This is a genomic window from Sporofaciens sp. JLR.KK001, assembly GCF_036941055.1.
Taxonomy (GTDB): Bacteria; Bacillota; Clostridia; order Lachnospirales; family Lachnospiraceae; genus Sporofaciens.
This window is the reverse complement of the sequence record NZ_JAYMNO010000001.1, coordinates 1,552,287-1,782,972: the sequence shown is the minus strand read 5'-3', so window position 1 is coordinate 1,782,972 and position 230,686 is coordinate 1,552,287. Positions and strand designations below refer to the sequence as shown.

Here is a 230,686-nt window from a genome sequence, read left to right as displayed (position 1 = left end):
ATAAACCCACACATTGTCCTGATATCTCTCCCATCCGACAGCCGGCTCCGCGCCCGTGATCTCTGCGCCCAGCGGCTCTTCACTTCGATAGGTAATGCGGGCATCCTCAGTACCTGCATATACCGGATCTACAGACTCCCGGTAGATTCCTGGTGCAACGATAACCTCATCCCCGGGTCTTGCCGTCTTTGCTGCATCATTGATGTGTCTGAAAGGTGTCTCTTTACTGCCGTTTCCCTGCTTAGGCGCGACGCAATTGACATAAATCTTCATTCTATGTACCTCCGATTTCAAATATTATCTGAAATCTATTCTAGCGCATTTTACAGTCTCATGTTTGTATTAAACTGGTTATATTTGCACTGAACTGGTACATAAAATTCTTAGTTCGGATGAACTCGTCTATACGTTGTCTATCGACGCAGCCACCGCTGCGCCTCATTCCTCCGCCTTGCATATGAAAAATCATTCTGCGTCATTTGACTAGTACATCATTGCATAATTAACAGTGGATAATGTGCTTGATATCTGCGTCAGATGTGCGTCTACAAGCCGACGGCGTAGCGGGCTACGTCTAGGATTGGAGGCGTGCAGCTGGCACAGATAGCGAGTGCAGAATTCACTGCTAATTACGCAATGCTGTACTAGAAACTTACTTTTCGATATAGCACTAATGCAAGAGACGGGCGCTGGCAAACTTCTCGTAATACTTCTTCGACTTCTCTTCTGTAAGGTTAAAATGCTTCTGCAGCTTCATAAGAATCCTTTCCTTGGGAATCTGTTCTTCCAAATTGTCCAGGATTACTGCCTGAATACCTTCTTCTCTTACTTTTTCTGTTACCTCTTCCGTCACTCTCTCTGTTACCTCTTCCGTCACTCTCTCTGTTACCTCTTCCGTCACTCTCTCTGTTACCTCTTCTGTTATTTCTTCCAACATTCCTTCGTATCTTATCTGCTCTATGGAACTCAACTCCGTTACCTCCTTCCACAGTTCCTCATTATCAGCGTAATCGATATACTCTGAGATCGTAGACATAAAATTCTCCCCGTGTGGGTACATGATTGCATTCAGGAAACGAAAAAGTTCATATCCTTCATCCTCCTCATTTCCATTATACACCTTATTCCCCAATTTAATAACTACCAATGTCATTAAATCATAATGTTCTCTAGGAACTTCATTAGGAGCCGTGTTCTTCGTATTCACTATCTCATAGACCTGTATACTGTAACGGTTCTCCTTCAGAATATCATCTCTGCAGATAAAGATACTGTAACACTTAGATAATTGATTGTAATCCGTTCCCTGTAAAACCAGAGATAACTGAGATGACAGACGTCTCGCAAGATAATATACTCCTCTTTTCTCAATTGGATATCCAGGCATATATGTCTTCTGCGGTTCTACGTCTATATGTAGGTTAATCTGTATATCTTCTGTGGAAAGCAGTGGATTCTTGGCTCGAAACGCCAGATCGAAAATAGATGTTTTCTCGTTCAAATGGATGAATTCTATACTGTCACCTCTTACCTTCGTGTTAGTCCTGCCCGGCGACACTTCCATCGTACTGATTATCGACTCAGCCTCTATAAATTCCTGAACTTCTTTTCGACTGTAACCTTTATATTCTGTAACCGTATCCCGAAGGATTACTGCCAGCACTTCCACATATTGCAGAAGCGTCTTACTCTGCTCATCCAATCCTTCCGTATCTGCCGTAATCTGCATAGCACTAAGCGACTCTATGCTCCCGTTAAGTTTGTCCAAATTACATCACCTCATTCTGTCGAAACTGTGTTATACTGAACGTCAGATGTACCTGCCGCGAGTATAGTCATTATCTTCATAATAATATAAAAATAAGGGATTGCCAATATAAATCATCCGACATATTTCGACATAAATATCTTAAAACTATCGCTATGCAACCTCAGTTTGCGTACAGCCAGACTGCTGCCCCATCCGGACGGATCATGATCAGAAGCCAAGACGGGAAACAGCTCGCCGGATGTTATAAGGCAGTGTCCTCCCGCATATCCTGCCTTAAAAAATCTGCCGATATGATACCTCAATATGCACTTTATGGAGTGGATTCGCAGTCATTCTGGGGAAAATCGAGAATACTCCTTGGCTACTATAGTGATGCCAATAGTATCCGGGAAGAAATAAATCAGATTCTTCTTGCAATTGAAGACGGAATGGTCTCTTAAGAGTTAAAATACGCCATTCCGGAACCGAAGATTTCCTTGCGTATGGAGCTTAAGAAGCTGCTGAAGCTTGGCTAAAATCACTGAAAACCAAGGGGATTATAACTTCGTTCAAGTCATAATCCCCTTGATAAAAATGTCCTGAATTTCCAATAATACCCTGCTTTGTCCGTTACTTTATCATCATTCCCATAATATAAAGATCGTAGTATTTCCCGTCCAATAATGTCTGGTTCTTACAGCAGCCTTCCACAACGAACCCAAACTTCAGATACAGTGAAACAGCCATTGTATTGTCTGTTCTTGTATCCAGGCGGATCCTCGTAGTCACACCGTTCCCTTTACACCAGTTTATCAACATCTGAATCAGCTTACTCCCTATTCCCTGTCTCTGGTATTCCTTCGCAACAACAATCCCCAGTTCTCCTTCATGCCGGGATTTGATCTTATGACTGGAACTAATCGTTGCAATCCCCACGATCTTCTCACTGTCAAGAGCCAGAAGCATCGTATTGTTGATATCACCCTAAAGCTCATTGATCTTAGCTTCCTGCGCCTTCACATCAAGCGGATACTCATCCTTCTCGAAGCTCAGGAAGCTCGTCTCTCCCCCTACATAATTATAAAAATCTACAATATTCTCTGCGTCTTCCGCTGCCGGGTTACGGTATGTAATCTCACTCAAAGGAATCTCCTTTCTCTCTCATCACTCTCTTCCAACACATCCTCCAGATCGCTCTTCTTCTCCCTGTACACCGTCAGCATAAAATCAATCAGATATGCCCCCATGATCACGCTCCCTAAGATCTTCCCCGCCCGCGCCGGGACACAGTCTACCATACTCACAATCATCTTATGTAAGAACAGAAACAACGCCACCGTATAGAATCCCCAGGCAATCGAACTCTCCAGACAGATAATCCCCTGATAATTAAAGGGCTTCTCCTGATAATCCCACCAGATCTCTCCGAAGACTCTCTGCATAATACGCGCCGTCACGAATTCCAACGTTGTAGCAAGAAACATGCCTAGCACAAATAACCGAAACGGATTCTCACTGTACGGACGCAGAATAAAGAACACCGTCAGCGCACCGAATCCATAGATCGGGCACATGGGCCCCCTCGCAAATCCTCTGTTCGTAATCTTCCTGTTACAGATGGACATATAGATCGACTCCACAAGCCATCCCAATATACTGTATAAGACAAACCAAAGCAACACCTGGTATGCATTTCCTCCAAAAATCCTGTTTTTCCACCACATCATGTATCTTCTCCTAGAAATAATGTCCATATTATACCCTTGTTAATATGATTTGTCAATTTTTAGCGAAATATTAGCAAGATATTTTCCCAGAAAACATTACAGTTCACTGCCTGACCGGCTGCCCTGCTGCCAGAAAACATCTTTCGTCATGGGAATAGATCACACCGACCGCCTGCAAATAGGCATAGATAATCGTCGTCCCGACAAATTTCATGCCCCGCTTCTTCAAATCCTTCGACACCATATCGGAAAGCTCAGACCGGGTCTGTCCCGTCTCATAAATTACCTTACCATCCGTAAAGTGCCACAGATAATCGGAAAAGCTCTGATATTCCTGCTGAATTTGACAGAATATCCGTGCATTCGTCACTGCCGCCCGGATCTTCAGCTGATTGCGGATGATGTCTGGATTATTAAGAAGTTCTTCTATTTTCTCTTCCCCATAACCGCAGACCTTCTCCAGATCAAAATCGTCAAATGCCTTCCTGAAGTTCTCCCGCTTATTCAGCACACATTCCCATGTCAGGCCGGCCTGAAACGCCTCAAGTACCAACATCTCAAACAGCTTATGATCGTTATGCACCGGAACTCCCCACTCTTCATCATGATACCGGATATATCTCTCGTTCTTAGGATTCGCCCACTGGCACCGCATCTTTCCATCCGTCCATTCCATACTTCCATTCCTTCCTGCTTCTATCTCTTCAACATCTTCATCTATTATACGGAATCTCAGGCCGGAAGTCAAATACTCCTCCGCCCGCAGGGAACAGCTTAATCTCTGTTGATGGTGTCCAGTTCCGCCCCTCCTTCGTCACTTCCGTATGATTCCAGGCAGAAGCAACCAGAGAAGTCGGAACCTGCTCTTCAAGCAGATAAGAAGCCGCCGCAAGCTCGCAACTCATTCACTCCTTCCACTGATACCCTGATCCCCGGACCGTAATCAGGTGCTCCGGCTTAGACGGGTTCTTCTCAAGCTTCTCCCGAAGACGGCGCACATATACCGACAGGGTATTGTCATCTACAAAATTCCCGGCGCCGTCCCACAGTCTGTCCAGGAGTACGCCGCGGGTAAGGATTCTTCCGCTGTTTTGAAGCAGCAGACAAAGAAGCCTGTACTCTGCTCCTGTAAATTCCACCGGCTCGCCGCCGATAGAAACTCTGCCTTCCGCAAGATTGACCGACAGGTCCCCCGACCGCAAGACATTCTCCCCGGTACTTCCAAGGCTGCTGCGGCGCAGCAGCGCCCGGATACGGGAACACAGCTCTCCTAATTTGAACGGTTTCGTGATATAATCATCTCCCCCGCAGTCAAGTCCCCGGATCACACTGGTCTCCTCGTCCGATGCCGTCAGGAAGATGATCGGAACCTGATTGCCGGATTCCCGAAGCTTCTCACATAATGCGAAGCCATTCCCGTCCGGCAATGTCACATCAAAAAGAAGGAGGTCAAAATCAGGCTGCTCCCCGAGCAGTCTGAAAGCCTCCTTTATGGTTCTAGCAACTTCTATCTCATATCCGTTTTTCTTCAGAGAATATGTCAGTCCGTCAACTAGGCTGATATCATCCTCAAGAAGTAATATTTTCTGCAAACAAATCGCCTCTCTTCATCGTAATATCCTTCTTTCACATATATTATACACGATTCTGAGAAAATATCTGCTTACAAAAATGTAAGGAATCGTTCCTGATGTCCTACCGGACGCGAAGTCTCTGTCCTACATAGATCAGATTGGGATTACGGATCCCGTTAAGCTGAACCAACCTCTGGTAAGTCGTACCAAACCGGCTGGCGATCCCGCTTAAGGTATCCCCCGGCCTCACTACATAATACGCTTCCTGCCCCGATCCGGCTGTCCTCACCGGTACCCGGATCACCTGGCCTGCATAGATCCTGTTCGGGTTCTGGATCCCGTTTAACTGAGCCAGAACTGCCGTGCTGGTACCATACCTTTTGGCGATCCCGCTTAAGGTATCGCCATACCGTATCCTGTAGGCGATCATCTGCTCCGGCTGCGGAACGGGTTCCGGTTTCGGCTCTGGCTCCGGCTCCGGTCTGCCGTCCCTTCCCGCGTACCGATCCCAGTCAGCCGCATTTCCATAGAATACATCCAGGTCCAGATTACCGTTATATCCGTCAAGCCGCCCTTCCGAAGTATACTGGTACAGCGTAGGCGCCTTCCACGCTCCCATCCTCTTGGGCAACGGTGCATCCGGATTATAACCCATCTGTACCCCAAACGCATAGTAATAAGCGTTCCACAGACGATAGCCGGCATCCGCCACCGAACTCCAGTCATGGCCGTTGACCACGGAATTGCTCATATAGACGAAGGGCTTCACCCCCGTTAACTGATGAACACGATCCAGCCACTGCTTCACCCAGTCCACACTATTCGTTGCCGCCGTTATCTCCCAGTCCAGCACCAGGATCGCTTCCTTCACATATCCTTTGACATTCTCTACAAAATGCTCTGCTTCATCATCCGCGTTATTGCCGCCGGCAAAATGGTACACGCCCAGCTTCTTCCCTAGGCTCTTAGCCTGTGTGAAAGCCGGATCACAATGGGGGTTCACGTAAGAGGTCCCTTCGGTTGCCTTGATGACTACAAATTCACACGGCACCGCCGCCAGGTCGATTCCCTTCTGCCAACTGCTGATATCAATTCCATTCATACTCATAAATATCGCTCCCTTCTATATATAAATATGAAAAAGAACGATATCCGGTACTAAAAATAAAGCATTCAGCACTCTCTCCTGCAATACGCCCTCACCGTCAGCCACAGAAACAGTGCAATCTTAAGAGTATCCTGAACATTCTTACATCTTGCCGATAAAAATAATGTACAGCTTACCATAGCAAGAATCGGCAGGAAACCTCACAAAGTTATGGCAGCCTGTGTCCGCCCTACATTAAGAGCCGGTATCACAAATGTCGTCCATAGCATCTGCACCGACGTTTTAAGCCCGTCCGCTCCGAATGCCAGATGTATCCTTCCGCCAATTCCAGAGAATGAACGTCCGTTCCTGCTTTCCCTACTATTTTCTGTTGGATTGCTCCCATGCGTTTCTGGTATGAAGTCATAATCCCAGGAACACCCGGATGCCCCTGCGCGGCTGATAATGCGGCTTCCTTGCTTCCATACCACTCTACCACTTTTGCAAAATTCTGGTTCTTATCAAGGTCAGGATGATCCATGACGGCTTTGATCTTCTTAAATGGAATGTCAAACTGAAAGAAATTGACACAGCCTTCGCATTTCTCAAGATCGTGAGATATCTGCCGAAGGATGCAGAAAAGAAATACCTTGCCGGTATCTTAACAGATTCCGGCGGGGAAATTCCCCGCCATTTTCACAGTATAAGAATTCCTGTCTTAAAAGAATGGTCTCTATGAGAACGGCAGCTCCTCACCATCTTCATCCCACTCCATCAATTCCTGTTCAACCACCTCGTCATATTCCTCCAGGATCTTCTCTATCCGTCTTTCCGCTTCCTGATTCCCCGAAACCTTATACAGTTCGCCCGCCGCAATAAAGAGAACCTCATTCTCATCTGTACACTCCGTATCTTCATGGATGTATTTCTCGATCAATGCTTCTGCCTCTTCATAATTACCGCCGTTCATATACGCATACACACCTGATGATACTGCCAGCATATTGTCCTCTTCCTTCTCCATCCATTCCCTGCTCAGCCTGACAGCCTCTTCATTCCTTCCAAGATTTCCCAATGCAGAGATTCTTAAAAAATCAAAATCTGATGACGATATCTCCTTCCATGCGAACATCTCAAGCATATCCACACACACCTCAAGCAGTTCTTCCCACATACCGCGCATATCAAGCTCACCGATGTAATCCTCAAGCCATCCTTCTATATCATATACAAAGTCCGTCACATCATCCAACTGATATAATTCCTGCGCATATCCGGCGTCCCTGCTCCGCTCCTCCCTGACGATCTCTTTGAGGAGATCAAACGCAGCTCCCCAACAGGAGCTATCCTGATCGATCCCCATCATATTGTTATAGCATTTTCCAGTCAAACTGTTAAATCTTCTCCATTTTGTGTTCATTTTCTTTTTCCTTTCTAGGATTTGATGTAATTCTATTATAATTCTTTTCTTCCCCAAAAACAAGCAATACCGCAGTGCTTGCCCCGATTGTTGCACTTCACGTCCATACCGGCATTTTCGGTTTTTTTTATCATATTTTAGGTTTTAAATAATATTTCTATTTTCCTATTGCATTAATTCCTGATCTATATTACACTACGCTAAAGTACGCGTTGACGGACGCTAGTACATCATTGCGGTTTCCATTTAAAAAGATATATCCGCGTGCTTTTTCACGGTTACAGATTGATTGTCAAGAGAGGAGACAAGAATGGATCAAAAAGAATTATTGGAACAGATAAACAAGACGCTCACCGATAATCCGGGGAAGATTATCAAGGTCAGAGACACCTTCGACGAGATGTTCGCGGGCCGCAGTATCAACAGCGCCCAGGCCATCGGCGACAAGGAGTACGAGAGGATCCGCTCCCATTTCCGGGACATGGGATTACCGCTTAGCTGGTGCACTGACAAGACTACCCTCTTTCAGTTATATAAGGCTATCAACCAGCGCCGGGACAGAGACAGGCATGATGCGTTTACCTCGGCCAAGAAGTCGTCAAAGCCTAAGAAGAAAGGTCTGTTTGGTTTCTTAAATTAACCGGCAGCCATTTCTCTGTGAAAAGCTTCAGGGGCAGCTATGGTTCATATGATCCATAGCTGCCCCTATTTTAGGACTATCTGTTTATCTAACAGAACAATATGATCAGCTGTGAGGCAAGCACCACCGCGATCAGTGCGATCGGGTAGGTCGCCGCGTATGCTGACGCAATGTCCTCCGTTCCGGCCATATTGATCAGCGTCCCAAGCGCCGGCGTACTGGTCATGCCCCCGGTCAGCGAACCGAGATTATTGAGCAGCGGCAGCTTCAGAATCTTCTTTGCAATAACGAATCCGATGATCATCGGGAGGATCGTCATGATCGCTCCGTAGAGGAAATAGATCGGCTCAAAATACTGCACGAATTTCGCACCGCCGGACACCCCTGCTCCGATCAGGAACAGCATCAATCCCAATTCCCTCAGCATCTTAAGCGTAGAACTCTTCGGCACGATGGATATCTTGCCGATATGTCCGTAATGCCCAAACACCAAAGCCGTCAGCAGACATCCTCCGGTAGTCGTCAGCGAGAAGTTCCGGTAACTGATGCTTCCCACCAGGATCCCTACGACTGCTGCCAGCGAAAACGCCATAAAACCGAACTCATCCACTTCTGTCAGGATCAGGTTCTTCTTCCTGCTGCTTCCGCCTTCTTTTGCGGCGATCTTCGCCACCTCTTCATTCATATCGGCCTTCATGATCTTCGGAACGATCTGTACGAATAAGACCACCCCGATCACGCCGAACAGATAAGCGATACCGTACCCTACGGATACCAGCGCCTCTAAGTCAGCGCCGACTGCCGCCTTCGATGCGGAGAATGCCGGCGTACTGGTCAGCGCACCCGAGAGGATACCAACCAGGATCGCCTTGAACTGGTCGTGTTCAAGATCCGTAAAGTTCCCGCCGATGAGGATGCATAGCACACAGGTAGCCGCCGCCGCAAGGATAATGATCGCGCCGAGCAGAACATAGGACTTAAAATTCCGCTTCAGATTCCCGAAGAAGTTCGGTCCCGCGATGAAACCAACGGAAGTCACAAAGAACACCAGACCCATATTCTCGACAATCTTCAGCGCATCTGTAGCAAATGTCACTTCTCCTGCCATCAGGTTATCCGACAGCTTCGTATATAACAGGCACCCATAGACCAGAGCAACAATAAATACTCCGGCAGTTCCAAGGTCGATTCCCTTCACTTCGATCCTGCCGATGGAATATCCGACGGCAGCAATTGCGAAGATCGAGAATGTCAGAAATACTACAGCCTTAACTGCCAATATCCCTCCAAATAACTCCATGTCATTTGACTCCCTTCTATAAATAAAGCAGTTCATTCTTCAACATCTGAGCTATTACTATTACAGTGTTGCTTATTCGTGCTCCTTTAAGTATGCGGCTCTTCCGCTCTCATACAGGTTATTTCCCTCGCTGTCGATAATGACAACCAACGGCATATCCTCTACATACAGCTTCCGAAGCGCCTCGGCTCCCAGATCTTCGTAAGCAATCAGCTCTGCCTTCTTGATACATTTTGCAAGAAGCGCGCCTGCGCCGCCGATGGCTCCGAAGTATACTCCAGAGTATTTCTTCATCGCGTCAACGACCTCCGGCAAACGTGCGCCCTTACCGATCATGCCGCGCGCGCCCACAGACATCATGGTCGGCGCATAGGCGTCCATACGCCCGCTGGTGGTCGGTCCCGCGGAACCGATGACCTGCCCCGGCTTCGCCGGAGTCGGTCCTACATAATAGATCGTAGCGTCTGTTGGATCAAACGGGATCTTCTCCCCCTTCTCCAGCGCCTCGCACATCCTCTTGTGGCCTGCGTCGCGGGATGTGTAGATCGTTCCTGTCACAAGTACGCTGTCGCCCGCGTGCAGTGTCTTCGCAAGCTCTTCTGTCAATGGTAATGTAATCTTCTTTGCTGCCATCTTAGATCACCTCCGATTTGTGGCGTGTAACATGGCAGTTGATGTTGACTGCACATGGCATGCCTGCAATATGGGTCGGCAGAGTTTCAATATTTAATCCGATCGCCGTAGTCTTTCCGCCGAAGCCCTGCGGCCCGATGCCAAGCTTATTGATCTTCTCTAACATCTCTTTTTCAAGATCTGCATAGAATGCATCCGGGTTGGAGGAGTCGATCGGCCGCATCAGCGCTTTCTTCGCAAGGAGCGCCGCCTTGTCGAAGGTTCCGCCGATCCCGACGCCTACGACCATCGGCGGACACGGGTTCGGTCCCGCTGTCTCCACCACCTCGAGGATGAAGTCCTTGATCCCCTGTAACCCATGAGACGGCTTGAACATGCGGATCTGGCTCATATTCTCGCTTCCGAAGCCTTTAGGACCAACAGTCACCTTGATCTGCTCGCCCGGAACGATCTCCGTATAGAGCATTGCCGGCGTATTGTCTCCGGTATTGCCGCGGCGCACCGGATCCTTTACAACAGATTTCCGAAGATATCCCTTGTCGTAACCGCGGCGCACACCCTCGTCAACCGCATCCGCAAGATTGCCTCCGGTCAAGTGTACATCCTGACCAATCTCAAGGAATACGCACGCCATACCTGTATCCTGACAGATCGGCACGCACTCTCTGTCTGCAATCTCGAAGTTCTCGATGATGTTATCCAGAACGCCTTTGGCGATCTCTCCGTCCTCGCACGCGCGGCAATCCTTGATCGCACACTTCACGTCCTCAGGAAGATGCTCATTCGCTTCGATACAAAGCTTCTCTACGACATCCGTAATCTTGCTTACTTCTATCTCACGCATAATCTAATCTCCTTTTTCTATCTCTCATGCCTTGCATACTTCGGCAGAAGCTTCGGTGATACTTCTTCTGTAGCCGCAGAAGCACCTCTAAGCTCCTCGTCATAGCTTGCCACATGGTCAAGATTCATGGTGCCAAGCTCTACTTCTTTGGCCTTCGCCGCCGCTTTCTTACCTGCATTTCTTCCGAATACGATCACGTCAAGAAGGGAGTTGCCCATCAGACGGTTTCTTCCGTGGATTCCGCCTGCGGCTTCTCCTGCCGCCAGGAGGTTCGGAATGTTCTTCGTGAATCCTTCTCCGTCGATCTCAAGACCGCCGTTCTGATAATGCAGTGTAGGATAGATCAGGATCGGCACCTTTCTCATATCAATTCCGTATTTCATGTACATACGGAACATAGCCGGGATCCTCTTCTCGATCGTTCCCTCTCCGCCGAGGATCTCGATCATAGGCGTGTCAAGCCATACGCCCTTCTGTCCGCTCGGAGCCTCCACGCCGCGGCCTTCGCTGCACTCGCGGATAACGCCTGATGCATTGACGTCGCGTGTCTCCAACGGATGAATATAAGCTTCACCCTCAGCATTGACAAGCTGAGCGCCCACAGAACGAACCTTCTCCGTAACAAGCGCGCCCTGGATCTGTACCGGATGAGCAACGCCCGTCGGATGATACTGGATGGAATCCTGGTAGAGAAGCGGTACGCCCGCCCTGTAACCCAGGATCAGTCCGTCTGCGGTTGCTCCGTAATGGTTAGACGTCGGGAAGCCCTGGTAATGCATTCTTCCTGCACCGCCTGTTGCGATCACCACCGTCTTCGCCCTTGCAACAGAGTAGTCTCCCGTCTCCATGTTGAGAAGGACCGCACCTGCCGCCTGCCCCTTGTCATCCTTGATGATCTCTACCGCGGAGGTGAATTCAATCACCGGGATCTGGCGGTTCAGAACTTCGTCGCGGAGAGTACGCATGATCTCTGCGCCGGAATAGTCCTTACATGCATGCATTCTCTTTCTGGAGGTACCGCCGCCGTGGGTCGTTACCATACGTCCGTCTGCATCCTTATCAAACATAACGCCAAGCTCATTCAGCCATTTGATCGCATCCGGCGCTTCCATTACGAGACGTTTTACCAGTTCCGGCCTTGCGGCAAAGTGTCCGCCGCCAAAGCAGTCCAGATAGTGCTGAACCGGAGAGTCGTTCTCCTTATCTGCCGCCTGGATACCGCCTTCCGCCATCATCGTATTGGCGTCGCCGATACGAAGCTTCGTCACGATCATAACATTAGCGCCTGCGTTGTGGGCTTCGATGGCACAGGAGGAACCTGCGCCGCCTCCGCCGATCACAAGTACGTCCACATCATAATCAACCTTCGTGATATCAACCTTGTCATTGACCAGACGGCTTGTGGAGTGAAGCATCTCCGCCAGTTCAAGAGGCGCTTTCTGTCCTTTATTCGGACCTACCTTGATCTCGGCAAAAGCGTCTGGATTATAATCAGGATGGAACTCCTTAAGAAGAGCATCTTTTTCATCAGCGGTCAGACGTCTCGGCTCTGTAGACATACGTTTTTCTCTTGTAGCCTCTACCTTTTTGATGGATTCCATCATATTCTCTGGATATGGTGTATACATATTCTGACCTCCCTTATTTCTCAATCTCTCTTGTATTATAAAGCTCCTGCATCTCCGTGATCGGCTTCTGCATGATCTGCTCAATCAGCTCGTCATACTCTCCTTTGTTCACTTCATCTACACGGTTTGCAAGATGCTCTGTTTCAGGCGCAATGTATTTTCCTGTAAGTCTTCTTGCCAGAACACCTACGTGCGGATGGGAGATTCCCGCCGGACATCTTACGGTACAGCATCCGCATCCGATACAGTCAAAGGATTCTTCCGCACATTTCTCAAATTCCCCGCGCTGTGCATATGCGATATACTGCATAACATTTAGATCCTGTGTACAGGCCTTCGTACAGGCGTTGCATCCGATACAGCTGTAGATCTCCGGGTAGAGTTCCATCATGATCTGCTGGGTCGGCTTGATATCCTCGATCTCATAGGTCCTCTTATCTGTCGGGAAGAACGGGATGCTTGCCACATACATGCCCTCTTCTACCTGAGTCTGGCAGGCAAGGCAGGTCTTTAATTCATTTTTCCCTTTGATACGGTATACGGTCGCACAGGCTCCGCAGAAACCATGACGGCAGCCGCACCCTCTTTTCCATGTATAACCGGCATATTCCATGGCGGTCATGATCGTAAGATCTGCCGGAACACTGTAACGCTTACCGCTAAAATATACATTTACCATATTTTCCATGTTATTCGTATCCTTTCTTATATTTATTCGCAATTGGACGTTTCGCCATGCTAAGCTCAAAACCGCTGCTTCGCAGCTTCTCCGCAACATTTCTGTTGCTGCGTTTTTCGCTTCATGGCTGAACTGGCGGGCCTTAGTATTCATTCGGAAGCTCGTCGATCTCGTCGTACCGGAATACCGGACCGTCCTTGCACACATACTTGGAACCGATATTGCAGCGTCCGCATTTGCCTACGCCGCACTTCATCCGAAGCTCCAGCGTCGTGTAGACCTGCTCTGTGGTGAACCCAAGCTCCTTAAGGCCTGCAAGCACGAACTTGATCATAATCGGAGGTCCGCATACCAGCGCCGTCCTGTCCGTGTCGAATCCAAGCTCTTTTACATAGTTCGGAACGAATCCCACATGACCGTCCCAATTGTCCTGCTCTCTGTCGATGGTCAGGTAGACGTTCACGCCCTCTGCCTTCATCCATACCTCCTGGATCTCCTTTAACTGAACCAGGTCCTCCGCGGAACGGGAGCCGTAGACGATATCCACCGTCCCGTAATTCTCACGGTTGTCAAGCACATAATTGATGACAGAACGAAGAGGCGCAAGGCCGATACCGCCTGCGATGAACAGAAGGTTCTTACCCTTAAGCTCTGTCTCTACCGGAAATGAATTGCCGTATGGTCCCCGGACTGTGATCTCATCACCCACCTCCAGGCTGTGAAGATAGTCCGTCAAGATACCGCACTGCTTGATGCTGAACTCCTGATATTCCTTGTTGGTCGGCGAAGAAGTAATGGAAAACATACCTTCGCTGATCCCAGGCGCACAGACCATAGCGCACTGTCCCGGCATATGCTCAAAAAGCTTGCCTCCCTCGGGCGCATTTACCCGAAAGGTCTTCACATCCGGCGTCTCCTGGCGGATATCCGTGATCACGCCGACCTGGGGGATCAGAGTATCTAATGTATAATTCTTATGACATGTACATTCTCCCATTATTTTTCACCTCCCTGATTCTGAAATGCTTTCACAACCTTCACGATATTAAGCGCCTGCGGGCATTTCTCCACACAGCGTCCGCAGCCGACACAGGAGTACATCCCGTCGTTGTTCGCCGGATAGTACACTAACTTGTGCATGAATCTCTGGCGGAATCTCTGCATCTGGCTGGTACGGTTGTTGCCGTGGGCCATCATCGTAAAGTCGGAATACATACAGGAATCCCAGCATCTATAACGGGATACGCTGTTTCCTGCGGTGTAATCCTTGATATCATAACACTGGCAGGTCGGGCACACGAAGGTACATGTACCGCACGCCAGACATGGCTTGTATAATTCTTCCCAGACCGGAGAGTCAAACTTCTCAGACAGCGCGTCTCCATTCCAGCCTTCTAAGGATAGGTTCATATACGGAAGCTTCTCTACGATCTTATGAATATTCTCTTTCTCCGCTTCTACGGCCGCCTCGCCTGCGCCGTCCTCTGCGAGCAGTTCCTTAACAGTCTCGGTAAGAGCCTCGCCTTTATCGGTCAGCGCCTTCCAGTATAATTCATCTCCGACTGTCCAGACCACTACATCCGAAGCCGGGTTGGCTGCATCTACTCCGAATACCTTACAGAAGCAGGTCTCCTCCGGCTCATGGCAGGCCATAGCCACGACCGTCCCATGATCTCTTCTTGCCGCGTAGAACGTATCGACCGGATCGGATAAGAATACCTTGTCTAATACCTCTAAGCCCTTCACGTCACAGGCTTTCATGCCGAATACGACGAAATCCTGCTCTTTTAAGCGCTCCGGCTCGATAGACATCTTCTTTCCCTCTTTTTTCACGGTATAGAGACCTTCGCTCTGCGGGAAGAATGCGTCCTTGGCTGATTTTACGGTCTTTAAGGTATCAAGATCTACCTCTGCGTCCTCGCTCCACGCCGCAAAATTCGTCTGTCCGGCCGTCTTCACCGGAAGATACAGCTCACGTGTTTCCGCGATCAACTGGAATAATGCGGAAAGATTCTCTTTGGCTATCTTATACATACATTATCCCCTCTTTCCTACTATACTTGGTTCCGCATCCTCAAACGTATAGTTTGTAAGCGGTGCTTTTGAATCGGTATCTGCTCCTGCCTGGTATTCCCCGTATAATTCATCAATATCCTTGATGAACTTGCGGTTGAACAGGTGAAGCGGGATCCCCTGCGGGCATACACGGCTGCACTCGCCGCAGTCCGTACATCTTCCGGCCACATGGAACGCGCGGATGATGTGGAACATCTTCTCCTCAAAGGAGTCCACGTTCGCCTTCTGGGAGCTGTCGAACTTGTTGCTGTCGAATACGCATTTGCGGCAGCTGCAGGCAGGACATGCGTTCCTGCAGGCATTGCAGCGGATACATTTACTCAGTTCACTTCTGAAGTACGCGAACTTCTCCTCCGGGCTCATCGCCTCGATCTTCGCTACTTCGTCGAAGCGTTCCGCATCCTTCGTCTCCTTGGACTCTCCGATCTGCTCGTCAAAGATCATGTGATCCTTGCCCTTGCAGACATGGCATCTCTCCAGCATACCGTCTGCGTAAGAGATAGATTTCTCCCCGTAAATGGTCTGAATCTTCAAAGTATCCGCTTCATCCGTGATCTCTGCGCCTTCGATGCTCTCGATTCCTTTGATCCCTTGCTTCTTGATTCTTTCAATATCCAGTTTGCCCTTGCATCCCACGCCTACGATATAAGCTTTCTCCCGGTCTACCCGATGCTCCTTGATCAGTTGGTTAAAGCTGTATGTATCGCATGGTTTTAAGCAGACCATGGTCTTTCCTTCCAGCTTGGAAGCTTCGATCATGTATTTGCTTAAGTTGGCTCCGCAGAACCCGTTATATACAAAATCCTTCAAATCTTCTTCTGTCTCGAAGTAAGCCGGTTCCGGATTGTAAGGCAAGTCTCCGGCCTTCCAGCCGAGAACCCGTGCCACTGTTCCGTCAGCCAGCAGTTCTTTTGCACGGTTAATTAACTCTTGCATCTTAGATCCCCCAATCTTACATTTTCACCGAGAGAATAGATCTTCTCTACGAAACTGTTCATCGTCTCAGAGAACTTCACGCCCTCTGCCGCAGATACCCATTCTACACGGGTACGTCCGTTTTCCACGCCGATGTAGTCAAGCATGGAGAATAACAGCGTCATACGCCTTCTCGCATAGTAGTTTCCGGTGCTGTAATGGCAGTCTCCCGGGTGGCATCCGCACATGATCACTCCGTCTGCCCCCTTCTCGAATGCTCTTAAGATGAACATGGGATTCACACGGCAGGAACATGGCACGCGGATGATCTTCACATCGGCAGGATAGGTAAGACGGCTGCTTCCTGCCAGGTCGGCTCCCGCGTAACTGCACCAGTTACAGCAGAATGCCACAATCTTCGGTTTGAATTCTTTATTTTCTAACGGCATATTGCATCCACCTCCGCTAAGATCTGTCTATTGGAGAAGCCCTGCAGATCCATGGCTCCTGACGGACATGCAACGGTACAAGCGCCGCAGCCCTGGCAGAGTGCGTTATTTACCACTGCCACACGGCGTGTCTCGCGGATTCCATGGTCGTTGACCTCTTTGTCTTCATAAGTGATCGCACCGTACGGACATACATTCTCACAGGTAGAACATCCGTTACACAGCAGGACGTCTGACTGTGCGGTACATGGGTTGGTCATCAGTTTATCCTTCGCAAGAAGCCCGATCGCTTTTACAGCAGCAGCTCCCGCCTGGGCAACCGTCTCCGGGATATCCTTTGGTCCCTGGCATACGCCGGATAAGAAGATACCGGCTGTCGGCGACTCTACCGGACGGAGCTTCGCATGAGCTTCTGTCAGGAAATTATTCGTGTCAATGCTTGCAGTCAGCATGGTCGCGATCTTACGCACGTCTGGATTCGGCTCGATCGCCGTGGCAAGGACTACCATATCCGCTTCTTTTAAGATCTGACGGTTATCAAGAAGGTCTGATCCCTGTACCAGAAGTTTTCCGTCCGGCTGCGGGATTACCTTTCCGACCTGTCCTTTGATGTAATTCACTCCGTACTGCTCTACCGCTCTTCTGTAGAACTCGTCGAAGTTCTTACCTGGCGTACGCACGTCGATATAGAATACGGTCACGTTCACATCCGGGTATTTGTCACGGATCAGCATAGCGTGCTTCGCCGTATACATACAACAGATCTTGGAACAGTACGGCTTGCCTCTGTCGTCGGAACAGCGGCTTCCCACACACTGGATAAATACGATCTCCTTCGGAGCCTTTCCGTCGGAGAGACGCTCCAGGTGTCCGTGGGTCGGTCCTGCGGCGTTCATTACACGCTCCAACTCTAAGGACGTGATGACATCCTTGCTCTGGCTGTATGCGTATTCGTCATATTTGTCCAGGTTGATGGTATCAAACCCTGTCGCGACAACGATCGCACCATACTTCTCTGAGATGATCTCATCCTTCTGCTCGTAGTCGACGGCGCCTGCCTGACAGACCTTGGAACAGATTCCGCACTTCCCGGTCTTGAACTTGATACACGCCTCACGGTCGATCACCGGCACATTCGGGATCGCCTGTGCGAACGGGGTGTAGATGGCGCTTCTGGTGTTCAGGCCTCTGTTAAACTCGCTCGGAGCCTTCTTGGACGGACATTTCTCCTGGCAGACTCCGCAGCCGGTACACTTGTTCATATCCACGCTTCTTGCTTTCTTGCGGATATCCACGGTGAAGTCTCCTACGAACCCGCTTACCTTCTCTACTTCGCTGTATGTATAGATGGTGATCTTCTCATGGGCTGACGCTTCCACCATCTTCGGCGTCAGGATACACGCGGAACAGTCAAGAGTCGGGAACGTCTTGTCAAGCTGCGACATCCTTCCTCCGATACTCGGCGTCTTCTCCACGATATCAACCTCATAGCCTGCGTCCGCAATATCAAGGGCTGTCTGGATACCTGCGATTCCGCCTCCGATCACCAGCGCCCTCTTGGTCACACGGCTCTCTCCCGCCTGAAGCGGAGCGTTTAAGTTCACCTTCGCAACCGCCGCCCTCATGAGGATCACTGCTTTCTTGGTCGCCTCTTCCATATCCTTATGGATCCAGGAACAATGCTCGCGAATGTTGGCGATCTCTACCATGTACGGATTCAGTCCCGCACGCTCCGCCGCCTTTCTGAATGTAGCCTCATGCATACGCGGGGAACAGGAACATACGACGATTCCTGTCAAATTCTTCTCCTTGATCGCTGCGGCGATCTTAGCCTGGCCTGCTTCGGAACACATATACTGGTAGTCTTCGGCATGGACAACGCCCGGCTCCATGAGAGACATCTCTGCTACTTTGCTTACGTCCACCGTAGCGGCAATATTACTTCCGCAATGGCAGACAAATACTCCTATCCTCTGCACTTAGACTCACCTCCTATATCTTCTGAATGCACTGACTAACAACTGCTGCGGGAGCTCTGGATCCAAAAGCTCTGGGATCTCATCTGCCAACAGGTAATTCTGATCCTTCTGGCGCACTACCACCTGTCTTGCAGCGTCGATAAGCTTGCCTGGTTTCACATCGCGCGGACATCTCTCCACACATGCAAAACAAGAGAGACACTTCCATAATGACTTGGAATTCACCAGGCTCTCGATATCTTCATTGATCACATAGGATACAAACTGATGCGGTTTGATATCCATCTCGTTATAGGATGGGCAGGTTGCAGAACATTTGCCGCACTTCATGCATTTGAGCGGATTCACGCCGCTGATCTCCTTGATCAGCTCCGCCTGTTTCTTCTCGGAACTCATTACTTCTGCACCTCCTCTTTCACTTCTTCTTTTACGCCCAACGCTTCTGCCAGAAGCTCTGTAAAGTAGACGACCGGAAGTTTTGCTCCCGTACTCTTATTCAGATTATACAGGCAGAGCGGACATGCCGTCGTGAGCATCTCAGCTCCGAAACCTTCGGCGCTTGCCATGATCTTCTCGCACATTCCCTTGGACAGATCCTTCTCCTTTAAGGAAATGTAACCGCCGCAGCACTCGTTGCGGTATGGATATACTACCGGCTCTGCTCCGATGGCGCGTATGAACTCTTCAATGATCGCCGGATTCTCCGGATCGTCAAAGCTTAAGAGCTTGCTTGGGCGAAGGAGCAGGCAGCCGTAATATGCACCGATCTTCTTACCCGTCAGCGGATTCTTAACCTTCTTCTTCAATTCGTCAAATCCTACTCTGTCACGAAGGACTTCCAGGAAATGAAGAACCTCCGTCTCACCTGCGTAAGGCTCCTCAAGTTCCATGTAATTGTTCGCTCTGGTACGGATGTCCTCCACATTCTTCATATCATCATTGACACGTTTGATCACATGATGACATGCGGAACACATCGTTACGAGATCCTGTTCCTTCTCCTTCGCCGCATTCAGCGCACGAACGGAAGACAGCTTCGTCGCGATCTCGTCCGAACCAAGCGGATAGACCCCGCCGCAGCACTGCCAGTCTTCGATCTCTTCTAACTCGATTCCAAGCGCCGCTGCTGAAGCCCTCGCATAGACATCCAGATCCTTTGCCTTTGTTCTCAAAGTGCATCCCGGATAATAACTGTACTTCATAGTTCTCGCTGTCCTTTCTATAAATAATAATTTAAATTATAAACTTATAACTCGATCTGGGCAATAACTTCCTTCAGTGCATCCGCACTTGCCTTAAGCTTTTCTACCTCATCATCGGTCAGCGCCATCGGGATCTTGCCCTGGATACCGTTCGGCCCTACCAGCGCCAGCGTGCTTAAGCACACATCCTCGATACCGTATTCTCCGTGCATCATAGAAGATACTGTGGATACAGACTCGGAGGCAGACATCAGGATGCTGCATAATCTGCATACGCCTCTGGTTACCGCATAGAAGGTCGCACCCTTATTCGCAATGATCTTGCCGCCGGACTTCTGTACATAAGTAAGCATCGCATCCTTATCAAGCTCCTTGGCTTCCTTGCCAAGCTGCGGCATCATCTTCAGATAGTCGTCTACCGTAACGCCTGCAATACGTGCCGCCGACCATGGAATGAAGGAAGTATCCCCATGCTCGCCGAATACATATGCATGGATATTTCTCTGTGCTACTTTGAAATGTTCGGAAAGTCCGCAGCGAAGTCTTGCGGAATCTAAGACGGTTCCGGAACCGATAATCTGATTCTCCGGAATTCCTGAAATCTTCGTGAATACATAGGTCATGATATCAACCGGGTTGCTTACAATGATATAAAGCGCCTTCGGTGCCGCCTTTACAATCTCCGGTGTGATCTGCTTCAAGATATTAACATTGGTCTGTGTCAGTTCAATTCTTGTCTGGCCTGGCTTACGTGCGATTCCTGATGTGATGATTACAATATCAGAATCCTTCGCATCATCATAATCGCCCGCAATGATTGCTACAGGATCTCTGAAACAGGTTCCCTGCTCAATATCCATAACCTCGCCTTCTACCTTCTCCTTGTTGATGTCGATCATGACGATCTCGGACGCCATGTCCTCACCGGACAATGTGTACGCAATTGTGGCGCCTACGCTCCCGGCACCAATGATTGTGACTTTGCAGCTCATGTTTTCTTCTCCTTCTTTATGCATTTTACTGATTCTAGTATACTGTTCAACTCGTCCAAATATTCCAGTATACATGGCTTACAGAAATCCTGATATTCTGTCGTTTTCTGCCGCCGTCTTTATGTATCATAACACATTGATAATTAATTAACAAGCCTTTGTTTAGAGAAATTTGTACAATATTTTTTTAATCTTTTATTCATTTTGCCGAAAAAACACCGGCAGAAAAAGAGCCGCTTCCCCGTATTCAAAATACCGGAAAACAGCTCTCCTCTTGATCTCTGCTAATCTCTTACCTTATCGTTGTTGTTGTCCCTGTTAACATCATTATCCTCGCCGTCCAGAGCATCTCCCATATCATCCACGCCGTCGCGGATATCGTCGCCGATCTCGTCGGCTATATTGTCATTACCGTTGCGGTCCGTACCGTCGGTCGCACCGTTCGTATCGCTGCCGTTATTGGTACCGTTATTGGCTGCGTTGCCGTTGTTATCCGTCGCCGCATTGTTATTGGCAGCATTATCATCTGCATCATTGCTTCCGCAGGCCGTCATGCCAAGCATGGTGCCTGTGCACATAAGGATCAATACCATTCTTTTTAACTGTTTCATGTCTCTTCTCCCTTTCATGTATATTATCAATAATCAAGTAATACTTGTTGCTAGTAATATCTGCAAAAAGCAGGATAATATACTTGAAAAGTATTTTTGTCCATGGCATTTTTTTACAATAAAAATTATACCCTCTCTGCGATCTGCCCGCTGCGGTAAGCGGCAAGCAACACCTCCAGGTCTGCGATCTGTTCCCTGAGATCACGCCCTACGTCCGTATCTCCCACCAGCTTCCTCTCCAGCACGCGGTTTACGATCACACTGTCCGAATGAATATCGCTCTCCCTCTCTATCGCCGCTTCCGTCGACTCGAAGGGCTCATGCGCAACAAGGATCAGCCCGTAGGAATTCGAGATCAGAGTATAGCCCGCGATCCCCGTCTCCTTCTGATATGCCCGGGAGAATCCTCCGTCGATGACCATAACCTTGCCGTTACACTTGACCGGGCTCTCTCCGTTCTTGCTCTTGACAGGCACATGCCCGTTGATGATATGCGTCCCTTCCGCCGGAAGCCCGAATTCCTTAAGGATCCTGTTCACCACCTTCTCCTCCTCGAGAAGGCTGTAATATGGATTCTTCTTCTCCTTGTGCGTCTCCTTCTCTGCAAGGAAATACCGCTCAAACGTCGCCATCTTATCCTTGCCGAAAAGCGGCGACCCTTCGCTGAGCCAGATATACCACATCATATCCCTGCCGCGCTCCCTCTCCTTTGGGTCCAGCGCATGGAAACCCTTCCTTACATAGCTCTCCAGGATCTCATACAGACTCTTTCCCTTATAAGAATGCCCGTAGATGCGCACGGACTTAAGGCTTCCGTCCGCATTAAGCGGCACACAGCCATGGTACAGGAGATTATTGTTATAGACCTTATATAACGCCCCCTTATTCAACAGGAAACGCATATGCTTCTGAAGCTTCTCACAGTTCAGGAACGCCTGTTCCAGACGCTTCATGATATCTTCCTCTTCCCGCGTCAGGGCATACGGACGCTTCGGATCAATAGTCGGGAAATTCATATCCAGCATATCATAGGTCTTACCGTCAAGCTCTATGGTTCCCTTCTCATAATCAATGTGATGGAGCAGATTCCGATCATCCATCTTAAAGCCCGGATTCTTCTTGATGATCTGCCCTTCCACCTTGAACTGGATCACCGAGATTGCCTTGTGCATCTTGATATCAATCAGCATCTCGTTCTTGCCGTGTCCGGAATCCCCCTTCAATTGGAAACAACTGCACGGATCGTCCCTGTATGTATTCAAGGCAAAGGTTGCAAGGGGAAGCAGGTTGATTCCATAGCCTTCCTCCAGAATATCCAGATTGCCGTATCTTGCGCAGATGCGGATCACATTGGCGATACAACCTCTCTGGCCTGCCGCCGCTCCCATCCACAGCACATCATGATTGCCCCACTGGATGTCCACGGAATGATGTGCGATCAGCTTGTCCATGATAATATGCGGTCCCGGACCCCGGTCGTAGATATCCCCCACGATGTGCAGATGATCCACCGTAAGCCGCTGAATCAGCTCGCTTAAGGCAATAATGAATTCCTCCGCCCTTCCTATCTGGATGATCGTACTCACGATAGAATTGTAATAGGAATTCTTATCCGTCACATCCGCTTTCTCCGTGATCAGCTCTTCGATCACATAGGCAAAATCTTCCGGCAGAGACTTCCTCACCTTGGAACGGGTGTATTTGCTCGCCGCGCGCTTGCTGATCTTGATCAGCCGGTACAAGGTGATCTTGTACCAATCCTCCATGTTATCCTCTTCTTTCTTGATCCGCTCCATCTTCTCCTTCGGATAATAAATAAGAGTAGCAAGAGCCTGTTTGTTCTTGCTACTCATAGTATTCCCGAAGACATCATCGACTTTGCGGCGCACTGCACCCGAACCGTTCTTAAGCACATGGGAAAATGCCTCATATTCCCCGTGGATATCCGTAAGGAAATGCTCCGTTCCCTTGGGTAGGTTCAGAATCGCCTGGAGATTGATAATCTCCGTCGATGCCTTTGCGATGGTCGGATAAAGCTCTGAAAGTCTCTCCAGATAACGTACCTCAAGTTCTTTCATAGTTATCCTCCCTTGTATAGTATAAATATCTTCTTCTGCAAATCCATGCTCTGTGTTAAAACCGGATTAAAATCGAATCACATCCGACATATCGTACATCCCTGCCGGCTTCCCCGCCAGAAACTTCGCCGCCTCCACGGCGCCCTTGCCAAAGACTGCCTTAGAATACGCCGTATGCTTGAATTCTATGACCTCGTCCGCCCCTGCGAAGATCACCTCGTGCTCTCCCACGATGGTCCCTCCCCGAACTGCCGAGATCCCCATCTCCTTCTTATCGCGTTTCCTGCGCACCTGGCTCCTGTCATAGATATACTCATATCCATGATCCATCGCCTCATTAATGGAATCCGCCAACGCCAGTGCCGTCCCGCTCGGCGCGTCCACCTTCTGGTTATGGTGCCGCTCCACCAGCTCAATATCGAATCCCGCCGTGCCAAGCACCTTCGCCGCATCCTTCAGAATCTTCATCAGAAGATTGATCCCCAGGGACATATTGGCAGACTTAAGAACCGCCGTCTTCTGCGACGTCTCCTCTGCTATCCTGATCTGCTCCTCCGAAAGTCCTGTCGTACACAGCACGACAGGCACCTGTCTGTCAGCGCAATATTCAAGCAGTCCGTCTATCGCTCCCGCATTAGAGAAATCAATGATGACATCCGCCTCTACATCGCACTGGTCTATACATTCAAACACTGGGTAATCATTCTTGATCCCCGTATATGTGTCAATTCCCGCTACTAATTCTATCCCCTCATCGGCTCTGATAAGGCCTGTGATCACCTGCCCCATCCTGCCGTTGCATCCATGCATGACCGCACGTACCATCTTTTGTCCTCCTTAACTAAGGTAACGCCCCACCGGTTATACCAGCTTCAGCCCAAAGTCCTTCATTGCCCTGGCCAGAGACTCCTCGTGAACCTTGGTAAGCTCCGTAAGCGGCATGCGCAATCCTCCGCAATCCATACCGATCAACTGCATCGCCTTCTTCACCGGAATCGGATTCACCTCACAGAACAACTGATCCACCAACGGAAGTGCCCTAAGCTGTAATTCGGCGCTTCCCTTGACATCTCCCTCGAAGAACTTCTCACACATATCATGGGTCTCCCTGGGCGCAATATTCGATAATACCGAAATCACTCCCTTACCGCCCAGTGACAGAAGCGGAACGATCTGATCATCGTTGCCTGAATACAGGTCAATGTTACCGTCTGTGAGCGCCATGATCCTCGCCACCTGTCCGATGTTGCCGGAGGCTTCCTTGATCCCTACGATATTCTCTACATTATTGACCAGAGCCGCCACTGTTGCCGGTTCAATATTACATCCGGTACGGCTCGCCACGCTGTACATGATGATCGGCGTCTTCACTTCCTTCGCAACCGCGGTATAGTGTGCGATCAGTCCTGCCTGAGTCGCCTTATTATAATACGGAGTCACAAGCAATAGTCCGTCCGCGCCGTAGGATTCCGCTTCCCTGGACATCTCGACCGCCGTCCTTGTGCAGTTCGAACCTGTCCCCGCGATCACCGGTATCCGCCCCTTCGTCCGCTCGATCGTAAACTTCACGCACTCTAAATGCTCCTCTTCCGTCATCGTCGCAGACTCTCCGGTCGTTCCGCATATGATAATACTGTCCGTCCCGTTCTCACAGTGAAAATTGATCAACTCATCCAGTCTATCATAATCAATACTTTCATCTTCTTTGAATGGTGTGACAATCGCCACGCCGGCTCCTTTAAAAATAGCCATTCGTAATCCTCCTGACATTCATAATGATTTGATTCTAACATCAATCAAATATGATGTCAATGCAAGTTATTAATTCTCCAGACATTCCAGCTTGCTTACGGACACCTCATAGGCAACTCTTTTTTCTGTCTCAGTCTCTGTTAACTTCTTAATATATTCCCTGCTCTGAATCCTCCCAATGATCTGCACATGCTCGCCAACTTCAAAGCCCGACGCAAATCTGGCATTTCTTCCCCAGCAAATACACGGTATGTAGTCTGATTTCCCGTAAGGCCTGTTCACGGCAAGCAAAAGGTCTGCAATCTCCCTGCCAAGCGGCGTCTTCCGGTAGACAGGCAGCTTGCATATGTATCCGTCCAGGAATATATTATTCGTCTTCGCCCCGTCAAGCTCTTCCTCAATGAATTCCACTTCTCTCACAAACACAGACAGCACCAGCCGGTTCTTCTGTTCGTCATGCCGGTTGTAAGAGCGGAACTGCCCGCTCACCATAATGAACTCTCCGGTATAATCCTGCGATACATCGATCAGCCGCTCCGAGATCATCAACGGAATATTGTCCTCTGAATTACTTAGGCGCTTTACATGTACATCCACCATATAGAATCCCTCTCCGTATACTTCATGGCTGAAAATAAACGGGGACGCGATCTCTCCCATGATAGTCACCTGGTTGTTTTCAATAATCTTATCTGACATAATCTTATAATCTCCCTTCCTCTGAATCGTATTTTAAGTTGTCAGGCATTCCTGCTCTTTTTTGCAGGGTCAATACATAGTTTATGAGGCAAGTTCCCATTTTAGAACCAAAATACTTGTAAATTTTATAAAATATGGTAAACTAACGGATGAATAAAAATGGATGATAAGAGAAAAGGATGATGATATTAATATGAAGACGACACGTGAGGATGTAAGAAACATTGCGATCATTGCGCATGTAGACCATGGGAAGACGACCCTGGTGGATGAATTGTTAAAACAAAGCGGAGTGTTCCGGGAGAATCAGGCGGTAGAGGAGCGGGTCATGGACTCCAACGATATCGAGCGCGAGCGCGGCATCACGATTCTCTCTAAGAACACCGCTGTCTATTATAACGGAACGAAGATCAACATTATCGACACCCCCGGCCATGCGGACTTCGGCGGCGAGGTCGAGCGTGTCCTTAAGATGGTAAACGGTGTAGTACTTGTGGTGGACGCCTTCGAGGGTGCCATGCCGCAGACGAAATTCGTTTTGAGAAAGGCGCTGGAACTAAGCTTGCCCGTTATCGTATGCATCAACAAGATCGACCGTCCTGAGGCAAGACCCGACGAAGTGATCGACGAAGTGCTGGAGCTGTTCATGGATCTGGACGCCTCGGACGATCAGTTAGACTGCCCCTTCGTCTATGCGTCCGCCAAAGCCGGCGTTGCCGTACTGGATCTTACAGATGAAGAACGGGATATGAAGCCGCTCTTTGAGACGATCCTTGAATATATCCCCGCGCCGGAGGGCGACCCGGATGCGGATACCCAGGTATTGATCAGCACCATAGACTATAATGAATATGTGGGACGGATCGGCATCGGCAAGGTGGATAACGGCACGATCCGTGTCGGCATGGATGCGGTCGTCGTCAATGATCACGATCCGGACCGCCAGGAGAAGGTACGCATAAGCAAGCTGTATGAATTCGACGGACTGAACAAGGTTGATGTAAAAGAAGCCTCCATCGGTTCCATCGTAGCGATCTCAGGTATCTCTGATATCTCCATCGGCGATACTATCTGCTCGCCGGAGAATCCCAGAGCAATACCGTTCCAGAAGATCTCTGAACCTACTATAGCTATGCAGTTTATCGTCAACGACAGCCCGTTTGCCGGACTGGAAGGCAAATACGTCACCTCCCGCCATCTGCGCGACCGTCTGTTCCGGGAACTGAATACGGACGTAAGCCTCCGTGTGGAAGAGTCTGACAGCACAGACAGCTTCAAGGTATCCGGACGCGGGGAACTGCATCTGTCCGTACTGATCGAGAATATGCGCCGGGAAGGCTATGAATTCGCGGTCAGCAAGGCCGAAGTCCTGTATAAGAAGGATGAGAACGGCAAATTACTGGAACCCATGGAGACCGCCTACATCGATGTCCCCGATGAATTCACCGGAACCGTGATCGACAAACTAAGCCAGCGCAAAGGCGAATTACAGAACATGGGCGCGTCCAACGGCGGTTATACCCGTCTGGAATTCCTGATTCCTGCCAGAGGTCTGATCGGATACCGGGGTGAATTCTTGACCGATACCAAAGGAAACGGTATCATGAATACCGCCTTCGAGGGCTATGCCCCATATAAGGGTGATATCCAGTACCGCAAGAGCGGCTCCCTAATCGCATTCGAGACCGGAGAATCTGTCACTTACGGGCTTTTCAGCGCCCAGGAGCGCGGGATCCTCTTTATCGGACCCGGAGAGAAGGTGTATTCCGGCATGGTGATCGGTCAGAATGCCAAGACAGACGACATTGAAGTCAATATCTGTAAGACCAAGCATCTGACCAACACCCGTTCATCAAGTGCGGACGAAGCGCTGCGCCTGACACCGCCTAAGATCTTAAGCCTTGAGGAGGCGCTTGACTTTATCGACACGGATGAACTCCTGGAGGTCACTCCTAAGACGTTGAGGATCCGCAAGAAGATCCTTGATCCCAAGATGCGGAAGCGAGGAAACAGATCATGACATTTTTATGGATGTTAGAAGGGATCCGTACTCCCTTTTTAGACAGATTCATGCAGTTTGTCACATACTTCGGACAGGAGCTTATTATCATAGCGGTTATCTGCGCCCTCTACTGGTGCGCAGACAAGCGCTTTGCTTATCTGCTCGGCTTCACTTATTTTACTGCCGGCCTGTGCGTACAGACTCTTAAGATCACCTTCCGGATTCCCCGGCCCTGGATCCTGGACCCTGAATTCAAGGCGGTAGAAAGCGCCCTTCCCGGCGCCACAGGCTACTCCTTCCCAAGCGGCCACACCCAGGGAGCCACCTGTCTGTTCTTCCCCTTAGCCTTACGCATTTCCCAGGTCTGGGCGAAGGTTTTATGCGTACTTGCGTTCTTATGCATCGGATTCTCCAGGATGTATCTGGGATGCCATACTCCCAAGGACGTAATGGTATCTATGACACTCTCCATTCTCATCTCCTGTGTGATCTGGAGATACCGGGATGTGCTGTTGGAGGACAGACGTTATCTGCGGGTAATTGCCGCCGTGCTGGTCTGCCTGTCCCTTGCAGCCGCTGCTTATTCCCTGCTGCTCCTTAAGGACGGCGTCATAGAGACCAGATATGCTATGGACTGCTGTAAGGCCGCAGGCGCAGGACTTGGCTTTGCAGCAGGCTGGTATACCGAACGGACGAAGATTAATTTTGACCCGCATACCGGCAGTACCCAATCCAAGGTGATCCGGCTTCTTGCCGGGCTTGCCGCTGCCCTCCTGCTCAAAGAAAGTTTTTCTCTCATCTTCGGAAGTTCTATCTTGGCAAAAATGTCAGAATACTTTATACTAGTGTTATGGGTGCTTGTCATCTATCCATATATTTTCAGCAGATTACTCTCTCGAAATAAGCCGTTATAGAAGGAGGTTTCTATGCAGCAGGTCATAGCCAACATACTAAAAAAGATCACTGAGTTCCTTGAATTTGTCATCTCCATCATGCTTGCGCTCGGAATCATATTGCTCTGCTTTCGGATCGCCGTATCTTTAATCCATATCCCCAATCTTGAGGTCTGGCCCAACTACGACGACCTCCTGGAGAATTGCTTCAATCTGATCATCGGAGTGGAGCTGATCCGCATGATGTATTACCATACGCCCGATACGGTGTTCGAGGTGCTACTGTTTGCCATTGCCCGTCAGATCATCACCGATCACTCCTCCATCTGGGGCAGTTTGGTCGGCGTAAGCGCTATCGCGGTATTATTTGCCACAAGGAAATATCTCTTCTGTGAATTTGACATTTCCGATGCAATCATCTTCCGCGCCAGCGCCAGAGTGAAGTCCATCAATACTCTGCTTGGGATCAACATCCCATATGAGAATAACGACAGGCTTATGGACGTGCTGATCCGCTCCCTAGAATCCGAAAATCAAGTTCCCCGCGTAGGCGCCTGCGCTTACTTCACAGATGTTGGCCTCCGTGTCGCCAAACTCCATAATGAAAAAATTTCCAGAATTGAAGTAATTCGTTCTATACATTAGTAATCAAACGTGATATACTACATATATCAGATAGATCGCTAGTTTGACTAATAATTGTCAGACTAATCTTTTGAAATTGTTTCGAAAAGGAGTTGGACAGCATGAAGTTTATCATTATTGGAAAGAACATCGAAGTAACATCTGGATTAAGAGAAGCGGTGGAAAACAAATTGGGGAAGTTGGAGAGATATTTCACTCCGGATACAGAGATTCATGTTACCTTGAGTGTGCAGAAGGAACGCCAGAAGATTGAGGTAACCATTCCTGTGAAGGGCGATATCATCCGCTCGGAGCAGGAGAGCAATGATATGTATGTCTCCATCGACCTGGTAGAAGAGGTGATCGAACGCCAGCTTCGTAAGTATAAGAACAAACTGATCGCAAGGCATCAGGAGGGCGGCAACTTCAAGCATGAATTCTATGAAGGTGAAGACGTTGCCGAAGATGAGGGCGAGATCAGGATCGTCCGCACGAAAAAGTTCGGTTTCAAGCCTATGTATCCAGAGGATGCCTGCATACAGATGGATCTTCTCGGACATGACTTCTATGTATTCTGCAATGCGGAGACGGATGAGGTGAATGTGGTATACCGTAGGAAGAACGGGGCATTTGGATTGATTGAGCCGGAATTTTCATAGAGATTGAAAAGTGAATAATTGAGATGGTTTTTCAAAGGGGACTGCCGAGAGGGCGGTCCCCTTTCTTACGCAATAGAATAGTTAAATGCTAATCAATCAAGTATTTGAGGGGTTCCGTTTATTTTCGCAAAATGGCAGACGGCGCCGGTTTCTATGATAGCCTGGCCATTGGTGCCTTCTGTGAGTTCGGCTTTTACGGCTTCCGCTTCCGCTTCGGCCGTGAGCACTTCTAATTCTACTTTGTCTGTGTAGACAGAGTCTAAGGTCGTGATCCCTCTCTGGCCTAATATGTATTGGATCTTGCCTAATCCTGTGTATTCTGTCGTGATATGGAGTTTGATTCCTGGAATCCTGGTTATAATTACAGATGAAGCGATACCTGCTTTTGCCGCCGCTGAATAGGCGCGCACTAAGCCGCCGGTTCCAAGCAGGGTTCCGCCGAAGTATCTGGTTACTACGATAAGAGTGTTGCGCAGTTCCTCCCCCTTAATGACTTCCAGGATGGGCTTGCCTGCGGTACCGCCCGGCTCGCCGTCGTCGCTGAAACGTTCAAGCTCCCCGCGCTCCCCGATCACGTATGCGTAACAATTATGCCTTGCATCCCAGTATTTCTTCCTGATCTGCTCAATTATCTGCAAGGCCTCCTCCTCTGACCTGACCGGAGCCGCCGTCGCTATAAAACGGGATTTCTTCTCCACGATCTCTCCTTCGCCGCCTGTATATACTGTCCTGTATTCTGCCGCCATAATACCTTCCTTCCTATGATCCATGATACACGGACCGCTCCGAATACCATGCATGAATATCATCATATGAATTACTATAACGGATTTCTTAAGATTTTCCTACTGAAATATGAAGTTTTTATTTTTTTCTTTATTAAATTACGTTTGTTTGTTATAATAACTTGGTATAAAGGAGGCTTCGCACATGAATTATGGTAAGAAAAAAGCTTCACAAAAGCAAAACCAGATAACGTCTAAGTCCACGATGCAGGGCAAGCGGATCGGTGTACGGCTTTTTAAAGCATTTCTCCTCTGTATGATAGTGGTAGCGGTTGCCGGAGTGGCCGGAGTTGGTATATTTGCCAAGAAGATTATTGACAATACCCCCGAAGTCTCTCCCGACGATGTCAAACCAAAAGGCTTCACTACCTTTGTTTATGCAGATGACGGTACTACAGAGATTGAACGTTTTGTATCCTCAGGTTCCAACCGCGTATACAAATCCATTGACCAGATCCCCAAGGATCTGCAGCATGCTTTTGTTGCCATTGAGGACGAGCGTTTTTATGACCACAACGGAATCGACCTGCAGGGTATTGCCCGTGCGGCGGTAGTCGGAATCACTTCCGGGGATCTGTCACAGGGCGCCAGTACTCTTACCCAGCAGTTGATCAAGAACAATGTCTTCCCTAACTTTGTAAATGAGGAGACCTTATACGACAGGGTCGAACGAAAGCTCCAGGAACAGTTTCTGGCGGTTCAGATTGAGAAACAGATGGACAAGGATACCATCATGGAGAGTTATCTCAACACGATCAACCTTGGGCAGAACTGCCTGGGTGTACAGGCAGCGGCAAAGCGGTATTTCGGTAAGGATGTCAGTGAGTTGACTCTGTCAGAGAGCGCCGTGATTGCCGGGATCACTCAGAGTCCGGGTACTCTGAATCCGATCACGAACCCGGAAGGCAACACAAAGCGGCGTAAGAAGGTATTGGATGATATGCTTGACCAGGGATATATTGATAAAGCTGCTTACGACGAGGCGATGGCTGACGACGTATATTCCAGGATCCAGACTGTCAACAACGCAGTGATCGATGACAGTCCCTACAGTTATTTCGTGGATGCACTCGCAGAACAGGTGATCGATGATCTTCGAAGCCAGCTGGGCTACACAGACACACAAGCCTATAATGCAGTGTACAGCGGCGGTTTGGGTATTTATTCAACCCAGAACCTTGCAATGCAGCAGATCTGCGACGAAGAGATGAACAACGACGCCAACTATCCATATCTGAAGGAATATGGATTAGACTGTGCCGTTACCGTAACCCGCGCAGACGGAACCGTGGAGAACTTCAGTTCCGGTCACATTAAGCAGTATGTAAAGGCTGCTCACGGACGTGAGCAGGGACTTCTCTTCTCAAGCGAAGAGGCTGCACGCGCGATGGTAGAAGAATGGAAGACCACGATCGCCCGGGAAGGCGATACCTATGACGAGGTCATTAATGTTTCACCTCAGCCGCAGGCTTCTGTAACGGTAATTGACCAGACCACCGGACAGATCAAAGCTATGGTAGGCGGCCGCGGTACGAAGGCGACCAGTTTGGGACTGAACAGAGCTTATAGGGGTTCCAAGAGACAACCCGGATCCTGTTTCAAGATCCTTGCAGCATATGCTCCTGCCCTGGATTCCTGCGGCAAGTCACTTGCTACGGTTATCAAGGACGAACCCTACACCTTAAGGAACGGCAATGTCCTTCGTAATGCCAACGGACGTTACGGCGGCGATACCACGATCCGCCGCGCCATCACCTGGTCCATCAACGTGTGTGCAGTTAAACTGAGCGATGAGATCACCCAGCAGCTTGGATTTGACTATTGTGAGAAGTTCGGAATCAGCACCCTCGTCAAGAGCAAGACAACCAGCGCCGGTATATTCAGCGATCTTGACAACCAGACGCTTGCGCTTGGAGGTATCACCGACGGTGTGTATAATTATGAGATGTGCGCCGCATACGCGACCATCGCCAACGGAGGTATCTACAACTCTCCGACACTGTATACCAAGATCCTTGACCATGACGGCAACGTACTCCTGGAAGGAACCGGCGAGACGCGTACTGTCCTGAAGGACAGCACTGCCGCCCTCTTAACCAGCGCGATGCAGGATGTCGTGGATTCCGGTACAGGTACCGCCTGTAGGCTGCCCAACATGCCGGTTGCCGGCAAGACAGGTACGACGACCTCCAACAAGGACCTATGGTTCTGCGGTTTCACACCGTATTATACCTGTGCCGTATGGGGCGGATATGACGACAATAAGGAATGCAACACTGACACGAATTTCCGATTCCGTCTCTGGAGAAGTATCATGAGCAGGATCCACGCGAATCTGCCGCCGAAAGATTTTACCATACCTCCGACTGTGGAGCGCAAGACTGTATGCTCGATCAGCGGGCTGCTTGCAGTATCCGGAAGCTGTCCCGGAGTCACTGAGCTTTTTGCCACGGATATGCTTATGAATGACCGTTGTCCCGGACACAGCTATTACTCGGATGACGATTCTGATTATGAGGAAGAAGGCGATGAGCCGACAGAAGGACCCGATAACGGCGACGGTACCGGCAATGGTAATGGTACCGGCAACGGTGACGGTACCGGCAATGGTGATGGTATCGGCAACAGTGATAATAATACGACTGTCCCTCCGGCATCGGATCCGAATCAGCCAACCGAACCTCCGACAGACCCCGGATCGACAGATATTCCGATAGACAGTGTTATTCCGGGTGTTATACAATAATAATAACCATTAAAAACGGGATGCCCTCTCACAGGCATCCCGTTCTATTTCTAATACACCGAAAAATAAGTTCCTAGCCATATAACGCAGAATGATTTTTCATATGCAAGGCGGAGGAATGAGGCGTAGTGGACGCTACGCCGTCGGCTTGTAGACGCACATCTGACGCAGATATCAAGCACATTATCCACTGTTAATTATGCGATGATGTACTAGTATAATATTTCTATAAGATCAGCTTCGCCGCTCCGCAGATCCCTGCATCATTCCCAAGTTCTGCCAACACAAACTTCGTATCCTTGTTCGCAAAGAATGCCTTCTCCTGAAAATATTTCTCAATATAGCCCAGTAAAATGCTTCCTGCCTTGGAGACTCCGCCGCCGATTACGATCACGGACGGATCTGTCACAGCCGCTATGTTCGCCAATCCATGCCCCAGGTAGGAGGCGAATTCCTCTACGATCTCACCTGCAACCTGATCTCCTTCTTTCAGCGCATCGAATACCGCCTTCGCACTCAGCTCGCCTTCTCTGAGTGAGGACGGACTGTCATCTGCCCCAAGCCTTCTCCCCGCCAATCTGACTACTCCGGTAGCGGAGGCATACATCTCCAGGCATCCCTTGTTCCCGCAGCCGCAGGCTTCCGACTCTTCATAGTTCATGCAGAGGTGCCCGATCTCGCCGCCTGCTCCGTGCGCTCCGATCAAGGGCTGTCCGTTCACGATGATGCCGCCGCCCACACCGGTTCCCAGCGTCACCATGATCAGATTCTTATGACCTCTTCCGGCGCCAAGCCACATCTCGCCAAGAGCCGCCACATTGGCATCGTTGCCGGAAGCCACCTTCATGCCGGTCAGTTCTTCCATCTCGCGGGTCACTTCTTTGTAACCCCATCCGATATTCGCCGAATTCTTTACAATCCCGTTCTCATCCACAGGAGCCGGAAGCCCGATTCCGATTCCTGACACCTGCGCGGTATCCATCTCTCTCTCCTGCATCTTCTCTTTCAGGGATGCCGCGATATCCGGAAGAACCGCTTCTCCCTGATTCTCAGTATGTGTCTTGATCTCCCACTTGTCGACCAGTTCTCCGTCCGTCTTAAACAGACCGATCTTCACCGTAGTCCCTCCGATATCAACGCCAAAACAATACTTCATCTGTCTACCTCCTATTTCTTTGCAAGGTTCTGCTGTACCCTCTTATATAATTCCTGCGCCGCATTATATCCCATCTTCTTCTGACGGTAATTAATGGCAGCCGTCTCAACAATGATCGCAAGATTCCGTCCCGGGCGAATCGGAAGCTGATGGCATACGACCTTATTCCCCAGGAATTCCGTATACTCCTCCTCCAGCCCAAGCCTGTCGTACTTCTTCTCCTTATCCCAGTCCTCCAGTGTAATGACCAGATCAATGTTCTGCGTTGCCCTGACGCTCTGTACACCGTACAGTGTCTTGACATCCACAATGCCGATTCCTCTTAATTCTATAAAATGTCTTGTGATATCCGGCGCCGTTCCGACCAGCGTCTCATCGCTGACCTTGCGAATCTCAACCACATCATCACTGACCAAACGATGTCCTCTCTTGATCAGCTCCAGAGCCGCCTCGCTCTTCCCGATCCCGCTCTCTCCCATGATCAGCACGCCGACACCATATACGTCCACCAGAACACCGTGGATCGAGATACAGGGCGCCAACTGTACATTCAGCCAGCGTATGATCTCGGCCGTGAATTCAGAAGTCTTCTTCTCCGTATTGAACACCGGGATATTCGCCTCCTCAGCCATTTCAAGGAGAAGCTCGCCCGGCTTCATATTCCTTGAAAATACAATACATGGAATCGGATAGGATAACAACTCTCTATAGATCTCCTTCTTGTGTCCCTCATCCATCTTCTCCAGGAACGTGTATTCTACATATCCGATCAACTGAACCCGATCAGAATCAAAATGCTCAAAATATCCTGTAAGCTGCAGAGCCGGACGGTTAATATCCGGAATCCCGATCATCTTATCCGTCAGATCTACATTAGGCGTAAGATTCTTAAGATTCATCTTCTCTACCACTTTCTTTAACTCGACTTTACCTGCCATAACACTCTCCTTTACTCTCACTTTCATCGGTAACCCGATTATACACCAATATATTTATTATACCATATCAGTGAAAAAAGTTATAGACATCCCGGGCAGATTTTTCGTTCATGGAAGGGAGATCCTTCAACTGCTCCACCGTGGCATTCTTGATCGCCTCAATATTCTCAAAATGTCTCATCAGATCCTTCCTCCTGGCTGGTCCTACCCCCGGGATATCGTCCAGCATGGAATGTACCTGATTCTTCCCCCGAAGCTGCCTGTGGAATGTAATCGCGAATCTGTGAGCTTCATCCTGTATCCTGGTGATCAGCCGGAAGCACTCTGAATTTCGGTCGATCGGAAGCTCCATATTCTGGTAGTACAGCCCGCGGGTCCTGTGATTATCGTCCTTGACCATACCGCAGACAGGAATATTAATCCGAAGCTTTTCTAATACCTTAAGCGCCACATTCACCTGTCCCTTTCCTCCATCCATAAGAAGCAGATCCGGAAATGCTGTAAAGCCGCCCATTTCCTTGCCTTCCTCCTGCTCGCGTATTCCATGCTCAAATCTTCTGGTCAGCACCTCTTCCATACTTGCGTAATCATCCGCTCCCTGGACGCCTTTGATCTTAAACTTGCGGTAATCATTGCGCTTCGGCTTTCCCCTTTCATATACTACCATGGAACCTACGGAAGCAAATCCATTCGTATTGGAGATATCGAACGCCTCCATCCGCACGATCCCGCTAAGTCCAAGCATCTTCTCAAGTTCCTTGACCGCGCCGATGGTTCTTCCCTCCTCCCGTTTCAGTCGTTCCCTGTCCGTATTCAATACCATAGAAGCATTCTTCGCCGCAAGCTCCACCAGCTTCTCTTTCGTTCCCTTCTTTGGAACCCTTAAGTGTACACGGTGCCCCCGTCTCTTAGACAGCCATTCTTCAATGAGCTCCATATCCTCCACTTCCTCCGGAAGCATGATCTTTGCAGGTATATACGGCGTCCCCGCATAGAACTGCTTGATGAAGCTAGATAAGATCTCTCTCTCGTCCTCACCTTTCGTGATCTTCAGGTAGAAATGATCCCTTCCGATCAGCCTTCCGCCGCGGATGAAGAACACCTGGACCACTGCGTCCTCTTCATCAATCGCCGCCGCAAGAATATCCCTGTCGTCGCCTGCCGTATCCGTGATCTTCTGCTTCTGCGCAATCTTCCTGACGCTGGTAAGCAATTCCCGGTACTCAATGGCCTTCTCGAACTCAAGCGCCTCCGAAGCCTCCGTCATCATCCCCTCCAATTCCTTCAGGATCACATCATAATTCCCATTCAGGAAATGCACCACCTCCTGGATAGACTTCCGGTATTCCTCCTGGGAAATATACCCCTGGCACGGCGCTTTGCACTGATGGATATGGTAATTCAGACAAGGTCTTTCCTTACCGATATCCCTGGGAAGCTTCCGGCTGCAGCTTCGGATATTGTATAACTTGCGTATCAATTCTATGGTATCCTTCACCGCCCCGGCGCTGGTATAAGGACCAAAGTACCGTGACTTATCCTTTGCCATCCTTCTTGCTACCATCACCCTGGGGAACGGCTCATCCACCGTCACTTTGATAAACGGATAAGTCTTATCATCCATCAGCATGGTGTTATACTTCGGCCTGTGCTCCTTGATCAGATTACATTCCAGCACCAACGCTTCCAGCTCAGAATCTGTAACAATATACTCAAAACGGACGATATGGGTCACCATCTGTTCAATCTTGACACCTTTATTCCGGCTGCTCTGGAAATACTGCCGCACCCGGTTCTTAAGGCTGATTGCTTTCCCCACATAGATGATATCATCCCGTTCATCATGCATGATATACACCCCGGGCTTCCCCGGCAGTTTTTTCAATTCTTCCTGAATGTCAAACATGGTTTTATCTCCTTGTCCTCGTAATTTGTTGCGCAATATCATAAAAAGCCTGGAAATCCGTTCAGACTCCCAGGCTCTAACTTCATCGGACGACAGTCCGCCCGCCCCGCGGAGCATATATCACAGGATGCCCTTGGGGTAACTATTATGACTCTTCTATCGAATTCAGAGTGATCTGCTCTCTGGCTTCGCCTAGGATATCCTCAGTTTCTTCCGGATTCTCCCCGGTCTCAACCGGATTCATGGCGATACGCTCTTCGGTCTTCTCCTTCTTCTTCTCGGGGTCGATCCCTTCTGTCTCATGGAAGATCTCCATGAATTCCTTCCCGGTGATCGTCTCCTTCTCAATCAGATATGCCGCGATCTTATCCAGTGATTTACGATGTTCACTGAGAAGCTTCTTCGCCGTCTCATAAGATTCCTTCAGGATCCTCATAACCTCTTGGTCAATCTCCGAGGCAGTCTCCTGCCCGCAGTTCGCCACCGGTCTTCCGTCCAGGTAACGGTTCTGAATAGATTCTAATCCGATCAGGCCAAACTTCTCGCTCATACCATACTGGGTGACCATCGCCCTTGCCACCTTGGTCGCCTTCTCAATATCATTGGATGCACCTGTGGTGACCGTATCGAACACGATCTCCTCCGCCGCGCGTCCTGCAAGCATTCCTACCAGCATCGCGTGAAGCTCCTTCTTGGTGTTCAGGAACTTCTCTTCCTCCGGTGTCTGCATAACATAACCAAGCGCCCCCATCGTTCTTGGCACGATCGTGATCTTCTGCACCGGTTCCGCATCCTTCTGAAGCGCACTCACCAACGCATGGCCGACCTCGTGGTAGGATACGATCTTCCGCTCCTCCTGGCTCATGATACGATCCTTCTTCTCCTTACCCACCAGTACAACTTCCACTGCTTCAAAAAGATCTGACTGCGACACCGCTGTCCGCCCGTTCTTCACGGCATTGATCGCCGCTTCATTGATCATATTGGCAAGGTCTGAACCTACCGCACCGCTCGTTGCCAGCGCGATCGCTTCCAGATCCACCGTCTCATCCATGCGCACATCCTTGGAATGCACCTTCAGGACATCCACCCTTCCCTTGAGATCCGGCTTCTCTACTACGATCCTCCGGTCGAACCGTCCCGGACGCAAGAGAGCCGGATCCAGGATCTCCGGACGGTTCGTAGCGGCAAGAAGCACCAGTCCCTTATTGCTCTCGAATCCATCCATCTCCGCCAAGAGCTGATTCAACGTCTGCTCTCTCTCGTCGTTGCTTCCAAGCTGGTTGTCACGGCTCTTGCCGATCGCGTCGATCTCGTCGATAAATATGATACAGGGCGCCATCTGCTGTGCCTGCTTGAACAGGTCACGGACTCTGGACGCTCCCACGCCTACATACATCTCCACAAATGCCGAACCGCTTAAGGAAAAGAACGGTACGTTCGCCTCTCCTGCCACGGCCTTTGCAAGCAAGGTCTTACCAGTACCAGGCGGCCCCACCAGAAGCGCTCCCTTGGGAAGCTTCGCACCTACGCTGGTATATTTGCCTGGATTATGCAGGAAATCCACCACCTCCTGCAGGGATTCCTTCGCCTCGTCCTGTCCTGCCACATCCTTGAACGTCACACCGGTCTGCTTCTCGACATACATCTTGGCATTGCTTCTGCCGATTCCCATCATCCCGCCGCCCTTGGACATCTTCCTGGTCATCCACACAAATACGCCTACCAATAAGAAGACCGGAAGAAGTGCGAACAAGGTCTGCGCGATAATGGCGGATGTGGTATCCGGAATCTGCTGGCCAAACTTGACATCTGCCTTCTCCAGGCGTTCCGCGAGAGAATCATCCCTCACAACACCGGTATAATATTCCTTGGCAATCTTCTGCCCCTTCTCCTTCTTCTCCGTTATGACGATCCTGCTGCTCTGGATCACCACTTCTTCGACCTTACCGTCGTCCACCATCTCAAGGAATTCATCATAACTGATCTCATTGTCACTGCCCGCTCCCTGGAAGCGGAACAGCGCCATCACCATTATCATCGTGACCACGGTCACCAAAATGATAAAGGACAGCCCTTGCTTGTTATTTCTATTATTATTTCGATTGGGGTTATTATTCTGGTTGTCCATTTTTTTCCTCCTGTACTTCCCTTCCATTATACGGACAGCCTACCTAGAAATCAATAAAAACATTACGAAAGATTGATTTTTTAGGCTTGTATCAGGTTTATTTTATGTTTTTTATATAATTTTTACAATTCCCCTTGTTCTGATAATAAGCAATCAATGAATAAATACACACAATAATAATCCAAATCCCAATTCCCAACAAAAATACAAGATCGTCGTTCGGCACAAACAAAGCAAGCAAACACTGAATAAGCCCAAAAGGAATTGCCGTGTACCCGGCAAATCTATGCGTTTTTTGCCAGCATAGTTTATCTTTTAGAATCCAAGGCAATTTAAACCCAATCCGGCTGCGATAAGGCATTTGCGGCAAGAAATTACCGACTAATACCATTAAGCCCCCCACGATAAGCACAATACCTTTCATGTAATTCATTTGCAAACCGCAATACTTAGCTATCGTGACAAAATAGAAAAGAAAAATTCCAAGTCCAAAGAGGTTAATTACAGTCAGAGTAATATCATTTCTCACTTCATTGTCGTTTTGGGAGATTTTGTGAGGAAAAAAGGCTGCAATAGCCAACGCAAGGAAAATAACAGAACAAATCCCTATAAAAACCCCACGGGAAGGACTTTGCATAAACAAAGGTATTTCGCCGGGAAGGTATTTAAAGCATAAGGCTGTCCCTGCAATGAATATAATCAAGAATATCATATTCAGACTTCTATATAGTTTCATTCTCGTTTCCCTCTTTTCCTGTCGATTTATTTGTATCAAAAAACTCTAAAAATGCGCCTAAAGTTGTCTGCAATACAGAAGCATTAAGAGAATAAGTAACGGACATCCCCGTCCGTTCGCCTGTCACTAACCTTGCTTCTTTCAAAATATCAAGGTGTTTTGATATGGCGGGCTTTGAGATCGTAAAGTTTTCAGAGATTTCCTTCGCCGTCATATCACCATCTGCGAGCAGCTTTAGGATCTGCCGTCTGGTATCATCAGATAGAGCTTTGAATACAGTAGTCATCTAACCCCATCTCCTTTCCACATAATACTGTATTCATTTTTTCTTGTGTGTAAATTGATGGTAAATCAAATACGGAACAGGTGTAAACAGCAGGACAAAATACTTACTTGCATACCAGCCTGCCTCTCCGTTCACATCAAAATGGAAGGGTATCTTGTCTGGAAGGAACAATGTTGCCACAAACAATATGACAAAGGTTCCAATCAATAACGCTGCCGGGATCATTTTCTTCTTACTCATAGCTTCTTCCTCCTTTTGATTGACTGACATATTTTGAAAGATCACTCTTGATGAGACGCAATTCCTTTACACACAAGTAAAATTAGAATACATACACTGCACAATAAAAAGGTTATCACGCCTCCGGCAGCGAACCCGTTCTGAAGCATTTTTGCCGCCGCATAGAAATACCCTGTTGAAACTGCGATACAAAGCAAAACAGACAAAACCACATTAACATTTTGCTTGATTGCTTCTGTTTCATTTGTCCATTCCAATTTTGGACGTTTCATGTCGATAAATACTCCGATCAAGTTCCATAGCGCTGCAAATAATATACCAACGAAAGAGATTACTCCAATCTGGATAAAACTATAGTTAAAGTAGATCTTGAATATTAAGCAATTAATGATAATCCCCATAATCGAGATACTTGTAGAAAACAGAACTTTCACAAACGCTTGCTGCTTTAATGGATACGGAATGATCTTCGTGATCCAAAAACTTGCCCCCTCTCTGGAAAAACTGCTTGAAGCCACTGCATTGATTGCGGATGTAAGTACAATTACCGCAAGCGCAGACAGTACCGCATAAAAGGAAAATTCCGGGGCTGACACCAAGGCTCTTATTTGTTCTATACTCTCTGCGTCTGCACTGATCCGAAAAGACAGCGTCAATAAAAAGGGGGTAATAAAAATCCCAAACAATCCGTTTATGACATACGCCGGATCACGGAAAAAAGTTTGATACTCTTTCTTAAAATAGCTTCTCAGCTTTGACGACGAGTTGTATTCCATTGCCTTTGAGCGAATCCGTCCCTCTTTATAAATGGCATATTTCTTTCCGATCACAAGATTACTCAAATAGTAGTATCCGCAGATAAACACAGCGGCAAGTATGATGCAGAATAGTTTTATTCCTGGATGAAGACGGATATACGCGTCTCGTTCTGCGCCTATTTGTCCATTTGATAATAGAACGCCGATCATTCCGCCTGCAAAATACACTATGATTCCTGTGACTGCCAGCATTGTCCTCCTACGTTTCAGAAGCATGGCAATTTTCAAGCATATTGTCACAAGAACCGCCAAAGGGAACACAACAATATGAGGCAGTATCGCTGCCGCAGAGATATATGTAAGTATCACAGAAATGTCTCCCATATAGTGCATTTGGATGATACACACCGGAAGCAGCAGTATAATTTCAATCCCATAGCAAAACAAGATTACTGTAATGTACTTACTTGTAAAAATGTCGCATGGCCTCACTGGAAACAGCAGCAAGTGTTCTATATCCTTTGAAAAGCAAAAAATATTTATCAGCAGGAAGGCGCCTGCTATCGAGAGTATCATCGCCGCTGCAAACAGTGTAAGCCGGCAAAACAAAGCTCCCAGACCCAGCCTGGAAAGTCCATCATAAAGCCGCCCAAGCATTTGAAAATAATAGTAATAGAACACGCCTATCATACTTAAAACAAAGCAAGTCAGCACAATAAAGTAGGTATCAGGGCGTTCTTTTAACTTATACCGAAAATTCAAAAAGCTGAAATTGATCTTACTTATTGTTTTGCTTAATTGAAAAACCTTTCTCCATCGGTACATCATTAACCACCTCCATATAAATATCCTCCAAAGAAGCATCGGAAGGATTCCCTCGAAGCTCGATTGTCTTCTTAATCGTTCCTGCCTGCATGATAACAATTTTATCACACAAATTCTCACAAATTTCCAATATGTGAGATGAAAACAGGACAGATTTTCCGCAGGCCGCTCTGGATCGAATCAATTCCTTTAAGACCCCAACAGCTTCTACATCCAGTCCCGTCATTGGCTCATCTAACACCCAAAGCAGGGGATCATTAACCAGGGATGCAATAATAGCAATTTTTTGCTTTGTCCCATGAGATAACCTTTTAACAGGGCTATTCAGATATTTTTCAACCTGAAATGCTTCTATCAGCGGAATATAAATTTTACCTCTTGTTTCAGAAGATACTTCGTACATATCTGCTATAAAATTCAAATATTCCTTTCCCGTAAGATTGTTGTATATATCGTGGCTGTCAGAAACATAGTTAATTCGTTTCTTGTATTGCATGGGATGTAGATACAGCGAGTAGTTACCAAGGCAGATAGTGCCTTTTTCAAGCGGCAGCAGCCCCAGAATCAGCTTTAAGGCTGTAGTTTTCCCAACTCCGTTCTTCCCTAACAGGCCAGCGATCTCTCCATCTAATACGGAAAAAGTAAGATCGGTCAGCACAGGTACATGAGGTTGATAATGAAAAGACAGGCCGGATACTTCTAACAAAGAGAACACCCCTTTCACAGCTTTTAACCATTTAGTTAATTGGTTGTTTATAATATAGCACCGGATCTGAGAAATGTCAATACATACCTCCTTTGCCCTCATGAATTGCCTTTCCATTCTCTGTCTCCTTTCTTTCTGGTACCTCTCAGTCTCGCCGATCAGCTCCATGATCTCCTGGTTACGCTTCAGGAAGTCTTCGCTTCCCACTCCCAGGCGTTTCTCTTCCTGTGCTACGAAATCATCCATCATTGTCTTAAATTCTTCCTGTTTAATTCTGTCAATTCTCATGTTTGAACACCTCCATATTAAGTTTTAGCTTTACTTTTATTTACATGATATTGTAAAATAAAAAAGGAAAATCTATGGAAAAAGAAAAGACAACAGGCGAATTAATTAAGTTAGCACGAAAAAAAGCAGGACTTACACAAGCTGAATTGGGAGAAAAATTAGGAATAACCCCTGCAGCAATAAGCCAATTTGAAAAGCCGAATCATTGTATTCTTTTGATATGGCAAGTGAAGAATTAGAAAAAATTATTAATCAAAAAGAAGAGCGTCTTGCAGGACGAATGGTACATTGACAATAATATACTTACCCAGGGAGCCGAAGGGGCGATATGCCAGCCGCCGGACGAAAGAAAGGAGGCTGGTGCTTATGGTTACATATTCGGATTTAATCCAATTTGTGATTATGCTTTGCGCCGTGATCACTCTTGTTGTTTATATCACACGCAAAAAATAGCGCCCTCGGTCTGGTAAACTAAGGCGCTACTTTTGTAAAACCATTTTACCGGCGGCTAGGCTGCATCTAGCTTTCGGCTCTCTTGTTAAGTATATTATAGTCAATCTCTCCAAATATGTCAAATACTATCCTTTCATTTCAAAACCGCTACCACGCGCACAGATGAAAGGAAGATGATAGAACGCCTGGGGCATGAAGATGTAAAAATGACCATGAACACGTATTCGCATCTTTTCCACTCTCTTTTAATTCCATAAAACATTATGAAAAGATTGTAAACTCCCCATATTCTGTAGTATACTTTGAATAGTGATGCTTATGCCCCAATACGGCATATTTACCTGAAAAAACAAAAGGGGAATAACAGATGAAAACAGGATTTGACAACGAAAAATATCTTAAAATGCAGTCAGAACACATTCGTGAGCGTATCGAGCAGTTCGGTCAGAAATTATACCTGGAGTTCGGAGGCAAATTATTCGATGACTTCCATGCTTCCAGAGTTCTTCCGGGCTTCCAGCCAGACAGCAAATTACGGATGCTGAAGCAATTATCCGACCAGGCCGAGATCATCATTGCCATCAGCGCGGATGATATCGAGAAGAATAAGGTCCGCGGAGATCTGGGGATCACTTATGATTCTGACGTCCTCCGCCTGATCTCCGCTTATCAGGCCCAGGGCCTATATGTCGGAAGCGTTGTGATCACCAAATACAGCAGCCAGGAGGGCGCCGTGCTCTTCAAGACCCGTCTGGAGAAGCTCGGGATCCGCGTATACCGCCACTATGTGATTCCCGGATATCCTTCCAACGTCCCTTACATCGTAAGCGACGAGGGCTACGGCAAGAACGATTATATTGAGACCTCGCGCCCCTTAGCCGTCGTCACCGCGCCGGGTCCCGGAAGCGGCAAGATGGCAGTCTGCCTCTCTCAGCTGTACCAGGAGCACAGACGCGGGATCTCCGCCGGCTATGCCAAGTTCGAGACATTTCCGATCTGGAACATTCCGCTGAAGCATCCGGTGAACTTAGCTTATGAGGCGGCAACCGCGGACCTCAACGATATCAACATGATCGATCCCTTCCATCTGGAAGCCTACGGAGAGACTACAGTCAACTACAACCGCGACGTAGAGATCTTCCCGGTCCTTAACGCCATGTTCCAGCGGATCTATGGGGAAAGCCCCTACAAATCTCCTACAGATATGGGAGTGAATATGGCCGGAAACTGTATCTGCGATGACGAGGCGTGCAAGGCGGCTTCCTGCCAAGAGATCCTAAGGCGGTATTATAATTCTCTGCAGCGGCTTCTGTTTGGTACATGCTCTGACACAGAGGTCATGAAGATCGAGATGCTCATGAACCAGGCACAGATCACGGTTCATGACCGCCCTGTTGTGGATGTGGCCTTAGCCCGCGCCGCAGAGACGGACGGACCGGCGGCAGCGCTCCAGCTTCACGACGGACGCATTATCACCGGCAAGACCTCGAACCTTCTGGGGGCTTCTGCCGCCCTTCTGCTGAATGCATTGAAAGAACTGGCAGAGATCGACCACAGACGGCACGTGATCTCTCCGGAAGCCATCGAACCGATCCAGAAGCTTAAGACGCTCTATCAGGGAAGCAAGAATCCAAGGCTTCATACGGATGAAGTCCTGATCGCCCTGTCTGTCAGCGCAGCAACCGATCCTACCGCTCAATTGGCTCTGGATCAGCTTCCTCTGTTAAGAGGCTGCCAGGCCCATACTTCTGTTATGGTCAGCTCTGTCGATATGAAACAATTCAAGAAATTATCGATCCAGGCGACTTTTGAAGCAAAATATGAAAAAAATCCTGTATTTTTTAACGAAATGGGTGTATAATTCATAGATATTTTTTTAACAGAAGGAGGACACTATGGCAGTTAAATATGTATTTGTGACAGGCGGTGTGGTATCAGGACTTGGCAAGGGGATTACAGCGGCCTCTCTCGGACGACTCTTAAAAGCCCGGGGATACACTGTAACCATGCAGAAGTTCGACCCTTACATCAACATCGACCCCGGTACCATGAACCCGGTACAGCACGGCGAGGTCTTCGTGACCGACGACGGCGCAGAGACGGATCTGGATCTGGGGCATTATGAACGTTTTATCGATGAGAGTCTGGGCAAGAATTCCAACGTCACCACCGGGAAGATCTACTGGTCCGTTCTGCAGAAGGAACGCCGGGGGGATTTCGGCGGCGGAACCGTTCAGGTGATCCCGCATATCACCAACGAGATTAAGGACCGTTTCTACCGCAATCCTGCCGCAGAACATACAGAGATTGCCATTATCGAAGTCGGCGGAACCGTCGGCGATATCGAGAGCCAGCCCTTCCTGGAGGCCATCCGGCAGTTCCAGCACGAGAAAGGCCATGAGAATGTGATCCTGATCCATGTGACCCTGATCCCCTACCTGCGTGCCTCACAGGAGATGAAGACGAAGCCTACCCAGGCCAGCGTCAAAGACCTGCAGGGGATGGGAATCTGGCCGGACATCCTGGTGTGCCGTTCCGAATATCCTCTGAGCATCGGAATCCGGGATAAGATCGCACTCTTCTGCAACGTACCGGCCACCCGCGTACTGCAGAACCTAGATGTCGAATATCTGTACGAAGCTCCTCTTGCAATGGAAGAAGAACATCTTGCAGAGGTGGTCTGTGAATGCCTTCATCTCGGCTGTCCGGCTCCGGATCTTGCGGACTGGACGGAGATGGTCGAATATCTGAAGCATCCCAACACCGAGATCACCGTCGCCCTGGTCGGCAAATACATTCAGCTCCACGACGCCTACATCAGCGTCGTGGAAGCCTTGAAGCACGGCGGCATCTTCAGCCGCGCGACTGTCAATATCAGATGGATCGATTCTGAGACTCTGACCGCGGACAACATCGCAGAACAACTCCAGGGCGTCTGCGGAATCCTGGTACCCGGAGGCTTTGGCTCCCGCGGGATCGACGGCAAGCTTGCCGCCATCCACTATGCACGCACCAACGGCATCCCATTCTTAGGCCTGTGCCTGGGCATGCAGCTTGCGATCGTAGAATTTGCACGAAATGTTCTGGGCTACAACGACGCCCACAGTGCTGAACTCAATCCGCATACCACGTATCCGGTCATTCATATCCTGCCGGAGCAGATCGGCGTGGAGGATATCGGCGGAACCTTAAGACTGGGCGCCTATCCCTGTATCTTAGACGATACTTCCAAAGCTTATGAGATGTACGGCAAGAAAGAGATCAGCGAACGGCACCGCCACCGCTACGAGGTCAACAATGATTACCGCGAGAAGCTTACCGCCCACGGGATGAAGCTCTCCGGCCTCTCCCCGGACGGCAGGATCGTAGAGATGATCGAGATCCCGGATCACCCCTGGTTTATCGCAACCCAGGCGCATCCGGAATTAAAATCCCGACCCAACCGCCCGCATCCATTGTTCAAGGGATTCATAGAAGCGGCGTTAGATTACCGGGATTGCAGATAGATCTGCTTACAGACATTCTCTGACGCATTTCAGCGCTTCAGCCACCACCTGGTGCATGTCGTAATAGCGGTACATGCCCAGGCGGCCGCCGAAGATCACATGTTCTTCTTTCTCGGCCAGTTCCCGGTACTTCCCATACAAAGCATTATTCTTCTCATCATTCATGGGATAATACGGTTCTTCCCCTTTCTTCCACGCCGCCGGATACTCTCTTGTGACCACCGTCCGCGGATTCACTTCGGCGCCTGTATTCCCATATCCGCCCTGGCATCCATACTCAAAATGCTTATGCTCAATAATCCTGGTATACGGAACCTCGTATTCCGTATAATTTACCACTGCATTTCCCTGATAATTCTCTATAGGCATAATCTCTGTCTCGAATCTCAGGCTCCGGTATTCCAGTTCGCCATAGCAATATTCGTAGTAAGCGTCGATCATTCCGGTGAACACGATATCTTCTGCCTCTGACGCCAGGCTATCCCTGTCCTCAAAGAAATCCGTACCAAGGCGCACTTCGATTCCGGCAAGCATCTTCTCGATCATCTGGGTATAGCCCCCCACCGGAATCCCCTGGTACTTGTCGTTAAAGTAATTATTATCATACACGAACCGAACCGGAAGCCGCCGGATAATGAAGCTTGGAAGCTCCGTTGCCCGCTTGCCCCACTGCTTCTCCGTATAGCCCTTCACCAGCTTCTCGTAGATATCCCGGCCCACCAGGGAGATCGCCTGTTCCTCCAGATTCTCAGGCTCCGCAATCCCGGCCTCCCTGATCTGCCGCTCAATGATCTCCTTCGCTTCCTGGGGCGTCTTAACTCCCCACATCTTGCTGAATGTGTTCATATTAAAGGGCAGATTATATAATTCATCCTTATATCTCGCCACCGGACTGTTGGTATAGCGGTTGAATTCCGCAAACTGCTGCACATAATCCCACACCTCCTTATCTGATGTATGGAAGATATGCGCGCCGTACTGATGTACCTGGATCCCTTCTATCTCTTTCGTGTATATGTTCCCGCCTACGTGATCACGCCGGTCGATCACCAATACCTTCTTTCCCGCTCTGTGTGCCTCATATGCAAAAATCGCACCGAATAAACCTGCTCCTACTACTAAATAATCGTATCTCATCTTATTCTTCCTTCCCTGCTTTTTATACTCAGACGCCGTCCTGCCATCTGACCTTACTTCCCTTCTCCGTTCTTGTCACTACAAGTTTGCGCTCGATCTGCTCTTTTAATTCATTTACATGAGAAATGATCCCCACTAGCCTCTGTTCATCCGCAAGCTCGTTAAGCACACGGATCGCCTGTTCCCTTGCCCCGTCATCCAGAGAGCCGAACCCTTCGTCCACAAACATCGTATCAAGCCGGATTGCCCCCGCCGTATTCTGAACGATATCCGCCAGCCCAAGCGCCATAGACAGCGACGCCATGAAGGATTCCCCTCCAGAGAGGGTCTTCACATCCCTGACCGAATCACTTGCCATATGATAAATATCCAGATCTAATCCTGCCTGCCCCTGGCTCCCAAGATCCTTCACCTCGCGGCACTTTAGAATAAACTCTCCGGATGTCATCTGGACCAGCCGCTTGTTGGCCGCACGGATGATCTGCTTAAAATACTGTCTCTGTACATACGTCTCAAAATCCATCTTCACCGAGCCGCTTAAGGCTCCGTTGGCAGTCCGGCTTAAGTTTCCTACCATCTCATACTGCTCCTTAAGCTCCCCGTTCTTCTCCAGATATCGCTTCAGATTATCCAGGGCCTCCTGGTTCTTCTGATTCATACCGCAGAACCGCAGATATTCATCCTGTTTCTCCTTCTGTATTAGAACCGCTTCCGTAAGCTCTTCTTCCAGTTCATTCAGATCAGCCCTCTCTTTTCCCGATAGCTGTTCTGCAAGCGACTGTCTTCTCCCGGATATCTCATTCGCCTGCATATGATGATCATGAATCTCTCCATCAAGCCTCTCCATCTCTTCGGCCTGAAGCTTCCCGTCCTGATACGCAGTCTCCGTGCCGAATCCCTGCCCCTTTAACGCTTCCTCATAGGCCGACTGCCTGTCCTTCGCCTCTGTCTCCTGATGCTTAAGCGTCTCTATACTGCTGCTTTTGTGTCCTTCAAGCTGCTGCTGCCTCCTGACAGCTTCCCGCTCCTCCTGCTCCGCCTGCCCGCAGCCAGACCTGGCCGTCTTAAGAAGCTCCACAAGCTCCTTCTGGCGCATTTTTGCCTGTCTCATAGATGTTAGCGGAAGATTCTCACTCTTAATCTTAAGCTCCGATTCCAGACGCTTCTCTTCCAGAAGTATATCGGCATATTCTGTCTCAAGCTGCTTATATTCCCGCTCCCGGCTCTGAAGCTCTTCTCTGAGCTTCTGCCCGTTTTCAACCGCCTGCCGTAAAAGCTCTGCTTCCCGTTGGACAATGATAAGCTCCTCCTGCTGCTTCGCTGATATCTGCTCGTTCTTGGCTATGTACTCCTGTATCAGCGCCTTCATCTTCTCATATCCGGCAATCATATCCTTCTCTGTGGTTATCTCCCTGACTCCCACTGCCTCATGCACATCGGCCGTTCCAAGTATCCGTTCATACTCTTGTATGAATGCTTCTTGCTTCGCCCGGCACCTGGCCGCCTGCTCCCGGACTGCCATACCAGACTGCTCCCGCTTTGCTTCTGCCTGTTCCCGCCTCTTCTTCGCCTTCTCCACATCCTGCTGGGTAACAGCTTCCTTAGACAGGCTGCAGACAGATGGATGTTCACAGGAGCCGCACACGGGACATGGCATGCCCGGCTCTAACCGGCTTGCAAGGATTCCCGCCTGTTCTGCCAGAAATGCCCGGTACTTCTCTTCATAATCCTGGAATGCTTTCTGGTAAGCGATCTGATCCCGCTCTGCCTGCTTCTTCCTGCCCCGCCTGTCCTGTTCTTCCTGATAGAGCATTTCCCACTGATCCTTCAAGCCACTAAGCTCTCTGCACTTAAGACTCTGATACTCTTCCTTAAGCTTCAGCTTCTCAAGCCTTCCAGGACTCTCCCCATATACTTTCTGCGTCCTTTCAAATTCCTCCAGCTGAATCCTCATATCATCCAGAGCCTTCTTATGCTTCTCAAGCTCCCCCTTCCTTAATTCCTGTTTCTTCTTCTCTTCATCATAATAGTTCTTAAGCTGTTCGACCTCCGCATATCTCGGCAGCGCATCCTGGATCCTGATAAGTTCCGCCTTGCATTCTTTCTCCTGCTTTGTCAGTTCTTCCTCCCTCTGCACTCTGATTTCCCGGAGTTCTCTCACCTGTATCTCAGAAGCAGATAATTGTTCTGTAAGCTCTTCGATACTTCTCTTACTTCTCTCTACTGCTTCCTCCGCCTGCAAAAGGCCCGTCTCGAAAACTCTGACCTTCTCCGCACGCTTCGCCTCTTCAAGCCTCTTCTCCTTCTCTTCTATCTCTGGCTTCTTCCTAAGAAGTGTCTTTTCCTGCTCCTTCACCCGCTCCAGTGCTTCAAACAGCCGGTTCCTGGCTTCCCCTTCGCTCTTCCTTCTGTTCAGCTCATCAATTCTCTTCTGAAATGCATCTGCCTCCGATCTCTTCTCTCTTTGAAGTGCATTTCCCTCCTTAAGCATCCTTCCAAGCATCCCAACTGCTTCTTCGTAAGGAATCACCGGATATGTCCGATACTCCTCCCACTGCTTCCTGGCAGATTCGTCTCCGATATATTCAACGCGGTCCATCTCCCGCCTTGCATCCTTCTGGTTGTCCTCCAGCGCCCCATACAGCCTTCCCGCACGCTGTTTCAATTCCTCCTGAACACGATAGTACAATCGGGTCTGGAAGATCTTCGTGAAGATCTTCTTGCGCTCTCTGGATTCCGCGTGGAGAAGCCTCAGGAAATCTCCCTGAGCGATCATAGCGATCTGGGTAAACTGAGACGCATCCATCCCCATGATCTCTGCAATCTTCTGATCCGTCTCCCGCTTCTTCCCCCTGTATGTGCTTCCGTCCGGCAAGATCAGCTCTACCCCGGAGGATTCCTTCACGTATCTGGGAGACCCGTCTGCATAGCGTCTCTTCCCCAGGCGCAGATATTCCGGATTGCGCCGGACGGTATAACTCTTCTCTCTATAAGAGAATGTATACTCCACATAGGTATCCACATCCTCCGCCGCGTACTGGCTACGCATCATGTTACCGTCTCTCTTCCCGCCGCTGGTCTGGTCATACAAGGCATAAATGATCGCATCAAATAACGTCGTCTTACCTGCGCCCGTATCTCCGGTGATCAAGAACAACCCCTGCTGTACGGCGGTAAAATCAATGACTGTCTTGTCCGCGTAGGATCCGAATGCCGACATCTCTAATCTGACTGGTTTCATGCTTACACCTCCTTAGCCGTCAAGAATACTTTCAAAAACTCCCAGCATCACATCCCGCTCCTTCTCATCCAGTTCCCTGCCCTGCATCTCCTGATAGAATTCCGCAAAATTCTCGATCGGATCCTTCAGGCCTGGCTCCTCGTCCAGTTCCTTAAGCTTCTGTCTGGTTCTCTTATTATCCACACGCACCTCCAAGATGTGTGTAAATACCTTCTGAAGCTGCTCTTTTGGTTTATAAGGATCCACATCGTCCGTAAGTGTTATGCTCACATAATCATCCCGCTCTTTTTCTTCCGCCTGACTTAGGATATCTGCAAGGTTTCCTACCTTCTTCTTCACGTCCCGAAGCGGATGTATGGGCAGAAGTTCCACCTTGGGGGCGGATCCCTTCTCGCCAAGAGTCACCACTGTAAGGCTCTTCTCATGCCGATATTCACTTATCGAATATTTCAGAAGAGTTCCGCAGTAGCGGATATACGGCAGATTGTCTATAGATACATCGGCACTCTGCCGGCTCCTTATATCCTGCGGTCCGTGAAGATGCCCCAATGCAGCATAATCAAATCCTGCCGCCGCGCTTACGTCCACGTTCTCAATTCCTCCCACAGAAAAAACTTCCGAATCACAGGTCGCAGGACTGTCTCCGCCTCCGGCTTCCCCTGTATAAAACTGATGCGACACCAGCACATTCCTTCGATTCTCATAATCGATCTCTTCCCGTCCAAGTATACCTGCCACCGCATCGGTATAAGTCTGCGGTGCTTCATCCCGGAACACATTTCTCACATGGGAAGGCTTCAAGAACGGCATAAGATAGAAGTCCACTTCTCCGTATTCATCCTCCAGGGTAACCTTCTTAAGATATTCTGTCTCGTCTCTCGGCGCCGTTCCCGCCAGATAGATCTGATGTCTCTTAAGAATCGCAGACGCATACTCCAGCCGCTCAGCAGAATCATGATTCCCGCTGATGATCAGAATCGGAATTGCTGGTGTGATCACCGAAAGACGTGTCAGGAACTCATCAAACACCGTGACTGCCTCTGCCGAAGGAACAGAACGGTCATAGATGTCCCCCGCGATCACAACTGCATCCGGACGGATCGAACCGGCATACTCCGCCACCTGCATAAGGACTGCCTCCTGATCTTCTCTTAAGTTATAATGGTGGAGCTGCTTGCCTATATGTAAGTCAGACAGATGGAAAAATTTCATAAAAAGCTTCCTTTCTATTTACTTCTAAAATAATTTTACCTATAATCATCTTATGTAAGTATATCGTTTCCGGACAGACTATGCAAGGAGGGAAAACTGTAAATGCAGATCTATCATTTGATGAATAAGGAGCAGGCACTTCTATCATTCTACATTACAGAAGAATATGGCGAAAAAACTGCATATCAGGATGAACGCTTTGTACATCCCTCACTTCTGCCGGTCGGCTTCACAGACATCCAGAGCTGGCTGAACCAGCGGAATATCGCAAAGCACAAGACGCACCTTAGAAGATGGCTGAAAGAATGGCAGATAGATGATCTGGAAGGCTTTATCCAGATCACACACGGATTATCCCTAAACGACTGTTTCTGGATCCGGGCAGAGGACTCCAAGCTTCACTGGCAAGAAATAAATCTATACACCAATGATTTCAGTGATATTGTTTCCCGGACCGCTTTCGAAACCGGACTGCACGGTCTGAAGCTCTCTTCCACATCACCGGAATTCACGTCTGAAGGAAGCTTCGAAAAATGCTGGATTCGTGAGCCGGACGGAATCTACCTGTATAAAAAGGGAAGCAGCGGGTTCGCTAACAGCGGACTGGAGCCTTATTCTGAATACTACGCTTCCCAGATCGCCCGGGTCCTATGCCGCGAAAGTGTAGATTACGATCTGATAAAATATAAAGGTGCACTCGTCTCAAAATGCAGGATGTTTACCTCAGAAAAAGAAGGATTTGTGCCCTTCTATAAATACACACCAGACAAGAGTACGGTACGTTACCGTGAAGTCATTGAATTCTGCGAAAGATACCATTGCGCAGACGATTTCAAGAATATGATCGTTCTGGACAGTATTATCTGGAATCAGGACAGACACCTGGGAAACTTCGGATTTATTGTAGATAATGAGACACAGAAGATACTAAGATTTGTGCCCGTATTCGACCACAATATGTCTCTGCTCTCCAGAGCTATGAAGCAGGATCTATGGGACGGATTCGAACGATATATAAGGGACCTGGACCCTGGACATAAATTAGGCGGGGATTTTCTTCCGGTAGGCGCCAGCATGATCACGGATGATCTGATCGATAAGTTAGAGAGTTTCAGACAATTTGAACTGATACCTCACGAAAAATATAATCTGCCAGGTTCACGGCTTCGCTTCCTCAATGAACTGATCCAGAAGCAGGCCGAGAATTTGTTAAAAATAAAAAGGAGAAACATATGCTAAGAGATATCAACCTGAATGAAGTATCAGATGGGAAATTATATGGGATCAACGATATGGCCCGGGCAGACTGCAACGGCTGCAAGGGCTGTTCTTCCTGCTGCCAGGGCATGGGCCATTCCATCATCTTAGACCCGTTGGATATATGCCGCCTTACATATGGGCTTCATAAGACTTTTGAAGAATTATTGGATCAATCCGTCGAGTTGAATGTAGTGGACGGCATTATACTTCCCAATCTTAAGATGACGGGAGATAAAGAGACATGTGCATTTCTCATAAGCGACAGGTGCAGTATCCATGAACTTCGGCCCGGATTCTGCCGGATCTTTCCCCTTGGACGCTTCTATGAGAACCGTTCCTTCCGGTATTTTCTCCAGGTACATGAATGCCCGGCTCCCGCAAAGAGCAAGGTCAAGATCCGCAAATGGATCGACACACCGGATGTCAAGCGTTATGAACAGTATATTATTGATTGGCACTACTATCTGAAGGATCTGCAGGAATATGCTATGGATTTCAGCCATGGAGAGCAAATACAGAAGATCAGTATGTATATCCTGCGGCAGTTTTATCTGCTGCCTTTTAACGAGAACGGGGATTTCTATCAAGAATTCTATGAAAGGCTTGCGGCAGCAAAGGGATTTACTGACAACATCTTATGATATGGGGGGCAAAAGGCTTTTTGACCCCCATGAAACTATACTTCTTCAATCACACACGTATGTCTGTGCTTATTCTTTGAAGCGTCTTTTTCGTAAGAGATACCAACCAACAATATCCGCCCGCCATAGCCGCTTAACGCAGATGGGTAGCTTCTCTCTTTGATCTGGTCGATCGCACCCTTCGCCGACTGCTTCCATTTCAGTTCAACAACCAACGCGGGCATAGGCGACGCTTTCTTTGGCAGATATACAATATCGGCATAGCCTTCCCCGGCCGGCAGTTCTTCAAACTTAATATAATGATCTCTGTAACTGAAATAAGCCAGCTTGATAACACTGCGAAGCGCCTGCTCATCATTGTAAAAGAGTATTGCAGATTCCTCCATATGGATCTTCTGGACCTGCGCAGCCACGGCGTCCGCATCTTTATGGACCGTATCATAGATCAACTGCTCGCTTTCTTGAACACGCCGGATCGTATCATCACGTTTCACTTCACGAATTGCCCTGGCGAACTCCAACCGGATTTCTTCATTTGGAATACGTACCTTCCCTGTCTCTTCATCATAAGCAAGATAGCCAAGATGAATCAACAACGTAAGTACATCATCCTGATTTTGAAAAGTAGACAGATCATTTGCGAAACCATTCGTATCCACCGGAACACTGATACCGCCCAGCAATTTCGCAATCGTTACTGATAAACCGTCAAAATCCAGACTAATATATCCCATCAGACTTTTCGCAGCAGAAGTCTCTGTCCAATAGGAATGAAATTTATTGCTGCGGATCGCTTTCATAACTGAATTCGGATTATAAACATATCCTGCCTCATCAAGCACATAACCATCATACCATCTCTTCATTCCCTCAAAATCCCGATGATATTCATTGCATAAGCTTTCTACTTCCTCCTCGGTAAATCCCACATATCGGGCATATTCCATCGGACTGACCATCGAAAATTCATGGAAATCCGAGATTGCCGACTGTGAACCATCCTTCTTAATAGGTAAAATCCCCGTCATATACGCCGCCGCAAATATCCTTGCCGTAGTACCGCTGCTTTTAAACAACGTACGCAGGAATGCCAGATATTGACTGGCTACTTCCGGCGTCTCCCGGATAGGAGCGTCCCATTCATCTATGATCGCAATAAATTTATTCCCGGTCAATTCCACTGCGTTGATCAGCGTTGTGGAGAAGGATTCATCTGTCTTAAGCTGGGGATATACAGTCAAGAGCTCTTCTGTTACCTTACGTTTGATAAAGGAAATAACCCCTTCCTGGCCGGCCTCACCCATGATATTCGTAATATCAAGATAAATCACGTCAAATTCATTAAGATATGTTTCATAGCCTTCACTATGACTCTGAGCTATCTCGAGATCTTCAAACAACTTGGAAGAATCACATGTCCTGTCATAATACGCACACAACATCTGCGCCGCAAAAGATTTGCCGAACCTTCGGGGCCTGCTGATGCAGGTAAGTCTCCGGGGTGTATTGATGGTCTGATTGACCAGGCCGATCAGACCGCTTTTGTCCACATAGATATCATTCCTGATTCCGTCAAATCCCTGATTACCGGGATTAAGATAGGTTCCCATGCATTTCCTCCCCTTCATTCATATCATTACTCAGCAGCCGCCGTGCCTCCGTCGCAATCCACATCCGCCCGCCGTTTAAAGCCACATACTCAAGCTTCATCCGGGCGCTCTCCTTCTCCCCCAACCCCAGGTAAATCTGTGCTTCTTTGAACGCATATCCCACACACATCCAGGTATGCGATACCGTCCCGTTCAGTTCGATCCTCTTCTGCAGGAATTCTGCCGCTGCTTGATAATCCTTGTTCTCAAGCGCCCTGGTAAGATTATTCCCCGCACAGAGCATCTCAAAAAACTTCTGATCCCTCTTCCCTCTGATACTATGGCGAAATGCTTCCTCCAGCCCTCTCACCTGCTCTCCCATCCCCCGCCTGAAATACTGGTCCGACAACAGGATATAATAATTGGCACGGAAAGCCCCCTTAATTCTATGAACATTGATCTCCTGAAGCGTCCTCCATGCACGTTCATAATCTCCCTGGGAATGCTGTGCCAGCGCCAGGTTCGCAAGCAGCCTGTCCTTGAATACCAGGCGGCTCTGTCCGCTGATACATGCCTCGTATAGGTATGGATCACATTCTTTCGTGAGGATTGAATGAAGCCTAACGGCGGCAAACCGCATAACAAGGGCGCCGATCACCACGATCAATATATAGACAATACCGATGCTGATATTCGTAAGAAATAAAACCCCTCTGCCAAACGCCATCAGCAAATAGTAAGATTCTATCCGTAACGTCATGTAAAAAAGATAGACAGCGGCAAGGACAATGATCCCCACTCCAATCCCTTGCTGTATATATATCTGTGTTTTTCTTCTCTTTACCTCCAACTCCATCTGGAAATACCTCCTCCTGATTCTTAGACCAATAGATTTACATATCCTCATACTAACACAATCCTGTAAATCTGAAAAGAATTTTTCAATGTTTACACCCAGGCAAAAAATGTCTATAATGAAGATATCATTACAGGATATAACTTGGGAGGTAACGCATGGGAAAACGATTCAATGTGGATGGACTCTGCTATCCGGATGAACATTATATGGTAAATATCGATAACCGTCTGGAACAGATTCAGACATTAATTGATGACGGGAAGTATTTCGTTATGAACCGGGCAAGGCAATATGGCAAGACGACCACCCTTCATATGCTGGCGCAAAGATTCTCTTCTGTATATCAGATCTTTTCCATCAGCTTTGAAGGGCTGGGGAGTTCCTCATACAAGGACGAATGGTCGTTCTGCCGCAAAGTATACGGACTGCTCTATGATGTGATCTATTACGGGGAAACCAGTGAAGTTTCAGATGTGATTCAAACAGAATGTTATCGCATGAGCCTTAATGATGCAAGACCGGATCTTCGCACTCTTTCCAACTTCTTCTCATTGATCTGCAAAGAATCCGAAAAACCTGTCATTTTCATTATTGATGAGGTTGACCAGGCCTCAAATCAGGAGGTTTTTCTAGATTTTCTTGGAATGCTGCGGGATAAGTATATGAAACGAAGAAGTCGGCCAACCTTCCGTTCCGTGATTCTTGCAGGTGTATATGATATCAAAAATTTGAAACTAAAGATAAAAAAAGGTAAAGAATCTATATACAATAGTCCGTGGAACATTGCTGCAAAATTTACAGTAGATATGAATTTTTCTCCAAAGGATATCGCCGGGATGCTGACTGAATATAAGGATGACAGGAACGCGATCATGGATATAGACGCTATTGCACAGTTAATCTACGATTATACAGGAGGATATCCTTTTCTGGTATCCCGTATTTGTCAATTAGCTGAGGAAGCTACTGTAGAGTCATCTGGGCAATCTGTATCTTCTGCCACGCGCTTAAATGAAGCACCCGACAACAGATATTACAAATGGACGAACGATACTATCTTGGATGCAGTAAAACAACTCCTGAACGAACAGAATACTCTGTTTGACGATATGGGGAAGAAACTCTCTGATTCAAGAGAACTGGATAACATCATTCGCCTGATCCTGTTCAACGGGAAAAAGATTCCGTACAGCCCGGATGAGCATGCAATAAATCTGGGAACGATGTTTGGTTATTTGAAAAACGAAGACGGGCTTGTTGCAGTGTCCAATCGTATCTTTGAAACACGGTTATACAACCGCTATCTCTCAGAGGATATAGCAGAAAATAAGCTGGCAGATACCGCAAGTTTTGACAGAAATCAATTTACATCCGGCGGTATTTTGAACATGGATCTGGTAATGAAGAAATTCATGATTCATTTTACAGAGATTTATGGAGACAGTGATGTATCTTTTCTGGAGGAACATGGACGGCGCATTTTTTTGACATATTTAAAACCAATTATTAATGGCGTGGGAAATTACTATATTGAGGCCCGCACCAGAGATCTGCGCCGGACAGATGTAGTGATCGACTACCTTGGACAACAACAGGTGGTTGAAATGAAGATCTGGCATGGAGAAGAGTATAATCGGCGCGGAGAATTGCAACTGGTAAGATATCTGGATGACTATGCCTTGGATAAAGGTTATCTCTTAAGCTTCAACTTTAACAAAAATAAAAAGACAGGGATGAAAGAGATTCATTGTAATGGTAAAACAATCCTAGAAGTTGTAGTATAAGAGTGTGAAAATACCCGTATTTTTCATTGGGATGCAGATAAACTGTCTGCATCCCAGTCTTTTCTTATACATTTGAACAACGTTCCAACCATACAGGTAGAATTATTTCTGCACAATATTAATGATTTTCTTCGGAACATAGATCTCTTTCACGATATTCCCTGTCAGCTTATCTGCAATCGCCGCCTTCCCGGCTGCGATCGCATCTTCCTTAGAGATATCCGCCGCCACAGAGATCACGGCTCTCGTCTTGCCGTTGATCTGTACCGGAACCTCGATCTCGTCATCCTTCATCAGCTCTTCATCATAAGTCGGCCATCCGGCTGTAAATACACTTCCCTCATGCCCGAGCTGCTCCCAGATCTCCTCTGCGATATGCGGTGCAAACGGAGACAGCAGCACTGCCATAGTTGACAGAGTCTCCCTGTCGACGCCGCCCTCCTTCTTCGCAATCTCGATCAGGTTGTTATTGTGCTCCATGAACCCGGAGATCGCTGTATTCAGGCTGAAGCCTTCCAGACGCTTCGTAATATCACATACCAGACGATGACGTTCCTTGATCATAGCCTTAGACGCCTTGATATCCGCATCCTTACTGTCCATCACAAGATTCCATAAACGCTTCAGGAAACGATTCACGCCGTCGATCCCGCGGTCATCCCACTCGGCATCCAGCTCCGGCGGTCCCACGAACAGCTCGTACATCCTAAGAGAGTCACAGCCGTAATCCCTTACCAGATCATCCGGAGATACCACATTCCCCTTAGACTTGCTCATCTTGATCCCGTTCTTGCCGGTGATCATCCCCTGGTTAAAAAGCTTCTGGAACGGCTCGTCGAAATCAACCGCGCCGATATCGCACAGGAACTTCGTATAGAAACGGGAGTACAGAAGATGAAGCACCGCATGTTCTACGCCGCCGATATACATATCTACCGGAAGCATTGCGTCTGCCTTCTCCCTGGATACCAGTTCCTTGTCGTTATGATTGTCCACATAGCGCAGGAAATACCAGGAGGAACCTGCCCACTGAGGCATGGTATTCGTCTCGCGCTTGGCAGGCTTGCCGCACACCGGACACTTACAATTGACCCACTCCTCAATTCCGGCAAGCGGAGACTCCCCTGTTCCTGTCGGCTCATAGGACTCTACCTCCGGCAGACGAAGCGGCAGCTCTTCTTCCGGCACCGGAACATTACCGCAGTCAGGGCAGTGCACGATCGGAATCGGCTCGCCCCAGTAACGCTGACGGGAGAATACCCAGTCACGCAGCTTATAATTCACGGTTGCCCGGCCGATTCCCCTCTCTTCTATTATATGAGGCGCCTCCTTCTTAAGGTCCGCCGACTCCATACCGTTCCACTCGCCGGAATTGATCATGGTTCCGCTTGCCTCCGTATAAGCTTCTGTCATATTCTCGATCTCTTTGCCGTCCTTTGCGATGACCTGAACGATCGGAATGCCGAACTTGGTCGCGAATTCAAAGTCACGGTCGTCATGGGCCGGAACACACATGATCGCACCTGTACCGTAATCCGCCAGTACATAGTCTGACAGCCAGATCGGCGTCTTCTCCCCATTCAGCGGATTGACAGCGTAGCTTCCGGTGAATACGCCCGTCTTCTCCTTATCCTGCATACGGTCCACATTAGACTTCATGGAAGCTTCGAAGATATATTTCTCCACGGCTTCTCTGGTCTCATCTGTCGCCAGGCTCTTCGCCAGCTCGTGCTCCGGCGCCAGAACCATGAATGTAGCGCCGTACAGAGTATCCGGTCTGGTAGTGTAGACCGTGATCTTCTCTTCCCGTCCGTCTATCGGGAACTCTACTTCTGCACCGTAAGATTTGCCGATCCAGTCAGACTGCATCTTCTTAACTTTCTCCGGCCAGTCAAGCTTATCCAAATCATTCAGCAGACGCTCCGCATATGCAGTGATCTTAAGCATCCACTGACGCAGATTCTTCTTCGTCACTTCCGCGCCGCAGCGTTCGCATTTGCCGTTGACTACCTCTTCATTGGCAAGGCCTGTCTTACAGGACGGGCACCAGTTGATCGGAAATTCCTTCTCATAGGCAAGCCCCTCCTTGAACATCTTCACGAAGATCCACTGAGTCCATTTATAGAATTCAGGATCCGTTGTATTCACTTCCCGGTCCCAGTCATAGAGGGCCGCGATCTCATTGATCTGCTTCTTGATATTCTTCACATTCTCAGCGGTAGATATCGCCGGATGAACACCCATCTTGATGGCGTAGTTCTCAGCCGGAAGACCGAACGCATCCCACCCCATAGGATGGATAATATAATATCCCTGCTGCAGCTTATATCTGCTCCACACATCAGAGATCACATAACCTCTCCAGTGTCCTACATGCAGACCATTTCCTGACGGATACGGGAACATATCCAGACAGTAGTACTTCTGACGCTCCCTGCCGTCTGCACCCACCTTGACATTCACCGGGTTCTTCTCCCAGTTCTCACGCCACTTCTTCTCGATTGCCTTATGGTTATAAGGGATCTTAGACATATCTTACTTCCTCTCTTTCCCGGAGCCTGTCAAACCGCACTCCGCATTTAGGTATAAAAAGCCTTCCCATCCCCCCTGCCTGAGAGACGAAAAGGCTCACAATCGAATTCCTTACTTATTATAAGAAGAATGCCAAAATAAGTCAAGTAGTATTTTCCTTTATAAAAGTGATATTTTTGGTTGTTCCTCTCCTCTCTTTAGTGTATAATGAATAATAAGCAGATCGTACTGATAATTTCAGTAAATTATGATACATAAAGGAGAGGTTTACGATGGTAAATTTATTGACTGGCCCTAAAGGCAGTGGCAAGACACAGCAGATGATTGAGCTCGCTAACAAAAAGGTAAAGGAATGCAACGGTAATGTAGTATTTATCAAGAAGACCCACCGGGATACCGCAAGCGTTGCATTTGACATCCGTACCATCTGTATGGATGATTTCACCTCCATCACGAATACCGACGAGTACATTGGTTTCTTATACGGTATGTATAGTTCGAACCATGATGTTGAATGCATCTTTATCGACGGTATTTTGAAGCATGCTGATATTTCCATGAGCAATGTGCCTGAATTTGTCGAAAGACTGAAGAAGATCTCTGCAGAATGCGGTATTGAGTTCTTTGTAAGCCTTAGCGCCGATAAGAAGGATATTTCCTTAGTCAGCGAAGAGGGCTGTAATTATTTGTAATTATCTGCGGTTATCTGAATTTTCAGAAGAGTATCAGGCAGTCCTCATGGACTGCCTTTTCGGTATCAAAAGATGAACACTATGAGAAATCCGCGGCAGACGCCGCATAATCCAAATAAAAACAGCATCCGGGAGGCAAAACGCAGGAGGGAACGGCGCCGCCGTATTCTTAAGATCCGCATTATTTTGTGTGCCTCTTTTTTGGTTTGTCTATGTTTCATTCTCACCTGGGGTGTCCGAGCTATCCTGTCTTCCTGGAAGAAGACGCCAAAGCCGGAGACCGGGGCACAAGCTGGGGCCGATTCCGGCAGTTCCAGAGAGAAGATCGACACCTCCAAGGTTCAGATCGAAGAACTGACCCTTGGCTCTGATGAAGACCAGGGGCAGACCGTCACCATCACCGTCAGCTCCATGGGGGACTGTACGCTTGGAACGGATGTGAATTTCGACTATTCCGCCAGCCTGAACGCCTACTTCGACGCCCAGGGACCGGATTATTTCTTCCAGAATGTCCGTCCGGTACTTACGAACGACGATCTGTCCATCGTGAATATGGAAGGGACGCTTACGGCTTCCGACGAACGCCAGGAGAAGCAATTCGCATTCAAGGCGCCTCCTGAATTCGCCGCTATCCTCTCAGACAGCTCCGTAGAAGCAGCCAATATGGCCAACAACCATAGCAAGGATTACGGTGAGTCCAGCTACACCGATACCATCAGCGCCTTAGAGAATTCCAAGGTTTCCACTTTTGGCTATGAGCGCGCCAAGATCCTTAAGATCAAGGGCGTCAAGGTCGGCTTAACCGGCATCTACGAGCTTGCCGACCATCTTGAGAAGCAGCAGCAGGTGAAGGAGAATATCACCGCATTGAAAGAAGCCGGCGCGAAACTCGTCATCGTCAATTTCCATTGGGGGAATGAGCGAGAATATACTCCCACAGATATTCAGAAGAACCTGGCACATCTCGCCATTGATGAGGGGGCAGATCTGGTAATCGGACATCACCCCCATGTTCTGCAGGGCATCGAGCGTTATAAGGACAAATACATCGCTTACAGCTTGGGGAATTTCTGTTTCGGAGGCAATTCCAACCCGGAGGATAAGGACACCATGATATTTCAGCAGACCTTCACCATCGAAGACGGGAAAGTCAAGAAGGATGAGAACATCAACATTATTCCCTGCTCCCTCTCCTCCGCCAGCGGCTATAACGACTACTGCCCCACTATATTGGACGGAGATGAGAAACAGCGGATCCTGAATAAGATAGAACAATATAGCCAATGGTAAAGTATCCTATTATCTAAAATATTGTCTCATATAATAAAGTCATAAGCGGCATCGTAATGATACAGAAAACCACCGACATCACATTGATCACGCTCGCATACATAGAATCCTTGTTATAGATCTGGGCAAGCTGTGTGATGATGGCGCCGGCCGGCGCCGCTGCCGCCAGCAACACGATCATAAGTATATACTCTGCATCCGGATGGACATGGAATCGTCCGACGAAAGCAAAGGCGAACACAACGATCAATGGAAATACGACCAGCCTGAACATGCAGATCAGATACGGCCTCTTCTGTTGGAATACCCACAGCAGATCCACTTTACCGATTACCATACCGATGACCAGCATACTTGCAGAAGCGATCATATCTCCAAATCCGCTGACACAGCTTCCGATCACCACCGGAAGGCGTATCTCCATAACAAAGAGCAGGACACCGATCACAATGGCTATGAGATTCGGATTCAGGAATATCTGCCTGTAATCCTTCGTCTGCTGCTGATTGACCACGCTGATGCCATGGGTCCATACCAGTATAGTCTGGACAATAATATACGCCGTCGTATAGAATACCCACTCGCTGCCCAGTACGGCCGCCACCAGCGGGATGATCAGATATCCAGAATTCGAATATATGATAGATGCCTTCTCTATCCCGTTGAAATGAAGCGGCTTCTCCGCCAGCCTGATCCCGGCAAGCATCAGGATATGAACCGCGACCGACGCCGCGATCGACAGGAGCAGCCCTCTGATCTTATCCGGTGTCAGCTCAATTTGAAAAGAGTCAATGACCACACAGGGAGAACAGATATAGACAACCACATTCGAGATGACCTTACTGTCCTCCACCGTAAACAGGCCGATCTTCACGATGGCATAACCTACTGCCATCGTGAGGAACATCGCCGCTATCTGCTGTACCAATAATATGCTTAATTCCATCAGTCTTCTTCCTCTGTCTGTTCTCCTGCATGCTCAAGAGTTCCTTCCTGATTCCCGTCCAGGACCTCAAGAGACATCACCAGATTCGCACGCTCATCCACCTTGTATTCCAGAGCAACCTTCTGTCCGGCCTCACATCTGACTACATCCAGGAATTCTACCACCGACACGTCAAAGATATCTTCCGCCCCCTCTATCATGAGATAGTAATGAGAGGTTCCGTCTATGACAGCCTGTGCGATCTTCGTGATCCTGCCGGTGATCTTCTTCACTTCCCTGGTATCTTCCGCAACCTGCTTGACGCCGTTGCTTAAGAGCAGTTCCAGATAATTCTCCTCGCACTGGCTTACACTGTCGCCGATCGCAACGATCTGGTACTTCTGCACATTGACCATAGCATACTTCTTCACCAGTCCTGCATCATCCTTCAATGCGATAAAATACGTCGGTTCATCGCTGATATTAAGGAGCAGCGGGAATGTCGCCCTGTACTTCAGATTCTGTACCTGCCCCTCTGCCGAAGACATAGCTGAAGCTTCCGTAGCGCCTTCTACTTTATAATACTTCGTCTCCATGGTCCTCTGATTGGACAGCACGAAACCTACGTTGGACTGATCCCCATTGACCGAAGTCACACCTGTATACATCCACACATCATCTTCCAGAGCTAGGTAGTTATATCCGTCCGTCGTCTTCAAACAATCCTTCTGGCTCAAGACACTGTTGAAGAATCCATGCTTCAAGGTTCCGTAATAGTCGAAAAGCTGTACCAGCAGATCCGCCGAATACGCACGGTCTACCCATTCCGGTACATCCTTGATGTCATAGGTCTTCGTCTCCCCTGTGATCGCATTGCACAGAACCACCTTTCCGACCGTCTCTCCCCCGAACAGTCCGATATTGAACTTCTTTACCGGAGCGATCCAGTAAGGAATCCCCTCTTCGTCGATTTCAAAGCTTAACTCCCCGTAGATATAGGTCGGATGTGCGAAACGCAGATGCCGGTAAATATTCCGGTTCAGATGTTCACTGGTCGTATATTTAATCCCATCTTCAAGCTTCACAAGCTCTGTCGTCTGCGTTGCCATATTGATCCTGATATATGCCGGAATACCGTTTGATCGGTTGGTAAACCATTTGATCAGGCTGGCATAACGAAGCGGCGACACCCTGACAGGATTATCCTTATAATTGATCTGGCTGTAGATGCTGTCCACCTCAAACTGCGACACCATATCTACCATACTTCCCATCTTACGGTCGCCGAGAATCTCCGCCGTATCCTTGTCAAGCAGCGGAATCTTGTCAAAGGAAAGCTCCTCCACATCCTCTGTAAATTCTCCTTCCTTCACAGTAAGCAGCTTCTGATATTTCTTAGCGTTGATGATCGGGGAAGACAACAGTGAACCTAACAGATATACAATCCCCACTCCCAATATCACCGTACCGAGAAATCTTACCATCTTGCTTTTCTTCAATTCCTTCTTGTCCGGTTTCTTACGCAGTATATAGATCACCAGCACCGCCGCCAGCAAAAACAGCACGAAAAACCATGTATCTGAAGAGTGGAAATTGAACGCCGGCAGCGTGACATAATAATACAATCCGGCTGCAAGGATCAGAATCACCGCAATTAACAATTTATTTCTTAATTTCATAATACCTCCTTCACTATATGATGATATCAGTGTCAAAACATGATACTAAAACTTACGATTCCATGCGGAAGCCGTAAACAGCATGAGGAACGGGAATATCTCCAAACGGCCTGCCAGCATATCGAAACAGAATACCAGCTTTGACAGCGGCGAGAAATCCGCGAAGCTTCCGTTTGGCCCTACCGCCCCGATACCCGGACCGATATTATTCATCGTAGTCAATACCGAACTGAATGTCGTCCCAAAATCCATATTATCAACAGACACCAGCAGAACCGATCCGATCACAATTCCCAGATAAGCGATCAGATAGATATACAGAGTCTTCAATACATCCTGATCCACCTTCTTGCCATTCATCCTGATAATGCTGACTGATTTGGGATGCGCCATCTGCATGATCTCACGCTTGACACATTTCACCATCATCATTACCCTGGAGACCTTCATACCTCCGCCTGTCGAGGATGCGCATGCCCCCACCATCATCAGAAACATGAGCATACACTGCGAGAACATCGGCCATTCGATAAAATCTGCCGTCGCATATCCCGTCGTAGTTATGATCGATGCAACCTGGAAGATCGCATAACGGAACGCCTTGAACGGGTTTGGGTACATGTGGTTCATATTCACGGTAATCAGAAGCGCCGCTGACAGTATCAGTGTGAGATATGTCTTCAATTCCTCATTCTTCCAGACAGATTTCCAGTCCTTCAGAAGCAGGAAATAATACAGATTAAAGTTAATCCCGAACAATATCATAAATACAGTGATCACTGTATCAATATACACACTGTTAAAATGTCCCACGCTCGCCGAATAATTCGCGAATCCTCCTGTGCCCGCAGTACCGAAAGAGAAGATCAGGCTGTCAAACACATTCATCCCGCCGAACAGCAGCAGAATCACCTCGATCGCCGTCATTCCGAAATACATCCCGTAGAGGATCCTCGCCGTCGACATGGTCTTGGGCACCAGCTTATCCTTCTCCGGCCCCGGCACCTCAGCCCTCATCAGATACATGGAATTCCTCTTATCCAGCGTCGTGAGCACCATCACGAATACCAGCACCCCCATACCGCCGATCCAATGAGTGAAGCTCCTCCAGAACAGCATTCCCTGGGGCAGCGACTCAATATCTGTCAGAATCGTAGACCCTGTGGTCGTGAAGCCTGAGACCGTCTCAAAAAAAGCATCCAGATAATATGGGATACTCCCTGACAGCGAGAACGGCAGTGCCCCGAACAGTGACCACAATATCCACGCACTGGCAACGATGACCATCCCTTCCTTGCCGTAAATGTTCCGATTCTCCGGCTTCTTGACTCCAAACAAAAGATATACTACACCTATGATTCCCGCCGGAATCAGGAAATAGATCCCGCTAAATTCACGATAGACCAGAGATACCAGCGCCGGAAGCAGCAAAAGGACTGCCTCCACTCCCAACATTTTTCCCAGTATATACCGTATCATCTTCGTATTCATAATTTTACTTCTCGTCTCCCCTATGCCAGTATGTCTGTAAAATCATTGATTCTATGCTCTTTGGTAACAATAATCACGCTGTCGCCCACCTCCAAATGGTCGTCACCGCCAGGAATGATGATCTTGCGTCTTCTTCCGATACACGCGATCAGATTGTTCGGCTTCGTAGGCAGATCCTTGAGTGCAACATTGGTGAATTTGCACTCCTTCTTTATAATGAACTCCATCGCCTCAACTCTGCCTCCAAGCAGACGGTAGATCGTCTCGACATTGGCGCTGCTGTAGGAATTCTTCCTCGCCCGCACATAATTAACGATCTCATCCGCCGCCGCGCTCTTCACAGACACGATACTGTCAATCCCAAGGCCTTCCACCATCTGCGCCCTGGAATCCTCATTCACCTTGGCAATGATCTTATCCACTCCCTGCGCCTTCGCAAAGAGAGACATAATAATATTCTCCTCGTCCATACCGGTAAGCGCAACTACCGCATCCGTTCCCTGTATGCCTTCCTCAAGAAGGAGATCATGATCCGCCGCGTCCCCCTGTATGATCGTAGCTTTGGGAAGTGCTTCACACAGATACTCGCACTTCTCAGGGTTACGCTCAATGATCTTCACCTGCATCCCCGCCTGGAGAAGCTGACGGGTGAGATAGAAGCACAGATTCCCTCCACCGCAGATCATCACCTTCTTGATCTTCGTACTCTTGCGTCCCAACGACTTAAAAAATGATCTCAAATCCTGATGCCCTGCGGCAATATGCAGTCTGTCATCCTCCTGCAGTACAAAATCTCCGTCCGGGATATAGACCGAATCTCCCCGCTTCACCGCACAGACCAGGATGTTCATCTGGAACTTGCGGTCGATCTTGGCAAGCGACAATCCCGCCAGCGGACTCCCCGTCTTCAGAACGTGTTCCACCAACTCCACTCTGCCCTTCATAAATGTCTCCACCTTACATGCCTCGGGAAACAGCAGGATTCTGGCAATCTCATTGGCCGCCGATAATTCTGGATTAACCGCCATACTCATATGCAGATCTTCCTTAAACAGATCGATCTGCCTGTAATATATGGGATTGCGTACACGCGCTATCGTATGCTTGGCCCCAAGCCTTCTTGCGAGCAGACAGCTCAGCATATTCAGTTCATCCATAGACGCGCATGCGATAACCAGATCGGCATGGGGAACATCCGCCTGCTTCTGTACTTCTACATCCGCTCCGTTCCCTGTAATGCAGAAAATATCAAGCTGATTCAGAGCTTCCTTTAGTTTCCCCGCATTCTGATCAATTAAAACAATATCATAGTCCTCTTCTGACAACTGAGTGGTCAGTTTATGCCCGACCTTACCGTCACCAATTATTACTATCTTCATTTTTTTGATCCTCATTCATATCTCACTAGTATTTGCTATGACTCATAGCAAAAGAGATTATAGCACTTTTACCATAAGAAAAAAAGCCCTTACAGGCTTTTCTTCTTGAATCTTTATCTGTTCTTCAAATCTCTGTCTATTCTTCTGCCGCCCTCTTCGCGATCTCCGCTTCCTGTACGTCAGACGGAGCCTGCTCATAGCGTGCAAATTCATAGGAATATGTTCCTCTTCCTCCTGTCATGGAACGAAGGATCGTACAATATCCAAACACGCCTGTCATCGGGATATCTGCCACGATCTCCTGTAAGCCGCCTGCGATCGGGTTCATACCGAGCACACGTCCGCGGCGCTTATTCAGGTCGCCCATAACGTCTCCCGTATAATCATCCGGAACAATTACCTTAATAGATGCAATCGGCTCTAACAGAATCGGTCCTGCCTCCATAAAGCCCTTCTTGAAAGCCTGAACCGTAGCCGTCTTGAACGCCATCTCGGAAGAATCTACCGGGTGGTAAGATCCGTCGTAGAGAGTCGCCTTCACGCCGACTACCGGATAACCTGCCAGAGGTCCCTTAAGCACGGACTCCTGAAGTCCCTTCTCAACAGCCGGGAAGTAGTTCTTCGGAACCGCACCGCCGACTACCGTCTCTTCGAAGATATACGGCGTATCAAGGTCGCCGGATGCTGCGAACTTCATCTTAACATGTCCATACTGACCGTGTCCGCCGGACTGCTTCTTATACTTGGTGTCTACATCGGAATTCTTCTTAATAGTCTCACGGAATGCAACCTTCGGCGTCTCCAAAGTAACTTCGCACTTGTATCTCTCAAGGAGCTTGCTCACAGCAACCTCTAAATGCTGGTCGCCCATACCGTAGATCAATGTCTGACGGTTCTCGCTGTCATTGACCGCCTTCAGGGTGATATCCTCCGCCATCATCTTCTGCAATGCCTGGGATACCTTATCCTCATCGCCTTTGTTCTTGGTCACATACTTCATATATGTATACGGCTTGGAATACTCTGTCTTGCCAAAGAGGATCGGCGTTGCCTTCGCTGAGAGCGTATCACCGGTCTTCGTATTCGCAAGCTTCGCGATCGCCCCGATATCGCCTGCAAATAATTCCTTGATCTCTACCGGCTTATTCCCGATCATAGTATAGATCTTGCCAAGCTTCTCATCCGTCTCTGAATCCGCATTGTACAGCGTATCCTCGCCCTTCAGCACGCCGGAGCATACCTTAACAAAGGAATACTTACCGATGAACGGATCCACCATCGTCTTGAATACATAAGCTGACTTAGCCTTCGCGAAATCATAATTCGCCTCATAGATCTCGTTGGTCTTGCGGTTGATACCCGCGCACTCTCTCCAATCCGGGCTTGGGAAGAATCTTACGATATCTGATAACAGGTTCGCAACACCCTGCGCCTGCACGTTGGAACCCATGGCAACCGGAACGATCCTGCCTTCCATAACCTCGGTACGCATCGCCGCACGAATCTCTTCTACAGAGAATTCCTCTCCTGCAAAATAACGCTCCATATACTCGTCACTGATCTCGGCTACTGCTTCAAGAAGCTTCTCACGGTAATTCTCAAGATTCTCCTTACAGTATTCAGGAATCTCGCATTCCTCTCTCTGACCGATGCCGGTATAACGTCTGCCGGCATTCTTGATAACGTTGACATATCCTACCAGCTTCTCATTCTCTCTGATCGGTTGGAAATGAGGCGCGATCACCTTGCCGTATCTCTCGTTCAGATCCTCCACTACCTGACGGAAGCTTGCGTCGTCTACATCCATCTCCGTCACGTAGATCATACGGGGCAGATTGTACTTATCGCACAATTCCCAGGCCTTCTCTGTTCCGACCTCCACACCGGACTTACCGGATACCACGATCACCGCCGCGTCCGCTGCGCTGACTGCCTCTTCAACCTCTCCGACAAAATCGAAATATCCCGGGGTATCAAGGACATTGATCTTCGCCTTCTCCCACTCGATCGGTATCAGCGTCGTGCTGATTGAAAATTCTCTCTTCTGCTCCTCTTTATCGAAATCGCTGATCGTATTGTGGTCCGTGATCTTCCCCATACGATTCGTCGCTCCTGATACATAAGCCATAGCCTCAACAAGGCTTGTCTTGCCGCTCCCGCCATGTCCTAAGAGAACAACGTTCCTGATCTCATCAGTTCTGTAAACCTTCATATTCTCGGTGCCTCCTTATACTTGGTAAAATCTCATGTTTACATTGTACTAAAAAATCAGGGGCATTACAACTCTTTTATGCAGGTTTTACAATTTTTTACAACATTCTACCTGATTCCGATATTTACAGAACAATTCTTCACCGTAAGCTTCCCGTCTGTTACAAACATGCTCAGAGCATCGCCCGGCCTCTCATACATCCTCGCGTTCAAAGCCACGCCGTCTGCATATATCGTTGCAATCGTATCATCCACGATCATCTGAATATGGTAAGTCCTTCCCGCTGCCAGCTCGATCGGACGTTCAAGGCCGATATTCATACAGTCGAACCAAGGCCAGTTAGGATTCTTCTCGAATACATACCTGTTCTCGGCTGTACGGAACATATACTGATACGACTGCTGTGTCTCCTCATTCTCCAGCATCCGTATCCCGAAAGAATGTGTCCCTTCAGTGAAACTGATATCCGCTTCTAAGGAATACAGTCCCCCGCATGCCTTCTCTATTACCTTCTCGGTACGCTTATTTGAACCGTCTATTACGAAGTCTTCCACCCGGTTCCGCTCTCCAAACGCTTCCCATACCGTATCCGGGATCCGCACCCCCAATGTCCCGTCTTCTCTCTGGTACACCTCATGGGCAACAAAGGTTCCCGCCCATTCAAAATTCTTCCTGTCGTCACAGTCAATCTTCGTCGGAACCCAGCCAAATAAGATCCTCTGTCCGTTTAAGCAAAATGTCCTTCCTGCATAATACGCGCGCCCGTCAAATGCATCGTCCTTCGGCGCGGTCCACGGCCCGTCAAGACTCTTGCTCATGCGGTAAATCATCTTGCTGCGGTCGCTGTATTCCGTCACAATATGGTACCACCAGTCTCCCATCTTAAAAAGATCCGGCATCTCATGCATCGTATACAAATCAGGCGCCCAGAAATCCCCCTCGAACTTCCAGTCTTTTAGGTCCTTGGAGGTAAATTTTACCGTCCGTCCTGTCTGCTGCGTTTTAGGACCGGCTTTCCTCGTTCCCAGGATCAATAGATACTCTTCCTTCTCTTCATCCCGGATCACCCACGGATCGCGCCAGTCGTCCGGGTCGTATCCTTCCTGCGGATAAAAGGTTAGCGCCTCCTTTGATTTGGTCCAGTGATAGAGATCGTCCGACACCGCATGCATCAACACCTGGGACGCCTTCCCCTGCGCCGGATAATCCCGGTTGTACCCGGTATAGAAGGCGTGATACTGCCCTTCTGCCTCGAACACACTCCCGGCAAAGATAAACTGATCCTGCTCCTCGTCCGTTCCCCGTGGAATTGCTGCACCGCAGTCCTCATAATTTACGAAATCTGCCGTTACAGCAAGATCCCACCCAAAAGGTTCTCCAAATGGCCCCGGCTTCCTTGTGTCCCTTTGATGGAACAGAAAGAATTTATCATCCTTGCCAAAGGGCATGCAATCGCCAAACCAGGTTTCCGGAAACTGATAATATAATTTTGTCATGCTAAAACTCCTCCTCATATCAATATTTATTCCTTGACTGCCCCTGCAGTCAGTCCGCTCATCATATATTTACTTGTAATAAAATAGAATATAAAGGTCGGCAATACCGTCACTGTGATCGCGGCAAAGGTTGCTCCCCAATCCGTAGTTCCCATAAACCCTACGAAATCATTTAACCCCAAAGTGACTGTCTTCATAGCCGTTGACTTGGTAAATGTATAGGCATTGATAAAGTCATTCCAGGTAAATACTCCCTGCATGGTCGCTACCGTGAGCAGGGAATTCGTGGACATCGGCACAACAATCTCCACAAAGGTCCGAAACGGAGAACAACCGTCTATGATCGCCGCCTCAATAATCTCATCCGGCAGGAATTTGCTGAATGAATAAAATAACTGAATCGAATACGACAGAGAAAAAGCGATCTGCGGCAGTATAACCGCCGGATATGTATTCAAGATCCCCAGATTATTGAAAATCGTAAACAATGGGATCAACGCGACCTGAAACGGAAGCATCAGCCCCAGCATCAGGAATTCCAGCACCCTCTTATTGCCTTTGAAATGGATCTTGCTCAGCGCAAACCCCGCCATAAAGCTGATGATCAACAGCGGGATCAGTACGCCGACCGTAATAATAATACTGTTTTTGAAATAGGTGAGCATCGAACTGGTCGTAAATACCTTCACGTAATTCTCCAGATTGAAAGCGCTGGGTAGTGCGTAGGATGCAAGATGCCGGAAATCATCCGTCGTCTTCATACTGGACGTGACCACATAAAAAATCGGGTATACCTGTATCACCAGCAGAACGGCAGCAACAAGAGTCTTCAAAACGGTCAATGTCCTTCTCTTAATTATTCTGTTCATGCTGTCTCGCCCCTCTCCGTCACCCGTCTGAATGTAAAGCCAACCACCATGCAGATGATAACGATCACCATCGCGATTGCACTGCCATATCCGTATTTCATACTGGAAAATGCCTGCTTATACATATAAGTTGACATCAATTCCGACGCATTTCCAGGCCCTCCTTTGGTCAACAGATAGGAAATATCAAAGGAACGCAGAGAACCATTCAGGACCAGGATACAGTTGGATATAATCACCGGCTTGATATATGGAATCTTCACCCTCCAATACTGCTGGATCACATTCGCCCCGTCCACGATCGCCGCTTCTTCCAGATCCTTTGGAACCCCTATCAATGCTGCATAAAATATGACCATATAAAGCCCCAGATACTTATACCCTTCTACAAATGCTGCCACATACAAGGATACTTCTCCGTTGGAGATCCATTCCATTGTCGCCAGATCCGCATGAAATATACTGAGCACCGCATTGATCACACCGATCGGCGTTACCGAGAGCAGTTTACTGAATATCTGGCAAATCGCCACCGAAGAGATGACTACCGGCACATAATACAAGGTCTGCAGCAATGCCCGTCCCTTCGTAAGCCGAGTCAAGAAGATTGCAAATAACAAACCGCCAAATACCTGTATCAATACACAGATCACCGTGTAGGCCAATGTATGGCCTACCGTAGCCCAGAATGTCGCATCCTGCATAAGCTGTACATAATTCTGAATCCCGATAAATGTCTTCTCTCCTACGCCGCTCCAGTTAAAAAAGCTGTAAAACCCTGCCCATACCACGGACACTACTACAAATAAAATATATACAGTCAATGCCGGAAGCAGGAACATCAATATTACTTTTTTCCTTCCAAATGCTTTTTGCACAAATTCAACTCCTTTCTTAACAATTGCACTGAATCTGCCGCTTCATACAGATCCAGTGCAAGGAATACAACTTTTACTTTGTTATAAAGGAGTCTGCCGCCTTTTCAAATTCTTCCGGTGTCTCACTTCCCTGTGCAAGTTTCTGCTGTTCATCTACAAGGCTTGTGAGCGTCGCTGAATCTAATTTATCATCCCATGATACCCATGCGTCCGTCGCCGTCTCGAACATCGGATACAGGTCATAAAACAGAGAATCTAACCCTTCCGGCATCTCGTCATTGAACGGGGAGAATACTTTTGCCTCTTTGTAGCATGCTTCCGAATAATTCTCACAGATATACTGGAAGCATTCTTTCATTGTATCATCATAAGTCTGTGCATTGAACGCTGTGCCAAACCCGCCATGGATCGGTACATTCGTATCCATATTATCCTCGCCCTTTACATCCGGTACTGCGAAGAAGCCAAGCTCACCTGCCTCATACATCTCGCTCGCCTGCGTGATCTGACCGGAACCGCTGTACCACATACATCCGGTACCGCCAAAGAACAGATCTGTCGCCGCGGTATAATCCGTACTCAGGAAACCGCCCTGGAAATATTCTTCTGTTCCCATTGTATGAAGAAGCTCTGCACCTGATTTTGCCGCTATATTATCTGAAAATGTCTCTGTTCCTTCCATATACCCTTTGATGAAGCCATCTTTCGTCATCCTCCATGGAGCGAAAGAGAGATACCTCATTAACTGCCAGTTTTCCTTTCCAGCCACAACTACCGGAATCTCACCTTTCTCCTTCAATGTCTTGCATACCGCAAGAAACTCATCCCAATCCTTTGGCGCTTCCAGATCATATTTGTCAAAAATATCTTTTCTGTAGAAGAAGAATTCACAGTTCAAACTCTCCGGAAACAGATATACATTACCGTCATCTGCATCTGTAAAGAAATCATATACCGCACTATTCATATCATCCTTCATGCCAATGCGCTCTAGCTCATCACCCACATTTACCATCGCATCAATATCCTTTGCTGCGGCAGATAGCGCGCCATTCGCACATCCATAGATATCCGGAAGTGAATTGCTGTTAATATAAAGCTGTAGTTTCGTTACATAATCCGCATCCCCGCTTACCAATTCGAATTCCGGCTCTTCCAGCCCCTTCTCTTCGCTGAACTCTGTCAGCAGCTTCTTCAATATAATATATTTTGTTGAAGTCTCACTGCAGCGGAGCAGCGCCGTGATCTTCTTGCGTTCCCCCGCCTTTCCGCCTGAATCTTTTTCGGAACCGGACCCCGAATCACCGGAACCACACCCTGTAAGCGCTGCAGACATTATCATCACACCTGCCAACAGCAACGCAGTCAATTTCTTCATTTTCATTATCATTTCCTCCTTGTTTGATATGAAAGTCCGATGCATCAACGACTTATTTTTATAACTTAATTATACTGTCCAACACGCAATCAACACATAGGAAATTTTGACACAAATCGGAAAAATCCATACTTTTTATATGAAAAAAGGCAACCGTCAAATTAAGGTGTTCTTTTGTCCTATACTTCAAATTCGCTTATACACGTTCGGAGTCACCCCATAATATCTCTTGAATACTCGTATGAAATAACTCTGATCATGATACCCAACCATCTCCGCGATTTCATATATCTTGTGCTCGCCCTGGGCGATCAGATCCTCCGCCTTCTCCATTCTGCATTTAAGTAAAATCTCCAGAAAGCTTTTCCCGCTGTAATTTTTAAGCAGACGGTTAATATATGTTTTACTTAGCTTAAAATGATCCGCAAGTGTATCCAATGACAGGTCCTCGCCGTAATTCTCTTCGATATATTCCATCATACTTTTTGCGCTTTTCTGGTTCCGGCTCAGCCTTTCATCTCTGTTTCGCTCTGCCAGATATTCGACAATCGACTTCAGGACACTTAATACTGCCTGCTTTGTATGACTTTCATACACCTTCTTCAGGCATTCCGTGATAAATATGCTGTTCTCTTTATCTGTATGCTCTACGATTCTTCTATCAGCCAAATATTGAACGCTAAGGAGCATCACCTCCATCACATTATACCGTATCGTTTCAATATCCGGACACTGCTCGAATATTTCCTGGATCAGCTTCTTCGCTGTCTCAATATTTCCCTGCATTAACTCTGAAAGAAGCCTCTTCTTCTCGCCGTCCGACACCCGCCAGACCGGCAGCTTTATATCAGCCACATCCGCATAGGTCAGGATACCCGATCCCTCTCCCAGATAAGCCCCCTGCTCACAGGCCTCTAACGCCTGCTCGTAGGCATGATTCATCCGGAACAGATTCTTCTCCTGCCGGCTGATTCCAAATGCCATCTCCACCTGCAGCACTTCTCTTATATTCTTCTGGATCTTCTCACATGCCTGTTCACAACACACCTCACAATCCTTCTCTGCCATATGCCGCGGAAATGTTACGATAAAGCAATAGCCCAGATTATCAAATTCATAATACACCTGCTGTCCCGTCTGTTTCAAAAATTCCTCACAGATATTCTCCACAACAAAATCGAACAAATTCGGTTCTAATCCAGCCCTTTCCTTCCCCTCATCCGCATGGATCGAACCATAGACAAGTACATACTGTTCAATATAAATATTCAAATTCTCCAGACGCTTTTGCATCTCTTTGCTATCATTAAATCTTCCATAGATCAGGTCTGAGATTACTTTTCTGCGTACTGCCGGGATCGTCTTCTGATATTTCCGCTGCAACTCTGCGTAATCTCTCTGAACCTTTCTCGTACTGCGTATCTTACAGCATACCTTCCCCACGGCAGTATGCATTTCTTTGAAATTAACAGGCTTCAGAAGATATTCCGATACACCGATATGAATCGCGGATTTTGCAAATTCAAAATCATCATATCCCGTCAGCAGAATAATCTCCACCTCAGGACAGATCTCTTTCGCCCTCCTTGCGAACTCCAGTCCGTTCATCTCCGGCATCTTAATATCACTCAGAATAATGTCTGGTTTGTGCACAGTCATCAGGGCAAGCCCTTTCTCTCCATCTTCTGCCTTTGCCACTACGGTACATCCATAATCTTTCCATGGAAAGTGGCACAACCCATCTAAGATAATCTCCTCGTCATCAAGGATCAATACACCCAATTCCAAAACCATTCCTCCTACTAATAATATTGCCCTTTCATACTTTATATGGGAAATGGATCATAACCCGCGTCCCTCTTCCTTCCTCTGAATAAATCTGCAGCCCATACGCTCCCCCAAACATATATTGGATCCTTTGGTGCACCGCATAGACTCCAAGTCCCGTATGGGCAGTCTTGATATCTATTTTCTCTTTCTGCGGTCTTAAGATATTTGCCAAAGTTTCTTTGGACATTCCGATACCGGTATCTTCTATCTCAATGTAGACTTCTTCCTTCACCCGATACGCACGTATCATCAGTTCTGTCTTTTCCTTTCTCACTTCTACGCTGTGTACGATCGCATTTTCCACTAAGGGCTGAATCGTAAGTTTCGGAATTCTCTGTGACTTGATGCGCTCATCAATCTCAAATACTGCCTCAAAACGGCTGCGATATCTTGTCTGCTGTATATAGAGATAATCTTTCACATAATCTAATTCCTTTTCTAGCGTAAACATCGTCTCTTTATTGCTGATACTGATCCGCAGCAGATTACTGACGGCACCGACCATCTCGCAGATCTCTTCCTTCTCTTCTTTCCTGGCCATCCAGTTGATCGTATCTAATGCATTGTATAAAAAATGCGGATTGATCTGCGCCTGCAGTGCCTTGAACTCCATCTCTCTATTCAACATCTTACTTATGGCGATCTCTTCTAACAACTCCTCCATCCTGCCAATCGTATGATTAAATTCCTGATTGATCTCTCCGAATTCATCCCTTCTCTCTTCCTCGAGGCGGACGGAAAAATCTCCCTTTGACACTTCTCTCAAAGCCTGTACCGTTCTCCTGATCGGCTTTCCCATAAAACGCGACATGAACACGGATAATCCGATACTTAAGAAAATCCCAACTAAGATTGTAGCTACCATTGCAATCTGCACCGGAGCGATCGCAGACGCGATCTCCTTTGCCGGAAGTATTCCAATAGCCTTGAATCCTGTATAATCCGACACCTGATATACAACTCGGTACTCTTCTCCTCCTATCTCATATCGGAATGAATCGTTCCATTTGTTGAACAACCTGTCTGCCTCTTCTGTCAGTTCCGAAGCTTCACCTACAATAATCTCATTCTTGTCATCCAACAAAAGGATCATCCCGGAAGATGCAAAATCCACATTCTCCTGAATTCGCTCTAATGCAGACGCCCGAATTCCTGTCCGCAGGACTCCAAGAGAATCCATCGTCAGATTGTCTCTCACCAATTTCACGATCTGCAGGCACCCGCTGCCCGAAATGTCATTCACATACGTTACCGCACCGCTGCCCGCTGCCGCAATCGCCATTAATTCATCTTCATTCTCCAACTCCGGTTCTTCCGTTCCGCGTATCGAGCAAAAATACTGTTTTCCATTCTCTCCATAGATCTCAATATCCTCCATCTGATAACTCTTGAACATCTGCACTAACAAGCGCTTCACCATCCTTGTACCACCGTAATATCCTTCTTCATTTTTCTCCGGTCTTCTGTTCAGCAGTTCCTCCTGCACCGTGGGATTGAATGCAATATAATCCAGGCGGTTCGCGATCATTTCCATAAAAGAATCATAATTTTCTGACACCTGATTAATCGTCTCTTCTGTCTGTGCGATCGTCTTTTTCAGAATAATATCCGATGCAGTCACATATGTAATCCCACCGGAAATTACAGATATAGTAACCGTAACCAGTATACATATCACAAACATTTTCTGAAAGATCGGCATATCTTTTATTCGTTGTTTCATCCACGTAAACATAAAATTTCCTCCCATTTTTATTAAGGTGCCTGAAGATCTATTCCATCGGAAGATCATCAAATATTTTCCTGAATAATATGGCGGATAAATACCCCGGTCCCGTAATTCCGATCAGCATCATATACAAAATATAGTAACCAAATAATTTCCAGTTTATGATACACAATATCGGACCTGCCAGAAAGAATGACATCATCAAAAACGTGTATGGCAAATAACGGAAAGTCATATAACATGCATTTCTCATTGTATTTCTTATTGTATTATCGAATCTTGCCAATATAGGAAATATGTACAGAGAGATAAGGCATAAAATCCAAAATATAAAAAGCAGCGCAATGCGTATGGGCATACCCCCGCCTCCTGCATCCTTGAGAAACACAAGATCTAACCGAATAACAGTAAAGCCTGCTATTAAGAAGCTCCAGATGATTGTCGCCTGCCGGAAGTTCGTCTTAAAAGCCTTCCAATAGCTCTTCCCTATATAAGACTCTTCATTGCGCGCCATCTTCAAGAGATTGTACCATGCCGCAGTCAGACCCGCGCCTGCTGTAATCACCGGCAGGGAAAAGATCAGACATAAAAGATTCAGCTTTATCAAATCAAAGATCCTTGATATAACCTGCGCAAGCTTCCCGTCCACATCAAAAAAGCCCATACTCAACCACCCTTTTTGTTTTACAATAGCATAGCCTTATCTTCCGGTGCAATCATAAAATCTGACACCGGCATGGCCTGGGCTTTGCGATTTTCCTATTTTCCTATTTTAATGCAACGGCAGCATTTATTTTCTTCAATGTCTTTCTGTCGCTAAAATATTATTTTAGTGTCGTGTACAGCTTTATACTTAAACAGGTTGCCTGTTTCCTTTTTATGTCTATAATATTTCGCGAAAATGCCTGCCAGTATCAATCTTTATCATTTCGGGAATCCCCTGTACAGCATTCGCTTCTGCCTTCGCTGCCGTAAATCATTTCCCCAATTTATCGAACGTTTTCCTGTAAAACAGACAGCGTTTCTGCAATTTTTTCACCTATAGTATCTTGAGTATGTGTTACAGCCCAATTTCTTTATCACTTTAAAGCAACACAGAATTGACAAAAACTCATTTCATGGGTACAATAGAGTATCATCTATATTTCAAAGGAGATACCTATGAACCATAAAATCGGCTTTATCGGCTTAGGTCTCATCGGCGGCTCGATCGCCAGGGCAGTCCGGCAGTATTTCCCCGATTACGAGATCGTAGCCTTCGATAAGAATAAAGAAACTCTGGCCCTGGCAACCCAGGAGTCCGTAATCGACGTTGCAGCAACAACCATAGACGACAATTTCCGCAATTGCCGTTACCTCTTCCTGTGCGCTCCCGTCTCTTACAATACAGCGTACCTAAGGCAGATCCGAGAATATCTTCACGACGACTGTATCCTGACCGACGTAGGGAGTGTGAAGACCAATATCCACAAGGAAGTAGAAGCCTTAGGAATCGAACGTTATTTTATCGGCGGGCATCCCATGGCCGGCTCAGAAAAAAGCGGTTACATCAACTCCAAGGCCATGCTGATCGAAAATGCATACTTCGTGCTGACTCCCACCAGTGAAGTTCCCAAGGAAAAGATAGCACGCTATGAAAGATTTGTCCAGGATCTTCACGCTATACCGGTTCTTCTGGATCATCAGGAGCATGACTATGTGACCGGAACCATCAGCCATCTTCCGCATATTATCGCGTCAAGCCTGGTAAATTTCGTTCGGGATACGGATACCAGGGATGAACTGATGAAGAACCTTGCGGCCGGAGGCTTCAAAGACATTACAAGGATCGCCTCCTCCTCACCGACCATGTGGCAGCATATCTGCCTGAAGAATAAGGAGAATATCTCCCGGATCCTTGACTCCTATATCCAGTTTTTAAGCCGCGCCAGGAAGCTGATCGATCAGGAAGACGAACAAGGGATCTACCGCATGTTTGATACTGCAAGAAACTACCGAAACGCCATTCCCTCGTCATCTGCCGGTCCGATCAAGAAGGCATACGAGGTCTATTGCGATATTATAGATGAAGCAGGCGGGATCGCGGCAATCGCTACTATCCTCGCTTCCAACAATCTGAATCTTAAGAATATCGGAATTGTAAATAACAGAGAATTTGAAGAAGGGGTTCTGCGAATAGAATTCTACGACGAGGCGTCTTCTAAGAAGGCCGCAGAGATTCTGCAGAAATTCAGGTATATTGTATATGAGCGTTAAAAGTATTTATCCAAGAACCGGACTGAAAGGCGAGATCACGATTCCGGGCGACAAGTCTATCTCCCACAGAAGCATCATGTTCGGCGCCATAGCACGCGGGACTACGAAGATCACGAATTTCCTGAAAGGCGCGGACTGCCTGTCTACCATCGCCTGTTTTCGAAGTATGGGAATCAGGATCACTGAAGATACCGGCAGCATCATCGTACACGGTCAGGGACTTCGGGGATTATCTGCCCCGCGGGGGACCTTAGACGTGGGGAACAGCGGAACGACTACAAGGCTTATGTCGGGCATCCTGTCGGGACAATCCTTTTCCTCTGTGATGTCCGGGGACGAATCCCTAAACTCCCGTCCCATGGGACGGATCATCAAACCGCTTACCGCTATGGGCGCACAGATCGCAAGCGTACACGGCAATAACTGCGCCCCTCTTAAGATTACGCCTGGTAAGCTTCACGGCATTCACTATCAGTCGCCGGTCGCCTCCGCCCAGGTCAAATCCGCCGTCCTTCTTGCCGGACTCTACGCCGATGGCGAGACTTCCGTGACCGAACCGGCTCTCTCCCGCAACCACACGGAACTGATGCTCCGAAGCTTTGGCGCCGATATCTCTTCGAAGCTTCACGAAGACGGAAGCGCGACCGCACGCATTCAGCCCTGCCGGGAGCTCTATGGGCAAATGATCCAGGTTCCCGGAGATATCTCATCGGCAGCGTATTTTATAGCCTCCGGACTTCTCATTCCCGGCTCCGAACTGCTCATCAGGAACGTAGGAACCAACCCAACCCGTGCGGGAATCCTTAAGGTCTGTGAAGCCATGGGGGCAGATATTACTTATCTGAACAGTAAAAATACGGATTCCAGGGCCGGGGAGCCGACCGCAGATATCCTTGTCCGCTATAGCCGACTTCACGGTACAGTTATCGGCGGCAGCCTGATCCCTGCGCTGATCGACGAGATCCCGGTCATCGCCGTGATGGCAGCCTGCGCAAATGGTACGACAGTCATCAAAGACGCCGCGGAATTAAAGGTGAAGGAGACGAACCGGATCGATACTGTCACGGAAAACTTACGGGCAATGGGCGCTGACATTACCCCCACGGATGACGGAATGATCATAGAAGGCGGCACAGATCTTCGCGGCGCACGAATCAAGAGCCGTCTGGATCACCGCATTGCCATGGCATTCGCGATCGCCGGCCTGATCGCCGGAGGCGAAACCGTGATCGAAGACAGTCAGTGCGTAGACGTCTCTTACCCTGAATTCTTCGCGACGCTAAACTCAATATAGAGAGCGGCGGCAAGTCCGCCCTCTTTTGTTATCTTCTTTTATATATCAAAAAAGCTGCCGCACACGGCGGCAGCTTTTCCTCTTCTATTCCTGTGAAGAAGTATAGTCCTTCACGATCGGCGGGATCTGGGACAGCATATTATCTACATCCTCGAACATGGTACTCTTCGTCGTTCCAAGCTTTCCGGCCTTATTGATATGCTGAACGACCTCCTGATACTGATTCTTGATCTGATCGAAGAATCCGCACAAAACCTGAAGAGCTGATTTGGACTGATCGATCACACCGGAGATCTCCCTATGTACGCCTGTCGCTCCCTCCGCGGACTGCGTGATCTCATCAAACATCTCGTAAGTTTCCCGAACCTTATTAAGACTCTCGCCAAGAGCGTTCTCAGAAGTCGTGATACTGCTGTTAAGCTGATCCGTTCCCTTCTCTACCTCCTGGATTCCCAGATCCACCTCTCCGGTCAGATCCTTGATCTCGTCGGCAAGCTTCTTGACCTCCACTGCCACAACCGCAAAGCCCTTGCCCTGCTCTCCGGCGCGTGCAGCCTCGATGGAAGCGTTGATCGCAAGAATATTCGTCTGATCGGCAATGGATATGATCTTATCCGTACACCGTTTGATCCTCTCTACTGCCTTCTGCAGGTCTTCGAAGGTAGTCTCCATCTCATTGAAATATGCCGCAACCTGCTCGGAGCTGTTCCTTAATTCCTCCACACCGTCCTGCGCACGGGTCACCGATTGGGAAATCGTATCCTTCACCGTCTCAAACTCACCGGAGACCTGCTCGATGCTTGTGAAATTCTCACCAAAATCCAGAAGCTTTCCCTGAAACTCTTCTCCTTCTCTGACAACAGCCCCAAAAGAAGTCCCGATCTCATTCAATTCCCACAGAGAATCTACTTCCTTTTGCACCATCTCTTTGTGATAATCCTTCAAACTGCTCATTACGTGCAATATCGGATACAGATTGTTCTCATTCTCGGATACTGTACGGACCTCCTGCTTATTCCTTTTCCAAAACACCTTGCTCTTCCCCCTTCTCCTATTCAAATACCACGCAAGTCATAGACTGGTTCACAAAACGATTATTATAATGCTCTCCGTATCCCACAAGACCCGCATGATTTCCCAGTCTTCCCATCTCGTTCAGATACTCCTGCATATAATTATTCTGTGTAAACAACAGATACCGGAAGAGGCAATTCACTGAGAATACTGCTGAAACTCTGGAAAAATCCTGCTTTATCGTCCGAATCGTATCATTTACGATCGCTCTGTAGTCGCCGAGTTCCAACAACACAAGGACGTCGGAATCGTTGACCTGCCTGAAACAGGTCAGCGCATCGCCCTTTACCTCCTTGATCGATACGATACAGGTATCGTCTCCATTCAATTTGCCGAACGGGTTCTGGAAGGTCCGCGTTGTGATCTCCTGCTCCGTCACATGAAGAATATCCTGATAGACCTGCCTTGCCGGCTTGCCGTTCAGCGCGCCGATCACATAGTTGGCCTTATCCGTCTGTGAGGCGATGAACCTGTGATTCCTCATCTGATGATAAATATTCTCCTTATATGCTTTCACCCGGCCGCCCTGATTCTTCACCAGCGCATAAGCTACAGCATCTTCATAGATCCGTCCGTTGGCAGACACCTTGCCCGCGTCGCCGGTACCGCCGACCAAAGATATATCTCTGCGCTTCAGTACCGAATAGATCGTCGTCAGCACGCACGCGTCGTTGCCGGAACAAAAATCAATGCAGACCGTGTCGTTATGGGAACCTCTTATACTGTTCACATCCTTCTCCAGACGCTCGATATACCTGACAGGCATGACAGATACTTTCTCCAGAACGTTGGCAACTGCGCTTACTCCGTCTGAAAATGCGACCACGCCTACCCCCTTCTCCACTATCTTCGTATCATAACTCATACCGATACACCCGATACTTGGAACTCCGGGAAATATCTCCTCCAATTCCTTTACATGTGCTTCAAACTGATCGCTGTTAGACATCAGCATAAGAAGCTGCGGGTTACTGATCCCACGGACCGCTTCTTTTAAATTTCCATTATGGCTTTTACCAAAAATCTGTCTCATTATGTAGTCCTCGTTCTTTCCTTCTTTTAACACAAAAACGTGATTTTATTATATGGGAAATGTATATGCACGTCAATCATTTTTCATATATGGACACGCATCAATAATATTTTATATTCACAGCCTTGCCCAAATGCTCCACGCATTCCTTTAACTGTTCCACCAGATTCATCCTGACGCTTAAGTCAAAGGGAAGGTTCGAATTCTTATGCGCCACGTTCATCGCCTTCCCGACGAAGAGATTCAGCTGTGTACATTCCTCAATGATCAGCTTCGCAAGCTTCGCCGCGCCGTTGTCCGCGTCCAGCTCATCGAAGAAAGCCTCGTCAAACTCGTCCTGCTCATACCGCTTCAGAAGCCCCAGCGACTTCCCTATAGTCAAAACGCCCTCCGTGACAAGATCCAGTCCTTCTATGGCGGCGGTCGGCGGGACCGTCGGATCAGCGTAATTCACAGAAGTAACGATCTCCCGTTTCAACACTCTCGACGTGATGTTGGCGCTGGTGCCGCCGCAGACTACCTTAAGGCCCTCCTGCTTCATAAAATCACGCACGACCCTCTCGTCATCCTCCTTGTGTGTCGGAGGCCCGGTGAATATATTCACGATCCGCCGCTCGATCACTCTGGCTACCGCCACCGTCGTATCGTCTCCCGGCTTATTCCCATACAGATCGTCGCATAGCTGGCTCAGCATTGCCGCAAGGCGGGAAGCCGATAGCGTCTGCTTCGTACATTTCAGCGTATAGTCCGCCATATCCTTCCAGGTCCACCCAAGGTTCATAAGTTCTCCTTCGCCGGCCCAGATCACCCCGTCGCTCATTAACACAAAACAATCCTTAAGACGCACGTTAAAACGATATTCACGGATATCCTTCCCCTCGATCACCCGCTCCTCATACGGATAATCTACGATCTTCCCGTCCCTTACAAAGATACACTGAGGGTTGTCAAACTCCACCAGATATGCCTCACCGTTATGGAAGATCTGCAGGATACTGAACGTAGCATAGGCCACCTCCCTGACCTTGCAGACCGGAAGCGTCTTCGCAATAGTCTCAACACAAGACTCTATCGCCGCACCTTCCAGAAACATAGTCCCCAGTATCTTAGAAGTCAGCGTCGCCAGAATATTCGCCTTAACCCCGCTTCCCATCCCGTCCGCCAGGATCACGATCTCCGAATCCTTTGTCTTCAATATCTCTACCTTATCCCCGCACAGCTCCTCTCCGTGCTTGTTCAGGCTCTTCCAGGATATATCTACACTCACACTCATACTATTCTTCCTCTTCAAACAGGATCGAATCACGAAGCTTCGACAAGGTCACCTTTGTCTCTGCCGTAGTCTCTCCTAAGAGCCCTGCGATCTCCTGGGCTACCATCATCTGCTTATCGATAACCTTCTGCGCCATCTCGACCGTCTCCATCTTCAGGTTATAGTGCTGCTCTTTGGCCTTCTCTTCCTTCGTAATATCCTGATAGGTCACAAGAACAGAATCCAGACTGTCAATATAGATGATCGTCTCCACCACCTTAAGCTTCACGGTGTCCAGACTCAGCTTCTTATGGATGATCTGCTGCCTGGTCGCCAGAACCTCCGCAATGTCGCTGTCGTCTATGAATTCAAAGATATAGCGCTCCAACGCCTCCTCCCTGGATACTCCCAGCATCTCCATAGCCTTCTTGTTGCACTCCCGGATCCTCATATCCTTATCAACGATCATGATCATGCTCGGCGTCACATCCATGACAATGTTCGACATAGATTCCGCCTGTGCAAGTGCATACGGAAGGCACATACCTATCTCTGCCTTCTTCTGGAAGACCGCCGCCGCCTTCGCACGGCAGGTAGCGTACCCGCAGGCGCCGCAGTTCAGCTCGTCCTCTTTCGTGTACTTGCCCATAGCGTGCAGAACCTCCTGCATCTCCCGGTCAGACGGCTGCTTATCGACAACGCGGCGGTCGATGAATACCTTGCGCAGATTCAAAGTCCCTCCATCGATCCCCTCGGCCTCTTCTCTGTGCATCACCTGTTTCTCAATATCCATCTTCGCACGGATCAAGGACTGATGCCACTTGTCGGAAGCCGGGCCCTTGATGCATCCGCCCTCACAGACATTTACCTCGAAGAAGCAATTCCTGGTCCCGCCCTTCTCTAATTCTGCAAATAACTCCATACAGCTCTTAAGGCCGTCGATATGTACCTTATAGTACCCGTCGTCCTCCGTACCCGCAAGGACAGACTGGATCACTCCTCCGCTGATCGGGTAGAGCTGATTCACCCTGGGGCTTGGATTCCCCACCGGCAGATCAGCGCAGCGATGAATGTCGATTCCTTCCGAAGCCCACCACTTCGTGATCTCTTCAAATGTCAGGATCGCGTCGACCGCTCCCCTTACGCGCTCGTCCCCGACAGCCTCTTCCTTCTTCGCAATACACGGCCCTAAGAACACAACCTTCACATCTTCGCCGTAAATACTCTTGATCAGGCGTCCATGAGCGATCATAGGCGATACTACCGGCGCCATCATAGACACCAGCGACGGATAATACTTCTCGATCAGATCATTGACGCTCGGGCAGCATGTAGTAATGATATTCGTCATCTGTCCGTCCCGAAGGAGATTCCCGTATTCCTTCGTGACAAGCGCCGCACCCTCCGCCGTCTCACGGACCTCATAGAATCCCAGACGTTTGAGCGCGTCCACAACCTGTCCCGGCCTGTCATATTCCAACACGCCGAGATAGGAAGGAGCTATGGAGATGACCACCTTCATCCCCTGCTTCAGATACCCTTTTACCCGATCCATATCGCTTGCGAATGTCTTCGCATTCTGCGGACAGACCTCCAGACAGTGCCCGCAGTTAATGCAGTGATCCTTCATGATGTGCGCCTGCTCATTCTCGACCGAGATCGCCTTCACCTCGCAATTGCGCACACACTTGTAACAATGCCTGCAGCTTGCATCCCTAAAATCAATAACCCGCATCTTCTCGCCTCCTGTACCATTACTCCCCTAATTATAACAAAATGTGCATACCCTCACAAGTTATTCCGGCTTTAACTTTTATCCATTACGCCTGTTGATGCAGTATCGCAATAATTCTGCAATCTTTGCAGATCTCTATATAAGCGTTTCCTTCCATCCCCTCCAGCACGGTATCCCATTGGATCTGTGCGAGATATTTCATATGCTGCTTCGGCTATCTGTCCGCATTGCCTGCATTTTCGCTTCCCTCGTTATGCTCATATTTCGGCTCTCCTTCCAAACTCTCTATGAACACTATTTTAAAGCAATATAACGATATATTCAATGGTATTATGAAAAAGCTGCATATGAAACAGGCGGTCATTGCGACCGCCCCTAAAAATCATATCGATATCTTATTTGGCTGCTTTTTCGGCAAATTCCGTGGTTACAAGCTTCTCATACGGAGCACGCTTCGCCAGTTCCCCGGCGTCTTCAAGAATATCCTGAAGAAGCTCGAAGCTCTCCTCCTCGAAGATCAGATCTTCCTTCCAGGTATCCTGATCATAATACCGCGTCACGATCGTTGTGATGGTATCCTGATCTGTCTCTTTAAACTGCGGTGCAATGATCGCTGCGATCTCTTCCGGGGTATGTGCCTGCACGTAGTCCATCCCCTTCTGAAGCGCATTGGTGAATCCCTGGATAACCTCCGGGTTGTCGTTGATATAGCTCTGCTTTGCCGAGAATGCCGTATACGGCACATAGCCGCTGTCGGTTCCAAGGGACGCAACAACATAGCCCTTGCCTTCTTTTTCGAGATTCGTAGCTCCCGGCTCGAATTCCACCGTGAAGTCTCCCTGATTCTCAGCAAAAGCAGCGGCGGTGGAGCCAAAATCAATGCTCTGGTCTATGTTCACGTCTTTTGCCGGATCGATACCCTGCTGCTTCAGGATATATTCAAATACCATCTCCGGCATACCGCCTTTCCTCCCGCCAAGAACATTCGTCCCCTTGATCGCATCCCAGGTGAAATCCGGCATCTCTTCCCGCGCTACCAGGAAGTTGCCGGCCCGCTGGGTCAGCTGGGCGAAGTTGACGACATAATCGTTGGCGCCCTCATTATAAGTATAGATAGAAGCCTCAGAGCCCATGAACCCGATATCCGCACTTCCGGAGATAACGGCAGTCATGGTTTTATCCGCTCCAAACCCTGTAACTAATTCCAGATCAATTCCCTCTTCTTCAAAATACCCCTCTTCAATTGCCACATACATCGGAGCATAGAAGATGGAATGTGCAACCTCATTCAAGATCACCTTCGTAGACTCAGGAAGAGTCTCTTCGGTTTCACCGATATCTTTTGTATCGTCTGTCTGTCCGGTTGTAGCGGCAGTTTCGCCCTGATCATCCTTAGACGAGCAGGCAAGCAGGGCAGTTATAGACAGAACAATAACCAGCGCTGCTGCAATTATACGCTTTTTCATACATATCCTCCTTATAATTCCTAATGGTACAGTATATTCCGGCGGAAAATATATGTGAAAGCGAATCATAAGTCGGCATGCAAAAATGCCGAAAGACGCAGAAGATCATCCATGATCCCTGTTCTCTCGGCATATATATCTATCTCCGGTTCTGCTCCTGTACCAGATGCGCAGCCCCGTACATCTCTCTTAACCTCGGTTTCTCGATCTTACCGGTCGCGTTCCTCGGCACGTCTGCGAATATCACTTTACGCGGACGCTTATATCTCGGAAGCTTCTTGCAGAACAGATTAATATCATCCTCCGTACAGATCACTCCCGGCTTCAGGGAGACGATCGCCGCCGCAATCTCTCCGAGACGCTCATCCGGCAGACCTATCACAGCGACATCCAATACCGCATCGTTGGTGCGGAGGAAGTCTTCAATCTGCACCGGATAGATATTCTCACCTCCGCTGATGATGACGTCTTTCTTGCGGTCCACCAGGAAGATGAACCCGTCTTCATCCTCCATCGCCATATCTCCCGTATAGAGCCAGCCGTCATGCAGTACCTCTTCCGTTGCCTTCTTGTCATTATAATACTCCACCATTACGCCGGGCCCTTTCACGGCAAGTTCGCCGGTCTCTCCCTGTTTCACAGGTATCCCGGACTCGTCGATGATCTTCGTCTTCCAGCCGAAGCCCGCCTTGCCGATCGCTCCCACCTTGTGGATATTGTCTACCCCCAGATGCACGCATCCAGGCCCGATCGATTCGCTCAGTCCATAATTCGTATCATACTGATGCTTCGGGAAATAATCCTTCCAGTGCTTAATAAGGCTCTGCGGCACCGGCTGCGCTCCGATATGCATCAGCCGCCACTGCTCCAGCTGATACATGTCCATCTTAATCTTTCCGCTGTCCAACGCCAGCAGTAGATCCTGCGCCCACGGAACCAGAAGCCACACGATCGTACACTTCTCCTCCGATACCGCCCTTAAGATAAATTCCGGGTTCGTTCCCTTAAGAAGAACTGCCTTCCCCCCTGTCAGGAAACTCCCGAACCAGTGCATCTTGGCTCCGGTATGATAGAGCGGCGGAATGCATAAGAATACATCGTCCTTCGTCTGTCCATGGTGATTCTGCTCCACCTTGGCGGAATGCATCAGCGCCTCGTGTGTATGCAGGATGGCCTTAGGGAATCCGGTCGTCCCGGAAGAGAAATAGATCGCCGCATAATCCTCGTCATTGATATCGATCTTCGGAGACTGGCTGGAACAGTTGGCAGAATGCATGGTATAATCCTCTGCGAATCCCGGACAGCCGTCCCCCACATAGTAAAGCAGGCGGTGCTTGCTGATACTGTCCGCGATCTCCTCCACACGCCCGATAAACTCCGGTCCAAACACCAGCACGTCCACCTCGGCAAGCTCCACGCAATACTGAATCTCCTCCGCAGAATAACGGAAATTAAGCGGCACAGCCAACGCTCCCGTCTTCAGGATCCCGAAATATATCGGCAGCCATTCCAGGCAGTTCATCAGAAGGATCGCCACCTTATCGCCTTTCTTGATCCCGCGCTCCAGCAGAAGATTGGCAAAACGGTTGGACTTCTCATTGAATACGCTCCACGTGATCTCACGCCTGTAATAAGACGCGCGCACCGGCTCGATCAGTTCATACTCCTTCCAGGTCACACGTCTTGTCTCCGGCATCTCCGGGTTGATCTCCACCAGGCACACGTCATCACCGTACAGCCGGCAGTTTTTCTCCAAAATATCTGTAATAGGCATTGGAAATATCCCCTTTCTTATCGCTTTAGCACTTCTACTCATTAAAGTCAATGATACCCAATTTGATAAGAAATGTCAATGCCGGTCCGCCGGAAATTAAAAATTAATCGTCATCACCCGCCGAGGGCTCTGTCTTACTTCCCGCAGACATGTTCTCTCCCTTCAGCGCCTTGATAAATGCCGCGCAGGCTGCAAACATAATGAAGATAAACGGGAACGCCGCCGCCAGCGAGATCGTCTGCAGAGGCTTCAATCCTCCGGCCATCAGAAGACCGACCGCCATCACCGACTGGATGATCCCCCACAGGATCTTCTTATTGTTCGGCGGATTGATGTCTCCCTTCGTCGTAAGCATAGACAGCACATACACGCCTGAATTCGCCGATGTAATAAAGAACGCGCACAAGGATATGATCGCCACCAGTGACAGCAGGAACCCAAGCGGGTATTTACTCAGCACTGCAAACAGCCCGACCTCCGGCGCCGCTACAGCTTCGCTAAGCTCTTCTGCCGCCATGATACCCTTCTCTCCCAGGTTAATGCCAAGGCTTCCGAACACGGATCCCCAGATACAGGAAGCAAGAGCCGGAACCAGTACCACGCCAAGGATAAATTCTCTGATCGTACGCCCTTTGGAGATACGCGCCACAAATACTCCCACAAACGGCGCCCAGGCGATAAACCATGCCCAGTAGAATATTCTCCAGCTTCCGATCCATGAGTTATCCCCGTATGCCTGGATTCCCAGTGAATCCGGGATAAACTCACCGATATACTGTCCTATGCCGTTGATGAAGCTGTTCAGGATCTCGATCTTCGGTCCCACCAGGAAACATACTGCCATCAGCCCTATGGCGACATAGAGATTCGTATCTGAGATGATCTTGATCCCCTTATCAATACCAGAAACGGCAGATCCGATATACAATACTGACACAACCGCGATAATGATGATCTGCACCGCAAGCGTTGACGGAAGTCCGAACATATAATTGAATCCCGCGTTGATCTGCAGCGTTCCAAGCCCCAATGAAGTCACAACGCCTGCCACCGTCGCAAATACCGCCAGGATATCCACCAGCTTCCCAAGCCATCCTTCGGCAAGCCTCTCACCGATCAACGGCTCTAAGATCACGCTGATCAGGCCCTTCTTATTCTTACGGAACATAAAATACGCAAGGGCAAGGCCGATCACCGCATAATTCGCCCACGGCAGGATCCCCCAGTGCATGAAGAAGGAACGCATGGCAAAATCTGCCGCCTCAGGCGTACCGCCTTCCATTCCCATGGGATTCAGATAATGAGTCAGAGGCTCCGCAACGCCCCAGAATACAAGTCCGACTCCCATACCGCAGCCAAACAGAAGTCCGAACCATGTAAGATTCTTATACTCCGGTCTGGAATCGTCTCCCCCAAGACGAATCCGTCCGTATTTGCCAAACGCCACATAGACGACGAATATCAGGAACACGATCATCGATACCAGGTACAGCCACCCGAAATCCGTTGTCAGAAATGCAAACGCAGCATTGGACGCTGCAGTAAAGCTCTCATTTAACGCAACCGACCATACCGCCATAACCGCAATAATAACAAGAGAAATATAAAATACCGTGTTTTTTGAGTCCTTTTTCTCCATTCAATAACCCCCTTTGGCCCTTTTAGGACCAGTATCCCGCACTACACGCGGAATACTGTCTGCTCAGTAATATCAGTTGCCAAAGCTTCAAGCGCAGCCTTCGTCCTGTGATAGCGAAGCTTCCACTGGTCTTCCTTGGAAGTTCCCGGATCTCCCAGCGGATAAGGAATAGATATCGTCGGAACGATTCGGTTGGATCCGACGGTCTTCGCCACCGGAATCAGGTTGCACATCTGAACGATCGGGAATCCTGCCCTCTCGATCTCTTTTACCATCGTTGCACCGCAACGAGTACAGGTACCTCATGTGGAAACCATGATGACGGCGTCAACATGATCCTCCTTAAAATACGGAACCATCTCCTTAGCCATCCTCTGAGCCTCGGCTTCCGTCGTTCCTGTTCCTACCGTAGAGTAGAAATACGGATGAAGGCTTCCGTAGACTTCTTCGTTCTCCAATACCTTCAGCGCGTCAACCGGCGTAATAACGTTCGGATCTGCATCAGCGGCAGCCGGGTCAAAACCGGCATGGATCGTCTTATATACCCCGCCCTTTAGCGCCTCCGTCTGAGAGATATCATATCTGCCCCACCTGGTCGCAGATGCAGACTGGATGCGGTCCGGATTCTCTACCGGGACGATACCGCCTGTCGTTACCAGCGCGATCTTCGCCTGCTTAAGGTCCTTAACGGCCGGTGCGATCGGGACGAGGTCTCTCTTCGGAATCGGCAGCTCTGTCTCATAAGGTTCTCCGTTTAATTTCTTAAGCAGCATATCCACCATACGCTCTGAAGCCGGTTTCCCATCCGCAAGCCAGGTCTGATGACGGATCCCTCTTGGGAAATATCCTTCCTCATCCGCGCTTCCCACCGGTTCTTTGTTCAGGAGCTTATTGGCAACCCTGGCCATAGCCTTCACGTCCTGGCGCATCTTCGACGCAATATTACCGCCCTTCATGATATACATATTCTTCTTGAACATATCGACGCCCGGAGTCTCACTGTTCATGGACGTCACGACCGGAACGCCGAATTTCTCCTTCACCGCTTTGCAGACCGTCCCGCAGGCTACGGTATACCGCCCTGCCTGAAACGCCGGCCCGGCAAGGAAGATATCGAATTCCTTGCCGCTAAGCATGTCAAGAATCCTGTCAACCGCTTCTTCCGTATTAGATCCCATATAGTTATCGCCGCAGATGATCGTATGCGTCACATCCGCGTCAAGCTCTTTTTGAAACTGCATCGCAGGCCCTATCTGTCCTTCATGGAGCTGCGGCTCGATCCCGGCCTGCTCTTCTCCGCCTACCTGTCCAAAAAACTGATTTACATATACGATTGCTTTCTTCATTCTCCGCTTACCTCCATTAGAATTCTTTCATCGTCTTCGGAGACCATCCGCACACCTGGTCGCCGCAGAACATCGAGTTGTTCTCCATGATAATCGAACCGTCCTCTCTGACTGACGGCCCTAAGATCTCATCGTCCGCCCATCCGCCGGAGAGCCCGTCTCTGGCCAATGCCTGCAATTCGCCCAAGACCGTCTCCATCGGAGGCAGTTCGATCAGCTGAGACACATTGCCGCAGGATACGATGGCGTCACATTTCTCATCCAGGGTAACAAGAGGCTGAGACTGTCCGTCACGTCCGGTGCACTCATTCGTGATACCTACCGTCTTCACCCCTGCGTCTTCAAGCGCCACGATACATCCGACGAAGTCCGCGTCTGGATTCCCATAGCCTTCTTCCGCTACGACTGCGCCGTCCGCTCCCAGACTGTTGGCAATCTGTGCTACGAAGAGGGCCGATCTCTCCTTCTGCTCCAGCGCAACGTTCAGGTTAGACATGATGACTCCCAGGAAATTGATCGTCTTCCCATGCTCTTTATAAAGCGCCTTGATATTCGGACAGTTCTGGAAATCATAGGTTGCCCACTTAGAAGATACCGGCATAAAGCTTCCGGATACCATGGCCCCGTCTAAGATCTCATTGGGATGCATCACGGTCGGCACCACATGATTCATATCCCAGCCATACACAAGGTCGTTATATCCCATCTCTTCCATCTGTGACTGCGGCTGCATTACATAGACTACTGAAGGAAGCTTCTCTACATCAGCATCGCGCCTGATCATACCTCCCAGCTCATACACTTCCGTATCTTCCGGGGTCAAGTCTTTCACACACGCCCCGATGAACTCGGCGAGCTTATGCCCTGCCCTTCTTAACGCATCATTCTTCTTCTGCTGCTCTTTTCTCTCGAATTCCTCATTCGTATCCGCAACCAGAACAATATTATTAAGCTGTCCGAAATATGTATACTTCTGCCCTTCTCCGCTCATATCGATCACGCCGTCCTGGAAGCCGCCCCAATGTCTGCCTACTACGAGTACACTGCAGTTCTTAAGCGCATAGGTCACACCCTCTCCGGCCTTGGCCAGATCACCTGTATAACCAGGGAAGATACTTCTTCCGTCCGGCCGGATCCTCGGCTCGATCGCTTCCTTCACAGGACACATACGGATCTTGTCTCCCGGCTTCGCGATATACAGCTCTGCCTCTGTGATCCTCTCATCTTCCCGGATATACGCCAATGCCTCCTCCTTGTTGATAGTAAGGACGCCGTCTCTCAGGGACAACTGCTCCCCGAAAACGATATCTTTCACATAGAAATTACCGATCTCTAACTTCATGGTCTTCCTCCTTGTTCATTCATGCAGTTTTACTATTTTTTCATTTTAGCAAGCGCGCTTATTTGTTAAATCATATAACAAATATATCAATAAGCGCGCTTATTGTCAATATATTTTTATAACATATAGACATTTTCTATTCTAATCTTATGGACTATCCTTCTTTGCATATGTTATAATCAGAGAAATTAAGTATTTTAAGGAACTGGTAAACAACATGGGGAATGAAAAAGAGAATCAAAAGAGACAAAATACCATCCGCTTCATCGAAGCGACGCAAGAACTGATCGAAACAGACGGGCTTAAGAACCTGTCTATCCGTAAGATCGCGGACAAAGCTGGTTTTCACAACTCAACCATCTATCTGTATTTTAAGGATATCGAAGAACTGATCCTCCTCGCCTCGATCAAGTATTTTAACGAATACAGCAAGAATCTGTCTGAACTGAGTTCCTGGAAGCTCCGTCCAAGGGAACATTTCCTGTCCGTATGGGATTTTTTCGCGCAGGCTGTTTTTCAGAATCCCAATGTCTTCTATAATTTTTTCTTCGGAAAACACAGCGACGACCTTACAGGCATTATGACGCAATACTATGAGCTTTTCCCGGAAGAGCGGGAAAAATATACTCCTCAGATCGAAGATATGTATTACGGGAAGAACATATGGGACCGGTGTATGGGCCTTCTTCTTCCGCTGGCGGATGTGGCTCCGGGTATTAAAAACAGCAACCTGAACATCATCAATGATATTACCGTAAGCTATGTCAAATATCTCCTGGAACAAAAGTGCCAGAATCCGGAGCTGGACTCTGATATGCTCACTGATAAGATGATGCAGATGCTGAAATTTGTGATCAATTAAAAAACTGCCGGGAAACGTATGTTGCTTCCCGGCAGCAAAAACTCTACCTGTCTATGATCTTATTCTTCTGCCGGTATTCCCTTGGGGATACCCCGTACACTCCCTTGAACGCCCTGGAGAAATGCAGCAGATTGGGATATCCTACAGACGCCCCGATATCCCCCACCGAATCATCACCGATGATCAGAGCGTCCGCCGCCTTGCTCATACGGTATCGGATCAGGAACTCCTGAGGAGACTGGCCCACCGCCTTCTTGAACACCTTCCCGAAATAACTGCGGTCCAGCTTGCATCTCCTTGCGATATCCTCCACTGTGATATCCTTGTCGTAGTTGTGTTCGATGTACACAACGGCCTCTCTCGCATAGAACTCGCCAAGCTTCCCGCCCTGGAGCTGTTTTTTGGACGCCGAATACTTGATCAGGCAGTCAAGAAACAGGTACAGATGCCCGATCACTTCCATATTAGAGGCATTCTGGCTTCGGACGATAGCCAGCATACGCTCCTTAAGCGTCTCGCCGTACTCAGGCGCCGCCAGATGATACAGCGGTGTCTTGTGCGAAAGCCCCGCAAGCTCCACGCACTCCTTCGCGCGCAGCCCGCCGAATTCCACCCACACATACTCCCACGGCTCGTCATTGTCGGCATAGTAGGTATTGACATATCCCGGCTCGATTATGAAGCCGTTGCCCGCCTCAATATCATAATACGTCGCGTCCCCCTTCTCATCATTGGCATGCAGGCATCCCTTTCCTGAGATCACATAATGAAAGAGATAATTGTTCCTTACATACGGGCCGAACGAGTGCAGCGGTTCACACTGCTCATACCCATACTGGTATACTGTCAGATCCATAAAGCGCTCATCCTGAAACACAGAAAATAAATAATTTGTCATAAAGCGATTCCCCTTTTCTCGTTCATTCCTTTATTTTCGTTATATTGCTCAAAACTGCACTATCTATTTTGTGGAAAGTCACGAAAATCTCTCCATTTCATTTATTATATATCATAATACGTCTGTATTTCAACATTTTCTTTATAATATCGCATTATGATAAAATCCCGTCCCATCAGAATATTTACCTTTTCACAGCAGACTGCTATTATTTTACCTGTAAATTACATAAAATTCATGCAACCTAACGAAACTGTCCATTCTGTTTAACAGGCCGGCTTGTCCGAATTGTTACTAATCTGCAGAGTGCGTCGGGACAGTCAATATGCATGAAGGAAAAAGGAGAGGTGTGGAATGAAAAGAAGAGTAATTGCCACAACGCTTGTGGCAGCAATGCTGATTGGGACTGTTTTCTCAGCCAGTGGCTGCAGCTCCGACAGCAGCGCAGACGGAAAGACCCATATCACCATGCTTCAGTACAAGCCGGAAGCTGTCAAGGCTTTCGAGAAGATGGAAGAGGAATTCAATGCAACACACGACGACATCGTACTGCATATCGAATCTCCTAACGATGCCATGACCGTACTGAAAACACGTTTCATCAAGGAGGATGCCCCAGATATCATCGGAATCGGCGGTGACGTCAATTTTTCCAACTTCCTGGATGCCGAGATGCTGATGGATATCTCAGATTTTGAAGGGCTTTCACTGATCAAACAAGCCTACTTAGACATCGACAAGAACCTGGAATTCGTTCCGATGGACGGCGTGTACGCAGTTCCTTACGTGGCTAATGCCGCGGGTGTTCTGTACAACAGGGAGATGTTTGAGGACAACGACTGGGAGATCCCGACCACATGGACTGAATTTATGGATCTGTGCGATGAGATCAAGTCCTCCGGACAGCAGCCGTTATACTTCGGTTACAAAGATGTATGGACCTGTCTGGCGCCGTGGAACGCACTTGCCTGTGATCTGGCTCCTGCAGATGTTTGCCGCCAGGTGAACAAAGGCGAGACGAAATTTATCGATGAATATCCGGAAGTTGCAGAGAAGATGCTTGAACTGCTCGACCATGCACAGGATGACCCGTTTGCTTATAACTACAACGACGCATGTACCGCATTCGCAAACGGCGAGGCCGCTATGTACTGTATCGGAAGCTATGCCGTTCCGCAGATCCAGTCCGTTAACCCGGATATGGATATTGATTCCTTCGTTATGCCGGGATGTGACAACGCCGACGACAACATTCTGAACTCCGGTGTCGACCTTCAGTTCTGTATCACGAAGGAATGTCCTGACAAAGAGGCTGCCTATGAAGTATTAAGCTTTTTATTAGAGGACTCCACCATTCAGACTTACTTAGACGACCAGAACGCCGTACCATGTAAGGATACGGAATTCGAGCTTTCTCCTGCCCTTGACGGTATGTTAGACTACATCAACGAAGGCAAGATGGTCGACTATCAGGATCACTACTATCCGGCAGAGATGAGCGTGGACGCTCAGATCCAGACCTTCTTATTAGACGGCGACGTAGACAAGTTCCTGAACAAGTTCGACACTGACTGGGTGCGCTACAACCGCGACATTATCCGCAAAGTACAGGATTATGAGAAAAAGGGAGGGAATCAATAATGAATAAAAAACTCAGCAGAAACCAGACCTTTTTATTAATTACAGTCCCTGTCCTGGCATTGTTCTTCTGTTTTAACACTCTGCCGCTGATCAAGGGCCTGATCTACAGCTTCACGAACTTCAAAGGCTTCGGAAGCTACGACTGGGTAGGTATGCGTAACTATGCCGACTTATTTACCGATGCGCGTGTCGGGAAATCCTACCTCTTTACTTTTAAATTCGCGATTCTGGCAACCGTTCTGACGAATGTGATCGCCCTGCTCCTCGCACTGGGACTAAACGGCAAGATCAAAGCCAAGAGCGCTTTAAGAGGTATGTACTTCGTTCCGAGAATCCTTGGAGGACTGGTTGTAGGTTATATCTTCGGATATATCTTCACATACATCCTTCCAGCACTGACCGGAACCGGAAGCATGCTCTCCAACACGAAGACCGCATGGATCGCTATCGTGATCGTTGCCGCGTGGCAGTCCATCGCTCAGACGACCCTCATCTACATCTCTGGTCTTCAGACCGTACCGGAAGACGTATATGAGGCAGGCGCGATCGACGGCGCAACCGGATGGTTAAGCTTCAAGTCACTGACTTTCCCGCTGATCATCCCGTTCTTCAGCATCAACATGGTATTAAGCATGAAAGACTTCCTGATGGTATTCGACCAGATCATGGCGTTGACCAAGGGCGGTCCTGCACAGAGTACCGAGTCCATCTCATTCTTGATCTACAACAATGGTATGGGCGGCGGACAGTTCGGTTTCCAGAGCGCTAACGCGGTTATCTTCTTCATCGTGATCGTTGCGATCTCTGTTGCCCAGCTTACTATTACAGGAAAGAAGGAGGAACAGTTATAATGAAACAGAAAAATAAAGTTGCGGCTACCACTAATTGGCCGCTTACCATCCTTTTGATCGTTGGCTGCCTGACTGTTATCTTCCCGCTATATATGGCGCTTGTGATCGCATTCAAGAAACCGTCAGAGATGACGAACGACATTGCCGGAGCGTTAAGCCTTCCGAAGAGCTGGAGCCTTGAAAACTTCGCGGAAGCCATGCGTGTTACAGACTTCTGGCACTCCCTGGGATACAGTGTCATGATCACTGTTGTGACCGTAGTTCTTGCCATCCTGCTCCACTCCCTTGCCGGATACGCGATCGGAAGAAGCATGGCTAAGAGCAAATTCTACAAAGTATCCTACCTCTATATCGTAAGCGGTATGTTCGTACCTTTCGCGATCCTGATGATGCCTCTGGTAAAGCAGACCGCGCAAATGGGTATTGACAACTGGTTCGGAGTTATATTATGCTATCTGGTGTTCTATATGCCGATGAATGTAATGCTCTACTCCGGCTACTTGAAGAACATCCCAATCGCACTTGAGGAAGCTGCTTTCGTGGACGGCGCCACCACATGGTCGACCTACTGGAAGATCATCTTCCCGATCATGACGCCGATGCACGCTACAGTTGCCGTACTGACAGCCCTTGGAACCTGGAACGATGTTATGACACCGCTTGTCATTATGTCCGGTACAGGCGTTAACACACTGCCTCTGGCACAGCTTACATTCCAGACTCAGTTCGGTACGAATTACAACCTGGCATTCGCTTCTTACTTGCTGGCATTGCTGCCGATCCTGATCTTCTATCTTGTATGCCAGAAGCAGATCATCAACGGTGTTGTAAACGGTGCGGTAAAATAAGACTTAATACTGAAACGAGGACAAACTTATGGCTATTTTATTTGACAGCACGAGCAGACTTTTTACTTTGACAACAGCCCATAGTATGTACCAGATGAAAGCAGACAGGTATGGAGTATTACTCCATACCTGGTTTGGTATGAAGGGCTCTGCTTTTGATTATTCCTACCGGATCGCTTATGCGGACAGAGGCTTCTCCGGCAACCCGTACGACGCGGGCGATGACCGGACTTACTCCCTGGACGCGCTTCCTCTGGAGTTCCCGGCCTACGGAAGCGGCGATTACCGCGCCGCGGCTCTTAAAGTCCGTTACCCGGACGGCACTTCTGCGTGCGACCTGCGTTACCTGAAACACGAGATCCGCGAAGGCAAATACTCTCTTCCGGGTCTTCCCGCACTCTATGACGCGCCGGATCAGGAACAGCAGGCACATGAGACACCTGCTCCCGCCGGATGCAGATGCGGTTCCAGGTCCGATACACTGATCATCACTCTGGAAGACACCCGCCGCATGTTCTATGTCCATCTCTACTACGGCGTCATGGAAGATCTGGATATCATCACAAGGGCGGTCTGCGTTGAAAACCACAGCGAAGACGACATCTACCTCGAGAACATCCAGAGCGTCTGCGTCGATTATCTGCACGGCGAATACGACCTGCATACCTTCTACGGCCGCCATGTAAAAGAACGGAATTATCAGCGCTCGCCGCTGATGCACGGGAGCCAGTCCGTAGGAAGCACGCGTGGAACCTCCAGTCACCAGTATAACCCGTTCCTTATCCTCTCTGACAGGGATACGACAGAAGACACCGGAAACTGTTACGGTTTTTCTTTCCTGTACAGCGGGGACTTCCTGGGGAACGCCGAGCTTGACCAGTATAACCAGACCCGTCTCCTCCTTGGTATCCATCCTGATAACTTCTGCTACTGTGTAAAGCCAGCGGAACGCTTCTATGCACCGGAAGCAGCATTGGCTTACTCCGCCCAGGGACTTGGCCGGTTATCTCGTATCTTCCACCAGGCTTACCGCACCCATCTGTGCCGGGGCAAATGGACCGCTAAGAGACGGCCGGTCCTGCTGAATGACTGGGAAGGCGTGTATTTCGATTTTGACGGAGACAAGCTGATACAGATGGCAAGGGACGCGGCAGATCTCGGCATAGAACTCTTCGTCATGGACGACGGATGGTTCGGCAAACGCGACCTGGATGTGTCCGGCCTCGGGGACTGGACGGTGAATGAGAAGAAGCTTGGCTGTACGCTTAAGGAGCTGTCTGACCAGATCCACGGCCTTGGACTTCAGTTCGGTATCTGGTTTGAACCGGAAGGGATCAATGAAGACAGCGACCTCTACCGTGAGCACCCTGACTGGGCCTTCACCGTTCCAGGGAAACAGCCTACCCGTTCCCGGCTTCAATTACTGCTTGATTTCTCCAGAGAGGACGTACGGGAATATATCTTCAGCCATATATGCCAGGTACTTGACTCGGCCAGGATCGAATATCTCAAGTGGGACTTGAACAGAAGCCTTGCAGACCTCTACAGCGCCTCTCTTCCCGCAAAGCGCCAGGGAGAAGTTATGCACCGCTATGTCTTAGGTCTCTATGATATGCTTGAAAAATTAACGCAGCGCTATCCTGATATGCTGATCGAGGGCTGCAGCGGCGGCGGCGGACGTTTTGACGCCGGAATGCTCTATTACACGCCCCAGATCTGGTGCAGCGACGATACCGACGCCATCGAGAGGCTCAGTATCCAGTACGGCACTTCCTTCGGCTATCCTGTCAGCACCATGGGATCCCATGTATCCCACTGCCCCAACGAGCAGACCCGACGTATCACTCCGTTAAATACCAGGGCGACGGTTGCAATGTCCGGTACGTTCGGATATGAGCTGGACGTCAATAAGATGACCGAAGATGAGAAGACCATTGTAAAAGCTCAGATCAGGGAATTCAAGGAATATTATGACCTGATCCAGTACGGAGACTATTACCGGCTTACCGATCCCGATACAGCAGACGCTTACCATGGATGGGAATTCGCCGCAGAAGACGGAAGCGAAGCGCTTCTTTGCATCGTCGCTCTCCAGATCCATCCTAACGGTCCCGGACGCTGGATGTGTCTGAAAGGATTGAATGCAGACAGTATCTATACGGTAAACGATGAAGAATATCCCGGGGACGTGCTGATGAATGGCGGACTCCTGCTCCCGACGGCTGCAGAAGAATACGAAAGCTTCCGGATCCATATCGTGGAGTGCCCTGCCGTATAAATACCGCGATAAGACAACAAGGGAATATCAGGGATAGACGCCTCTGTCATCCCCTGATATTCCCTTGACTTATATCAAATCTGCTAAGACTCCCTCTTCAGATAACCTGATATATATCCCTTCACTTCATCCTTAGGCAGGCCCAAGGCAACCGCGAACTCTCCATAGAGGAATTTCTCTGCGATATTCAGATACTTATCATCCACATTAATGACCTTCTTCCCGGAAGCAAGCCTGTTCATCTTCCGTATATAAGAGGTCTTGATCAGAGAAATCCAATCTCTGCACTGATTCCTCAGCAACGCTTCCTTATAGGACAGCTCGCGTCTCTTCTCATCCGCTACCCCGATCATCTCAATATTCAGCATATCATCGATCAATGCCTGCGCTTCTTCTCCGGAGATCACTTCCCGGATCTGTCTCTTCTCATTGTCTACTGGCGTATACAGAGTTCCCCCGGCATCATAGAGAGGCTTCAATGTATAGTATTCCTTCTCCTTATCGGAGCAGCTAATATTCAGCTTCCCGATACTCATTACCTCACAGACACCTTCTTTGTAATGTGCCACATAATCTCCTATCTTGAACATAACTACCTCCTTACCGGTTCCGTATTAACATGTTACTGCAATAAAGGATGTCCACAAAAAAAGCGTACACTACTGCGGCACCTTCCCCATGCTGCCTGAGACTGTACGCCAGTATGTCTGGAGTTAAAGCTATAAAGTTGAATCTGTAAGTTGTAATCCCAATGACATATAATCCCTTTATTTCTATATTATACCACTATCATTCTCAAAATGTAAGAGTTATTTTCAGAAAATCTTTGCAAGATATTTGTGATTATCCACAATTCACATCCTTTGTTGAATCTTATCATTCAAATCATTCAAATATACCCATCTGTCCATCTTCTCTTCCAACTGCTGCTCCGTCTCATCTTTCTCTTTCAGCAGTTCATTAAGCCTTGCCGAATTCGTGGCGTTCGCCGCGATCTGTTCATCCAGGGCACAGATCATCTCTTCCAGCTTCGCGATCTCTTCGTCTATCGTCTCGAACTCCTTCTGCTCTTTGAACGTGAATCTTAATTTCTTCTCATGTTGCTTCCAGGAGCCCTTCGCTGCGCGCACCGCAGTCTCGTCAGAATCCTCCGCTCCAGGGCTGTTCTTCCCCTTAGGACCCTTCCCGGGAATCTCACCCTCCTCCGGATTCAGAAGCTCCCTGCGGATCAGATAGTCGGAATATCCGCCTTCAAACTGGCGGATCTGCCCTTCCCCCTCAAAAGAGAAGATACGGTTCACCGTGCGGTCCAGAAAATACCGGTCATGTGACACAATAATGATGATCCCGTCGAACCGATCCAGATAATCCTCCAGAATCGTCAATGTCTGGATGTCCAGATCATTGGTAGGCTCGTCCAGAATCAGGACATTGGGCGCGCTCATCAGCACTCTGAGCAGATAGAGACGTCTCCTCTCCCCTCCTGACAGTTTCTCAATCCTTGACCACTGCATCACCCCGTCGAACAGAAAGTTCTCAAGCATCTGCGACGCCGTGATCCTGCCGTCGGATGTGGCGATATACTCTCCCACCTCTTTCACATAATCAATCACCCTCACAGATTCATCCATGAATTCATTTTCCTGGGAAAAATACCCCATGCGGATAGTCTGTCCGATCTCGATTCCTCCGGCATCCGGCTTCTCATCTCCGTGGATGATCTTAAGAAGCGTCGTCTTGCCGCAGCCGTTGGGGCCTATGATCCCGATCCGGTCATTTTTAAGGAAGATATAGTTATAATCCCTGATCAGGACACGTTCGCCATAGGATTTGCTGATACCTGACACTTCAACCGTCTTATTTCCCATCCTGGAGGCAACTGAATCCATCTGTACCCGCTTCTCCTCCTGCATATCCTGGATCTCCTGCATGGCCATGATCCGGTCTATATGCGCCTTCTGTTTCGTACTCCGCGCCCTTGCGCCCCGGCTAAGCCACTGAAGCTCTGTACGGAGCAGGCTCTTGCGCTTGCGCTGTGCGGCAAGCTCCATATCCTGCCGTTCTCCCTTAAGACGGACAAACTCCGAATAATTCCCCGGATAGCTGTAGAGCTTGCCGCCGTCTACCTCTACGATACGGCTGGCTACGCGGTCCAGGAAATACCGGTCGTGAGTCACCATCAGGATTGCACCTCTATATCGGATCAGATACTCCTCCAGCCACTCGGACATCTCTGAATCCAGATGATTGGTCGGCTCATCCAGGATCAGTATATCTGCCGGTTCAAGAAGCACATTGATCAGCGCAGCACGCTTCCTCTGCCCGCCTGACATATGCTCTACCCTCTCCCCGTAATCCGTGAATCCCAGACGGTTCAGCATCGCTTTCGCCTCTGCCTCTGCCGTAAAACGGTCCGGGCCGCCCACACCGCCCGCAATCGCCGCCTCAAGGACCGTCATTTCTTCTTCAAATACCGGCGTCTGCGGAAGATAACAGACCTTCACCTGATTCCCCATGCTGACCTTCCCTAAGTCCGCTTCCTCGATCCCTGCCGCAATCTTGAGCAAAGTGGACTTCCCCATGCCGTTTATTCCGATCACACCGATCTTCTCCCGTTCACTGATACTGAATCCCACGTCATCCAGAATCTTCCTCTCCGTATAAGACTTCGTAATATGTTCCATTGTAAGCAAATTCATAATTATCCTCATCATTCATTTATTTGTATATTTTATTTTGCTGTTTTTTACAGAAGATGTCAAGTAAATTAATGCGGGCAACATAATGCAAAAATTATTTGGAAAAATTTTTATTTTTTTATACAAAATTATGGAAATAATGATAAAAAAATTGTATAATAATCTAATCTTATGTAACATAAATGGAAAGAGAGGACACACTATGAAACAAAATAATATGTTAGCGATGATTTTAGCCGGTGGCCGTGGCTCCCGTCTGCATGACCTGACCAACAAAGTAGCCAAACCGGCCGTTTCATATGGTGGTAAGTACCGCATTGTTGATTTCCCGTTAAGCAACTGTGCCAATAGCGGCATTGATGTAGTCGGTGTACTGACACAATATGAATCCGTTCTATTGAACAGTTATGTTGCAGCCGGACGCCGCTGGGGTCTGGATGCAAAAGACAGCGGCGTATATGTACTCCCGCCGCGCGAGAAAGCTGACGCCAATCTGGACGTCTACCGGGGAACTGCAGATGCGATCTCACAGAATATTGACTTTATCGACACCTATTCCCCGGAATACATACTCGTTCTTTCCGGCGACCATATCTACAAGATGAATTATGCCAAGATGCTGGCGGAGCATAAGGCGAACAATGCAGACGCTACCATCGCCGTTATCGAAGTGCCGTTCAAGGAGGCGAGCCGTTTCGGTATCATGCATACGGACGAAGAAGGGCATATTATCGAATTCCAGGAGAAGCCTGAGCACCCTAAGAGCAATCTTGCGTCCATGGGTATCTACATCTTCAACTGGAAGCCTCTTCGAAAGCTTCTGGTCGCTGATATGAAGGATCCTGATTCCCACCATGATTTTGGTAAGGATATCATCCCTCAGCTTCTTGCTGACAACAAGACTCTATACGCATACAGATTCAAAGGCTACTGGAAGGACGTAGGAACCATCGACTCTCTGTGGGAAGCTAATATGGACCTTCTCGACTCTAATAACGAACTCGACTTGAATGATCCGACCTGGAAGATCTATACGGAAGATGCAACTACCCTGCCTCATTATGTAGGACCGGAAGCAAGTATCAAGCGTTCTTTCGTCACACAGGGCTGTGTCATTGAAGGTGAAGTGAAGAACTCTGTCCTGTTTACCGGCGTCGAGGTCGGTGAAGGCGCTAAGATCATTGACAGCGTATTAATGCCGGGCGTCAAAGTAGAAGCGGGCGCAGTCGTGCAGCGCGCTCTTGTGGCTGACGGAGTCAAGATCGGCAAAGAAGCTGTCGTTGGAAGCGCTGACAGCGAACATATCGAGCTCGTGGCAAAACGCGTAAAGGGGGTAGAATAATATGAGCAAAGCATTAGGAATCGTTAATTTTTCCGGGAATCATATCTGGGTAAAGGGAATGGAAGAATATCGACCGATCGGAGCATTTTCATTCCTCGGAAGATACCGTGTGATCGATTTCCCGATCTCTAATATGAGCAACAGCGGAATCGACCGCATTCAGGTATATATCAGAAGAAAGCCCCGCTCCCTTGTTGAGCATCTTGGAACCGGACGTCATTATAACATTAACTCCAAGCGCGGCAGGCTGCATATCCTGTTCTCCGAATCCAAAGGCGACAACGACCTTTACAACACGGATATTGCTGCGTTCTCAGCGAATCTGGAATGTATTGAGAGATCACACCAGCCTTACGTCGTTATCGCGCCGAGCTACATGGTATACTCTGCTGATTTCAGCACTCTGCTTGCGAATCATATTGAATCAGAAGCAGATATTACATTATTATATCACAGTGTAGATAATGCCAAGGATACCTTCCTTAACTGCAATACTCTGAATCTGAACCGGCAGAAGGGTGTCCTGTCCTTAGAGCAGAACCGCGGCAACGCCAAGAACAGGAATATCTTCATGGATACATATATTATGAAGAAGGATCTGTTCACCGACCTGATTAAGAAGGCCAAGACCTTATCTTCCATGTATACACTGGCAGATATCGTCAACAATGCATGCGAGGATTTGGATGTGCGCGGTATTTCCCACAGGGGATATTTTGCATCCATCACAGACCTTAAGAGCTTCTATAATGCCAACATCGAACTGATCGACTTCAAGAGAGCATCCAATCTCTTTGATGACGAATGGCCTGTATATACCAGGACCAACGACTCCTGCCCGACACAGTATTTCGAGACGGCAGACGTGAAAAGCTCCGTCGTATCCAACGGATGCCTGATCGAAGGAACCATAGAGAATTCCGTAATCGGACGCGGATGCGTGATCAAGAAGGGCGCCGTAGTTAAGAACAGTGTTGTTCTGCCCGGTGCAATGATCGGCGAGGATATCACCATTGACTATCAGGTCGTTGACAAGCACGCCAAGATCATCCATGCGAAAGAGATCATCGCGGATCCTGAGAATCCGGGATACATCAGACGTGAAGATACTTTATAATATGATACGCGGCGGCCGTTGAACGACAACGCTGCCGTGTCAGCCAGATACAGATACTTACAAAGAGGCTGTGCTGTATGACGCCTGATCATACAACACAGCCTCTTTCTGTCTATATCTTCTAAAATCTGAACTCTCCGCTCTTGCCGCCTGTCTTCTCACACAGATGGATATCCTCCATCACCATCCGCTTGTCGATCGCTTTGCACATGTCATAGATGGTAAGAAGTGCAACCGACACGCCTGTCAGAGCTTCCATCTCAACTCCCGTCTTCCCCTCTGTCTTAACCTGACAGAGGACTTCGATCACAAGTTCTTCCGGATCCATCCGAAACATGACCTTAGAATTCGTAAGATGCAGATAATGGCACATGGGAATCAGCTCTGCCGTCTTCTTCGTCCCCATGATCCCCGCTACCTGGGCAACGGTCAGAACATCTCCCTTCTTCACCTTCTGCCCGGCCACAGCCTCGAACACTTCCCGGCTCACCCGTATCTTTCCCTGGGCGAGAGCCGACCGTTCCGTAATCTCCTTACCGGAGACGTCTACCATGACCGCATTGCCATCCTGATCAAAATGGGTAAATTCCATATATTCAATCTCCTCGTTACTGTATCTCTCTGATCTTCTTCCTGAGGGCGAGCACCTGGTTCGGCGCAACCGACAGCTCGTCAATCCCTATCTGGATCAGATATTCCGTAAGATCCAGGTCTGCTGCAAGATCTCCGCATATACTGATATGCTTCTCTTCCAGATGTACATTGTTGGTAATGATCCGGATCATCTTGAGGATCGCCGAGTGATGTGGATTATAATACCGGTCAAGCCTGCTGTTCTGCCGGTCCATTCCCAACGTAAGCTGGAGAAGGTCATTCGTCCCGATACTGAAGAAATCCACTTCTCTCGCCAGTTCGCCGCTGATCATAACCGCCGCCGGAGTCTCGATCATAACCCCTACCGGAATGTCCTCGTCAAAAGCCGTCTTCTCGTTCTTCAACTCCTTCTTCGCTTTCTCAAGCATCAGTTTCGCCGTTCTCACTTCTTCTATAGAAGTGATCATCGGAAACATGATAGACAGGTTCCCGAAAGCCGATGCACGGAGTATGGCTCGAAGCTGGGTCTTGAACACCTCGTCCTTATCAAGCGACACCCTGATTCCCCGGTATCCGATGGCTGGATTGGGGTCCGTGCCAAGATCCAGACACTCTGCTGTCTTCTCCCCGCCAAGATCAGCCGTCCGGATCACCACCTTCTTGATCCCCATGGACTCTGCCGCCAGCTTATATACCTGAAACTGATACTCCTCGGTAGGCGGCTTGGTGCCGCTCTCCATATACAAGAATTCACTCCTGAATAATCCAATTCCTCCGGCATCACACCTCAGTACATTCTCAATGTCCTCTCTGTTGCCGATATTCGCACAGACGTCAATTTTCTGTCCGCTCTGGGTGATATTCTCCTTCCCCTTAAGCCTCTCTAAGTTCTGCACCTGCGTGTGATTGGCATCCTGCTTCTGCCGCATCTTGGTGATCGTCGTGTAGTCCGGCTCGATATAGATCTTACCCTCGAAACCGTCTATGATGATCGTCTTCCCTTCATAATCCTTCTTGAGCGCCTCTCCAAGCCCGATCACCGAGGGGATCCCCTTCGTCCGGGCTAGCACCGCCGTGTGGGAATTAATCGTTCCATATCTGGTGACGAATCCAAGAACCTTCGTCTTATCGAGCTGCACGGCTTCGCTTGGATATAACTCTCCGGCAGCCAGCACGAACGGCTCGTCCATCAGCATCTTATCCTTCCATCCTCTGGCCAGGGTCCGCATAAGACGGTTCGTCACATCCTTGACATCCGCGTCATGCCCCTGTACATAATTCTTATCTGCCGTCACTGCCGTTGAGATAAAATGCTCTGCGGCATTCTGGATGGCATACTCTGCATTCAGTTTCTGTTCTACGATGATATTCGTGATCTTATCCACCAGATCCCGGTCATCAAGCACCATCTGCTGCATCTCAAAAATCGCGGCATTGGCCTCGCCGACTTCCTTCGCGGCATTCTCACAGAGTTCCCTTAACTCCTGCAGCGCCTTCTGCCTTGCCTTCTGAAAACGCTGTACCTCTTTCTCAACATCCTTTACATAGATACGGCGGATCTCTTTTGAATCTCTCTTATAAAAGGATAATTTGCCGATGGCAATCCCTTCGGATACTTTTTTCCCCGTCAATGTAATCATACTCTTATTCCTCTGTTATCCCAATGATTTTATCTTCATCTGTCTATGTATACTTTACACTCTTACATCTGTTTCGTCAAGTGAAATGATATCCCTTAAAAAACCGTTTTTTCCCAAAAAAATAGTAAAAAGATTGCTAAATCTATTGACGCTTTTATAATTATATGCTAGTCTATAAAACAGTTATCTATAGATTTGTTTTATGGATGCAGTGTTTCTAATTAATTTTATTATGGAGGTATTGTCATGAAAGGTACAGTGAAATGGTTCAACAACCAAAAGGGTTATGGTTTCATTTCTGATGAAACCGGCAATGATGTATTCGTACACTACTCCGGGTTGAACATGGAAGGCTTCAAGTCTTTGGATGAGGGTCAGGATGTTGAGTACGATGTAACTGAGGGATCCAAGGGACCTCAAGCCGTGAATGTAACAAAGATTTAATTTAATGCAATTCTTTTAATCGTAAATTAAATGTACCTTTTATATATTAAATAGCTACATGATTTAGATATCTAAAAGCACTACATGTAATTGAGGTTATGGAAAAGACCAGGTAACTCAGTTATCTGGTCTTTTTCACTTTCCGGAGTTCTATTCATTCTATTGATTCTGTGATGTCTTCGCCATCTTAAACTGGACGTTGACTCCCATGGGGTTAAGCACAATGCCGGCGCTTCCTGCCGGTATCAGGTTCAGGATCTTATCTGCTTCAACTACCATCGCACGGAACTGGTTCTGTCTGTTGAATTTCCCGAATTCCTGGATATCCGTAAAAAGCGGCTGGTACAGCTCTCCGTCCTTCCCCTTAAGCGCCGGAATCCCCTTGTCTTTCCTGACCGCGAAGATAAACCGCCCGCGTCCGAGATGAGCCATCATCTCTTCGTACAATTCCTTCATCTCTTCTGTCATACCTTGTCCGCGGTTCTTGTGAAGTTCCTGCATGAAATAGATCGCCGTAAGGTTCAAAGCCGGGTTCTCCACCCATACCTGACCCTTGGGAAGCTGATCCGGGCTGTTCCTTGAGATCAGTTCATTCAACTGCACCGCAATCCTCTCCGAAGTTCCGTCGTCCACTACGATACAGTTCACCCCCATAGGATACAGGCTTGTGTAAAATATCAGAAAGCTCTTCTTCTCAACCTTAACGGTCTGTACAGGATTCTTCTCAGCTATAAGCGCCGCCATCCTGTTCCTTGCGTCCGCTTCTCTGCAGAATACCAGAATCTGATCGTCATATGTATCAGAGTCACATTCTACATAGGGCAGCTTCGTTCCGCCGGACATCAGAACATAAACCGCCTCCGAACTTCGCAGCTTCTCAAGCGTCTGTTTCCTCTTGTCCACAGCCATCATGCCCTTTCTTTTAATAATTTCTTCGTCAGCTTCTTAGCCTTCTTCTTACACTTGCCGCAGCCTTTTCCGACCTTTGTCAGCTTCTTCACCTGCTTGAAGGAATCGGCGCCGTCTTTCACCGCATCCGCGATATCGCCTTTCGTCACATTCCGGCATGAACAGATCACTTTCCTGCGGTTCATGATTAAAGTACCAGCGACGGTGCGGAGTACACACGCGCCCCAAGCTCATTATCCAGCATATAGAGGCTCTTAGGATCGTCGCCGAACAGCTCGAACTTCTTCACCAGATTATCCGCATTCGTCTCTTCCTCTCCCTGTTCCTTCACAAACCAATCTAAGAACTGCATGGTACGGAAATCCTTCACAGAATATGCCGCATCATAGATGGTGTGGATCAGGCTCGTCACATACTGCTCGTGCTTCAGTCCTTCCGCAAGCACAGCCTTCGCGCTCTCTAAAGAAACTCCCGGCTTGTCGATCGCCTCTAACTCTACCTTCTCTCCGTTATTCTGCAAATACTGGATGAACAGCATGGCGTGGTCTCTCTCCTCCTGCGCCTGGATCTTATACCAGTTGCCAAATCCATCTAATCCGTGGTCATAATAATAATTAGAAAAATCCAGATACAGATATGCAGAATAGAACTCTTTATTCACCTGCTGATTCAGTAATTCTACTACTTTTTTATCTAGCATGCTATATATCCTCCTTTGTTAAATAATACTCGTCTATTATACACGCTGCATAAATGAAAAGCAATAGGGTACGAGAAGTTTCCCGTACCCCTTAGATTTGTTCAGATTTACTGATTGGCGCGATATGCCTCGCCGGCGCTGTATACATCGAAGCCGCTACCCTTCAGGATGTCGACCACCCTCTCAGGAGCATCGCTCTTCAATACTGCCGCAGCGTCATTTCCATTGGCAAATGCATACATATATTCTACGTTGACCTTGCCTTCTACAATCTGATGCATGGCCTTGCTCAACGATCCTGTCGCATGCGGCACCCGAAGCGCTACCACGTCGGTGAGCATCGCCGTAATTCCTGCCTCCTTAAGCGCCTGACGCCCCTTAGCAGGGTCGGAAACGATCATACGCAGCATTCCATAGTCGGAAGTGTCCGCAAGGCTTAGAGCCACGATATTCACATCCTTTTCTGCCAGAACCTTTAATACATCATCAAGACGTCCTTCTCTGTTCTCCAAAAAAACTGACAATTGCTGAATTGTATTGCTTACACCCATGGTATCTACCTCCTCTTACAGCTCTCTGTTATCAATGACACGTTTTGCTTTGCCTTCGCTTCTCTGGATCGTCTTGGGCTCGACAAGCTTCACTCTTACAGATACGCCCAGCGCCTGCTTCAGAACCGCTCCGACCTTATTCTTCAGACTGTCCAGCTTACGGATCTCATCTGAGAAATATTTCTCGTCTACTTCTACCATTACAGTCAGGACATCCAGGTTGTTCTCCCTGTCAACAATCAGCATATAGTGAGGTGCTACGCCGCCGCCCATGGACAGAAGCGCGGTCTCTACCTGTGTCGGGAATACATTGACGCCGCGGATGACCTTCATATCATCCGTACGTCCGGTGAACTTCTGGATCCTTGGAAGTGTTCTCCCACATTCACAGGTACTATGCTCCATACTGGTAAGATCCTTCGTTCTGTAACGGAGAAGCGGCATACCTTCTTTGGCCAGAGTCGTGAATACAAGCTCTCCCGTCTCGCCGTCCCCGCATGCTGACTGGTCTGCCGGGTTCAGGATCTCCGGATAGAAATAGTCCTCATATACGTGGAGCCCCTTGTGATGGATACAATCCATGGCAACGCCCGGTCCCGTAATCTCACACAGACCATAGATATCGAAGCTGTTGATATGTAAGATATCCTCGATCTTCTTGCGCATCTCATCCGTCCACGGCTCTGCACCGTTGATGCTTGCCCTGATCTGAAGACGGTCTACGACTCCGGCTTCCTGCGCCGCTTCTGCAAGATAAAGTGCATAAGACGGCGTACATGCGAATGCAGTCGCACCGAAATCTTCCATACACATCAACTGACGCTTGGTATTGCCGGAAGACATAGGAATCGCCATCGCCCCAAGAGCCTGTGCCCCAAGGTCCAGCCCCATTCCTCCGGTGAACAGCCCGTAACCATAGCATACATGAATACGGTCTGACGAATTCAGTCCCGCCATAGTAAGACCCCTTGCCACGCATTCTCCCCACACGTCCACGTCATTCTGCGTGTATGAGGCAAGGGTAAGCTTACCGGTCGTCCCGGATGTTCCCTGTACCCTGGCGATCTTCTCCTTTGGAACTGCGAGAAGTCCGAAGGGATAATTATCCCTCAGATCTTCCTTGGTCGTAAACGGAAGCTTGGTGATATCTTCGATTCCTTTGATATCGCCCGGCTCTACTCCCAGCTCATCCATTTTCTTATGGTAGAATTCCACATGCTCGTATACATTCTTCACCTGCTTCACGAGACGCTCCCCCTGAAGGGCGCTCATCTCGTCTCTGCTCATACACTCGATCTTCGGATCTCTGATCGTCTCATTCCAGTTCTCTAATGCTATTTTCGCCATATTTTCATACTCCTTTCCCAATCACTCAGACACAAGATGATAGCCCACGTCAAAGGCCTTCTTGTTGATATCGATCGTCTTGGGCGGTACAGTGCGCTCGATCACGTCATACCACTCTTCTACAGTAAAATCCATATGCTGTGCTGCAATTCCCAGGACGATCAAATTGAACACTCTGGGATTGCCAAGCTTCTTCGATTCTTCTGTCGCATTTACCGTATAGACCTTGTAATCTTTTTTCAAAGTCTCAATAATTCCTTCCGGATACTCGGCCGCACCAATCACGACCGGTATCGGATCAATCCGCCAGTCGTTGACGATCAGCGCTCCGTCTTCTTTGAGGAAATGCGCATACCTGAGAGCTTCTAACCTCTCAAAAGCGATCAGCACGTCTGCCTGTCCTTCCTCCACGATCGGCTCCGCCACTTTCTCTCCATAGCGGACGAATGTCACCACGCTTCCGCCTCTCTGCGCCATCCCGTGTACCTCCGAGAGCTTCACATCATATCCGCCTGCGGTGGCAAGCCCGCCCAATATCCTGCTGGTCAGAAGCGTACCCTGCCCTCCGACTCCGACGATCATAATATTCTTCGCCGCCATTATCTGTCACCTGCCTTTACTAATTCTATAGCCCCGAATCTGCACAGATCCATGCAAAGCCCGCAGCCGGTACACATGGTGTCGTCAATACGGATGGTCCCGTTCTCTCTTCTTGTCATGGCGGGACATCCCGGCTTCATACACATGCCGCATTTCCTGCACTTGTCTTCATGTGCGATGTACAACGGTTTCTTTCCTTTGCTGAGCAATACACAAGGCGTCTTCGTGATGATCACAGAGACTTCGTCTCTCGCCGTCTCTTCCTTGATCGTCTTCTCCAGCGTCTCAAGATCGAATGCGTTGACCTCGGTCACATGCTTCACGCCGACAGCCCGGCAAAGCCCCTGGATATCAATAGCATAAGCCGGATCCCCCTGCAGGGTCCTGCCAGTCGCCGCATGATCCTGATGCCCGGTCATTCCGGTCGTCGAATTGTCCAGGATCAGAACCGTACCGGTGGCATTGTTATATACCATGTTCATCAGGGAATTGATACCCGTATGCAGAAAGGTGGAATCTCCGATGGCTGCAACCCAGTTCTTTATGTAATCTTTCCCTTTGGCCTTCTCCATGCCGTGAAGGCTGGAGATGCTGGAACCCATACAGACCGTCGTGTCGACCACGCCAAGCGGTGCAACGGCTCCCAGCGTATAACATCCGATATCTCCCGCCACATGAAGCCCTAACTTCTTCACCACATAGTAGACGCTCCTGTGAGGGCATCCCGGACACAGGATAGGCGGTCTTACCGGAACCTGTGCAGGCGTCTTAAAGTTTGGCTCCTCTCCAAGAACTGCCCTGCGGATCATGTTGGCGCTGTATTCTCCCTGCACCGTGAAGATCTCCTTCCCCACGGCCCTGATTCCCCAGGACTTCACCTGCTCTTCGATCACTGGGTCTAATTCCTCTATAATATATAATTCTTCTACCCTGGAGGCAAAATCTTCGATCAGCTTCCTTGGCAGCGGATTAACCATTCCAAGCTTCAGCACCGAAGCGTCCGGCAGCGCTTCCTTCACATACTGGTAAGGAATCCCGCTGGTAATGACTCCGATCTTCGTATCCTTCATCTCCACCTTGTTAATGGGGAGAGTATTGGCTGCTTCGGCAAGCTCCAGGTTACGCTTCTCTATCTCAATATGCCGAAGCTTGGCATTGCCCGGCATCATGACAGTCTTGCGGATATCTTTCTCATAGGGCTTATCCTCTATTTGCTTACGCTCCCTCAGTTCCACGACTCCCTGGGAATGTGCAAGCCTGGTAGTCGTGCGGAACACGAAGGGACGGTCGAACTGCTCGCTCAATTCAAATGCCTGCTTCATGAACTCCTTCGCTTCTGAACTGTCTGCCGGTTCCAGCACCGGGAGCTGCGCCGCCCGCGCCACCATCCTGGTATCTTGTTCGTTCTGGGAGCTGTAGAGCCCCGGGTCGTCCGCCACTACAATGACAAGACCGCCGTTCACTCCCATATAAGATACCGTGTATGCCGGATCCGCCGCCACATTGAACCCAACATGCTTCATACAGCACATGGCACGCACTCCGACTACAGACGCTCCGACCGCCACCTCGGCTGCTACCTTCTCATTGGGGGACCACTCACAGTACAGATCGTCCTTGTACTGTACCAGATACTCGCTGATCTCGGTACTTGGTGTACCCGGATACGCGGCAGATACCTTGACTCCTGCCTCATAGGCGCCTCTGGCAATAGCTTCATTGCCCAGCATAATAACTTTCTTCATTTCTGACATTCTATCGTCCTTCCTTTCGTATTTCTTAGAAGCCCAAAACATGTTTCTTTGAAACACTTTTTTAGTATAACATATTGCTTTCACGGATTAAATCATTAATTTATAGAATTCAACATTTTTCCTAAATTGAAATTGAAATGGAGAAGCATCTACTGTAGAATATTACGGAGAAACTTTAAGAATTAAGGAGAAACCAAGATGAGAAGAACAGACAGAGAAGTTAAGGATATGGACAGGATTCAGGAGATCCTTATGTCTTGCAAGGTATGCAGGCTTGGAATGACTGACGAGAACAGACGAGTCTATATCGTGCCGATGAACTATGGATTCCGCTTCGAGGATGGCCGTCTTATCCTATATTTCCATGGAGCAAGGGAAGGACGCAAGCTTAAACTGATCAGCTCCAATCCCGCGGTCGGCATCGAACTGGACTGCGGCCATGAGCTTACGGAAGGGACACTGGCATGCCAATATAGTTATCGCTATGCCAGTATCATCGGAAGCGGCAAGGCTGCGATCGTCTCAGAGCCAGACGAGAAGTTAATGGCGCTGGCTGTCATCATGAAGCATCAGACTGGAAGAGACTTCTCAGAATTCGAGACCAATCCCAAGCTTGAGAAGGCCGTTACGGTCATCCGTGTTGACGTGGACGAATATTCCTGTAAGCAGAATATGTAGTCTAATGTTTGAACACAAACACCGGCATGGGAGGATGATTCTCTCTATTGTAATATTCATTTACGATCACCGTATACTCCCTTGCCGGAAGCTTTCTAAGGAATTCCAGGATTCTCTCCTTCTCTTCAAATCCCGTATCGCCTCCGCTGTAGATGCACAGGTTCATCATTCCGCCAGATTTTAATATCTTAAGTCCTTTCTTAATTGCTTCTGCACTGGTCGCAGCGGACGTTGCAATATCATGATCCCCTCCCGGCAGATATCCGAAATTAAAACAGATCACATCCGCCGACTCTGCCCCGGCGTATCTGTCCATATGTTCATGGCCGTCCAGGATCAATTCTGCCAGGTGGCTCATCCCCTGCTCCTTAAGTCTCTCTTCCGTGATCCGAAGCGCTTCTTCCTGGATATCGAACGCCAATACTCTGCCTGCATTCCCCGCGAGACGGCAGAGCATCAGTGTATCGTTCCCTTTCCCCATCGTCGCATCGATATAGAAGCCCCCTGCCTGCGCCTGTGATTTAATGACTTCATGACACCATTCTGTGATACTCTCAATTTCGCCCACCTCATATTTTTTTATTTCTATAGAAATATTATTATTTCTATAGATCGAATAATGACAACTGATTCGACTCCGGCAGTCCTTCCAGGATCCCAAGCTTCACCATATAGTCGATCACCGTCTTACTCGCCTTCGTTCTCTGCCGGAAATCATCCAGCGACAGATATGGTCCGTCCTTCGACGCCTCTTCTACCGCCTCAGCCGCCTTCTCACCCAACCCTTCGATGCTGATCAGCGGCGGCATCAGCTTCCCGTCTACGATCAGGAACTTCGACGCCTTCGCCCGGTAGATATCCATCGGCGTGAAATCATACCCCCTCGCATACATCTCCTGCACGATACGCATATCTTTCACCGTATCCTGCTCCTTCTTGCTAAGCGAATCCGCCCGCCTGTTATATTCGTCGAGATGGTACTTAAGCCTCTCCTTCCCCTGGCACATCAGCTCATAAGAAAATGCATCCGCACGGATCCCGAAATACGCCCCGTAATAGGCTAAGGGATAATTGATCTTACAGTAAGCGATCCGGTAGGCCATCATGACGTAGGCCGCCGCATGGGCCTTGGGGAACATATACTTGATCTTCTCACAGGACCAGATATACCAGTCCGGTATGCCGTTCGCCTTCATATCCTCCTTGAACTGCGGCCACTCCTTGCATTTGCCCTTCGCAACGGTTCCTTTCCTGACCCTCTCCATGATGGTGAAGGACTGCTCGCTGTCCATCCCCTTATTGATCAGATATGTCATGATATCGTCACGGGTACAGATCGCCGTAGAGATCGTTGCCTTCCCGCTCTTAATCAATTCCTGGGCGTTGTTAAGCCACACGTCCGTTCCATGGGACAGCCCAGAGATACGGATTAAGTCTGACAAGGTCTGCGGCTTGGTATCCACCACCATCTGGATAACGAAATCCGTTCCAAATTCCGGGATCCCAAGGCAGCCCACCGGACAGCCGCCGATATCCTCCGGCGTGATCCCAAGAGCCGACGTATCGTGGAACAGAGAGATCACTCCCTTGTCATCCAACGGAATATCCGTCGCGACAAACCGATTGTCCGTCTCGTTGTATTCATTGTCCATCGCGGGTGAATTGATATATTCCTCCAGAGTCTTGATCATAGTCGGATCATCATGCCCCAGGATATCCAGCTTCAGCAGGTTATGGTCGATGGAATGGTAGTCAAAATGCGTGGTCACGATATCCGTCGTCACATCATTAGCCGGATGCTGCACCGGAGTAAAGGTATTGATCTCCTCGCCAAGCGGCAGTACGATGATACCGCCCGGATGCTGCCCGGTACTCCTCCGGATCCCCGTACATCCAAGCACGATCCGGTCGATCTCGCACTTACGCTTCCCCTGCCCCCGCTCGGTAAAATAATTCTTCACATAGCCGAACGCCGTCTTATCCGCCAGCGTTCCAATGGTTCCCGCGCGATATGTCTGACCGGCTCCAAAGATAACCTCTGTATACTTATGCGCAAGGCTCTGATAATCACCGGAGAAATTCAGGTCGATATCCGGCTCCTTATTCCCCTTGAATCCCAGGAATGTCTCAAAGGGGATATCAAACCCATCCTTCTTAAGAGGCTTGCCGCATTCCGGACACGCCTTATCCGGCATATCCCATCCGCACCCTCCGGCATAGGCGCGTACCTCTTCGGAATCAAAATCACTGTAATGACAATGCTCACAATAATAGTGGGGACTTAGCGGATTGACCTCCGTGATCCCCGCCATGGTAGCCACAAAGGATGAGCCGACCGATCCTCGGGAACCCACCAGATAGCCGTCTTCATTTGATTTCCACACTAATTTCTGAGTAATAATATACATCACGGCAAATCCGTTGGAAATGATGGAATTCAGCTCCCTCTCCAACCTCTCCGTCACCACAGGCGGAAGTTCCTGTCCATACATAGAGTGCGCCTTCTGGTAACAGATCTCCCGCAGCAGCTTGTCCGAATCCGGGATCACAGGCGGACATTTGTCCGGACGTACCGGGGTGATCTTCTCCACCATGTCCGCGATCCGGTTCGGGTTGTCGATCACAATCTCCCTGGCCTTGGCAGAACCGAGATATTCGAACTCTTCCAGCATCTCCTCCGTGGTGCGAAGGAACAGCGGAGACTGGTTGTCCGCATCCGAGAATCCCTTGCCCGCCATGATGATCCGCCGGTACACCTCGTCGTCCGGATCCATGAAATGTACGTCGCAGGTCGCCACCACCGGCTTGTTAAAGCGTTCTCCCAGTTCCACGATCCGGCGGTTCAGATCCTTCAGATCCTCTTCATCCTGAACCCTTGTAATCTTATCGCTTGCGATCATAAACCGGTTATTCCCAAGAGGCTGGATCTCCAGATAGTCATAGAAATTCACGATCTTCGCGATCCGCTCCTCCGGCTTCTCATTCAGGATCGCCTGGTACAGCTCCCCCGCCTCGCAGGCGCTTCCGACGATCAGCCCCTCCCGGTACTTAGACAGCTCACTCTTGGGAATCCTTGGACGGCGGGCATAATATTCCAGGTGGGATTTGGAGATCAGCGTATAGAGATTCACCCTTCCCACCTCATTTTTCGCTAAGATGATCACATGATAGGTCGGCAGCTTCTTGACCGCCCCCGCATTATTGCTCCCGAATTGATTCAGCTTCGCAAGGTCTGTAACGTTCCGGTCCCGCAGCATCTCTGCAAACTTGACAAATATCTCCGCCGTAGCCCCGGCATCATCCACCGCCCGGTGGTGATTTTCAAGAGAGATATGAAGAGCGCCCGCGACCACGTTCAGCTTAAACTTGGACAGTGTCGGAAGCAGGATCCTCGCCATCGCAACCGTATCCACCGAAGTGAAATCCGGCACAATGTCCTGATATCTACAGTTCTGCTCTATAAATCCCACATCAAAGGAAGCATTGTGGGCCACCAGCACTGCGTCTCCAACGAATTCCAGAAACTCAGGCAGAACCGTCTCTATATCCGGTGCCTCCAACACCATCTGGTCCGTGATACTGGTAAGCTGAGTGATCTGAAAAGGAATCGGCACCCTGGGATTCACGAAAGTACTGTACCGGTCTGTGATCTTCCCCTGCTCCACCTTCACCGCACCGATCTCGATGATCTTATCCTTGATCGGGCTGAACCCTGTCGTCTCAAGATCGAACACCACAAAGGTACCGTTCAAAGACTGCCCCTTCTCATTGACCGCCACATCCGTCAAGTCGTCCACCAGATAGCCTTCCACCCCGTAGATCACCTTAAAAGGATCGTCCTTATCAAGCCTCTCTATGAAATGGTTCGCGTCTGTGAACGCCTGTACCACACCATGATCCGTGATGGCAAGCGCCTTATGCCCCCAGTCGTGGGCGCGTTTTAATAAGTCCTGCACCTCCGTCACACCGTCCATATCACTCATCTTCGTATGGCAGTGCAGCTCCACCCGCTTCTCCGGCGCCGTATCCTTCCTCGCTTCCGTGAAGTCACTGATCTTCTTGATACCGGCAACTGAAGATACCGTCAGCTCCCCGTCAAATTTGTCAATAGTGGTCACGCCCTTGATCTTCAGGAATGCTCCCATCTTCACCTCTGCCAGAAGATCCGGGAGCATATCATTGCCAATGAACATCTTGACTCCGATCGTATCAGTAAAATCCGTCACCGCAAACATTACGATCGTCTTCTCATTGCGGATCTCTCGGGTATCAAAATGAATCACCTTCCCGCGGAAAGTGATCTCTCCCATCTCGCCCACCACATGCTGAAGCTCGATCGGTTCATCTTCAAAATCCCGTCCGTATACCATATTCGGGTCGTTGGAGCGTTTGGCATAGGAATAGCTGCCCTTTGTTCCTTTCCCGAATCCTGACCGCTGAAACGGCTTTTCCTTCGCGGGGCTTCCCGGCTGACGGTTAGCTGTATCTCCGGCGTTCCCTGCCGCCGGCGCTTTGGATTGACCTGCCGGCTGCGTCCCGGATGCTTTCTCCGCCTTGCCGCCGCCCGCATCCTTTGTCTTCGCCTCTGACGTCTTCTGCGCTTCCCACCCTGCTCTCTCCTCCTGAACAGCCGCGCTCTGCGCAAGAATCGCCTCTACCTCCTGCTTGATCCTCACTTCGTTGTACTTAAGCTTACTTTCTTTAGGTTCCTCGTACAGCACCCGGACCTCTATGGGCCTGCCGAACCTGTGCTGAAACACATCCGTAAGGTAGGCAGTAATAGACTCCTTCTTCCCCTCTGCCACGATAGAATCCCTCAGAGTAAGGCACAGGATATTCCCCTCCCGGAACTCATACTTAGAGTTCTGGAGCATGCTGCGCTCCACTACGCTTCTTCTGTCCAATTCCAGAAGAAAGCTGTCGAAATACTCATTCATCAGATTCTCCGGCGTATACTGCTCCGACAGCTCATATTGCTCCTTCACTTCGATCTGGATATAACTGCGTCCAAATAACTGCTCCTTTAACGCCCGCTCCACCTCGAACACACATTTCTTCGGAATCAGATACCGGCTCAACAGATGCACCTTGATAAAATCCCGGTCCGAATTGGTGGTCACCTTACTGACCTCCACCTCCGCAAAGAGCCTTCCAAGCTCTTCATCTATCTTCAATGTTGGAAATACTTCAAAGAACGATTTACTCATCCCAGTGTAACAACTCCTGTCTCAATGTCTCCAATAGCTGGTCTTCCCTGACCTTCCTGACCACTTCGCCCTTCTTGATCAGCAAGCCCTCGCCGATGCCGCCTGCGATACCGATATCTGCCTCTTTCGCCTCTCCCGGCCCGTTGACCACACAGCCCATGACTGCCACCTTGATATCAAGCGGTATATCCTCCACCATCTTCTCCACCTGGTTGGCAAGGCCGATCAGATCGATCTTCGTCCTCCCGCAGGTAGGGCAGGATACCACCTCGATACCGCCTTTCTTAAGCCCAAGGGTCTTAAGGATCAGCCTGGCAGAGCGGATCTCCTCTGCCGGGTCACCGGTCAGGGAGACCCGGATCGTATCACCGATCCCCTGATTCAGAATCAGACCCAGACCTATGGACGACTTGATATTCCCCGCCAGAAGCGTTCCCGCCTCTGTGATACCCACATGCAGCGGATAGATACATTCCCTGGCGATCAGTTCATGCGCCCTGACACACATCATCACATCCGAGGACTTGATGCTTACCACCAGATTGTCATACCCCATCTCCTCGATCATATGTACCTTGTCCATGGCGCTCTTGACCAGGCCTTCCGCCGTAACGCCGCCGTAACGCGCAACCAACGGCTTCTCCAGGGAGCCGCTGTTTACTCCTATCCGAATCGGGATCTTATATTCCTTCGCCTTATTCACGACAGCCTGTACCCTGTCCGAAGTTCCGATATTGCCCGGATTGATCCGGATCTTGTCCGCCCCGTGCTCGATCGCGGCTATCGCAAGCCGATAATCGAAATGAATATCCGCGACCAGCGGAATATGTATCTTCTCCTTGATCTTCGCCAATGCCTCTGCCGCCTCCATGGTCGGCACCGCACAGCGGATGATCTCGCAGCCTGCCTTCTCAAGCTCCAGGATTTGCGCCGCAGTCGCATCCACATCCTCTGTCTTCGTGTTCGTCATAGACTGGATCGCAACCGGACTTCCGCCCCCGATCTCAACATTCCCGATCCTGATCTTCTTCGTCGCCTCTCTTAACATAGATACCTCCTCATTCTTGAAGAAAAAGGACTGCCGCACTGCCGGACTCAATCGACTCTGGGTGCAACAATCCCTCTTTCATTCATTTACTCTTTTACTAATACAAGCTGTTCTCCATATTCACGTTCTGTCAGTGTCAGCCGTTCCTGATCGACGCTGTAATCGAATGTGGTGACCACCGACTTCAGCGCATTCCTGATCTCGTCTTCCGTATACTGTCCCTGAGACTGATCCGCAAGCTTCTGAAAACCAGATTCATCGGCCATGATCGTAATCGTCTTCTCTTCCTTATTCAGCGTATATCTCATATCCACATCCACACTGGCCGCTTCTTCCGCCTCCGGAATCGTAAATACCAAAGTCCCGTCCTTAGAGATCGACATATCGAAGATGCCGTCTTCATCTGTCCACTCTCCTTCTAAAGGATTCGTTGTAAATAGCTTCATCAGCAACAGGACTGCTCCTACTATGATCAAGACAGATGAAACCGTCATAACGATCCTCCAGACCTGGCTCCTCTTCACTTCGTCATTTTTTGCAATCATCCGCCCATTTCCCCCGCTCTCTTTTCATCCTCTTCATCTATTATATGTGCTTTTTCGTTCAGTGTCAACGGGCAGCGCCCCTATCCTTCCGTCTCCACCAGAAGATAGAAGCCCTTGTCTGTCTTCTCTATCTTCCTGATGATACCCTTACGCGCAAGAATCCTCTCGCTGGTCCTGTAGATTCCGGACATGGCGATGGACGGCTCCACCAGATACGTGTACTGCCCTGTCACAGCGCTCCTCTCACTGATCTCAACCTCCTGGCCCTCTTCCACCAGTCCTTCTCTCTCCATCTTGAATCTGTCCTGTCTCATACACATCCCGCCTTATACATCATTTGACAAATCTATTGTAAATATACGCATTCGCCCTCTTTTCCAGACAATCATCCAACGCTTCCAACTCCGCCTCACCGTATCTGCGCTCCAGCGCCTTCCGGATCAGATAATCACAGACCTGCGGATTCTTGGGGAGCAGCGGACCATGCAGGTAAGTTCCGATCACATTCTTATAGACGACCCCCTCATAGCCGCTCTTCCCGTCATTGCCGGATCCATACAGCACTCTCCCAAAGGGCTTGTTATCATTGATATAAGTACGTCCGCCGTGATTCTCGAATCCCACAACCGGCATATCTGCCAGATCGCTTTGAAGGACAATGTTATCGATCAGACGCCCTTCTTCCTGTTCTGTGTATATATCCACCAGATCGAGGCCCTCGATCGTCCCCGCATTCGTCTTGTAATATTTCCCAAGGAGCTGATAACCGCCGCAGACCGCGATCACAACGCCGTTATCCTCCACATATTCCTTGAACAGTCCCTGGATCTCCAATAGATTCCGGCAGACGATCGCCTGTTCCCGGTCCGAACCGCCTCCAAGGAGCACGATATCCAGCTTCGTAAAATCAATCGCATCTCCCGTATTGAACTCTATCGTCTCCGCTTCTATCCCGCGCCAGATGCACCTCTGCATCATACATGCAATATTGCCCCGGTCTCCATACAGATTCAAGAGATCCGGATAGAGATGCCCGATGGTGATCTTCTTCCCTGTCACATCCGTCACTTCTCTCCCTCCAATCTCTTAAGCACGTTCCTGGTGCCAAAAAGCGCCGTATAATTCACCAGTACATACAGGTTGCCGCAGCCATTGGCAATCCGTTCTCTGACCGCCTTCTCCACATCCGGCTCAAGCATCGCGGGGATATCCACATATTTCAGCCGAAGCCCCATATCATAACAACGGATCCCGCTGACAGTGATACACTCTGTATTGGCCTCCTTAAACCGGTCGAAATCCACATCCCACAGCCAGGAGATATCCGTGCCGTCCTGTGCATTGTCATTGATGACAATGATCACGTCCTTACGTGTCTCATCCTGCATCACCGCAGAAATATTCTGGTTGAAGCCCGCCGGATTCTTGGCAAGATTCAGTACCACCTTCGTACCGTCAATCCCGAATTCCTCCATACGCCCGTTCTCCGGGTTGAATCCTGCAAGCATCGCATTAAAATGCCCCGCATCGATCCCTCCGGTACGGACGGCGGCGTAAGCCGCAAGGATATTGTAGATATTATAGAAGCCTTTATAGTCCGCGTGAAGCCTTCTGCCCTCAACGGTAAATGCAAGCCCCTCGTCCATCTCGATATCCGCTCCGTCATAATCCGGCCTGGGTCTTCCAAATTCACATCCTGTACAGGCGTAATCTCCCAACTGGCTGTAATGATAGAACCGGTATTTAAGCGGCGCGCCGCAGCGCTTACAGAAGCGGCCCTCCCGGATCTCGTGGGAATCCCTGTCGTCTATGACCTGTTCGCTGATCCCGTAGGTGATATATTCATTGCCGCTGTCCATGGCAAGAAACGCAGACAGCGCATCATCCCCGTTGACGATCACCTTCATCTTCGGTGCAGACTGCATCACTTCTCTTAAGATATTCATGGTGATGTCGATCTCTCCATACCGGTCTAACTGATCCCGAAACAGATTCGTAAGCACCATATAATCCGGCTTAAAGTGCGGAAATACCCTTCTTGTGGACGCCTCATCGATCTCAATACAGGCATAATCCGCATTAAGATTACCGCCAATCCCTGCGCTCAAGGCAAATGCCGCCGCCACTCCATTCAGCATATTAGAACCGGTATGATTGCAGACGACACGATACCCCTCTGCCTCGATCGCCGCACAGAGCATGTTGTTCGTCGTCGTCTTGCCGTTCGTACCGCAGACGATGAAGATATCCTTCTTCACCTGGCCTGCAAGCTCCTTAAGGATGGAGGGGCAGATCCGAAGCGCGATCTTCCCCGCCCACGTCACACCCTGCCGATGGAAGATATGGACACTGGCTTTTTCAGTAATTTTCGCTGCCCAGACGGCCAGCATTCTGCGTAGTCTCATAATCTTGATTATTCCCCTGTTTATGATAATTAAACGTACTAATTCTTAAGAAGCGCTTTGATATCTTCCGGATTCGGCATAGAACGGATCGCGCCCTTCTTCATAGTGATCAGTGCGGCCCCTCCGTTGGCATAGGTAAGGATATCTCCCAATACCTCTTCCGTCAGGTTCTCAAGCCCATGCGTCAGGACACCGTTGATCGCACAGCCGCAAAAAGTATCTCCCGCTCCCGTCGTCTCAATAGCCTTCACGGTGAATCCTTCGCGCTCCACACGCAGATCCTTATAGTAAGCCCGGCTTCCTTCCTTCCCCATCGTCAGGAAGATAAGAGGGATATGGTATCTGTCCTGAAGATAGCGGATCCCCTCATCATAGTCCTCCTTGCCGGAGATAAACTGAATCTCGTTATCGGAGATCTTCAGCACGTCACAATATTCAAAACCATACTCCATCTGCTCCTTCGCCTCATCCAGGGATGACCAGAGAGGCGGACGAAGATTCGGATCAAATGTAATCAGACATCCCGCTTCCTTCGCAACCTCCAGCGCCTTCTTCGTTGCCGTCTTCACCGGCTCGTCCGTCATAGACAACGTACCGAAATGGAACACCTTCGACTGGCGGATCAAGTCATAATCCACTTCACCCTCTGCCAGCATCATATCTGCCCCCGGCTTACGGTAGAAAGAGAACTCCCTGTCCCCGTCCGGAAATGTATGTACGAACGCCAGCGTCGTATGGATCTCCTTATCCAGTATCAGCCCCTTCGTCTCGATCCCAAGCTCATCGATCGTCCCCTTAAGCAGACGCCCGAACTGATCCTCCCCCACCTTGCCGATAAATGCGGTCTTCCTCCCAAGCTTGTTCAGCATCGCAAGTACATTGCACGGAGCGCCGCCCGGGCATGCCTCAAACAGATTATTCCCCTGGTCACTCTGCCCGTTCATCGTAAAATCAATCAACATCTCACCCAATGCGGTTACGTCATATAACTTGTCCATATCACAATCTCCTTATCTATTTCAATGTTTGTAATTATTTTAACATACCTTGGGCAAAAAATACAGATAGACTTTCCTTTCCGCATACTTAATAAAATGCAAAGCCCGATTACAAGCTTTGCATTTTTGATTAATCTATTTAACCCAGCACATGCACCCCGCCGAGAAGTACATAAGAGATAAACCACATGATCACCGTCGCCATACAGATCCCAAGGATCACCGCCGGGAACGCCTTCTTGAACTTCACGCCAAGCAGCGCCGCAATCAGCGACCCCGTCCATGCTCCGGTTCCCGGAAGCGGAATCCCCACGAACAGCACCAATCCCCAGAACTCATATTTCTCGATCTTGTCGCTCTTGCTCATGGCCTTCGATTCCAGCTTATCCACCATAGGCTTGAAGAGCTTCGTCCCCTTCATCCATTTGAAAACAGGCGTGATCAGAAGCAGGATAAACGGCACCGGAATGATATTCCCTATGATACAGAGCGGTATCGCCTTCGCCACCGGAACACCAAGCAGCGGTCCTGCAACCAGAAGCGCGCCTCGAAGCTCCAGGATCGGGATCATCGATATGATGAATACGATCGCTTCCTTTCCAACGCTCCCGCCCAAGACGTCGATAATACTCTGTACTAAAGATTCTGTCATAATCTCCTCCTTATTTCACTCCCATATATTTTTCAAGGAAACGGAACAACTCCTCCATCTCTTCCCTGGTCCCGATCGTGATCCGCATATACTGCTCGATCCGCTCGCTCCCCCAGTACCGGACATAGATCCCGTTCGCCTTCATCTCCTCGAACAGCTCCTTCGCATCATAGTCCGGATGCATGGCGAAGATAAAGTTCGCACTGGAATCAAGGCAGATAAAGCCAATCCTGGCAAGCCTATCCTTCGCCCATTCCCTCGTCTCTATAATCTTACGGATCCCTTCTTCGAAATATTCCCGGTCTTTCACCGCTTCCGTACCGCACACAAGCGCCGCCTGGTTCATGGTATAAGAATTAAAGGAATACTTTGCATCATTCAAATACTTGATCAATACCGGATTACTGATGGCATAGCCGATCCGCATGCCCGCCATGGATCTCGCCTTGGAGAAGGTCTGCACCACGATCAGATTCTCATACTTATCAATCAATTCAAGCGCAGAACGGCCCGCAAAATCAATATACGCCTCATCCACGATCACGATCACGTCCGGATTCGCCCGAATGATATCCTCCACGAAATCCAGCTCCTCGTAAATAGCCGTCGGCGCATTGGGATTCGGGAATATGATCCCTCCGTTCTCCTTATAATAATCTTCCTTCACGATCCGGAAGTTCCCGTCAAGCCTCTGGCATTCATATGGAATCCGGTAAAGCTCGGCCCAGACCTTGTAGAAAGAATATGTAATATCCGGGAACAGGATCGGCTTCTTGGAGTTAAAAAACGTCAGGAAACACATGGACAGCACATCATCAGAACCCACTCCCACGAATACCTGGTCCCGGTCCACATGGTAGAATTCCGCAAGCGCTTCCACCAGCGGCCCGCAGGTCGGGTCCGGATAGAGCCTGAACCGGTCCGTATCCATCTTCGCAAGCGCTTCCGTCACCTTAGGGGACGGCGGATACGGGTTCTCGTTGGTATTCAGCTTGATCACTTTATTCTGGGGCTGCTCCCCCGGCACGTAAGGCTCCACCTTACGGATATTATTCTCAAATGCTCTCATAACTTAAAAATACTCCCCGGCTAATTCTCTGAATTTCGGCAGAGAATTCACAATAGTCTCATAAGCCACACAGTACGCAAGCCTTACATAGCCCGGACATGCGAAGGAACTTCCCGGAACCAGCAGAAGGTTATACTTCTTCGCCGCCGCACAGAACTCCTTCTCATCCGCCGCGGGAGATTTCACGAAGAGATAGAACGCCCCCTGCGGCTTGATGCACTCGAAACCGTACTCCCGCAAGCCATGATACAGTGTCTCTCTGTTCCTGTCATAGTAAGATATATCCGTCTTCTCATTGATACACTTGGCAACCACCTTCTGCTGCAGAGTCGGTGCGTTGACGAATCCCAGGATACGGGTCGCCACATTGGCCGCCGCAAGCACATCCTCACTGTCCTTCACCTCATCCGGTATCACCAGGTAGCCGATACGCTCTCCCGGCAGGGACAAGGACTTACTATAAGAATAGCCCACGATGGTGTTGTCATAATATTTCGTAAGATACGGTACCCTGACCCCATCGTACACAAGCTCACGGTAGGGCTCGTCCGAGATCAGATAGATCTCTGTCCCGTATTCCTTCTGCTTTGCCTCCATGATCGATGCCAGCTTCTTGATCGTCTCTTCCGAATAGACCACTCCCGTCGGGTTGTTCGGTGTGTTCACGATCACCGCCTTCGTCTTCGGCGTGATCTTCTGCTCGAATTCATCAAGCTTCGGCTGAAAATCAACGGTATTCGGGGAAACCTCCACCAGCACACCGTCATAATTATTCGTATAAGAGCGGTATTCACCGAAATAAGGCGCAAACGCGATCACCTCGTCCCCCGGATTGATCAGGGTCTTCAAGATCACATTCAATCCGCCCGCCGCGCCCACGGACATCACGATATTCTTCCCTTCGAATTTCGTCCCAAACCGCTCGTTCAATGACTTCGCTACCGTCTCCCGCACATCCGCATAACCGGAATTGCTGTTGGTGTATCCGTGAAGGACCACCGGGTCATTCTCATCTAATAACTCTATGATCGCTTCCTTAACCGCCTCCGGCGCCGCCACATTGGGATTCCCAAGGCTGAAATCAAACACATTCTCGGCTCCGTAGATCTGCGCAAGACGGTTTCCCTCTTCAAACATTGCCCGGATGGCCGAACTGTTCGCCACCATATTCTTCATCTTCTCTGCTATCATATTCTTCTCTCCTTTGCCGGCGGATCCTGCTTCCTGCAGGAATTATGCCGGCGTGATCTCAGTCACATCGCCCTTCTCCACCATGAAGACCGGACGATAAGACAGCTTCGCCTTCCTCAAACCTTCCGCACCTGTATCCTCTTCTCTGTTCACGTAAGGATAATCCATACACTCATGCTCTACGAACTGCTGGTTGATCATCGGATATGCACCCTCCACATCCGCGAATGCCTTCTCGATGTGGACTACGAACGTATCCGAACAGACCGGTTCCCCGATGGTAAATGCCACCACTTCCCCGTCGATCTTCAAGATACCGCCCTTTAGCTCCAGCTCCTCAAACAGACGCAGGGCGTTCATCGTAACACAGATCTCTCCCCGCTTCTCGGGGTCGTCCTCACATCCATTCTGATCCCGCCACTTAAGCGCCATCTGGAAGCATTCTTCCACGTTATCCTTCGTGATGGCCTCGTAGGACCAGCGATCGCCGTACAACGCCTTGAACTTGTTGATATGATTGCGTTTGCCGTGCAGCTTCTTCCCGGACAAAGTCGCAAGCTTCTCAGACTCATAGACATAGTCCGCACTGTCCCTGTTATATTCGATCTGGAATCTTCCGGGATACCACTCTTCCAACTGTGCGAAATTATCCGGCGTCAGATTATACATCTGAAACGGCGCTCCATGGGCCTTGCTGTATTCCATCAATACCTCAAGAGCCTTCTTCACATCCGAAGGCTCTCCTGCCGGATAGGCAAAAGCCAGATGCTCCTCGTCCTCACTCTTGAATACCAGCGCATTCTCTACAATCGCCCATTTGACCGGATACTGTCTGGACCATAAGTATACATTGGCAAATGTCCTCTCGCAGCTCCGGCTCGTATGATGAGCAAAATAATGACTGATGGTATCTTTATCTTCTAATTCAGCTCTTTTAAATTGTACCTCTTCCATCCTTAACCTTCTCTTATCTATCAATTTACAGATCCCTGCACTCCAATATACCTTGCCGGTCCACACAGGATCGCGCACCCGAAAGCAGCAGCCTTACATATCCGGCTCAGAATCCTCTGCGCCGCAGGTAATATACAATCCGGAATTCTGCTCTTCTTCCCCGGCCCTGGCAAGCCTGTCCTCTCTGGCAAGCACCGTCGATACACACATCATGCAGACTATGATGACGATCAGCATCGAAGCCTGCATTCTCTTATGAAATTCCATCTGTCTCTCTCCTTCAAAAGCCGCCAATAGTCCCGGCGGCCTCTTATATATTCTCAAAATTACGATGGTACAATGCTTCGTAGATTCCTTTCTTCTGAAGCAATTCCTCATGTGTACCTTCCTCTGCGATCCCGTCCTCCGTCAATACCAGGATCTTCTGTGCATTCTGGATCGTCGTGAGCCTGTGGGCAATCACAAACGTGGTCCTCTGTCTTGCCAGGCCTTCCAGCGATCTCTGCACCACCTGCTCGCTCTCGTTATCCAGAGCCGAAGTCGCCTCATCGAAGATCAGGATCGGCGGGTTCTTCAGAAATACTCTCGCGATTGACAGTCTCTGCTTCTGCCCGCCTGAGAGCTTCACGCCCCTCTGTCCGATATCTGTATGGTAACCATGGGGCAGCCCCATGATAAATTCATGGGCGTTGGCATTCTTCGCCGCCCTTACGACCTCCTCATCCGTCGCATCCATCCTGCCGTAGCGGATATTGTCAAGCACCGTTCCCGCGAACAGATACACATCCTGCTGGACGATCCCCACATTGCTGCGCAGATCATCAAGCTTCATATCCCGGATATCTATCCCATCGATCGTGATCGCTCCCGAGGACACCTCATAGAATCTGGGGATCAGGCTGCACATCGTCGTCTTGCCAACCCCGGACGGACCTACGAGCGCCATGTAATCTCCCTCATCCACCTTAAGATTAATGTGGTTCAGCACCTTCTCATTCTGCTCCTCATACTGGAAAGACACATCTTTGAATTCGATCTCGCCTTTCATCTGCCCCACCGATACCGCCTCCGGCTTATCCTTGATATCCGGTGCGATCGAGAGGATCTCAAGGAATCGCTCAAATCCAGAATACCCGTTCTGGAACTGCTCTGTGAATGTGACCAGTTTCTTGACCGGATCGGTAAAATTATTGATATACAGAAGGAATGTAATCAGGTCTGTCAGCGTCACCGCCCCATCCAGCATCATGCAGACACCCACGACCAGGACCACCACCGTGATCAGCGTGCTCATAGCTCCAAGACCGGAATTATAGATTCCCATATACTTGTAGCTGACCTTCTTCGCCGCCACGAAGTTGTCATTCCCTCTCTTGAACTTCTTCATCTCTTCGCGTTCATTAGCAAATGACTTCACCACGCGGATCCCTGACAGGCTGTCCTCGATCTGGCTGTTGATCTCAGCGATCTTCTCACGGTTCCTCTGGAATGCCTTTCCCATCTTACCGTTATAGTAGAACGCAAATGCCGCCATCACCGGAATAAACGCGAACGCCACAAGCGCCAGCTTCACATTGACCATCAGAAGGATCGTAAACGAACCAATGATCTTGATCACGGATATGACCAGATCCTCCGGTCCGTGATGCAGAAGCTCGCTGATATCGAACAGGTCGCTTGTGATCCGGGACAGGAGATGCCCTACCTTCTGATTATCATAGAACGCGAAAGTAAGCTTCTGATAATGCCCGAAGATATCCCTGCGCATATCCGCTTCCATCATCGCCCCCATGATATGCCCGAAATACGCAATATAAAAATTGCAGAAGATCTCCAGCAACACCAGGGCGACCATCAGTGCACCGAGCTTAAGGACCGAAGCCCTGGCCCCGGCCGCGTCAAAATAAACGACCTCATTGGTGATATATCTGACCACCAACGGTATGATCAGCGTTACCGCAGCCCCCAGGATCGCAAAAAACATATCGCTGTAGAACAGCTTCTTATAGGGGCCGTAGTAAGCAAATAATTTCTTTAATTTTTCCTTCATCTAATAATTCATTCCTTATTCATTCATATTCGCCAGCTTCGCGCTCTGGTCCGCAGCGATGCAGGCGTCAATGATCTCCTGGATATCCCCGTTCATGATCTTGTCAAGCTTGTACAAGGTCAGACCGATCCTGTGATCCGTCACGCGCCCCTGCGGGAAATTATAAGTACGGATCTTCTCTGATCGGTCTCCGGTTCCAATCTGGCTCTTTCTCGCCTCCGCCTCGGCGTCATGCTGCTTCTGGCATTCCAGATCATACAGCTTCGCGCGGAGCAATGCGAATGCTTTGTCCTTATTCTGCAATTGTGACTTCTCCGTCTGGCTGTAGATTACGATCCCCGTCGGATAATGGGTCAGACGAACGGCCGAATCCGTGGTATTGACACACTGTCCGCCGTTACCGGATGCTCTCATGACATCAATCCTGATGTCCTTCTCGTCAATCTGGATATCCACTTCCTCCGCCTCCGGCATCACCGCTACCGTAATCGTAGACGTATGGATACGTCCGCCGGACTCCGTCTCAGGCACACGCTGTACACGGTGCACCCCGGATTCGTATTTCATCACGGAATAGGCCCCGTTCCCATTGATCATGAAGGTCACATTCTTCATGCCGCCGATCCCGATCTCTTCACACTCTACCAGCTCTACCTTCCAGCGCTTGCTCTCCGCATAATGCAGATACATACGATAGATCTCTGCGGCAAATAACGCCGCCTCGTCACCGCCCGCGCCTGCACGGATCTCCACGATAACGTTCTTATCGTCATTGGGGTCCTTGGGGAGCAGCAGTATCTTAAGCTCGCGCTCTAATTCCTCCACCCTTGCCTTCGCATCGTTCAGTTCTTCCTTCGCAAGCTCGCGCATCTCTTCATCCGACTCCTCCTCCAACATCTGAAGGCTGTCCTCAATCGTCTGCTTACACGTCTTATATTCCTTATATGCCTCAACGATCGGAGACAGGTCGTTCTGTTCTTTCATAAGTTTCCGGAATCTCTTCTGGTCATTCGCCACATCCGGTTCCTGAAGCTCACTCAATATCTCTTCCATACGAATGAGCAGATCCTCTAATCTGTCAAACATGATCTATCCTCCTAAAATATCTTCTCAATCGTTATTACCTTCCAACACTTCAAATCCACGCCTGTCAAATACGCTACAGGAATCCGCTCCCGCAGACACTTCTTCTATTGTATACACCTGCGGCTACCCGGTCAAGACCTGACAGGTCTTTTTTTATCGTCACATTCTCATATCCATGCTCTGTCATAAGCTCCGCCACGTCCTTTCCCTGGTCCCACCCGATCTCAAATATCAGGCTTCCCCCGTCCTTTATAAAGGAAATGCTGTCTTTCACGATCCTTCTGTAGAAATATAATCCGTCCTCCCTGCCGTCTAACGCGATCCGCGGATCATGAAGGCGTACTTCATCCTGAAGGGTCTCAATCTCGGCAGTCCGGATATAGGGCGGGTTAGACACGATCACATCATAACATGGTCTGTCAAACTGTCTGTTCTCATCATCAGACAACCTATCAAACAGATCAGACTCTATCCACTTGGCATCCACTTCCAGACGCTCTGCATTCTTTCTTGCAACCGCAAGCGCCTCCCCCGATATATCGCAGCCTGTTCCCTCTAACTGCGGACACAGCTTCATGATACTCAACAAGATACAGCCGGATCCGGTACACATATCCAGTACTTTCACCTTACGTTCCTCTTCACACTCGATCCCTGCAATGTTGTCCGCATCCCTTCCAGACTCCTCTGCTCCCCGTTCATTCCCGCGAAGCTTCGCCCGGATGAACTTCACTGCTTCCTCCACAAGAGTCTCCGTGTCCTGGCGCGGAATCAATACATGCTCATTAACATAGAAGGGATACCCCATGAATTCCTGTTCCCCCGTAATATGCTGAAGCGGGATCCGCTTCTTACGCATCCCGATATAATGAAGATACTGCTCTGCCAGGGGTTCTTCGAGAATCCGCTCCGGTTCTCCATAATAAGCCGCCCGGCTGATACCGGAAGTGTATTCCAACAGATACCAGGCGTCAAGCGCCGCTTCTTCGACACCGGCCGCTTCTAATTCTGCCCTTCCCGTCTCAATGATCTGCCGCAGTGTGAAAATTCTCTGCCTCATATGCTCTCCAATCAAATACAGCCTCCACCGCCTGGATCGCCACCTCTATCATGCCGTCGTCCGGCTCCTTCGTCGTCAGCTTCTGGATGGCAAGCCCCGGTCTGCTGAACAGATTCACCACCGGATTCTCACTGCGCCCCGCAAGCTTCAGGAATTCATAGGAGACTCCCGCGATCACCGGCAGCAGCACAATCCGGATCACGATCCGCATAAGCGGAGTCTCTGCCCGGACTAACAGCAGCATGATAATGCTGATGGCAAGCACCAAGAACAGGAAGCTGGTCCCGCATCTCTTATGCTGTCTGGAGCTGCTCCTTACATTCTCCACCGTGAGCGGAAGCCCGTGCTCAATACAGTTGATACACTTATGCTCTGCACCGTGATACATGAAGGTTCTCTGAATATCCTCCATCCGGGAGATCAGAAGCACATATAATATGAAGATACCGATCCTCACGAATCCCTCGATCACGGTACGCACACCGTAAGAAGGGATATAACTCTTAAGCAAAGAAGACAAGAAATAAGGAAGTACCATAAAAATAGCCACCGCCGCGACCAGCGAGAATGCCACCGTCACTCCCATCAGCAGGCTCTCCTTCTTCTCCTGCCTGGACGCTTCCTTCTCCGTCAGCTCTTTCTCTTCTTCATCCTCATAGAAGCTGGCAGAATAGGTCAACGTCTTCATCCCCAGCACCATCGAATCTATGAAATTAAAAACACCCCGTATAAATGGGATCTCCGTCAGCTTCTTCCATCTGTATACAATACTCCTATATGTCTCCTTCTGAACGAAGATCTCCCCGTCTGGCTTACGGACCGCAACGGCATAATCATCCTTATGCTTCATCATGATCCCTTCCAGCACGGCCTGACCGCCTATGTTAGATGATTTCATCCTAATACTCCTTATAGAAAAGGGTTGAGATCATACAACCTCAACCCGATACCTGCTTTTTTATTTACCCATTCCGTATTTCTTATTGAACTTGTCAACACGGCCGCGAGCCTGAGCTGCTTTCTGCTGTCCTGTGTAAAAAGGATGGCACTTGGAACAGATCTCTACGTGGATATCTTCTTTTGTTGAACCTGTTACAAATGTGTTGCCGCAGTTGCAGGTCACTGTTGCCTGATGATATGTTGGATGTATTCCTTCTTTCATGATCTTCACCTCTTCTTTATTTTCGCGAGCGTTATACGCTACTTATTCGTTTTCTAAACAGCGTTGTTATTGTAACATAAAAACGCGGCATTGTCTAGATGATTTTTGTCTTTTTTACCATTTGAATCAGTTCGGCATTATTACGAGTCCGGCTGAACATATTCAGGATATTCTCCACTGCCTCATCCGCCCTCATGCCATTTAACGCGCGGCGCATATTATCAACCGCCTCCTGCTCCTCCCTGGACAGCAGAAGGTCTTCCCTTCTGGTTCCGGACTGCGGGATGTCGATCGCCGGGAATACCCTCTTCTCAGACAGCTTCCTGTCTAACACCAGTTCCATATTACCGGTTCCCTTGAACTCCTCATAGATCACATCATCCATCTTGCTCCCGGTATTGACAAGAGCCGTCGCCAGGATCGTGAGACTTCCACCGCCGCGCATATTCCTAGCCGCACCGAAGAATCTCTTGGGCATATGCAGCGCCGCCGGGTCAAGACCGCCGGAAAGCGTTCTTCCTGAAGGAGGAACCGTCAGGTTATAAGCTCTCGCCAGACGCGTGATACTGTCAAGCAGTATCATGACGTCCTTCTTGTGCTCTACCAGGCGCTTCGCCCGCTCGATCACCATCTCCGACACACGCTTGTGGTGCTCCGGCAATTCATCAAACGTAGAGTAGATGACTTCAACATTGTCTCCCTCGATGGTCTCCTTGATGTCCGTTACCTCCTCCGGACGCTCGTCGATCAGCAGGATCAGCAGATGGATCTCCGGATTATTCCTCCTTACGGACAGCGCCACCTGCTTAAGCAAGGTTGTCTTACCAGCTTTCGGAGGAGACACGATCATACCGCGCTGCCCCTTCCCGATCGGAGACAAGAGATCTACGATCCTCATGGCAGTGCTCGTCTTGCCGCTCTCAAGCCTGAGTCTCTCATCCGGGAAGATCGGCGTCATATCCTCGAAATTCGTCCTCCGCATCGCCTTCATCGGATCGATATTGTTGATTCTCGTTAAGTATAGTAATGCGCTGAACTTCTCCTGCTGCGTCTTGATCCTCGTATGTCCTTCCAGAATATCTCCCGTCTTAAGATTGAACTTCCGAATCTGGGACGGCGATACATACACGTCGTTCTCTCCCGGCAGGTAGTTGGCGCTCCTGATAAATCCATATCCGTCCGGAAGCACCTCTAAGATTCCGCAGGCTGTAATGCCGCTATCCAATCTATCTATATCATGAACCTCTTTATCTCCTGTATTCGCAGACATCTCCTTCACTGCTTCCCTGGAAGCCTGCTTCTCCTTCTCATCCTCCTCCAGCATACGCTCAACAAGCTCTGCTTTCTTCATTGTCGATATCCCCTTTAAGCCTCTCGCCTTCGCAAGATCTTTGAGTGTAGATAAGGGCAGTGATTCATATTTTTCTCTCATATGGCTATTCCTTTCTAAATTTTTTCCATTAAATATACTAATATTCGATGTATCATATCTAATATATATTCACTGGGATTGAGGGGCCTGAATTGACCCAGTTGGAATCAGATGTTATTATACTACATTTATTGGAAATTTAAAAGCCTTTTTATTGATTTGATTCATTAAGAATGTTATTATATGGATACAGTTCTCCAACCGCAACGCGGCGGTTGGATATTCAGTCTGAGGGAAAGGCGGCGGAATACAATGGCAATATACTGGGACAACCGGCGATATTACTCTCTTGACTATTACCTGAAGCAGACTTACGGCAGGAAGATGTACAAGATCTCACTGGATGCAGGTCTAACCTGCCCCAACCGGGACGGCACCCTGGGTGACCGCGGCTGCATCTTCTGCAGCGCTGGAGGTTCCGGGGATTATGCCGCAGACCGGCACCTCTCCATCACGGAACAGATCCGGACGGGCAAAGCACAAGCCGCGGGCAAATATTCCGGCAACGCTTATATCGCTTATTTCCAGGCATATACCAATACCTATGCTCCGGTCTCCCGTCTGCGCAAGATATTCACCGAAGCATTGGCATCCCCTGATATCTGCATCCTGGATATCGCGACAAGACCTGACTGCCTTGGCCCCGATGTGCTGGAACTTCTGAAAGAACTAAGCATGATCAAGCCCGTATGGATAGAGCTGGGACTCCAGACAATCCATACGCAGACGGCAAAGTTCATTCACAGGGGTTATGAGCTTCCCGTATTTGAACAGGCTGTCTTAAGCTTACGGGCGCTATCCATTCCAGTGATCGTCCATACGATCCTCGGACTTCCAGGAGAAGGCATGCCGCATCTGCTTGCCACAGTCAGCTATCTGAATACCCTGGATATCCAAGGTGTAAAATTTCAATTACTACATATATTAAAGGGTACCGATCTTGCAAAATATTACAAGGAACATCCGTTTCCGCTTCCCGATATGGAAGAATACTTCGTGATGCTCGGCAAGGCGCTGAGTACCCTTCGCCCTGACATTACCGTACACCGGCTTACCGGCGACGGCCCCAAGCCGCTCCTTGTCGCTCCCCTGTGGACGGGACACAAGCGCCGAGTACTGAACGGCCTGCACGCCTATCTGAAGGAGCACGACATCTGGCAGGGAAAAGACTATGAGAAAGGAATGTAACGCATGGATAAACCTCTCAAATTATACAAGCTTATCATATTATATATCCTGAACAGGGTGGATTTCCCCCTGACGAACGCACAGCTCTCTGAATTCATTCTGGATGAGGGATATACGACTTATTTCAAACTTCAACAGGCGATCTCCGAACTGGTGGAATCGAATCTCATACAAGAGGAATCAACCCATAACAGAACCTTCTTCCATATCACAGAGGAAGGCGCCGAGATCGTCTATTACTTCCGCAATGATATCTCCCCTGCCATCCAGAAAGATATCAATGCATTTTTGAAGCAGAAGCGATATGAACTCAAGAACGAAGTATCCGTCAAGTCCGATTATTACCGCAATTCCAATGGGGAATATTTTGTCAAATGCCAGGTCATCGAACAACGGATTCCCCTGATCGAGCTGACCGTTACCGCGCCGACCGAGGCGGAGGCAGAGACGATCGCCAATAACTGGACGAAGAAGAACCAGGAGATCTATGCACATATTATGTCGCAGCTATTATAGGCTTGGCTGCAGCATTTTGATCAGAGTCAAAGACCTCGCGGCAGTCGCCAAATGTGCATGCAAGCATGCCCGCTTGGCTCGTTGCTCGCGGGAATTAAGATAGGAGCATTGAATACTATGAATACCAAGAAATTAGCGGAATTATATGTTAGTTTTTTCAAGATCGGCGGCCTCACCTTCGGCGGCGGGCTTGCCATGCTGCCCATGCTGCAGCGGGAGGTAGTGCAGAAGCATGGTTGGTGTACGGAAGAAGAACTTCTGGATATCTACGCCATCGGTCAGTGTACCCCCGGAATCATCGCAGTCAACACTGCTACCTATGTGGGCTATAAGCAGGCCGGATTCATCGGCGGTGTGTCCGGTACTTTGGGGATGGTCTCCCCTTCCCTCATTATCATCTGCCTGGTCGCTTCGATTCTTAATAATTTCATCCACATGCCGGTGGTCCTTCATGCCCTGGCAGGCATCCGTATCGTTGTATGCGCGCTGATGCTGAACACTGTAGTCAGCATGATGAAGAAAGGGATCATCGACAAGCTGGGCGCCCTGGTCTTTCTTGTTGCCTTTATACTGGCTTGCTTTACGCCGGTTCCAACAGCGCTGGTGATCGTCTTATCCGGAGTCACCGGCATCATTGCCAAACATATCGAAGGGAGGCGTAACGCATGATCTATCTGATCCTTGCATATGAATTCTTCAAGATCGGTCTGTTCTCCATCGGCGGGGGGATGGCGACACTGCCCTTCCTGATGGATCTGACGAACAAATATGACTGGTTTACAGTAAGCGAACTCACCAACATGGTTGCCATCAGCGAGAGCACCCCCGGGCCTGTAGGTATCAATATGGCGACTTACGCCGGATATAACGCCGCCGGCGTCCCGGGAGCGATCGTAGCCACCCTGGCGCTCACGGCGCCGGCTCTGATCATTATCGTGCTGATTGCAAAGTTTCTGGAGAATTTCAGTGAGAATAAGAATGTGAAAGCCGCTTTCTACGGCATCCGCCCGGCTGTGGCCGCCCTGATCGGGTATGCGGTGTGGGAACTGCTCAAGATTGCGATCGTGTCGGTTGTCGAAGGAAATGTACAGGTGAATGTGGTCAATGTGGCGGTTTGTGGTGTTACGTTCGCACTTCTGCAGGTGAAGAAGCTTGGGAAGCTGCATCCCCTGGTGTGGATCGCGGCAGGGGCTTGCGTGGGGGTTGTGCTTGGGATGTAAGTCAAATACTCCCGCGGCAGTCGCCAAATGTGCATGCAAGCATGCCCGCTTGGCTCGTTGCCCGTGGGAATAACAGAATATTGCTCCAGAGGATTCCAAACATTGCCGCAAGATCAATCACCGGATTCAACGCCGTATATGGTACTGTCTGGCCATTAAAAATCTTATTCTGCAGAATATCATTCAATTCAGGATACGTTATTACCTTCCCGATTAATGATTCAAATAACGTATTTTTTCTGGATGTCAGAATACGCTGCGCCTCCACGAATCCATCAGCCGTCCATGCTTTAGCCTTACCGCCCTCTGACCGGCTGATTTCTTCATCCATCAATTTACATAGCTGGGATACAAGAAACGGATATCCGGATGTTTCCGCACAAAGCAGTTCAGCCATCTCTTCCACATCCATCTCAAGTTGGTAATCCTCCATATACTCCCGCAGCATTTCAGCGATTCCCTCTTTTCCAAGACTCATCTCAACACCGAAATCCGAAGCAACATTCCATGGACTATTTACTTTATGATCCTCATCCGATCGCAGCTTCTTCACCAGATTCTTCACATCATACACTCCGGCTAAGATCACTGATCTGAAAGTAGAATACGTCGCACGCCGGATATAATACGCGCGAAGCTGTGCAAGAAAATCAATAAAAACCTGATTGTTCACGGCACTGTCAACCTCATCGATCATCAACACGACCGGCTTATCTGCCTGATCGTCTCCCGCAAATTATTTGAAATATCTGTAATCTCCGCCTTTATTCTTCTTACAAATATGCCGGCAAAGGAGAGCGCAAAGACATTCTCATTCTCAAACTCCCCGGAACCAAACATCTGGAAATCTATGGAAACCCATACATATCTCCCAATCCAATCAATGATACATCACCCCGATTCGCCGCCTCCATAAGACTCTGAGTAAATCCTCCTTTGGAAAATATATAATAATAGTATCTCTCACCTTTCCCAAAAACCTTTGCATACTCTCGGAGCAACTCTAATTCATCCATCCCGATCTTCTCATTTCTGAATTTGCAGGAGCCGATCAGATATTCCTTCCCCTCCACCGGGGTTCCTACAAGATCGATCTGTATCTGCTTCTTCCGCCTGGAATCCGTTCCCCACCACTGCCCGATACCACTTAAGTTCACAGGCAGATCATCCGCATAATAAAGCAAGTATTCCTGGCACATCTTCTCAAAGATCAACCCCATATAATCGGATAAATACTGCTTTACCGCATATGGATATACCTTCTCTATCCTCTCTGAATGGATCGCAGCAATATTCTGCGGAACAAAACGATACCAGAATCTGAAAAAATTATCCGTCAAAAAATAAATCGTCTTCTTCCCCGGCTTCTCTGTAATCGGAGTTTCCTTCTTAATGATCCCAAGATCGATCAATGTCTTAACATACTTTGCACAAGGCCCTGTCTCAATTCCCGTCTTCGTAGAAATATCATTCATACGGGATGCACCTTCTGCAATCGCCCTGATAATAGAATTGTATACCGCAGGCTCCCGCAATTCCTGCTTCAACAGGTTCTCCGGCTCCTCAAACAGATAACTGGAGCTGTCAAACAGATTATCTAAAAGCGCCCGATCTACAGTACTTCGCACTTTTAGCTGATTAATATAGTGAGGGATTCCCCCTGTAATGCCATAAACCAGTGCCTGGTCCTCATAATTAAGAGAGGGATAAAACTGTGCCGACTCCAGATAAGTCAACGGTTCTATCTTGAACTGCGCTGTCCGCCTTCCGTACAGCGGACTCTCATACCCCAATACCTGGTATTCCATAAAACTCATTGATGACCCGCAAAGAATAAGAAATAACCGCCCCTCGCTCCATACATGATCGATCAAATGCTGCAGCATGGAAGAAACAGCCGGCTTAGATTTGGCAAGATATGGATATTCGTCTATTACAAACACTACCCGCTCCTCACCTGACAACTTGCTGATCTCATCGAAGGCATCCTCATATGACTGAAATTCAGCCGTACTGGCAGCATCCGGACGTTCATATTGATGGATAGAATTGGATAATGTACGGAGATTCTCCGGTGCAGTCGCATTCAGCGCAGAAAAATAAATGGTTGGTTTATCCTTACAGAACTCATTGATCAAGGCTGTCTTGCCGACCCGTCTTCTGCCATAGATAATGACACACTCAAAATCAGTATACTGATAACGCTTATTCAACTTGCGAAGTTCTGATTCCCGGCAATGGAACATAGCTTATCCTCCTTCATACCAAGAAACTTACCCATGAGTTAGTAACTTATGAGTAAGTTTATAAATGATAAGTCTATGATACCGCTTTTAAGATGGGGAGTCAATCATTTACTTCAAATCAATTCTTTTATTTCTGTCATCCTATTAAAAAATGGATCCTCCGCAATAAGCGACAGAAACTCTTCATCCATAATCTTTAGATTATGAATAAGCCCCAACATGATCTCATCCAGCCTTTTGCTCTGACTCTCGGCAATTGACGGCAATAACTCCAGATATCTGCATAAATAATCCAATATCCCCTCCTGCGCCCGTTCAATACACCGGATATCTCGTTCTTCCCTTGTCTCTTGCGCATATAATGGCCTTCCGCAGGAATCAAATCCACACACCGACGGATGCGGCGCCGTCAATATCGTCTCCAGCACATAATAATTATCATAGATACTGCTGCCCTCCGTCTCTTCTATTCTGTAAAATGGCTCAATATCCAACCCCTTGTCTCTCATAAAATCCGGCTCAAGCTGCAAAAAATAAAGCCCCTTCATATGCGGCTCCACCATTCTCTGCACATACATCTGCGTCGTTCCCTTTGCCACAAAATCAAAAAAGGCAATCTCCCCTTCCTTCCTGTCCAAACCGCCTATGTATGTTCTGTATTTCCGGCGTTCCTCCTGGGCATGCATCAGAATACTCTCCCGGTAATCCAGCAACCCCATGCTCTTGTCACATCCATTTTCCGCGGCTTCCAGCCCAAACCGAACCCGCAGATTCTCCTCTAACGTACCGCCGAACCTCATACTTTCTACATAAGCGATATCGGAATCATCCATCATCCCCGCCCTGATCGCCGCCGTCCGGGACGTATGGAAATACACCGTCTCTGCATCTTCCTCTAACATTCGATACAGTTTCTGTAACAGGTATCCGTCTCTTGCGCCAAACCAGATATTCTTGATCCCATAATGCTGCACACGCTCCCGAAACCAGAACAGAAAATCCGTGATCACAGGCGCACAGATCAGATAACCGATATCATAAACATCCGCCAGTCCGATCCTTCTGTCTTCTGATTCGAACTGAAATGGATCATTGAACAGCCGTGCCGCAAACATCCCTGCTTTCAGCCGCTCTGATATGCTCTCCATACATTCTTCTATCCCCATGCCGCCGACTGCGTCCAACAACTCTTCCCCACTGAAAATATGATAGGTGTCCATTCCTTCTTTACCCGCCATCTCCATATCTGCCGTAAGATCATCACCGATATGCAAGTATTTCCTGTTCCCTTCTCTCTCCCTCAGCTTAGCGAAGAGCTTCTGCGTCTTCCCCGTACCATACTCACAGGACGCAAGCAGCCCCTGATATCCGGTCAAATGACATTTCTCCAAGACAGCTTCTATCTGTTTCTGACGGTAATAAGTATCCGTCACGATATAGACTGATTTTCCCTGACGGATGCAATGCTCATAGACCTCACATACCGCATGCCTTGCCAGAATAGTCCTATAGTCAATCTCCCATTCCATCTGCGCAAGCTCCGAGGGCCGGATAACTTGAGTATCCATTTTACATAATATATCCTCATAGATTGCCTCCAGAGTCGGCGCCCCGTATTTGGCCAGCCGCTTCTCCGCCTCCAGACGATGCGCCGCAAAATTATCGATACGAATTCCCTTCTCCTGCAATGCTGCCGATAGCAATTCTATGATGTCTGCTGATGTCAGCACCTCACGCATAATGAGTGTGTCAAAGAGATCGAAGCTCACTACCTCTGCCTCTGCGATCTTCTGATACAGTTCTTCCCTGGTACTTCCCGCTACATTTGTAAAATCATAGGTAACAGTTTTTCTTTCCAGCAGATCCTTCCCTCTAATATCCATAAGGGCAATTCCCTGCTCTCTGCAGGTATCTCCGATTCTCCTTGCTATCGCCTTGCAGGAGCCTGGGCGGGCGACTACTATGATCAGCTTCACGCCTTCTTCTATTACCCGTGACAGTGATAGGATGTCCTTCCCGTGAATCTGGCCGCTATCCTGGAAACTATCCAACAGGCCGATAATCTCAAAATGCTCTTCGAGGGAAAGAAGCGCCTTTCTTGTCTCCGTTCCTAAGCCGTATAGAGCGATCTTCTTACCGTAATATTTCTGAAACAAGTTTTCTTCCGCTGACATACAGACACTCCTCTCTTTTATTCCAGCGAACGACAAACTAAACGGGCATGCTTGCATACATATCTTGCGGCTGCCGCTAGATGCAAATATCAGTTATTATAAATCCGTCACACCAGATCTTCCACAAGTTCCATGAGTCTATTTTCAAAGGCTTGCATAGAGAAATATTTTTCATATACGCCTCGTGCATTCCTGCCCATCTCTTTCAGGTTGTAACTTCCCCGAATACATCTTCTCAGCATTTCTCTTAATTGCTCTGCATTCCCGCTCTGGAACACAATACTGTCTATCCCGTCTCCTATATATTGGACCGTGCCTGTAGTATCCGAAATAAGACAAGGCAAACCATGCATCATCGCCTCTGCCGCCACCGTAGGCATTGGGTCTTCTCTTGACGGGCACACTAATACATCCGATCGATCTAACAGTGTATCTATCTCTTCCCTATCTACTAGTCCTGTAATAACAATCTCAGGAATATTCCCGGAAGCCTCTATGAGATTCTGTGCCATCAGGGATGTATTCTGTCCGACAAAAATAAACTCCGCTTTCTTCCTGAACTCATCTTCCAATCCCTTGATTGCTTCAAGAAGAATATCCTGTCCCTTCCTATGTTCTATGTACCCGATGGTGATAAAACGTATGACAGAGTCTGAATTCACCTTATTTTTTCTATCTGCCTGATCTGCCACTCCATAGAGCAGATCTTCTATCTGCAGGTCTGGCCGGAATGTCTGCACCGCTTTCTTTGGAATTGGGCCAACACTCCATATCTGCATATTATCCTGTGATATCTTTTCCATCACTTCCTGACGGATTCCATCATAGAAAAATAATGCATCATGGAGCCACCATACAACAGGAACGTTCTGGCCTCTCTCAGAAAGGAATACATGATAATTCATGGTGTTACAGATGATCAATGAATAACCGTTTGTCCACTCTGCTTCCTTCATTGTCTCGATCATTAGATTCTCATCCACGATTATAGGAATTCCTTCTTCGGTCAAGGTTCTACGAAGAGGGCCATCCAGCATAGATCCATAAACTGCCTGGTAGCCGTTTTTCCGTAATATTTGTGCAGCATGGTAAAGTGCAAGAGCCGGACCTCCTAAGGTAAGGTCATGGCTTAATAATAAAATCTTTTTATTTTCTGATTCATTCTTATCCTTTGGTTCGTAATAATGGATTGCCCTTTTCTTTACTTGGTGATAGATCAAGTTATGTAAATCAAAGAAATGATAGATTCTGCTTTCTTCTATTCCCAGCTGTATTAGCTGGAACTTCATAGCTTTGACATAGAAGCTTAGGATGACGATTGCATCGAATTCATATTGGCAGACTGCTTCTGGCGGGATTACAAGGATATTGTCTATATACTGGCCTTGCTTTTCTTTGGAATTGTCAATCAGGGCAATGATGTCCTCTTTTGCAAACCATATTTTGTAACGGTTGTAGTATTCACCTGTACCGAAAAGTAGGAATTTCATTTTAACACTCCTCAGTTATTTCTATTTTTCAACATTCTTTACTTCACACTCTTACTGGGCACTTCCAAACGATTCTATCTCTGCCAATTCCCATATTCTGCAATTTTATAATAATATCTTTCGCATATTCATATTTACTTACAGCAACCAAAATAATATCATATTCTATATCTAAAATATTCTGCGGCGCTTTTACATCCTGTCCTTCTGTCCAATGGCTGTCCACCCACAATACAATCTGATATCCCATTTTGCTTAACTGCAATTGAAAGTCTCTTCCCATTTTCCCTGCACCATACAGTACAATCTTCTTTCCCTTTAAGCCATCTGTATCAAGTATAAATTCCGGTATATGGATCACATCATCAAATCCCATCTGTTCATTCAAGGCCATAAGCACCATGACAGATATCCAATACTGTAATTGCTTTACCATAATTTTCCCTGATGAATGCTTATTAAAATCCTGTATCAAACTCAAATAAGCCATATTAATATCACTTAACATATTGGGATTTGTCCCATGAAACGCAGACTCACTTCTATACCGATAATGATAAAAACACTTATGGGAAATACGAATAGATTGACATCTCAAGCAATATTTATACAAAAAAACTGTATCCTCAGCAAATTTCATACCAGTATCCAATTCCTTATAAATATCCTTCACAATGTCTGTCCGATATAGTTTATTCCAAATCCATGGCGTCAGACGCTGCAATTCCTTCGTCTCCATATCAAAAATCATCGTTTGCAGCACACCGTCTATGTTCTGCAAGTCATAAATTCCTTCAGGATACTTATCCATGTACTCAACCACAACTCCGGCCTGAACCTCATAATGCACTCCGGCCGTAACCATATCTGCTTCCTCTATATTCCCCACCAGATGTTCAATCATATCCGAATCTATCCAATCATCTGAATCTATAAATAGCAGATACTCTCCCGAAGCCTGATCGATCCCCGTCATTCTTGCTCTGACAACACCTGAATTCTCTTGCCTGATATACTTAATCCTCTTATCCTTTTTTAAAAAAGACCGGCAAATCATATCTGATCCATCCATAGAACCATCATCTATCAGGATAACTTCTATTTTCTCATAGGTCTGGTCCATAATACTTTGTATGCACTTTTTCACATAAGACGCCGTATTATATATAGGTACAACTACACTTACAACTACACTATCATTCATTTTCATTAACCATTGTTTCTATCGAAATCTTTTGATAAGGCACATCTTCTAAATCTTTCTTTATTTTATTTAAAAAATAGAACGAAGTAATCACTATGACATCACACTCCGGTAATTTTTCTGTTGGATGATATACCGGATAATCTACATGAATCTTGTCTTTTTGACGATCAATTATATACTCTATGTTCAATTCACTTCCCTTTAACTCTTCAACCAAATGTTGTCCAAAAACCCCGTAACCATATATGCTGATTCTCTTATATCCTTGTTCCAACAAATATTGATCCAGCCTTATCCCTCTCTCCCGTAGGCTCATCCATTTGTCCAAAACCCTCAGATATTTTTCAAACTTATCACATTCCTTTTGTATTCTTAGTAGTTCGTCGGTATCAGAATGATAAGCCGGCATATATTTCCACTTTTTGTCTACATAATCTTTTTTTGCCTTTTTTATACCTTCAAGAAATGCCGTTCCAAATCTTTCATCCGGTTCCAAATGCATACCTTCTCCCCACTCATTCCATGCATTTATAAATACAATCTCACTGCCGTTCGCAGCATTTTTTGCCATTAATTCTGTCAAACAGCCGCAAAAATGTTCTGGCGTGGCATCTCGGACAACTACTCCTTCTATCCCCCGCCTCGGAGTATCGTCATATCCGGAAAAGCCTCCAAAATATGTTTTTCTTCCGTTTGGTCCAGTATTTAAGATCTGTTCCCATACTTTTTTATAATCTACAGAAAAAACTCTATTTTCTGCCTTAAATCCTATAAGCCTACGGAATGATTTCACCGGTTCATGAATTAATTCTGCATCAAGCTCCATCGTCACAGAAGAGTCTACATTTCCTCCAATAAAATATAATCCTTTTAATCCTGATTCTATCGCCAGCTCCTTCCAATACAGTATCATTTCTTCTAAACATGGAATATCTGACGCCTTATAAAAAACGAAAAGTGGTTTCCCATCCACATGGATATACCGTGAATCCTGAAAAAAAGGAAGCAGATACTCAAAATGCTCTTTCCACTGTTCCTTTTCTCCGTATTTTTGTTCTAAAAGAATAGCCCGATCTCCCATTTTTTTCATAGGTTCATTCAAATTTGACCAAACATTCCCTTTCACGTTACTCCAAGATCTTGCCCAAGTCTCGTTTGCCCAGCAAAAGCAAAACGGCATATATACTTCTTTCCACTGTAATAAGTTCTCAGCCGGCTTTTCAAGAATCCTTTTTCCTTCATTAAACCAATAGTGATACATACAGACGCCATCTACTCCATATTGCTTCATAAGTTCTGCCTGCCACAGCATGGTCTCCTGATCCGTCAGATCATAATAATTCTGATCTAACGGTACATGCGGCTGAAAATGTCCTTCAAACAGAGGTACAGCCTGTCTTGTACTTACCCAGTCAGTGAACCCCTCCCCCCACCATTCATCATTTTCCTTTACTCTATGAAATTGAGGTAAATACATAGCTATTACTCTCACGAGAATCATTCCTCCCAAAATTCTATATAATTGACTATCTTTTTCTTTTTCAAAATCCTCTTAATTTCTTCCCTTGCGCTCTTCTCAAACACAGTCACAATAACCCCCATATCTGATCCTACTCTTACCTTTTCTATTGAAAAAACAGGCACTCCCTCAGATATTTCTCTTTTAGCCTCCTCACTGACAAGATAACCTGCAGGCAATAAATTCTCTTCACGCAACACATAATGACAGAATCTTCCAAGTGTACCCGCACCATATAGATAAAAGCAAGGATTTTTCCTTGCAAATTCAATCATCTTCCTTGTACTTTTTCTATATTCCTCTATCATATCCACCGTATAAAACGGGAAAAAATGTCTTATTTCCGAAAAAATCTTGCTCGTAGAATACTGCAGATAATTTGTTTGTCTTTCTGCATATGATGATGTCATTACTGTTCCTGTATCATATCCGGCATCCTGTGCAACATAAGCAAAAATGCGTTCTATACCGTAGCTTAAATATTTTTCTGACATTAAACCCTCATCATTAAAATCGTCATATGTCCATCTTCTATCAAACAATTTACTTAATGCTTCTTTTCGAAACCACAACGCTGTCCCTAAAGTAATCGGCGGTCTATTTTCGGTCAAATCGGCTCTAAGTTCCAATTCTTCTGCAATCTTTTTTGTTATTGAAAAAGAGCCGTACCAGCCAAAACCATACCATGCAGCAAAGTGATCTCCGATTGGATCCGGAGGTGCCAATATTCCTAACCTGTCATTTTCTTCAAATCTCCTCAAAATATTATCTATATAAGACTCGCTTCCAAGCAAATTCTCCCATAAGTTCTCTATCCACAAACTGGTCGCATCTTTTAACTTGATATCATGTGCCTTCTTATCATGAACGAAGCATATGTATTGATACTTTTTGACAATCTCCGAAGCCGCAACCAAAAGAGCGCTTACATCCCGTCCGGTATTCTCCTTCAGAATATACCGGATATGCCCCCTTCTCAATTGTTCCATACAGCTTTGAACCGTTTCCAACACCTCTGCTTTTGATGAAATAATATATACGTCTATAGAATCCGGTATTCCATCAATATAACCATAATAGTTCGGCAGTGTATCAATATAAAACAGATAAAGAATAACTGCTGCTTTTTCATGAATCATATTCTGTGTAATTCCAGTCGTTCTTAATGAGTCCACAGGAAATATGTAAACTAAATTCTTCTCAAATCTAATATCATACACATTTTTCATATTTTCTTTCCAACACTAAACTATTATTTTAAATATTCAATTATAGGAGCCATCATTTTCTCCCACGTAAAATGTTCAGTCGCATAATCCCTCATTCTTCTATTCAAATTCTTCTGCAAGACAATATTTTCATAGAAATCAATGATTCCTCTCATATCTACAGGCTCTGAATTATTAGATACTTTCATGATATATTCTGCATCTTCAGGAAACCGCATATCATGATACCCACATACAAAAGGAATTCCTCTTGCGCAATATTCAGCCCCCTTTATTGGAGTGACTGAATGAATACCTGTTTTGTATAATCCCAGTGAACTAACTGCTATGTCTGCCTGTTCATATTGTCTATTCAAGCCTTCCCCTTCCAACATGCCGCAAAATTCTACTCTGGACTGCAAACCATATTCCTCAGTCAATAAACAATATTTCCCCTTTTCCGGCCCATCTCCAACTATTTTAAAAATAATGTCATATTCCTGATTGCCATCAGCATAATAATTATAAATCCCTTCTAATATTCTCTCATATCCATGCCATATAGCCATACTTCCTACGCTAATCAGAACTATTTTCTTATCTATTTTCTTCTTCATATGCAGCGGACATTTATCCATATCTACACCATTTAACAGTTTAATGCATGATATACCCCATATATTTTCAGCTTCTGTATTGGTCGCTGCACACTTAATGAATCGATATAACTGCTTTCTATAATATTCATCTTCTATCCTAATCCGCTCGTTTGTAATCTCTCCATCATATGGATAAGTTGGAATTTCTAACACTGATTTTATATTTTTATTTTTTTGAGACTCTAGGAAATTCATAAAGCTTCTATCCGCGAAATCATACCTGATGTAAGTTCTTTGTATCTTATATTTATCAAGCCATACATCTATTGATTTATTACACATTGCACTCGTAACAGCTAACTCTTTATCAATAACACGATTTCCTTCCATTAGATAAATCATTTTACCTTTTCGAGTTGTATAATAAACCCTCTTCCAGCTTTGCTGAAATATCTTAATCTGCGACATTATTTTTTTAGTTATGCCAAAATAAGAGGTATGGAATAAATCTGCATATGTAATATATATCACGATATCATTCCCTCCAAAAATTCTCCCAGAAAAACAATTTTACTTTCCGGAACAAATGAGACTAGATCTCTTTTAATTTCCTGATAATATCTGACAGACGCCACGACTATCAGCTCTTGATCATAAATCTTCTGTAATTGTCTGGGTCTGATAACTGGTATTTCTCCAATACCCAATTGCAAGCATCCCTGCTTGTCCACCACAGCAGGGATCTCCAGCAAATGATCACATGCCTGATAAAAGTGTATTCCTAAATATCCGCCGCCATAAATATACAATTTCTTAACGTTCCATTGATCTATTCTCTTCTTCAAGCAGGCTTTATCTAATAATTTCCCCATTATCTCAAAACTGCATTCTGCAATCTCTAAATCATTCTTATATATGTCAATTAACCGCTCTAATATATCTGTGCTTTCCTCTGCCATCTTAGATTTTTCCCCTTTTATTTGGTAAGTGAATCCCTTAAAATATCTGCAATCCGGACAGATGCCTGTCCATCCCCATATGGATTTTCTGCACTGCTCATACCCTTATATATTGATGGATCTGTAAGTAATCTACCGAACTCCCGATATATATCTTTTTCCTCTGTTCCTACCAATTTCAATACTCCTGTTTCGATTCCCTCCGGCCTCTCCGTCGTATCTCTCATTACAAGAACAGGCTTACCTAATGACGCCGCTTCTTCCTGCACCCCGCCTGAATCCGTCAAGATAAGATAAGCTCTGGACATAAAATTATGAAAATCCAACACATCCAATGGTTTAATCAATCTTATGTTCGGACAATCTCCAAATTCTCTCATAGCGATTTCTTGTATTACCGGATTCAAATGTACCGGATATACTAATTTCACCTGCCGATGTTCATTCAATACCCTTTTTACCGCTCTGAACATATTCTTCATTGGTTCTCCAAGGTTTTCGCGCCTATGTGCTGTAAAAAGGACAAACCTTGAATTACTGTCCGGCTCATCTGCTTTTATCGCCCATTCCAGATCCGGATGTGAATAATCATCTATCACTGTTGTCTTAAGTGCATCTATCACTGTATTTCCTGTAACGTATACTTTTTTCGGCAGCTTACCTTCTTTTATCAAGTTTGCTTTCGTTGCTTTGGTCGGTGCAAAATGAAATTCCGTAATCAGAGAAACTGCTTCCCGGTTAAACTCTTCCGGAAAGGGGGAGTATATATTATTCGTCCTAAGTCCTGCCTCAACATGCCCAACCGGAATTTGAAGATAATATGCTGCCAAGGCCGTTGCAAAGGCCGTTGATGTATCACCATGAACCAATACAACATCTGGAACAACCTTTATGATTACATCTTTGATCCCTTCTATGACATTTATAGTAATATCGAAAAGTGACTGACTCTCTTTCATAATCGCAAGATCAAAATCAGGAATCACCGAAAACGCATTCAATACCTGATCCAACATTTCTCTATGCTGTCCTGTCACCGCAACAATTGTCGCAAATTCCTTTCTCCTTTTTAATTCATTAATTACAGGACACATTTTAATAGCTTCAGGTCTTGTACCAAAAACAATCAAGATTTTTTTCTTACTCATAACCGGTAAACACCTTCAATTTCAATAACATTTCGAGTATCAAGAATAATTTTATTTCTAATGATATCTAACTGCTCGATAATCTGTTTATGTCCAACCATGATAATAATAAAATCAACATTCTCAGTAAACTCTTTAAACTCTAAAAACTGGTTTTCCAATATCTTTTCTTTTATATAGGGGTCATATACTTTAATCCCTGATGCTAAATGTTTTTTCATAATTGACAACATCTGCAATGTCGGACTCTCCCTTATGTCATCAACATCCTCTTTGTATGTCAATCCATAAAGTCCAATCCGGGATATATTATTTATCCCCTCTTTTTCCATAATCTCAGAAATTCTTTCCAGAACATACTCTGGCATAGAATCATTGATCTTTCTTGCCGCTAAAATGATATTGGCCAGTCCCGGATAATCTCCAACCAAAAACCACGGATCTACAGAAATGCAATGTCCTCCCACTCCTGGTCCCGGCGATAAGATATTTACCCTTGGATGCATGTTGGCAGTACGGATTATTTCATAAACATTTAATTCCGCTTCCTTACATATTTTAGTTAGTTCATTTGCAAAAGCTATATTGATATCCCTATATGTATTTTCTACAACTTTTATCATCTCTGCCGTTCTTATATCCGTTGTGACAATTGTTCCTTTACAAAAAGATTGATATATCGTTTTTATCAAAGTTCCTATTTCATTAGTATCTGCCCCAATAATTCTGGAATTATTTTCTAATTCAAATAATATTTTTCCAGGTATAATCCTCTCAGGTGCATGTGCCAACTTCACGCCCTCGTGTCCATCAATTAATGGTCTGATATATCGGTCAATCGTTCCCGGAGAGATAGTAGATTCAATCACAATAACACAATCTCCAGGGCAAACTTTTAAAATTTTCGTAACGGCACCTATAACATATGATGCATCTACTTTTTTTGATGTTTTGATATACGGAGTAGGAACAGCCACTATATATACATCTGCCTGTTCATACTCCACAGTGAATCGGATATCTCTATTACATGCCTCTTTCAAAAGCTCTTCCATTCCATTTTCGCTGAATCTCATGCACTTGTCTGCAAGTTCACTTATCAGTTTCTGGTTTAAATCTGTCCCAACTATTTCATAATTCCCTTTTGTCAGCATGAGAGCAGTTGGCAGTCCAATATAGCCCAATCCTATAATATTAATTTTCAACTCATTATCACCTAAATTTCTCATATGCTTCTCCATACATTATTTGAACCGCCGATTTTATACTTATTCAGCAAATATTTTCATATCTTATATCTCATATAATATATCTTCTAATGATATAACCGGACATTCTAATTTCTTCTCTATTTTTTCTGCTATTTCCTCAAAATATGTAATTGCTGTAACTACAACCGCATCAACCTCTTCAAGGGTATCTTCCATTGTTACAATATCCAGATCTAAATAAATGGAATCTGCCCGATTATCAATTCCATAAACAACTTCTATTTTGGATTCCCTTAATTCATCTAACAGAGTTTCACCTGCATAACTCATCCCATAAATCGCTATCTTTTCATATCCGTTAGTTTCAAAATATTCTGACAGATTTTTCCCTTCCTGCTTTACTTTTACCCATTGATTCATCATCAAAAATAAAGCAAGATGCTTATCCGACAGATTATTTGTTTTAGAAAGTGATTTCCCCAAAACTTTAGTCACTGCCCCCGCTCCTGCTATTACGCCTGCAATTCCTGATATAACTGAAATAATTCCTTTTTTCATCCTGTTTTCTCCTTATTTTACCTTCATGAAAGCATTATAAAAATTTTAAATATTATATATATTAATCTTATATTTATCTAAATTCCTTTTTAAAAACTCTATTGTATTTTCTAATCCTTCATCTAATGAATATTGCGGTTTCCAATTAGTCAGCCGTAATATTTTTTCATTACATCCCAGCAATCTGTTTACTTCACTTTTTTCGGGACGTATCCTGTCTCCATCACAAATAATTCTTGCTTGAGGATTGATTTTATCAATGAGTTTATGTGCTAATTCTCCTATAGATATTTCTTTTTGTGTAGCTATATTAATTTCTTCTCCAATAGTGTTCTCAGATTCAAATATTGATATAAATCCATGTACTGTATCTTTTACATAATTGAAATCCCTGGTTGGAGTCAGCGCCCCAAGCTTAATCTCCGTCTTCCCCCCAAGCAACTGTGTAATTATTGTTGGAATAACTGCTCTTGCCGACTGCCTTGGTCCATATGTATTAAATGGTCTTACAATTGATACCGGAACTTGAAAAGATTTGTAAAAACTTTCAGCCAATCGATCTGCTCCGATCTTCGTTGCTGAGTATGGAGACTGTCCCTGAAACGGATGCTTCTCATTAATTGGAATATATTGTGCTGTTCCGTACACTTCTGATGTGGATGTAATAAGAACCTTTTTTAATCCCAATTTTCTTGCTGATTGAAGAACATTCAGCGTTCCTTTTATATTCGTGTCCACATAAGTATCCGGTGAATGATAGCTGAACGGAATCGCTATCAATGCTGCCAAATGAAATACTGCATCTACATCCAGCATGGCTTCTTCTACCCCATTCGGATCTCGTATATCTCCTTGAAATATCTCCACATTTGACATTATGTTTTCAGGAAGTGTATCAAGCCATCCCCATGTATTAAAAGAATTGTAGTAAACAAATGTCTTGACCTGATATCCCTTTTTTACTAGTTCTTCTGTCAGATGACTCCCAATAAAACCATCTGCTCCTGTTACCATTACTTTCATAAACAGCCACCCTCTAGACTTTTCTATAGTTTCTGCAATTGTGTAATTAATCTTATCATCCAATATTGTCTGTATCGAAACAGCTTAAGAAACCAAAAATCAAATTTATTAAAATTATGTCGTGTTTCTGCATTCTTTGAACTAATATATGCTTTAGATTTATGTATTTTTTTACAATCATTTTTTGTTATTTCATTATTCTGGAACAACAACATTAACCGGGGAGCAACCATTTTCAAATATGCAAAATTTATTATATTATAAATTTCCGTATCCATTAAAGAATGCTCTTTTAACTTACGAATAACATAAGATGTAACAAATCCCGTATCATGAATATGCTGTATTTTACATGTGTGGGATGCACTTTTATTATGGACACGGTAGTTATATAAAATATCATCTATTACATAACCACTTTTTATATTACATAGTATAGAAATAATTTGTGCATAATCTGCATTGATATCCAATCTTCTGATTAGATCAAAATCTTCTGATTCTTTTATTCTCTCTAATTTAATGGCTTTGTTCCAAATGGCATGATTAGTTCTTTCAATGATCTCTTTAATCAATTCCTTTTGTGTATATTCTTTTCCTGCTTTTAGTGTAGATTTGACATATCCCTGTTGACATCCAAAATTACGATATCCAAAAAAGATCATATCACTTCCGGAAATATCTATTGCTTTTTTTATCGTCTCAAGACAAGATTTTTCTAAATAGTCATCTGCGTCCAGACCTAAAGCGTAAACTCCTTTAGCATAGGTATTCCCTTTTGCCCGACTAGCCAATTCTCCTGCATTACTCTGATGGACTACTTTTACGCGGTTATCATAAGAAAAACTTTCACAAATCTCTCCACTGGTATCAGTTGAACCATCATCGATTAAAATTAATTCCCATGATAAATACGTCTGATCCAATACAGACTGTATGCACTTTTTTAGGAATCGTTTACAATTATAAACTGGCGTTATAATACTAAAAAAAGGGCGCTCCTCCATTTCGTCTACTCCTTACGATAGATTCTTATGACATTATTCTTTTTAAACGGAAGCCTTTCCAAAAGCTCTAACAACAAAATACTTTTCATACTCTTTACTAAATAAACAGTCGGCTTATTGATAAACGGAATGATTGAATATATAGATGACTGCCTTACTAATTTAAATCCTGCCTTTAATGCATATCTATCCATTTCTTTTATAGAAAATCCCCAATGATCAACATTTTTTCTTTTTCCATCCCAATGACTGCGGGCATTAAGTTCATACCATAAAAAAAGTCCATTTCTATTTAAAGAATTATATACATTCTTTAACGCACTTAAAATTTCTTTTTCTGTTGTAAAATGCGTAAAAACAACAAACGCAGTAATCCCATCAAATTGTACGTTAAAAGGAATGCCTCCACCAGGCTCTGTTAAATCACCATATTCATAATGAAGAGCTGGATTCATACTTTTACAATGCTGCAATCTATTCCTTGAAAATTCAACGCCATAAACCTGGTCTGGATTCTCCAACAATTCAGTTAAAAATCTTGTTTTGATCCCATCTCCACACCCACAGTCACAGATTTTTATAGCATCTAATTTTCTTCTATTTTGATTTATCAAATTTACAAATTCAAAAAGAATTTGAGCCGCTTTATATTCTCCATAGAATCCTATTGGATTAACCGGAGAATATATATCTTTTACTATTCCCTCTCCGGTATATTTTTGTTTATCATACCGCTCATTTACAACCCTCTTATAACTTTTCATATTATCCTTCCCTATCTATTCATCGTAATACTTTTTCATAACATTCAACAATTTTATCAGAAATATATTCTATCTGTTCCTTTTCAAGTCTTGCGTACATCGGCAACGTTACCTCGTTGTCTGTAACATACTCTGTATTAGGTAATTTTCTTGAAAATTCTTTATACACCGAAAATCTATGTATTGCCGGATAATGTATGCTTGTCTGAATTCCATTATCATGCAGTCCTTCACGAAGTACATCTCTCATTTCAGCCCTTGAGCCCTTCAATACTACCGGGAAAATATAATTACTCACAAATCCTTGATGCTCTTTAAAAGGTATCTCAAGGAAATCTAATTCTGAAAGATACCTTAAATACCATTCCCTGATTTGAGCTCTTTTTTTCAAATCCTCCTTTAATTTACTAAGCTGAGTTATACCTAGCGATGCACGTATATCATCCAAACGGTAATTATATCCCAATTCGGCAATATCATAATTTGTCGCGTGCCCTGATGCTCTTTGATATGACATTGTTGTCATACCATGTGAACACAAAAGTTTTACTTTTCTATATATTTCTTCATTATTTGTCACTAACATACCACCCTCGCCGGTGCTGATATTCTTGTTCGAAAAAAAACTGAAACAACCTATATCTCCGATCGTGCCTATGTTATGTCCATGATATTCAGATAACGGACCATGACATGCATCTTCAATAACATACAAATGATATTTCCTTGCTAACATCATGATATTGTCCATATCACAAGGAAATCCGGCATAGTGCATCGGTATGATTGCTTTTGTTCTGTCTGTGATTAAAGCTTCTATCTGTTCTGCGTCTACACATAGATTATCATTCCCATATATATCCGCAAAAACTGGAACCGCTCCAACATATCGGATACAATTTACCGTTGCTGCAAAAGTCAAAGAAGGACAGATCACTTCATCTCCCTCTTTGATCCCTAATACACAGCATGCCAAATGCAATGCGGCGGTACAATTTGTAACCGCACATGCATATTCTACCCCCAGCATTTCCGCAAATCTTTTCTCCAATTCTACACATTTCGGTCCCATAGAAATCCATTTTGACCTCAAAGTTTCAAGCACTGCTTGTTCCTCTTCTTTTCCATAGTTTAAATCAAATAATGGTATCTGATACATTTCTATGTTTCCTCCATACAAATCTAATATTTAAAAATACCCTCTTCTATATCGCTATCAGCCTTTGTATAATCCTCTGGCCTGCCTATATCCATCCAATATCCTACATGCTCATATATAGCGACCTCCATTTTCTTTTCCAAAAAACTGTTCATCAGCATATCAAAACCAAAATACTGATCAGCCGGAATATATTCTGTTGCTTTCTTTGAAACAGCATATATCCCCATACTTACAACAAATTGAACTTCTGGTTTTTCTCTAAATCCAATTAAAATATTATCCTTAACATCTAAAATGCCATAATCATTCTTTTGAGTTCTCCGAAAGCTAGCAATTGAAAATATCTTTTCGGATTTTATATGTCTTTCTAAAAAATCAGCATATCCAATATCCGACAAAACATCCCCATTCATTACCAAAAAATAATCCGGCAAATCTTGTACTAACTTTATTGGTCCCATAGTGCCTAACGGTGTGTCCTCAAGTGAATACTCTATCTTTATTCCCCATTTTCTACCATCACCAAAATATGCCATAATAATATCAGCCTGATGATTAACCGTGATTATGAGCCGCTTAAAGCCCTGCTTTGCTAATTGAATAATAATAATCTCCAATATAGGCTTACCCGCTACAGGAACTAATGGTTTGGGTATTGCCACCGTATATGGCCGGAGCCTTGTCCCTTTCCCCCCAGCAAGGATTACTGCCGTTTTTAACATTATTTACACATCCTCTTGTATATTTCTTTCCATCTTGGAGCACAATACTCCCAAGATCTCAGTTTCCACACCAATTCCTTGTTCTTTGAAACATCTATTTCGTTTTCCATTACTTGACTTATAAGCAATGGAATTTCATTAAAACATTGAAATTCTAAATACTGAAAATTATATTTTTCAAATTCCTTATATCGCAACCATTTAGCGTTTATAAGCATCGTATTAGCAAATAAATATTCACAAACACTTCCTGAAAATGCGTCTGTAGTTTGCGCATTTATAAATATGTCAGTTATAATCCGTAATTCAGCTACTTCGTCATTAGATAAAAAATGTTGGATAACTATATATTCATATCCTGTTTTTTTTACAGCATTAATTACAGCCTTTCTATATTCCTTTGATCCGCCATAAGACATTTGTAATAATAAGACAACTTTTTCTTTGTATTGTTTATCTAGTTTACTAATTGCACTAAGAACTTTTTTGTGTTGTTGCTGTGGAATACCATTATATCCAATTGCTATAACTATCTTATCTTTTGCTATTCCCCATTGCCTTCGTATATCTTCATCCGCCATTTTTCTACTGGTTTTATCAATAATATCCAGCACAGGCAAACCAAACAAAACTACTTTTGAAGGTATTTTCTTTCTGTATATTTTTTTAAATTCTATTTCTAAGTCAATATTATCAAACGTTATAAAATCAGCATGTCTAACATATTTTCCTTGAGCGGTCAATTCCTTTCTATTAACACGAAATAGATCGCTTCCCCAATATGACAATATTAACTTGCTCTTCATAAGATATTTCAATAAAATGATATCTGCTAAATCTGTAAAACGCACAAACTGCATATTTATCACCTCAAATGGACCAGATTTTATAATAGTTTTTAACCGTAAAAATCTCCCATAAAAATTTTTAAATAAATCGCCTTGTGCTTTTCCTTCATTAATTTCGGAAATTAATGGTGGTAACTCAACCAAATGAAGTCTTCCGCTTTCAAAAAAGTCTATGTATTCCTTGCTTTCTTTTTTATTGCTTGTATTAAGTATCCATACTTCATAATTGTTCTTTACAAGAAAATTCTCCACAAAATTTATGGTCCATGGTGAACATATACTCCATAATAATATTTTCATCTCCTCATTCATCCTTAAACAAAAACGGACATGTATACTCCGTAAATTGATTTTCTTCCAAAATATCTATAAGTTGATACCATTTGACTGGTTTTATCGCAACTATAATTCCCACACTCTTCTTATTAAATGGAATATTATTCATTCTCCAAACAGCTTTTCCCATATATTGTGTCTTTTCACAATTTCCATCTGAAACTGCAAAACCATCAAAACGAATCCTTTTCTTATTTAATTTGGCAGCAATTTTTGTTGCATAATCTCCTGCTCCAAAAATAATAATATGATCGTAACTTTTAACAAATTGCTCTAAGTTTTCATCATAATAATTCTCATCATTCAATTGCATAAAGATTCGTTTTATTTGTCCAATATAACTATGGAATTTAAATTTATTGTTAATATCTAGTCGGTTACATTGTTCAAAAAAATCTAACCCTCTTCTATTCATATCGATTACAATATACACGTACATCTGAATTCTACTAACAATATATTTTTTGTATTCTCTGTTGGTATATTCATTATACTTTTCAAAGAATTCTATCATCCTAAGACAATGGTCAAAATATTTATCTGGATTATTCCATATATCTTTAGTCCATGAATTATCATGATAAGCACGATATACTGACATAATTCTATCAAAATAGAATATTTTTCCTTGCATTATACAATGTAATTGCTGCGTCCAATCACCGACACCTGTTCCAAAAAAGAAGTCGTCCATTTGAATTGTATCTGCCCGTATAACCAATGATGCTGTTGGAATATTCCCATGATATTGCATAATTATCTCTTCGTGCGACACTTCTTTACTCTTTTTGTAGGGTGACATGCTTTTTATAATCCCATTATTGTATTCCCAGCATATAGCATTATGTGCAACCATACTAAATTCTGGATGTTTCTCTAGCCATTCAACCTGAATCTGCAATTTATGAATATCAATCCAAAAATCATCTCCTTCACAAAAGGCAATATATTTCCCTTTACAATATTGGCTTTGCAGCTCTTGTATCCATTTTCCATCGGGATAATTTTTACTATATTGATTCTCTTTCTGGTAAATCCCGTATATGATTTCAGGATATTTTCTCTCATATTCCTTAATAATGTCTGATGTGTGATCCGTCGATGCATCATCATGAATAATTATCTCATATCTAAAGTTAGTCTCCTGAACCAAAAAACCTTCAATTGCATCTCTTATATATCGTTCATGATTAAAGGTAAGACACCAAATTGACACTAAAATATCCTGCATTTTTTCTCCCAACATAATTTAACTAACTCAAGAATTTATTTCTTCTACAAGTTTCTTTATCCCGATAACAGTTCCTTCATATTTTAATTCTTTTATCGTTTCTTCTATTTCTTTATATGCTTCAGATGTAACAATTATCATATCCACATCCTTGATCTTCTCTTCGCACGGCCTTAATATTTTATAATTATTTTCGCTATTATTCTCTTCTAAAAAGAATGAATCAAAAATTGCCCTACACTCTATATTATTCTGTTCAAAAATTCTAACAATTGCCTTACCAACCCATCCATATCCATATATGGCAAAAGTATCTATTCCATGCTCCTCCAAATAATTTTCTATTTTCTCTTTTATGTTTTCCATTGTTATAAGGTCGCTCAATACTTTTGTCTTTCTCTTCTCTATAAACCAAGGATGCTCATTTGGCACAGACATATGATCCCCCTGCCATTTCCACACCTTAGGATTATTAAAAATAGGGTTTTCCATTATTTTCACAAATTCTTCATAATAAGGATGATATGGATTCCTTATATCATAATACCATTCGGTTACTTTATCTCTAACACCATACGGTTCAAAAAATCTTAACCTGATTGCATCTGGATTAAATTCTTCTAAGCAAAAATTTACATACTCTGGCATTTCACGAAAATTTCTTTCGCATATCACTGTAGCTATTTCGAAATGATTTATTATTTCTCTCTCCCTAAGATTTTTTATAAAATATAAATTTTTTATAACATTATCAACCGGAAGATTTGTACCTGACAAAAATTGATATGTATCTTCCCTAAAACTATGAACTGTAATATATACAGTCAAGTCATTTTTCCCAATATTCGAAATCTTTTCCCAATTCTTCTTATTAAATAGAGATCCATTACTTTCTAATTCTATCTTCATATTGTCATTATATTCTATATTACTCAAAACATTTAATATGGATGGACTACAAAACACTTCTCCCACACCATTACTTGACAATACTTCTAAACCATTAATAAATTTATGAATCTCCTTTTCAATATGCTTAATTTTTTCTTGATCTTTTTCTTTAGGTATATATTTTTTGGTTCTACAAAATCTACAAACATAATTACACGATTCTTCATAGGATAAACTGCAATATCTGGGATATTTCGGCACATTATACTCTACCATGATATTATCTCTCGTATGATTTGCACAATATGGACATTTGTCTTCAAAGCAATAACGATATGAACCGTCTATCATTGATTTTCTAAATTCTTCTGCCTTTTCTCCATTCCATAAATCCTCGATACTTTCTTCTAACAAACTACCCAAATAATAATCTGTCCATCCGCAAACTTTGACTCCTCCATCCGCACGATTAATCCATATACTTTCTAAACCCATTTTACAAACTTTCATATTTTTTCTGCCTTTCCCATATTCTTGATCCTATATTAAACTTCTCATTTTGTAAAAAAAAATTTTTTGAATTAATATTGCTAAAATAATTCTTGAGATTATATCTCCGTTCATTTACGTAACAACTATTTTTTGCATAATATTCTATATAATTCGGTTCAATTGGTTTAATCCATTTCTCTTTTCCACTAAACTTATCAACACAAAAAATATAGTTACCTGAATGCATTGAAAAATAATAAAAATTATCATCTTCACAGTGTACATAATATTTACTATAATGTTCTGGCGCCTCGTAAGAAAAATCCATCGGGTAATTAGAATATTTTTCAACATAATCTTTTTCAATATCAATCATCAATATATCATTTCCCACTTCTGGTAATATCCAAATCACACCATTCGTTATAACCATTTCCCTATATGCCGGATAAGATTTTGATTGATTCCCCAATGACCATTCTCTAACATTGTTATTATAAAAGTTCCATTTATACACTTTTCCTTCTAAACTTAAAATATAAAATGTATCATTTTTCCACTCAGCATGAGCACAACCTTTTATCTTAGCCGGAACTATATGTCTCTGATACTCATCGGTTTCCATATTATATTCAACAACTTCACCAAGCCGTTCCATAAATATCCATTCAGAATTTCCCACTCTACATCCACACGAAAATAATTTAGATGGAATGCTCTCTGTCTTATCGAATTCGTATAAAATATCTGTACAAATACTTAATTGCTGAATCACACTTCCTATTGTTAAATCAACAATAATCACTTTATCTAAATAACTAGGAAAAATGTATGCCTTATCATTATATATTGCAAAGGCAGCAAAATTGCAACATTCAAAAACAGAACAATCAAGCTCAATACAACGATATCGATTTTCATCAACATAATATTCCACTAAACGTCTACCGTCTGTTTCCAACACATATATTTTTCTCTCATGCACCATCATTTTATCAGGCAATTTCCATATTAATGGATCTGATATCTGTACATCCAAACTATTGGGTCTGTTTAAATACTCAACTTTTCCACTATCTGTATTCATCTTCATCAAAATACAATCTTCTTCTGATATGAAATATAAATCATGATCAAAAATAGTACATGCCAAAAATTTGTTTCTCATAATATTTTGCAAAATGTCACATTCTTTCTCAACTTTATTAACTACTTATATCTATTTTTTTTAAATCCTCATCCAATATAGCCGAAAGAGCCTTTCCACCAATTGTATTCATATGTTGTATATCCGCGTAAAATATATGATTTTCAGATATTTCTTTCTTGTATTTATAATTAAAAAAATATAAATTATACTGATCACAAAATCCTTTCACTATATTTAAAAATTCTATCTTCCATGACAAAAGAATCTGCTCTGTAATTCTCTCCATAGTAATATAACGCGGAATCAGTGTTAAAATAATTTTCATATGTGGGTTCCATTTCCTGATTTCTCTTATGAAATTATCTAATATTATTTTGTTTTCGTTTATTGTTGAGTCGTATCTATTCTTAACAATACTTCCATTCAATAACTCAGTACTCAATGGCTCATTGATTTCTATATGAGTCCATCTATTCTCTACTTCCAAAGTTAAAACAGATCCTTCTTCAGCAAATAACTCCTTCCAAACATTTCGAAAATCCTTTTTTAGAAATATGCCATATCGCATAAACATTTCTTGATTTAAACTGTTCTTAAAATTATTATTTTTAGAAAAATTGTGTTCGGAATAAATACCGCCATAATACATATAATTCAATATATTTGATGATAGTGAACAATCTGCATTAAATTCTATATAATCATACAAGTCTATGATTATATATTCTAAATTTTTTAATAGCTTACTATACTTTCTTATACATTTACAAAACACCTGATATTCATAATATAAATCCTGACTTGGAACAGAGAAATTTACAAAAGGAGTAGATAGTTCTTTCTCCAGGAAAGCATAAGCAGCGTTAGAATTACCAAAAATCAATCCCCTGATTTCTTCTAAATCATAAGTTCGCATTTTGATATCCCACAATTCTCTGTTCGCGTATACATAAAATGGAATTACTTTCTCTGAATTAATTCCATAATTATTAACTAACATATTTCGAACTTTCCAAGCTTCTTTACAATTTTGAATAGTTACAATTAGATAGTCAAATTCAATCTCTTTAATTTTATTTAATTCATAAAAATTCACCCCTCCCCCATACTTTTTTATCTTTGCAAACGAATCCGCATATCCGATTATTTTATGCTCAGTTTTCAATTTCTTTTTGACACTTTCTAACCCTCTTCCTAAACCATATAACATAATTCTCATTTTCACGTTTTAACTCCACTTACCTATACTTTCCAAGTTCTCCTTACACTTTCATTTTCTTGATTGCTCCGATCAGTCGACGTTCTACCAACATCACATGCTGTACAGTGCCGCAGATAGACGAACTAACCGCTGTCATCTAACTTGCAAGGGTCATAACTCCAAGGCACTTTTGTATTGTGAAAGAACTGTCTGTATACTACGGTCTCGATCCAAGTCGCAAGATTTTTGCTATCAATACCACTTTTATATCTGACTTACAGACACGACTTCGTGTCTAATTAGCTCCACTTCTATTTACAAACATTAATTTCTTTGTAACCTTTTATATTAAATTGTGGAAGTAATAGTTCTTTTTGTACCTGTTCCCCTTGTAACCACATAATAATTGCCTTTGGTAAATCTACACCAGCACAATGGCTAAATGGATATCCCCCACCAAATCTTGCATTTAAATCAATCACATATGTTTCCTTTTTATCTGTAACTATAAAATCAGCGTCCAAATTAGCAATATGATTTAATCTTTTACCAATTTTCATCCCTAAATTTTCTATCATATAGTTTTTTGTGATAATAGCTATATCTGTTTCTCCAGCTCTCATAGAATACTTTTTTTTTGCAATCGTATTTTGATATCTTCCTTTTAAATCATTGATGATATCCCCCCCATACTCTTCTCCTATTATTTTTTCTTGTATTAATACACTTTTTGAATAGTCTTGTTTTGATTCATATTTTAGGTAACTTTCTTTAATCTCTCTATTAGTTTTGGAATATAAAATTTTCAATTCTTCCAAATTATCTGCTTCGTATACACCAATTGATCCCATCCCCCAACGTGGTTTTATAATCAATGGATATTTTATTTCCTGCTCTTCGATGGCTTTTACTGCATCGTCGATTTTTAAATATGTTTTAGGTGTTAAAATCTCATTTTCTTCTAAAAAACATTTCATCTTCCATTTATCATTACATATTTCAATTACTGAAATATCAGAAACAATTAGATGTATATTCTTTTTCTCAAATTCCGCTTTATTCATAGACAATATGTACAAATCGATATCAAATAGCGGAATAACTAATGTAATATTTTTGCATTCACAGTAATCAATCAAAAAATCAATATATCCATCTTCATATATATAAGGCGTTATTACGGTCTCATCCGCATACAGAAAAGAAACTGCATTTTCGTCACAATTCCCCACATATACTTTCCCTTTTCCTTTCACTGCATTTTTAAAATAATTAACCATATATGCGCGACGTCCGGCAGATGTTAGCATTATATTCATACTTTTCTCCACATTTTAATTTTCTATTATTCAAATCACTTTAATATATCTTCATAAAAAAGCGGTGTTGCGCCAGTGTGAATAAACAAAATCTTTTTCCCTAATATTTTTTTCTCTTCTAAATATTTCATCATACCGTATATTCCTTTCCCAATATATGTATAATCTAAAGGAACACTATTTTTTTTACAAAAATTAGAAATAAAATTTTTATTTCTCTCACTTATATACCCATAACCACCTTGCAATGCTTTATCATAAACTTGTATTATATTTTCATTCCATATTATCATTTTTTCAAAATATTGATTTAAATAGTAACGTATATATTCTTCCTGCTTTTTTTTCTCTCTTGAAATTGAAATACCTATAATCTGCTCTTCTCCGTTCTCCAAAACACTCCCCGCAATCAATCCTGCCTGTGTAATTCCCGTTCCACTCGTCACAAAAATGTAGTCAAAAATTATTTTTTCTATTTCCTCATAAGCTTTTATTTCTTTATAACAAGATATATAGCCTTTCACACCAGTCTTTTCATTTCCTTTTCCTTGTGAATTACCAAATATATAGTATGGTTTATATCCTCTTTGTTTTGCTTTTCTGCATGACATTTCTATTGCTTCTTTTATATTACTTTTAGAAACCTTTATAATATCGGCGCCAGAATTTTTCACTAATATATCATTAATTCCTAGTACTTTTTTTTCATTCTTTTCGCATCCATATACTATAAAACATGGATATCCCTTTTCTGCACTCATCAAAGCTATCACTCTGCACATATTAGAATTTTCACTTCCATATGCCACAAAACAATTACTTCTTTTCTTCACCATATCTCTATAATATTCTTGTGCAATTCGCACTTTATTTCCTCCATAATATTGAGGTATAAGATCATCACGTTTAATATAAAATTGATTATTATTTAATGTGTAATTCAATTTATGAATCAATGTATTCATATTTACATTCCTTATAAATGCATCGCATAACTTTTATTAAAAGCAATTACTATTTCCCCGGTATTTCACATACAATATACCGATATTTTCCACCTTTTTCATCTGATATTTGATCCACGTAATCTACTGCAATCTGAGTTTCATTACCAAAATGTTTTTTTAGTTTACTACAAATTCTTTCTACATCTCTTTTACCATTTTCATTACAGTTTACTATTAACCTAATTTTTGTATAATCCTTTTGTATCAGCTTCCATTGTTTTATATTATCTTTTCCATAAAACATTTCATCTATTACATCTGGAATTACAGGTTCTTTTTTACAATCAAATAGAATATCTTTCTTTTTCCCAAAAACCGTCTTTAATACTGGATAAATAGAAACGTTTTGATCCATTCCTATTATCCCTGTATCTTCTGTATCATACCTTATAAGTGGAAATGCATAGTTATATAAATCAGTAATAACAATTCGTCCGATATCCCCTTCTTTAGCAGGCTTGTCTTCATTTAAATCTAGGCATTCAAAATAATAACTAGAATGATTTAATAAATATGAACCATATTCTTCTTTTTCCTGTCCCAAAATTCCCATCTCTTGATTTGAATATCTTGATAAAACATCACAATTTTTTCCAAATACTCTCTTTGCCTTTCTTCTTGTTTCAGAATGTAATGTTTCGCCTGCTGTAATCACAGTTTGAATTCCTAATTTTTTTATTCTATCATCATTTGTAGAATAATTTGCAATACATTCCATTGTTGAAGGATATCCCAAAACAAGTTTTCCAGCGTGTTTTTGCATAAACATTATTACATCTTCAACATTTTCTCTCCCCAAATTACTAATATCAACACGCCAAATATTTTCTTTCCATTGCTCAAACCTTGTCTTCCCTTTATTTCTTGCAGACATTGCATCTAAATATATCATTTTCTGATTAGGTAGTAATCCACGCAATGCCATAAATGCTTTTAATTCTGCAATTACTCTGCTTCTTTTCCTTATATCCTGAATAATTGTAAAAGGTGTTCCAGAAGATCCATTAGTGCTCATTCTATGTATTTTTTGCGCTTTGTAATTTTTTGAAACAAAATCCTTATAATTCTCTAGACAAATACTTTTATTAATAACTGGAAATTTTTCAAAACTCTTTCCTTCATATGATGAATAAAACTTTGTTGTTTGTGTAGCATGATCTAGCAAACATTTTCTTTGCTGCATCCATGTTGTCAATAGATTTTCTTCTTCTCTAAATGCATACATAATTTCATCATATTGCTTTTTTACTAATGAATTATTATATATTTTATCATCTAACCAAAAAAAATTTCTTCTAATCATTCCATTCAATTTTACTAAAACACCTCTTTGATTTTTCTCTCTATTAATTTACTAGCCTGTAATAGAATTTCCTTATTTTTAATTATCCCTTTTATATTCTGGAAAATATCCTTTTCGATTTTTTCCATTTCTATCAATTAATTTTTCATAAATATCCTTATTTAAAATACGTTTTCCTACATAATACGGATAAATTCCACTTTCATTTACAAAACGTCTTTTATAATCAGCTGTACTCCCATCAATAACCCCTCCTCCGAGATCAAATAATTTTTTCCCCATCTTTTGACCTAAAAGAGCAATTTTATACATAATTATTGTATTAGCATATACTCTTCTATACTGAGGATCATTGCCCAGAAAATGATAATGAACAATATCTTCCCCAAATAAAACAATAGCAGATGATATTATTTTCGTCTGATAAATCGCATTTGCTATTGCTACTTTTCCATTTAATAATCGAAAATAATCTAATAAAAATTCCCTAGACAAATGATAATAATTTCCAACCTTATATTTTTCTTCTGTAAACTTATATAATTCAAGAAATGCATCTATCTCTTTTCCTTCAAAATCAAATACTACCTCTATATTGTCTGAATACTTTTTAATGTTCCTTATAACATTTCTATCATATTCTTCTTTATAAAAATTTCCGCATAAATTATTACAATATAAATTACCATAGTACTCTGTTTTATCTAACAGTTCTCCAAATATCGAATAATTTCTATTCCATGGATCAAATCTCACATATTCTGCAATAATATTTTTTTCCTTGCAATATTCCAAAAAATCATCATTATATTTTTCTAAATCAAATAAATGACCTTTCGCAATCCTTGGTCCCCCCATACCTCTCGGTGTTAAAATATCATAATACTGTATACCTTTAATAATACCAGCTTTTCGTTTAATAAAAACATATTTAATCAAGCAATCACTACATTGACACTGATATATCTCTGCCTCCCCTCCTTCTTTCTCTTGTTGCAGTATAGCCCAATTTTCATCATAATATATACTCTGCATTTTACTCTCCTAATCATACATGTTTTCTTCCAATATATTATCTTTTCTATTTACTCCCTGTTATAATTTTAAGAATTTGATATATGATACTTTTCTCCAAAGAATCATATAAAGGTATAACCAATACCTGTTTGGCAAGTTTTCTTGCATTTTCTAATTTGCATTTTTTATACTTATTTTTAAAACAAGCTTGATCCGAAGTAAGGGGGTAAAAATATTTTCTTGAATAAATACCGTACTTTTTTAATGAATCTTGTAACTCATCTCTATTTACTCTATAATCCTCTTTTATTAAAATTGGAAAATATGCATAATTAGGTTCTACATTTATGTTTGAATCAAACAACTTGATTCCTCTGACAGAATTAAGATTTTCTTTATAAAATGTATATCTTTTTTTTCGTTCTTCTAATACCAAATCTATGTACTTTAAGTTACATAATCCCATGATTGCAGCAAATTCATTCATCTTTGCATTTGCGCCTATATCAACAACTAATTCCTCTCCACGAATTCCAAAATTTTTTAGGTTATATAATTTTTCGCGAATTTCAGGAGAGAAAAAAGCCACAGCACCTCCTTCAATTGTATTAAAAATTTTTGTTGCATGAAAGCTAAAAACTGAAGCATCCCCATAGTTTCCAATCCCATTGCCAGCATACTTAACACCAAAAGCATGAGCTGCATCATATATAACTTTTAGTCGATATTTATCTGCTATTGTCTGTATTTCTTTAACATTACAAACATTTCCGTACACATGTACTGGGAGGATCGCCACAGTATTCTCTGTAATTAAATCCTCTAATTTTGTCTCATCAATTGTTCCATCAGACATTTTCACATCACAAAAAACTGGTTTTAAATGATTTCTAACAATCGCATGTGTTGTAGAAATAAAGGTAAACGGTGTAGTAATTATTTCTGAGCCTTTTGGAAATTCAAATGCTTGAATTATCATTTCCAATGCCATATGTCCATTTACCATTAACGACAACTCCGGAACATCTAAATAGTTCTTTAATTTTTCTTCTAATTCCTGATGATACTTTCCCATATTAGTCAGCCAATGACTATCCCATAAAGGCTTTATGGCATCTATATATTCGTCATATGGAGGCATCGAAGACATTGTCACAAATATTTTTTTGTTTTCCATATTCAATATCTTTGTATTTATTTTAATCCTTTATAAATTCGCTTCAAATAATAGAGCAGACGTATTTCACAAAACACATCTACTCTATAAAAATGCTTAAATAAACTAATAATATATGCCTATAATTAATACTATTGTTTTTATGATGCAGGTATTGCTAATGGTGCAGATATAGTATTATCATCTGTCAATGTAACCGTTGTACTACCATTCTTCCCACGCAAAGTACCTAACCAAGATTCTTTAAGCTGAACTTTTAATGTCCCACCTGCTTCTTCACTCCATTGAGAATTGTCCCATTCAACATCACCGCTGTTTATGTCAAATGTACCATTTTCATTTGTAACAGTCATTGACTTCCAATTTTGATCTGCAGTTAAACCTGAAATTGTAATCAATCCTGATGTGTCAGCTATAACCTGAGGCCCAACTTTAATCATTGCACCTGTTCCAGACACAGCTGATGTATTAGAAGATGCGATCTCATTGCTATACGTAGCAGTAATCTTAATTCCAGCTGTTAACTTGCTCCAATTCGTATCAACATTATTCATTGATCCCCCGAAAGTAAATGCAGTAATTCCTTTACCAGCTGCTGCCAGACTTGTTATCTCAAAATTGCTTGCCACATTGTTACTATTCGAACCAGTTGCTCCCAACTCAAGCTCAGAACCACTCTTAGGGCTATATACTGCTTTATCAAGCTTAAAAGCAAGTTTATTATCTCCATCTTTTAAAGTAACTGCTGTTGTATCCGCTGCTTTATTCATAGTAACACTGTTCAAATCTGTCGCCGCTGTATTTTCATCAGCTGAAGCAGGTGTTGGTGATCCTACCGTTACTTCCGTTGTATCAGCCGCTATCGCCGTTAAGTGAATCTTATACTCGCCAGCTTTTGCATTATCGACTTCATCTTCAGAATCTACAAATGTAACTTTATTATCACCTGTATTTTGGTCTTCAACCTTAAGAGCAACCGCCATTACTTGGTCTTTATTACCCTTATTAATCATACCATAATTCCTGGATATAATTTGATCCGTAGACGTAGTCGAATCACCTGTTTTAACAGTCAATCCCTCCGGATTAAATGCCACCTCATAAGTAGTTGGAACAACAACATCCAAAACTTCAAAAGAATATATCGGTGCCGTTACCGTTGGATCCGCTGCCATTACAGGCATAGCTATTCCCATAGCCATTGTCGCACTCATTGTAAGTGCAAGAGCTTTCTTCATTTTCATTTTGATCTCCTCCTAATTATAATTTTAATTATTAACGGAAATTGTAATATCGAAGCCTACTGTGCTCACCTCCTCATTGTCTTCATCTACCAGAGTGTACATCACCACAGCATCATACTCACCTTTTTGAAGTTCTTTCTCTAGCTTGATGTTATCGAGTTCTGTTCCAACTGGAAGCATCGGTGATGAGTAAAGCAGTTCTTCTGTCGCCTTTTCATATACATCGAAATATATTGTATGTAGGTTATTTTCTACATTAGCCACATATGCATTAGGAGACTCAGATTTCCCATCTTCAAATACCCATGATGTAGTCATCTTACATTCAAACATTCCTTCTGCAACTTTATCGCCCATGTCTTCCATAACTGTATCCTTATTGGATTCATCAACAAAACCTCTATCAAGTTCCTTGGGTTTTGTCTTCTGAAGCAACAATACTACACATACAACCAATGCTGCACATAATACGACAAAAGCAATGATAATCATTTTCCTGCGCCCTTTGTTCGCAGTTTCTTTCTGGTTTTCCATATTACAACTCCTTGTTTTCTATATAAAGCGAGTATTTAGAATCGTATAAAGAACCGTAACCCCCGCCTTATATCTTTATATTTTCATTACTAATCAACAGCGATTAGAGACCCTGTCCCATCAATAATCTTTTCAGTTCCATCTGCAGTCTGATAATCATACGCAGCGCTAACTTTGATACCTTTTGACAACTTCTCCCAATCTGCCTTTGGATTCATCGCCCCACCGAATGTAAAGGCTGTTACACTTCTACCATCCGGACTCAAACCAATCAAATTAAGCACCTCTTCCGCTTCTGGTTTCTCCTTTGATAAACTTATATTGTCGAAATTATAAGTCGCTCTGGAGAGCCTGAATGCTATATGATTCTCTCCAGCATGTAATGCAACTGCCTGTTCTTTTGCCCCTGACATATCTACATCTGACAATGCCGAAGCAGATGTATCTGTATCAGCTTCCACACCATCGATTTTAATTTCTTTTCCATCAGACGGTATGATTGACAGATATACGGCATACGTTTCATCATCAGAATTTTTAACCTCTTCCTCAGAATCTACAAACGTAATCTCATTATTTAAGTCTTCAACTGTTAATGTAACCGTCACAATTTTATCAGTTGAACTTTTGTTGATAATGCCATATTCTTTTGATACCACTTGTTCCGTGGAGACATTATCTTTACCAACTACAATAGGAAGCCCATACGGATTTAACGACATAGCATAGGTTGTCGGCACAATCACATTGTCAATTTCATAATTATAAATTGGCACTGTCATCTCCACCTCCGAAGATTCCAATATATCAGAATGATCAGATATTACTTCTAATTCCTTTTCTTCTGTGTTCAATGTATCTTCATCAATGTCTTTCTGTGTTTCTTCCGTGTCTTCAGTTACACTTTCTTCTTTTTCACTATCTTTCTCTTTGTTCTCTTCCTCTGTAGCAAAAACTGAACTCTCTTCCTTTTTTTCTACTTCATCCAGTTGTTTTGCATTCACAACATTTCCTGGCAAACTTAGATTGCTTCCACCTATTACAAGAGCAGATATCAATACCATAACAATCTGTTTTTTCATTGATATTTTCCTCCTTTACTCCGTTTATCCAAATGCATAATTGTTTCAACAATCTGTTTTAATACTATTTTGCATAAAAATCTTCTTACCAACATTATTTATAATAAAATACATATACTTTATAAATACCCATCTATATTCTCTACTGAGATTTTAATAAGGCATATTGGTCACCCTCTCTCAAGGATGATGCGAATCTCTCCGCTTCGCTCCCCGCTACATCATGTTTGTCACTCCCATGTTCACAAGGTCCTGGCATACCCAATCCGCGGCTCCTAAGGTCACCCTCTTCCCCCGCCTTCTAATGCCGTATCACAATGTACTGACACATTGACACTCCGTAATCCATCCGCTATCCGGCCAATTTCCACTATCCACCGTCTAGCCTGACCACCTCATATATAAATGTGTCAATACACTCCTTTTTATATCACAGACGCTTACACACCTGCTTTATCATGAACCCGCCCTTTAGTCCTTCATGGTAAAGCCCCGGCTCATCACCGTTGCTTATCTAAATGGCTGTTCTTATGACCAAAATTTGTTAAATATAATACATATACTTACTCTTTTTCAACGCCAACACTTAAAACAGCACACCGTCTCCCTGCCCTCGTTTCTTCACATTCCGGGCAGTATTCATCTTTTCTTCTTCCAGATAACCACATGCCGGACAACGAAACATCCCATCCGACTTCGTCCCAATCGCACCGCACACACTGCACTCATTGCTGATATCCTTCCCGAGCACTTCCACGATCTCTACAGACTGCTCCGCACATTTCTGCGTCAGACGCTTCCTGATATATCCTCTCTGCCACTGCGCAAGAGAATGATTGATCTTCTTAATCGCTCCTCCGGCCCGAGGTTTCGGAAGTTTCACGATATAGACGCTCTCCGGCTTCTCTTCCAACAGGAAACGATTCAATTCATGGTTGATATAACTGTGAAGCTGTTCCTCCAGACGCCGTTTTTTCGCCTGATATTTCTTGCGTCCCGGATTATCATTCTTATTTTTCCAGTAAATGGTGGTCTGTTCCCGGATCCAGTCTGAATACTCCGACTGGTATCTGCCTAATTCCTCCCCATATCGATGCCCCTCATCCGTGGTCATCATCGTATAGAAGCCAACCGCCACGCCCACCTGATTCAGGTAGTCTGTATGGCTCTTAACAGAGACATTTACCGGCACCTTGATCTCGATACGGTTCCCATCAGGATACAGCTTGATCCGCAGCTGACATTTGTACTGATTGTTATCTGTCAGCGGTACGAAGACACGCTTGCGCTTCTCCTTGATGGAAATGTAGATTCCATGGTCCGCATAACGGTATGCCCGCTCTGCTATGGAAAACACATCTGCTGCATCCGTATGAAGCTTCGCGTGATATTTCCTTACCTGTCTGCACAGATACCGATCCAACCGCTCTGTATCCACCTGTTCCGCCAACTCGCGGTACTGTTTCCCCATCTTCGCCGTCAATTCCACCGGCTTCTGATTCAACACCGCCTCGAACGCATTACTTACCTTTAATAGGAAACGCAGATAATGCTTTTCCTCATCCGTGAAGCCTTCATTCTTATTAACCAGCTTCACGATCTTAGATTTCGTCCTCGTCCACTGGCTCTTAATATCTCCCAGAGCATCGAAGACTGCCAGATAGTAATAGACTGCCGGCATTCCTAACTTCTCCCGGTAACCGCTCGCTGTCATTTCATTCTGCACGGTATATCCCGGATAGATCTTAGAGAGACTTCCAATCCCGCCAAACCTGCCGTACACATAATTCTTCACCTTCTTAAAATCCTCAGCGATATCCAGTAATTTCTGCATATCTTCGACCGAAACAGGCGTCTTATTGTACTGATGGACTGTCTTGCATATCTTATCTGACGGCATCCTCTACTCCCTTATATGAATGATACGAAAAGCCCGGAAATACAGCGTTTGCGGCATGTTACCGCTATTACGAAAAAGTTTAAGTTTTCGTAATGATTTTGATGGAAAATTTTTTATGCAAAGATTACAAAAAAATGGGGTTAAGTTTATTGACTTATTGTCGATAATATATTAGAATAAATGAGAAATTTCATGGAATTCAGTGTTACAAAAACGTAAACTTTTTCGTAATGGATTTTACAGCTTATCTCCTTGCTTTTCCCGATTAAAAAGGGATTCGTGAATCCGTATAATAGCGGAGATATTTCAACCATAGACATAATATATCAGGGCCGCCCTGCCGTTGATTACATATCAACGACAAGGCGGTTCTGTTTGGTTTCAAACTTTTCTATGGAAATGCCGCTTCTTAGTTGTTATAATGTACTTGAGCAGAATCTGAGGCAGAAAACGGTCTGAAGCTAACGGAAGGAGTGCCAAAAGAGATGGAAACAAGAAAGAAGAAGCTCCCGATTGGGATTGAGAATTTTGAAAAGATCCAGGAAGAAGATTTTTACTATATTGATAAAACAGGGCTTATTGCGGAATTACTTCACAATTGGGGAGAAGTAAATCTATTTACCCGTCCCAGAAGATTTGGGAAAACGCTGAATATGAGTATGCTGGAACACTTTTTCTCTATAGACGGAGATAAAAGCATTTTTAACGGGCTGAATATTTCTAAGGAAACTGCGCTCTGTGAGGAATATATGGGTAAATATCCGGTTGTATCCATTTCTCTGAAAGGAATAGACGCCGTTAATTATGAAATGGCGTTTCGGATGGGAGCCAGGGTCATCAGGCGGGTAGCGGCAAAAGTACAGTACCTTCTGGAGAGCGACGCATTAAGTGAGCATGACAAACTGGAATATCAGAACCTTTTGGACAGCAATATGGACGAAGCTACATTCTGTGACAGCTTGAGAATATTGTCAGAAATGTTAGAGAAGCATCATAACAGCAAGGTTATCCTGCTGATAGATGAATATGACGTTCCGCTGGCAAAGGCTCATGCGCATGGCTATTACGACCAGATGATCTCCCTGATCCGAAGCCTGCTTGGAGAAGCATTGAAGACGAACAGCAGCCTGAAATTAGCGGTGCTGACCGGGTGTCTTCGTATTTCAAAGGAGAGCATCTTTACCGGGCTTAATAACCTGAAAGTGTTGACGATCGCGGATGAGCGTTTTGACGAATATTTTGGCTTTACAGATAAGGAAGTGAAAGATCTTCTGGAATATTATGATGTAACGGATCATTATGAGGATATAAAAAGATGGTATGACGGATACCAGTTTGGAAATGTAGAAGTGTATTGTCCATGGGATGTGCTGAACCATTGCGACAGGATCAGATGCGAGCCCCATGTGCAGCCGGAAAACTATTGGATCACCACCAGCAGCAATGACGCGGTGAGACGATTTATACAAGAATCGGCTAATGCGACGACCAAACGAGAGATTGAGCGTCTGGTGGCAGGGGAAGTCATCACAAAGAAAATCCATCAGGAACTCACGTATGCGGAAGCTTACCAGTCCATTGACAACATCTGGAGCCTTCTTTTTACCACCGGATATCTGACCCAGCGCGGGAAGGCAGAAGGCAGACAGATGAAACTGGCGATCCCCAATCTGGAAATCCGGGATATTTTTGAGACACAGATCATGGAACTCTTTAAGGAGAATGTCAGAGAAGACGGGGAGACTTTGAGTCGTTTCTGCGATGCACTGCAAAAGGGAGATGCAGAAAATGTAGAAAGAATTTTTACAGAGTATTTGAAAAGAACGATCAGTATCCGTGATACAGCCGTAAGAACAGATATGAAAGAAAATTATTACCACGGCGTTCTAATCGGGATCCTGGGTGTGAAAGACCGGTGGGGAATCTCATCCAATCGAGAGATGGGAGATGGCTATGCGGATATCCTTGCGGAACCGGATTCTGGAGATATGGGAATTATTATAGAAGTAAAGTATGCCCATGACGGAGATCTGGAGGGAGCATGCAGGGAAGCATTAAAGCAGATCGAATATACCAAGTATGAGGATGACCTTGAAGACGACGGGGTAGAAAATATCCTGAAATATGGGATTGCCTGTTACAAAAAGCGGTGCAGGGTCATACTGGCTAACGGAAGGAGTGCCAAAAGAGATGGAAACAAGAAAGAAGAAGCTCCCGATTGGGATTGAGAATTTTGAAGAGCTCCGGAAAGAAGATTTTTACTACATTGATAAAACTGGGCTTATTACGGAATTACTCCATAATTGGGGATCGGTGAACCTATTTACCCGTCCCAGAAGATTTGGGAAAACGCTGAATATGAATATGCTGGAACACTTTTTCTCTATAGACGGAGATAAAAGCATTTTTAACGGGCTGAATATTTCTAAGGAAACTGCGCTCTGTGAGGAATATATGGGTAAATATCCGGTTGTATCCATTTCCCTGAAAGGAATAGACGCCCGGAACTATGAACTGGCATTTCAAATGGCGATCCAAATTCTGAAAAGAGTTCCAGCGAAAGTACAATATCTTTTAGAGAGTGATGCTTTAAGCGAACAGGACAAAGCGGAATATCGGAAACTTTTGGATGATAATATGTCAGAAGCAGTATTCTGTAATAGTTTGAGGATATTATCGGAATTGCTGGAAAAGCATCATGGAACAAAAGTAATTCTGCTAATTGACGAGTATGACGTTCCGCTGGCAAAGGCTCATGCGAACGGATACTACGACCAGATGATCTCCCTGATCCGAAGCCTGCTTGGAGAAACATTGAAGACGAACAGCAGCCTGAAATTAGCGGTGCTGACCGGGTGTCTTCGTATTTCAAAGGAAAGCATCTTTGCCGGGCTTAATAACCTGAAAGTGTTGACGATCGCGGATGAACGTTTTGATGAATATTTTGGCTTTACAGATAAGGAAGTGAAAGATCTTCTGGAATATTATGGCGTAACGGATCATTACGAGGATATAAAAAGATGGTATGACGGTTACCAGTTTGGAAATGCAGAAGTGTATTGTCCGTGGGATGTGCTGAACCATTGCGACAGGATCAGATGCGAGTCCCATGTACAGCCGGAAAACTATTGGATCAATACCAGCAGCAATGACGCGGTGAAGCGATTTATACAAGAATCGGCTAATGCGACGACCAAACGGGAGATTGAGCGTCTGGTGGCAGGGGAAGTCATCACAAAGGAAATCCACCAGGAACTCACGTATGCGGAAGCTTACCAATCCATTGACAACATCTGGAGCCTTCTTTTTACCACCGGATATCTGACCCAGCGCGGAAAGGCGGAGGGCAGACAGATGAAACTGGCGATCCCCAATTTGGAAATCCGAGATATTTTTGAGACGCAGATCATGGAATTCCTTAAGAAGAATGTCAGGGAAGACGGAGAGACTTTGAGTCGTTTCTGCGATGCACTGCAAAAGGGAGATGCAGAAAATGTAGAAAGAATTTTTACAAAGTATTTGAAAAGAACGATCAGTATCCGTGATACAGCCGTAAGAACAGATATGAAAGAAAATTATTACCACGGCGTTCTAATCGGGATCCTGGGGGTGAAAGACCGGTGGGGAATCTCATCCAATCGAGAGATGGGAGATGGCTATGCGGATATCCTTGCGGAACCGGATACCGGGGATATGGGAATTATCATAGAAGTAAAGTATGCTCATGACGGAGATCTGGACACTGCATGTAGGGAAGCATTGAAGCAGATCGAATATACCAAGTATGAGGACGACCTTGAAGACGACGGGGTAGAGAATATCCTTAAATATGGGATTGCCTGTTATAAAAAGCGGTGCAGAGTCATGCTGGCAGAAGAACAGATAGAGTAAATATCCACCCGATAGCCCTGTTATTGATTTTACATCAACAACAGGGCGACCCTTAACATACCACAATTGCTTAGGCAATCTTTATTCCATTTCAGAAGATGAAAATACCTTTATCCCTTTCCCGAACTCATCCAACTTAATCTTATCATGGCGAAAGCTTCTTTCCGCCGAATCTAATTCCAACCAAACGCAATCTCCCCGCCACTCTTCATATGCTTTCACCTCCGCCGCAGAATTTGCTGCCCGCATCATCGTAGGCGTCTGCAGTGCGCTGCGGGGATTCCAGTCATTTCGATATGCCGTCTCCAATATAATCTCGTCAATCTCTATATTCAAGAATGCCGCCAACGCCCTTGCATTCATAATCCCATATTTGAATTGATTCCTGATCTTCTTCCATTTATCGTACTTGATACTTTTCTTAAATTCCAGAATATGTAACTGCCATCTATCATTAACGCCTTTCTTGATGAATATGAATTTATCCGCACATTGGCAGGCCTTCTTCTTTGCATCCAGATAAGGCAAGGTTCTCTTCTCCGGATAATGGAAGAGCACTGCATCTTCCTCAAAATAACTTTCCAGATTCGCCTCGCCTTCTTCCTCTGTCTCTATGATATGAATCTCTTCATCTCTATCTATGACAAGCGTATACTCATCTTCTCTGAACAAGTCCAGATTCTGCCTCAGATATTCGGGAATCATCTGTAAGTACCTCCCTACTGCACTTTTTCCTTTGCTATATATCATATGTCAGTTCCAGCATCTCTTCAAATGCATTGCTGAAAGTCGTTGTCTCAAATCCCATCGTTCCAGCTCTCAGCTCTTCAATCCCGGAACTCTCTTCTCCCCGACAAGTAAACTGATATACCCCAACTTGATCCTCTTTCAATAGATCCTGTTCTTCAATCTGGAATTTCTCCATAAGCTCCTGCTTTTTATCACTATTATTTACACGGAGCATATTGTTGATATGCTGAATGATAATATCACTGTGCGTAGTCATGATTACCGGTATTCCCATATTGCACATTCTAACCAGAACTTTTGCGACCGCCGTCTGCAACTGCGGATGGAGACACATCTCCGGCTCCTCTATAAACATCTGCGATATCATATGCTGATATTTGCACAGCAGGTATAATGGAGTAATCTCTGTAACCACTGCTGACGCAAGATACATCTGAATGGAATCATCTATATTTTCTGGTTTATATAGGAACGCCCGAGCCGTTGTATCCTGCCTTTCAACCTGACCATGTAGAACGGATCGCTCAATAAACTCCGCTAACTTGCATAATTCCTGGTTCTTTCCTTCTATTTCCCCCACACTGTTCAATAATTTCAAGAAACTGATCACAGGCTTCGTAAAATATGACGGCACAAGATCTGAGCCTCTGTTGAAACTATTCTCATACATATGATTAATGATCAGATTTTTAGACAAAACGAACCCTGTCCGAGAAGATGGAAGAAATACCGGATCACCTTCTTGTACAGATATATCTGTACAATATTTCAACAGCATGTTTAACACAAACTTAACATACTTTCTCCTCTGCAATGCATCCTTCCCCTCAATCTGCATTCCCATCTGATAATATTTAAACAATCTGATCCACATCGTTTTTTCGGTGATAACGTAACCCTGTTTTTCTCTATTTGTTCTCCCTCTATTTGTCCTCCCCCTATTCGTTACCTCGCAAAAAATCGATGTGCTTTCTACTATAATTTCAATTTTTTCTTCATCCTCCATATCCAATTTTAATTTTCCTATATGCATCTCCTTATTAAATATCTCTGAGACAAAACGATCTTTATTTTGTTCAACACACAGGTTCAGTAATTTTAGAAACTTTTCAAACCATTCTGCAGATAATATTTCTTCTATCTCTGCCTCTGCTATCTTCCCTATCAAATACTGCTCGCATTCTTTATACAGGTCTGAACTCAATATATTCTCGGTCAAATGAGTCAACAGCGCACTGCTTTCCGAAGAAAATCCCCATAGAAGGTTCATCAGATAACTCTTCCCGCTATTATTATCTCCCACAAACATCATCATTGGTTTCATTTCTAATTCGACATGTTCAATCTTCCCAAAGTTCTCAATGATTACTCTTCTTCTCATATTCCCTCCTGCCGGCATATTACTTTCACCCTCTGGAATTCATACGTTTATCATAACACGACACAATCAGGATTATCAAGTATCGTTCACCTCTGATTGGGATACTTCGCCATAAAAAGGGACAGGGCAAATCCTCCGCATTTGTCCTGTCCCCCTTTTTATCTTATGATGATTATTCTTCCTCCTGCCACAATCTCCGAAGATCATTCTTTACCAGCATATCCACATCACGTTTCAACATATCACGGTATTCTTCCGCCTGCTCGCTGTCCGGCGTATTCAGATAAGCATTACAGTTACAGATATGATTCTGTCCTCCAAACAGATACAACTGTGTGAACACACCGGCCTGTACCAGTTTGGATGCATACATCAGGCTTGGATCCAGGCAGACATCCGTCTCATAAGTATAGATAATTGTCGGTGCAAGCTCTTCACACTCCTTCACCGTCGCATGATTCGGGAAGGCTTCCGGCGACAGAAATGCATCGTTCCCCTGATCGCCCAGCCATTCTTTGCCGGTCCGGTACAGCGCCTGGCTGTTCCAGGTATTGCCGCTTCTTACGCTGGAAGGGTAGATCAGTCGGTTATCCGCAACAGGTCCGATCGCGATACATCCACGCGGATGATAGTTATGCCTCTTCAATCGGTGACAGAGCGCCAATGCGAGGTGCCCGCCGGAACTGACGCCATAGAGGAGCACTCTCTTCTCATCAACACCTAGATCCTTGGCGTGATCCAACACATATTTGTACACTGCGTGACAGTCGTTTAATGCTTCCGGATATTTGGAATCATCAAACAGACATCTGTAGTTGAAGGATACCACGATCGCCCCCAGATCGTCTGCAAGCTTCTCCGGTGCCATGATCGCCGCAAATGAGAGGATCAATCCGCCTCCTGCAATCCCGATTACGCACGGCATCTTGCGTTTTCTATTTGCCGGGTAAGTGACAAGAATCCTTACTGCAGGCGCGTCCGGTTCCTCAGGGCATCCCGGCACTTCGTACGTCTCTGTCCGCTCATTGTGGGTCTCCTCAAGGGGCATACTGTATTTCGCCCTTTTCTCAGCATTCGTTCCCGGTTCGTCCAACCATTCCTCAAAGGAAATGGGAAGCCCCATCTCAAATACATCAGCCAGTTCAGGATTCGCCCATTTTTCCGCATCATCGCGGACTAAATATTTTGCATCCATCTTTTTCTTCCTTTCTTAATTTTGTTAATATTTCCCGGTTAAAAAGTTCCTGATCCTATTATAACAGGATGGATACAATATGTTTTAGTACAATTCCCGTATCTGTTCAAAATATGTTATTTACACCCCGGTACATTGTAAAAATTACAAAAAGCATTTATAATATGATACAAGGCATCAAAATGTCATGTGCTCATGTTTACACATCGATAGGGAGGGCTGTTCATGGGAAAGTATCTGAATCCCGGGAATGACGGGTTTCGATCCATACGAAAAGGAGAATACATCGACAAGACAGGGTTGATCGATTATATTAATCATACTCTGGGAACGAAACAAAAGCTTACCTGCGTCAACCGGCCGAGACGATTCGGGAAATCCTTCGCCGCCCAGATGTTATGCGCTTATTATGATAAGAGCTGTGATTCAAAGGAGCTTTTTTACAACATGAAGATTGCCGGGGAATCTTCTTATCTGACACATTTGAACCAATACAACGTATTATATCTGGATATTACATGGTTTATCTCAACTGCGGGCAACATGAAAGATACCGTTAAAAACCTGCAAAAAGCTGTCATCAAAGAGTTACGGGAGATTTATCCGAACCGTGTCGAAATATCGGAACATTCGCTGCCGGTTGCTCTCTCTGATATTACTGCCGGGTCTGATTCGAAGTTTATCGTCATCATCGATGAATGGGACGCCCTGTTCCGGGAGGCGAAGGAAGATAAGTCCCTGCAGGAAGAATACGTTCAGCTTTTGCGGGGCCTTTTCCGAAGCAGTCTGACCGATAAGATGATTGAGGCCGCTTATATGACAGGAATTCTGCCCATTAAGAAATATGGCAACCAGTCCGCATTAAGTGATTTCTATGAATTTACCATGGTGGATTCCTCGCCGTTAGAAGAATATGTCGGTTTTACAGAGGATGAAGTCCGCAAGCTGTGCGAAGAATCCAGTCTGGATTTCCATGAGATGCAGCATTGGTACGATGGCTATATTCTGGGCGATCACCTTCACATATACAACCCCAAATCAGTATTAGATGCTATAAACCGTAAACGCTTCGGAAGCTACTGGGCACAGACAGAGACATACGAATCCCTGAGAACCTATATCACTATGAATTTTGACGGCCTTAAGGATATGATCTTATCCATGCTCGGCGGCATGAAATGTAAAATAGATACCAATACCTTTCAAAATGATATGACTACTTTCCGCAGTAGGGATGATGTGCTTACACTGCTGGTACATCTGGGGTATCTGGCTTATGATATATCTGCTGAAGGCGTATTTATCCCTAATCAAGAAGTAACGGAAGAATTCCTGCGTGCCATAAAAAATGCAGCAGACAGCCCTAAACTGATACAAGTAATCCGTCAATCAGAGCAGTTATTGGATGCTACATTGCATATGGATGAAGAAACGGTGGCCAGACTATTGGATAAGATCCACACGGAATATACCTCACCCTTATTCTATAACAATGAGCAGTCTCTACGCGCAGTTATTCAGCTGGCTTATATCAGCCGGGTGAAAGATTATCTGGAATTCCAAGAACTTCCAAGCGGACAAGGTTATGCAGATAGTAAGATAGAATACCTGTAGTATCTCTGAAAGCCTATCTACCCGGCCATTTTCGCTAATAAAATGGCCGGAATCTATAGTCATCTTATTTTACAAATAAGATGCGGCAAATAGGAACTCACACATCACCCCATTGCTCACATCAATCCCCCTCTCTGTCAGCCGCACGTACTCTCCTGCCTCTTCCATCATCCCCAGCCCATACATCCTCTCAAGCACTCCACCGTAGACACTCTCCATACTGCACCCGAATTCCGCTTCGAACCGCGCCTTCGACACCCCTTCTGTCTTCCGAAGTCCCAGGAACATACATTCCTCCATCTGCTCCGTCCGGCTTAACGCCGCCGGTTCCCCTCCGTCATTCCAGCGCCGGTTATCCATAAGCGACGCCGCACCCGCGCCGATCCCCAGATACTCCGTCCGGTCCCAGTACCCCAGGTTATGCCTGCACTCATATCCCGGCAGTGCATAGTTCGAGATCTCATACCGGTGGTACCCGTACTCTTCGAGGATACTCTTCGTCCGCCGATACATCTGACGTTCTTCCTCTTCTCCCGGCAATTCCCTGGTACTTCCCCTTCGCGCTTCGTCAATATTCCCGGCTTCCGCCGTTACCCTTCCGGCTTCACCTATACTCCGTTCCGTCACATTCCCCTCATCTGCACATCTCTCACCGTATCTCTCGTAAAAAGGTGTCCCTTCCTCAATAATCAGGCTGTAAGCCGAGATATGCTCCGGTCTTAATTCTGCCGTCTTCCGAAGCGTCTCCTCCCATCCTTCCACCGTCTGACCCGGTATGGCTGACATCAGATCAATATTGATGTTCCGATACCCGGCTCCCCTGGCAAGCTCATAAGTTCTTAAGAATTCCTCATACGTGTGGATCCGCCCAAGGATCTTAAGCTCGTCGTTCTCCGCCGACTGCAGTCCGATACTCAGCCGGTTGATCCCCGCCCTCTTATAAGCCGCAAGCTTCTCTTCTGTCACCGTACCGGGATTCATCTCTATGGTGATCTCCGCCTCCGCTTCCACGGCAAATGTATCATAGACTGCCGCGAATATGTCAAGGATCTGCCCGGCTTCCAGGATAGACGGGGTTCCGCCGCCCACGAAGATACTCACAACGCGATAAGCCTTCGCCGTCTCACCGTAGGAACGGATCTGCCGGCAAAGGCCTTCCACATACTCCTGCCGCTCCTCCTTCGTGGAAGGTGCGGACAGGAAGTCACAATATTGACATTTTCTTACACAAAACGGAATATGAATATACAACTCTAATGGTCTCATTATTTATCGTCCAACTTTAATACGCTCATAAATGCCTTCTGCGGGATCTCTACATTGCCTACCTGCCGCATACGCTTCTTGCCTTCTTTCTGCTTCTCAAGAAGCTTCCTCTTACGGCTGATATCGCCGCCATAGCACTTGGCAAGCACGTCCTTCCTCATGGCCTTCACGGTCTCTCTGGCAATGATCTTGCTGCCGATCGCCGCCTGGATCGGAATCTCGAAGAGCTGCCTCGGAATCTCTTCTTTAAGCTTCTCACACATCTTCCGCCCGCGCTCATAGGCCGTATCCGCATGGATAATGAAGGACAATGCGTCTACTTCTTCTTTGTTGATCAGGATATCCAGCTTCACCAGGTTCGACTGCACATACTCGTCCATCTCATAGTCGAAAGATGCATAGCCTCTGGAGCGTGATTTGAGTGCATCGAAGAAATCATAGATGATCTCATTAAGCGGCAGATGATACCGAAGCACCGCGCGGGTCTCCTCGATATATTCCATCCCGTCATACACTCCTCTGCGCTCCTGGCACAGATCCATGATCGCCCCGATGAATTCTGAGGTAACCATGATCTCCGCTTTCACCATAGGCTCCTCCATATATTCGATCTCCGACGGATCCGGCAGGTTGGTCGGGTTCGTCAGTTCGATCACCTCGCCGTTGGTCTTATGAACCTTGTAGATCACGCCCGGCGCCGTCGTCACCAGATCCAGGTTGTACTCCCTCTCCAGACGCTCCTGTATAATCTCCAGATGCAGAAGCCCCAAGAAACCGCACCGGAAACCAAATCCCAGCGCGACAGACGTCTCTGGCTCAAACTGCAGAGACGCATCGTTGAGCCGAAGCTTCTCCAACGCATCCCGAAGATCCGGGTACTTGGCCCCGTCCGCCGGATACATGCCGCAGTACACCATCGGATTGACCTTCTTATAGCCCGGAAGCGGCTCATCACAAGGGCTTGCGGCATTCGTGATGGTATCGCCCACACGGGTATCCTTCACATTCTTAAGGCTTGCCGTGATATAACCGACCATCCCCGCGCTCAGCTCCTCACAGGGGATGAACTGTCCCGCGCCGAAATATCCGACCTCGACCACCTCTGCCTTCGCTCCGGTCGCCATCATCAGAATCGGTGTTCCCTTCCTGACCGTCCCTTCCTTGATCCTGCAGAATACGATCACACCCTTATAGGAATCATATAAGGAATCGAAGATCAGCGCCTTAAGCGGCGCCGCCGGATCGCCTGTCGGCGCCGGGATCTTCTCCACGATCTGCTCCAGCACTTCTTCTACATTAAGCCCGGTCTTTGCCGAGATCTGCGGCGCATCCGCCGCCTCGATCCCGATCACATCCTCAATCTCCTCGATCGCCCTTTCCGGCTCCGCGCTTGGAAGGTCGATCTTATTGATGACCGGCATCACATCCAGATCATGATCCAGGGCCAGATAGACGTTCGCCAGCGTCTGCGCCTCCACTCCCTGAGCCGCATCCACCACCAGGATCGCACCGTCGCAGGCCGCAAGGCTTCTTGACACCTCGTAGTTAAAATCCACATGCCCCGGCGTATCGATCAGGTTGAATATATATTCCTCCCCGCTCTTCGCCTGGTAGACGATACGCACCGCCTGCGCCTTGATGGTGATGCCTCTCTCCCGCTCAAGCTCCATATTATCCAACACCTGGGACTGCATCTCGCGGCTGGTGAGAAGGCCCGTCATCTCAATGATGCGGTCCGCCAGCGTCGATTTCCCGTGGTCGATATGCGCTATAATACAAAAATTACGAATCTTACTCTGATCTATTCCTGCCATTTACTATTCCCCTTCTATCATCCGAATCATATACTGAATTTCACAATAAATATTTCTACGCTCATCACGTCGTTCAGCCGCCCCGTCTTCACCAGCTCCTCAGTATCGGCGGCCTCCTCCATGATTCCGCGCAGCTCAGATGCGGTAAAGCTCCTGCACTGCTGCATATATTTGCCCGCAACAAAGGGATGCAGCTTCGCAGTCTTCGCGATCTGCCCCTTGTCATACCCTCTTCTTAACAGTTCTTTTACCTCTAACAGCAGCTTAAACTGGCGTGACAGGAGATACAGGATCCGCATCGGAGGCTCCTTTAACGCGAGCAGGTCATAATAATAATCAAGTGCCTTCTTCTGCTTCTTCTCTGCTACCGCCTCGACCATATCGAAGATCTTATTAGAGATCTGGGTGGTACAGACCGCATCGATATCCTGCGCCGTGATCTCGCTGCTTCCAAGGGTATAGGAGAATAGCTTCTCCAACTCCTTTTCCAGATTCTCCATATCCGTCCCCGTCTTAGACACCAGATAACGGGCGGCCGACTCCTTGATCTGCCGCCCTTCTCTCTTCACATTGCCCGCGATCCAGTAGAGCAGCGTCTTCTCATCCTGCCGCCCCATCTCAACAATACGTCCCCTGTCCTTTACTGCCTTAAAAAGCTTCCCCCGCTTGTCCACTTCACTCTCTATGAAGAGGAAACAGGCCGTATCCGGCATCTCCTTGATATAATCCGCCAGCTCCGGAACTGCATTCTTGAAAAACCCGGAATTCTCCACCACGATCAGCCGGCGCTCTGCAAAAAAAGGCATCGTCTCCGCCAGATCAATAAGCTCACCCGGCCGGATCCCCTTCCCTTCAAAATAAGCATAATTAATCGTGTCCCCGTCCGGGATCATGGCCTTCGTCATCCGGTCCCTATACTGCCTCTTCAGATAAGTCTCCTCCCCGTACAGGAGGTAGACCTTCTTAAACTGTCCTGATTTGATATCTTCATTCAGACTCTTCATGGACTATCTCACCATATCTCTTGAGATCTCCTCCAATGAATGGGCGCCGCACATAGCCATGGTATCTTCTAACTCCGCCGTAAGCTTTGCCATGTAAGCCGCTACGCCCTCTGCGCCGCCGCCATACACAGCCGACACGAACGGACGTCCGATCAGAACCGCGTCCGCGCCAAGCGCCAACGCCTTGAACACATCCACGCCGGAACGGATCCCGCCGTCCACGAAGATCTTCATATCCTTGCCGACAGCCGCCGCGATCTCTTCTAATACTTCTGCCGTCGCCGGACACTGGTCAAGGACACGTCCGCCGTGATTAGATACAACGATTCCTGCTGCATTCGCTTGCTTCGCTTTCAACGCACCCTTCACCGTCATAATACCCTTCACGATGAAAGGAACTCCCGCCTCTGCAACGATTCCTGCCAGCTCTTCCACAGACTTACTTCCCGCAGGCGGTGTCAGGTTCTTGAGAAACGGCAGCCCCGCCGCATCTATATCCATCGCCGCCGCGAATGAACCGCTTTCCTTAACCAGGGAGAATTTCTCCTTCAATGTGTTGATATCCCATGGTTTTACTGTCGGTATCCCTTTGCCGCCCTTCTGCCCGATCGCTCTGGTTGCCGCCTCCATCACCGCCGGATTCGTCCCGTCGCCTGTAAATGCGGCGATCCCCGCGTCCGCACAGGCGGATACCAGGATATCATTATACTGAAGGTCGTCATATTTATCCCCATAGTGAAGCTTCATAGCCCCGATCGGCGCCGCAAATATCGGTGCGGCAAACTGCTGCCCGAACAGCCCAAACGCTGTACTCACCGGCTGGTTCTCGCAGATCGTATCCATATTAAGGCAGATCTCCTGCCACTTGTCGTAGTTGCGGATCGCAACCGTCCCGCTTCCTTTCGCGCCCGGCCCCGGTATCTGATTCCTGCATGCCTTGCCGTTGCACACCGGACAAGCCTTGCAATATTCACCCATACATGTTCTGGCATTCGCCAATACTTCTTCATATAGCATCTTCTCAATCCTCCGTTTTTTTAATATATTTCTTCCGTTCTGCCCATCTCTTCATTAGTATCTGGAATCCTGCCGCCAGGACAAATGTTAGCACATAGTTCAGCAGCATCACGGCAATCCTTCTCCCTGCCGGGCCTTCCATCAACCCGTAATAGAAGAAATACCCATAGACGACCTGATGGATCAGATACATATTGGCAGAACAGTCTCCTAATATCACTAACAGCCTGCATGACAGCGCCCTTGAGAGAAACCCCTGGGATCTATGAATGCCCCACAGCAGAAGCACATTCGGTACGATCCAGACGATGCTTCGAAACAGCCATTCCGGCATCGGTACGCAGAACATCAATACCGCGATCCAAAGTCCGGCGATCACTCCGATCAGCCCATATTTTCTCCCTTCCGGCAGTTTAAAGCTGATCATGCCGGCGATCATGCCGATCACATATTCCCCCACACGGGCCAGCGGGAAGATATAGACCCAATACTCGGTTACAAGCTTAGTCCTCCCGATCAAGAAGCAATACACAAATTGTAATGCGAATATGGCCGCCATAACCTTTACTGCCCTGCGAAGCTTCTGGTTCTTAAGCAGACGCGCCGTACCGTGCAAAAGCGACGGCGTCAGAAGACAGAGCGCCGCATACGTGGACAGGAACCATGAAACTCCGTTATATCCCCAATAATACTTCGGATATAAGGACTTTGTCAATGTCACATTCATGAAAAAAACAATTCCCCAGAAGATCAGCTCCTTAGCGCCATTGGTCCGTATCGCCGGAAGTATCCCCGAGACAGGGATACTTGCAACCGTCATGATGATATGCAGGAGATACAACTTCTTAATATGACGCAGCATATAGGATACACTGCTTTTCATGTCTCTGTGCGGCTGCTTCCCATTTGCCCAGGACAGGCCGTTAAGATATCCGCTCAGCATGAAGAACAAGCTGACTCCCCACACTGCATACATAGCAAGGCCTGTATTCCCATAATGATAAAATATGATCCCTGCAAGTGCGACTGCCCTAAGTCCCTGGAATTCGCCAATCTTCGCATTAGACGGTGACGCCGTCTCATTTCCCATCCTCAGTCCCCCATAATATAATTATTTTAGTATCTCTTTCAGGAGATCTAACAGCTTCGGAATATTGATCGGCTTCGCGATATGGCCGTTCATCCCTGCTTCAAGCGCCGCTCTCCTGTCCTCGTCAAATGCATTGGCAGTCATCGCAATGATCGGGATATTTGCGATCTCCTGATCCGTAAACGCCCTGATCTGTCTCGTAGCATCATACCCATTCATGATCGGCATCTGTATATCCATAAGGATCAGATCGTATTGCCCGGCTTCTGCCGTCTTCATCTTCTCTACCGCCACTGCGCCGTCGTCCGCCACATCAATGACGAATCCCGATTCCTGCAGGATCTCTACTGCAATCTCCTGGTTCAGCTCATTGTCCTCGACCAGCAGGATCTTCTTCCCGTCAAAGGAGAGCGGCTCTTCCACAGCCGTACTCTCCATATCCTGAACCATATACGGCGATTCGAGGATCTCTCTTAGCTCTGACAAGAAGATCGGCTTAGAGCAGAACGCCGTGACTCCCGCATTCCTTGCCTCTTCCTCGATATCTGTCCAGTCATAAGCAGTCAGAATGATGATCGGCGTGTCATCCCCGATGATCCCCCGGATCCTTCTCACCACCTCGATACCGTTCATATCCGGCATCAGCCAGTCTATGATAAATGCCGCATACTCATCATTCTGCTCTCCTGCCAGCTTGACACGGAGTACCGCTTCCTTCCCGGAAGTCGTCCAGTCCGGACGCATCCCGATCGTAGAGAGCATCTTGGTGACGCTTGAGCAAGTGTTGAAGTCATCATCCGCCACAAGCGCCCTGAGTCCCTGTAACTCCGGAATAATCTCCTGCCTTACCGGACCCGAACAGGTCCGGAGCTGTAAGGATACCGTAAATGTCGAACCCTTTCCTTCCTCGCTGACGACGCTGACCGTACCTCCCATCATATCTACGATATTCTTGGTGATCGCCATTCCAAGTCCCGTTCCCTGGACTCCGCTGACCGTACTCGTCCGTTCCCGCTCAAACGGCTCAAATACATGCTCTAAGAATTCCTGGCTCATACCGATCCCTGTATCCTTCACCTGGAAGTCATAGGATGCATAGCCCTCATGCGCATTTTCCTTCTGCATGATGCGCACACTCACAATACCGCCCGGTTCCGTGAACTTCATGGCATTACTCAGGAGATTCAGCAAGACCTGATTCAGCCTCAGGCTGTCGCACATTACATTTTCATTGACCACATCGGCCGTATCAATATAGAATTCCAACTGTTTCGATGTGATATCAGCCTGCACGATCGTCCGAAGGTCATGCATGATCTCCGGAAGGGACATCTCCTTCTCCTCGATCTTAACCTTCCCGCTCTCGATCCGGCTCATATCCAGCACATCATTGATCAGGCTGAGCAGATGGTTGCTTGACGTGGTGATCTTCGACAGATAATCCTGCACCTGCTCTGTATTGTCGATGTGTGCCGCTGCCAGAGAGGTGAATCCTATGATCGCGTTCATAGGCGTCCTGATATCATGGGACATGTTATTCAGGAACGTAGTCTTCGCCTTGTTAGCATGCTGCGCCGCCGCCAATGCGTCCTGGAGATCCGCCTTCTGCTGCTCTAACCGGACTTTCATCTTCTTCTCATCGTCAATATCCACAAAGAGCCCGACAAAAGTGAGCGGTGAACCATCCTCCCTCCTTGACAGCCTTCCGGCCGCATGGAACCATCTCCACCCGGCATGCTTCGTGAGAAGACGGTATTCTACATTATAAGTCTTCTTATCGCTATAGTCTCTTACCGTGTCCCAGTATTCCTTTACCACCCATTCCTTATCATCCGCATGCAGAAGGTCAGACCATGATTCCAACCTGTTAGGGAACTCCTCTTCACTCTCATAGCCAAGCATTCTCCGAAATGTATCCGTCCATATACAAGAAACCATCTCCGCCTTCTCATTGAACTCCATGTTCCAGCGTCCGGATCCCATAGCATTATGGATATTCTCCATGTCCGTCTGCTCTCTCTCAATCTGTGCATAAGCGGCCCTGATCCTGGCTCCGTCTTCCCGCTCCTGTTTAAGGAGAATCCCGGCGCTCCTCTTGGAATGGCAGATCAGCCCCAGAAATACCGCCAGCATAACCGCCATTGTTATTATGATCTGGATAATTCCGTGCTTCATCATTTCAGAGCTGATGGTACTGATCTGGTCGCTGATCACATTTTCCCGAATCAGGATGGTCAGCATCCAGTTCGTGCCCTCCACCGGAATATAACAGAGTTCTTCCGGCGTCTCCCGGTAAGTAAAGGAAATATGCCCCGCTTCTCCGGCTTCAAAATCAGCTTTAAACTGATCATAATTGGAATCCTCTTCCATCCTGGCTTCCTCAAGCGCGGCAAGAATATTCTTGCCTGCCGTAAGATAGCCGAAATCATCATAAGTCAGACTCTCTCCATTGCGGTAATACAGATTACAATAAGTCTCATTATCGTCGGTCTGCAGTGTCAGAGAGCTTAACATCTCACTTATGTTAACCTGGACAAAACACACCTTAAGCTGCGAACCTTGGAATATGATCCCCTCCTTCACAGGGATCGCAAGGATCACCTGCTTCTTCGCACCGTAGAGACTCGACATACTGATCACCGGCCCTGTCATTTCCTCTGAAAGAAAGCTGTATCTGCTAAGCCCTGAGGACGTACTGTGTTCAGCATAGACGATCCCTTCCTCATCCACCAGCACGAACTTGTCCACCCCATAGAGCTTCTTCACCTTCCCCAAGAACGCACGTAATGTCTCCTGCGACTCAAGATCCGATTCATCCAATACACTCAGCGCATTCTCCATATATTCGAAATGATTCTTAAGCTCCTCCGATACGACCTGCGCCCTTCGGCCGGCGAGCTCCTCCAGATAGAACTCACTGACCCTGTTCACCGCTTGATCGGTACCCTTTCTTGCACTGTTCGACACCCAGACCGTTGTAATAAGAAGAATCGCCGCAATGACAATCCCGCCCCACACCGCGAATGCGACTGCCTGTCTTCTCTGCTTTTCATTAATACTGTTCTGTTGTGATCGATTCATTCTATACTCCTTAATTAATTTCACCATATAACATCTGAAGCATTGACGCGGCGCCGTCCCGGTAAATGATCGTTGTCATCTCTTCCGTCTTCTCAGAATATGCCTCCCCGGGAAGAAGCCCGTCCGCAATCTTTATTGCCACCTGAACCGTGTCAAAACCAATAGAATAACAATCCTGCACACCAAGTGCATAGATGATCCCGTCCCTCAGATACCTGAGCGCTTCCTGGTCGTGATCCATCCCGACGATTACAATATCGTCCTCCCTTCCAGCCTCGATGACCGCTCTGGCCGTCCCCACTGGATTACTCATATTACAGCAGACGAATCCCGCCAGGTCCTTATGCTTCTTAAGAATCTCCCCGGCAAATTCATATGCCTTATCTACATCATCTTCATCATAAACGATCTCTGCAATCTCCATATCCGGATACTTCGCAATCACATCCCGCACGCCAAGAGCCCTGTCCTCATGGCAAGGCGCCTCCTTAGTCCCTACAAGTACGGCAACCTTGCCGCATCCTCCAAGCTTCTTGCAGAGAGCCTCTGCAAGACTGGCGCCGTCCTCATAATTATGCGTATTGCCTACATAAGCAATACGGGCACACCCGTCTTCCCTTGAAGCATCCGAGCTTGAAAATGTCATGACCTTTTGTCCGTCTTCTATAAGCCCGTTGATCACAGGCGTAACGATATCCACATCCGCAACGTCCACCCCGATCACATCAAATCCCCTTCCCGAAACCTCCGACAGACGCTGTATCTGATCCTGTGCAGAGACGCCGCCAGGGGCAAGGTACTCGTAATTGATGATAATTCCCTTATGCTCGTATTGCTTGGCCGCATCCTCAATCCCCAATGCAACCGCATCCCACCAGGGATGGACCATCTTATAAGTGAGATAAAAATTATATTCCTTCTTCTGCGGCTCATAGCCGTCCAGCTCATGATCAAAATCAACAGCTTCCAAAGCCTCTTCTTCCCCCATGTACGAATCCGCCGACCACTCTTCGGCAGCTGGCAACGGCTTATCCCCCGGTCGGCTGCCACATCCTGTAAACCCGACAGCGCTGATACAGACTGCCCCTGCCAGCGCCGTACCTAATGAGACGTTCCGTATTACAGCTCTCTGACTCTGCTTGCGGACCTTTTCCCTGGTTCTGTCACCATCGGTGTCTTCAAGCATCTTCCTAAACATGATTGCAAGTCTCCTCCCATCTATCTTCTCTATCTGCTAAATTCTATATCCTTGCATTCGTCATTATTTTTCATTGTATCATAATTTTCAATTGTTTTACAGATGTTTTACAGATATTCTTAGCAACACTAAAACAGACAAAAAAATAACATGTACTAATTTACATGTTATTTCTTTGAAGACTCCTTTTTTAATTCTCCTGATCTGTATCTGTCTATGCGCTCTGATTCTTCCGGAACAGATCCAGCGGATTCATCGTAACAAGCACGGCGCCGAGAACGATAATGATAGATCCTGCGACGATCGTAACCGTCAATTCCTGTCCAAGGAATAATACGCAGAATAATACTCCCCAGAATGCATAAGTTACATTCAGCGACATTCCGATGGCGCATCCAACCAATGCATTACTCTTATACCAGGTAAGGAATGAAACCGCGGCAGAAAGCCCCGCCACAAGGAGCCAGATAACCGGGATCCCCGCCTGTAAGGTTCCCGCAAGGAGCGACAATGCTTTGACAGCCGGAACGATGATCGCCAGATCCACGATACCGGAGATCAATTCACGCAGATTCACGGATATCTCCGGTTCAAGCTCTTCACCGCTGGAGCTTGAGAACATCCCTTCAAGTCCCCAGCAGATCGCCGCGATCAGGGCGCAGATGATACCGAGAGTAAAGTTCTTCGTTCCTTCCGGTTCCACCCAGTTAATGATGATAGCGCCCGACACACAGATGATCATACCTGCCACTACTCTCTTCGTAGGTCTCTGCTTTAAGAATATCCATGAGAAGATAGCGCCGAAGAGACTGCATGTTGCAGAGATCGGGATCGCATAGGCTCCGGCAAGGGCCAATCCTACCAGATAGGCTCCGTTTGCTACGGGGCCGCCGAGCAGAGAACCAAGGACGATCATTTGTCCCGGCCGGGTTTTCAGGCATTGCCATACCTCCGCCATCCGTCCCCTCTTTATATTGTAGATAGAAAGCCAGATTCCCGCGAACAGGTCGTTTAACCCGGAACACACATAGGGCGCCGCAAGCAGTCCCGCCGCCGTTACCAGGGGCTCATAATAGCCTGCCACCATAACGAGTGTCGTATAGATCCCATATGTAAGGCCAGATATGATACCTGACCAGATACCAATGGAATGTGATTTGTCTACTGTCATTATATTTTCCTCCTAATGCTGTTTTTACGACTGATAAAGCTTCTTATACAGCCGTTTGATGTGCTCCGCCGCCGGTACTCTGGGATTGGTCGCAGTACAACGGTCTTTCAGTGCGTTCTCTGCCATAACGTCGATCGATCGCAGATAGCTGTCAGCATCGATATTCAGTTCTGCAAAATGGACCGGAATGCCGATCCGGCTCATGAGACTGCGGATCTGGCGTACCATAAGGTGAACCGTCGCTTTATTCGTTCCGGCAGAGATCCCAAGAAGCCTTGCAATATCCAGATAACGCAAAAGCGCGTCTGTCTCACCCGGTATTTCAAGTCCGGCGTTATATTCGATAACGATGGGTAAAAGCACCGCATTACAGCGCCCATGCGGAAGATGGAACTGTGCCCCCAGCGCGTGCGCCATACTGTGGCAGATTCCAAGTGAAGCCGCATTAAACGCCATGCCCGCCATGCAGGACGCGTTATGCATATGGGCTCTTGCATCCATATCATCCCCGCTCGCCACACAGCGTTCCAGATAATCCCAGACCGTCCGTATGGACTTCTCCGCCATAGCGTCGGTAAAATCATTGGCATCCGTGGAAACGAAGGCTTCAAGTCCATGCGTAAGCACATCCATTCCAGTATCCGCCGTGATGGACGGCGGTACGGTGGACGTAAGCTTCGGATCTAAGAATACCGCATCCGGTATCATCCGGGAATCGATCAGCGGGTATTTAATCCCCGCTTCCCTGTCTGAAACCACCGCAAACGCAGTCACTTCACTTCCGGTTCCGCTTGTGGTCGGGACCGCGATGATGCAAGGTCTTGCGATATCATGCATCTTGGCATACAGATGTACGACCGCCTTAGCCGTATCAATGGCAGAACCGCCGCCAAAGGCGAACACTGTATCCGGTTTGAAAGCATTCAGCTGATTCAATCCCTTTTGTATCACCGCCATGTCAGGATCCGGAACTACGTCTGCAAAAATATAGTATTCCACACGCATCTTGGCTAGCTTTGTCACGATCAGATCGGTTTTTCCTGACTGTTTCATGAAAGGATCGCAGAAGATAAATGCACGCTTCATCTCAAATTCACTTATTTTTTCGCAGGAATCTTCGCCCATATATATTCTTGTGTTCATAGTAAATTCTTCCATATCAACTCCTCCTTTCTTTCGCTGTCTAAAATCATGCTTTTTTACAGATCGGAATAATGATCTCTGTCACAAATTCATCCAGGATCTCCGATGTCCAGTAATCCAATACATACCGTTCTATCGATCTTTCTTTGCAGACATATCCCTGCTTCTCAATATATTCCAGGATCTTCTGATAGCTCTCCTTAATGTTGTCATAACCGCCCAAATGATAGAGGGACGCCACCATCTGTCCTTTCATGACAAGGATGTTCGTCCGTCTGTCACAAGTCCCGACGATCCGCTGCATGATCCGTGCAGTGCGGCAGACTCCTTCCATCTTGTCCTGCAGGGAAGGGTATTCTATGATGATCGGACCGGTAATGGAACAATTCATACTGGAAAGATAATCTGTCCATGGTATATTGATCACGGCGTCTCTGTAGTTATAGGAAAACTCCTGATCCAGATACGCATATTCCTGAGTGGGCAGATATTTAATACATACCGGACATTCAATCTGGCCGGATACCATCTTTGCTTCCCTGATCAACTCATACCAGTCGTTCACAGACACATAACTCTTATGGATCTCCTGCTCTGCCCGGCTCAGTTCTAATATTTTCTTACGGAAATTATCCTCCATACCATGATAAGATTCCCCATTCAGAAGTCCTACCATCTCCTCCAGTTTAAACCCCAGCTGCTTATAATATTTGATCACAGGAATTTTCAGCAGCGTGATACTGCTGTAATAACGGTATCCGTTCTCTTCGCTCACGTAATCCGGTGTTACAACACCCATCTTGTCATAGAAACGCAGTGTTTTTGTAGAAACATTACAGATCTTACTAGCCTCGCCAATAGAATATAATTTTTTCTTGTTTTCCGTCATCCTCACCACACGATTCCTTTTATCCTGATTTCTAGTACATTATTGCATTAATCTTGAAGTAATAGTGCTTGATATTCGTGTCAGCTGTGCGTCTGCGAACCGACGGTGCAGCGGGCTGCATCTAGGTTCGAAGGCGTGCAGATGGCATGGATAGCAGGCGCTTATTACTCAAGAATTAATGCAATGATGTACTAGCACCTTTCAAAATCGAGCCTGTGTTTGGGCAGGCCCGATCATGATGAATTACTGTAACAGTGAAGGTATCTGAACTGTTACGAATTACTCTGCTTTTGTCGGAAGAATAGATTCCACTTCCTGATGCGGACGCGGGATCACATGTACGGAGAGCAGTTCGCCGACTCTCTGTGCAGCCGCGGCTCCGGCATCTGTCGCAGCCTTAACGGCTCCTACGTCTCCGCGAACCATAACGGTAACCAGGCCGCCGCCTACGAATTCTCTTCCGATCAGATAAACGTTAGCCGCTTTTACCATAGCATCTGCTGCCTCTACCGCGCCGATCAGTCCCTTTGTCTCGATCATTCCTAATGCATCATACTTTGTCATTTTTATTTCCTCCTGTTTTATAAATAATTTTGTTATTTAATTATCATTAATTTGGTTTTTGAGTTAATGCAGTATGCATTTGCCTCTTCTGTATCAATATGGCACTCCAGAGCGCCTTTGTCATCCGCACGGACTACTACATTGTCCATGATCCCGGCCCTTGGCCCGTCGACCGCCAGTTTTACCTTCTGCCCGTCATGAACCCCGTAAGCTTTTGCCTCCATAGGATTCATATGTATATGCCGCTGAGCCACGATAACGCCTTCTTTGATCTGTACGGAACCCTTCGGCCCCACCATGATGATACCGCCGCTTTCCGCAAGATCCCCGGACTGCCTAAGAGGCGCCTGTAAGCCTAACTTAAACATATCGCCGGCAAGGATCTCTACCTGATTCTGCTGCCTTGTGGGCCCCAGTACCCGGACCTTTTCGATCACGCCTCTCGGACCGCACAGCGTCACGCACTCTTTGCAGGCGAACTGCCCCGGCTGGGACAGATTCTTGATCCGTTCAAGCACGTAGTCTTTTCCGAAGAGTACCTCAACCGCCTCTTCTGTCAGATGCACGTGACGGTTGGAGATCCCTACCGGGACCAATCCCTTTTTTGCATCCTCTGTATATGCGTCAGAGTTGGAAGATTTCACAGATTCAACTGCTTTTAAGAACAGCTCCAGAATCTCATTATAGCTGTTATTATCCATTCTACTCTCCCTTCATGGCATTCACCAGCCCATTGATCATATCCTTCAACTGTTCAAGATTGATCCCTTCATCTGACGATGCCATCTTCCTGCTGTCGATGTCCTCCGAGACAGTCTGTGTACCTGCCACGCAAGCCGCATGAGCCGCTGCCATCGGATTTCTGACGAAGCTTGCCGGTGACTGTGCGTCACATCCGCAGCTGTTGCATCCGGTACTGTAAGAGATCGGCGTTGCCGGAATAGACGAACATGTCTGGCTCTTTGCTGAAGCATCAGCGCATACATGGAACGTCGGATCATCACTGGCAAGAGTAACCGCATCCTTGATCCCATAGCATACCGTCTTCTTATTGATGAGATGCAGCGGCGTTACATTCTCCGATACGGAGCTTCCGCCCATGGTTCCGCAGCCAAGCGTGAACGCTGGTGCAAGCCCGGTACTTAATCCGGTTCCGCCCATACTTCCGCCGGTATTGACAAGAATACGAGACGCCGGCTTAACTGCAAATTCACGGACGATCTTCTCGTCCTGGGTATGCAGGTTCATCGTATGCCCGATCCCGTTCTGGAGCAGCTTCATAGAGAGCTCGCACGCCTCATGCCAGTCGCGTACAACATAGAATCCAAGCACGCAGGTCAGCTTCTCGTATGACAGGAGATTCCCTTCTCCGACACCGCTTTGCGCTCCGATCAGCACGGTCGTATTATCCGGTACGCTGATTCCTGCGCCGTCTGCAATGACCTTGGCAGATCTTCCCACATACTTCGCATTCATAGTATGGCCGTTTTTAAACAGTACAGAGCATACCTTTTTAACTTCATCAGGATTCATAAAATATGCTCCCTGCGCCTTCAGCTCCGCAACAACCGCGTCGTGATTGCACTCTTCTACTATGATAGACTGTTCCGACGCACAGATGGTACCGTTGTCAAATGTCTTGCTCGCGATAATATTCGATACGGCTTTTTTCACATCGGCAGTACGCTCGATATAGGAAGGAGAGTTGCCCGCCCCTACTCCGATCGCCGGTTTGCCTGCACTGTAAGCAGCTTTTACCATGCCCGGACCGCCTGTCGCGATGATCAGCTTGACCGCGTCGTTGTGCATCAGTTCATTCGTCGCCTGCATCGTACACATAGACAGGCATCCGATCGTATCCGACGGCGCCCCTGCGTCTACCGCCGCCTGTGCCATCAGCCGCGCAGCCCTGGAGGTGCACTTAAGCGCTGACGGATGCGGGGAGAACACAATTGCATTTCTCGCCTTAACCGCTATCAGTGATTTGTAGATCACCGTTGACGTCGGGTTCGTAGAAGGGATGATACCCATGATCAAACCGACCGGATCGGCAACCTCAAACATCTTGTTCACAGGATCCTCTGAGATGATCCCCTGAGTCTTCATATCTTTGATATAATTATACACCAGAGTCGATGCTCCGTGATTCTTATATATTTTGTCCTGCACTTTTCCAAAGCCAGTCTCTTCTACAGCCATCTGCGCCAGTTCTGCCGCGTGTTCCTCTGCGGCTCTGACCATATTCTGCAGAATCTTGTCGATCTGATCCTCCGAGTATTTCGCAATACGCTCGGCGGCGGCGGAACCATATTTGCAGAGATCCCTCGCCTCCTGTATGGACCGCAGATCAAGATCCATGTTATCCATAATATTCCTCCTCACTATGATTCAGTGTAGAAATCTTTCAGCCAATCCAGCATTTCTCTCTTTGTCATGTTTGCCGCCGATTCGCTGTTAAGACTCGTTTCCGGATATTCGCCAAGGAGCATTTCTCTTATCTCGGCTGTTCTAGAGCGTTTCAGCGCTGAAATTGCCTTGTCGATCCCGTCTGTTTCCACGGTACTCTCAACATATGCCCTGTTTGCTCCTGCTTTCTTCGCCTCAGATTCCGGGTTCTGATCCGGTTTTTCTTCCCCGGCCGCTTCCGGCTCTTCCTTAGAGGTCTCTTCTTCTGCCGTTTCCGGCTCTTCCTCAAAGGCATCTTCTTCTAATTTATCTTCTGTGTTCTCAATCTCTTCCTGTTCCCAAACCGGATCTACAGAACCGATCATCGAACCGTCAAGGCTTTCATGCGGACGCGGGATCACATGTGTGGAAAGAATCGTTCCTCCCATTCTGGCAACCGCAGACGCCGCTGCATCCACGGAAGCCCTGCACGCCGCAACATCTCCTGTGACCGTAATGGTGACGATACCGCCTTTTACGAATGTTCTTTCCACCAGACGTACCTCGGCCGCCTTAAGCATAGCGTCCGCACTTTCAATGGCTGCGATCAGCCCTCTGGTTTCAATAAGACCTAAAGCCTGCATATATCATCCTCCTAATTGATCAGTATGTTGCATAAAATGCCTTTCCAAGTCCTTTGGCGCCAAACGCACACTTGATTCCCTTCTTGATAAAGAACACGTCGCCAGCCTTCGCTTCATATACTTTTCCGCCGATCGTAACAGTAATACAGCCGCTTATGATATAATAGATCTCCTGACATTCGGTTTCCCAGCCAAAGTTGACGTCGTCAATCGTAATAATGCCCGCCGCTATGGAAGATCTGTCGTCTGCGCCTATGATCTCCCTATAGTTGACCTTGCCTGCCTGTGCAGGATCGCCTGTGTCTAAGACCTCCGTCCTGACACTGCTGCCGCGGATTAATTTGAATCCTGCCGGATCGTACTCTGCCTCATACGGCTTACTGTCCGCCCCGCATGCCGCGAGCATGTCATTTAGAAGCCCGCTCTTTGAAAGGCTCGACAGGACTTTGAAGATCAGGTCCGCGCTTACTTCTCCTTCCGGCGCCCCTGCCGCTGCAGTCTTATGATCCTGACAGCAGGAAGCAGACGGCGTCTCCTTTGCTGCCGGACATGCGCCTTCCTCGATCGTCATGCCATTCGCGTTGATCGCGTCCATCGCTGCCGGCGTAAGCAATGTATTCCCGTCTGTATAGACGATACTCTGCCCGTTTGCTTTCATCTCATTCACAGCGGCTACATCAATCAGTCTTTTCATTCTTGTCTTTCACCTCCTGTTCTATTCTTCAAAACAGCAATCCTCGTCAATAATTCCGATGATCGCTGCATCGACCGGAATATTATCGTTTTCTAACATTCTGCGGGCAGAAGATCCCGTGGCCACAAGTACCCGGTCTCCGATCCCCGCGCTGATCACATCTGCCGCCACCAGTCTCTTACCGGCTTCTATTCCGCCTATTATCTCAACAAGCATCAGCTTATAGCCGTTTAGAAGCTCTGATTTCCTGGTTGCCCAGATATTATCGATCAATCTCGCTGTCACCATAATTCCTCACCTCTTACAAGCTCTCCTTGATCTTCTCAATCGCAGACTCTACCGAAGAAGTGTCTCCAAATATCGCCAGCAATATCATATTCTGCGGGCAGCTTCCTCTGATGTCCTCTACCGTGACACCGACCGCTTTCTCGGCGATATCCGCCGCCGCGATCATCTCGATCAGCCTGCCCTGTACAAGCCCAACCGCACCCACGTGCCCAAGCGTCTGTTTGCTGCCTGAGCCTTTCCGACGCTCTAATATATCAAGCGTTCCTTTTGTCGGGGATTTAATGATCCGAAACTCCATATCTTCTCCGCCGTCCTATCTCTCTTTGTCAGTACAACTATATGCGATTCCCAGAGGCGTCACAAACATGGGATCTATCGGTTTATAAGTTGGTATCCTGGTATTCTTCTCAATGATCTCTTCGATTCCCGCCAGGCAGCAGGTACCGCCGACTAAGGAAATACTGTCGACCTGATACCCTTCAATATGCCGGCTGATGATCGCGGATACTTTCTCGATCACAGGCTTTAACACAGGCAGTATCTCTTTATGATTCGCCCTATCTCTCTTGAAAAGCTCTGCTTCCTCAAAGGTCTTCCGGTAAGCGCCGGATAACACCAGGGAAAAATGCGTTCCTCCGGTAGGCTCATCTGCCACGTATACTACCTTTCCGTCTTTGAAGATGGATATTCCCGTAGTTCCGCCGCCGATATCTACCACCGCGCCGTTCTGTATACGGAGAACTTTATTCGCCGCAGTAGACTCGTCTTCCAGCGATGTGATAAGATAGCCTGCCGCTTCCACCACATTCTTGACTGCTCCTCCATCCAGGGTATCTGTCCCCGGCGGGATCGCCGCCGCCGCATATACTAATTCTTCTACGCCGAGCTTTTCTTCCAGTTCTGCTTTCATCCGGCGGACGATATCAACCGCTCCGATGTAATCCACGACCATTCCGTCCCTTACCACGTCTGCATATTCATAGGCTCCTGCCACAGGCTTGCGGTTCTCATCCAGAACCACGGTTACTACACATGCAGTTCCAAGATCCACGCCCACATAGTAGACGGAACTCTTTGATCGGACCGGGTGTTTTACCACCTGTTTAAATTCTTCTACAAGTTCGTCGCAGAACTTGAAATCTATTACGTCCTTCTGCATGTTTTCACCCCCGCCGCCATACATATCAGCTGTGACAATTTATTGATGATCTGATTGACTGCCTCTGTCACTGCCTCCTGGCGCTTCTCCTCTTTGTCTGCGCTCAGCGCTTCTGCAGCGCTGAGCCTCATCGCTCTGATCTTAGCCCGCAGGGCATTCATCTGAACAATTATTTTTCCGTTCGGCGACTGTATATAGAAGTCTGTAATGTCAAAACAATTGCCCAGGTCCTTACCGAAATGATCCTTATCCATCCCTGTGCATCCCTCAAAGCTGATATTGAGATCTGCCGCTCCATCCGTCAGAAGAGTCTTGATCCTGCCGAATTCATGCCCGGCTTTTGACATCTGTCCGGCGATCTCAATATCCGTTTCGATGATCTGGCTCGTTATGACAAGGAATTCCGCTTCCAGAACTTCCACATCGCTTAGAAGCTTTGCAATTGCCAGAGAATCCTTCTTTGAATCTGCTGCTTCACAAGCCTGGCAGGCTTCCGGTATCCGTTTGCGGTCCGTTTCCTGCACCTTAACACTTCTGTCTGCACCGTCCTCCAAAAGGGTAATCCTCCGATCCGACAAAAACTGTCTTGCACCTGGCGTCAAACGGGTATTTTTCTCAATTCTATAGTCTGTAAAAGGCTGTTCATTGAACCTGGCACGAAGATCATATTCTGTTATAAATTTCATTCTCTCCTCCATCCAATGCTCCGTACTACGTTCTGGTGATCGGCGCAACGGTGAATCCCAGCATATTCTTCAGTGTATCGGTGACCGCCGCAAGAGCGGTCTCCACACTCTGGACATCACCGCTTAAAAACACCGATTCCGTAAAACCATCCAGAAAGCCTATCTTCACATTCGCCGCTTTCACGGCTATATCTGCTGCAATGATCGCTGTCTCATAAGGCGAAAGCGTAAGAATCCCGATCGCTCCCGCCTCTTCGATCCCAAGCCTTTCATAGATATCTTGCATGGGTGATGCGATCACGTGTGCAATTGTCACCTGTTTCCCGGGTACCGATTCTTCAATGATCCGATTCCTTATATCGGAGCTGTCGTCAAGAAATCCCATTTTCCTTCCTCCATCAATGCCGGATTACCGCTACCGGTAAATCATACCCGCTGATCCATTTTTCGATCCTGTCCAGATCTTCTGCCGAAAGAGAGGGATCTCCTTCAATCTGATATTCCATATCAAGCTGTTTATACTTGTTGACGCCCATCTTGTGATAAGGCAGCAGGTCTATGCCCTTAAAATTATTGTAATCCTGATACGGCGTCAGCAGTTTTACGATTCCCTCAATATCTTCACGCCTGTCGTTTACTCCTTTTAACAGAGGCATCCTGATCTTGACATTCTTATTATTTCCCAGAAGCCACTTCACATTTTCAATGATCAGTTCGTTCCGGACGCCGGTCCACTCATAATGCCGTTCTGAATCGATATGCTTGATATCAAACAGGAACAGATCTACAAACGGCGCGAGCATCCTTAGATTCTCTTGTCTCACATAACCGCAGGTCTCGATCGCGGTCCCGATTCCCGACTTCTTGCACGCAGACAAAAGGCTTCCTGCCGCTTCCGGCTGGCTGGTCACCTCGCCTCCGCCAAGCGTCACCCCGCCTCCTGACATCATGTAGAAGTCCTTATCCTCCATTATGATATCCAGAAGCTCGGATATGCTCTTTTCCTCTCCGGCAATGTTGAGCGCCTTGACCAGACAAGCCGACTCACACGCCCGGCAGCCGATGCACTTCTTGCTGCGGTCGATCAGATGTCTGCCTGTATCGGCTGACGTCTGATGGACGCCGTTCGGACACACCGCAACGCATCTATTACAGTTTACACATACGTCAGCCTTAAACATCACTTTGAATTTCCGTTCAAGGCCCTCCGGATTCGCACACCACTTGCATCTGAGCGGGCATCCCTGAAAAAATATCAGAGTCCTGACGCCGGGGCCGTCGAATGTGTTATACTTCTGCACATTAAATATGACTGCCTTCCGTTCAATATCTTCATTTTGCACTTCGCTCATAAGTGAACTCCTTCATTCCGTGTAATCGTCTAAAGTTTTGTCAGCATAGTCCTGCTGATGATCTCGTCCTGAACATCCTTGCACAGCTCGGTAAAGAACGCGCTGTAACCTGCGACACGTACCACAAGGTCTCTGTGGCTGTCCGGATCCTTCTGTGCCTCCAGCATAGATTGGTTATCCACATAGTTGAACTGCATCTCGCCGTTGCCGTACATACTTGCCGTGCGCAGCAGTGTGATCAATCCCTGTTCGCCTTCCATTGTGTCAAGAAGTCCCGGCATCAGCTTAAAGTTATGTACCAGGCCTATATTCATATTGTCGTTCGCCATCTTTGATACGGACTTGATGATCGCCGTCGGTCCCTTGTAATCCGCGCCTTGTGTCGGGCTGATACCGTCGGACAGAGGCAGCCATGCCTTTCTTCCGTTGGCAGACGCGCCTGTCATCATACCAAACGGTGTATTGTTGGAAATTGACAGCGTACCGTGGCTCAGATGTGAGAATAAGGTCTTATATTTTCTATGCTCATGCTCTGTGTATTGAATGATATCCGCACAGATACTATCTGCATAATCGTCATCATTTCCATACTTCGGTGCGTCCAGACAGTCTCTTCTGATCTGCTCATATCCTTCAAAATCAGCAAGAAGAGCCTGATTCAGCTGTTCCAGAGTATACTTCTTATCCTCGAATACAAGCTTCTTGATCGCTGCCATGGAATCTGCGTAGGTGGCAAGTCCTGACCATACGACGCCCGGGCCGTAATTGTACATAGCTCCGCCGGATTCAACTCCGTAGCCCTTTTCCATACATCCTTCGTACATAATGGACATCAATGGCTTCGGCGCCAGTTCCTTGTGTACTCTCTGGGAGATCACCGTCATAACATCCGTCCATTTTGTGATGTAGTCGATCTGGTTCTTAACAGCCCGGTCGAACTGCTCAAAAGTCTGATACTGGGTAAGCGGTCCTTCATCCGGTGTTACCTGTTTGCCGTACCAGAGCGGAACTCCGTGGTTCAGCGTAAGTTCAATGGCGATCGGCCACTGTGTATAAGAAGTCGAAGTCCACTGATATAACCGTCCTGCCTTCTGCGGCTCAACACAGCCCATGAGACAGTAATCTCTTGCATCCTCTACAGACACGCCCTTTGCCAGCATCATCTTGATATGCGTATCGTCGAAATGACAGGCCGGGAATCCCATACCCGCACGCACAACATCTACGATCTTACGCAGATATTTCTCAGGAGATTTATTATGGATACGGCATGCAAGCGACGGCTGATAGATCTTCGTGTGTCTTACCGCGTCCATCAGCAGGTATGTCAGATCGTTGGTCGCATCTGCACCGGAACGTGTACATCCGCCGACGCACATATTTACAAACGGCTGATATCCGGCGAAGAACTTGGAACCGCCCTCAGACGTTACCCACATCATCTCGGACATCTTGATCAGCATACAGCTTGCAAGCTCAAATGCCTCATAATCGTTCATACGCCCGGCGTCGATATCTGCCCGATAGTACGGATACATATACTGGTCCACACGGCCGATCGACATACCCGTCTGGTTTTCCTCTACAGGAAGCAGGGATTCAATGGTCCATACTGCCTGAATCGCTTCCCAGAAGGTTTCCGGTTTATATTTTGGAACTCTTGCATTGATCTCTGCGATCTTCTCAAGCTCTGCCCTGCGCTGCGGGTTCGTCTCCTTTAACGCCATCTGGCGGGCATAGTCTGAGAGGCGCTGGGCATAGATCATAACGCCTTCGGTCGTATCGATCACAGATTTGTAGAAATAGATCTTATCGATATCCTCTGGATTCGTGTAGCTTAAATGGTTCAGCGCTTCCCTGGCTTCATTCTGTATATCGATCATACCCTTCTTCATGGTGATCACGTCATAGCCCGGATTGGAATCGCCGCCGCCGTTTAATGCATGATAGGAACAATCGGATACAAAGGACTCGCCGGATAATTCCCAGCCGCCGCATTCACGGTACTGGCCTTCGCAGTATTCGTCTACAGATTTTCCTTCCCAGAATGGGAACAGAACTTCTCTCATATATTTCTTATCTTCTGGTGAAATATAGAACGGATCCTGGTCACGTGTCTCGATGGTATCCAATTCATCCTGCATCCACCGCCATGCGATATCGGGAGCGAATGCACCGGCTCTCGGCGCTCCTGTCGGGTTGCCGACGATCAGCTCATTCTCCTGGATCACAAGCGGAGCCGTCTCACAGCAATAACGGAAACATTTTCCGCGAAGCAGGATCTTCGGCATTCCCGGATTCTCTTTGTAAATCTTGGTGATTGCTTTTGCACGATGTGTTGTGATGGACGGTTTCCAACTCATATACTGCCTCTTCAAAGCCAATATACGCTCTGTCGGTCCTTCTGGAATAGCTGTCCCGTGATTTGCCGTTCCTGCATATCCGTCCTTACATCCGGACGCGCAAGACGCCGGCGCCGGATCTTCTTTTGTAATCTGCTCGCTCATTCCCTGGAACATCTTCTGGATCGCCTGGCGCTCTGCCGGCGTCATATCCCTGGTTGCTTCTGCGAGTTTTGTAGAAAATTCACGAATATCCAATTTTCATATACCTCACTTTCTTTTTTTGTTTTTCATTTATTACGATGCAGAGGAAACCGCCTCACCGATCAGACGCCTGATCAGGCGCATCCCCTCTTCACGTTCCATTTTGCGTTTCTCCTTAATTTCCGCCAATTGATCACCGCAATATCTCCTGATATATGCGCTGTCCCGGATACCTGCCCCGACCGTGCGGATATACACAAGATTCAGCGGCGATACATTCTCCGACGTGATACCCTGTCCTGTCACGCCGCTTCCAAGCGTCATCGCCGGGAACAGAGCCGTAGTCACGCCCATACTGCCAAGCGACGCCGGAGTATTGACCAACACCCTCGCCACCGGCTTTTTGAGTGCAAACTGCCGGATCACATAATCGTCCGCTGAATGGATCACCAGCGTGTGCCCGCCGTTCTTGGCAAATAACAGCTCGATGCATTTCTCGCAGGCATTCTGCCAGTCATCCTCGATATAGTACGCAAGCACAGGACAAAGCTTCTCTTTGTTATATGGATTGTCGCTCAGCGCGTATTTCCCTTCGGCGATCAGCAATTCTACCTGCCCGTCTACGGAAAATCCGGCTCTTGACGCCAGACGTTTTGCAGAAATCCCGACGAATTCCGCATTGATGCTTCCGTCGCTGTTGTAAAGCAGCCTGCCTAATCTGACGGATTCTTCCTCCGTCATAAAGTACGCTCCCTGCGCGGTCAGTTCCCGCCGTACTTCCGGTTCGATACACCGCTCCACTACGACGGACTGTTCCGCGGCAGATACCATTCCGTAATCGAAAGTCTTGCTTTCGATAATGTCGCTGACTGCCTGCTTCACATCGGCGGTTCTCTCGATAAACGCAGGTCCGTTTCCGCTTCCGCCGTAGATCAGCGGCTTGCCGGAACGGTTCGCCTCATCCAGAAATGCAGGAACTCCGGTATTCAAGATCAGATTCACCTCAGGATGCCTGATCAGGGTATTGGTCCCTTCCCTGTCCACTGCGTGCAGATAGGAGATCCCATATTCCGGCATACCGTGTTCGCAGGCGGCCTTGATCAATATGTCCAATGTTCTTCCGACTGTCTTAACTGCTCTTGGATGCGCGGAAAAGATAATGGCATTGCCCGCCTTTACTGCGATCACCGCGTTGAAGATGGTGGTAGATACCGGATTGGTAGACGGCACCAGCGCCGCGATCACTCCTAAGGGCACTCCCACTTTCGCCGTGCAGTTATCTGCATCTTCCTCTATAAATCCGACGCATTTCATATTGCGGATCTTTCGTCTTACCGATTCACAGATAAAATAATTCTTTGCAGCCTTGTCTTCTGCCTTCCCGTAACCGGTCTCCTCATGGGACAATAAGGCGAGTTCTCCCAGATGCATAACTACTGCGTCAAGCATTCCTTCCACAATGGTGTTGAGCTTTTCCTGAGAGAATTGGGCAAGCTGTTTTTTTGCCATCGCTGCATTTTCAGCTAATATCCTGGCTTCCTGGATGGAGAGCAGATCATTGTCGATAATATTCATGTCGTCTCCTTCCCTTAAGCGTTCTAATCGATCTGCGGAAGGAGTTTATCCAACCGGTAACGCTCTGTGATCTTGTACAGATCCGGATGCGGGCTTGCGATCACCACGGAACTGTACAGATTGCCTTCCATATCCTTCACCGCCTTCACGCCGGCATCTACCGCACTCTGGCAGGCGGCAATGTCTCCTGCAACCAGTACTGAGATATAGCCGGAAGCTGTGTTTTCATAGCCCACCAGCTCCACGTCAGCGGCCTTTACCATAGCGTCAGCGGCTTCCAGTACAAACACAAGACCAAACGTCTCTATCATGCCTAAAGCATTATATTTAGCCATAAGTCTTCCCTCTCCCTATGTATTAATAAATGTCTACATCGTGACAGGATACGATATCACCGATGATCCGAATCGGTCTAGGTATCACATGCACCGCCGTCACCTTGCCTATCTGTTCCGCGGCTCTTTTTCCTGCGTCAACGGACGCCCTGCATGCGGCAACGTCTCCCTTGACCATAATCGTCACCAAGGTAGAGCCCACATTTTCATACGAGACCAATTCGACATCAGCTGCTTTCAGCATTTTATCACACGCTTCTAAAGCAGGAACCATGCCTAATGTCTCAACCATTCCCAAAGCCTCTTCGCCGTAATATCTCATTGTCTCCTCCTTTCTTGATCCTCCTGAACGTAACTGTCTTTGATATTGTCTTTGATATCCGGCAGTTACATTATTTATTCCTTTTATAAGGTATCATTTCCCTATCGGTCAAAGTCAATATTGTACATTTCAACTTATTTTTATCTGCATTTTTGTGCAGTTTTTATAATGAAAATCCCCGTTAACCTTCTATCCAGCGCTCTAAAAAAACTTACAGCCCTTTTTTTCCTGTTTTTACAGATTTTTCCCCTTTCCCCTAACGGGAATTCTGCCCCGTACTTCTTCTGCCTTCTTACATCAGTACGCGGCTGTAAAAATCCATGATTTTCTCGTAGATCATACGCACCGGATTTTCGTGTTTCTCCAGATGCGAAATGATATCCTGGCAAGCCAGCAGCAAGGTCCCCTCCGACCATGTCTTAAGTTCACCGGAAAAATACAGCCGGATAGATGCGCCGCCCTGATTGTCATACGGATCGCGTCCCCAGGCGAGCATATTGGGATACTGCTTTTTCACGTCCTCATAACAGTTCATGAAAGTAACCGTCATACTTTCCACCAAACGCATCTTGCGCGGACTAAGCCGGGGCAGATGCGGACTCAACTTTTCCTTAAACCAGATTGGATCGGTTTCTTCCATCATCCAGGAATACTTTTCTGTTATCAGGTTTCGTTCTGCCTTCTGTGCGTCTTCTATGTCTTGCAGATAGCTTTTCAGCGTATTTTCCGCAAAAATGCTGTGCTGAGCGCACCGCATAATATAAAACGTGTCATAATCATCCTGGCAGGAAGCGCGGCCGCCTATGTTCTGTACCTCAGAAAACATTCGGTATTCTTCTGAGATGATCTGATTAATCAATTCGTCTTTCGAGTTGTATTCTCTGTTTTCTGCCATTTTCTTTCCTTCTCTTTCTATCCTTTTCGCCGTAAGATCTTTTTTCATATATCGGGATACTCTATCCATAATCTGCCATCACATGCAGGCTGCGAAGCCAATCGTCCTGGATACCGCTCATTATAGAATTCCCGTGGGGTTCAAGGAAATCGCCGTTACTTGTAGAATAGCCCTTTTTCCTTAGTTCACAGACGATTTCATCGCATATACTTTCTATCAGGATTCTTTTCTGTACAGCATTCTTTGATGAATCTTCCAGCCGGACAAAGGCTTTCAGATCGACGGCTGCATTCCGAAGCTCTGTCAGCGTCTCCACTCCCCGAAACGCCCATTTATAGAACGGCATATATTTCTTATTCAGCAGGTAGATCACAGAAAGAGCAGCTCTGACGAACTCTCCGCCTGCCAGATATGCGCTCTCCCATTCCCCTCTCCTACAGCAGCGTACATAGTTGTATTGCCCTGCCTGCGCCATGGCTACCGTCTTTGCCGCCAGCTTTTTTCGGATCACATCCTCTGGATAATAGGCAAGCAGATATTCCCGTCTGCGTGTAAATTCTCCGTATGGATCCTCAAATACCGCTCCGTTTGTCGCAACGGAAAGGAAACCTTGCGGAATCTGGAACCATTCCTTTGTGTCAGCCGGAATGTGCAGGATTCCGGTATATTTCCTGTAGAATCCCTCGACCGTCATGATACCGCGTCTGATAAGCGTCTGTCTTGAACTGCTCCTTTGATATCCGCGGTATGTCTCAGGCAATGCGTCGTATGCCGCCTCCAGCCTGCCTCCGTTCTCCTGATAGATCCGCTCCGGGATCCAGATACAGAAATCCGGGCCGAAATCATGGTCCTGTGATATATCATCATCATAGCCAAAACATTCCGATCCCTCACCGACCAGCCCTGCCGCGGCATAACCCCGAAGCTCCTCCAAGCCGCCGGCAAATAATTGCTCCTTACAGAATTCATAAAAACTCTGGGATAATTCCATTCCCTTCAACCTTCTTCACCTTCCTTCTGACTCTCTGTAGATCCTCCATGATCTGATCGTAATCGCAGGTATGTCCAAAATCCCGCTCTATCAGCTTCGCCGCCCGGATATACCTCTCCTCGGCGTTCTCATAGTACCCTTGCGCGTCGTCCAGATTCCCAAGGGCATACACCGCGTTCGCATAATGAATATCCCTGTCTCCACTGCTGTTCTCATATAACTGCAATGCGTGCATAAGATTCTGCCTGGCGTCGGAAAAGGCGTATTCCTTTGCCTGCGCCTGACCCAGATTCGTGTAAGAAGTCGCCAGCTCACCCATACACTCCGGCAGTTCTCTTATGATTTCTATTGCCCTAAGCGCCATATCCTGCGCCTCCTTCGTCCTGCCAAGCTCCCGCAAGACGGCGCTCATATTGTTGTATAACGCGGCTCTCTGATATGCCTCGCCTCCAAGCCTTTCCAGTATCTCAAGCGCCTGCCGGTCGATGCCGTATGCCTTCTCATAAGACTTCCGGGCAATATGCACGTTGCCGAGGTTGATCAGCGCCGACGCATAGTTGCGCGTTCCCTTCAAGCCCATCTGTTCAAGCCCTTCCATCACCTTCTCATAAGTCCAGAGCGCTTCGTCTGTGCGCCTCATAGCGCGATACAGCCCTCCCAGTTCATTGCAGACTGAAACCACGCCCTCCAGGTCTTCAAGATTACCGGCTCTTGAAAGAACCTCAAGCATATAAGGCTCTGCCTTGTCCATCTCTTTCTTCTCATACAAACTGTCCAGTACGCTGTAAAATTCCTGTATATCAACCTTTCCTTTCATCCGCACCCTCCGTTCTGTTCATAGATTCCAGAATTTTTTTTAATTATACACTTTACACATAACGGGAAAGTCAATATCTAATAATGGAAAGATTTAGGGAAAGATATAGAGACGGCTGATATTGCTGATATTTGGAAACCCTCTCTTGTCAAAGACGGATGTATGATGTTAAAATTAGATTGCAGTTCTTAAGTGACAGTTCAGATTTAACGGAGGGAAGTCGAATGGCACGCAGATTTAACATCACTGGTTTCTGTAATCCGCAAAAACACTACATGGTAAGACTTGACGACAGATTGAAGATCATAAAAGAAACTTATGTTGACAATGAGGAGTATTTCATCATCAACCGGGGGCGTCAATACGGAAAAACCACAACGCTTAAGGCTCTGGCTAAGTATTTAGAAAAAGACTATATAATTTTTTCACTGGATTTTCAAAAGCTTGCAACCTCCAACTTTGAAAACGAAACCGCATTTTCAAGAGCCTTCGCCCAAAGTCTGTCCGCAGCCCTCCGTATGATCCCGTCAGAAGATACTGAGAAATTGGAGGAGCGGTTATCGGCTTTAAAAATCGATGCTCCAAGCACAGGCATGATCGAATTATTTGGCTGCTTAAGCGATATGTGCAAGATCAGTCCGCGTCCTGTCGTGCTGATGATCGATGAAGTTGACAGCGCAAGCAATAACCAGGTATTTATTGATTTCCTGGCACAGCTTCGCGGATATTATCTGGAACGTGAGAATACGCCGATCTTCCATTCGGTGATCCTTGCGGGCGTATATGACATTAAGAACCTGAAATTAAAATTGCGTCCCGAGACGGAGCATCTATACAATAGTCCCTGGAATATTGCCGCAGACTTTGATATGGATATGAGTTTTTCACCCGCACAGATCATGTCCATGCTGGAGGAATATGAGGCTGACCGCCATACGGGAATGAACGTTCCTCTTATGGCAGAAGAAATATATCAGTATACCGCCGGATATCCCGTTCTGGTCTCTTCAATATGCAAATTTATCGATGAAAAACTTATTCCGGGCAATGAATGTGAAAATCCGGCAGACGCATGGGGGAAAGCCGGAATCGAGAAAGCCGTAAAAAGGCTCTTAGTCAATTCCGTCCCATTGTTCGAAAGTATGATCCGGCATCTTGAAGAATATCCGTCAATGAAACAGATGTTTCAGGCTATTTTATTCCAGGGAAATGAATTCTCATATAACCCGGACACTAAGGAAATCAATCTTTCCCATATGTTCGGATATGCGGTCAATAAGAACGGAAAAGTACAGATCGCAAACCGCATCTTTGAAATGCGTCTTTATAATTATTTTCTTTCAGAAGAGGAGCTTTCAAGCAAAATCGGCGCCCTGGCGCAGCGGGATAAAAGTTACTTCATTCATGACGGCCGGCTTGACATGGATATGACTCTGAAAAAATTTGTAGAATATTTCAATGACATTTACAGTGACAATGATGATAAGTTCATTGAAAACCACGGCAGGAAAATCTTCCTGATGTTTTTGAGGCCCATCATCAATGGTACAGGGAATTATTATATCGAGGCACAGACAAGAGATGCACGGCGAACCGATGTTATCGTAGATTATCTTGGGGAGCAATTCATTATTGAACTAAAAAAATGGTATGGTACCGAATACAACGCAAGGGGTGAAGCGCAGTTAACTGATTACCTGGAATATTATCATAAGGACAAGGGTTATATGATCAGTTTTAACTTTAATAAGAACAAAAAAACCGGTATCCAAGAGATCCGGTTTGGTGATAAGATCATTGTAGAAGCTGTTGTGTAAATCACACCATCCCGATAAGCAGAAAAACAAACCGCACGGATACAGAAACAGCCAGCCCCCAAATTTACGGACTGACTGTTTCAGCATCGTATTATTATCAAGTAGTATCATATTAAAATCTCTGCGGCTTTGCTAAACTTCCGGACAATTTTAATTATCCTTACCAGCCGGCAAAGTCTGCATGAGAGCAAAAAAATGTTCAGGCTTACCGGTACTAAAATATTCATACCACGCTTCCAATGTATCTGGCTCGAAAACACCTAAGCGCTCAATAATCTGTTTCGCCCACAGCAATGCTCCGGTGGAACCTGCCGTAATAAGACCGCCATCTGTCACAGATGGTTTGTCTGCATATAAACTCTGCCCCTGATAGCCGGTAGAAACCATTTCAAGAAATCCCGGTCCATTGCTGGTACGCCGACGCTGATCCAACAGCCCATGATCAGCAAGCGCTGCCGTTGCACCACAGATTGCACACACCGTTGCACCTACATCGAGAAGTTCCTCTGCCTTTTTAATAATAGCTCTATGCTTTGGGGTATTCCACGTGTCTGCGCCCGGCAAAAGCAATACGCTGTGAGTCCTTTTTAAAAAACCTGCCAGAATTCAACTCCGAAATAACATGCCCCATTTCCCAGTCAGCTAACGTATCAAGAACATAAACATAGATCGTATACATAAATTTCCTCCTTTTTCATCGTTTTATTGATTTGTCTGCTTTATTATCGTATCATATAATTGTTGACATCTATATGGCAGCAATCCGGATAAAAAAGAGGGCTTTTAGATGAAAGTTGACAGGCTTGTCAGTATTATAATGGTACTTCTTAGCAAAGAACGTATAGGCGCTCAAGCGTTAGCCGATATGTTTGAAGTATCACCCCGCACAATCTACCGCGACATAGACGCTATCAATATAGCAGGTATCCCCATCCATGCAACACCAGGAGTCGGCGGCGGCTTTGAAATCATGCCAAACTATAAGATTGATAAAAAGGTCTTTTCATCTGCTGACCTTGCCGCAATCTTAATGGGGCTTTCCAGCCTTTCCAACATGATACACGGCGGCGAACTGGTAAACGCCCTTGCGAAAGTAAAGGGTTTCATCCCTGCTGACAAAGCAGAAGAGATTGAATTAAAAGCAAATCAAATATGTATAGATTTAAGTCCATGGATGGGAAACGAGAACATACAGCCGTACTTAGAGATCATTAAAACAGCTTTGCAGGAAAGCAAACTGCTTTCGTTTGAATATATTGCCCACCACGGAAATAAAACACTACGAACGGTTGAGCCATATCAGTTCGTATTGAAAAGCAGTCATTGGTATTTGTATGGATTTTGCCGCAAAAGAAATGATTTTCGCATGTTCAGGCTGTCCCGTGTGTCAAATCTGCAAATGCAAGAAGAAACTTTTACACCGCGAGAATATCAAAAACCGGCATTAGACTTTGCAGAAATCTTGGAACCCATGCAAGCAAAAATCAAAATCCGTATTCATAAATCTATCCTGGACAGAGTGCTTGATTTTTGCACCTATGAACACATTTCGCCAGACTGTGAAGAATATTACATTGTCAGTTTCCCTTTCATAGAGAATGAATACTACTATAATATCCTTCTTAGTTTCGGGGATAAATGTGAATGCTTAGAGCCGTTACACATCCGCACAGAAATGAAACGCAGAATACAAAAAATTTCTGCACTATATGAGAATTAGAACAAATAAATTGATAGGATTTCACTTATTTTCTCCATATCAGTTCAAATTTATGTCCTCTATACTTGTCAGCGCCTGAATATCTTCAAAATACCAATCACTGCTTTCCTGAGCCATTAGGTCCAGCGAATACAATTACTTCAGGCTTTTTTAGCAATACGTTCACTGTAACGCCCCTTTCTCATTCTTGTTCCGATCTCTACTCTCGTTCCATCACTACTCTCATGATATATCGTTTGTGTCTGTCTATCATAAACAACTATAGGAATATCTAATGCTTTTTTCTTTTCCAATTCAATTTTTACCGCCGCATTTGCACGTTTCACAACTGCATCATCAGAAATATATTCTTCACGTTTCATATCGTTCTCCTTCCTACTATATTATACATACTAATAAGTTCTCTTTTCATCTTTTTCTATATTGTTTTTTACCATAATATCTGTCTCTGTCTGTTTACTTATTTCATGAACCAGATAGCTTATTATAACCTTTTCTAAACTATTTGTCACTACTTCCGCACAGCAAAAAGGGGAAATCGGCATTAGCCTTCAATCTCCTGATAACAGCAATCCCGAATAAATTCCTCTCCTATGGTTCTCCAAATAAGATTTCATCTTTGAGACAATCAATATAAATATCTATGGTTTCTTCGATTTTTCCCCAGTTTTTATTAAGTTCAGTATATAATCCTGTCTCGCCGAGTCCAATCATATTGTAAAGCGCCAGACACAATTCAGTATTTAAGAATTTACTATTGCAGGCGGCAATCTTATCTTCTCTTAGAATCTGCGGGTAGCTGACTTCCTTTATAACTCTTTTTGAGAAACAATACTCTAATAAAGACGGCGGGATATTATTTCTTCGATTTTCACCTAATAATTCCCTTGCTATTGAATACCACTATTCCAATCTCTAAATTCGAATGAAAACTCTACCCCATGGGCAATTTCACAAATTTTCAACGCAAGCTCTTTATCTCCGTAAATATAAAGCCAATATGCCAAAGAACATAAACAGTCTGTGTCTGAAGTTCCAAAATTTTTTCAAGTATTGGTACTAACTTATTATGAAAACTATTAATTTCTTGTTGTAATTTATTCATTTTTCACCTAAATACTATAATTGCTAGTTTCATTTTTCAAACCCTGAAACAAATTGTCAAGTCCTTTTTTATACTATTTACAGAATGTTCATAAAGCGGCTCAGATTTTGGGGGCCTGAACAGATGGGGGCGGGGAGCGGGGAACGTCAGCGAAGCCCGTGTCACTGGATCCGGAAATAAGAAAGCGCCCGAACAGTACAAGACTATTCGGGCGTGGGGCATAACAGTATGAACCGTCAAAAAACGACTATTTTTTCATATTTGAGTAGAGAATGCCGTCGTGCGGCAAACATTAAGCGTATGTATATACAGCGTGCTGACGCCTATATGTGTCGTTGTCCTTTTGGCTCAATTCTTTTTCTATCTGTGCCAATTTTGCTTTCAAATCCTCTATTTTACTTTCATCTGTTTCCCTGTTGATCTGCTGCTCCAGCTCTTGTTTCTGCTTTTTTAGTTTTTCAATCTCACGGTCAACCTTATCGGTATTGCAGGTGCAGCTTTGCCCCTCTTTGTCAGAGCCGCTTCTTTCCGGTCCTTTTGCACTTTTGTCCCGACCAGAGGAATCGGAAACATCTGGGGTATCCTCTGCCCGCTTTGGGTCATCGAAATAGATTTTAGGCTTGCCGTCCTCGTCTTTGCCCAGCCGGTAACGCCCTGTTGGTTCCGGTTTTTCCTCCGGAACATATTCATCCATCACAGGTTTTTGATGGCGCAATTGGGTTTCATCTTCGGGCCGCTGAACTTTTTTCGGTTCATCCACATCAGCAATCGGCACATACGGCTTCGCCGCGCCTGAATTTATTCCAGAAATAGACTGCATAATATATTCCTCCAATCCACAAGATAGGTAACTGATATTGCTATTATCAGTTTACCCCGAAAAAAAGGAATTTCAAGGCTTTTGTATTGAAAGGCTCTCTGGATGTATTGAAAGGTTCAGCAACACGTTCAAAGAGAACCGCCGTTCAATTTTCTCTGTCAGCATCACACCGTGATATTTCTCTGTTACAGCTTTGATAATGGAAAGACCGGTGCCTGTTGGCGGCAGCGGATTATCTGAACTTGCAATCCAGTCCAAAATGCAGAAAATGAAAATGTATATGACAAAATGATATGCCTTCTGTTTTTTCCCGGTGAGGCTGGCACAAAAGTAAACGTGCAGAATGCCTTGAGCTATCAGGCAAAAAATATTAAGCCCTATACTAAAATAATCCATATCAGCCATTCCTCTCTGTAAACTACCCATTGTCTAAAGCCAATAGGCTTCCTGCTTCATAGACCTCGTATACCCATAGGACACTTACCTACTATCTCCACAGGCGTATTTTGCCAGATGATGATTCTTTACCATATTCTTTATCTGTAAGTTCTCTGAGACTATCACTTGATTTTCGCTGATAATCTCATGGGAAACCTTATGCAGATAATCTTTCCTGGTATTTGTAATCTTCTCATGACATGATGCTATTTTCTTTTTCTGTTTGTAATAATTATTGCTTCTTTTTCTATTATTGTTTTTTTGCCGTCAACCATGCTTTCTGGAATTATGTTTCCTATTGAACTACTTCCAAAAACGTTTGAAACAATAGGAAAACTATTTCCGGCTACATGGGGATATAAACTACTGGCGGAAAATGCTTTTAAATTTGAAAGCCTTTTGCCACTGCTCTTGATTTTTATTTTAGCTACTGTTATGTGTAGTATTCTGTTACGAAGAATTGATAAATAGCAAAGACAGACGAGCCAGTCAACTATGGGATAACCTGACAAATAAATTGCATATTCATCAGCAGAAAGCCCTCTAAGCTGTGCATTTATCCTGAATTTTTCAGGATATTTGGGCATAAAATAAGGTTTTTTAATGCAATAAACAATATCTCCATCCGCTTCGCCCGAAAGTTCGCGTTCTGAAAATCTGTGGAAATTAATATCCATTATCACCTGCTGTAAGCTTTCTGGCAAGTCCGCAAGGAAGAAGCACTTAATCTCATTTTCATACACAAAGATACAGCTTAAGTCACCCTGTCGATCATTCATGCAATAACAGATTACATTTTCGTTTTGGTGACCTTTTATCAATTACATTATATATGCTTTGACGAGATAGATTGAACCACTCTGTCATATGTCCAATTTTAAAAGCAAACTGCTCAACAAGTTTGTCAATTACTGGAAAATCAAATCCCTTTTCGGCAAATTGATGTTCTATCATCGCATCCTCATCCGATTCGGACTCAATAAGAGCAGGCTTAAAATAGTCTTCTCCCAGTTTATAAAGAAGATCTATCTGTTCCAGAAGCTGTTGCTGCGAAAGGGTTCCCATATTCTTCAAGTGCAGAATATCTGCATGGTCTAAAATCTAACACTTGACCTATTGTCTCAATATGCTCTATGATAAAACAATTACAAATCCGTACCGAAACATCCAAATCTGATGCGGGACGACGTAATATTTCTTCTGGAAGTGATGGTCTTTTCCCAACGGCAAATCCAGATCTTTTCATTTTATCTTTAAAATCATCAAGTTGTAATATTCCGTTTGCCTCTATTACATGGAGAAGTTCATCGATTTCAGCAATACTCTTTGATCCCATGTTGCGGATTTCTTCTAGATTTTCAATATTCTCAATAAGCAAATAAAGCGTGCTAATATTAGCGCGCTTTAAACAATTGAACGTTCTTGTAGAAAAGTTCAGTGCAGAAATCGGAATCTTGCAGTATTCTTCTCTATTCTTAATGTACATTAATATCAGCCTCTCTCAATGAACTGATTCTATTCCTGCTAACAGGAAAGATGCCTTAACTTAAGGAGTACTTCCCTCAATCCCAATCCATCCTTTTACTGTTTCCACAGCATAACCAACCGCCTGTGCTATCTTTTCAATATCAAGTCCCATTCTGTACAAGTTTCCAGCTACTTCTTGAGCTTTTTTCTTCTCAGATTCTTTCCTTATTTCCTGAATCGCCTGACACACATTAACCACCTCTTCACTTTCATCATATTTTATTCCAGAATTTGTGATCGCTTCAATCACATCTGCCGCCCTTCGCTCCACTTCCATAAAACGCTTCGCATTGGCTTCCAATATCCTGCTTAAATTCTCACTATCTTTTGAATATTTGATGAACAGCATGACCTCCCGCAGGCTGGACTGGAACTTCATAATCTCCTCATCAGACATCTGTGCAGGGGCTATCATTCGCACATGGTAATTATCCATGCAGGCAAGCACATCCGGATCTGACACATCCATCATTTCTAACAGGCTTAACGGCCCATCCCACTCTTCCGGGCCGAAAAATATAGTCACCGTAATGGATGGTATCAGCCTATCCTCTTTCCAAAAACCGCTTAAAAATTCACCTGCACTTGGTGTTTTCCTATCCTCATCAGCGGATGTTTTTCCCTGTTCTTTTTTCTGCTTCATTTCCTTCCGGTGTGACTTTGCCGCCTCTTCCACCTGCCCTGCATACTCCAACGCATCATAAAGATTGTTCTTCACAGCCATGGCATAATGAATTTCGGCCTGGTTCTCCGCTCCATAAAGGACATATTCAATCTTTCCGTCCGTCATTGCCGCATACAACTTCTGCACATCACGGAATTTCTGGACAGGAACCACTGCGCCGTCCGCACCGTATGGCAGCGCGATCTTAGTGGAGTCACGCTCTGTAAGCTGCTCCGGCAGGATCACCTGCCGCCCTCCGTAAATATAGTAATTAAAAATATCGGCAAACACGCCTGCATCTTTAACATAATCCTTTGTGATCGTATCTGCTTTCAATGGCATCTACCGCCTTTCTCATGAATGGCAGACATCCTATCAGATTCCTGTCTCTGCCATGCTTCCATTATACTAAAGCATCTGCTCTTTTTCAAGCGTATCTGAGCGGCTTCTTCGATAACGTTCAGAGGGGTCAGATTTATGACCACTGTGGCTGTTCACATCCGCCGCTCCCATGCTGCCCTGGCACAGCTCCAAAAGCAAACAAGGGATTCCAACAACAACCAGCGTGCCAGAATCCCTTGTTTTTAGCGGTTTCCCCCATATTCTGTTTATTCCCTTTGTATCAATTAAGCGGTTTACATTTCCACGTAGAATTTATAACGGTGGATTCCCATCTCTTCTGCTTTCCGTTTCAGGATCGCTTTCTGGCTCCCGATACTCATGCTCTCCCCGACGTTTCCATCGTCGTGGGAGAGTCTTTCGTATAGGGCTGTGAGTTTGTCTTTCTCTGTCTGTTTCTTCATAGTGTGTAACCTCTTTTATGGGTGTGTGAAAAAATAGTTTTGTGGTTAATTCTATTATGTATGAACCCAGATAAGGAGAAAACTTAAAATTGTGTTTAAGACAGCAGACATAATAAGGTGGAGAGAATAATCTTATTTGGAGGAATTACAAAATGGCAAAATCATTTTTTGAGGAAATGGGCGGCAGATACGAAAAGCAGGGAGATTATCTAATTCCATGTATAGCTTTACCAGCCGAAGAAGAACAGCTGATAGGCACATGGGGACAGCGGCACTTGGACTATCTGAAACAGTACCGTAAGGTTACATACACAGGCGCAGGAACGCTTGGAATGGCTCGTAGAGGGCATGAAACAGGCACAAGGCATAACGGAACAGCTAAAGGCTGAAAATGCGTTAGAATGGACAGGAAAAATCCAAAAGTTTTGATTTCTTTTAAAATCCAAACTTCAAAGAAATCCAAACTTTTACTCATAACCTCAATGAATACAGTGTTTTGAGGGGAAAAAGTTTGGATTTCTTTTTGGACGTATACTTACAGGCCGCAGAAGCCAGACAATGTTCCATCGTTGTTTTTCCACTTTTTATTCGGAGATTTTTCTCTCTCCATCTCCAAAGTGGCAAGGGCGCTTGCTTTTTCTTCCGTTGTTATATCAAGATATTTCATTGTTGTTTCTAACTGCTCATGGCCAAGCAGAAAGCTGATCTGAACAATACTAATGCCATCCTCAAGCCAGTGGGATGCTTTCGCATGCCTGAATTGGTGGGCATGTGCGCCAAGTGGCACCTCTGGACATTTCTCATGGGCGATTTTCGCACACAGCTTAATCCGCTTATCAAGTGCGGGTTCAGAAAGCTTTGTTTTCCGTCCTCCCACACGGGAATAAAAAAGATATGCTTCCGGTTCTGGCTTCTCGCCATGGAATTCTTTCAGATATATACGGATATTTGCAACGGCACGCGGAAGAAGATACGCTGTCCTCATTTTTCCGCCTTTTCCCAAAAGTATAATGTAGGGCTTTGGCTCATCCAAATGGATATGGGATATCTTTATGGACCGTATCTCGTCAAGACGTCCTGCAGTGGCATAAAGCACAGTCAGAAATACAACGTCCCGTTTCCCTGTCCTTGTTGAGAGATCCGGCGCGGAGAGCATTGCCGCAACAGCATTCCGTGTAAGCCCACATACTTTCTTTTTGGTGCATTTTTGCCGTTTGATTTTTTTCGCTTCCTGATAAAGATATAAGTATTCGATATCTTTCTCTCCCAGATATTCAAGGAATACCCGCAGTGACCCCAACCGTACATTGCAGGTGTCCGCGCTGCACTGGCGGGTTTCTTTCAGCCAGAGTATCCATTTTTCAAGCCATGCCCTTTCAAAGCATTCCCGGCTGAAACAGTCGGGTTTTATATTCTCCGTTTCCAGAAATGAGAGGTATAAAACCAGGCTGTCCTTGTATGATTTCAAAGTGTGTCTGCTGTTTGTGAGGAAAGTTGGGGCATATGTATTTAAAAAGTCAGAAATAAAGTATGCGATTTTGGCAGATTCATCATTCTTTTTCATCGGGTACCTCCGGTATGATCTCATTGAAGCCGGTTTCCGTTTTTTCCCGAAGGATATCAGACATTCCCGGCACAATGGAATAATAGTATAACGTCGCGTTTATTTCGCTATGCCCCATGGATTTTGAAAGATAAAGGAGCTTTTCGCTGAACCCGAAGGCATCTTCCTCCCACCGGTTGATGTTTTCTACCGCATAATGATGCCTAAGTTCATACGCCACGGGCCTGTTGTTTTTGCCGTTTGCTTTTTCCCACAGCTTTCGGAATATATAGACCACCCATTGCCTGGAATAACCGTTGCCCATCGCATTCTCAAAAAAATATGTCCTCCCGGGATAAATTTTCTCCACTTCCCGGTCGTACTGTTTCAGCAGGTCTGTCATGCTGTCGTGGAGGGCCACATAATGCTGGGCGTATCCTTTTGTTTCATGAATGTTAAGAACCCCATGTACCAGGTCGACTTCGCTTCGTTTCAGTTTCCGGGCTTCTGTTGTCCGTATGCCGCTGCTGTATAGAAGCCTGAAAAAATACAGGGCACGTCATTTTGGGGAGGAGAAATTTGGGAGAGGGCTTATAGGGGACTATGCTGTCGCATTCATGGAAAAAATTTTGCAGTTCTTCTCTTGTGAATGCATGTGGAACTCAGGTCCTTTTTTCTGCTTTCGGAACCGGCATAGGCAGGACGTCTGTCATCCTGCGCTTTTGAAGATAACTGATAAAGCTGCGGATTACCCCTGTCCGTGTAATACAGGAGGATTTTGTTTCTGTATCACGTTTCTGACACCACGCATCAACCATTTCCTGGCATAAGGCCCTGCCTGGGAAACGTTCCGCACAAAAACGGTCAAAGTACCTTAGATTTCGCGCCCTTACTTCACTCCAGGAACCAGACGATTCCTGGTAAAACACATACTTTTCTATAAGGTCAGCAAACCCGGATTGATAACTCACCATTGGAACACTTCCTCACTGACAGGAAACTCTCTGATGCCGATTGCGCATTCCCGTAAATGGCTGATATCCGCCAAAAGATAGTGGTTCAGCGAGTCTGGATCGCTGTGTCCAAGAGTGGAACTGATGACAGGGGCTGGGATGCCGGAGCCTGCAAATGAAGCCGCCAGGTTATGACGGAACAGATGCGCCCCTTTCCTGTCACCTTTGTTTTGGCGTATGGAGGCAGCTTCATATACTTTTTGGGCTATATTTCCCACTGTGCCCGGGCTGATCGGTCTACAGGGGGTTGTTCTACAGAGAAAAATGTGTTCATCGTTGCTGTCGGGGCGTTCTTGTGTGGCATAGTCAAAAATAGCATTGCCGACTGCTGCCGTGAGGGGGAGGAGCAGTTCTTCACCAGTTTTTTTCTGGGCGATCCGGATCTCCTCTTTCTTCCAGTCTATGTCGGAAAATTTCAGGGCGGCCACATCGCTGGATCTCATCCCTGTAAAATAAAGGATAGTGCCAATGGCACGGTTGCGCAGGCAAAGCCCACCCTCACTGTCGGAAAGTACGCTGCGAACAGCCTGGGTTTCCTCTTCCGTAAGATACTGGATATTTTTTCGCCGGCGATGCAGATTGGGAAGGTATGTGAGGATGCGCCTGTCAGAATCGAAATAACTGCCCGTCTGTGCTTCAAATACAGATGCGATATTAACCTTTGTGCTGCTGCTGAGCTTTTTGCGGGAGAAATAATCCAGGACACCCCGCTCTGTCACATCCTCCAGTGACCGGAAGCCGGAGGACTGCAAAGCTAATAAAAGGCCGCTGCAGGCAGAGATACTGGCCCTTACTGTCCCCGTTTTAAGGCCGCGCCTGTAGCTTTCTTTTTCATAAATATCAAGCAGGCTTTTAAACTCCTCGATCAACTGTGTGTATGCCCCGAACCTGAAAAGCGGATTACGTTTCCCTTCTGATAAGCTACCATATTTGCTGTAACGGTGAAAAAGATTATAAATCGTTTTTCGGTTTGCCTGTGTTTCCGGGGACGAAGTCTGCGCCACCCTTATCTGACAGGCAGCTTCAAAAGAAGCAAAATGATAAATGTTCTGATGGTTTTCCAACCAGCGGATTTCGCGTCTAACACATTTCATATAATTCTGGCTGTATCCATCCTTCTGCATGTCCTGAAGAAGATCTTCATAAGTTTTGTCTGAATGAAATAAATTCATCTATATCACCTCCATCATTATGATAGCTGGAGATGAAGAAAAAAAGAAATCCAAACTTTTTCCCCTCAAAACACTGTATTCATTGAGGTTATGAGTAAAAGTTTGGATTTCTTTGAAGTTTGGATTTCAGGAAGAATGAATAACATAAGGGCTTGTGCAATGGAGATTGTGAATGAGGAAATAATCTACGCATAACAGACAGGCGGCAGAGGGTTGATATGCTCCCCATAGAATAGACGCTCGAAAAAACAAAAATTTCGAGACTACACTATGGGGAGTGATTTTATGGGCAAAAAGGAATTTACAATTGAAGAGAAGATTGAAGCAATAGAACTTCATATTCATGACGGGATGGGATACGGAGCGATATCGGATAGGTATCTTTCAGATTTGGATATAAAAAGATATGAAGTATGCAATGAATTCCGTAGCAGTAGCAGCATTGTGAAATTGCAGTTATCACTTTATCTTTTCATTTGACAAATTAAAAAATTTCAAGTATAATAACGTTGTTATCAATAACATTGTTATTGGAGGGAATATGGCGATTAGAAATTTTGAACTTGATAAAAAAATTATAAATGCTGCGAATAAAGAATTTTTAAAAGAGGGATTTACAAAAGCATCTTTACGGAGAATTGCTCAAAAAGCAGGCATTACTACAGGAGCACTTTATACTCGCTATAAAAATAAGGATGAATTATTTTGCAGCCTTGTTTCTGATGTTTGTAAAAAATTTGATGAGCAATTCACTTATTTAATGCCACTATTCTATACAGCTATTGAAAATAAAAGCATTGATAAATATGTTCAAATTGTGCATCTTGAAACACAAAATATTTTGAGTCTAATGTATTCAAACTATGATGCCTGCATTTTGCTTTTAAATTGCAGTAAAGGCAGTTCTGTAGAAAATTGGTTTGAGCAAACGATTCAGCGAATTATAACAGAAGCACAACAATTTTATTATAGTTTTTTGGGAGATAGTATCAATAAAAAAGCGCTGGAATTAATTATTGTTGCACAATTTTCTGTTTATAAACAAGTTATTCAAAATGGGTATTCAAAGGAAGAAGCAGAAAGTTGTTTGGAAGTTGTTTCTCAATTTTTTGACAGTGGATGGAAAATGATTATGGATGACGTTGATTTTTATGGAGAATAAATTATGAAAAAGAATAAATTACAAAAGGAATATAAAGATAAGACACTGGCTATGTATTTTAAGATTGCAATCATTGGTTCAATAATATGTTTTGTTGGTGATATGCTTTTAGGCTGTTTTAATCCATCTGGTTCAAAAGGAATGGCAAAGTTTTTCCCTGCGTTTTCTGAGGAATGGTCTGAAGTAAATGCCATAAGATTTGTTTTTGGCGGTATATGTGGGGTAGTTGCGCTATTACTAATATTTTGGGGATTTTTTGCTATTTATTTATTAATGGAAAAATGGAATACATTATATAGAAAAATATTTTTAATATCATCATTTGTATTTGTTGCTGTAGGGACATTGTATCATTGCGTATTTGCAATTACTGCATGGTTATACAATAGATTGACAAATTATAACGTAATATGTGCAAAACAAATTAGTGAAGAGTTCTTTTTTACATTTATATTTGTTTCTGCATTAGCAGCGGTAGGATTTGCAATGCTGTCATTTGTTATGTTTATTGCAGCTATAAAAGGCGTGTGGTCTACTGCAAAGTGGTTTATTTGGGTTAATCCGATATTGGTGATGATGTTGTCTATTGTTTTAGTAAAATTACTTCCTCAAAATGCAGTTCTTACAGGTATTTTTGACTGGGGGCAGCAAAGTATTAGTTTATTTGTGGTATTTTTCATTTTTAAAAAAATGTATTTAAGCAAAGGAATTGCAAAAAAAGAAAATTATTTTTAGTGGAGTGAATTTATGAAAAAATGTGAATGGATATTATGTCCTATATGTGGTAATAAAACTCGTGACAAAATGCGGAAAGATACGGTTTTGAAAAATTATCCTCTCTACTGCCCGAAGTGCAAGCAGAAAACTTTGATTGAAGTAAAGGATTTACAAGTAACCGTCATCAAAGAGCCAGACGTATAAGACACAGAGCCAATGAACAAGTGAGAAACCACACATTATCGGTTTTTTATCAGAAATTCAATGTAGCGTTTACCATTTCAACGGAGCGTTTGTTGAATATAGTATTTCTTGTGGTAATATAAGAGGCAGAAAGAGGGTGTAAAAATTGAATGCTCAAAAAACAGGCAGCTTGATTGCTGCTATCAGAAAAGAACAAAATCGTACTCAGCAGGATTTATCTAACGAATTAGGAGTATCAAGTGCAGCTATTTCAAAATGGGAACGAGGGATTGGATTTCCAGATGTATCTCTTATTGAGCCATTAGCTACATCTTTGGGGATTACCATAGCGGAATTATTCAAGGGCGAAAGGATAGAAAACGGCGATGCTAACGAGTATGAGAACTTGTTATCAGATGTTGTGAAAGTATCAAAGAATGAAATAAGCAAGAAGAAAAAAATATCGAATTGGATTATCGCTATTACTGTCGCTGTCCTTTATTTATTGATTAGTATAATAACACAAAAGTGGGAAATAACTTGGATGGTATGGATTGTTTATTGCTTTTATCGGATTTTCACAGAATACATCTATAAGAAATATTAGAAATCGTTGAACTTACTATATTCATGCGAATTATCATCAAAGAGCCAGACGCATAAGACGCAGAGCCGATGAATTATGAACTTGTAATGAAGTCAAAATCAAGTAAAAACAGTAATTTAGGAGTGTGATGAAAATGCTTAATTTAAAGAAAACAAGAATGAAGAAAAATTTATTTTTGGCTCTATCCATTATATCAGCGTTTATATTTATAGCAGGTGTAATGTGTACTATAATGGGTGACGATAGCCCAGTTAAGTTTATAGTTAATGAAAGCCCAGTAAAATTAATCGTTCCACCATCATTAGTATTTTTTATAACATTCTCTTTATATAAAAATAGTAAAAAAGTCATAAAAGAAAATACAAAATAATTACCTAATCAACTGA

General features: G+C 46.2%; 215 protein-coding genes and 1 pseudogene (1 of these 216 running past the window's edge). 43 read left to right on the top strand and 173 right to left on the bottom strand.

Translation table 11 applies throughout. From position 1 onward, the window contains the following. On the bottom strand, positions 1 to 273 hold the start of the coding sequence (locus VSQ62_RS09445; RefSeq protein ID WP_334634537.1) for a right-handed parallel beta-helix repeat-containing protein. Its footprint begins 1,728 nt before the window's first position; only the first 273 of its 2,001 coding nucleotides appear in the window; the start codon lies at positions 271 to 273; its stop codon lies beyond the left edge, outside the window. A gap of 397 nt (positions 274 to 670) precedes the next feature. After that, the gene (locus tag VSQ62_RS09440; protein ID WP_334634536.1) at positions 671 to 1,768 is read right to left on the bottom strand and encodes a PD-(D/E)XK nuclease family transposase; all 1,098 of its coding nucleotides are present in this window, start codon (positions 1,766 to 1,768) and stop codon (positions 671 to 673) included. A gap of 206 nt (positions 1,769 to 1,974) precedes the next feature. On the opposite strand from VSQ62_RS09440, the gene VSQ62_RS09435 reads away from it, so the two are divergent. Next, positions 1,975 to 2,211 (top strand): hypothetical protein, encoded by a 237-nt coding sequence (locus VSQ62_RS09435; protein ID WP_334634535.1) that lies wholly within the window; start codon positions 1,975 to 1,977, stop codon positions 2,209 to 2,211. Positions 2,212 to 2,380: 169 nt separating this feature from the next. Here VSQ62_RS09435 and VSQ62_RS09430 read toward each other — a convergent pair whose 3' ends face one another. From VSQ62_RS09430 to VSQ62_RS09390, 9 genes are all read right to left on the bottom strand, one after another. Then, entirely contained in the window at positions 2,381 to 2,716 is a 336-nt protein-coding gene (locus tag VSQ62_RS09430) for a GNAT family N-acetyltransferase (RefSeq protein WP_334634534.1), read from the bottom strand. Between the two features lie 18 nt (positions 2,717 to 2,734). Beyond that, positions 2,735 to 2,893 carry a hypothetical protein gene (locus VSQ62_RS09425; RefSeq protein WP_334634533.1) on the bottom strand — a complete coding sequence of 53 codons (159 nt, stop codon included), beginning with the start codon at positions 2,891 to 2,893 and terminating at the stop codon, positions 2,735 to 2,737. Next, positions 2,890 to 3,474, bottom strand: a complete 585-nt coding sequence (locus VSQ62_RS09420; protein WP_334637614.1) for a putative ABC transporter permease — start codon at positions 3,472 to 3,474, stop codon at positions 2,890 to 2,892. Before VSQ62_RS09420 ends, VSQ62_RS09425 begins: the two co-directional genes overlap by 4 nt. Before the next feature lie 106 nt (positions 3,475 to 3,580). After that, positions 3,581 to 4,153 (bottom strand): DNA-3-methyladenine glycosylase I, encoded by a 573-nt coding sequence (locus VSQ62_RS09415; RefSeq protein ID WP_334634532.1) that lies wholly within the window; start codon positions 4,151 to 4,153, stop codon positions 3,581 to 3,583. Between the two features lie 37 nt (positions 4,154 to 4,190). Continuing rightward, positions 4,191 to 4,382: a hypothetical protein gene (locus VSQ62_RS09410; protein ID WP_334634531.1), complete on the bottom strand. Its 192-nt coding sequence runs from the start codon at positions 4,380 to 4,382 to the stop codon at positions 4,191 to 4,193. Next, the gene (locus VSQ62_RS09405; RefSeq protein ID WP_334634530.1) at positions 4,383 to 5,069 is read right to left on the bottom strand and encodes a response regulator transcription factor; all 687 of its coding nucleotides are present in this window, start codon (positions 5,067 to 5,069) and stop codon (positions 4,383 to 4,385) included. Between the two features lie 103 nt (positions 5,070 to 5,172). Further along, a complete protein-coding gene (locus tag VSQ62_RS09400) occupies positions 5,173 to 6,159 on the bottom strand; it encodes a LysM peptidoglycan-binding domain-containing protein (RefSeq protein WP_334634528.1) in 987 nt (328 codons plus the stop codon). Between the two features lie 247 nt (positions 6,160 to 6,406). Next, positions 6,407 to 6,679: a hypothetical protein gene (locus VSQ62_RS09395; protein ID WP_334634527.1), complete on the bottom strand. Its 273-nt coding sequence runs from the start codon at positions 6,677 to 6,679 to the stop codon at positions 6,407 to 6,409. A gap of 192 nt (positions 6,680 to 6,871) precedes the next feature. Next, positions 6,872 to 7,558, bottom strand: coding sequence for a tetratricopeptide repeat protein (locus tag VSQ62_RS09390; RefSeq protein ID WP_334634525.1), 687 nt, complete (start codon positions 7,556 to 7,558; stop codon positions 6,872 to 6,874). A gap of 310 nt (positions 7,559 to 7,868) precedes the next feature. Here VSQ62_RS09390 and VSQ62_RS09385 point away from each other — a divergent pair, with 310 nt between their 5' ends. After that, a complete protein-coding gene (locus tag VSQ62_RS09385) occupies positions 7,869 to 8,198 on the top strand; it encodes a hypothetical protein (protein WP_334634524.1) in 330 nt (109 codons plus the stop codon). An 88-nt stretch (positions 8,199 to 8,286) separates the two neighbouring features. Here the strand turns inward: VSQ62_RS09385 and VSQ62_RS09380 are convergent, their stop codons facing one another. The 18 genes from VSQ62_RS09380 to VSQ62_RS09295 all read right to left on the bottom strand — a co-directional run bounded on the left by VSQ62_RS09380 (position 8,287) and on the right by VSQ62_RS09295 (position 26,035). Beyond that, the gene (locus VSQ62_RS09380; RefSeq protein ID WP_334634522.1) at positions 8,287 to 9,498 is read right to left on the bottom strand and encodes an aspartate-alanine antiporter-like transporter; all 1,212 of its coding nucleotides are present in this window, start codon (positions 9,496 to 9,498) and stop codon (positions 8,287 to 8,289) included. Positions 9,499 to 9,570: 72 nt separating this feature from the next. Next, positions 9,571 to 10,131 carry a Fe-S-containing hydro-lyase gene (locus tag VSQ62_RS09375; RefSeq protein WP_016217622.1) on the bottom strand — a complete coding sequence of 187 codons (561 nt, stop codon included), beginning with the start codon at positions 10,129 to 10,131 and terminating at the stop codon, positions 9,571 to 9,573. A gap of 1 nt (position 10,132) precedes the next feature. Then, entirely contained in the window at positions 10,133 to 10,975 is an 843-nt protein-coding gene (locus VSQ62_RS09370) for a fumarate hydratase (protein ID WP_334634521.1), read from the bottom strand. 17 nt (positions 10,976 to 10,992) lie between these two features. After that, positions 10,993 to 12,603: an FAD-dependent oxidoreductase gene (locus VSQ62_RS09365; protein WP_334634520.1), complete on the bottom strand. Its 1,611-nt coding sequence runs from the start codon at positions 12,601 to 12,603 to the stop codon at positions 10,993 to 10,995. Between the two features lie 13 nt (positions 12,604 to 12,616). Then, positions 12,617 to 13,291, bottom strand: a complete 675-nt coding sequence (locus VSQ62_RS09360) for a 2Fe-2S iron-sulfur cluster-binding protein (RefSeq protein ID WP_016217619.1) — start codon at positions 13,289 to 13,291, stop codon at positions 12,617 to 12,619. A 133-nt stretch (positions 13,292 to 13,424) separates the two neighbouring features. Then, on the bottom strand, positions 13,425 to 14,279 hold the full coding sequence (locus VSQ62_RS09355) for an FAD/NAD(P)-binding protein (protein WP_334634518.1): 855 nt from the start codon (positions 14,277 to 14,279) through the stop codon (positions 13,425 to 13,427). Then, positions 14,279 to 15,316 (bottom strand): 4Fe-4S dicluster domain-containing protein, encoded by a 1,038-nt coding sequence (locus VSQ62_RS09350; RefSeq protein WP_334634517.1) that lies wholly within the window; start codon positions 15,314 to 15,316, stop codon positions 14,279 to 14,281. The genes VSQ62_RS09355 and VSQ62_RS09350 overlap by 1 nt, the downstream gene beginning before the upstream one ends. 3 nt (positions 15,317 to 15,319) lie before the next feature. Continuing rightward, positions 15,320 to 16,294, bottom strand: coding sequence for a 4Fe-4S dicluster domain-containing protein (locus VSQ62_RS09345; RefSeq protein ID WP_334634516.1), 975 nt, complete (start codon positions 16,292 to 16,294; stop codon positions 15,320 to 15,322). Then, positions 16,282 to 16,722, bottom strand: a complete 441-nt coding sequence (locus VSQ62_RS09340; RefSeq protein WP_334634515.1) for a hydrogenase iron-sulfur subunit — start codon at positions 16,720 to 16,722, stop codon at positions 16,282 to 16,284. Before VSQ62_RS09340 ends, VSQ62_RS09345 begins: the two co-directional genes overlap by 13 nt. Continuing rightward, positions 16,713 to 18,701, bottom strand: coding sequence for a 4Fe-4S binding protein (locus VSQ62_RS09335; RefSeq protein ID WP_334634513.1), 1,989 nt, complete (start codon positions 18,699 to 18,701; stop codon positions 16,713 to 16,715). The genes VSQ62_RS09340 and VSQ62_RS09335 overlap by 10 nt, the downstream gene beginning before the upstream one ends. 6 nt (positions 18,702 to 18,707) lie before the next feature. Further along, a complete protein-coding gene (locus tag VSQ62_RS09330) occupies positions 18,708 to 19,097 on the bottom strand; it encodes a 4Fe-4S dicluster domain-containing protein (protein ID WP_334634511.1) in 390 nt (129 codons plus the stop codon). Beyond that, entirely contained in the window at positions 19,097 to 19,903 is an 807-nt protein-coding gene (locus VSQ62_RS09325; RefSeq protein WP_334634509.1) for a CoB--CoM heterodisulfide reductase iron-sulfur subunit B family protein, read from the bottom strand. Before VSQ62_RS09325 ends, VSQ62_RS09330 begins: the two co-directional genes overlap by 1 nt. A gap of 44 nt (positions 19,904 to 19,947) precedes the next feature. Then, positions 19,948 to 20,895, bottom strand: coding sequence for an L-lactate dehydrogenase (locus VSQ62_RS09320; protein WP_334634508.1), 948 nt, complete (start codon positions 20,893 to 20,895; stop codon positions 19,948 to 19,950). A gap of 284 nt (positions 20,896 to 21,179) precedes the next feature. Continuing rightward, positions 21,180 to 21,506 carry a hypothetical protein gene (locus VSQ62_RS09315; RefSeq protein ID WP_334634507.1) on the bottom strand — a complete coding sequence of 109 codons (327 nt, stop codon included), beginning with the start codon at positions 21,504 to 21,506 and terminating at the stop codon, positions 21,180 to 21,182. A 125-nt stretch (positions 21,507 to 21,631) separates the two neighbouring features. Next, positions 21,632 to 23,584, bottom strand: a complete 1,953-nt coding sequence (locus tag VSQ62_RS09310) for a fructose-1,6-bisphosphatase (RefSeq protein ID WP_334634506.1) — start codon at positions 23,582 to 23,584, stop codon at positions 21,632 to 21,634. Between the two features lie 66 nt (positions 23,585 to 23,650). After that, a complete protein-coding gene (gene dapB, locus VSQ62_RS09305; RefSeq protein WP_334634504.1) occupies positions 23,651 to 24,409 on the bottom strand; it encodes a 4-hydroxy-tetrahydrodipicolinate reductase in 759 nt (252 codons plus the stop codon). 36 nt (positions 24,410 to 24,445) lie between these two features. Next, entirely contained in the window at positions 24,446 to 25,336 is an 891-nt protein-coding gene (gene dapA, locus VSQ62_RS09300; protein ID WP_334634503.1) for a 4-hydroxy-tetrahydrodipicolinate synthase, read from the bottom strand. A gap of 69 nt (positions 25,337 to 25,405) precedes the next feature. Beyond that, complete coding sequence (locus VSQ62_RS09295; RefSeq protein ID WP_334634500.1) at positions 25,406 to 26,035, bottom strand: single-stranded DNA-binding protein; 630 nt, start codon at positions 26,033 to 26,035, stop codon at positions 25,406 to 25,408. Between the two features lie 193 nt (positions 26,036 to 26,228). Between VSQ62_RS09295 and typA the strand changes: the two genes are divergently transcribed. The 4 genes from typA (at position 26,229) to hpf (ending at position 30,213) form a co-directional block, all read left to right on the top strand. Then, positions 26,229 to 28,055, top strand: a complete 1,827-nt coding sequence (typA, locus tag VSQ62_RS09290) for a translational GTPase TypA (protein ID WP_334637613.1) — start codon at positions 26,229 to 26,231, stop codon at positions 28,053 to 28,055. Then, positions 28,052 to 28,951, top strand: a complete 900-nt coding sequence (locus VSQ62_RS09285; protein WP_334634498.1) for a phosphatase PAP2 family protein — start codon at positions 28,052 to 28,054, stop codon at positions 28,949 to 28,951. Before typA ends, VSQ62_RS09285 begins: the two co-directional genes overlap by 4 nt. 12 nt (positions 28,952 to 28,963) lie before the next feature. Continuing rightward, positions 28,964 to 29,575 carry a transporter gene (locus VSQ62_RS09280; RefSeq protein ID WP_334634497.1) on the top strand — a complete coding sequence of 204 codons (612 nt, stop codon included), beginning with the start codon at positions 28,964 to 28,966 and terminating at the stop codon, positions 29,573 to 29,575. 101 nt (positions 29,576 to 29,676) lie between these two features. Then, on the top strand, positions 29,677 to 30,213 hold the full coding sequence (gene hpf / locus VSQ62_RS09275) for a ribosome hibernation-promoting factor, HPF/YfiA family (protein ID WP_334634496.1): 537 nt from the start codon (positions 29,677 to 29,679) through the stop codon (positions 30,211 to 30,213). Between the two features lie 92 nt (positions 30,214 to 30,305). Here hpf and VSQ62_RS09270 read toward each other — a convergent pair whose 3' ends face one another. Continuing rightward, positions 30,306 to 30,959, bottom strand: coding sequence for a YigZ family protein (locus VSQ62_RS09270; protein ID WP_334634495.1), 654 nt, complete (start codon positions 30,957 to 30,959; stop codon positions 30,306 to 30,308). A gap of 184 nt (positions 30,960 to 31,143) precedes the next feature. On the opposite strand from VSQ62_RS09270, the gene VSQ62_RS09265 reads away from it, so the two are divergent. After that, the gene (locus VSQ62_RS09265) at positions 31,144 to 33,744 is read left to right on the top strand and encodes a transglycosylase domain-containing protein (RefSeq protein ID WP_334634494.1); all 2,601 of its coding nucleotides are present in this window, start codon (positions 31,144 to 31,146) and stop codon (positions 33,742 to 33,744) included. Between the two features lie 226 nt (positions 33,745 to 33,970). On the opposite strand, the gene VSQ62_RS09260 is transcribed toward VSQ62_RS09265, so the two are convergent. The 9 genes from VSQ62_RS09260 to VSQ62_RS09220 form a co-directional block, all read right to left on the bottom strand. After that, positions 33,971 to 34,900 (bottom strand): ROK family glucokinase, encoded by a 930-nt coding sequence (locus VSQ62_RS09260; RefSeq protein ID WP_334634492.1) that lies wholly within the window; start codon positions 34,898 to 34,900, stop codon positions 33,971 to 33,973. A gap of 11 nt (positions 34,901 to 34,911) precedes the next feature. Then, positions 34,912 to 35,838: an HPr(Ser) kinase/phosphatase gene (gene hprK, locus VSQ62_RS09255; RefSeq protein WP_334634491.1), complete on the bottom strand. Its 927-nt coding sequence runs from the start codon at positions 35,836 to 35,838 to the stop codon at positions 34,912 to 34,914. Positions 35,839 to 35,905: 67 nt separating this feature from the next. Beyond that, positions 35,906 to 37,744 (bottom strand): excinuclease ABC subunit UvrC, encoded by a 1,839-nt coding sequence (uvrC, locus tag VSQ62_RS09250; protein ID WP_334634490.1) that lies wholly within the window; start codon positions 37,742 to 37,744, stop codon positions 35,906 to 35,908. 145 nt (positions 37,745 to 37,889) lie between these two features. After that, positions 37,890 to 39,875, bottom strand: coding sequence for an ATP-dependent zinc metalloprotease FtsH (ftsH, locus tag VSQ62_RS09245; protein WP_334634489.1), 1,986 nt, complete (start codon positions 39,873 to 39,875; stop codon positions 37,890 to 37,892). 97 nt (positions 39,876 to 39,972) lie between these two features. Beyond that, positions 39,973 to 40,611 carry an SdpI family protein gene (locus VSQ62_RS09240; RefSeq protein WP_334634488.1) on the bottom strand — a complete coding sequence of 213 codons (639 nt, stop codon included), beginning with the start codon at positions 40,609 to 40,611 and terminating at the stop codon, positions 39,973 to 39,975. Continuing rightward, positions 40,598 to 40,897 (bottom strand): autorepressor SdpR family transcription factor, encoded by a 300-nt coding sequence (locus VSQ62_RS09235; RefSeq protein ID WP_172498569.1) that lies wholly within the window; start codon positions 40,895 to 40,897, stop codon positions 40,598 to 40,600. Before VSQ62_RS09235 ends, VSQ62_RS09240 begins: the two co-directional genes overlap by 14 nt. Positions 40,898 to 40,930: 33 nt before the next feature. After that, a complete protein-coding gene (locus tag VSQ62_RS09230) occupies positions 40,931 to 41,137 on the bottom strand; it encodes a DUF1648 domain-containing protein (RefSeq protein WP_334634486.1) in 207 nt (68 codons plus the stop codon). Positions 41,138 to 41,178: 41 nt separating this feature from the next. Next, positions 41,179 to 42,723, bottom strand: a complete 1,545-nt coding sequence (locus tag VSQ62_RS09225) for a permease-like membrane multi-spanning protein (RefSeq protein WP_334634485.1) — start codon at positions 42,721 to 42,723, stop codon at positions 41,179 to 41,181. Beyond that, positions 42,674 to 43,714 (bottom strand): ABC transporter ATP-binding protein, encoded by a 1,041-nt coding sequence (locus tag VSQ62_RS09220; RefSeq protein WP_334634484.1) that lies wholly within the window; start codon positions 43,712 to 43,714, stop codon positions 42,674 to 42,676. The genes VSQ62_RS09225 and VSQ62_RS09220 overlap by 50 nt, the downstream gene beginning before the upstream one ends. Positions 43,715 to 43,788: 74 nt before the next feature. Between VSQ62_RS09220 and VSQ62_RS09215 the strand changes: the two genes are divergently transcribed. The 3 genes from VSQ62_RS09215 to pyrG all read left to right on the top strand — a co-directional run bounded on the left by VSQ62_RS09215 (position 43,789) and on the right by pyrG (position 47,673). Beyond that, the gene (locus VSQ62_RS09215) at positions 43,789 to 43,953 is read left to right on the top strand and encodes a helix-turn-helix domain-containing protein (protein WP_334634483.1); all 165 of its coding nucleotides are present in this window, start codon (positions 43,789 to 43,791) and stop codon (positions 43,951 to 43,953) included. 581 nt (positions 43,954 to 44,534) lie between these two features. Continuing rightward, on the top strand, positions 44,535 to 46,028 hold the full coding sequence (locus VSQ62_RS09210) for a DUF1846 domain-containing protein (RefSeq protein ID WP_334634482.1): 1,494 nt from the start codon (positions 44,535 to 44,537) through the stop codon (positions 46,026 to 46,028). Positions 46,029 to 46,062: 34 nt separating this feature from the next. Continuing rightward, positions 46,063 to 47,673, top strand: a complete 1,611-nt coding sequence (gene pyrG / locus VSQ62_RS09205) for a CTP synthase (protein WP_334634481.1) — start codon at positions 46,063 to 46,065, stop codon at positions 47,671 to 47,673. Positions 47,674 to 47,679: 6 nt separating this feature from the next. Here the strand turns inward: pyrG and glf are convergent, their stop codons facing one another. The 3 genes from glf to VSQ62_RS09190 are packed head-to-tail and all read right to left on the bottom strand — an operon-like array spanning position 47,680 to position 53,263. After that, complete coding sequence (gene glf / locus VSQ62_RS09200) at positions 47,680 to 48,810, bottom strand: UDP-galactopyranose mutase (RefSeq protein WP_334634480.1); 1,131 nt, start codon at positions 48,808 to 48,810, stop codon at positions 47,680 to 47,682. Between the two features lie 28 nt (positions 48,811 to 48,838). Then, a complete protein-coding gene (locus tag VSQ62_RS09195; protein ID WP_334634478.1) occupies positions 48,839 to 52,051 on the bottom strand; it encodes an SbcC/MukB-like Walker B domain-containing protein in 3,213 nt (1,070 codons plus the stop codon). A gap of 12 nt (positions 52,052 to 52,063) precedes the next feature. Further along, positions 52,064 to 53,263 carry an exonuclease SbcCD subunit D gene (locus tag VSQ62_RS09190; protein WP_334634477.1) on the bottom strand — a complete coding sequence of 400 codons (1,200 nt, stop codon included), beginning with the start codon at positions 53,261 to 53,263 and terminating at the stop codon, positions 52,064 to 52,066. A 102-nt stretch (positions 53,264 to 53,365) separates the two neighbouring features. Here VSQ62_RS09190 and VSQ62_RS09185 point away from each other — a divergent pair, with 102 nt between their 5' ends. Both VSQ62_RS09185 and VSQ62_RS09180 read left to right on the top strand, forming a co-directional pair. Beyond that, positions 53,366 to 54,502 (top strand): HipA domain-containing protein, encoded by a 1,137-nt coding sequence (locus VSQ62_RS09185; protein ID WP_334634475.1) that lies wholly within the window; start codon positions 53,366 to 53,368, stop codon positions 54,500 to 54,502. Beyond that, positions 54,496 to 55,164 carry a YkgJ family cysteine cluster protein gene (locus VSQ62_RS09180; protein ID WP_334634473.1) on the top strand — a complete coding sequence of 223 codons (669 nt, stop codon included), beginning with the start codon at positions 54,496 to 54,498 and terminating at the stop codon, positions 55,162 to 55,164. Before VSQ62_RS09185 ends, VSQ62_RS09180 begins: the two co-directional genes overlap by 7 nt. A gap of 35 nt (positions 55,165 to 55,199) precedes the next feature. Here VSQ62_RS09180 and VSQ62_RS09175 read toward each other — a convergent pair whose 3' ends face one another. Continuing rightward, complete coding sequence (locus tag VSQ62_RS09175) at positions 55,200 to 56,774, bottom strand: AAA family ATPase (RefSeq protein WP_334634471.1); 1,575 nt, start codon at positions 56,772 to 56,774, stop codon at positions 55,200 to 55,202. Beyond that, positions 56,758 to 57,609 carry a tetratricopeptide repeat protein gene (locus VSQ62_RS09170; RefSeq protein ID WP_334634470.1) on the bottom strand — a complete coding sequence of 284 codons (852 nt, stop codon included), beginning with the start codon at positions 57,607 to 57,609 and terminating at the stop codon, positions 56,758 to 56,760. Before VSQ62_RS09170 ends, VSQ62_RS09175 begins: the two co-directional genes overlap by 17 nt. Before the next feature lie 158 nt (positions 57,610 to 57,767). Between VSQ62_RS09170 and VSQ62_RS09165 the strand changes: the two genes are divergently transcribed. After that, on the top strand, positions 57,768 to 59,396 hold the full coding sequence (locus tag VSQ62_RS09165; RefSeq protein WP_334634468.1) for an AAA family ATPase: 1,629 nt from the start codon (positions 57,768 to 57,770) through the stop codon (positions 59,394 to 59,396). A 102-nt stretch (positions 59,397 to 59,498) separates the two neighbouring features. On the opposite strand, the gene leuS is transcribed toward VSQ62_RS09165, so the two are convergent. Further along, positions 59,499 to 61,928, bottom strand: coding sequence for a leucine--tRNA ligase (gene leuS / locus VSQ62_RS09160; protein ID WP_334634467.1), 2,430 nt, complete (start codon positions 61,926 to 61,928; stop codon positions 59,499 to 59,501). 272 nt (positions 61,929 to 62,200) lie between these two features. Here leuS and VSQ62_RS09155 point away from each other — a divergent pair, with 272 nt between their 5' ends. Both VSQ62_RS09155 and VSQ62_RS09150 read left to right on the top strand, forming a co-directional pair. After that, a complete protein-coding gene (locus VSQ62_RS09155; RefSeq protein WP_334634466.1) occupies positions 62,201 to 62,620 on the top strand; it encodes a hypothetical protein in 420 nt (139 codons plus the stop codon). Between the two features lie 81 nt (positions 62,621 to 62,701). Beyond that, entirely contained in the window at positions 62,702 to 63,910 is a 1,209-nt protein-coding gene (locus VSQ62_RS09150) for a CapA family protein (protein WP_334634465.1), read from the top strand. Positions 63,911 to 63,923: 13 nt separating this feature from the next. Here the strand turns inward: VSQ62_RS09150 and VSQ62_RS09145 are convergent, their stop codons facing one another. From VSQ62_RS09145 to VSQ62_RS09090, 12 genes are all read right to left on the bottom strand, one after another. After that, entirely contained in the window at positions 63,924 to 64,856 is a 933-nt protein-coding gene (locus tag VSQ62_RS09145; RefSeq protein ID WP_334634464.1) for an AEC family transporter, read from the bottom strand. Then, positions 64,856 to 66,514, bottom strand: coding sequence for a CvpA family protein (locus tag VSQ62_RS09140; RefSeq protein ID WP_334634461.1), 1,659 nt, complete (start codon positions 66,512 to 66,514; stop codon positions 64,856 to 64,858). The genes VSQ62_RS09145 and VSQ62_RS09140 overlap by 1 nt, the downstream gene beginning before the upstream one ends. A gap of 45 nt (positions 66,515 to 66,559) precedes the next feature. After that, on the bottom strand, positions 66,560 to 68,005 hold the full coding sequence (locus VSQ62_RS09135; RefSeq protein WP_334634459.1) for a TrkH family potassium uptake protein: 1,446 nt from the start codon (positions 68,003 to 68,005) through the stop codon (positions 66,560 to 66,562). A gap of 20 nt (positions 68,006 to 68,025) precedes the next feature. Then, positions 68,026 to 69,384 (bottom strand): Trk system potassium transporter TrkA, encoded by a 1,359-nt coding sequence (gene trkA, locus VSQ62_RS09130; RefSeq protein WP_334634458.1) that lies wholly within the window; start codon positions 69,382 to 69,384, stop codon positions 68,026 to 68,028. A 136-nt stretch (positions 69,385 to 69,520) separates the two neighbouring features. Beyond that, positions 69,521 to 71,596, bottom strand: a complete 2,076-nt coding sequence (locus tag VSQ62_RS09125) for an elongation factor G (protein ID WP_334634457.1) — start codon at positions 71,594 to 71,596, stop codon at positions 69,521 to 69,523. Between the two features lie 107 nt (positions 71,597 to 71,703). After that, complete coding sequence (locus VSQ62_RS09120) at positions 71,704 to 73,092, bottom strand: GH32 C-terminal domain-containing protein (RefSeq protein WP_334634456.1); 1,389 nt, start codon at positions 73,090 to 73,092, stop codon at positions 71,704 to 71,706. Positions 73,093 to 73,118: 26 nt separating this feature from the next. Then, positions 73,119 to 73,961 carry a carbohydrate ABC transporter permease gene (locus VSQ62_RS09115; protein WP_334634454.1) on the bottom strand — a complete coding sequence of 281 codons (843 nt, stop codon included), beginning with the start codon at positions 73,959 to 73,961 and terminating at the stop codon, positions 73,119 to 73,121. Next, positions 73,958 to 74,839, bottom strand: a complete 882-nt coding sequence (locus VSQ62_RS09110; protein WP_334634453.1) for a carbohydrate ABC transporter permease — start codon at positions 74,837 to 74,839, stop codon at positions 73,958 to 73,960. The genes VSQ62_RS09115 and VSQ62_RS09110 overlap by 4 nt, the downstream gene beginning before the upstream one ends. A gap of 73 nt (positions 74,840 to 74,912) precedes the next feature. Beyond that, the gene (locus tag VSQ62_RS09105; RefSeq protein ID WP_334634452.1) at positions 74,913 to 76,223 is read right to left on the bottom strand and encodes an ABC transporter substrate-binding protein; all 1,311 of its coding nucleotides are present in this window, start codon (positions 76,221 to 76,223) and stop codon (positions 74,913 to 74,915) included. A gap of 180 nt (positions 76,224 to 76,403) precedes the next feature. Then, positions 76,404 to 78,005, bottom strand: a complete 1,602-nt coding sequence (locus tag VSQ62_RS09100) for a response regulator transcription factor (RefSeq protein WP_334634451.1) — start codon at positions 78,003 to 78,005, stop codon at positions 76,404 to 76,406. Between the two features lie 31 nt (positions 78,006 to 78,036). After that, positions 78,037 to 79,782, bottom strand: coding sequence for a cache domain-containing sensor histidine kinase (locus VSQ62_RS09095; protein ID WP_334634449.1), 1,746 nt, complete (start codon positions 79,780 to 79,782; stop codon positions 78,037 to 78,039). A gap of 37 nt (positions 79,783 to 79,819) precedes the next feature. Continuing rightward, a complete protein-coding gene (locus tag VSQ62_RS09090) occupies positions 79,820 to 80,440 on the bottom strand; it encodes a YesL family protein (RefSeq protein WP_334634448.1) in 621 nt (206 codons plus the stop codon). Positions 80,441 to 80,937: 497 nt separating this feature from the next. Here VSQ62_RS09090 and VSQ62_RS09085 point away from each other — a divergent pair, with 497 nt between their 5' ends. Together VSQ62_RS09085 and aroA are read left to right on the top strand one after the other, a co-directional pair. Next, the gene (locus VSQ62_RS09085; protein WP_334634447.1) at positions 80,938 to 82,032 is read left to right on the top strand and encodes a prephenate dehydrogenase; all 1,095 of its coding nucleotides are present in this window, start codon (positions 80,938 to 80,940) and stop codon (positions 82,030 to 82,032) included. Then, positions 82,022 to 83,326 (top strand): 3-phosphoshikimate 1-carboxyvinyltransferase, encoded by a 1,305-nt coding sequence (gene aroA / locus VSQ62_RS09080; protein WP_334634445.1) that lies wholly within the window; start codon positions 82,022 to 82,024, stop codon positions 83,324 to 83,326. The genes VSQ62_RS09085 and aroA overlap by 11 nt, the downstream gene beginning before the upstream one ends. An 84-nt stretch (positions 83,327 to 83,410) precedes the next feature. On the opposite strand, the gene VSQ62_RS09075 is transcribed toward aroA, so the two are convergent. The 9 genes from VSQ62_RS09075 to VSQ62_RS09035 all read right to left on the bottom strand — a co-directional run bounded on the left by VSQ62_RS09075 (position 83,411) and on the right by VSQ62_RS09035 (position 95,987). Further along, on the bottom strand, positions 83,411 to 84,358 hold the full coding sequence (locus tag VSQ62_RS09075; protein WP_334634444.1) for a methyl-accepting chemotaxis protein: 948 nt from the start codon (positions 84,356 to 84,358) through the stop codon (positions 83,411 to 83,413). Positions 84,359 to 84,377: 19 nt separating this feature from the next. Further along, a complete protein-coding gene (locus tag VSQ62_RS09070) occupies positions 84,378 to 85,433 on the bottom strand; it encodes an FIST signal transduction protein (RefSeq protein WP_334634443.1) in 1,056 nt (351 codons plus the stop codon). Positions 85,434 to 85,533: 100 nt separating this feature from the next. Beyond that, positions 85,534 to 86,706, bottom strand: a complete 1,173-nt coding sequence (locus tag VSQ62_RS09065) for a SpoIIE family protein phosphatase (protein ID WP_334634441.1) — start codon at positions 86,704 to 86,706, stop codon at positions 85,534 to 85,536. A gap of 1 nt (position 86,707) precedes the next feature. Beyond that, entirely contained in the window at positions 86,708 to 88,420 is a 1,713-nt protein-coding gene (locus VSQ62_RS09060) for a [Fe-Fe] hydrogenase large subunit C-terminal domain-containing protein (protein ID WP_334634439.1), read from the bottom strand. Positions 88,421 to 88,815: 395 nt separating this feature from the next. Then, positions 88,816 to 89,886, bottom strand: a complete 1,071-nt coding sequence (locus VSQ62_RS09055; RefSeq protein ID WP_334634438.1) for an ABC transporter substrate-binding protein — start codon at positions 89,884 to 89,886, stop codon at positions 88,816 to 88,818. Positions 89,887 to 90,025: 139 nt separating this feature from the next. Then, positions 90,026 to 91,660 (bottom strand): class I adenylate-forming enzyme family protein, encoded by a 1,635-nt coding sequence (locus VSQ62_RS09050; protein ID WP_334634437.1) that lies wholly within the window; start codon positions 91,658 to 91,660, stop codon positions 90,026 to 90,028. Positions 91,661 to 91,763: 103 nt separating this feature from the next. Beyond that, positions 91,764 to 93,299, bottom strand: a complete 1,536-nt coding sequence (locus VSQ62_RS09045) for a BCCT family transporter (protein ID WP_334634436.1) — start codon at positions 93,297 to 93,299, stop codon at positions 91,764 to 91,766. Positions 93,300 to 93,340: 41 nt separating this feature from the next. Then, on the bottom strand, positions 93,341 to 94,645 hold the full coding sequence (grdH, locus tag VSQ62_RS09040) for a betaine reductase selenoprotein B (protein ID WP_334634435.1): 1,305 nt from the start codon (positions 94,643 to 94,645) through the stop codon (positions 93,341 to 93,343). A gap of 16 nt (positions 94,646 to 94,661) precedes the next feature. Further along, on the bottom strand, positions 94,662 to 95,987 hold the full coding sequence (locus tag VSQ62_RS09035; protein ID WP_334634434.1) for a glycine/sarcosine/betaine reductase component B subunit: 1,326 nt from the start codon (positions 95,985 to 95,987) through the stop codon (positions 94,662 to 94,664). Positions 95,988 to 96,204: 217 nt separating this feature from the next. On the opposite strand from VSQ62_RS09035, the gene VSQ62_RS09030 reads away from it, so the two are divergent. After that, a complete protein-coding gene (locus VSQ62_RS09030) occupies positions 96,205 to 96,849 on the top strand; it encodes a TetR/AcrR family transcriptional regulator (RefSeq protein ID WP_334634433.1) in 645 nt (214 codons plus the stop codon). Positions 96,850 to 96,892: 43 nt separating this feature from the next. Here the strand turns inward: VSQ62_RS09030 and VSQ62_RS09025 are convergent, their stop codons facing one another. Beyond that, a complete protein-coding gene (locus VSQ62_RS09025) occupies positions 96,893 to 97,747 on the bottom strand; it encodes an AraC family transcriptional regulator (RefSeq protein WP_334634430.1) in 855 nt (284 codons plus the stop codon). Positions 97,748 to 98,101: 354 nt separating this feature from the next. Between VSQ62_RS09025 and VSQ62_RS09020 the strand changes: the two genes are divergently transcribed. From VSQ62_RS09020 to VSQ62_RS09005, 4 genes are read left to right on the top strand one after another with little or no spacing between them, the layout of a single operon-like run. Beyond that, positions 98,102 to 99,388 carry an ABC transporter substrate-binding protein gene (locus VSQ62_RS09020; RefSeq protein WP_334634429.1) on the top strand — a complete coding sequence of 429 codons (1,287 nt, stop codon included), beginning with the start codon at positions 98,102 to 98,104 and terminating at the stop codon, positions 99,386 to 99,388. Next, positions 99,388 to 100,239, top strand: coding sequence for a carbohydrate ABC transporter permease (locus VSQ62_RS09015; protein ID WP_334634427.1), 852 nt, complete (start codon positions 99,388 to 99,390; stop codon positions 100,237 to 100,239). The genes VSQ62_RS09020 and VSQ62_RS09015 overlap by 1 nt, the downstream gene beginning before the upstream one ends. Continuing rightward, positions 100,239 to 101,087 carry a carbohydrate ABC transporter permease gene (locus VSQ62_RS09010; RefSeq protein ID WP_016217768.1) on the top strand — a complete coding sequence of 283 codons (849 nt, stop codon included), beginning with the start codon at positions 100,239 to 100,241 and terminating at the stop codon, positions 101,085 to 101,087. Before VSQ62_RS09015 ends, VSQ62_RS09010 begins: the two co-directional genes overlap by 1 nt. A gap of 28 nt (positions 101,088 to 101,115) precedes the next feature. Next, on the top strand, positions 101,116 to 103,365 hold the full coding sequence (locus VSQ62_RS09005; RefSeq protein WP_334634426.1) for an alpha-galactosidase: 2,250 nt from the start codon (positions 101,116 to 101,118) through the stop codon (positions 103,363 to 103,365). An 83-nt stretch (positions 103,366 to 103,448) separates the two neighbouring features. Here the strand turns inward: VSQ62_RS09005 and VSQ62_RS09000 are convergent, their stop codons facing one another. Both VSQ62_RS09000 and VSQ62_RS08995 read right to left on the bottom strand, forming a co-directional pair. Then, a complete protein-coding gene (locus VSQ62_RS09000) occupies positions 103,449 to 103,955 on the bottom strand; it encodes a CarD family transcriptional regulator (protein ID WP_334634425.1) in 507 nt (168 codons plus the stop codon). A 264-nt stretch (positions 103,956 to 104,219) separates the two neighbouring features. Further along, positions 104,220 to 106,064: an ABC-F family ATP-binding cassette domain-containing protein gene (locus tag VSQ62_RS08995; protein WP_334634422.1), complete on the bottom strand. Its 1,845-nt coding sequence runs from the start codon at positions 106,062 to 106,064 to the stop codon at positions 104,220 to 104,222. Positions 106,065 to 106,266: 202 nt separating this feature from the next. Between VSQ62_RS08995 and VSQ62_RS08990 the strand changes: the two genes are divergently transcribed. Both VSQ62_RS08990 and glgD read left to right on the top strand, forming a co-directional pair. Beyond that, positions 106,267 to 107,406, top strand: coding sequence for a glucose-1-phosphate adenylyltransferase (locus VSQ62_RS08990; RefSeq protein WP_334634419.1), 1,140 nt, complete (start codon positions 106,267 to 106,269; stop codon positions 107,404 to 107,406). A gap of 1 nt (position 107,407) precedes the next feature. Beyond that, on the top strand, positions 107,408 to 108,523 hold the full coding sequence (gene glgD / locus VSQ62_RS08985; protein WP_334634417.1) for a glucose-1-phosphate adenylyltransferase subunit GlgD: 1,116 nt from the start codon (positions 107,408 to 107,410) through the stop codon (positions 108,521 to 108,523). 121 nt (positions 108,524 to 108,644) lie between these two features. On the opposite strand, the gene moaC is transcribed toward glgD, so the two are convergent. Both moaC and ptsP read right to left on the bottom strand, forming a co-directional pair. After that, positions 108,645 to 109,115 (bottom strand): cyclic pyranopterin monophosphate synthase MoaC, encoded by a 471-nt coding sequence (gene moaC / locus VSQ62_RS08980; RefSeq protein WP_334634415.1) that lies wholly within the window; start codon positions 109,113 to 109,115, stop codon positions 108,645 to 108,647. 16 nt (positions 109,116 to 109,131) lie between these two features. Next, positions 109,132 to 110,757: a phosphoenolpyruvate--protein phosphotransferase gene (gene ptsP / locus VSQ62_RS08975; RefSeq protein ID WP_334634413.1), complete on the bottom strand. Its 1,626-nt coding sequence runs from the start codon at positions 110,755 to 110,757 to the stop codon at positions 109,132 to 109,134. A gap of 246 nt (positions 110,758 to 111,003) precedes the next feature. Here ptsP and VSQ62_RS08970 point away from each other — a divergent pair, with 246 nt between their 5' ends. After that, entirely contained in the window at positions 111,004 to 111,201 is a 198-nt protein-coding gene (locus VSQ62_RS08970) for a cold-shock protein (protein WP_334634411.1), read from the top strand. Positions 111,202 to 111,360: 159 nt separating this feature from the next. Here the strand turns inward: VSQ62_RS08970 and VSQ62_RS08965 are convergent, their stop codons facing one another. The 7 genes from VSQ62_RS08965 to iorA form a co-directional block, all read right to left on the bottom strand. Further along, positions 111,361 to 112,110, bottom strand: coding sequence for an SseB family protein (locus tag VSQ62_RS08965; RefSeq protein WP_334637611.1), 750 nt, complete (start codon positions 112,108 to 112,110; stop codon positions 111,361 to 111,363). Beyond that, complete coding sequence (locus VSQ62_RS08960; RefSeq protein ID WP_334634409.1) at positions 112,110 to 112,295, bottom strand: (2Fe-2S)-binding protein; 186 nt, start codon at positions 112,293 to 112,295, stop codon at positions 112,110 to 112,112. The genes VSQ62_RS08965 and VSQ62_RS08960 overlap by 1 nt, the downstream gene beginning before the upstream one ends. A gap of 2 nt (positions 112,296 to 112,297) precedes the next feature. After that, positions 112,298 to 112,810, bottom strand: a complete 513-nt coding sequence (locus tag VSQ62_RS08955) for a ferritin (protein ID WP_334634407.1) — start codon at positions 112,808 to 112,810, stop codon at positions 112,298 to 112,300. A 107-nt stretch (positions 112,811 to 112,917) separates the two neighbouring features. Beyond that, positions 112,918 to 113,361 carry an ACT domain-containing protein gene (locus VSQ62_RS08950; RefSeq protein ID WP_334634405.1) on the bottom strand — a complete coding sequence of 148 codons (444 nt, stop codon included), beginning with the start codon at positions 113,359 to 113,361 and terminating at the stop codon, positions 112,918 to 112,920. Positions 113,362 to 113,376: 15 nt separating this feature from the next. Further along, on the bottom strand, positions 113,377 to 114,708 hold the full coding sequence (locus VSQ62_RS08945) for a phenylacetate--CoA ligase family protein (protein ID WP_334634404.1): 1,332 nt from the start codon (positions 114,706 to 114,708) through the stop codon (positions 113,377 to 113,379). 21 nt (positions 114,709 to 114,729) lie between these two features. Next, positions 114,730 to 115,308: an indolepyruvate oxidoreductase subunit beta gene (locus VSQ62_RS08940; protein WP_334634402.1), complete on the bottom strand. Its 579-nt coding sequence runs from the start codon at positions 115,306 to 115,308 to the stop codon at positions 114,730 to 114,732. Then, positions 115,308 to 117,062 carry an indolepyruvate ferredoxin oxidoreductase subunit alpha gene (gene iorA / locus VSQ62_RS08935; RefSeq protein ID WP_334634400.1) on the bottom strand — a complete coding sequence of 585 codons (1,755 nt, stop codon included), beginning with the start codon at positions 117,060 to 117,062 and terminating at the stop codon, positions 115,308 to 115,310. The genes VSQ62_RS08940 and iorA overlap by 1 nt, the downstream gene beginning before the upstream one ends. Positions 117,063 to 117,260: 198 nt before the next feature. Here iorA and VSQ62_RS08930 point away from each other — a divergent pair, with 198 nt between their 5' ends. After that, a complete protein-coding gene (locus VSQ62_RS08930; RefSeq protein WP_334634398.1) occupies positions 117,261 to 117,740 on the top strand; it encodes a pyridoxamine 5'-phosphate oxidase family protein in 480 nt (159 codons plus the stop codon). Between the two features lies 1 nt (position 117,741). Here the strand turns inward: VSQ62_RS08930 and mnmM are convergent, their stop codons facing one another. The 19 genes from mnmM to rho all read right to left on the bottom strand — a co-directional run bounded on the left by mnmM (position 117,742) and on the right by rho (position 138,599). Continuing rightward, entirely contained in the window at positions 117,742 to 118,323 is a 582-nt protein-coding gene (gene mnmM / locus VSQ62_RS08925) for a tRNA 5-(aminomethyl)-2-thiouridylate-methyltransferase MnmM (RefSeq protein WP_502957814.1), read from the bottom strand. A 22-nt stretch (positions 118,324 to 118,345) separates the two neighbouring features. Continuing rightward, positions 118,346 to 122,947 carry a PolC-type DNA polymerase III gene (locus VSQ62_RS08920; RefSeq protein ID WP_334634394.1) on the bottom strand — a complete coding sequence of 1,534 codons (4,602 nt, stop codon included), beginning with the start codon at positions 122,945 to 122,947 and terminating at the stop codon, positions 118,346 to 118,348. Further along, a complete protein-coding gene (gene ispG / locus VSQ62_RS08915) occupies positions 122,940 to 123,995 on the bottom strand; it encodes a flavodoxin-dependent (E)-4-hydroxy-3-methylbut-2-enyl-diphosphate synthase (protein WP_334634392.1) in 1,056 nt (351 codons plus the stop codon). Before ispG ends, VSQ62_RS08920 begins: the two co-directional genes overlap by 8 nt. A gap of 86 nt (positions 123,996 to 124,081) precedes the next feature. Further along, positions 124,082 to 124,540 carry a hypothetical protein gene (locus VSQ62_RS08910; protein ID WP_334634390.1) on the bottom strand — a complete coding sequence of 153 codons (459 nt, stop codon included), beginning with the start codon at positions 124,538 to 124,540 and terminating at the stop codon, positions 124,082 to 124,084. An 80-nt stretch (positions 124,541 to 124,620) separates the two neighbouring features. Further along, on the bottom strand, positions 124,621 to 124,854 hold the full coding sequence (locus VSQ62_RS08905) for a hypothetical protein (RefSeq protein WP_334634389.1): 234 nt from the start codon (positions 124,852 to 124,854) through the stop codon (positions 124,621 to 124,623). A gap of 19 nt (positions 124,855 to 124,873) precedes the next feature. Further along, on the bottom strand, positions 124,874 to 125,608 hold the full coding sequence (locus tag VSQ62_RS08900) for a type 1 glutamine amidotransferase (RefSeq protein ID WP_502957732.1): 735 nt from the start codon (positions 125,606 to 125,608) through the stop codon (positions 124,874 to 124,876). Beyond that, positions 125,605 to 126,945: a MurT ligase domain-containing protein gene (locus tag VSQ62_RS08895; protein WP_334634388.1), complete on the bottom strand. Its 1,341-nt coding sequence runs from the start codon at positions 126,943 to 126,945 to the stop codon at positions 125,605 to 125,607. Before VSQ62_RS08895 ends, VSQ62_RS08900 begins: the two co-directional genes overlap by 4 nt. Positions 126,946 to 126,983: 38 nt before the next feature. Continuing rightward, positions 126,984 to 127,943, bottom strand: a complete 960-nt coding sequence (locus VSQ62_RS08890; RefSeq protein ID WP_334634385.1) for a carbohydrate kinase family protein — start codon at positions 127,941 to 127,943, stop codon at positions 126,984 to 126,986. Between the two features lie 139 nt (positions 127,944 to 128,082). Beyond that, the gene (locus VSQ62_RS08885) at positions 128,083 to 128,595 is read right to left on the bottom strand and encodes a COG2426 family protein (protein ID WP_334634384.1); all 513 of its coding nucleotides are present in this window, start codon (positions 128,593 to 128,595) and stop codon (positions 128,083 to 128,085) included. A gap of 10 nt (positions 128,596 to 128,605) precedes the next feature. Beyond that, the gene (gene hisC / locus VSQ62_RS08880) at positions 128,606 to 129,664 is read right to left on the bottom strand and encodes a histidinol-phosphate transaminase (protein WP_334634383.1); all 1,059 of its coding nucleotides are present in this window, start codon (positions 129,662 to 129,664) and stop codon (positions 128,606 to 128,608) included. Between the two features lie 3 nt (positions 129,665 to 129,667). Next, positions 129,668 to 130,855 carry a pyridoxal phosphate-dependent aminotransferase gene (locus VSQ62_RS08875; protein WP_334634382.1) on the bottom strand — a complete coding sequence of 396 codons (1,188 nt, stop codon included), beginning with the start codon at positions 130,853 to 130,855 and terminating at the stop codon, positions 129,668 to 129,670. A 42-nt stretch (positions 130,856 to 130,897) separates the two neighbouring features. Then, positions 130,898 to 131,809 (bottom strand): DUF2156 domain-containing protein, encoded by a 912-nt coding sequence (locus tag VSQ62_RS08870; RefSeq protein WP_334634380.1) that lies wholly within the window; start codon positions 131,807 to 131,809, stop codon positions 130,898 to 130,900. A gap of 93 nt (positions 131,810 to 131,902) precedes the next feature. Continuing rightward, positions 131,903 to 132,076 carry a hypothetical protein gene (locus VSQ62_RS08865; RefSeq protein WP_334634379.1) on the bottom strand — a complete coding sequence of 58 codons (174 nt, stop codon included), beginning with the start codon at positions 132,074 to 132,076 and terminating at the stop codon, positions 131,903 to 131,905. Positions 132,077 to 132,119: 43 nt separating this feature from the next. Then, positions 132,120 to 133,859: an ABC transporter ATP-binding protein gene (locus tag VSQ62_RS08860; protein WP_334634377.1), complete on the bottom strand. Its 1,740-nt coding sequence runs from the start codon at positions 133,857 to 133,859 to the stop codon at positions 132,120 to 132,122. Between the two features lie 15 nt (positions 133,860 to 133,874). Continuing rightward, on the bottom strand, positions 133,875 to 134,945 hold the full coding sequence (gene prfA, locus VSQ62_RS08855; protein ID WP_334634376.1) for a peptide chain release factor 1: 1,071 nt from the start codon (positions 134,943 to 134,945) through the stop codon (positions 133,875 to 133,877). 73 nt (positions 134,946 to 135,018) lie between these two features. Further along, positions 135,019 to 136,005 (bottom strand): peptide chain release factor N(5)-glutamine methyltransferase, encoded by a 987-nt coding sequence (gene prmC / locus VSQ62_RS08850; RefSeq protein ID WP_334634375.1) that lies wholly within the window; start codon positions 136,003 to 136,005, stop codon positions 135,019 to 135,021. Further along, positions 135,968 to 136,903, bottom strand: coding sequence for a DUF1385 domain-containing protein (locus VSQ62_RS08845; RefSeq protein WP_334634374.1), 936 nt, complete (start codon positions 136,901 to 136,903; stop codon positions 135,968 to 135,970). The genes prmC and VSQ62_RS08845 overlap by 38 nt, the downstream gene beginning before the upstream one ends. 60 nt (positions 136,904 to 136,963) lie before the next feature. Next, entirely contained in the window at positions 136,964 to 137,167 is a 204-nt protein-coding gene (gene rpmE, locus VSQ62_RS08840) for a 50S ribosomal protein L31 (protein ID WP_159752550.1), read from the bottom strand. A 94-nt stretch (positions 137,168 to 137,261) separates the two neighbouring features. Beyond that, positions 137,262 to 138,599, bottom strand: coding sequence for a transcription termination factor Rho (rho, locus tag VSQ62_RS08835; RefSeq protein ID WP_334634373.1), 1,338 nt, complete (start codon positions 138,597 to 138,599; stop codon positions 137,262 to 137,264). A 252-nt stretch (positions 138,600 to 138,851) separates the two neighbouring features. Here rho and mnmL point away from each other — a divergent pair, with 252 nt between their 5' ends. From mnmL to VSQ62_RS08815, 4 genes are all read left to right on the top strand, one after another. Continuing rightward, positions 138,852 to 139,787 (top strand): tRNA modification radical SAM protein MnmL/YtqA, encoded by a 936-nt coding sequence (mnmL, locus tag VSQ62_RS08830; protein WP_334634371.1) that lies wholly within the window; start codon positions 138,852 to 138,854, stop codon positions 139,785 to 139,787. Between the two features lie 3 nt (positions 139,788 to 139,790). Continuing rightward, on the top strand, positions 139,791 to 140,303 hold the full coding sequence (locus VSQ62_RS08825; RefSeq protein ID WP_334634370.1) for a DUF4364 family protein: 513 nt from the start codon (positions 139,791 to 139,793) through the stop codon (positions 140,301 to 140,303). 117 nt (positions 140,304 to 140,420) lie between these two features. Beyond that, positions 140,421 to 140,972 (top strand): chromate transporter, encoded by a 552-nt coding sequence (locus tag VSQ62_RS08820; protein WP_334634369.1) that lies wholly within the window; start codon positions 140,421 to 140,423, stop codon positions 140,970 to 140,972. Next, positions 140,969 to 141,523, top strand: coding sequence for a chromate transporter (locus VSQ62_RS08815; RefSeq protein WP_334634367.1), 555 nt, complete (start codon positions 140,969 to 140,971; stop codon positions 141,521 to 141,523). Before VSQ62_RS08820 ends, VSQ62_RS08815 begins: the two co-directional genes overlap by 4 nt. Before the next feature lies 1 nt (position 141,524). Here VSQ62_RS08815 and VSQ62_RS08810 read toward each other — a convergent pair whose 3' ends face one another. From VSQ62_RS08810 to VSQ62_RS08660, 31 genes are all read right to left on the bottom strand, one after another. Next, positions 141,525 to 142,220 (bottom strand): hypothetical protein, encoded by a 696-nt coding sequence (locus tag VSQ62_RS08810; protein ID WP_334634365.1) that lies wholly within the window; start codon positions 142,218 to 142,220, stop codon positions 141,525 to 141,527. A gap of 151 nt (positions 142,221 to 142,371) precedes the next feature. Then, complete coding sequence (locus VSQ62_RS08805) at positions 142,372 to 143,769, bottom strand: ATP-binding protein (protein ID WP_334634363.1); 1,398 nt, start codon at positions 143,767 to 143,769, stop codon at positions 142,372 to 142,374. 113 nt (positions 143,770 to 143,882) lie between these two features. Next, positions 143,883 to 145,943 carry a hypothetical protein gene (locus VSQ62_RS08800; RefSeq protein ID WP_334634362.1) on the bottom strand — a complete coding sequence of 687 codons (2,061 nt, stop codon included), beginning with the start codon at positions 145,941 to 145,943 and terminating at the stop codon, positions 143,883 to 143,885. Between the two features lie 107 nt (positions 145,944 to 146,050). After that, positions 146,051 to 147,433, bottom strand: a complete 1,383-nt coding sequence (locus VSQ62_RS08795) for a glycosyltransferase family 4 protein (RefSeq protein ID WP_334634361.1) — start codon at positions 147,431 to 147,433, stop codon at positions 146,051 to 146,053. Between the two features lie 43 nt (positions 147,434 to 147,476). Continuing rightward, positions 147,477 to 148,643, bottom strand: coding sequence for a glycosyltransferase family 2 protein (locus tag VSQ62_RS08790; protein WP_334634360.1), 1,167 nt, complete (start codon positions 148,641 to 148,643; stop codon positions 147,477 to 147,479). Then, positions 148,630 to 150,132, bottom strand: a complete 1,503-nt coding sequence (locus VSQ62_RS08785; RefSeq protein ID WP_334634358.1) for a glycoside hydrolase family 99-like domain-containing protein — start codon at positions 150,130 to 150,132, stop codon at positions 148,630 to 148,632. Before VSQ62_RS08785 ends, VSQ62_RS08790 begins: the two co-directional genes overlap by 14 nt. Before the next feature lie 5 nt (positions 150,133 to 150,137). Beyond that, complete coding sequence (locus VSQ62_RS08780) at positions 150,138 to 151,388, bottom strand: rhamnan synthesis F family protein (RefSeq protein ID WP_334634357.1); 1,251 nt, start codon at positions 151,386 to 151,388, stop codon at positions 150,138 to 150,140. 23 nt (positions 151,389 to 151,411) lie between these two features. Continuing rightward, complete coding sequence (locus VSQ62_RS08775; protein ID WP_334634355.1) at positions 151,412 to 152,497, bottom strand: glycosyltransferase; 1,086 nt, start codon at positions 152,495 to 152,497, stop codon at positions 151,412 to 151,414. Next, positions 152,494 to 152,925: a hypothetical protein gene (locus tag VSQ62_RS08770; protein WP_334634354.1), complete on the bottom strand. Its 432-nt coding sequence runs from the start codon at positions 152,923 to 152,925 to the stop codon at positions 152,494 to 152,496. The genes VSQ62_RS08775 and VSQ62_RS08770 overlap by 4 nt, the downstream gene beginning before the upstream one ends. Before the next feature lie 17 nt (positions 152,926 to 152,942). Continuing rightward, complete coding sequence (gene wecB / locus VSQ62_RS08765) at positions 152,943 to 154,073, bottom strand: non-hydrolyzing UDP-N-acetylglucosamine 2-epimerase (protein WP_334634352.1); 1,131 nt, start codon at positions 154,071 to 154,073, stop codon at positions 152,943 to 152,945. After that, a complete protein-coding gene (locus VSQ62_RS08760; protein ID WP_334634351.1) occupies positions 154,070 to 155,302 on the bottom strand; it encodes a nucleotide sugar dehydrogenase in 1,233 nt (410 codons plus the stop codon). The genes wecB and VSQ62_RS08760 overlap by 4 nt, the downstream gene beginning before the upstream one ends. Positions 155,303 to 155,365: 63 nt before the next feature. Beyond that, on the bottom strand, positions 155,366 to 155,842 hold the full coding sequence (locus tag VSQ62_RS08755; protein ID WP_334634349.1) for a hypothetical protein: 477 nt from the start codon (positions 155,840 to 155,842) through the stop codon (positions 155,366 to 155,368). A 45-nt stretch (positions 155,843 to 155,887) separates the two neighbouring features. Continuing rightward, positions 155,888 to 156,865, bottom strand: coding sequence for an NAD-dependent 4,6-dehydratase LegB (locus VSQ62_RS08750; RefSeq protein WP_334634347.1), 978 nt, complete (start codon positions 156,863 to 156,865; stop codon positions 155,888 to 155,890). A gap of 23 nt (positions 156,866 to 156,888) precedes the next feature. Continuing rightward, positions 156,889 to 157,872 carry a glycosyltransferase family 2 protein gene (locus VSQ62_RS08745; protein WP_334634345.1) on the bottom strand — a complete coding sequence of 328 codons (984 nt, stop codon included), beginning with the start codon at positions 157,870 to 157,872 and terminating at the stop codon, positions 156,889 to 156,891. Positions 157,873 to 157,877: 5 nt separating this feature from the next. Next, entirely contained in the window at positions 157,878 to 158,636 is a 759-nt protein-coding gene (locus VSQ62_RS08740; RefSeq protein WP_334634344.1) for a class I SAM-dependent methyltransferase, read from the bottom strand. A gap of 19 nt (positions 158,637 to 158,655) precedes the next feature. After that, positions 158,656 to 159,795, bottom strand: coding sequence for a DegT/DnrJ/EryC1/StrS family aminotransferase (locus VSQ62_RS08735; RefSeq protein WP_334634343.1), 1,140 nt, complete (start codon positions 159,793 to 159,795; stop codon positions 158,656 to 158,658). A 23-nt stretch (positions 159,796 to 159,818) separates the two neighbouring features. Beyond that, entirely contained in the window at positions 159,819 to 160,520 is a 702-nt protein-coding gene (locus VSQ62_RS08730; protein ID WP_334634342.1) for a nucleotidyltransferase family protein, read from the bottom strand. Further along, positions 160,520 to 161,668 carry a hypothetical protein gene (locus VSQ62_RS08725; protein WP_334634341.1) on the bottom strand — a complete coding sequence of 383 codons (1,149 nt, stop codon included), beginning with the start codon at positions 161,666 to 161,668 and terminating at the stop codon, positions 160,520 to 160,522. Before VSQ62_RS08725 ends, VSQ62_RS08730 begins: the two co-directional genes overlap by 1 nt. 4 nt (positions 161,669 to 161,672) lie before the next feature. Further along, the gene (locus VSQ62_RS08720) at positions 161,673 to 162,935 is read right to left on the bottom strand and encodes a glycosyltransferase (RefSeq protein WP_334634340.1); all 1,263 of its coding nucleotides are present in this window, start codon (positions 162,933 to 162,935) and stop codon (positions 161,673 to 161,675) included. A 27-nt stretch (positions 162,936 to 162,962) separates the two neighbouring features. After that, positions 162,963 to 164,336: a radical SAM/SPASM domain-containing protein gene (locus VSQ62_RS08715; protein ID WP_334634339.1), complete on the bottom strand. Its 1,374-nt coding sequence runs from the start codon at positions 164,334 to 164,336 to the stop codon at positions 162,963 to 162,965. Beyond that, positions 164,323 to 165,411 carry a hypothetical protein gene (locus tag VSQ62_RS08710; RefSeq protein WP_334634338.1) on the bottom strand — a complete coding sequence of 363 codons (1,089 nt, stop codon included), beginning with the start codon at positions 165,409 to 165,411 and terminating at the stop codon, positions 164,323 to 164,325. The genes VSQ62_RS08715 and VSQ62_RS08710 overlap by 14 nt, the downstream gene beginning before the upstream one ends. 112 nt (positions 165,412 to 165,523) lie before the next feature. Further along, positions 165,524 to 166,687 (bottom strand): hypothetical protein, encoded by a 1,164-nt coding sequence (locus VSQ62_RS08705; protein WP_502957813.1) that lies wholly within the window; start codon positions 166,685 to 166,687, stop codon positions 165,524 to 165,526. 293 nt (positions 166,688 to 166,980) lie between these two features. Further along, a complete protein-coding gene (locus VSQ62_RS08700; protein WP_334634335.1) occupies positions 166,981 to 167,988 on the bottom strand; it encodes an ATP-grasp domain-containing protein in 1,008 nt (335 codons plus the stop codon). A 35-nt stretch (positions 167,989 to 168,023) separates the two neighbouring features. After that, positions 168,024 to 168,953, bottom strand: a complete 930-nt coding sequence (locus VSQ62_RS08695) for a 1-aminocyclopropane-1-carboxylate deaminase/D-cysteine desulfhydrase (RefSeq protein ID WP_334634334.1) — start codon at positions 168,951 to 168,953, stop codon at positions 168,024 to 168,026. A 49-nt stretch (positions 168,954 to 169,002) separates the two neighbouring features. Beyond that, positions 169,003 to 170,298, bottom strand: a complete 1,296-nt coding sequence (locus VSQ62_RS08690; protein ID WP_502957812.1) for a hypothetical protein — start codon at positions 170,296 to 170,298, stop codon at positions 169,003 to 169,005. A gap of 78 nt (positions 170,299 to 170,376) precedes the next feature. After that, positions 170,377 to 171,333 (bottom strand): GNAT family N-acetyltransferase, encoded by a 957-nt coding sequence (locus VSQ62_RS08685; protein ID WP_334634332.1) that lies wholly within the window; start codon positions 171,331 to 171,333, stop codon positions 170,377 to 170,379. 46 nt (positions 171,334 to 171,379) lie between these two features. Beyond that, positions 171,380 to 172,492, bottom strand: a complete 1,113-nt coding sequence (locus VSQ62_RS08680; RefSeq protein ID WP_334634331.1) for a DegT/DnrJ/EryC1/StrS aminotransferase family protein — start codon at positions 172,490 to 172,492, stop codon at positions 171,380 to 171,382. 140 nt (positions 172,493 to 172,632) lie between these two features. After that, positions 172,633 to 173,736, bottom strand: coding sequence for a hypothetical protein (locus VSQ62_RS08675; RefSeq protein ID WP_334634330.1), 1,104 nt, complete (start codon positions 173,734 to 173,736; stop codon positions 172,633 to 172,635). 24 nt (positions 173,737 to 173,760) lie between these two features. After that, complete coding sequence (locus tag VSQ62_RS08670; protein ID WP_334634329.1) at positions 173,761 to 174,270, bottom strand: hypothetical protein; 510 nt, start codon at positions 174,268 to 174,270, stop codon at positions 173,761 to 173,763. A gap of 89 nt (positions 174,271 to 174,359) precedes the next feature. Next, positions 174,360 to 175,352 (bottom strand): hypothetical protein, encoded by a 993-nt coding sequence (locus tag VSQ62_RS08665; RefSeq protein WP_334634326.1) that lies wholly within the window; start codon positions 175,350 to 175,352, stop codon positions 174,360 to 174,362. A gap of 586 nt (positions 175,353 to 175,938) precedes the next feature. After that, positions 175,939 to 177,252 (bottom strand): zinc ribbon domain-containing protein, encoded by a 1,314-nt coding sequence (locus VSQ62_RS08660; RefSeq protein ID WP_334634324.1) that lies wholly within the window; start codon positions 177,250 to 177,252, stop codon positions 175,939 to 175,941. A gap of 485 nt (positions 177,253 to 177,737) precedes the next feature. Between VSQ62_RS08660 and VSQ62_RS08655 the strand changes: the two genes are divergently transcribed. Continuing rightward, on the top strand, positions 177,738 to 179,480 hold the full coding sequence (locus VSQ62_RS08655) for an AAA family ATPase (protein ID WP_334634323.1): 1,743 nt from the start codon (positions 177,738 to 177,740) through the stop codon (positions 179,478 to 179,480). Continuing rightward, on the top strand, positions 179,443 to 181,143 hold the full coding sequence (locus VSQ62_RS08650) for an AAA family ATPase (RefSeq protein ID WP_334634322.1): 1,701 nt from the start codon (positions 179,443 to 179,445) through the stop codon (positions 181,141 to 181,143). Before VSQ62_RS08655 ends, VSQ62_RS08650 begins: the two co-directional genes overlap by 38 nt. A gap of 81 nt (positions 181,144 to 181,224) precedes the next feature. Here VSQ62_RS08650 and VSQ62_RS08645 read toward each other — a convergent pair whose 3' ends face one another. From VSQ62_RS08645 to VSQ62_RS08635, 3 genes are all read right to left on the bottom strand, one after another. Next, on the bottom strand, positions 181,225 to 181,848 hold the full coding sequence (locus VSQ62_RS08645; protein ID WP_334634320.1) for a hypothetical protein: 624 nt from the start codon (positions 181,846 to 181,848) through the stop codon (positions 181,225 to 181,227). A gap of 34 nt (positions 181,849 to 181,882) precedes the next feature. Then, entirely contained in the window at positions 181,883 to 183,274 is a 1,392-nt protein-coding gene (locus VSQ62_RS08640; protein WP_334634318.1) for an AAA family ATPase, read from the bottom strand. A 172-nt stretch (positions 183,275 to 183,446) separates the two neighbouring features. Continuing rightward, positions 183,447 to 184,469 (bottom strand): alpha/beta hydrolase, encoded by a 1,023-nt coding sequence (locus VSQ62_RS08635; protein ID WP_334634317.1) that lies wholly within the window; start codon positions 184,467 to 184,469, stop codon positions 183,447 to 183,449. A 225-nt stretch (positions 184,470 to 184,694) separates the two neighbouring features. Here VSQ62_RS08635 and VSQ62_RS08630 point away from each other — a divergent pair, with 225 nt between their 5' ends. After that, positions 184,695 to 186,083, top strand: a complete 1,389-nt coding sequence (locus VSQ62_RS08630; RefSeq protein ID WP_334634315.1) for an AAA family ATPase — start codon at positions 184,695 to 184,697, stop codon at positions 186,081 to 186,083. 69 nt (positions 186,084 to 186,152) lie between these two features. Here the strand turns inward: VSQ62_RS08630 and hemW are convergent, their stop codons facing one another. The 28 genes from hemW to VSQ62_RS08490 form a co-directional block, all read right to left on the bottom strand. Beyond that, positions 186,153 to 187,349, bottom strand: coding sequence for a radical SAM family heme chaperone HemW (gene hemW, locus VSQ62_RS08625; protein WP_334634314.1), 1,197 nt, complete (start codon positions 187,347 to 187,349; stop codon positions 186,153 to 186,155). Next, positions 187,349 to 189,163 (bottom strand): translation elongation factor 4, encoded by a 1,815-nt coding sequence (gene lepA, locus VSQ62_RS08620; RefSeq protein WP_334634313.1) that lies wholly within the window; start codon positions 189,161 to 189,163, stop codon positions 187,349 to 187,351. Before lepA ends, hemW begins: the two co-directional genes overlap by 1 nt. Positions 189,164 to 189,189: 26 nt before the next feature. After that, on the bottom strand, positions 189,190 to 190,167 hold the full coding sequence (gene holA / locus VSQ62_RS08615; protein ID WP_334634311.1) for a DNA polymerase III subunit delta: 978 nt from the start codon (positions 190,165 to 190,167) through the stop codon (positions 189,190 to 189,192). A gap of 3 nt (positions 190,168 to 190,170) precedes the next feature. Next, entirely contained in the window at positions 190,171 to 191,184 is a 1,014-nt protein-coding gene (locus VSQ62_RS08610) for an alpha-hydroxy-acid oxidizing protein (protein ID WP_334634310.1), read from the bottom strand. Positions 191,185 to 191,188: 4 nt separating this feature from the next. Continuing rightward, entirely contained in the window at positions 191,189 to 192,274 is a 1,086-nt protein-coding gene (locus tag VSQ62_RS08605) for an acyltransferase family protein (protein ID WP_334634308.1), read from the bottom strand. A 21-nt stretch (positions 192,275 to 192,295) separates the two neighbouring features. Then, on the bottom strand, positions 192,296 to 195,355 hold the full coding sequence (locus VSQ62_RS08600) for a hybrid sensor histidine kinase/response regulator (RefSeq protein WP_334634307.1): 3,060 nt from the start codon (positions 195,353 to 195,355) through the stop codon (positions 192,296 to 192,298). 10 nt (positions 195,356 to 195,365) lie between these two features. After that, a complete protein-coding gene (locus tag VSQ62_RS08595) occupies positions 195,366 to 196,553 on the bottom strand; it encodes a substrate-binding domain-containing protein (protein WP_334634306.1) in 1,188 nt (395 codons plus the stop codon). 214 nt (positions 196,554 to 196,767) lie between these two features. After that, on the bottom strand, positions 196,768 to 197,724 hold the full coding sequence (locus tag VSQ62_RS08590; protein ID WP_016221976.1) for a DMT family transporter: 957 nt from the start codon (positions 197,722 to 197,724) through the stop codon (positions 196,768 to 196,770). A gap of 24 nt (positions 197,725 to 197,748) precedes the next feature. After that, on the bottom strand, positions 197,749 to 198,882 hold the full coding sequence (locus tag VSQ62_RS08585) for a 1-propanol dehydrogenase PduQ (protein WP_334634305.1): 1,134 nt from the start codon (positions 198,880 to 198,882) through the stop codon (positions 197,749 to 197,751). A 31-nt stretch (positions 198,883 to 198,913) separates the two neighbouring features. Further along, positions 198,914 to 199,756, bottom strand: coding sequence for a MerR family transcriptional regulator (locus tag VSQ62_RS08580; protein ID WP_334637608.1), 843 nt, complete (start codon positions 199,754 to 199,756; stop codon positions 198,914 to 198,916). A 279-nt stretch (positions 199,757 to 200,035) separates the two neighbouring features. Continuing rightward, positions 200,036 to 200,320 carry a BMC domain-containing protein gene (locus tag VSQ62_RS08575; protein ID WP_016221973.1) on the bottom strand — a complete coding sequence of 95 codons (285 nt, stop codon included), beginning with the start codon at positions 200,318 to 200,320 and terminating at the stop codon, positions 200,036 to 200,038. Between the two features lie 32 nt (positions 200,321 to 200,352). Further along, positions 200,353 to 201,021: a phosphate propanoyltransferase gene (locus VSQ62_RS08570; protein WP_016221972.1), complete on the bottom strand. Its 669-nt coding sequence runs from the start codon at positions 201,019 to 201,021 to the stop codon at positions 200,353 to 200,355. Between the two features lies 1 nt (position 201,022). Continuing rightward, positions 201,023 to 202,687 (bottom strand): acetaldehyde dehydrogenase (acetylating), encoded by a 1,665-nt coding sequence (locus tag VSQ62_RS08565; RefSeq protein ID WP_334634304.1) that lies wholly within the window; start codon positions 202,685 to 202,687, stop codon positions 201,023 to 201,025. 14 nt (positions 202,688 to 202,701) lie between these two features. Next, positions 202,702 to 203,349, bottom strand: a complete 648-nt coding sequence (locus VSQ62_RS08560) for a BMC domain-containing protein (RefSeq protein ID WP_334634302.1) — start codon at positions 203,347 to 203,349, stop codon at positions 202,702 to 202,704. 19 nt (positions 203,350 to 203,368) lie between these two features. Continuing rightward, on the bottom strand, positions 203,369 to 204,043 hold the full coding sequence (locus VSQ62_RS08555; protein ID WP_016221969.1) for a cupin domain-containing protein: 675 nt from the start codon (positions 204,041 to 204,043) through the stop codon (positions 203,369 to 203,371). 21 nt (positions 204,044 to 204,064) lie between these two features. Further along, positions 204,065 to 204,331 (bottom strand): EutN/CcmL family microcompartment protein, encoded by a 267-nt coding sequence (locus VSQ62_RS08550; protein WP_016221968.1) that lies wholly within the window; start codon positions 204,329 to 204,331, stop codon positions 204,065 to 204,067. Between the two features lie 13 nt (positions 204,332 to 204,344). Continuing rightward, complete coding sequence (locus VSQ62_RS08545) at positions 204,345 to 204,629, bottom strand: BMC domain-containing protein (RefSeq protein WP_016221967.1); 285 nt, start codon at positions 204,627 to 204,629, stop codon at positions 204,345 to 204,347. 15 nt (positions 204,630 to 204,644) lie between these two features. After that, complete coding sequence (gene eutJ / locus VSQ62_RS08540; protein ID WP_016221966.1) at positions 204,645 to 205,490, bottom strand: ethanolamine utilization protein EutJ; 846 nt, start codon at positions 205,488 to 205,490, stop codon at positions 204,645 to 204,647. Then, the gene (locus VSQ62_RS08535) at positions 205,475 to 206,176 is read right to left on the bottom strand and encodes a hypothetical protein (protein WP_334634300.1); all 702 of its coding nucleotides are present in this window, start codon (positions 206,174 to 206,176) and stop codon (positions 205,475 to 205,477) included. The genes eutJ and VSQ62_RS08535 overlap by 16 nt, the downstream gene beginning before the upstream one ends. Before the next feature lie 25 nt (positions 206,177 to 206,201). Beyond that, complete coding sequence (locus VSQ62_RS08530; RefSeq protein ID WP_016221964.1) at positions 206,202 to 206,561, bottom strand: BMC domain-containing protein; 360 nt, start codon at positions 206,559 to 206,561, stop codon at positions 206,202 to 206,204. 13 nt (positions 206,562 to 206,574) lie between these two features. Beyond that, on the bottom strand, positions 206,575 to 207,528 hold the full coding sequence (cutD, locus tag VSQ62_RS08525; protein ID WP_016221963.1) for a choline TMA-lyase-activating enzyme: 954 nt from the start codon (positions 207,526 to 207,528) through the stop codon (positions 206,575 to 206,577). 29 nt (positions 207,529 to 207,557) lie between these two features. Then, positions 207,558 to 210,128: a choline trimethylamine-lyase gene (cutC, locus tag VSQ62_RS08520; protein WP_016221962.1), complete on the bottom strand. Its 2,571-nt coding sequence runs from the start codon at positions 210,126 to 210,128 to the stop codon at positions 207,558 to 207,560. A 39-nt stretch (positions 210,129 to 210,167) separates the two neighbouring features. Then, on the bottom strand, positions 210,168 to 211,649 hold the full coding sequence (locus VSQ62_RS08515) for an aldehyde dehydrogenase family protein (protein WP_334634297.1): 1,482 nt from the start codon (positions 211,647 to 211,649) through the stop codon (positions 210,168 to 210,170). A 23-nt stretch (positions 211,650 to 211,672) separates the two neighbouring features. Beyond that, positions 211,673 to 211,984, bottom strand: coding sequence for a BMC domain-containing protein (locus VSQ62_RS08510; RefSeq protein ID WP_016221960.1), 312 nt, complete (start codon positions 211,982 to 211,984; stop codon positions 211,673 to 211,675). A gap of 22 nt (positions 211,985 to 212,006) precedes the next feature. Then, positions 212,007 to 212,306: a BMC domain-containing protein gene (locus VSQ62_RS08505; protein ID WP_016221959.1), complete on the bottom strand. Its 300-nt coding sequence runs from the start codon at positions 212,304 to 212,306 to the stop codon at positions 212,007 to 212,009. Positions 212,307 to 212,598: 292 nt separating this feature from the next. Then, on the bottom strand, positions 212,599 to 213,201 hold the full coding sequence (locus tag VSQ62_RS08500; RefSeq protein ID WP_334634294.1) for a DUF4125 family protein: 603 nt from the start codon (positions 213,199 to 213,201) through the stop codon (positions 212,599 to 212,601). A gap of 61 nt (positions 213,202 to 213,262) precedes the next feature. After that, the gene (locus tag VSQ62_RS08495) at positions 213,263 to 214,192 is read right to left on the bottom strand and encodes a DUF4037 domain-containing protein (RefSeq protein WP_334634292.1); all 930 of its coding nucleotides are present in this window, start codon (positions 214,190 to 214,192) and stop codon (positions 213,263 to 213,265) included. Continuing rightward, positions 214,167 to 215,009, bottom strand: coding sequence for a tetratricopeptide repeat protein (locus tag VSQ62_RS08490; protein WP_172498810.1), 843 nt, complete (start codon positions 215,007 to 215,009; stop codon positions 214,167 to 214,169). The genes VSQ62_RS08495 and VSQ62_RS08490 overlap by 26 nt, the downstream gene beginning before the upstream one ends. A 224-nt stretch (positions 215,010 to 215,233) precedes the next feature. Here VSQ62_RS08490 and VSQ62_RS08485 point away from each other — a divergent pair, with 224 nt between their 5' ends. Next, entirely contained in the window at positions 215,234 to 216,826 is a 1,593-nt protein-coding gene (locus VSQ62_RS08485; RefSeq protein WP_334634290.1) for an ATP-binding protein, read from the top strand. Positions 216,827 to 216,976: 150 nt separating this feature from the next. Here VSQ62_RS08485 and VSQ62_RS08480 read toward each other — a convergent pair whose 3' ends face one another. Continuing rightward, complete coding sequence (locus VSQ62_RS08480) at positions 216,977 to 217,396, bottom strand: DJ-1/PfpI family protein (RefSeq protein ID WP_334634288.1); 420 nt, start codon at positions 217,394 to 217,396, stop codon at positions 216,977 to 216,979. Further along, the gene (locus VSQ62_RS08475) at positions 217,353 to 217,505 is read right to left on the bottom strand and encodes a hypothetical protein (protein ID WP_334634287.1); all 153 of its coding nucleotides are present in this window, start codon (positions 217,503 to 217,505) and stop codon (positions 217,353 to 217,355) included. The genes VSQ62_RS08480 and VSQ62_RS08475 overlap by 44 nt, the downstream gene beginning before the upstream one ends. Positions 217,506 to 217,613: 108 nt before the next feature. Between VSQ62_RS08475 and VSQ62_RS08470 the strand changes: the two genes are divergently transcribed. Then, positions 217,614 to 218,546: a helix-turn-helix transcriptional regulator gene (locus tag VSQ62_RS08470; protein WP_334634286.1), complete on the top strand. Its 933-nt coding sequence runs from the start codon at positions 217,614 to 217,616 to the stop codon at positions 218,544 to 218,546. A 140-nt stretch (positions 218,547 to 218,686) separates the two neighbouring features. Here the strand turns inward: VSQ62_RS08470 and VSQ62_RS08465 are convergent, their stop codons facing one another. From VSQ62_RS08465 to VSQ62_RS08450, 4 genes are all read right to left on the bottom strand, one after another. Beyond that, complete coding sequence (locus VSQ62_RS08465; protein WP_334634285.1) at positions 218,687 to 218,908, bottom strand: hypothetical protein; 222 nt, start codon at positions 218,906 to 218,908, stop codon at positions 218,687 to 218,689. 1,035 nt (positions 218,909 to 219,943) lie between these two features. Beyond that, positions 219,944 to 220,471 carry an ABC transporter C-terminal domain-containing protein gene (locus VSQ62_RS08460; RefSeq protein ID WP_334634283.1) on the bottom strand — a complete coding sequence of 176 codons (528 nt, stop codon included), beginning with the start codon at positions 220,469 to 220,471 and terminating at the stop codon, positions 219,944 to 219,946. A gap of 72 nt (positions 220,472 to 220,543) precedes the next feature. Further along, positions 220,544 to 220,867 carry an ATP-binding protein gene (locus VSQ62_RS08455; RefSeq protein ID WP_334634280.1) on the bottom strand — a complete coding sequence of 108 codons (324 nt, stop codon included), beginning with the start codon at positions 220,865 to 220,867 and terminating at the stop codon, positions 220,544 to 220,546. 84 nt (positions 220,868 to 220,951) lie between these two features. Further along, positions 220,952 to 221,098: a hypothetical protein gene (locus VSQ62_RS08450; RefSeq protein ID WP_334637607.1), complete on the bottom strand. Its 147-nt coding sequence runs from the start codon at positions 221,096 to 221,098 to the stop codon at positions 220,952 to 220,954. Between the two features lie 84 nt (positions 221,099 to 221,182). Between VSQ62_RS08450 and VSQ62_RS08445 the strand changes: the two genes are divergently transcribed. Continuing rightward, the gene (locus VSQ62_RS08445; protein WP_334634277.1) at positions 221,183 to 221,380 is read left to right on the top strand and encodes a hypothetical protein; all 198 of its coding nucleotides are present in this window, start codon (positions 221,183 to 221,185) and stop codon (positions 221,378 to 221,380) included. Between the two features lie 300 nt (positions 221,381 to 221,680). Here the strand turns inward: VSQ62_RS08445 and VSQ62_RS08440 are convergent, their stop codons facing one another. The 4 genes from VSQ62_RS08440 to VSQ62_RS08425 all read right to left on the bottom strand — a co-directional run bounded on the left by VSQ62_RS08440 (position 221,681) and on the right by VSQ62_RS08425 (position 223,903). Next, entirely contained in the window at positions 221,681 to 221,863 is a 183-nt protein-coding gene (locus VSQ62_RS08440; RefSeq protein WP_334634276.1) for a hypothetical protein, read from the bottom strand. A 58-nt stretch (positions 221,864 to 221,921) separates the two neighbouring features. Then, the gene (locus tag VSQ62_RS08435) at positions 221,922 to 222,395 is read right to left on the bottom strand and encodes a DNA-directed RNA polymerase subunit alpha C-terminal domain-containing protein (protein WP_334634275.1); all 474 of its coding nucleotides are present in this window, start codon (positions 222,393 to 222,395) and stop codon (positions 221,922 to 221,924) included. A gap of 60 nt (positions 222,396 to 222,455) precedes the next feature. Next, positions 222,456 to 223,442 carry a transposase gene (locus tag VSQ62_RS08430; protein WP_334634274.1) on the bottom strand — a complete coding sequence of 329 codons (987 nt, stop codon included), beginning with the start codon at positions 223,440 to 223,442 and terminating at the stop codon, positions 222,456 to 222,458. A gap of 293 nt (positions 223,443 to 223,735) precedes the next feature. Next, positions 223,736 to 223,903, bottom strand: coding sequence for a recombinase family protein (locus VSQ62_RS08425; protein ID WP_334634273.1), 168 nt, complete (start codon positions 223,901 to 223,903; stop codon positions 223,736 to 223,738). Positions 223,904 to 224,055: 152 nt separating this feature from the next. On the opposite strand from VSQ62_RS08425, the pseudogene VSQ62_RS08420 reads away from it, so the two are divergent. After that, a pseudogene (locus VSQ62_RS08420) lies at positions 224,056 to 224,332 on the top strand (TnpV protein). A gap of 106 nt (positions 224,333 to 224,438) precedes the next feature. On the opposite strand, the gene VSQ62_RS08415 reads toward VSQ62_RS08420, so the two are convergent. The 4 genes from VSQ62_RS08415 to VSQ62_RS08400 form a co-directional block, all read right to left on the bottom strand. Further along, on the bottom strand, positions 224,439 to 225,371 hold the full coding sequence (locus VSQ62_RS08415) for a tyrosine-type recombinase/integrase (protein ID WP_304973926.1): 933 nt from the start codon (positions 225,369 to 225,371) through the stop codon (positions 224,439 to 224,441). 82 nt (positions 225,372 to 225,453) lie between these two features. Continuing rightward, the gene (locus VSQ62_RS08410; RefSeq protein WP_334637605.1) at positions 225,454 to 225,942 is read right to left on the bottom strand and encodes a tyrosine-type recombinase/integrase; all 489 of its coding nucleotides are present in this window, start codon (positions 225,940 to 225,942) and stop codon (positions 225,454 to 225,456) included. Between the two features lie 166 nt (positions 225,943 to 226,108). Further along, on the bottom strand, positions 226,109 to 226,420 hold the full coding sequence (locus tag VSQ62_RS08405; protein WP_334634272.1) for a hypothetical protein: 312 nt from the start codon (positions 226,418 to 226,420) through the stop codon (positions 226,109 to 226,111). Next, the gene (locus VSQ62_RS08400; RefSeq protein WP_334634271.1) at positions 226,414 to 227,631 is read right to left on the bottom strand and encodes a tyrosine-type recombinase/integrase; all 1,218 of its coding nucleotides are present in this window, start codon (positions 227,629 to 227,631) and stop codon (positions 226,414 to 226,416) included. The genes VSQ62_RS08405 and VSQ62_RS08400 overlap by 7 nt, the downstream gene beginning before the upstream one ends. Before the next feature lie 285 nt (positions 227,632 to 227,916). On the opposite strand from VSQ62_RS08400, the gene VSQ62_RS08395 reads away from it, so the two are divergent. The 6 genes from VSQ62_RS08395 (at position 227,917) to VSQ62_RS08370 (ending at position 230,670) form a co-directional block, all read left to right on the top strand. After that, positions 227,917 to 228,111, top strand: a complete 195-nt coding sequence (locus tag VSQ62_RS08395) for a hypothetical protein (protein WP_016293019.1) — start codon at positions 227,917 to 227,919, stop codon at positions 228,109 to 228,111. A gap of 61 nt (positions 228,112 to 228,172) precedes the next feature. Further along, a complete protein-coding gene (locus tag VSQ62_RS08390; protein WP_016293018.1) occupies positions 228,173 to 228,793 on the top strand; it encodes a TetR/AcrR family transcriptional regulator in 621 nt (206 codons plus the stop codon). Positions 228,794 to 228,796: 3 nt separating this feature from the next. Then, positions 228,797 to 229,528 carry a DUF6796 family protein gene (locus tag VSQ62_RS08385; RefSeq protein ID WP_016293017.1) on the top strand — a complete coding sequence of 244 codons (732 nt, stop codon included), beginning with the start codon at positions 228,797 to 228,799 and terminating at the stop codon, positions 229,526 to 229,528. A 12-nt stretch (positions 229,529 to 229,540) separates the two neighbouring features. Beyond that, positions 229,541 to 229,714, top strand: coding sequence for a cysteine-rich KTR domain-containing protein (locus VSQ62_RS08380; RefSeq protein WP_016293016.1), 174 nt, complete (start codon positions 229,541 to 229,543; stop codon positions 229,712 to 229,714). A 145-nt stretch (positions 229,715 to 229,859) separates the two neighbouring features. Beyond that, a complete protein-coding gene (locus VSQ62_RS08375) occupies positions 229,860 to 230,300 on the top strand; it encodes a helix-turn-helix domain-containing protein (protein ID WP_334634270.1) in 441 nt (146 codons plus the stop codon). 133 nt (positions 230,301 to 230,433) lie between these two features. Then, positions 230,434 to 230,670 (top strand): hypothetical protein, encoded by a 237-nt coding sequence (locus tag VSQ62_RS08370; RefSeq protein WP_172537373.1) that lies wholly within the window; start codon positions 230,434 to 230,436, stop codon positions 230,668 to 230,670. Positions 230,671 to 230,686 lie beyond the last annotated feature (16 nt).

What these genes read in the sequence shown, in the direction of transcription:
- VSQ62_RS09435 (WP_334634535.1), top strand. Translation starts at nt 1,975, where the DNA reads ATGATCAGAAGCCAAGACGGGAAACAGCTCGCCGGATGTTATAAGGCA.
- VSQ62_RS09430 (WP_334634534.1), bottom strand. Translation starts at nt 2,716, where the DNA reads ATGCTTCTGGCTCTTGACAGTGAGAAGATCGTGGGGATTGCAACGATT.
- VSQ62_RS09420 (WP_334637614.1), bottom strand. Translation starts at nt 3,474, where the DNA reads ATGTGGTGGAAAAACAGGATTTTTGGAGGAAATGCATACCAGGTGTTG.
- VSQ62_RS09415 (WP_334634532.1), bottom strand. Translation starts at nt 4,153, where the DNA reads ATGGAATGGACGGATGGAAAGATGCGGTGCCAGTGGGCGAATCCTAAG.
- VSQ62_RS09410 (WP_334634531.1), bottom strand. Translation starts at nt 4,382, where the DNA reads ATGAGTTGCGAGCTTGCGGCGGCTTCTTATCTGCTTGAAGAGCAGGTT.
- VSQ62_RS09400 (WP_334634528.1), bottom strand. Translation starts at nt 6,159, where the DNA reads ATGAGTATGAATGGAATTGATATCAGCAGTTGGCAGAAGGGAATCGAC.
- VSQ62_RS09395 (WP_334634527.1), bottom strand. Translation starts at nt 6,679, where the DNA reads ATGGATCATCCTGACCTTGATAAGAACCAGAATTTTGCAAAAGTGGTA.
- VSQ62_RS09390 (WP_334634525.1), bottom strand. Translation starts at nt 7,558, where the DNA reads ATGAACACAAAATGGAGAAGATTTAACAGTTTGACTGGAAAATGCTAT.
- VSQ62_RS09385 (WP_334634524.1), top strand. Translation starts at nt 7,869, where the DNA reads ATGGATCAAAAAGAATTATTGGAACAGATAAACAAGACGCTCACCGAT.
- VSQ62_RS09380 (WP_334634522.1), bottom strand. Translation starts at nt 9,498, where the DNA reads ATGGAGTTATTTGGAGGGATATTGGCAGTTAAGGCTGTAGTATTTCTG.
- VSQ62_RS09375 (WP_016217622.1), bottom strand. Translation starts at nt 10,131, where the DNA reads ATGGCAGCAAAGAAGATTACATTACCATTGACAGAAGAGCTTGCGAAG.
- VSQ62_RS09370 (WP_334634521.1), bottom strand. Translation starts at nt 10,975, where the DNA reads ATGCGTGAGATAGAAGTAAGCAAGATTACGGATGTCGTAGAGAAGCTT.
- VSQ62_RS09365 (WP_334634520.1), bottom strand. Translation starts at nt 12,603, where the DNA reads ATGTATACACCATATCCAGAGAATATGATGGAATCCATCAAAAAGGTA.
- VSQ62_RS09360 (WP_016217619.1), bottom strand. Translation starts at nt 13,291, where the DNA reads ATGGAAAATATGGTAAATGTATATTTTAGCGGTAAGCGTTACAGTGTT.
- VSQ62_RS09355 (WP_334634518.1), bottom strand. Translation starts at nt 14,279, where the DNA reads ATGGGAGAATGTACATGTCATAAGAATTATACATTAGATACTCTGATC.
- VSQ62_RS09350 (WP_334634517.1), bottom strand. Translation starts at nt 15,316, where the DNA reads ATGTATAAGATAGCCAAAGAGAATCTTTCCGCATTATTCCAGTTGATC.
- VSQ62_RS09345 (WP_334634516.1), bottom strand. Translation starts at nt 16,294, where the DNA reads ATGCAAGAGTTAATTAACCGTGCAAAAGAACTGCTGGCTGACGGAACA.
- VSQ62_RS09340 (WP_334634515.1), bottom strand. Translation starts at nt 16,722, where the DNA reads ATGCCGTTAGAAAATAAAGAATTCAAACCGAAGATTGTGGCATTCTGC.
- VSQ62_RS09330 (WP_334634511.1), bottom strand. Translation starts at nt 19,097, where the DNA reads ATGAGTTCCGAGAAGAAACAGGCGGAGCTGATCAAGGAGATCAGCGGC.
- VSQ62_RS09325 (WP_334634509.1), bottom strand. Translation starts at nt 19,903, where the DNA reads ATGAAGTACAGTTATTATCCGGGATGCACTTTGAGAACAAAGGCAAAG.
- VSQ62_RS09320 (WP_334634508.1), bottom strand. Translation starts at nt 20,895, where the DNA reads ATGAGCTGCAAAGTCACAATCATTGGTGCCGGGAGCGTAGGCGCCACA.
- VSQ62_RS09315 (WP_334634507.1), bottom strand. Translation starts at nt 21,506, where the DNA reads ATGAAACAGTTAAAAAGAATGGTATTGATCCTTATGTGCACAGGCACC.
- VSQ62_RS09310 (WP_334634506.1), bottom strand. Translation starts at nt 23,584, where the DNA reads ATGAAAGAACTTGAGGTACGTTATCTGGAGAGACTTTCAGAGCTTTAT.
- dapB (WP_334634504.1), bottom strand. Translation starts at nt 24,409, where the DNA reads ATGGTACGTGCGGTCATGCATGGATGCAACGGCAGGATGGGGCAGGTG.
- dapA (WP_334634503.1), bottom strand. Translation starts at nt 25,336, where the DNA reads ATGGCTATTTTTAAAGGAGCCGGCGTGGCGATTGTCACACCATTCAAA.
- VSQ62_RS09295 (WP_334634500.1), bottom strand. Translation starts at nt 26,035, where the DNA reads ATGTCAGATAAGATTATTGAAAACAACCAGGTGACTATCATGGGAGAG.
- typA (WP_334637613.1), top strand. Translation starts at nt 26,229, where the DNA reads ATGAAGACGACACGTGAGGATGTAAGAAACATTGCGATCATTGCGCAT.
- VSQ62_RS09285 (WP_334634498.1), top strand. Translation starts at nt 28,052, where the DNA reads ATGACATTTTTATGGATGTTAGAAGGGATCCGTACTCCCTTTTTAGAC.
- VSQ62_RS09280 (WP_334634497.1), top strand. Translation starts at nt 28,964, where the DNA reads ATGCAGCAGGTCATAGCCAACATACTAAAAAAGATCACTGAGTTCCTT.
- hpf (WP_334634496.1), top strand. Translation starts at nt 29,677, where the DNA reads ATGAAGTTTATCATTATTGGAAAGAACATCGAAGTAACATCTGGATTA.
- VSQ62_RS09270 (WP_334634495.1), bottom strand. Translation starts at nt 30,959, where the DNA reads ATGGCGGCAGAATACAGGACAGTATATACAGGCGGCGAAGGAGAGATC.
- VSQ62_RS09265 (WP_334634494.1), top strand. Translation starts at nt 31,144, where the DNA reads ATGAATTATGGTAAGAAAAAAGCTTCACAAAAGCAAAACCAGATAACG.
- VSQ62_RS09260 (WP_334634492.1), bottom strand. Translation starts at nt 34,900, where the DNA reads ATGAAGTATTGTTTTGGCGTTGATATCGGAGGGACTACGGTGAAGATC.
- hprK (WP_334634491.1), bottom strand. Translation starts at nt 35,838, where the DNA reads ATGGCAGGTAAAGTCGAGTTAAAGAAAGTGGTAGAGAAGATGAATCTT.
- uvrC (WP_334634490.1), bottom strand. Translation starts at nt 37,744, where the DNA reads ATGTTTGACATTCAGGAAGAATTGAAAAAACTGCCGGGGAAGCCCGGG.
- ftsH (WP_334634489.1), bottom strand. Translation starts at nt 39,875, where the DNA reads ATGGACAACCAGAATAATAACCCCAATCGAAATAATAATAGAAATAAC.
- VSQ62_RS09240 (WP_334634488.1), bottom strand. Translation starts at nt 40,611, where the DNA reads ATGAAACTATATAGAAGTCTGAATATGATATTCTTGATTATATTCATT.
- VSQ62_RS09235 (WP_172498569.1), bottom strand. Translation starts at nt 40,897, where the DNA reads ATGACTACTGTATTCAAAGCTCTATCTGATGATACCAGACGGCAGATC.
- VSQ62_RS09230 (WP_334634486.1), bottom strand. Translation starts at nt 41,137, where the DNA reads ATGAGTAAGAAGAAAATGATCCCGGCAGCGTTATTGATTGGAACCTTT.
- VSQ62_RS09225 (WP_334634485.1), bottom strand. Translation starts at nt 42,723, where the DNA reads ATGATGTACCGATGGAGAAAGGTTTTTCAATTAAGCAAAACAATAAGT.
- VSQ62_RS09220 (WP_334634484.1), bottom strand. Translation starts at nt 43,714, where the DNA reads ATGAGAATTGACAGAATTAAACAGGAAGAATTTAAGACAATGATGGAT.
- VSQ62_RS09215 (WP_334634483.1), top strand. Translation starts at nt 43,789, where the DNA reads ATGGAAAAAGAAAAGACAACAGGCGAATTAATTAAGTTAGCACGAAAA.
- VSQ62_RS09210 (WP_334634482.1), top strand. Translation starts at nt 44,535, where the DNA reads ATGAAAACAGGATTTGACAACGAAAAATATCTTAAAATGCAGTCAGAA.
- pyrG (WP_334634481.1), top strand. Translation starts at nt 46,063, where the DNA reads ATGGCAGTTAAATATGTATTTGTGACAGGCGGTGTGGTATCAGGACTT.
- glf (WP_334634480.1), bottom strand. Translation starts at nt 48,810, where the DNA reads ATGAGATACGATTATTTAGTAGTAGGAGCAGGTTTATTCGGTGCGATT.
- VSQ62_RS09195 (WP_334634478.1), bottom strand. Translation starts at nt 52,051, where the DNA reads ATGAAACCAGTCAGATTAGAGATGTCGGCATTCGGATCCTACGCGGAC.
- VSQ62_RS09190 (WP_334634477.1), bottom strand. Translation starts at nt 53,263, where the DNA reads ATGAAATTTTTCCATCTGTCTGACTTACATATAGGCAAGCAGCTCCAC.
- VSQ62_RS09185 (WP_334634475.1), top strand. Translation starts at nt 53,366, where the DNA reads ATGCAGATCTATCATTTGATGAATAAGGAGCAGGCACTTCTATCATTC.
- VSQ62_RS09180 (WP_334634473.1), top strand. Translation starts at nt 54,496, where the DNA reads ATGCTAAGAGATATCAACCTGAATGAAGTATCAGATGGGAAATTATAT.
- VSQ62_RS09175 (WP_334634471.1), bottom strand. Translation starts at nt 56,774, where the DNA reads ATGGGAACCTATCTTAATCCCGGTAATCAGGGATTTGACGGAATCAGG.
- VSQ62_RS09170 (WP_334634470.1), bottom strand. Translation starts at nt 57,609, where the DNA reads ATGGAGTTGGAGGTAAAGAGAAGAAAAACACAGATATATATACAGCAA.
- VSQ62_RS09165 (WP_334634468.1), top strand. Translation starts at nt 57,768, where the DNA reads ATGGGAAAACGATTCAATGTGGATGGACTCTGCTATCCGGATGAACAT.
- leuS (WP_334634467.1), bottom strand. Translation starts at nt 61,928, where the DNA reads ATGTCTAAGATCCCTTATAACCATAAGGCAATCGAGAAGAAGTGGCGT.
- VSQ62_RS09155 (WP_334634466.1), top strand. Translation starts at nt 62,201, where the DNA reads ATGGTAAATTTATTGACTGGCCCTAAAGGCAGTGGCAAGACACAGCAG.
- VSQ62_RS09150 (WP_334634465.1), top strand. Translation starts at nt 62,702, where the DNA reads ATGAGAAATCCGCGGCAGACGCCGCATAATCCAAATAAAAACAGCATC.
- VSQ62_RS09145 (WP_334634464.1), bottom strand. Translation starts at nt 64,856, where the DNA reads ATGGAATTAAGCATATTATTGGTACAGCAGATAGCGGCGATGTTCCTC.
- VSQ62_RS09140 (WP_334634461.1), bottom strand. Translation starts at nt 66,514, where the DNA reads ATGAAATTAAGAAATAAATTGTTAATTGCGGTGATTCTGATCCTTGCA.
- VSQ62_RS09135 (WP_334634459.1), bottom strand. Translation starts at nt 68,005, where the DNA reads ATGAATACGAAGATGATACGGTATATACTGGGAAAAATGTTGGGAGTG.
- trkA (WP_334634458.1), bottom strand. Translation starts at nt 69,384, where the DNA reads ATGAAGATAGTAATAATTGGTGACGGTAAGGTCGGGCATAAACTGACC.
- VSQ62_RS09125 (WP_334634457.1), bottom strand. Translation starts at nt 71,596, where the DNA reads ATGAAGGTTTACAGAACTGATGAGATCAGGAACGTTGTTCTCTTAGGA.
- VSQ62_RS09120 (WP_334634456.1), bottom strand. Translation starts at nt 73,092, where the DNA reads ATGACAAAATTATATTATCAGTTTCCGGAAACCTGGTTTGGCGATTGC.
- VSQ62_RS09115 (WP_334634454.1), bottom strand. Translation starts at nt 73,961, where the DNA reads ATGAACAGAATAATTAAGAGAAGGACATTGACCGTTTTGAAGACTCTT.
- VSQ62_RS09105 (WP_334634452.1), bottom strand. Translation starts at nt 76,223, where the DNA reads ATGAAAATGAAGAAATTGACTGCGTTGCTGTTGGCAGGTGTGATGATA.
- VSQ62_RS09095 (WP_334634449.1), bottom strand. Translation starts at nt 79,782, where the DNA reads ATGTTTACGTGGATGAAACAACGAATAAAAGATATGCCGATCTTTCAG.
- VSQ62_RS09090 (WP_334634448.1), bottom strand. Translation starts at nt 80,440, where the DNA reads ATGGGCTTTTTTGATGTGGACGGGAAGCTTGCGCAGGTTATATCAAGG.
- VSQ62_RS09085 (WP_334634447.1), top strand. Translation starts at nt 80,938, where the DNA reads ATGAACCATAAAATCGGCTTTATCGGCTTAGGTCTCATCGGCGGCTCG.
- aroA (WP_334634445.1), top strand. Translation starts at nt 82,022, where the DNA reads ATGAGCGTTAAAAGTATTTATCCAAGAACCGGACTGAAAGGCGAGATC.
- VSQ62_RS09070 (WP_334634443.1), bottom strand. Translation starts at nt 85,433, where the DNA reads ATGAGACAGATTTTTGGTAAAAGCCATAATGGAAATTTAAAAGAAGCG.
- VSQ62_RS09065 (WP_334634441.1), bottom strand. Translation starts at nt 86,706, where the DNA reads ATGAGTGTGAGTGTAGATATATCCTGGAAGAGCCTGAACAAGCACGGA.
- VSQ62_RS09060 (WP_334634439.1), bottom strand. Translation starts at nt 88,420, where the DNA reads ATGCGGGTTATTGATTTTAGGGATGCAAGCTGCAGGCATTGTTACAAG.
- VSQ62_RS09055 (WP_334634438.1), bottom strand. Translation starts at nt 89,886, where the DNA reads ATGAAAAAGCGTATAATTGCAGCAGCGCTGGTTATTGTTCTGTCTATA.
- VSQ62_RS09050 (WP_334634437.1), bottom strand. Translation starts at nt 91,660, where the DNA reads ATGCCTATTACAGATATTTTGGAGAAAAACTGCCGGCTGTACGGTGAT.
- VSQ62_RS09045 (WP_334634436.1), bottom strand. Translation starts at nt 93,299, where the DNA reads ATGGAGAAAAAGGACTCAAAAAACACGGTATTTTATATTTCTCTTGTT.
- VSQ62_RS09035 (WP_334634434.1), bottom strand. Translation starts at nt 95,987, where the DNA reads ATGAAGTTAGAGATCGGTAATTTCTATGTGAAAGATATCGTTTTCGGG.
- VSQ62_RS09030 (WP_334634433.1), top strand. Translation starts at nt 96,205, where the DNA reads ATGGGGAATGAAAAAGAGAATCAAAAGAGACAAAATACCATCCGCTTC.
- VSQ62_RS09025 (WP_334634430.1), bottom strand. Translation starts at nt 97,747, where the DNA reads ATGACAAATTATTTATTTTCTGTGTTTCAGGATGAGCGCTTTATGGAT.
- VSQ62_RS09020 (WP_334634429.1), top strand. Translation starts at nt 98,102, where the DNA reads ATGAAAAGAAGAGTAATTGCCACAACGCTTGTGGCAGCAATGCTGATT.
- VSQ62_RS09015 (WP_334634427.1), top strand. Translation starts at nt 99,388, where the DNA reads ATGAATAAAAAACTCAGCAGAAACCAGACCTTTTTATTAATTACAGTC.
- VSQ62_RS09010 (WP_016217768.1), top strand. Translation starts at nt 100,239, where the DNA reads ATGAAACAGAAAAATAAAGTTGCGGCTACCACTAATTGGCCGCTTACC.
- VSQ62_RS09005 (WP_334634426.1), top strand. Translation starts at nt 101,116, where the DNA reads ATGGCTATTTTATTTGACAGCACGAGCAGACTTTTTACTTTGACAACA.
- VSQ62_RS09000 (WP_334634425.1), bottom strand. Translation starts at nt 103,955, where the DNA reads ATGTTCAAGATAGGAGATTATGTGGCACATTACAAAGAAGGTGTCTGT.
- VSQ62_RS08995 (WP_334634422.1), bottom strand. Translation starts at nt 106,064, where the DNA reads ATGAATTTGCTTACAATGGAACATATTACGAAGTCTTATACGGAGAGG.
- VSQ62_RS08990 (WP_334634419.1), top strand. Translation starts at nt 106,267, where the DNA reads ATGAAACAAAATAATATGTTAGCGATGATTTTAGCCGGTGGCCGTGGC.
- glgD (WP_334634417.1), top strand. Translation starts at nt 107,408, where the DNA reads ATGAGCAAAGCATTAGGAATCGTTAATTTTTCCGGGAATCATATCTGG.
- moaC (WP_334634415.1), bottom strand. Translation starts at nt 109,115, where the DNA reads ATGGAATTTACCCATTTTGATCAGGATGGCAATGCGGTCATGGTAGAC.
- ptsP (WP_334634413.1), bottom strand. Translation starts at nt 110,757, where the DNA reads ATGATTACATTGACGGGGAAAAAAGTATCCGAAGGGATTGCCATCGGC.
- VSQ62_RS08970 (WP_334634411.1), top strand. Translation starts at nt 111,004, where the DNA reads ATGAAAGGTACAGTGAAATGGTTCAACAACCAAAAGGGTTATGGTTTC.
- VSQ62_RS08965 (WP_334637611.1), bottom strand. Translation starts at nt 112,110, where the DNA reads ATGGCTGTGGACAAGAGGAAACAGACGCTTGAGAAGCTGCGAAGTTCG.
- VSQ62_RS08960 (WP_334634409.1), bottom strand. Translation starts at nt 112,295, where the DNA reads ATGAACCGCAGGAAAGTGATCTGTTCATGCCGGAATGTGACGAAAGGC.
- VSQ62_RS08955 (WP_334634407.1), bottom strand. Translation starts at nt 112,810, where the DNA reads ATGCTAGATAAAAAAGTAGTAGAATTACTGAATCAGCAGGTGAATAAA.
- VSQ62_RS08950 (WP_334634405.1), bottom strand. Translation starts at nt 113,361, where the DNA reads ATGGGTGTAAGCAATACAATTCAGCAATTGTCAGTTTTTTTGGAGAAC.
- VSQ62_RS08945 (WP_334634404.1), bottom strand. Translation starts at nt 114,708, where the DNA reads ATGGCGAAAATAGCATTAGAGAACTGGAATGAGACGATCAGAGATCCG.
- VSQ62_RS08940 (WP_334634402.1), bottom strand. Translation starts at nt 115,308, where the DNA reads ATGGCGGCGAAGAATATTATGATCGTCGGAGTCGGAGGGCAGGGTACG.
- iorA (WP_334634400.1), bottom strand. Translation starts at nt 117,062, where the DNA reads ATGTCAGAAATGAAGAAAGTTATTATGCTGGGCAATGAAGCTATTGCC.
- VSQ62_RS08930 (WP_334634398.1), top strand. Translation starts at nt 117,261, where the DNA reads ATGAGAAGAACAGACAGAGAAGTTAAGGATATGGACAGGATTCAGGAG.
- VSQ62_RS08920 (WP_334634394.1), bottom strand. Translation starts at nt 122,947, where the DNA reads ATGAGTAAATCGTTCTTTGAAGTATTTCCAACATTGAAGATAGATGAA.
- ispG (WP_334634392.1), bottom strand. Translation starts at nt 123,995, where the DNA reads ATGTTAAGAGAGGCGACGAAGAAGATCAGGATCGGGAATGTTGAGATC.
- VSQ62_RS08910 (WP_334634390.1), bottom strand. Translation starts at nt 124,540, where the DNA reads ATGATTGCAAAAAATGACGAAGTGAAGAGGAGCCAGGTCTGGAGGATC.
- VSQ62_RS08905 (WP_334634389.1), bottom strand. Translation starts at nt 124,854, where the DNA reads ATGAGACAGGACAGATTCAAGATGGAGAGAGAAGGACTGGTGGAAGAG.
- VSQ62_RS08895 (WP_334634388.1), bottom strand. Translation starts at nt 126,945, where the DNA reads ATGAGACTACGCAGAATGCTGGCCGTCTGGGCAGCGAAAATTACTGAA.
- VSQ62_RS08890 (WP_334634385.1), bottom strand. Translation starts at nt 127,943, where the DNA reads ATGGACAAGTTATATGACGTAACCGCATTGGGTGAGATGTTGATTGAT.
- VSQ62_RS08885 (WP_334634384.1), bottom strand. Translation starts at nt 128,595, where the DNA reads ATGACAGAATCTTTAGTACAGAGTATTATCGACGTCTTGGGCGGGAGC.
- hisC (WP_334634383.1), bottom strand. Translation starts at nt 129,664, where the DNA reads ATGAGAGCATTTGAGAATAATATCCGTAAGGTGGAGCCTTACGTGCCG.
- VSQ62_RS08875 (WP_334634382.1), bottom strand. Translation starts at nt 130,855, where the DNA reads ATGATAGCAGAGAAGATGAAGAATATGGTGGCGAACAGTTCGGCCATC.
- VSQ62_RS08870 (WP_334634380.1), bottom strand. Translation starts at nt 131,809, where the DNA reads ATGGAAGAGGTACAATTTAAAAGAGCTGAATTAGAAGATAAAGATACC.
- VSQ62_RS08865 (WP_334634379.1), bottom strand. Translation starts at nt 132,076, where the DNA reads ATGGAATTTCATAAGAGAATGCAGGCTTCGATGCTGATCGTCATCATA.
- VSQ62_RS08860 (WP_334634377.1), bottom strand. Translation starts at nt 133,859, where the DNA reads ATGAAGGAAAAATTAAAGAAATTATTTGCTTACTACGGCCCCTATAAG.
- prfA (WP_334634376.1), bottom strand. Translation starts at nt 134,945, where the DNA reads ATGTTTGACAGATTAGAGGATCTGCTCATTCGTATGGAAGAGATATTG.
- prmC (WP_334634375.1), bottom strand. Translation starts at nt 136,005, where the DNA reads ATGAGGCAGAGAATTTTCACACTGCGGCAGATCATTGAGACGGGAAGG.
- VSQ62_RS08845 (WP_334634374.1), bottom strand. Translation starts at nt 136,903, where the DNA reads ATGAAATCATCTAACATAGGCGGTCAGGCCGTGCTGGAAGGGATCATG.
- rpmE (WP_159752550.1), bottom strand. Translation starts at nt 137,167, where the DNA reads ATGAAAGAAGGAATACATCCAACATATCATCAGGCAACAGTGACCTGC.
- rho (WP_334634373.1), bottom strand. Translation starts at nt 138,599, where the DNA reads ATGAGAGAAAAATATGAATCACTGCCCTTATCTACACTCAAAGATCTT.
- mnmL (WP_334634371.1), top strand. Translation starts at nt 138,852, where the DNA reads ATGGCAATATACTGGGACAACCGGCGATATTACTCTCTTGACTATTAC.
- VSQ62_RS08825 (WP_334634370.1), top strand. Translation starts at nt 139,791, where the DNA reads ATGGATAAACCTCTCAAATTATACAAGCTTATCATATTATATATCCTG.
- VSQ62_RS08820 (WP_334634369.1), top strand. Translation starts at nt 140,421, where the DNA reads ATGAATACCAAGAAATTAGCGGAATTATATGTTAGTTTTTTCAAGATC.
- VSQ62_RS08815 (WP_334634367.1), top strand. Translation starts at nt 140,969, where the DNA reads ATGATCTATCTGATCCTTGCATATGAATTCTTCAAGATCGGTCTGTTC.
- VSQ62_RS08810 (WP_334634365.1), bottom strand. Translation starts at nt 142,220, where the DNA reads ATGATCGATGAGGTTGACAGTGCCGTGAACAATCAGGTTTTTATTGAT.
- VSQ62_RS08805 (WP_334634363.1), bottom strand. Translation starts at nt 143,769, where the DNA reads ATGTTCCATTGCCGGGAATCAGAACTTCGCAAGTTGAATAAGCGTTAT.
- VSQ62_RS08800 (WP_334634362.1), bottom strand. Translation starts at nt 145,943, where the DNA reads ATGTCAGCGGAAGAAAACTTGTTTCAGAAATATTACGGTAAGAAGATC.
- VSQ62_RS08795 (WP_334634361.1), bottom strand. Translation starts at nt 147,433, where the DNA reads ATGAAATTCCTACTTTTCGGTACAGGTGAATACTACAACCGTTACAAA.
- VSQ62_RS08790 (WP_334634360.1), bottom strand. Translation starts at nt 148,643, where the DNA reads ATGAAAATGAATGATAGTGTAGTTGTAAGTGTAGTTGTACCTATATAT.
- VSQ62_RS08780 (WP_334634357.1), bottom strand. Translation starts at nt 151,388, where the DNA reads ATGAAAAATGTGTATGATATTAGATTTGAGAAGAATTTAGTTTACATA.
- VSQ62_RS08770 (WP_334634354.1), bottom strand. Translation starts at nt 152,925, where the DNA reads ATGGCAGAGGAAAGCACAGATATATTAGAGCGGTTAATTGACATATAT.
- wecB (WP_334634352.1), bottom strand. Translation starts at nt 154,073, where the DNA reads ATGAGTAAGAAAAAAATCTTGATTGTTTTTGGTACAAGACCTGAAGCT.
- VSQ62_RS08760 (WP_334634351.1), bottom strand. Translation starts at nt 155,302, where the DNA reads ATGAGAAATTTAGGTGATAATGAGTTGAAAATTAATATTATAGGATTG.
- VSQ62_RS08755 (WP_334634349.1), bottom strand. Translation starts at nt 155,842, where the DNA reads ATGAAAAAAGGAATTATTTCAGTTATATCAGGAATTGCAGGCGTAATA.
- VSQ62_RS08750 (WP_334634347.1), bottom strand. Translation starts at nt 156,865, where the DNA reads ATGAAAGTAATGGTAACAGGAGCAGATGGTTTTATTGGGAGTCATCTG.
- VSQ62_RS08745 (WP_334634345.1), bottom strand. Translation starts at nt 157,872, where the DNA reads ATGGAGGAGCGCCCTTTTTTTAGTATTATAACGCCAGTTTATAATTGT.
- VSQ62_RS08740 (WP_334634344.1), bottom strand. Translation starts at nt 158,636, where the DNA reads ATGAAAAGTTATAAGAGGGTTGTAAATGAGCGGTATGATAAACAAAAA.
- VSQ62_RS08735 (WP_334634343.1), bottom strand. Translation starts at nt 159,795, where the DNA reads ATGTATCAGATACCATTATTTGATTTAAACTATGGAAAAGAAGAGGAA.
- VSQ62_RS08730 (WP_334634342.1), bottom strand. Translation starts at nt 160,520, where the DNA reads ATGTTAAAAACGGCAGTAATCCTTGCTGGGGGGAAAGGGACAAGGCTC.
- VSQ62_RS08725 (WP_334634341.1), bottom strand. Translation starts at nt 161,668, where the DNA reads ATGAAAATATTATTATGGAGTATATGTTCACCATGGACCATAAATTTT.
- VSQ62_RS08720 (WP_334634340.1), bottom strand. Translation starts at nt 162,935, where the DNA reads ATGCAGGATATTTTAGTGTCAATTTGGTGTCTTACCTTTAATCATGAA.
- VSQ62_RS08715 (WP_334634339.1), bottom strand. Translation starts at nt 164,336, where the DNA reads ATGAAAGTTTGTAAAATGGGTTTAGAAAGTATATGGATTAATCGTGCG.
- VSQ62_RS08710 (WP_334634338.1), bottom strand. Translation starts at nt 165,411, where the DNA reads ATGAAGATGAATACAGATAGTGGAAAAGTTGAGTATTTAAACAGACCC.
- VSQ62_RS08705 (WP_502957813.1), bottom strand. Translation starts at nt 166,687, where the DNA reads ATGAGAATTATGTTATATGGTTTAGGAAGAGGGTTAGAAAGTGTCAAA.
- VSQ62_RS08700 (WP_334634335.1), bottom strand. Translation starts at nt 167,988, where the DNA reads ATGAATATAATGCTAACATCTGCCGGACGTCGCGCATATATGGTTAAT.
- VSQ62_RS08695 (WP_334634334.1), bottom strand. Translation starts at nt 168,953, where the DNA reads ATGAATACATTGATTCATAAATTGAATTACACATTAAATAATAATCAA.
- VSQ62_RS08690 (WP_502957812.1), bottom strand. Translation starts at nt 170,298, where the DNA reads ATGATTAGAAGAAATTTTTTTTGGTTAGATGATAAAATATATAATAAT.
- VSQ62_RS08685 (WP_334634332.1), bottom strand. Translation starts at nt 171,333, where the DNA reads ATGCAGAGTATATATTATGATGAAAATTGGGCTATACTGCAACAAGAG.
- VSQ62_RS08680 (WP_334634331.1), bottom strand. Translation starts at nt 172,492, where the DNA reads ATGGAAAACAAAAAAATATTTGTGACAATGTCTTCGATGCCTCCATAT.
- VSQ62_RS08675 (WP_334634330.1), bottom strand. Translation starts at nt 173,736, where the DNA reads ATGAAAATGAAGAAAGCTCTTGCACTTACAATGAGTGCGACAATGGCT.
- VSQ62_RS08670 (WP_334634329.1), bottom strand. Translation starts at nt 174,270, where the DNA reads ATGGAAAACCAGAAAGAAACTGCGAACAAAGGGCGCAGGAAAATGATT.
- VSQ62_RS08665 (WP_334634326.1), bottom strand. Translation starts at nt 175,352, where the DNA reads ATGAAAAAACAGATTGTTATGGTATTGATATCTGCTCTTGTAATAGGT.
- VSQ62_RS08660 (WP_334634324.1), bottom strand. Translation starts at nt 177,252, where the DNA reads ATGCCGTCAGATAAGATATGCAAGACAGTCCATCAGTACAATAAGACG.
- VSQ62_RS08655 (WP_334634323.1), top strand. Translation starts at nt 177,738, where the DNA reads ATGGAAACAAGAAAGAAGAAGCTCCCGATTGGGATTGAGAATTTTGAA.
- VSQ62_RS08650 (WP_334634322.1), top strand. Translation starts at nt 179,443, where the DNA reads ATGGAAACAAGAAAGAAGAAGCTCCCGATTGGGATTGAGAATTTTGAA.
- VSQ62_RS08645 (WP_334634320.1), bottom strand. Translation starts at nt 181,848, where the DNA reads ATGATTCCCGAATATCTGAGGCAGAATCTGGACTTGTTCAGAGAAGAT.
- VSQ62_RS08640 (WP_334634318.1), bottom strand. Translation starts at nt 183,274, where the DNA reads ATGAGAAGAAGAGTAATCATTGAGAACTTTGGGAAGATTGAACATGTC.
- VSQ62_RS08635 (WP_334634317.1), bottom strand. Translation starts at nt 184,469, where the DNA reads ATGGATGCAAAATATTTAGTCCGCGATGATGCGGAAAAATGGGCGAAT.
- VSQ62_RS08630 (WP_334634315.1), top strand. Translation starts at nt 184,695, where the DNA reads ATGGGAAAGTATCTGAATCCCGGGAATGACGGGTTTCGATCCATACGA.
- hemW (WP_334634314.1), bottom strand. Translation starts at nt 187,349, where the DNA reads ATGAGACCATTAGAGTTGTATATTCATATTCCGTTTTGTGTAAGAAAA.
- lepA (WP_334634313.1), bottom strand. Translation starts at nt 189,163, where the DNA reads ATGGCAGGAATAGATCAGAGTAAGATTCGTAATTTTTGTATTATAGCG.
- holA (WP_334634311.1), bottom strand. Translation starts at nt 190,167, where the DNA reads ATGAAGAGTCTGAATGAAGATATCAAATCAGGACAGTTTAAGAAGGTC.
- VSQ62_RS08610 (WP_334634310.1), bottom strand. Translation starts at nt 191,184, where the DNA reads ATGCTATATGAAGAAGTATTGGCGAATGCCAGAACATGTATGGGTGAA.
- VSQ62_RS08605 (WP_334634308.1), bottom strand. Translation starts at nt 192,274, where the DNA reads ATGGGAAATGAGACGGCGTCACCGTCTAATGCGAAGATTGGCGAATTC.
- VSQ62_RS08600 (WP_334634307.1), bottom strand. Translation starts at nt 195,355, where the DNA reads ATGAATCGATCACAACAGAACAGTATTAATGAAAAGCAGAGAAGACAG.
- VSQ62_RS08595 (WP_334634306.1), bottom strand. Translation starts at nt 196,553, where the DNA reads ATGTTTAGGAAGATGCTTGAAGACACCGATGGTGACAGAACCAGGGAA.
- VSQ62_RS08590 (WP_016221976.1), bottom strand. Translation starts at nt 197,724, where the DNA reads ATGACAGTAGACAAATCACATTCCATTGGTATCTGGTCAGGTATCATA.
- VSQ62_RS08585 (WP_334634305.1), bottom strand. Translation starts at nt 198,882, where the DNA reads ATGGAAGAATTTACTATGAACACAAGAATATATATGGGCGAAGATTCC.
- VSQ62_RS08580 (WP_334637608.1), bottom strand. Translation starts at nt 199,756, where the DNA reads ATGACGGAAAACAAGAAAAAATTATATTCTATTGGCGAGGCTAGTAAG.
- VSQ62_RS08575 (WP_016221973.1), bottom strand. Translation starts at nt 200,320, where the DNA reads ATGACAAAGTATGATGCATTAGGAATGATCGAGACAAAGGGACTGATC.
- VSQ62_RS08570 (WP_016221972.1), bottom strand. Translation starts at nt 201,021, where the DNA reads ATGGATAATAACAGCTATAATGAGATTCTGGAGCTGTTCTTAAAAGCA.
- VSQ62_RS08565 (WP_334634304.1), bottom strand. Translation starts at nt 202,687, where the DNA reads ATGGATAACATGGATCTTGATCTGCGGTCCATACAGGAGGCGAGGGAT.
- VSQ62_RS08560 (WP_334634302.1), bottom strand. Translation starts at nt 203,349, where the DNA reads ATGCAGGCTTTAGGTCTTATTGAAACCAGAGGGCTGATCGCAGCCATT.
- VSQ62_RS08555 (WP_016221969.1), bottom strand. Translation starts at nt 204,043, where the DNA reads ATGAAAAGACTGATTGATGTAGCCGCTGTGAATGAGATGAAAGCAAAC.
- VSQ62_RS08550 (WP_016221968.1), bottom strand. Translation starts at nt 204,331, where the DNA reads ATGGTGACAGCGAGATTGATCGATAATATCTGGGCAACCAGGAAATCA.
- VSQ62_RS08545 (WP_016221967.1), bottom strand. Translation starts at nt 204,629, where the DNA reads ATGGAGTTTCGGATCATTAAATCCCCGACAAAAGGAACGCTTGATATA.
- eutJ (WP_016221966.1), bottom strand. Translation starts at nt 205,490, where the DNA reads ATGCAGAAGGACGTAATAGATTTCAAGTTCTGCGACGAACTTGTAGAA.
- VSQ62_RS08535 (WP_334634300.1), bottom strand. Translation starts at nt 206,176, where the DNA reads ATGAAATTTATAACAGAATATGATCTTCGTGCCAGGTTCAATGAACAG.
- VSQ62_RS08530 (WP_016221964.1), bottom strand. Translation starts at nt 206,561, where the DNA reads ATGGGATTTCTTGACGACAGCTCCGATATAAGGAATCGGATCATTGAA.
- cutD (WP_016221963.1), bottom strand. Translation starts at nt 207,528, where the DNA reads ATGAGCGAAGTGCAAAATGAAGATATTGAACGGAAGGCAGTCATATTT.
- VSQ62_RS08515 (WP_334634297.1), bottom strand. Translation starts at nt 211,649, where the DNA reads ATGAATATTATCGACAATGATCTGCTCTCCATCCAGGAAGCCAGGATA.
- VSQ62_RS08510 (WP_016221960.1), bottom strand. Translation starts at nt 211,984, where the DNA reads ATGGCTAAATATAATGCTTTAGGCATGATAGAGACGTTTGGTCTTGTG.
- VSQ62_RS08505 (WP_016221959.1), bottom strand. Translation starts at nt 212,306, where the DNA reads ATGAGATATTACGGCGAAGAGGCTTTGGGAATGGTTGAGACATTAGGC.
- VSQ62_RS08500 (WP_334634294.1), bottom strand. Translation starts at nt 213,201, where the DNA reads ATGGCAGAAAACAGAGAATACAACTCGAAAGACGAATTGATTAATCAG.
- VSQ62_RS08495 (WP_334634292.1), bottom strand. Translation starts at nt 214,192, where the DNA reads ATGGAATTATCCCAGAGTTTTTATGAATTCTGTAAGGAGCAATTATTT.
- VSQ62_RS08490 (WP_172498810.1), bottom strand. Translation starts at nt 215,009, where the DNA reads ATGAAAGGAAAGGTTGATATACAGGAATTTTACAGCGTACTGGACAGT.
- VSQ62_RS08485 (WP_334634290.1), top strand. Translation starts at nt 215,234, where the DNA reads ATGGCACGCAGATTTAACATCACTGGTTTCTGTAATCCGCAAAAACAC.
- VSQ62_RS08475 (WP_334634287.1), bottom strand. Translation starts at nt 217,505, where the DNA reads ATGTATACGATCTATGTTTATGTTCTTGATACGTTAGCTGACTGGGAA.
- VSQ62_RS08470 (WP_334634286.1), top strand. Translation starts at nt 217,614, where the DNA reads ATGAAAGTTGACAGGCTTGTCAGTATTATAATGGTACTTCTTAGCAAA.
- VSQ62_RS08465 (WP_334634285.1), bottom strand. Translation starts at nt 218,908, where the DNA reads ATGAAACGTGAAGAATATATTTCTGATGATGCAGTTGTGAAACGTGCA.
- VSQ62_RS08460 (WP_334634283.1), bottom strand. Translation starts at nt 220,471, where the DNA reads ATGCAGTCTATTTCTGGAATAAATTCAGGCGCGGCGAAGCCGTATGTG.
- VSQ62_RS08455 (WP_334634280.1), bottom strand. Translation starts at nt 220,867, where the DNA reads ATGGATTATTTTAGTATAGGGCTTAATATTTTTTGCCTGATAGCTCAA.
- VSQ62_RS08445 (WP_334634277.1), top strand. Translation starts at nt 221,183, where the DNA reads ATGCTTTCTGGAATTATGTTTCCTATTGAACTACTTCCAAAAACGTTT.
- VSQ62_RS08440 (WP_334634276.1), bottom strand. Translation starts at nt 221,863, where the DNA reads ATGATAGAACATCAATTTGCCGAAAAGGGATTTGATTTTCCAGTAATT.
- VSQ62_RS08435 (WP_334634275.1), bottom strand. Translation starts at nt 222,395, where the DNA reads ATGTACATTAAGAATAGAGAAGAATACTGCAAGATTCCGATTTCTGCA.
- VSQ62_RS08430 (WP_334634274.1), bottom strand. Translation starts at nt 223,442, where the DNA reads ATGCCATTGAAAGCAGATACGATCACAAAGGATTATGTTAAAGATGCA.
- VSQ62_RS08425 (WP_334634273.1), bottom strand. Translation starts at nt 223,903, where the DNA reads ATGAAGAAACAGACAGAGAAAGACAAACTCACAGCCCTATACGAAAGA.
- VSQ62_RS08405 (WP_334634272.1), bottom strand. Translation starts at nt 226,420, where the DNA reads ATGGTGAGTTATCAATCCGGGTTTGCTGACCTTATAGAAAAGTATGTG.
- VSQ62_RS08400 (WP_334634271.1), bottom strand. Translation starts at nt 227,631, where the DNA reads ATGAATTTATTTCATTCAGACAAAACTTATGAAGATCTTCTTCAGGAC.
- VSQ62_RS08395 (WP_016293019.1), top strand. Translation starts at nt 227,917, where the DNA reads ATGGGCAAAAAGGAATTTACAATTGAAGAGAAGATTGAAGCAATAGAA.
- VSQ62_RS08390 (WP_016293018.1), top strand. Translation starts at nt 228,173, where the DNA reads ATGGCGATTAGAAATTTTGAACTTGATAAAAAAATTATAAATGCTGCG.
- VSQ62_RS08385 (WP_016293017.1), top strand. Translation starts at nt 228,797, where the DNA reads ATGAAAAAGAATAAATTACAAAAGGAATATAAAGATAAGACACTGGCT.
- VSQ62_RS08380 (WP_016293016.1), top strand. Translation starts at nt 229,541, where the DNA reads ATGAAAAAATGTGAATGGATATTATGTCCTATATGTGGTAATAAAACT.
- VSQ62_RS08370 (WP_172537373.1), top strand. Translation starts at nt 230,434, where the DNA reads ATGCTTAATTTAAAGAAAACAAGAATGAAGAAAAATTTATTTTTGGCT.